The sequence below is a fragment of the Sphingomonas sp. genome, assembly GCF_045810705.1.
In the GTDB taxonomy this organism is placed as follows: Bacteria; Pseudomonadota; Alphaproteobacteria; order Sphingomonadales; family Sphingomonadaceae; genus Sphingomicrobium.
In genome coordinates, this window is sequence record NZ_JBJMVI010000002.1 from 1 (window position 1) to 228,505 (window position 228,505).

At 65.5% G+C, this 228,505-nt stretch carries 207 protein-coding genes, 3 tRNA genes and 2 pseudogenes (1 of these 212 cut by a window edge); 121 read left to right on the plus strand and 91 right to left on the minus strand.

The features are described from left to right. Together ACJ8FR_RS00040 and ACJ8FR_RS00045 are read right to left on the minus strand one after the other, a co-directional pair. Positions 1-796 (minus strand): annotated as a pseudogene (locus ACJ8FR_RS00040) (Fe-S cluster assembly protein SufB); the annotation flags it as partial. After that, entirely contained in the window at positions 793-1,194 is a 402-nt protein-coding gene (locus tag ACJ8FR_RS00045; RefSeq protein WP_407826553.1) for an SUF system Fe-S cluster assembly regulator, read from the minus strand. The pseudogene ACJ8FR_RS00040 and the gene ACJ8FR_RS00045, both read right to left, overlap by 4 nt. A gap of 51 nt (positions 1,195-1,245) precedes the next feature. Between ACJ8FR_RS00045 and ACJ8FR_RS00050 the strand changes: the two genes are divergently transcribed. The 3 genes from ACJ8FR_RS00050 to ACJ8FR_RS00060 are packed head-to-tail and all read left to right on the plus strand — an operon-like array spanning position 1,246 to position 5,793. Then, positions 1,246-2,304, plus strand: a complete 1,059-nt coding sequence (locus ACJ8FR_RS00050; RefSeq protein WP_407826554.1) for a quinone-dependent dihydroorotate dehydrogenase — start codon at positions 1,246-1,248, stop codon at positions 2,302-2,304. A gap of 9 nt (positions 2,305-2,313) precedes the next feature. Next, entirely contained in the window at positions 2,314-4,029 is a 1,716-nt protein-coding gene (gene ggt, locus ACJ8FR_RS00055; protein WP_407826555.1) for a gamma-glutamyltransferase, read from the plus strand. Between the two features lie 18 nt (positions 4,030-4,047). Next, positions 4,048-5,793 carry an AMP-dependent synthetase/ligase gene (locus ACJ8FR_RS00060; protein WP_407826556.1) on the plus strand — a complete coding sequence of 582 codons (1,746 nt, stop codon included), beginning with the start codon at positions 4,048-4,050 and terminating at the stop codon, positions 5,791-5,793. Between the two features lie 5 nt (positions 5,794-5,798). Here the strand turns inward: ACJ8FR_RS00060 and ACJ8FR_RS00065 are convergent, their stop codons facing one another. From ACJ8FR_RS00065 to ACJ8FR_RS00080, 4 genes are read right to left on the minus strand one after another with little or no spacing between them, the layout of a single operon-like run. Beyond that, a complete protein-coding gene (locus ACJ8FR_RS00065; RefSeq protein WP_407826557.1) occupies positions 5,799-6,209 on the minus strand; it encodes a hypothetical protein in 411 nt (136 codons plus the stop codon). 58 nt (positions 6,210-6,267) lie between these two features. Then, the gene (gene gloB, locus ACJ8FR_RS00070) at positions 6,268-6,990 is read right to left on the minus strand and encodes a hydroxyacylglutathione hydrolase (RefSeq protein ID WP_407826558.1); all 723 of its coding nucleotides are present in this window, start codon (positions 6,988-6,990) and stop codon (positions 6,268-6,270) included. A 10-nt stretch (positions 6,991-7,000) separates the two neighbouring features. Beyond that, positions 7,001-8,059 (minus strand): NAD(P)H-dependent flavin oxidoreductase, encoded by a 1,059-nt coding sequence (locus ACJ8FR_RS00075; protein WP_407826559.1) that lies wholly within the window; start codon positions 8,057-8,059, stop codon positions 7,001-7,003. Next, positions 8,053-8,469 (minus strand): VOC family protein, encoded by a 417-nt coding sequence (locus tag ACJ8FR_RS00080; protein ID WP_407826560.1) that lies wholly within the window; start codon positions 8,467-8,469, stop codon positions 8,053-8,055. Before ACJ8FR_RS00080 ends, ACJ8FR_RS00075 begins: the two co-directional genes overlap by 7 nt. A 121-nt stretch (positions 8,470-8,590) precedes the next feature. Here ACJ8FR_RS00080 and ACJ8FR_RS00085 point away from each other — a divergent pair, with 121 nt between their 5' ends. Continuing rightward, on the plus strand, positions 8,591-9,337 hold the full coding sequence (locus ACJ8FR_RS00085) for an SIMPL domain-containing protein (RefSeq protein ID WP_407826561.1): 747 nt from the start codon (positions 8,591-8,593) through the stop codon (positions 9,335-9,337). Here ACJ8FR_RS00085 and ACJ8FR_RS00090 read toward each other — a convergent pair. Both ACJ8FR_RS00090 and ACJ8FR_RS00095 read right to left on the minus strand, forming a co-directional pair. Next, positions 9,322-10,017, minus strand: a complete 696-nt coding sequence (locus ACJ8FR_RS00090) for a tetratricopeptide repeat protein (RefSeq protein WP_407826562.1) — start codon at positions 10,015-10,017, stop codon at positions 9,322-9,324. The two genes, ACJ8FR_RS00085 and ACJ8FR_RS00090, sit on opposite strands and share 16 nt — an antisense overlap. Further along, positions 10,014-10,724 carry an alpha/beta fold hydrolase gene (locus tag ACJ8FR_RS00095; protein WP_407826563.1) on the minus strand — a complete coding sequence of 237 codons (711 nt, stop codon included), beginning with the start codon at positions 10,722-10,724 and terminating at the stop codon, positions 10,014-10,016. The genes ACJ8FR_RS00090 and ACJ8FR_RS00095 overlap by 4 nt, the downstream gene beginning before the upstream one ends. A 33-nt stretch (positions 10,725-10,757) precedes the next feature. Here ACJ8FR_RS00095 and ACJ8FR_RS00100 point away from each other — a divergent pair, with 33 nt between their 5' ends. Then, positions 10,758-11,723 (plus strand): aldo/keto reductase family protein, encoded by a 966-nt coding sequence (locus ACJ8FR_RS00100; protein ID WP_407826564.1) that lies wholly within the window; start codon positions 10,758-10,760, stop codon positions 11,721-11,723. On the opposite strand, the gene ACJ8FR_RS00105 is transcribed toward ACJ8FR_RS00100, so the two are convergent. The 3 genes from ACJ8FR_RS00105 to ACJ8FR_RS00115 all read right to left on the minus strand — a co-directional run bounded on the left by ACJ8FR_RS00105 (position 11,720) and on the right by ACJ8FR_RS00115 (position 13,388). Beyond that, positions 11,720-11,935, minus strand: coding sequence for a helix-turn-helix transcriptional regulator (locus ACJ8FR_RS00105; RefSeq protein WP_407826565.1), 216 nt, complete (start codon positions 11,933-11,935; stop codon positions 11,720-11,722). The two genes, ACJ8FR_RS00100 and ACJ8FR_RS00105, sit on opposite strands and share 4 nt — an antisense overlap. 3 nt (positions 11,936-11,938) lie before the next feature. Next, on the minus strand, positions 11,939-12,364 hold the full coding sequence (locus ACJ8FR_RS00110) for a hypothetical protein (RefSeq protein WP_407826566.1): 426 nt from the start codon (positions 12,362-12,364) through the stop codon (positions 11,939-11,941). A 106-nt stretch (positions 12,365-12,470) separates the two neighbouring features. Beyond that, a complete protein-coding gene (locus ACJ8FR_RS00115) occupies positions 12,471-13,388 on the minus strand; it encodes a M48 family metalloprotease (RefSeq protein ID WP_407826567.1) in 918 nt (305 codons plus the stop codon). Between the two features lie 307 nt (positions 13,389-13,695). On the opposite strand from ACJ8FR_RS00115, the gene thrS reads away from it, so the two are divergent. From thrS to ACJ8FR_RS00130, 3 genes are all read left to right on the plus strand, one after another. Continuing rightward, entirely contained in the window at positions 13,696-15,693 is a 1,998-nt protein-coding gene (gene thrS / locus ACJ8FR_RS00120; protein WP_407826568.1) for a threonine--tRNA ligase, read from the plus strand. Positions 15,694-15,866: 173 nt separating this feature from the next. Next, positions 15,867-16,370, plus strand: coding sequence for a translation initiation factor IF-3 (gene infC / locus ACJ8FR_RS00125; protein WP_407826569.1), 504 nt, complete (start codon positions 15,867-15,869; stop codon positions 16,368-16,370). A 189-nt stretch (positions 16,371-16,559) separates the two neighbouring features. Continuing rightward, the gene (locus tag ACJ8FR_RS00130) at positions 16,560-19,643 is read left to right on the plus strand and encodes a TonB-dependent receptor (RefSeq protein WP_407826570.1); all 3,084 of its coding nucleotides are present in this window, start codon (positions 16,560-16,562) and stop codon (positions 19,641-19,643) included. A 52-nt stretch (positions 19,644-19,695) separates the two neighbouring features. On the opposite strand, the gene ACJ8FR_RS00135 is transcribed toward ACJ8FR_RS00130, so the two are convergent. Further along, positions 19,696-22,422: a [protein-PII] uridylyltransferase gene (locus ACJ8FR_RS00135; RefSeq protein ID WP_407826571.1), complete on the minus strand. Its 2,727-nt coding sequence runs from the start codon at positions 22,420-22,422 to the stop codon at positions 19,696-19,698. After that, positions 22,419-25,019, minus strand: a complete 2,601-nt coding sequence (mutS, locus tag ACJ8FR_RS00140) for a DNA mismatch repair protein MutS (protein ID WP_407826572.1) — start codon at positions 25,017-25,019, stop codon at positions 22,419-22,421. The genes ACJ8FR_RS00135 and mutS overlap by 4 nt, the downstream gene beginning before the upstream one ends. A 90-nt stretch (positions 25,020-25,109) precedes the next feature. On the opposite strand from mutS, the gene ACJ8FR_RS00145 reads away from it, so the two are divergent. Further along, positions 25,110-27,401 carry an NADP-dependent malic enzyme gene (locus tag ACJ8FR_RS00145; RefSeq protein WP_407826573.1) on the plus strand — a complete coding sequence of 764 codons (2,292 nt, stop codon included), beginning with the start codon at positions 25,110-25,112 and terminating at the stop codon, positions 27,399-27,401. On the opposite strand, the gene ACJ8FR_RS00150 is transcribed toward ACJ8FR_RS00145, so the two are convergent. The 3 genes from ACJ8FR_RS00150 to ACJ8FR_RS00160 form a co-directional block, all read right to left on the minus strand. Continuing rightward, entirely contained in the window at positions 27,398-28,801 is a 1,404-nt protein-coding gene (locus ACJ8FR_RS00150) for a hypothetical protein (protein ID WP_407826574.1), read from the minus strand. The genes ACJ8FR_RS00145 and ACJ8FR_RS00150 overlap by 4 nt on opposite strands. After that, positions 28,798-30,888: a RelA/SpoT family protein gene (locus ACJ8FR_RS00155; RefSeq protein ID WP_407826575.1), complete on the minus strand. Its 2,091-nt coding sequence runs from the start codon at positions 30,886-30,888 to the stop codon at positions 28,798-28,800. Before ACJ8FR_RS00155 ends, ACJ8FR_RS00150 begins: the two co-directional genes overlap by 4 nt. An 89-nt stretch (positions 30,889-30,977) precedes the next feature. Beyond that, positions 30,978-31,280, minus strand: coding sequence for a CC_3452 family protein (locus tag ACJ8FR_RS00160; RefSeq protein WP_407826576.1), 303 nt, complete (start codon positions 31,278-31,280; stop codon positions 30,978-30,980). Positions 31,281-31,415: 135 nt separating this feature from the next. Between ACJ8FR_RS00160 and ACJ8FR_RS00165 the strand changes: the two genes are divergently transcribed. Further along, a complete protein-coding gene (locus ACJ8FR_RS00165) occupies positions 31,416-31,910 on the plus strand; it encodes a winged helix-turn-helix transcriptional regulator (RefSeq protein ID WP_407826577.1) in 495 nt (164 codons plus the stop codon). Here ACJ8FR_RS00165 and ACJ8FR_RS00170 read toward each other — a convergent pair whose 3' ends face one another. From ACJ8FR_RS00170 to ACJ8FR_RS00185, 4 genes are read right to left on the minus strand one after another with little or no spacing between them, the layout of a single operon-like run. Continuing rightward, complete coding sequence (locus tag ACJ8FR_RS00170) at positions 31,911-32,414, minus strand: hypothetical protein (RefSeq protein ID WP_407826578.1); 504 nt, start codon at positions 32,412-32,414, stop codon at positions 31,911-31,913. It abuts the gene before it with no gap. Beyond that, entirely contained in the window at positions 32,357-32,638 is a 282-nt protein-coding gene (locus ACJ8FR_RS00175; RefSeq protein WP_407826579.1) for a hypothetical protein, read from the minus strand. The genes ACJ8FR_RS00170 and ACJ8FR_RS00175 overlap by 58 nt, the downstream gene beginning before the upstream one ends. Positions 32,639-32,681: 43 nt before the next feature. Next, positions 32,682-35,096: a ligase-associated DNA damage response DEXH box helicase gene (locus ACJ8FR_RS00180; RefSeq protein ID WP_407826799.1), complete on the minus strand. Its 2,415-nt coding sequence runs from the start codon at positions 35,094-35,096 to the stop codon at positions 32,682-32,684. Further along, complete coding sequence (locus ACJ8FR_RS00185; protein WP_407826580.1) at positions 35,086-35,271, minus strand: hypothetical protein; 186 nt, start codon at positions 35,269-35,271, stop codon at positions 35,086-35,088. Before ACJ8FR_RS00185 ends, ACJ8FR_RS00180 begins: the two co-directional genes overlap by 11 nt. A 49-nt stretch (positions 35,272-35,320) precedes the next feature. Here ACJ8FR_RS00185 and ACJ8FR_RS00190 point away from each other — a divergent pair, with 49 nt between their 5' ends. Beyond that, on the plus strand, positions 35,321-36,319 hold the full coding sequence (locus ACJ8FR_RS00190) for a ligase-associated DNA damage response exonuclease (protein WP_407826581.1): 999 nt from the start codon (positions 35,321-35,323) through the stop codon (positions 36,317-36,319). 30 nt (positions 36,320-36,349) lie between these two features. On the opposite strand, the gene ACJ8FR_RS00195 is transcribed toward ACJ8FR_RS00190, so the two are convergent. The 3 genes from ACJ8FR_RS00195 to ACJ8FR_RS00205 all read right to left on the minus strand — a co-directional run bounded on the left by ACJ8FR_RS00195 (position 36,350) and on the right by ACJ8FR_RS00205 (position 38,952). Continuing rightward, positions 36,350-36,676, minus strand: a complete 327-nt coding sequence (locus tag ACJ8FR_RS00195) for a hypothetical protein (protein WP_407826582.1) — start codon at positions 36,674-36,676, stop codon at positions 36,350-36,352. A 30-nt stretch (positions 36,677-36,706) separates the two neighbouring features. Beyond that, positions 36,707-38,086, minus strand: a complete 1,380-nt coding sequence (gene pgmG / locus ACJ8FR_RS00200) for a phosphoglucomutase/phosphomannomutase PgmG (protein ID WP_407826583.1) — start codon at positions 38,084-38,086, stop codon at positions 36,707-36,709. Between the two features lie 77 nt (positions 38,087-38,163). Next, complete coding sequence (locus tag ACJ8FR_RS00205) at positions 38,164-38,952, minus strand: division plane positioning ATPase MipZ (protein WP_407826584.1); 789 nt, start codon at positions 38,950-38,952, stop codon at positions 38,164-38,166. A gap of 68 nt (positions 38,953-39,020) precedes the next feature. Between ACJ8FR_RS00205 and panC the strand changes: the two genes are divergently transcribed. Further along, complete coding sequence (gene panC, locus ACJ8FR_RS00210) at positions 39,021-39,848, plus strand: pantoate--beta-alanine ligase (RefSeq protein WP_407826585.1); 828 nt, start codon at positions 39,021-39,023, stop codon at positions 39,846-39,848. Between the two features lie 78 nt (positions 39,849-39,926). After that, positions 39,927-40,232, plus strand: a complete 306-nt coding sequence (locus ACJ8FR_RS00215; protein WP_407826586.1) for a hypothetical protein — start codon at positions 39,927-39,929, stop codon at positions 40,230-40,232. Between the two features lies 1 nt (position 40,233). Here the strand turns inward: ACJ8FR_RS00215 and ACJ8FR_RS00220 are convergent, their stop codons facing one another. The 3 genes from ACJ8FR_RS00220 to ACJ8FR_RS00230 are packed head-to-tail and all read right to left on the minus strand — an operon-like array spanning position 40,234 to position 42,418. Further along, a complete protein-coding gene (locus tag ACJ8FR_RS00220; protein WP_407826587.1) occupies positions 40,234-40,680 on the minus strand; it encodes an OmpA family protein in 447 nt (148 codons plus the stop codon). Next, complete coding sequence (gene tolB, locus ACJ8FR_RS00225; protein ID WP_407826588.1) at positions 40,680-41,966, minus strand: Tol-Pal system beta propeller repeat protein TolB; 1,287 nt, start codon at positions 41,964-41,966, stop codon at positions 40,680-40,682. The genes ACJ8FR_RS00220 and tolB overlap by 1 nt, the downstream gene beginning before the upstream one ends. Next, positions 41,963-42,418 carry a YbgC/FadM family acyl-CoA thioesterase gene (locus ACJ8FR_RS00230; protein ID WP_407826589.1) on the minus strand — a complete coding sequence of 152 codons (456 nt, stop codon included), beginning with the start codon at positions 42,416-42,418 and terminating at the stop codon, positions 41,963-41,965. The genes tolB and ACJ8FR_RS00230 overlap by 4 nt, the downstream gene beginning before the upstream one ends. Positions 42,419-42,534: 116 nt before the next feature. Between ACJ8FR_RS00230 and ACJ8FR_RS00235 the strand changes: the two genes are divergently transcribed. Together ACJ8FR_RS00235 and ACJ8FR_RS00240 are read left to right on the plus strand one after the other, a co-directional pair. Further along, positions 42,535-42,978: a hypothetical protein gene (locus ACJ8FR_RS00235; RefSeq protein WP_407826590.1), complete on the plus strand. Its 444-nt coding sequence runs from the start codon at positions 42,535-42,537 to the stop codon at positions 42,976-42,978. Continuing rightward, complete coding sequence (locus tag ACJ8FR_RS00240; RefSeq protein ID WP_407826591.1) at positions 42,971-43,177, plus strand: helix-turn-helix transcriptional regulator; 207 nt, start codon at positions 42,971-42,973, stop codon at positions 43,175-43,177. Before ACJ8FR_RS00235 ends, ACJ8FR_RS00240 begins: the two co-directional genes overlap by 8 nt. Here ACJ8FR_RS00240 and ACJ8FR_RS00245 read toward each other — a convergent pair. The 7 genes from ACJ8FR_RS00245 to ACJ8FR_RS00275 form a co-directional block, all read right to left on the minus strand. Continuing rightward, on the minus strand, positions 43,143-44,306 hold the full coding sequence (locus ACJ8FR_RS00245) for a DUF3089 domain-containing protein (protein WP_407826592.1): 1,164 nt from the start codon (positions 44,304-44,306) through the stop codon (positions 43,143-43,145). The two genes, ACJ8FR_RS00240 and ACJ8FR_RS00245, sit on opposite strands and share 35 nt — an antisense overlap. After that, on the minus strand, positions 44,306-45,349 hold the full coding sequence (gene ruvB, locus ACJ8FR_RS00250) for a Holliday junction branch migration DNA helicase RuvB (RefSeq protein ID WP_407826593.1): 1,044 nt from the start codon (positions 45,347-45,349) through the stop codon (positions 44,306-44,308). Before ruvB ends, ACJ8FR_RS00245 begins: the two co-directional genes overlap by 1 nt. A gap of 150 nt (positions 45,350-45,499) precedes the next feature. Next, complete coding sequence (locus ACJ8FR_RS00255; RefSeq protein WP_407826594.1) at positions 45,500-45,901, minus strand: GFA family protein; 402 nt, start codon at positions 45,899-45,901, stop codon at positions 45,500-45,502. After that, positions 45,898-46,488 (minus strand): Holliday junction branch migration protein RuvA, encoded by a 591-nt coding sequence (gene ruvA / locus ACJ8FR_RS00260; RefSeq protein ID WP_407826595.1) that lies wholly within the window; start codon positions 46,486-46,488, stop codon positions 45,898-45,900. Before ruvA ends, ACJ8FR_RS00255 begins: the two co-directional genes overlap by 4 nt. An 11-nt stretch (positions 46,489-46,499) precedes the next feature. Then, positions 46,500-46,985: a crossover junction endodeoxyribonuclease RuvC gene (gene ruvC, locus ACJ8FR_RS00265; RefSeq protein WP_407826596.1), complete on the minus strand. Its 486-nt coding sequence runs from the start codon at positions 46,983-46,985 to the stop codon at positions 46,500-46,502. Continuing rightward, positions 46,982-47,725, minus strand: coding sequence for a YebC/PmpR family DNA-binding transcriptional regulator (locus ACJ8FR_RS00270; RefSeq protein WP_407826597.1), 744 nt, complete (start codon positions 47,723-47,725; stop codon positions 46,982-46,984). Before ACJ8FR_RS00270 ends, ruvC begins: the two co-directional genes overlap by 4 nt. Before the next feature lie 9 nt (positions 47,726-47,734). Next, on the minus strand, positions 47,735-47,977 hold the full coding sequence (locus ACJ8FR_RS00275) for a DUF2312 domain-containing protein (protein ID WP_407826598.1): 243 nt from the start codon (positions 47,975-47,977) through the stop codon (positions 47,735-47,737). A 97-nt stretch (positions 47,978-48,074) separates the two neighbouring features. Here ACJ8FR_RS00275 and pyk point away from each other — a divergent pair, with 97 nt between their 5' ends. After that, on the plus strand, positions 48,075-49,553 hold the full coding sequence (gene pyk / locus ACJ8FR_RS00280; protein WP_407826599.1) for a pyruvate kinase: 1,479 nt from the start codon (positions 48,075-48,077) through the stop codon (positions 49,551-49,553). Here the strand turns inward: pyk and ACJ8FR_RS00285 are convergent. Beyond that, a complete protein-coding gene (locus ACJ8FR_RS00285) occupies positions 49,539-50,387 on the minus strand; it encodes an NAD(P)H-hydrate dehydratase (RefSeq protein ID WP_407826600.1) in 849 nt (282 codons plus the stop codon). The genes pyk and ACJ8FR_RS00285 overlap by 15 nt on opposite strands. Next, a complete protein-coding gene (locus tag ACJ8FR_RS00290) occupies positions 50,384-51,160 on the minus strand; it encodes a histidine phosphatase family protein (RefSeq protein WP_407826601.1) in 777 nt (258 codons plus the stop codon). Before ACJ8FR_RS00290 ends, ACJ8FR_RS00285 begins: the two co-directional genes overlap by 4 nt. Positions 51,161-51,314: 154 nt before the next feature. Here ACJ8FR_RS00290 and ACJ8FR_RS00295 point away from each other — a divergent pair, with 154 nt between their 5' ends. Further along, on the plus strand, positions 51,315-52,490 hold the full coding sequence (locus ACJ8FR_RS00295; RefSeq protein ID WP_407826602.1) for a hypothetical protein: 1,176 nt from the start codon (positions 51,315-51,317) through the stop codon (positions 52,488-52,490). On the opposite strand, the gene ACJ8FR_RS00300 is transcribed toward ACJ8FR_RS00295, so the two are convergent. The 3 genes from ACJ8FR_RS00300 to ACJ8FR_RS00310 all read right to left on the minus strand — a co-directional run bounded on the left by ACJ8FR_RS00300 (position 52,487) and on the right by ACJ8FR_RS00310 (position 55,884). Beyond that, complete coding sequence (locus ACJ8FR_RS00300; RefSeq protein WP_407826603.1) at positions 52,487-53,491, minus strand: glycoside hydrolase family 43 protein; 1,005 nt, start codon at positions 53,489-53,491, stop codon at positions 52,487-52,489. The genes ACJ8FR_RS00295 and ACJ8FR_RS00300 overlap by 4 nt on opposite strands. Before the next feature lie 69 nt (positions 53,492-53,560). Beyond that, positions 53,561-54,730, minus strand: coding sequence for a UDP-galactopyranose mutase (glf, locus tag ACJ8FR_RS00305; RefSeq protein WP_407826604.1), 1,170 nt, complete (start codon positions 54,728-54,730; stop codon positions 53,561-53,563). Further along, the gene (locus ACJ8FR_RS00310) at positions 54,727-55,884 is read right to left on the minus strand and encodes a glycosyltransferase family 1 protein (RefSeq protein WP_407826605.1); all 1,158 of its coding nucleotides are present in this window, start codon (positions 55,882-55,884) and stop codon (positions 54,727-54,729) included. Before ACJ8FR_RS00310 ends, glf begins: the two co-directional genes overlap by 4 nt. Positions 55,885-56,170: 286 nt before the next feature. On the opposite strand from ACJ8FR_RS00310, the gene ACJ8FR_RS00315 reads away from it, so the two are divergent. The 9 genes from ACJ8FR_RS00315 to ACJ8FR_RS00355 all read left to right on the plus strand — a co-directional run bounded on the left by ACJ8FR_RS00315 (position 56,171) and on the right by ACJ8FR_RS00355 (position 64,656). Next, complete coding sequence (locus ACJ8FR_RS00315) at positions 56,171-57,697, plus strand: acyl-CoA carboxylase subunit beta (RefSeq protein WP_407826606.1); 1,527 nt, start codon at positions 56,171-56,173, stop codon at positions 57,695-57,697. Beyond that, positions 57,678-58,130, plus strand: a complete 453-nt coding sequence (locus ACJ8FR_RS00320) for a lysozyme inhibitor LprI family protein (protein WP_407826607.1) — start codon at positions 57,678-57,680, stop codon at positions 58,128-58,130. The genes ACJ8FR_RS00315 and ACJ8FR_RS00320 overlap by 20 nt, the downstream gene beginning before the upstream one ends. A gap of 5 nt (positions 58,131-58,135) precedes the next feature. Further along, positions 58,136-58,594: an OsmC family protein gene (locus ACJ8FR_RS00325; RefSeq protein ID WP_407826608.1), complete on the plus strand. Its 459-nt coding sequence runs from the start codon at positions 58,136-58,138 to the stop codon at positions 58,592-58,594. Next, the gene (mce, locus tag ACJ8FR_RS00330; protein WP_407826609.1) at positions 58,591-59,007 is read left to right on the plus strand and encodes a methylmalonyl-CoA epimerase; all 417 of its coding nucleotides are present in this window, start codon (positions 58,591-58,593) and stop codon (positions 59,005-59,007) included. The genes ACJ8FR_RS00325 and mce overlap by 4 nt, the downstream gene beginning before the upstream one ends. Position 59,008: 1 nt before the next feature. Then, positions 59,009-59,785, plus strand: a complete 777-nt coding sequence (locus ACJ8FR_RS00335) for an alpha/beta hydrolase (protein ID WP_407826610.1) — start codon at positions 59,009-59,011, stop codon at positions 59,783-59,785. 39 nt (positions 59,786-59,824) lie between these two features. After that, entirely contained in the window at positions 59,825-61,978 is a 2,154-nt protein-coding gene (gene scpA, locus ACJ8FR_RS00340) for a methylmalonyl-CoA mutase (protein ID WP_407826611.1), read from the plus strand. Continuing rightward, a complete protein-coding gene (locus ACJ8FR_RS00345) occupies positions 61,975-62,130 on the plus strand; it encodes a hypothetical protein (RefSeq protein ID WP_407826612.1) in 156 nt (51 codons plus the stop codon). The genes scpA and ACJ8FR_RS00345 overlap by 4 nt, the downstream gene beginning before the upstream one ends. Before the next feature lie 111 nt (positions 62,131-62,241). Continuing rightward, complete coding sequence (locus ACJ8FR_RS00350; RefSeq protein WP_407826613.1) at positions 62,242-64,308, plus strand: biotin carboxylase N-terminal domain-containing protein; 2,067 nt, start codon at positions 62,242-62,244, stop codon at positions 64,306-64,308. 60 nt (positions 64,309-64,368) lie between these two features. Then, positions 64,369-64,656 carry a GIY-YIG nuclease family protein gene (locus ACJ8FR_RS00355; RefSeq protein ID WP_407826614.1) on the plus strand — a complete coding sequence of 96 codons (288 nt, stop codon included), beginning with the start codon at positions 64,369-64,371 and terminating at the stop codon, positions 64,654-64,656. Here ACJ8FR_RS00355 and ACJ8FR_RS00360 read toward each other — a convergent pair. The 5 genes from ACJ8FR_RS00360 to ACJ8FR_RS00380 form a co-directional block, all read right to left on the minus strand. After that, positions 64,653-66,281 (minus strand): AMP-binding protein, encoded by a 1,629-nt coding sequence (locus ACJ8FR_RS00360; RefSeq protein WP_407826615.1) that lies wholly within the window; start codon positions 66,279-66,281, stop codon positions 64,653-64,655. The genes ACJ8FR_RS00355 and ACJ8FR_RS00360 overlap by 4 nt on opposite strands. A 139-nt stretch (positions 66,282-66,420) precedes the next feature. After that, positions 66,421-66,816 carry a RidA family protein gene (locus ACJ8FR_RS00365; RefSeq protein WP_407826616.1) on the minus strand — a complete coding sequence of 132 codons (396 nt, stop codon included), beginning with the start codon at positions 66,814-66,816 and terminating at the stop codon, positions 66,421-66,423. Continuing rightward, on the minus strand, positions 66,813-67,961 hold the full coding sequence (locus tag ACJ8FR_RS00370) for an acyl-CoA dehydrogenase family protein (RefSeq protein WP_407826617.1): 1,149 nt from the start codon (positions 67,959-67,961) through the stop codon (positions 66,813-66,815). Before ACJ8FR_RS00370 ends, ACJ8FR_RS00365 begins: the two co-directional genes overlap by 4 nt. Continuing rightward, positions 67,961-68,770, minus strand: coding sequence for an enoyl-CoA hydratase family protein (locus tag ACJ8FR_RS00375; RefSeq protein ID WP_407826618.1), 810 nt, complete (start codon positions 68,768-68,770; stop codon positions 67,961-67,963). Before ACJ8FR_RS00375 ends, ACJ8FR_RS00370 begins: the two co-directional genes overlap by 1 nt. Next, on the minus strand, positions 68,767-69,534 hold the full coding sequence (locus ACJ8FR_RS00380) for an SDR family NAD(P)-dependent oxidoreductase (protein WP_407826619.1): 768 nt from the start codon (positions 69,532-69,534) through the stop codon (positions 68,767-68,769). The genes ACJ8FR_RS00375 and ACJ8FR_RS00380 overlap by 4 nt, the downstream gene beginning before the upstream one ends. Positions 69,535-69,594: 60 nt before the next feature. On the opposite strand from ACJ8FR_RS00380, the gene ACJ8FR_RS00385 reads away from it, so the two are divergent. The 7 genes from ACJ8FR_RS00385 (at position 69,595) to ACJ8FR_RS00415 (ending at position 76,016) form a co-directional block, all read left to right on the plus strand. Beyond that, positions 69,595-70,272 carry a type 1 glutamine amidotransferase gene (locus ACJ8FR_RS00385; protein ID WP_407826620.1) on the plus strand — a complete coding sequence of 226 codons (678 nt, stop codon included), beginning with the start codon at positions 69,595-69,597 and terminating at the stop codon, positions 70,270-70,272. A 28-nt stretch (positions 70,273-70,300) separates the two neighbouring features. After that, positions 70,301-71,413 (plus strand): S-(hydroxymethyl)glutathione dehydrogenase/class III alcohol dehydrogenase, encoded by a 1,113-nt coding sequence (locus ACJ8FR_RS00390; protein WP_407826621.1) that lies wholly within the window; start codon positions 70,301-70,303, stop codon positions 71,411-71,413. 52 nt (positions 71,414-71,465) lie between these two features. Next, positions 71,466-71,837, plus strand: coding sequence for a cupin domain-containing protein (locus tag ACJ8FR_RS00395; protein WP_407826622.1), 372 nt, complete (start codon positions 71,466-71,468; stop codon positions 71,835-71,837). A 12-nt stretch (positions 71,838-71,849) separates the two neighbouring features. After that, complete coding sequence (locus tag ACJ8FR_RS00400; RefSeq protein ID WP_407826623.1) at positions 71,850-72,221, plus strand: VOC family protein; 372 nt, start codon at positions 71,850-71,852, stop codon at positions 72,219-72,221. Further along, the gene (gene fghA, locus ACJ8FR_RS00405) at positions 72,218-73,057 is read left to right on the plus strand and encodes an S-formylglutathione hydrolase (protein ID WP_407826624.1); all 840 of its coding nucleotides are present in this window, start codon (positions 72,218-72,220) and stop codon (positions 73,055-73,057) included. Before ACJ8FR_RS00400 ends, fghA begins: the two co-directional genes overlap by 4 nt. Positions 73,058-73,080: 23 nt before the next feature. Then, on the plus strand, positions 73,081-74,313 hold the full coding sequence (locus tag ACJ8FR_RS00410) for an MgtC/SapB family protein (protein ID WP_407826800.1): 1,233 nt from the start codon (positions 73,081-73,083) through the stop codon (positions 74,311-74,313). A 116-nt stretch (positions 74,314-74,429) separates the two neighbouring features. Then, positions 74,430-76,016 (plus strand): MFS transporter, encoded by a 1,587-nt coding sequence (locus ACJ8FR_RS00415; RefSeq protein WP_407826625.1) that lies wholly within the window; start codon positions 74,430-74,432, stop codon positions 76,014-76,016. Between the two features lie 14 nt (positions 76,017-76,030). Here the strand turns inward: ACJ8FR_RS00415 and cyoD are convergent, their stop codons facing one another. The 11 genes from cyoD to ACJ8FR_RS00470 all read right to left on the minus strand — a co-directional run bounded on the left by cyoD (position 76,031) and on the right by ACJ8FR_RS00470 (position 88,964). Then, entirely contained in the window at positions 76,031-76,417 is a 387-nt protein-coding gene (gene cyoD, locus ACJ8FR_RS00420) for a cytochrome o ubiquinol oxidase subunit IV (RefSeq protein ID WP_407826626.1), read from the minus strand. Continuing rightward, positions 76,414-77,052: a cytochrome (ubi)quinol oxidase subunit III gene (locus ACJ8FR_RS00425; RefSeq protein WP_407826627.1), complete on the minus strand. Its 639-nt coding sequence runs from the start codon at positions 77,050-77,052 to the stop codon at positions 76,414-76,416. The genes cyoD and ACJ8FR_RS00425 overlap by 4 nt, the downstream gene beginning before the upstream one ends. Further along, the gene (gene cyoB / locus ACJ8FR_RS00430) at positions 77,049-79,061 is read right to left on the minus strand and encodes a cytochrome o ubiquinol oxidase subunit I (RefSeq protein ID WP_407826628.1); all 2,013 of its coding nucleotides are present in this window, start codon (positions 79,059-79,061) and stop codon (positions 77,049-77,051) included. Before cyoB ends, ACJ8FR_RS00425 begins: the two co-directional genes overlap by 4 nt. Next, positions 79,058-79,933 (minus strand): ubiquinol oxidase subunit II, encoded by an 876-nt coding sequence (gene cyoA / locus ACJ8FR_RS00435; protein ID WP_407826629.1) that lies wholly within the window; start codon positions 79,931-79,933, stop codon positions 79,058-79,060. Before cyoA ends, cyoB begins: the two co-directional genes overlap by 4 nt. A 162-nt stretch (positions 79,934-80,095) precedes the next feature. Then, the gene (locus tag ACJ8FR_RS00440; protein WP_407826801.1) at positions 80,096-81,493 is read right to left on the minus strand and encodes an efflux transporter outer membrane subunit; all 1,398 of its coding nucleotides are present in this window, start codon (positions 81,491-81,493) and stop codon (positions 80,096-80,098) included. An 11-nt stretch (positions 81,494-81,504) separates the two neighbouring features. Further along, entirely contained in the window at positions 81,505-84,675 is a 3,171-nt protein-coding gene (locus tag ACJ8FR_RS00445; protein WP_407826630.1) for an efflux RND transporter permease subunit, read from the minus strand. A gap of 48 nt (positions 84,676-84,723) precedes the next feature. Continuing rightward, the gene (locus ACJ8FR_RS00450) at positions 84,724-86,007 is read right to left on the minus strand and encodes an efflux RND transporter periplasmic adaptor subunit (RefSeq protein WP_407826631.1); all 1,284 of its coding nucleotides are present in this window, start codon (positions 86,005-86,007) and stop codon (positions 84,724-84,726) included. Continuing rightward, positions 86,004-86,405, minus strand: a complete 402-nt coding sequence (locus tag ACJ8FR_RS00455) for a hypothetical protein (protein ID WP_407826632.1) — start codon at positions 86,403-86,405, stop codon at positions 86,004-86,006. The genes ACJ8FR_RS00450 and ACJ8FR_RS00455 overlap by 4 nt, the downstream gene beginning before the upstream one ends. 305 nt (positions 86,406-86,710) lie before the next feature. Beyond that, positions 86,711-87,322 carry a TetR/AcrR family transcriptional regulator gene (locus ACJ8FR_RS00460; RefSeq protein ID WP_407826633.1) on the minus strand — a complete coding sequence of 204 codons (612 nt, stop codon included), beginning with the start codon at positions 87,320-87,322 and terminating at the stop codon, positions 86,711-86,713. Between the two features lie 99 nt (positions 87,323-87,421). Beyond that, on the minus strand, positions 87,422-87,931 hold the full coding sequence (locus tag ACJ8FR_RS00465) for a GNAT family N-acetyltransferase (RefSeq protein WP_407826634.1): 510 nt from the start codon (positions 87,929-87,931) through the stop codon (positions 87,422-87,424). Positions 87,932-87,950: 19 nt separating this feature from the next. Continuing rightward, on the minus strand, positions 87,951-88,964 hold the full coding sequence (locus ACJ8FR_RS00470; protein WP_407826635.1) for a LacI family DNA-binding transcriptional regulator: 1,014 nt from the start codon (positions 88,962-88,964) through the stop codon (positions 87,951-87,953). A gap of 139 nt (positions 88,965-89,103) precedes the next feature. Here ACJ8FR_RS00470 and ACJ8FR_RS00475 point away from each other — a divergent pair, with 139 nt between their 5' ends. From ACJ8FR_RS00475 to ACJ8FR_RS00500, 6 genes are all read left to right on the plus strand, one after another. Continuing rightward, positions 89,104-90,537, plus strand: a complete 1,434-nt coding sequence (locus tag ACJ8FR_RS00475; RefSeq protein ID WP_407826802.1) for an MFS transporter — start codon at positions 89,104-89,106, stop codon at positions 90,535-90,537. A 193-nt stretch (positions 90,538-90,730) separates the two neighbouring features. Further along, positions 90,731-94,177: a TonB-dependent receptor gene (locus ACJ8FR_RS00480; protein ID WP_407826636.1), complete on the plus strand. Its 3,447-nt coding sequence runs from the start codon at positions 90,731-90,733 to the stop codon at positions 94,175-94,177. Between the two features lie 69 nt (positions 94,178-94,246). Then, positions 94,247-95,788 (plus strand): tryptophan halogenase family protein, encoded by a 1,542-nt coding sequence (locus ACJ8FR_RS00485; protein ID WP_407826637.1) that lies wholly within the window; start codon positions 94,247-94,249, stop codon positions 95,786-95,788. After that, positions 95,785-97,251 (plus strand): tryptophan 7-halogenase, encoded by a 1,467-nt coding sequence (locus ACJ8FR_RS00490; protein ID WP_407826638.1) that lies wholly within the window; start codon positions 95,785-95,787, stop codon positions 97,249-97,251. The genes ACJ8FR_RS00485 and ACJ8FR_RS00490 overlap by 4 nt, the downstream gene beginning before the upstream one ends. Next, positions 97,248-98,279, plus strand: coding sequence for a cupin-like domain-containing protein (locus tag ACJ8FR_RS00495; RefSeq protein WP_407826639.1), 1,032 nt, complete (start codon positions 97,248-97,250; stop codon positions 98,277-98,279). Before ACJ8FR_RS00490 ends, ACJ8FR_RS00495 begins: the two co-directional genes overlap by 4 nt. Before the next feature lie 61 nt (positions 98,280-98,340). Beyond that, positions 98,341-100,758: a TIM-barrel domain-containing protein gene (locus tag ACJ8FR_RS00500; RefSeq protein ID WP_407826640.1), complete on the plus strand. Its 2,418-nt coding sequence runs from the start codon at positions 98,341-98,343 to the stop codon at positions 100,756-100,758. Here the strand turns inward: ACJ8FR_RS00500 and ACJ8FR_RS00505 are convergent. Then, positions 100,723-101,217 carry a DoxX family protein gene (locus tag ACJ8FR_RS00505; RefSeq protein WP_407826641.1) on the minus strand — a complete coding sequence of 165 codons (495 nt, stop codon included), beginning with the start codon at positions 101,215-101,217 and terminating at the stop codon, positions 100,723-100,725. The two genes, ACJ8FR_RS00500 and ACJ8FR_RS00505, sit on opposite strands and share 36 nt — an antisense overlap. 255 nt (positions 101,218-101,472) lie before the next feature. On the opposite strand from ACJ8FR_RS00505, the gene ACJ8FR_RS00510 reads away from it, so the two are divergent. From ACJ8FR_RS00510 to ACJ8FR_RS00590, 17 genes are all read left to right on the plus strand, one after another. After that, complete coding sequence (locus tag ACJ8FR_RS00510) at positions 101,473-102,018, plus strand: hypothetical protein (RefSeq protein ID WP_407826642.1); 546 nt, start codon at positions 101,473-101,475, stop codon at positions 102,016-102,018. A 65-nt stretch (positions 102,019-102,083) separates the two neighbouring features. Continuing rightward, a complete protein-coding gene (locus ACJ8FR_RS00515) occupies positions 102,084-102,476 on the plus strand; it encodes a hypothetical protein (protein WP_407826643.1) in 393 nt (130 codons plus the stop codon). A gap of 71 nt (positions 102,477-102,547) precedes the next feature. Next, a complete protein-coding gene (locus ACJ8FR_RS00520) occupies positions 102,548-104,200 on the plus strand; it encodes a multicopper oxidase family protein (protein WP_407826644.1) in 1,653 nt (550 codons plus the stop codon). A gap of 87 nt (positions 104,201-104,287) precedes the next feature. Beyond that, positions 104,288-104,764 carry a PDZ domain-containing protein gene (locus ACJ8FR_RS00525; protein WP_407826645.1) on the plus strand — a complete coding sequence of 159 codons (477 nt, stop codon included), beginning with the start codon at positions 104,288-104,290 and terminating at the stop codon, positions 104,762-104,764. Beyond that, positions 104,761-105,450, plus strand: coding sequence for a winged helix-turn-helix domain-containing protein (locus tag ACJ8FR_RS00530; RefSeq protein WP_407826646.1), 690 nt, complete (start codon positions 104,761-104,763; stop codon positions 105,448-105,450). Before ACJ8FR_RS00525 ends, ACJ8FR_RS00530 begins: the two co-directional genes overlap by 4 nt. Continuing rightward, a complete protein-coding gene (locus tag ACJ8FR_RS00535; RefSeq protein WP_407826647.1) occupies positions 105,447-106,835 on the plus strand; it encodes a sensor histidine kinase in 1,389 nt (462 codons plus the stop codon). Before ACJ8FR_RS00530 ends, ACJ8FR_RS00535 begins: the two co-directional genes overlap by 4 nt. Positions 106,836-106,939: 104 nt before the next feature. Continuing rightward, entirely contained in the window at positions 106,940-107,479 is a 540-nt protein-coding gene (locus ACJ8FR_RS00540; RefSeq protein ID WP_407826648.1) for a hypothetical protein, read from the plus strand. Positions 107,480-107,484: 5 nt separating this feature from the next. Continuing rightward, positions 107,485-108,978, plus strand: a complete 1,494-nt coding sequence (locus ACJ8FR_RS00545) for a DHA2 family efflux MFS transporter permease subunit (protein WP_407826649.1) — start codon at positions 107,485-107,487, stop codon at positions 108,976-108,978. 161 nt (positions 108,979-109,139) lie between these two features. Next, entirely contained in the window at positions 109,140-110,333 is a 1,194-nt protein-coding gene (locus ACJ8FR_RS00550) for an efflux RND transporter periplasmic adaptor subunit (protein WP_407826650.1), read from the plus strand. A gap of 6 nt (positions 110,334-110,339) precedes the next feature. After that, positions 110,340-113,513: an efflux RND transporter permease subunit gene (locus ACJ8FR_RS00555; protein ID WP_407826651.1), complete on the plus strand. Its 3,174-nt coding sequence runs from the start codon at positions 110,340-110,342 to the stop codon at positions 113,511-113,513. Then, the gene (locus ACJ8FR_RS00560) at positions 113,510-114,898 is read left to right on the plus strand and encodes an efflux transporter outer membrane subunit (RefSeq protein ID WP_407826652.1); all 1,389 of its coding nucleotides are present in this window, start codon (positions 113,510-113,512) and stop codon (positions 114,896-114,898) included. Before ACJ8FR_RS00555 ends, ACJ8FR_RS00560 begins: the two co-directional genes overlap by 4 nt. A gap of 137 nt (positions 114,899-115,035) precedes the next feature. After that, complete coding sequence (locus tag ACJ8FR_RS00565) at positions 115,036-115,926, plus strand: NAD(P)-dependent oxidoreductase (protein ID WP_407826653.1); 891 nt, start codon at positions 115,036-115,038, stop codon at positions 115,924-115,926. 16 nt (positions 115,927-115,942) lie between these two features. After that, positions 115,943-116,464 carry a Dps family protein gene (locus ACJ8FR_RS00570; RefSeq protein ID WP_407826654.1) on the plus strand — a complete coding sequence of 174 codons (522 nt, stop codon included), beginning with the start codon at positions 115,943-115,945 and terminating at the stop codon, positions 116,462-116,464. Positions 116,465-116,515: 51 nt separating this feature from the next. After that, complete coding sequence (locus tag ACJ8FR_RS00575) at positions 116,516-116,953, plus strand: DUF2231 domain-containing protein (RefSeq protein WP_407826655.1); 438 nt, start codon at positions 116,516-116,518, stop codon at positions 116,951-116,953. Then, a complete protein-coding gene (locus ACJ8FR_RS00580; RefSeq protein WP_407826656.1) occupies positions 116,950-118,254 on the plus strand; it encodes a PQQ-dependent sugar dehydrogenase in 1,305 nt (434 codons plus the stop codon). The genes ACJ8FR_RS00575 and ACJ8FR_RS00580 overlap by 4 nt, the downstream gene beginning before the upstream one ends. Before the next feature lie 29 nt (positions 118,255-118,283). Beyond that, the gene (locus tag ACJ8FR_RS00585) at positions 118,284-119,594 is read left to right on the plus strand and encodes a PQQ-dependent sugar dehydrogenase (RefSeq protein ID WP_407826657.1); all 1,311 of its coding nucleotides are present in this window, start codon (positions 118,284-118,286) and stop codon (positions 119,592-119,594) included. Between the two features lie 19 nt (positions 119,595-119,613). Continuing rightward, positions 119,614-120,636: an aldo/keto reductase gene (locus tag ACJ8FR_RS00590; protein ID WP_407826658.1), complete on the plus strand. Its 1,023-nt coding sequence runs from the start codon at positions 119,614-119,616 to the stop codon at positions 120,634-120,636. Positions 120,637-120,651: 15 nt separating this feature from the next. Here the strand turns inward: ACJ8FR_RS00590 and ACJ8FR_RS00595 are convergent, their stop codons facing one another. The 8 genes from ACJ8FR_RS00595 to ACJ8FR_RS00630 form a co-directional block, all read right to left on the minus strand. Further along, positions 120,652-121,371, minus strand: coding sequence for a VIT1/CCC1 transporter family protein (locus ACJ8FR_RS00595; protein ID WP_407826659.1), 720 nt, complete (start codon positions 121,369-121,371; stop codon positions 120,652-120,654). Between the two features lie 80 nt (positions 121,372-121,451). Then, a tRNA-Glu gene (locus tag ACJ8FR_RS00600) sits at positions 121,452-121,527 on the minus strand. 58 nt (positions 121,528-121,585) lie between these two features. Further along, on the minus strand, positions 121,586-123,337 hold the full coding sequence (gene recJ / locus ACJ8FR_RS00605; RefSeq protein WP_407826660.1) for a single-stranded-DNA-specific exonuclease RecJ: 1,752 nt from the start codon (positions 123,335-123,337) through the stop codon (positions 121,586-121,588). Positions 123,338-123,368: 31 nt separating this feature from the next. Next, a complete protein-coding gene (gene glpX / locus ACJ8FR_RS00610) occupies positions 123,369-124,358 on the minus strand; it encodes a class II fructose-bisphosphatase (RefSeq protein WP_407826661.1) in 990 nt (329 codons plus the stop codon). 46 nt (positions 124,359-124,404) lie between these two features. Continuing rightward, complete coding sequence (locus tag ACJ8FR_RS00615; protein ID WP_407826662.1) at positions 124,405-124,884, minus strand: DUF2721 domain-containing protein; 480 nt, start codon at positions 124,882-124,884, stop codon at positions 124,405-124,407. A gap of 9 nt (positions 124,885-124,893) precedes the next feature. Beyond that, positions 124,894-125,469 (minus strand): hypothetical protein, encoded by a 576-nt coding sequence (locus tag ACJ8FR_RS00620; RefSeq protein WP_407826663.1) that lies wholly within the window; start codon positions 125,467-125,469, stop codon positions 124,894-124,896. Between the two features lie 60 nt (positions 125,470-125,529). Continuing rightward, positions 125,530-126,423, minus strand: a complete 894-nt coding sequence (locus ACJ8FR_RS00625) for a diacylglycerol/lipid kinase family protein (protein ID WP_407826664.1) — start codon at positions 126,421-126,423, stop codon at positions 125,530-125,532. Positions 126,424-126,440: 17 nt separating this feature from the next. Further along, the gene (locus ACJ8FR_RS00630) at positions 126,441-126,992 is read right to left on the minus strand and encodes a DUF3617 domain-containing protein (protein WP_407826665.1); all 552 of its coding nucleotides are present in this window, start codon (positions 126,990-126,992) and stop codon (positions 126,441-126,443) included. 122 nt (positions 126,993-127,114) lie between these two features. Here ACJ8FR_RS00630 and uvrB point away from each other — a divergent pair, with 122 nt between their 5' ends. After that, the gene (uvrB, locus tag ACJ8FR_RS00635) at positions 127,115-129,316 is read left to right on the plus strand and encodes an excinuclease ABC subunit UvrB (RefSeq protein ID WP_407826666.1); all 2,202 of its coding nucleotides are present in this window, start codon (positions 127,115-127,117) and stop codon (positions 129,314-129,316) included. Positions 129,317-129,320: 4 nt separating this feature from the next. Here the strand turns inward: uvrB and ACJ8FR_RS00640 are convergent, their stop codons facing one another. Both ACJ8FR_RS00640 and ACJ8FR_RS00645 read right to left on the minus strand, forming a co-directional pair. Continuing rightward, positions 129,321-129,770: a hypothetical protein gene (locus ACJ8FR_RS00640; RefSeq protein WP_407826667.1), complete on the minus strand. Its 450-nt coding sequence runs from the start codon at positions 129,768-129,770 to the stop codon at positions 129,321-129,323. 94 nt (positions 129,771-129,864) lie between these two features. After that, on the minus strand, positions 129,865-131,772 hold the full coding sequence (locus ACJ8FR_RS00645) for a PAS domain S-box protein (RefSeq protein WP_407826668.1): 1,908 nt from the start codon (positions 131,770-131,772) through the stop codon (positions 129,865-129,867). A gap of 221 nt (positions 131,773-131,993) precedes the next feature. Here ACJ8FR_RS00645 and ACJ8FR_RS00650 point away from each other — a divergent pair, with 221 nt between their 5' ends. The 7 genes from ACJ8FR_RS00650 to hslU all read left to right on the plus strand — a co-directional run bounded on the left by ACJ8FR_RS00650 (position 131,994) and on the right by hslU (position 137,123). Next, complete coding sequence (locus tag ACJ8FR_RS00650) at positions 131,994-132,554, plus strand: glycoside hydrolase family 108 protein (RefSeq protein WP_407826669.1); 561 nt, start codon at positions 131,994-131,996, stop codon at positions 132,552-132,554. Between the two features lie 51 nt (positions 132,555-132,605). Further along, complete coding sequence (locus ACJ8FR_RS00655) at positions 132,606-132,908, plus strand: hypothetical protein (RefSeq protein ID WP_407826670.1); 303 nt, start codon at positions 132,606-132,608, stop codon at positions 132,906-132,908. After that, positions 132,905-133,459, plus strand: a complete 555-nt coding sequence (locus ACJ8FR_RS00660) for a hypothetical protein (protein WP_407826671.1) — start codon at positions 132,905-132,907, stop codon at positions 133,457-133,459. Before ACJ8FR_RS00655 ends, ACJ8FR_RS00660 begins: the two co-directional genes overlap by 4 nt. Positions 133,460-133,474: 15 nt before the next feature. Beyond that, positions 133,475-134,050: a TMEM175 family protein gene (locus tag ACJ8FR_RS00665; protein ID WP_407826672.1), complete on the plus strand. Its 576-nt coding sequence runs from the start codon at positions 133,475-133,477 to the stop codon at positions 134,048-134,050. A 29-nt stretch (positions 134,051-134,079) separates the two neighbouring features. Next, positions 134,080-134,631: an ATP-dependent protease subunit HslV gene (gene hslV / locus ACJ8FR_RS00670; RefSeq protein ID WP_407826673.1), complete on the plus strand. Its 552-nt coding sequence runs from the start codon at positions 134,080-134,082 to the stop codon at positions 134,629-134,631. 25 nt (positions 134,632-134,656) lie between these two features. Further along, the gene (locus ACJ8FR_RS00675) at positions 134,657-135,742 is read left to right on the plus strand and encodes an FAD-dependent oxidoreductase (RefSeq protein ID WP_407826674.1); all 1,086 of its coding nucleotides are present in this window, start codon (positions 134,657-134,659) and stop codon (positions 135,740-135,742) included. Positions 135,743-135,827: 85 nt separating this feature from the next. Continuing rightward, the gene (gene hslU / locus ACJ8FR_RS00680) at positions 135,828-137,123 is read left to right on the plus strand and encodes an ATP-dependent protease ATPase subunit HslU (RefSeq protein ID WP_407826803.1); all 1,296 of its coding nucleotides are present in this window, start codon (positions 135,828-135,830) and stop codon (positions 137,121-137,123) included. On the opposite strand, the gene ACJ8FR_RS00685 is transcribed toward hslU, so the two are convergent. Beyond that, positions 137,111-137,743 carry a TIGR02117 family protein gene (locus tag ACJ8FR_RS00685; RefSeq protein WP_407826804.1) on the minus strand — a complete coding sequence of 211 codons (633 nt, stop codon included), beginning with the start codon at positions 137,741-137,743 and terminating at the stop codon, positions 137,111-137,113. The two genes, hslU and ACJ8FR_RS00685, sit on opposite strands and share 13 nt — an antisense overlap. 129 nt (positions 137,744-137,872) lie before the next feature. On the opposite strand from ACJ8FR_RS00685, the gene ACJ8FR_RS00690 reads away from it, so the two are divergent. The 9 genes from ACJ8FR_RS00690 (at position 137,873) to ligA (ending at position 146,752) form a co-directional block, all read left to right on the plus strand. Then, positions 137,873-137,949 (plus strand) — tRNA-Pro (locus ACJ8FR_RS00690). Between the two features lie 75 nt (positions 137,950-138,024). Then, positions 138,025-138,369, plus strand: coding sequence for a preprotein translocase subunit YajC (gene yajC / locus ACJ8FR_RS00695; RefSeq protein ID WP_407826675.1), 345 nt, complete (start codon positions 138,025-138,027; stop codon positions 138,367-138,369). Further along, complete coding sequence (secD, locus tag ACJ8FR_RS00700) at positions 138,369-139,961, plus strand: protein translocase subunit SecD (protein WP_407826676.1); 1,593 nt, start codon at positions 138,369-138,371, stop codon at positions 139,959-139,961. The genes yajC and secD overlap by 1 nt, the downstream gene beginning before the upstream one ends. Positions 139,962-139,970: 9 nt before the next feature. Continuing rightward, positions 139,971-140,921, plus strand: coding sequence for a protein translocase subunit SecF (gene secF / locus ACJ8FR_RS00705; RefSeq protein WP_407826677.1), 951 nt, complete (start codon positions 139,971-139,973; stop codon positions 140,919-140,921). An 80-nt stretch (positions 140,922-141,001) separates the two neighbouring features. After that, positions 141,002-141,805, plus strand: coding sequence for an outer membrane protein assembly factor BamD (locus tag ACJ8FR_RS00710; protein ID WP_407826678.1), 804 nt, complete (start codon positions 141,002-141,004; stop codon positions 141,803-141,805). 22 nt (positions 141,806-141,827) lie between these two features. Further along, on the plus strand, positions 141,828-143,480 hold the full coding sequence (gene recN / locus ACJ8FR_RS00715) for a DNA repair protein RecN (RefSeq protein ID WP_407826679.1): 1,653 nt from the start codon (positions 141,828-141,830) through the stop codon (positions 143,478-143,480). Continuing rightward, a complete protein-coding gene (locus tag ACJ8FR_RS00720; protein ID WP_407826680.1) occupies positions 143,477-143,998 on the plus strand; it encodes a DUF1697 domain-containing protein in 522 nt (173 codons plus the stop codon). The genes recN and ACJ8FR_RS00720 overlap by 4 nt, the downstream gene beginning before the upstream one ends. Then, a complete protein-coding gene (locus ACJ8FR_RS00725; protein WP_407826681.1) occupies positions 143,995-144,717 on the plus strand; it encodes a dienelactone hydrolase family protein in 723 nt (240 codons plus the stop codon). The genes ACJ8FR_RS00720 and ACJ8FR_RS00725 overlap by 4 nt, the downstream gene beginning before the upstream one ends. Further along, positions 144,710-146,752 carry an NAD-dependent DNA ligase LigA gene (ligA, locus tag ACJ8FR_RS00730; protein WP_407826682.1) on the plus strand — a complete coding sequence of 681 codons (2,043 nt, stop codon included), beginning with the start codon at positions 144,710-144,712 and terminating at the stop codon, positions 146,750-146,752. Before ACJ8FR_RS00725 ends, ligA begins: the two co-directional genes overlap by 8 nt. Positions 146,753-146,781: 29 nt before the next feature. Here ligA and ACJ8FR_RS00735 read toward each other — a convergent pair whose 3' ends face one another. The 6 genes from ACJ8FR_RS00735 to ACJ8FR_RS00760 are packed head-to-tail and all read right to left on the minus strand — an operon-like array spanning position 146,782 to position 152,790. Next, positions 146,782-147,207 carry a hypothetical protein gene (locus tag ACJ8FR_RS00735; protein ID WP_407826683.1) on the minus strand — a complete coding sequence of 142 codons (426 nt, stop codon included), beginning with the start codon at positions 147,205-147,207 and terminating at the stop codon, positions 146,782-146,784. 52 nt (positions 147,208-147,259) lie between these two features. Next, positions 147,260-148,906, minus strand: coding sequence for a S10 family peptidase (locus ACJ8FR_RS00740; protein WP_407826684.1), 1,647 nt, complete (start codon positions 148,904-148,906; stop codon positions 147,260-147,262). A 48-nt stretch (positions 148,907-148,954) separates the two neighbouring features. Then, positions 148,955-149,836: a 50S ribosomal protein L11 methyltransferase gene (locus tag ACJ8FR_RS00745; RefSeq protein WP_407826685.1), complete on the minus strand. Its 882-nt coding sequence runs from the start codon at positions 149,834-149,836 to the stop codon at positions 148,955-148,957. Then, positions 149,833-150,762 (minus strand): subclass B3 metallo-beta-lactamase, encoded by a 930-nt coding sequence (gene bla, locus ACJ8FR_RS00750; RefSeq protein WP_407826686.1) that lies wholly within the window; start codon positions 150,760-150,762, stop codon positions 149,833-149,835. The genes ACJ8FR_RS00745 and bla overlap by 4 nt, the downstream gene beginning before the upstream one ends. Next, positions 150,752-151,459: an SDR family NAD(P)-dependent oxidoreductase gene (locus ACJ8FR_RS00755; protein WP_407826687.1), complete on the minus strand. Its 708-nt coding sequence runs from the start codon at positions 151,457-151,459 to the stop codon at positions 150,752-150,754. Before ACJ8FR_RS00755 ends, bla begins: the two co-directional genes overlap by 11 nt. Positions 151,460-151,500: 41 nt before the next feature. Beyond that, the gene (locus tag ACJ8FR_RS00760; protein WP_407826688.1) at positions 151,501-152,790 is read right to left on the minus strand and encodes a methyl-accepting chemotaxis protein; all 1,290 of its coding nucleotides are present in this window, start codon (positions 152,788-152,790) and stop codon (positions 151,501-151,503) included. Positions 152,791-152,918: 128 nt separating this feature from the next. Here ACJ8FR_RS00760 and sdhC point away from each other — a divergent pair, with 128 nt between their 5' ends. The 4 genes from sdhC to ACJ8FR_RS00780 all read left to right on the plus strand — a co-directional run bounded on the left by sdhC (position 152,919) and on the right by ACJ8FR_RS00780 (position 156,582). Further along, positions 152,919-153,314 carry a succinate dehydrogenase, cytochrome b556 subunit gene (gene sdhC / locus ACJ8FR_RS00765; protein ID WP_407826689.1) on the plus strand — a complete coding sequence of 132 codons (396 nt, stop codon included), beginning with the start codon at positions 152,919-152,921 and terminating at the stop codon, positions 153,312-153,314. Beyond that, positions 153,311-153,706 carry a succinate dehydrogenase, hydrophobic membrane anchor protein gene (gene sdhD / locus ACJ8FR_RS00770; protein ID WP_407826690.1) on the plus strand — a complete coding sequence of 132 codons (396 nt, stop codon included), beginning with the start codon at positions 153,311-153,313 and terminating at the stop codon, positions 153,704-153,706. The genes sdhC and sdhD overlap by 4 nt, the downstream gene beginning before the upstream one ends. After that, positions 153,703-155,517: a succinate dehydrogenase flavoprotein subunit gene (gene sdhA / locus ACJ8FR_RS00775; protein WP_407826691.1), complete on the plus strand. Its 1,815-nt coding sequence runs from the start codon at positions 153,703-153,705 to the stop codon at positions 155,515-155,517. The genes sdhD and sdhA overlap by 4 nt, the downstream gene beginning before the upstream one ends. Positions 155,518-155,604: 87 nt before the next feature. After that, positions 155,605-156,582 carry an MBL fold metallo-hydrolase gene (locus ACJ8FR_RS00780; RefSeq protein WP_407826692.1) on the plus strand — a complete coding sequence of 326 codons (978 nt, stop codon included), beginning with the start codon at positions 155,605-155,607 and terminating at the stop codon, positions 156,580-156,582. A gap of 67 nt (positions 156,583-156,649) precedes the next feature. Here ACJ8FR_RS00780 and ACJ8FR_RS00785 read toward each other — a convergent pair whose 3' ends face one another. Next, entirely contained in the window at positions 156,650-160,009 is a 3,360-nt protein-coding gene (locus ACJ8FR_RS00785; protein WP_407826693.1) for a carboxypeptidase regulatory-like domain-containing protein, read from the minus strand. Between the two features lie 134 nt (positions 160,010-160,143). Beyond that, entirely contained in the window at positions 160,144-160,791 is a 648-nt protein-coding gene (locus ACJ8FR_RS00790; protein WP_407826694.1) for a queuosine precursor transporter, read from the minus strand. 93 nt (positions 160,792-160,884) lie between these two features. Here ACJ8FR_RS00790 and ACJ8FR_RS00795 point away from each other — a divergent pair, with 93 nt between their 5' ends. Genes ACJ8FR_RS00795 through ACJ8FR_RS00810 form a run of 4 tightly spaced genes read left to right on the plus strand, consistent with a single transcriptional unit; the run spans position 160,885 to position 164,673 of the window. Further along, the gene (locus ACJ8FR_RS00795; RefSeq protein WP_407826695.1) at positions 160,885-161,871 is read left to right on the plus strand and encodes an adenosine kinase; all 987 of its coding nucleotides are present in this window, start codon (positions 160,885-160,887) and stop codon (positions 161,869-161,871) included. Next, a complete protein-coding gene (locus tag ACJ8FR_RS00800) occupies positions 161,868-162,446 on the plus strand; it encodes a TIGR00730 family Rossman fold protein (RefSeq protein ID WP_407826696.1) in 579 nt (192 codons plus the stop codon). The genes ACJ8FR_RS00795 and ACJ8FR_RS00800 overlap by 4 nt, the downstream gene beginning before the upstream one ends. Positions 162,447-162,468: 22 nt before the next feature. Beyond that, positions 162,469-163,716, plus strand: coding sequence for a NupC/NupG family nucleoside CNT transporter (locus tag ACJ8FR_RS00805; RefSeq protein ID WP_407826697.1), 1,248 nt, complete (start codon positions 162,469-162,471; stop codon positions 163,714-163,716). A gap of 12 nt (positions 163,717-163,728) precedes the next feature. After that, positions 163,729-164,673 (plus strand): isopenicillin N synthase family dioxygenase, encoded by a 945-nt coding sequence (locus tag ACJ8FR_RS00810; RefSeq protein ID WP_407826698.1) that lies wholly within the window; start codon positions 163,729-163,731, stop codon positions 164,671-164,673. Between the two features lie 804 nt (positions 164,674-165,477). Here ACJ8FR_RS00810 and cdd read toward each other — a convergent pair. Beyond that, positions 165,478-165,900, minus strand: a complete 423-nt coding sequence (gene cdd, locus ACJ8FR_RS00815; RefSeq protein ID WP_407826699.1) for a cytidine deaminase — start codon at positions 165,898-165,900, stop codon at positions 165,478-165,480. A gap of 134 nt (positions 165,901-166,034) precedes the next feature. Here cdd and ACJ8FR_RS00820 point away from each other — a divergent pair, with 134 nt between their 5' ends. Genes ACJ8FR_RS00820 through ACJ8FR_RS00830 form a run of 3 tightly spaced genes read left to right on the plus strand, consistent with a single transcriptional unit; the run spans position 166,035 to position 169,046 of the window. Continuing rightward, entirely contained in the window at positions 166,035-166,883 is an 849-nt protein-coding gene (locus ACJ8FR_RS00820; RefSeq protein WP_407826700.1) for a S1/P1 nuclease, read from the plus strand. After that, positions 166,880-168,583: a bifunctional metallophosphatase/5'-nucleotidase gene (locus ACJ8FR_RS00825; RefSeq protein WP_407826701.1), complete on the plus strand. Its 1,704-nt coding sequence runs from the start codon at positions 166,880-166,882 to the stop codon at positions 168,581-168,583. The genes ACJ8FR_RS00820 and ACJ8FR_RS00825 overlap by 4 nt, the downstream gene beginning before the upstream one ends. Before the next feature lie 46 nt (positions 168,584-168,629). Beyond that, the gene (locus tag ACJ8FR_RS00830; RefSeq protein WP_407826702.1) at positions 168,630-169,046 is read left to right on the plus strand and encodes a hypothetical protein; all 417 of its coding nucleotides are present in this window, start codon (positions 168,630-168,632) and stop codon (positions 169,044-169,046) included. Here the strand turns inward: ACJ8FR_RS00830 and ACJ8FR_RS00835 are convergent. From ACJ8FR_RS00835 to ACJ8FR_RS00845, 3 genes are all read right to left on the minus strand, one after another. After that, positions 169,043-170,494: an AMP nucleosidase gene (locus ACJ8FR_RS00835; RefSeq protein ID WP_407826703.1), complete on the minus strand. Its 1,452-nt coding sequence runs from the start codon at positions 170,492-170,494 to the stop codon at positions 169,043-169,045. The two genes, ACJ8FR_RS00830 and ACJ8FR_RS00835, sit on opposite strands and share 4 nt — an antisense overlap. Before the next feature lie 213 nt (positions 170,495-170,707). After that, the gene (locus tag ACJ8FR_RS00840) at positions 170,708-172,549 is read right to left on the minus strand and encodes a hypothetical protein (protein ID WP_407826704.1); all 1,842 of its coding nucleotides are present in this window, start codon (positions 172,547-172,549) and stop codon (positions 170,708-170,710) included. Then, positions 172,531-172,896 carry a hypothetical protein gene (locus ACJ8FR_RS00845; RefSeq protein WP_407826705.1) on the minus strand — a complete coding sequence of 122 codons (366 nt, stop codon included), beginning with the start codon at positions 172,894-172,896 and terminating at the stop codon, positions 172,531-172,533. Before ACJ8FR_RS00845 ends, ACJ8FR_RS00840 begins: the two co-directional genes overlap by 19 nt. 205 nt (positions 172,897-173,101) lie before the next feature. On the opposite strand from ACJ8FR_RS00845, the gene ACJ8FR_RS00850 reads away from it, so the two are divergent. The 3 genes from ACJ8FR_RS00850 to ACJ8FR_RS00860 all read left to right on the plus strand — a co-directional run bounded on the left by ACJ8FR_RS00850 (position 173,102) and on the right by ACJ8FR_RS00860 (position 182,130). Continuing rightward, positions 173,102-173,662, plus strand: coding sequence for an isochorismatase family protein (locus ACJ8FR_RS00850; protein ID WP_407826706.1), 561 nt, complete (start codon positions 173,102-173,104; stop codon positions 173,660-173,662). Between the two features lie 148 nt (positions 173,663-173,810). Beyond that, positions 173,811-174,929 (plus strand): helix-turn-helix transcriptional regulator, encoded by a 1,119-nt coding sequence (locus ACJ8FR_RS00855; RefSeq protein ID WP_407826707.1) that lies wholly within the window; start codon positions 173,811-173,813, stop codon positions 174,927-174,929. 154 nt (positions 174,930-175,083) lie between these two features. Then, positions 175,084-182,130, plus strand: a complete 7,047-nt coding sequence (locus ACJ8FR_RS00860; RefSeq protein WP_407826708.1) for a hypothetical protein — start codon at positions 175,084-175,086, stop codon at positions 182,128-182,130. Between the two features lie 128 nt (positions 182,131-182,258). Here the strand turns inward: ACJ8FR_RS00860 and ACJ8FR_RS00865 are convergent, their stop codons facing one another. The 4 genes from ACJ8FR_RS00865 to ACJ8FR_RS00880 form a co-directional block, all read right to left on the minus strand. After that, entirely contained in the window at positions 182,259-183,485 is a 1,227-nt protein-coding gene (locus ACJ8FR_RS00865; protein ID WP_407826709.1) for a tyrosine-type recombinase/integrase, read from the minus strand. A 177-nt stretch (positions 183,486-183,662) separates the two neighbouring features. Beyond that, a tRNA-Leu gene (locus tag ACJ8FR_RS00870) sits at positions 183,663-183,749 on the minus strand. A gap of 94 nt (positions 183,750-183,843) precedes the next feature. Then, positions 183,844-184,065 carry a helix-turn-helix domain-containing protein gene (locus ACJ8FR_RS00875; RefSeq protein ID WP_407826710.1) on the minus strand — a complete coding sequence of 74 codons (222 nt, stop codon included), beginning with the start codon at positions 184,063-184,065 and terminating at the stop codon, positions 183,844-183,846. Next, complete coding sequence (locus ACJ8FR_RS00880; RefSeq protein ID WP_407826711.1) at positions 184,065-184,565, minus strand: hypothetical protein; 501 nt, start codon at positions 184,563-184,565, stop codon at positions 184,065-184,067. The genes ACJ8FR_RS00875 and ACJ8FR_RS00880 overlap by 1 nt, the downstream gene beginning before the upstream one ends. Positions 184,566-184,802: 237 nt before the next feature. Here ACJ8FR_RS00880 and ACJ8FR_RS00885 point away from each other — a divergent pair, with 237 nt between their 5' ends. From ACJ8FR_RS00885 to ACJ8FR_RS00910, 6 genes are all read left to right on the plus strand, one after another. Further along, entirely contained in the window at positions 184,803-185,831 is a 1,029-nt protein-coding gene (locus ACJ8FR_RS00885) for an aspartyl protease family protein (protein WP_407826712.1), read from the plus strand. Between the two features lie 58 nt (positions 185,832-185,889). After that, positions 185,890-186,846 (plus strand): complex I NDUFA9 subunit family protein, encoded by a 957-nt coding sequence (locus ACJ8FR_RS00890; protein ID WP_407826713.1) that lies wholly within the window; start codon positions 185,890-185,892, stop codon positions 186,844-186,846. Between the two features lie 19 nt (positions 186,847-186,865). Further along, positions 186,866-187,681, plus strand: a complete 816-nt coding sequence (locus tag ACJ8FR_RS00895) for an undecaprenyl-diphosphate phosphatase (protein WP_407826714.1) — start codon at positions 186,866-186,868, stop codon at positions 187,679-187,681. A 61-nt stretch (positions 187,682-187,742) separates the two neighbouring features. Next, positions 187,743-188,168 carry a hypothetical protein gene (locus ACJ8FR_RS00900; RefSeq protein ID WP_407826715.1) on the plus strand — a complete coding sequence of 142 codons (426 nt, stop codon included), beginning with the start codon at positions 187,743-187,745 and terminating at the stop codon, positions 188,166-188,168. 264 nt (positions 188,169-188,432) lie between these two features. Further along, positions 188,433-188,867 carry a hypothetical protein gene (locus ACJ8FR_RS00905; protein ID WP_407826716.1) on the plus strand — a complete coding sequence of 145 codons (435 nt, stop codon included), beginning with the start codon at positions 188,433-188,435 and terminating at the stop codon, positions 188,865-188,867. Between the two features lie 92 nt (positions 188,868-188,959). Next, entirely contained in the window at positions 188,960-189,631 is a 672-nt protein-coding gene (locus ACJ8FR_RS00910) for a glutathione S-transferase family protein (RefSeq protein WP_407826717.1), read from the plus strand. Here ACJ8FR_RS00910 and ACJ8FR_RS00915 read toward each other — a convergent pair. Together ACJ8FR_RS00915 and ubiG are read right to left on the minus strand one after the other, a co-directional pair. Further along, complete coding sequence (locus tag ACJ8FR_RS00915; RefSeq protein ID WP_407826718.1) at positions 189,628-190,665, minus strand: rod shape-determining protein; 1,038 nt, start codon at positions 190,663-190,665, stop codon at positions 189,628-189,630. The two genes, ACJ8FR_RS00910 and ACJ8FR_RS00915, sit on opposite strands and share 4 nt — an antisense overlap. Before the next feature lie 126 nt (positions 190,666-190,791). After that, positions 190,792-191,520 (minus strand): bifunctional 2-polyprenyl-6-hydroxyphenol methylase/3-demethylubiquinol 3-O-methyltransferase UbiG, encoded by a 729-nt coding sequence (gene ubiG, locus ACJ8FR_RS00920; protein WP_407826719.1) that lies wholly within the window; start codon positions 191,518-191,520, stop codon positions 190,792-190,794. A 46-nt stretch (positions 191,521-191,566) separates the two neighbouring features. On the opposite strand from ubiG, the gene lysA reads away from it, so the two are divergent. From lysA to ACJ8FR_RS01025, 21 genes are all read left to right on the plus strand, one after another. Then, positions 191,567-192,853 carry a diaminopimelate decarboxylase gene (lysA, locus tag ACJ8FR_RS00925; RefSeq protein WP_407826720.1) on the plus strand — a complete coding sequence of 429 codons (1,287 nt, stop codon included), beginning with the start codon at positions 191,567-191,569 and terminating at the stop codon, positions 192,851-192,853. A gap of 11 nt (positions 192,854-192,864) precedes the next feature. Next, a complete protein-coding gene (locus ACJ8FR_RS00930; protein ID WP_407826721.1) occupies positions 192,865-194,115 on the plus strand; it encodes an aspartate kinase in 1,251 nt (416 codons plus the stop codon). Then, positions 194,112-195,170, plus strand: coding sequence for an NAD(P)H-dependent flavin oxidoreductase (locus ACJ8FR_RS00935; protein ID WP_407826722.1), 1,059 nt, complete (start codon positions 194,112-194,114; stop codon positions 195,168-195,170). Before ACJ8FR_RS00930 ends, ACJ8FR_RS00935 begins: the two co-directional genes overlap by 4 nt. 78 nt (positions 195,171-195,248) lie before the next feature. Continuing rightward, complete coding sequence (locus ACJ8FR_RS00940; RefSeq protein WP_407826723.1) at positions 195,249-195,575, plus strand: PilZ domain-containing protein; 327 nt, start codon at positions 195,249-195,251, stop codon at positions 195,573-195,575. Between the two features lie 73 nt (positions 195,576-195,648). Continuing rightward, on the plus strand, positions 195,649-197,919 hold the full coding sequence (gene ptsP / locus ACJ8FR_RS00945) for a phosphoenolpyruvate--protein phosphotransferase (protein WP_407826724.1): 2,271 nt from the start codon (positions 195,649-195,651) through the stop codon (positions 197,917-197,919). A gap of 41 nt (positions 197,920-197,960) precedes the next feature. Next, positions 197,961-198,896, plus strand: a complete 936-nt coding sequence (locus ACJ8FR_RS00950) for a helix-turn-helix domain-containing protein (RefSeq protein WP_407826725.1) — start codon at positions 197,961-197,963, stop codon at positions 198,894-198,896. A 67-nt stretch (positions 198,897-198,963) separates the two neighbouring features. After that, entirely contained in the window at positions 198,964-199,890 is a 927-nt protein-coding gene (locus ACJ8FR_RS00955) for a tetratricopeptide repeat protein (protein ID WP_407826726.1), read from the plus strand. Positions 199,891-199,929: 39 nt separating this feature from the next. Beyond that, positions 199,930-200,892: a tRNA lysidine(34) synthetase TilS gene (gene tilS, locus ACJ8FR_RS00960; RefSeq protein WP_407826727.1), complete on the plus strand. Its 963-nt coding sequence runs from the start codon at positions 199,930-199,932 to the stop codon at positions 200,890-200,892. 47 nt (positions 200,893-200,939) lie between these two features. Continuing rightward, a complete protein-coding gene (locus tag ACJ8FR_RS00965; protein ID WP_407826728.1) occupies positions 200,940-201,101 on the plus strand; it encodes a hypothetical protein in 162 nt (53 codons plus the stop codon). A 140-nt stretch (positions 201,102-201,241) separates the two neighbouring features. After that, complete coding sequence (gene ftsH, locus ACJ8FR_RS00970) at positions 201,242-203,200, plus strand: ATP-dependent zinc metalloprotease FtsH (RefSeq protein ID WP_407826729.1); 1,959 nt, start codon at positions 201,242-201,244, stop codon at positions 203,198-203,200. A gap of 61 nt (positions 203,201-203,261) precedes the next feature. Beyond that, positions 203,262-203,636 carry a hypothetical protein gene (locus ACJ8FR_RS00975; RefSeq protein ID WP_407826730.1) on the plus strand — a complete coding sequence of 125 codons (375 nt, stop codon included), beginning with the start codon at positions 203,262-203,264 and terminating at the stop codon, positions 203,634-203,636. Between the two features lie 122 nt (positions 203,637-203,758). Beyond that, a complete protein-coding gene (locus ACJ8FR_RS00980) occupies positions 203,759-204,412 on the plus strand; it encodes a nicotinate-nucleotide adenylyltransferase (RefSeq protein ID WP_407826731.1) in 654 nt (217 codons plus the stop codon). After that, positions 204,393-204,797 (plus strand): ribosome silencing factor, encoded by a 405-nt coding sequence (gene rsfS / locus ACJ8FR_RS00985; protein WP_407826732.1) that lies wholly within the window; start codon positions 204,393-204,395, stop codon positions 204,795-204,797. The genes ACJ8FR_RS00980 and rsfS overlap by 20 nt, the downstream gene beginning before the upstream one ends. A gap of 5 nt (positions 204,798-204,802) precedes the next feature. Beyond that, complete coding sequence (locus ACJ8FR_RS00990; RefSeq protein ID WP_407826733.1) at positions 204,803-205,645, plus strand: serine hydrolase; 843 nt, start codon at positions 204,803-204,805, stop codon at positions 205,643-205,645. Beyond that, complete coding sequence (locus tag ACJ8FR_RS00995; protein ID WP_407826734.1) at positions 205,646-206,068, plus strand: 23S rRNA (pseudouridine(1915)-N(3))-methyltransferase RlmH; 423 nt, start codon at positions 205,646-205,648, stop codon at positions 206,066-206,068. A gap of 4 nt (positions 206,069-206,072) precedes the next feature. Beyond that, positions 206,073-207,248 carry a murein hydrolase activator EnvC family protein gene (locus ACJ8FR_RS01000; RefSeq protein ID WP_407826735.1) on the plus strand — a complete coding sequence of 392 codons (1,176 nt, stop codon included), beginning with the start codon at positions 206,073-206,075 and terminating at the stop codon, positions 207,246-207,248. Between the two features lie 45 nt (positions 207,249-207,293). Further along, positions 207,294-208,637, plus strand: coding sequence for a S41 family peptidase (locus ACJ8FR_RS01005; protein WP_407826736.1), 1,344 nt, complete (start codon positions 207,294-207,296; stop codon positions 208,635-208,637). A gap of 7 nt (positions 208,638-208,644) precedes the next feature. After that, the gene (locus ACJ8FR_RS01010; protein WP_407826737.1) at positions 208,645-209,172 is read left to right on the plus strand and encodes a disulfide bond formation protein B; all 528 of its coding nucleotides are present in this window, start codon (positions 208,645-208,647) and stop codon (positions 209,170-209,172) included. Then, positions 209,169-209,705, plus strand: a complete 537-nt coding sequence (locus tag ACJ8FR_RS01015) for a demethoxyubiquinone hydroxylase family protein (protein ID WP_407826738.1) — start codon at positions 209,169-209,171, stop codon at positions 209,703-209,705. The genes ACJ8FR_RS01010 and ACJ8FR_RS01015 overlap by 4 nt, the downstream gene beginning before the upstream one ends. A 52-nt stretch (positions 209,706-209,757) precedes the next feature. After that, positions 209,758-210,165 (plus strand): hypothetical protein, encoded by a 408-nt coding sequence (locus ACJ8FR_RS01020; RefSeq protein WP_407826739.1) that lies wholly within the window; start codon positions 209,758-209,760, stop codon positions 210,163-210,165. 63 nt (positions 210,166-210,228) lie between these two features. Further along, complete coding sequence (locus ACJ8FR_RS01025) at positions 210,229-211,773, plus strand: peptide MFS transporter (protein WP_407826740.1); 1,545 nt, start codon at positions 210,229-210,231, stop codon at positions 211,771-211,773. Here ACJ8FR_RS01025 and ACJ8FR_RS01030 read toward each other — a convergent pair. Beyond that, positions 211,766-213,688 (minus strand): CocE/NonD family hydrolase, encoded by a 1,923-nt coding sequence (locus tag ACJ8FR_RS01030; RefSeq protein WP_407826741.1) that lies wholly within the window; start codon positions 213,686-213,688, stop codon positions 211,766-211,768. The two genes, ACJ8FR_RS01025 and ACJ8FR_RS01030, sit on opposite strands and share 8 nt — an antisense overlap. 129 nt (positions 213,689-213,817) lie before the next feature. Here ACJ8FR_RS01030 and ACJ8FR_RS01035 point away from each other — a divergent pair. Both ACJ8FR_RS01035 and ACJ8FR_RS01040 read left to right on the plus strand, forming a co-directional pair. Continuing rightward, positions 213,818-214,429: pseudogene (locus ACJ8FR_RS01035) on the plus strand (UdgX family uracil-DNA binding protein); the annotation flags it as partial. 70 nt (positions 214,430-214,499) lie between these two features. Then, a complete protein-coding gene (locus ACJ8FR_RS01040; RefSeq protein WP_407826742.1) occupies positions 214,500-215,372 on the plus strand; it encodes a DUF6662 family protein in 873 nt (290 codons plus the stop codon). Between the two features lies 1 nt (position 215,373). On the opposite strand, the gene ACJ8FR_RS01045 is transcribed toward ACJ8FR_RS01040, so the two are convergent. Genes ACJ8FR_RS01045 through ACJ8FR_RS01055 form a run of 3 tightly spaced genes read right to left on the minus strand, consistent with a single transcriptional unit; the run spans position 215,374 to position 220,117 of the window. Continuing rightward, on the minus strand, positions 215,374-218,790 hold the full coding sequence (locus tag ACJ8FR_RS01045; RefSeq protein ID WP_407826743.1) for a chromosome segregation SMC family protein: 3,417 nt from the start codon (positions 218,788-218,790) through the stop codon (positions 215,374-215,376). 28 nt (positions 218,791-218,818) lie between these two features. After that, positions 218,819-219,565, minus strand: coding sequence for a thioredoxin domain-containing protein (locus ACJ8FR_RS01050; protein ID WP_407826744.1), 747 nt, complete (start codon positions 219,563-219,565; stop codon positions 218,819-218,821). Beyond that, complete coding sequence (locus ACJ8FR_RS01055) at positions 219,566-220,117, minus strand: DUF721 domain-containing protein (RefSeq protein ID WP_407826745.1); 552 nt, start codon at positions 220,115-220,117, stop codon at positions 219,566-219,568. Between the two features lie 27 nt (positions 220,118-220,144). Here ACJ8FR_RS01055 and ACJ8FR_RS01060 point away from each other — a divergent pair, with 27 nt between their 5' ends. Both ACJ8FR_RS01060 and ACJ8FR_RS01065 read left to right on the plus strand, forming a co-directional pair. After that, positions 220,145-221,137 carry an A/G-specific adenine glycosylase gene (locus ACJ8FR_RS01060; protein WP_407826746.1) on the plus strand — a complete coding sequence of 331 codons (993 nt, stop codon included), beginning with the start codon at positions 220,145-220,147 and terminating at the stop codon, positions 221,135-221,137. A 74-nt stretch (positions 221,138-221,211) separates the two neighbouring features. After that, positions 221,212-221,904: a c-type cytochrome gene (locus ACJ8FR_RS01065; protein ID WP_407826747.1), complete on the plus strand. Its 693-nt coding sequence runs from the start codon at positions 221,212-221,214 to the stop codon at positions 221,902-221,904. 4 nt (positions 221,905-221,908) lie between these two features. Here ACJ8FR_RS01065 and ACJ8FR_RS01070 read toward each other — a convergent pair whose 3' ends face one another. Continuing rightward, positions 221,909-222,808, minus strand: coding sequence for an LOG family protein (locus ACJ8FR_RS01070; RefSeq protein WP_407826748.1), 900 nt, complete (start codon positions 222,806-222,808; stop codon positions 221,909-221,911). Between the two features lie 44 nt (positions 222,809-222,852). After that, positions 222,853-224,247, minus strand: coding sequence for a cell envelope integrity protein CreD (creD, locus tag ACJ8FR_RS01075; protein ID WP_407826749.1), 1,395 nt, complete (start codon positions 224,245-224,247; stop codon positions 222,853-222,855). 191 nt (positions 224,248-224,438) lie between these two features. Here creD and ACJ8FR_RS01080 point away from each other — a divergent pair, with 191 nt between their 5' ends. Continuing rightward, entirely contained in the window at positions 224,439-226,202 is a 1,764-nt protein-coding gene (locus tag ACJ8FR_RS01080; RefSeq protein WP_407826750.1) for a TIR domain-containing protein, read from the plus strand. Here ACJ8FR_RS01080 and ACJ8FR_RS01085 read toward each other — a convergent pair. Further along, positions 226,180-226,710, minus strand: coding sequence for a GAF domain-containing protein (locus tag ACJ8FR_RS01085; protein ID WP_407826751.1), 531 nt, complete (start codon positions 226,708-226,710; stop codon positions 226,180-226,182). The genes ACJ8FR_RS01080 and ACJ8FR_RS01085 overlap by 23 nt on opposite strands. Before the next feature lie 333 nt (positions 226,711-227,043). On the opposite strand from ACJ8FR_RS01085, the gene ACJ8FR_RS01090 reads away from it, so the two are divergent. After that, positions 227,044-227,736, plus strand: a complete 693-nt coding sequence (locus ACJ8FR_RS01090; protein ID WP_407826752.1) for a pirin family protein — start codon at positions 227,044-227,046, stop codon at positions 227,734-227,736. Between the two features lie 142 nt (positions 227,737-227,878). After that, positions 227,879-228,505: the 5' portion of a hypothetical protein gene (locus ACJ8FR_RS01095; protein WP_407826753.1), read on the plus strand. Its footprint extends 558 nt past the window's final position; the window shows 627 of its 1,185 coding nt (coding positions 1-627); it begins with the start codon at positions 227,879-227,881; the stop codon falls past the right edge of the window.

The following is a 228,505-nucleotide window of genomic DNA, read 5'->3' on the forward strand; positions in this document are numbered from 1 at the left end:
CGAAGATCTCGACCACCGCCGCGTGCAGCTGGTTCTCGTCGCGCATCGGCGCGGTGCAGCCTTCGAGGTAGGAGACGTAGCTGCCTTTGTCGGCGACGATCAGGGTGCGCTCGAACTGGCCGGTGTTCTCGGCATTGATGCGGAAATAGGTCGACAGCTCCATCGGGCAGCGGACGCCCTCGGGCACGTAGACGAAGGTGCCGTCGGAGAAGACCGCGCTGTTGAGGCAGGCGAAGTAATTGTCGCGCTGCGGAACGACGCTGCCGAGATATTTGCGGACCAGCTCGGGATGCTCGCGGATCGCCTCGGAGATGGAGAGGAAGATGACTCCGGCCTTCTTCAACTCCTCGCGGAACGTGGTCGCGACGCTGACGCTGTCGAACACCGCGTCGACCGCGACCTTGCGTGCGCCTTCGACGCCGGCGAGCACCTTCTGCTCCTCGATCGGGATGCCGAGCTTTTCGTAAACGCGCAGGATTTCGGGATCGACCTCGTCGAGTGATCCCAGCTTCGGCTTGGCCTTGGGCGCGGCGTAATAATAAGAATTCTGGTAATCGATCGCCGGGATGTCGAGCTTGGCCCAGCCGACCTCCTCCAAGTCGAGCCAGGCGCGGTAGGCCTTGAGCCGCCAGTCGAGCATCCAGGCTGGTTCGCCCTTCTTGGCCGAGATGAAGCGGACCGTGTCTTCGGACAGGCCCTTGGGCGCGAACTCCTGCTCGATATCCGAGCTGAAGCCCCATTCGTAATCCTGGGCGATCTTGTCTCGCAATTCGCTGTTCTTGACGGCTTCGTTCATTGCGCGAGCTCCGTCAGGCTGACCGCGCCGAGGGCTCCGCGCACGGCGTTGCCGACCACGCCCATGTGCGGCTTGACCCGGCAATGGGCGTCGAGAATGCATTCGTGGTTGGCCGAGTCCGAGCACATGGTGAGGGCGATCGGTCCTTCGACCGCTTCGACGATGTCGGCTAGGCTGATGTCCTGCGCCGCGCGGGCCAAGGCGAAGCCGCCGGACGCACCGCGCGCGCTGGACAGGAGGCCGCAGCCGGCGAGCTGGCCCATCAGCTTTTGCGCGGTCGGCAGCGGCACGCCGGTCTCGCCCGACAGCTCGGTCGCGCTGAGGCGCGCGCCCGCGGGCCGGCGGGCGGCGGCGGTCATCAATACGACCGCGTAATCGGCAAGGTGGCTCAGGCGCATGTCAATTCGGAGCTTTCCAGTCCGATTTAGTGCACAGAGCCGGATTTGACAATGAATCCGTTGCACGCCGAAACGGCTGGCGTGCGCCTCTACCCGCTCATTCGTCCGCTGGCGTTCGCGCTCGATGCAGAGACGGCGCACCGCGCAACGGTCGCCGCTCTCCGCCTGATGCCTGTCCGGCGGCCGCCGGATTTCCCGGCAAACCTGAAGACTCGCGTCGCCGGGATCGATTTTGACACGCCGGTTGGCCTTGCCGCGGGATTCGACAAGAATGCCGAGGTGCCTGCGCAGATGTTGTCGCTGGGCTTCGGCTTCGTCGAGGTCGGAACGCTGACTCCACAGCCCCAGTCCGGCAACCCAAGGCCGCGGCTGTTCCGGCTGAAGGAAGACCGCGCTGTCATCAACCGCCTCGGCTTCAACAATGCCGGCCAGCTCGTCGCCTTCGAGCGGCTCACGGAATGCTCTCGGGTGCACCGGGTGATCGGGGTCAATGTCGGGGCCAACAAGGACAGCCGCGACTGGGTTGGAGACTATGTTCGCGGCGTGCAGGCGATGGCGCCCGTCGCCCGCTATCTGACGATCAACATCAGCTCGCCCAACACGCCGGGGCTGCGGGGGCTGCAGGACGCGGGCGCTCTCGAAGAGCTGCTCGCCGCTGTCCAGCAGGCGGGCGTGGGCAAGCCGATCTTTTTGAAGGTGGCGCCCGACCTCGCCGAGCACGACCCCGAGCGGATCGTGCGCGCCGCGATCGACCATGGCGTGGATGCGATCATCGTATCCAACACGACGGTGTCGCGGCCGCCGCTCAAATCGCGCTTCGCAAGCGAGACGGGCGGCCTGTCGGGAGCGCCGCTGAAGCCGCTGGCGCTCGACGCCTTGCGGCGGTTTCGGCGTGCGAGCGGGGGAGAAATCCCGCTGATCGGCGTCGGCGGAATCGCATCGGCCGACGACGCGTGGGAGCGCATCCGCGCCGGGGCAAGCCTCGTCCAGCTTTATTCGGCGATGGTCTATGAAGGGTCTGGAATCGCGCGGCGGATCGCGCTCGGCCTCGCCGACCGGCTGAAGCGCGACGGCTTTGCCAACATTGCCGACGCGGTAGGGAGCGAGTAGCGGAGCGCGATGCGCCGTCCTTCCCTGATCCTCGGCGCCGGATTGCTCGCTGCAGCCGGCCCCGCCGCAATCGCCAAAAGCCCCGCCGCACCTGTCCAAGCGTCCGCTCGCGTGCCGGGCATGGTCAGCGCGGCCGACCCCCGCGCGGCGGATGCCGGCGCCGAAATGCTCCGCAAGGGCGGAAGCGCGCTCGACGCCGCCTTCGCGACCCTGCTGGCGCTCAATGTCGTCGAGCCGGAAAGTCAGGGCATCGGAGGCGGCAGCTATCTGGTCTATTCCGCTCGGGGCGGCACGCCAGTCACGTTCGACGGACGCGAGACGGCGCCGCGCGCAGCGACCGGCACCTGGTTCTACAAGGACGGCCAGCCGATGGCGCACGAGGATGCGGTCCCCGGCGGCAGGAGCGTCGGCATTCCCGGGAACCTGCGGCTGATGGCGCTGGCGCACGGGCGCTACGGCAAGCTGCCCTGGGCTACGCTGTTCCAGCCGGCGATCCGGCTCGCGCGCGAAGGGTTCAAGATCACGCCGCGGCTCTACGGCTCGCTCGGCGGCAGCCGCCGCACCGGCGCCATGTCGGCCGAAGCGCGCGCGATCTTCTATCAGCCCGACGGCAACCCGAAGCCACCCGGGACACTGGTCAAGAACCCGGCCTTCGCGGCTTTCCTCGAAGGGATTGCAAAGCGCGGCGCCGAGAGCTTCTACGCCGCCCCGAACGCGCAGAACATCGTCGCCACGGTCAACCGGTCGCCGGTCAATCCGTCGCGAATGACCCTCGCCGACATCGCGTCGTACAAGGTCGTTCAGCGCGCTCCGGTCTGCGGCACCTATCGTGGCTATCGCATCTGCGGGATGGGTCCGTCGTCGTCGGGCGGCACCACGGTGTTCGAGACCTTGAAGCAGCTGGAGCGGTTCAACCTCTCCAAGCTCGGGCCGAACTCGCCGGTCGCCTGGCACCTGATCGCCGAGTCGATGCGCCTCGCCTACGCCGATCGCGAGCAATATATCGGCGATCCTCGCTACGTGTCGGTGCCGACCGCCGGGCTGATGGATGCCGCCTATCTGGCGAAACGCTCCGCCTTGATCTCGCCGGATCGGACCATGCCAAGCGTCGTCGCCGGCAATCCTGCCGGTGCTCCCAAAGTGACATGCACGGCGGCGCCGGTGCGGGAGCACGGCACGTCGCATTTCGTCGCGGTCGATTCCGCCGGCAATGTGGCCTCCGAGACTTCGACCATCGAGGACATCTTCGGCTCGGGCCTGATGGTCAGCGGCTATTATCTCAACAACGAACTGACCGACTTCAACATCGTGCCCGACAAGAACGGCTGCCCCACCGCCAATCGCGTCGCGGGCGGGAAGCGGCCGCGCAGCTCGATGAGCCCGACGATCGTCTGGAGTCCCAACGGTCATATCCGGCTGGCTGTCGGTGCGGCGGGCGGTCCGACGATCCCGGCGCAGGTCTTGAAGGCGATCATCGGCGTCATCGACTGGCACTTGAGCGCGCAGCAGGCGATCGCGCTTCCGGTGCTCTTCGCGCCCGGCGTCGACACCGTGTACGTCGAGCGCGGGACTTATCTCGAGACGATGATCCCGCAGCTCCAGGCACTTGGCCAGCAGGTCAAGCCGATGCCCGCGGGCTTCAAGGCCAACGCCGTCGAGTGGGTCAACGGCCGCTGGGCCGGCGGCGCCGATCCGCGCAGCGAGGGCGCGGCGGTCTCGCAGTAAAGGCTCGACGGAGAAAACTTGGCGCGGCAACTCGAACGATTCGACAATCTCGTCTCGCTGTTCCTGACGCGGGCGGCGGAGAAGGGCGACAAGCCGTTCCTGTGGGCCAAGCGCGATGGGACATGGCAGGCGATCAGCTGGGCCGAAGCGGCGCGCCAGGTGGCTGCGCTTAGCGCATCACTCAAGCGCATCGGGCTCGAGCCGGGCGACCGCGTGGCGCTGGTCAGCGAGAACCGGCCCGAGTGGCTGATCTCCGATCTGGCGATCATGGCCGCGGGCTGCGTCACGGTCCCGACCTACACGACCAACACCACCCGCGATCATTCGCATGTACTCGGCAATTCGGGCGCGCGGGCGGTGATCGTGTCGAACCAGAAGCTCGCCAAGAATCTGATCCCGGCGGTGATCACCTCGACCGAATGCCACCACGTGATCGGAATGGAGGCGATCCGCGCCGGCCAGGTACCGGACTGGATCAATTGCCACCATTGGGCGAAGCTGGCATCGGGCGATGGCGACGTCGCGGAACTGACGGAAAAGGCGTCGCGGATCGCCCGGGGCGACCTCGCCTGCATCATCTACACCAGCGGCACGGGCGGCGCCCCCCGCGGAGTCCAGCAGCATCACGGCGCGCTGCTTCACAATCTGGAGGGCGCGACCGACATCATCTCGACCGATTTCGGCTGGGACGACGAGGTGTTCCTGTCGTTCCTGCCCGCCAGCCACGCCTATGAGCACATGGGCGGGCAGATGTTCCCCATCGCGCTCGGCGCGCAAATCTACTTTGCCGAGAGCCTCGAGAAGCTGGCCGCCAATATCGAAGAGGTGCAGCCGACGATCATGGTGGTCGTGCCGCGGCTGTTCGAGCTGCTCCGGTCGCGGATCATGAAGTCGGTCGAGGCCCAGGGCGGGCTTTCCAAATATCTCCTGAGCCGAGCGCTCAAGATCGGCAGCGACCGCTCCAACGGCAAGCTGAAGCCATGGGACCTGCCGATGAACGGCCTGTTGTCGCTGACGCTGCGCCGGAAGATCCGCGCACGCTTCGGAGGCCGGCAAAAGGCCTGGGTCTCAGGCGGCGCCCCGCTCAACCCCGAAGTCGGCGTCTTCTTCCAGTCGCTCGGGATCACCTTCCTGCAGGGCTACGGCCAGACCGAGGCCGCCCCGCTGATCAGCTGCAACCGGCCGAGCGTGGGCATCCGGCTCGAGACGGTCGGTCCGCCGGTCAGGAATTGCGAAGTGCGGATCGCCGAGGACGGCGAGATCATGGTCCGCGGCGAGAACGTCATGCGCGGCTATTGGCGCAACCCTGAGGAGACCGCTCGCGTACTGCGCGATGGCTGGCTCGCGACCGGCGACGTCGGCCATTTCGACGACAAGGGGCGGATCGTCATCACCGACCGCAAGAAGGACATCCTGGTCAACGACAAGGGCGACAATGTCTCCCCGCAGCGGATCGAAGGCATGTTGACGCTGCAGAGCGAGATCGCCCAGGCGATGATCTATGGCGACCGGCGCCCCCACCTGGTGGCGCTGCTGGTACCGGATCCAGAGATCGCCGGCGCGTCCGACCTTCACCAGCGGCTGCAAGTCGCCGTCGACCGGGTCAACGCGGACCTTTCGGTGATCGAGAGAATTCGCCGCTTCATCCTCGCCGATGGCCCGTTCACGATCGAGAACGAGCAGTTGACGCCGTCGATGAAGATTCGGCGCCACGTCATAACCGGCGTCTATGCTGCGCGCCTCGACGCGCTCTACAAGCGCTAGGCGCCCTAAGCTCTGGGCCTCGTGTAAGGGGTAAACTCGCCGAACGAGCAACTGCCGACGGTGATGCCGTTGGCCGTATCCACCACGCGGGCGATCTCGCCGCTGCACAGGTCGGACGTCCCGAACTGATGGGTCACCAGCGCGGTGCTGCCGCTACCAAGGTTGCTGCAGCCACCGTTCATGTGGGCAACGAACGTGCGGCGGCTGCCGTCCCTGAACGCGATTGTATCGTCGTCGATGACCCGCATGTCGCTCGCTTGATAGTGCGGAAGGCAGCTGATCGGCCGCTGAGCGACCTTGCCGGCGAGCAATTGCGCGAGCTCGGTCTGCTTGTCCGGAGAACGCATCGTCGGCTGGGGAGCAGTCGTACAAGAGGCGAGCACGCAGCTCACCAAAAGCAATGGCATTACACGCATTTCGACCTCCTCGAGGTTATCTCTCGCGCGCCCACGCCCTCCCGTAGAGCGACTCGGCTCATGAACGGAAGCTGTCTTTGTCACGTCTCAAGCGCGCAAATTCTTCCACGTTCGGGGCACGAACGAATGGATTGGTCGCAAGCTCCTGGGCGACGGTCGTCGGCAGGGTGATCTTGCCTTCGTCGCGCAGCGCACTCACTGCCGCCAACCGATCGGCGGTCGCGTCGTTGTCAGGCTCGGCGTGAGCCGCGAAGCGAGCGTTCGCCAGAGTATATTCGTGACCGCAATAGATGTGCACGTCTTCGGGAAGCGCGGCGATCCGCCGGAGGTTTCGGTACATCTGTTCGGCCGTGCCTTCGAATAACCGGCCGCAGCCCATCGCGAACATCGTGTCGCCGACGAAGATCATGCCCTCACCTTCGAAATAGTAGGCAATGTGCCCGTTTGTGTGGGCGGGAATCTCCCAGACGACCGCTTCGCGCCCCGCGACGGTTACGCGGTCGCCTTCGCGGACGATATGGTCGACTTTGCTGACCCGCTCGGCTTCGGCCGGAGCGATGATGGGAGCGCCGGTCGCCGTCTGAATCCCCTGGTTGCCGCCCGTATGATCGGGATGCCAGTGGGTGTTGAGGATCTGCGTCAGCCGCCATCCTCTTGCCGCTGTTGCCTCGAGCACCGGATCGGCGACGGAAGGGTCTACGACGGCCGTTTCACCGATTTCCGCGTTGTGGATCAGCCAGACGTAGTTGTCGGTCAGGACTGGGACGGCGACGATTTCCATTGGCGCGCCTCTACGCGCCGCGCGAGAGGATCGCCAGCGCATCGGCGGCGAGCCTGCGGGTCAGTTCCGCTGCCCCGAGTCGCTGTCCAAGGGCCGCCGCCTGGCCCGCCCACATCGGTCCGAAGCCGAACTCGCCATGCCTCTCCGCGGCGGCGCGGATGGGTGCGAGCGCCGCGCTGGCGAGCGGATAGGTCGGCGCTTCGGACTTGACCGGGCCGAGCTCGTCGATCAACCGGCCGGGAATCCCGCGCGCGAGCCCGCCGGTCATGAGGTTGGTGAACAGGGTCCGCGCTTCCTTCAGCCGAGCTCGATGCGCATCGCTGATCGGAGTCTCGGGCGCGTGGAGGTAGGCTGTACCGAGCTGGACCGCGCTCGCTCCCAACGTAAACGCGGCGGCGATTGCGCGACCGTCGCCAATTCCGCCCGCCGCGATCACCGGCACTGAGACCGCGTCGGAGATCTGCGGCAGCAGCGCAAACAATCCCATCGCCTCGGCGGGATCGGAGCCGAGGAAATGGCCAGTGTGCCCGCCGGCCTCGAAGCCTTGCGCGACGATCGCGCCGACGCCTCGGCTGTCCAACCAGCGGGCCTCGGCAATCGTGGTCGCATTGCCGATCACAATCGCGCCGGTCCTGGTCACGCGATCGAGCAGGTCGGACGCGGGGAGGCCGAAGTGAAAGCTGACGACTTCGGGACGAACGTCCTCGACTACGGCGCACATCTCGGCATCGAACGGAAGGCGCAGCGTTCCGCCGTTATCCGCCTCGACGCCGAATTCGTCATAATAAGGTTGGAGGAGCGCGCGCCAGGCGGAGTCGTCGGGGTCCGCCGGCATCGTGTGGCAGAAGAAGTTGAGGTTAAGCGGACCGTTCGCGCGCGCTCGCACTTCCGACACTTGCGTGCGCACCTGGTCCGCCGAAAGCATGCCGCACGGCAGCGAGCCGAGGGCGCCACCCGCCATTGCCGCGACGCCCAGGTCGACTCCGCTCGCTCCCGCCATGGGCGCCTGGATGATCGGATACTCGCACCCGACCAGATCGAGAAACCGCTGGTCCGGCCAGTCTACCATTCGCCGGTGTTGGGCATCGACACCCAAGGCTCTGCGGGTGCCAGGGCCGCGCCTTTCTGAAGCAGTTCGATCGAGATGGCGTCGGGCGTGCGGATGAACGCCATGCGGCCGTCGCGCGGGGGCCGGTTGATCGTCACTCCATTGTCCATCAGGCGCCGGCACGTCTCGTAGATATCGTCGACCTGATAGGCGAGATGGCCGAAGTTGCGCCCGCCGCCGTAGCCGCTCTCGTCCCAGTTGTATGTCAGCTCGACTTCCCCGCCCTCGTCGCCGGGAACACCGAGGAAGATCAAAGTGAAACGGCCCGCGTCATTGTCCATCCGCCGCCGCTCCTCGAGCCCGAGCTGTTGAAAGAATGCAACAGTGGCGGCGGGATCGGACACGCGGATCATCGAATGCAGGAATTTCATTTCGAAGCGCTTCCTCTGGGCTCAGTTCATCGCTATAAAGGCACGGTTCGTCGCAGCCCAAGCCGGCGATCGTGACCGGTGGCTGCTCGTATATGCGGACGAACGCACGGGTTTTCATCCCATGATCGAGAAGCTGCAGGGCAGCCGCGCCGCCCTTTTGGGCGCGGTCGCGATTTTTGCGTTTGGGCTCACCACCAGCGGCTATGCGCTCGGCGATGGCCTCAGGCGCTCGAAGATGGCCGAGCACAGGACCGTGACCGTTCGCGGGGTATCGGAGCGCGACGTCACCGCCGACCTTGCGACCTGGACCATCAATTTCTCGCACCAGGGCGGGGATTTCGGATCGGTCCAGCAGTCGGTCGACGAGCAGGCACGCGCCGTGCGCGGGTTTTTCCAGCGCGCCGGATTCAACGCCGACAATGTGACGGATACCGACGTCTCGCTGAGCCGCGAGCAGCCGCGCGACAAGGACGGCACGGCCGTGGGCCCTCAGCGACTGACTGTCACACGCTCGATCCAGTTGCGCACGACCGACGTGATGCGCGCGCGCTCCGCCTATGCCCGCCAGGCCGAGCTCCTGCGCGATGGTGTCGAGCTATCGGGAACAAACGTCAGCTACACGTTCACCGGGCTCAACGCGCTCAAGCCCGCGATGATCGGCGAGGCGAACCGTAACGCGCGCAGCAGCGCCGAGCAGTTCGCGCACGACAGCGGCTCCTCGGTCGGCGGGATCAAGACCGCCAGCCAGGGCTATTTCTCGGTCGGCCCGCGCGACGGCGAGGAATGCGACGACTGCAGCGCTTCGGGTGGAAGCTCGCCGTTCCAAAAGGTCCGCGTCGTGACGACGATCGACTACGACCTCGGCTGAGGCTTCGGCGGCGGCGCCGCGGCTTGCACCGAAGGTGTGACTCCGAGCATCTCGACGGCCTTGGCGGCAGCCTTGCCGACCGGGCCGTGGGGATCGCTTCCCGCGGCACGCATCCAATAGCTTCGAGCCGCATCGTCGTTCCCATTGAAGTCCGCCACATGCCCGGCCTCGAACAGGATGGTCGCATCGGACGGGGCGAGCGTCAGCGCCTTGCCGATCGCGGCCGTGGCGGCTGCGCCATCTCCTTCACGGATCGAAAGGGCAGCCGAAAAATACCAATAGAACGGGTCATCGGAGATCGTCGCGGCGGCCTCGTTGGCCCTGGCCCGCGCGGTCTTGAGGTCGCCTTGGGCCTCGGCAGCCCGGCCACGGTCGAGCAGCGCCTCGCCGCGTTGCTCGGCTTCGAGGCCAGGAAGCGCCAGCGCACGGTCGAGATCGAGGGCCGCTTTGCCCGGCTGGTTGGCGGCGATCCACAGGTTGCCGGCGGCGGCGTACATCCGCGCTGTCTTGGGATCCTTGTCGCTCGACGCTTTGGCGGCCTCCTCGAATGCCTGGGCGGCAGATTGGTTGTCGCCGGCCGTCTGGGCGACGAGCGCGCGGCAGACGAGCGCTTCGGGCGTCACGACATTCGGGCAGGGCGCCGCAGCGGCGGCGACGGCGGCGGCAAGGGCAAGGATCAAGGTGCGGGCTCCAATGGCTGCTCAATCAGGGTGGCGACGGCGTGCAGGATCGCGTCGATCTCGCGCGGCTCCGACAACCGGTGACCGCCGCCCTTGAGGACATTCAGCTGGACATCGGCTGAACGCGGCGCCCGCATGGCTCTGAAGGCAATGTCGAGCGGGACCTCTTCGTCGCGTTCGCCGTGAAGCAGCCGGACGGGGCAATCGATCTCGATCGGCTTGTCGAGGAGGAGAAGCCCCTGGCCCGACTCCCAAAAGCCGCGCGCGAGTCCCTGGCGTTCGGCGGTGTCGGCGTCGGCAAAGCCCCAGTCGGTGAAATCCGGCGCGGCGGCGATTCCGACCAATGCGCGAATGCGCTCAGGCCGCAGCAAAGCGAGGTGCAACGCGATCCATCCGCCCATCGACGAGCCGACAAGAACGAGCGGCCCTTTTGTGAGGCGGTCGACGGCGGCCAGCGCCTCCTCGAGCCACAAGGCGAGCGTCCCGTCCTTGAAGTCACCGTTGCTGGAGCCCGTGCCTGAATAGTCGAGGCGCAGCATCGCCAGGCCGGCGTGCTCAGCGAAGGCGTCGAGCGCAAGCGCCTTCGTGCCCTCCATGTCGGACGCATAGCCGGGGAGGAAAACAAGCGTCGGTTTCTGTCCGGATCGTAACCGATAGGCAATCGAACGCCCCGAGACTTCGATGTATGCGATCGCGCTTTGGCCCATGAGTCGGGCCCTCTAGCCGAGGAGCACACGCGCATGAAATATCGCAAGCTTGGCAGCAGCGACCTCGAAGTCTCCGAAATCTCGCTTGGCTCGTGGCTGACCTATGGCGTCGGCGTCGAGGCGGACAAGGCGCGCGCCTGCCTCGAGGAGGCATTCGCCCAAGGCATCAATTTCATCGATACCGCCAACATCTATGGCCGCGGAGCCGCCGAGACCTTCCTCGGCGACGCGCTTCAGGGCCGCCCACGCGACAACTACGTGCTCGCGACCAAGCTATACTTCCCGATGACCGACACGGATTTCGGGCTGTCGCGGGCGCAGGTGGAAAAGCAGCTCGACGCCTCGCTCAAGCGGTTGCGGACCGATTACGTCGATCTCTACCAGTGCCACCGCTACGATTCGGGCACCCCGCTCGAGGAGACGATGGAAGCGCTGACCCGCGCGGTCGAGAGCGGCAAGGCGCGCTACATCGGCTTTTCCGAATGGCCGGCCGACCGGATCCAGGCTGCGATCGACCTCAGCCGGGAGCGCGGCTTCACGCCATTCGTCTCGAGCCAGCCGCAATATTCGCTGTTGTGGCGCGAACCCGAGGACGAGGTCATCCCGCTCTGCGCCGCGAACGGCATTTCGCAGATCGTCTGGTCGCCGCTCGGCCAGGGGGTGCTCAGCGGCAAATATGATCCCGACCAGCCGCCGCCGAAGGACTCGCGCGCGGCAAGCGCGGAGATGGGCGGGTTCATCGACCGGCTGATCCAGCCGGACGTGCTTCGCGCCGTTCAGCGCCTGAAGCCGATCGCCGAGGAGGCTGGGCTGACGATGCCGCAATTCGCGCTCGCCTGGGTGCTGCGCGAGCCGAACGTCGCCTCGGCCATCATCGGCGCCTCGCGGCCGGAACAAGTGCGCGAGAACGCGGCGGCGTCGGGGGTGATCGTGGACACCCAGCTGTTCCTGCGCGCGGAAGCGATCCTCGACGAAGCACTTGCCGGGGCGCCGGCCTAGATCGCCTTGGAGCTGCGGCTCGAGGGCGAGACGAAAATTTCCTCGATCGGCCGGTCGAACAGCTCGGCGATGCGGAACGCCAGCGGCAGCGACGGGTCGTATTTTCCGGTCTCGATCGCATTGACGCTCTGGCGCGAGACCTCGAGCCGTCCGGCGAGGTCCTGCTGGCTCCAGGCGCGCTCGGCGCGCAGCACGCGCAGGCGATTCTCCATCGTCTAGGAGTCCCGATTCTGGCGAGCAAAGAAGGACACGCAGCCGAACCCTCCCTGCATCACCACCCATAGGAACGGCACCCAATAAGCCTCGACCAGCGGCATCACGCCGAAGGCCTGGAGAAATCCCCAGACGACCGCAGCGCCCATCGTCGCGTTGGTCGCGACCGCGATTCTCCGGAGCGTGAGAGCCTGATGATATTCGTCTCGCTCGTCGGACAAATAACGACCCCAACTGGCGAAAATACCGAGCACCGGAAGCGAGGCGGCGATGGCCATCGCCAGCGACACTGCGTCGCTCACATGCCGATGGGCGCGGAGCCAGACGAGCGGCGGGAGGACGATCGCGTAGGCGAGCAGCAACCACAGGATCCTGCGGATGTGCGCGCGCTGCGCGGGGGTAAGGTCGCTTTGCTTTGCGGCGAACATGCGTCAAGCTCCTTTGTCTGTATGACAAGGGTGCTTTACGAACTCGTGTTCGATATGTCAAGCGAGGTTTACGCGATCAGCATCTTTCGGCAGAGATGGGGTCAGCTTAGTCCCGCCTAGTCATAGGCCGTCCTGCTCCACCAACGCCCAGAGGCGCGGTTTTTTCGGGCGCAGGCCGAGCGCCCCTTGGCAGCGGCGCAATGGGTCCCGTCCAGCAGAAGTTGTACAATGCGTCTTCTTCATTAGGTGTAAGTATTGGACGAGATTCGGTAGGGTCCGATCGTGCGGCCGCGGCCCATCGCTGCGCTCTAGCATCGATTCCAAAGTGGAAATCGCGCTGGTCATAGCCGAAGAATCCACCTTGCTCCTTCGAGATTCGCATTTGCTCGAACATTTCGGATGCGGGCTTGAGCGGCACGCCGGCGTTGCGCATCATTTGCATCGCCTCCAGATCGGCCCGGCGTTCTTCGAGTCCGGAGAACCGCATCTGCAGAGTCGGCCGCTCGTTGCCATCGAGGATCGTCGCCCAAGTTTTCAGGAAGCCGTTTTCGCGGATGATCGCGACTGTCGGGTCCCCGTGTCGAATGTGAGAAAGCTCATGGGCCAGCAACGCCGGCAGGGCGCCAGAGGCGATCTCGCTCATCGCGCCGCGCAACATGAAAATATGCTGGCCGGGAGTTGAAGTCACCGCGAAGCCGCCGTTGCGCAGAGCAACGATGTCGACCTTCTTGCCGAGTTGCGGGTCAAGGCGAAGCAGGAGCGTACGAACGGCCCGTTCGCCGCCCGGATGCGAGCATCGCGCGGGGGCATCCTGCGCGACCACTCCGTCGACGAGCCGCTGCTCTGCCCACGCGGGAACAAGTCCCCCCATCCATTCGGCTGGCATATGCTGGGCGACGGTGACGGATATGACCAGGAGGCCCGCGACTATCTTGAATGCTTCGAGACGACGCAGTGGGTGAAGGATCCGGTAGAGCGGGCGGCGACCGATGTGGGCCAATAGGTCCTGATCCGCGCCGGACATGACTCGCAATTCCCAGTTGCGCCGATCGACCCTGCGGAAGCGGTGCGTCGAGCGATCGTCGCCGATTCGGTACAGCCGCCACCACGGCACGCTCTCGACCCTGCCATTTGCCTCGGCAAGCTCCAGGATCCTCCGATCCGCCTTCAACCGCACGATGCTCGGGCTTTCAGATTCGCCGACAAGGAGGACCGCAAATTCGCTCATGGACCGGACGCGCTCCCCACCTGTGAGGCCGATGCTAACGTTGGATTCGCCTCCGCCGCAACCTGTTGAGAGCATTGCAGCGTCTCGCTACATGGCTCGGCACATGACCAAGATGTTCAAGATCGCGCTTCCCGACGGCTCGGTGAAGGAGATGCCCGAGGGTTCGACGCCGGCCGACGTCGCCGCGGCGATCGGGCCGGGGCTCGCCAAGGCCGCGCTCGCGGCGCGGATCAACGGCGAAGTGCGCGACATCATGCGCCCGTTCGAAGGCGACGCGAGCCTCGCGCTGATCACGTCGCGCGACGAGGCGGACGCGCTCGAGCTGGTGCGGCACGACTATGCGCACATCCTCGCCGAGGCGGTCCAGAACCTCTACCCGGGCACCCAGATCACCTTCGGCCCGGCGACCGACGACGGCTTCTATTATGACTTCGCCCCGACCGCCGAACACGGGCCGTTCACTGAGGAGGAGCTGCCTGCGATCGAAGCCGAGATGCGGCGGATCATCGCCGCCGACGAGCCGCTGATTCGCGAAGTGTGGCAACGCGAAGACGTCCGCGCCTTGTTCGAGAAGCAGGGCGAGCGGTTCAAGGCCGAGTGGGTGATGGAGCTGCCCGAGGGCGAGCCGATCACCATGTATCGCTCCGGCCGGACTAAGGACGCGTGGATCGATCTTTGCCGCGGGCCGCACCTTGCCTCGACCGGAAAGCTCGATCCCAACGCGTTCAAGCTGACCCGCGTGTCGGGCGCTTACTGGCGCGGCGACCCCAAGAACCCGATGTTGAGCCGTATCTACGGCACCGCCTGGCTCAACCGGAAGCAGCTCGACGAATATCTCGTCCGGCTGGAGGAAGCGGCCAAGCGCGACCACCGCAAGATCGGGCAGGAGATGGACCTGTTCCACCTCCAGGCCGAAGCGCACGGAAGCGTCTTCTGGCACCCCAAGGGCTGGACGATCTGGCGCCAGCTCGAGGCATATATGAGCCGCCGGCTCGATGCCGCCGGCTATCAGCAGATCAGGACCCCGCAGCTGATCGATTCCAAGCTGTGGGTCCAATCGGGACACTGGGGCAAGTTTCGCGAGAACATGTTCGTCGTGCCCGACGAGGTGCCGTCGACCGAGGAAGGCAAGCCGGTGATCACCGGCAATGCCGAGCTCCTGGCGTTGAAGCCGATGAATTGCCCGGCGCACATCCAGGTCTTTAAGCAGGGCATCACCAGCTATCGGGAATTGCCGGTCCGCTTTGCCGAATATGGCTGCTGCCACCGCAACGAGCCGCACGGCGCGCTCCACGGGATCATGCGCGTCCGCCAGTTCACGCAGGACGACGGCCACATCTTCTGCACGCGCGACCAGCTGATCGACGAAACGAAGCGCTTCTGCGCGCTCCTCGACCTCGTCTATCGGGACCTTGGCTTTGCCGATTACAAGGTGAAGATGGCGACCCGGCCCGACGAGCGGATCGGCAGCGACGAGGAGTGGGACCGCGCGGAGGCCGACCTCGAGACAGCACTCAAGGAGACTGGGCTCGACTATGAGGTGCTGCCGGGAGAAGGCGCCTTCTACGGGCCCAAGCTCGAATTCCATCTGACCGACGCGATTGGCCGCACCTGGCAGTGCGGCACGCACCAGCTGGACCCGCAGATGCCGCAGCGGCTGGGCGCCTATTACGTCGGCGAGGACGGCGAAAAACACCATCCGCTGATGCTTCACCGCGCGATCCTCGGCACGTTCGAGCGATTTATTGGGATCCTCATCGAGCATTATGCGGGCAAGCTCCCGCTATGGCTGGCGCCGGTCCAGGCAGTGGTCGCGACGATCGTTTCGGACGCCGACGCCTATGCGGAGCAGGTCGCGGCCAAGCTGACGGCGGCCGGGATTCGCGTCGAAACCGATCTCAGGAACGAGAAGATCAACTACAAGGTGCGCGAGCACAGCCTGGCCAAGGTCCCCCTGCTGCTGGTCGTCGGAAAGCGTGAGGCGGAGGAAGGCACGGTCGCGCTGCGCCGCCTGGGCAGCGAGGAGCACCAGAAAATGCTCGGCCTCGACGAAGCGGTGACAATGATCGGTTCCGAGGCTGTCCCGCCTGACTTGCGCTGACGCTGGGTCTGGCGACTCTGAGCCACAGGTCGCGGCAAAAACGACTCACATTTGTTCGCGCGGACTTTCCTTGAGGGCCGCGAGTGCCTAACTCGCTGCTGTCCAACAACGATTATGGAGTCTTCGCTATACCACCGCCCTACCCGCGCCGAGGAATGGCGCCGCCGCAGCCGATGAGCGGCCCCCGCTATAACGAGTTCATCCAGTCCCAGAAGGTCAGGGTGATCGACGAGAACGGCGAAAACCTGGGCGTGATGTTTACGCGCGAAGCCTTCGAGCAGGCGCAGTCCGTCGGGCTCGACCTAGTCGAGATCTCCCCCAACGCTGACCCGCCGGTCGCCAAGTTCCTCGACATCGGCCGCCACAAATATGAGGCGCAGAAGAAGGCCGCGGAACAGCGCAAGAAGCAGAAGACGCAGGAGATCAAAGAGATCAAGATGCGTCCCAACATCGACGACCATGACTATGACACCAAGATGAAGAAGGTGTTCGAGTTCCTCGAGGAAGGCGACAAGGTGAAAGTCACCATGCGCTTCCGCGGCCGCGAGATGGCCCACGGCGAGCTTGGAATGGCGGTGCTTCGCCGGGTCCAGGAGCAGACCGCCGACATGGCCAAGATTGAGGCGCATCCGCGCATGGAAGGCCGCCAGATGCTGATGGTGCTCGCGCCCAAATAGCTGCGGCGGTCCGGCCGGCCCGCTGCGCATGACCCGGCCCTAAATCCGCTACTTACACCCGTGTTGCCAAATTGCTGCAGCCCTGCCGCATTTTGGCGTTACGGCTGTTCGGGCGCTTCCCTTGTGGGCGCGTTCGGGTTTAGCCTCTCCCGCAGCGGGCGCGTCAGTGCCCGAACGGGGAGAGAAAAAATGATCCGCAAGTCAGCTTGGCTGTTGTCGGCAGCGCTTGTCGTAATCCCGAACGCCGCATTCGCGCAGAACAACGACACCGCAGTCCAGCCGACACAGCCGTCGCCGACCGAGCAGGCAGGCGTGACTCCCGCGGCGCAGGTCGCGGCGCAGACTCAGGAAGACCAGATCATCATCACGGCGCAGGGCCGCCGCCAGGTCCTGCAGGACGTTCCGATCGCGGTCACCGCGGTCGGCGGCGAGGAGATGAAGAACTCCGGCGCCACCGACATCCGCCAGCTCAACCAGCTCGCGCCGTCGCTGCTCGTGTCCTCGACCGGCACCGAAGCGAACGGCTCGGCGCGTATCCGCGGCATCGGCACGGTTGGTGACAATCCCGGCCTCGAAAGCTCGGTGGCGGTGTTCATCGACGGGGTCTATCGCTCGCGCTCAGGCATCGGCCTCAACGAGCTCGGCGAGCTCGATCGAGTCGAGGTGCTGCGCGGTCCGCAAGGCACGTTGTTCGGCCGCAACGCGTCGGCGGGCCTTATCAACATCATCTCGAAGAAGCCGCGATTCACCCCCGAGGTTTACGGCGAGGCGACGGTCGGCAATTACAATCTTCGCCGTCTGTCCGGCGGCGTGACGGGGCCGCTAAGCGACACGATCGCGGCGCGGCTCGACGCAGTGTGGGTCAAGCGCGACGGATTCTACAACGACCCGGCGAACCACACGACGGTCAACAACCGCAACCGCTTCTTCACCCGCGGCCAGATCCTGTTCCAGCCCGACGACAAGCTGTCGGTGCGGCTGATCGGCGACTATACGTGGCGCAAGGAGCGCTGCTGCGGCGCCGTCTATGTCGACAACAGCGTCAATTCGAACGTCGGCAACCTCAACGAGATCGCAAATCCGCTCAATCAGCCGGGAGGAGTTCCGGCGCGCACGAACGATGCTGGGAACAACATCGTCAACGTCCTGCGCGACCTCGGCCAGGACCTGACCGCTTTGCATTCAGGCTACAGTCGCACGCTCTCGGTCACTCCAGGCCGCGATTATACCGGCACAACCAAGGACATGGGCGTCTCGGGCGAGGTCAATTATGATCTCGGTGCGGCAACGCTGACGTCAATCACCGCCTATCGGCATTACAACTCGGATCAGAGCGGCGATGTCGACTATAGCACCGTCGACATCCTTTACCGCGCCCCGGGCGGCGCCGGGCGGCGGTTCAACACCTTCACCCAGGAGCTGAGGCTTCAGGGCAACGCCTTCGCCAACCATCTCGATTGGCTGGTCGGCGCCTATTACGCCAACGAGGACCTCAGGGTTACCGACAACCTCAAGTTCGGCAACCAATACGGGCGTTTCGCGAACTGCAGGATCGTTTCGCCGACGAGCCTCGCCGCGCTTTATTCGCCGGGAACGCGCGACTGCATGACGGTCGGCGCCCTGCCGATCACGGCGACGCCGCCCGCGCCCAGTCGACCGGCCCTGTTCGGCCCCTACTCGGTGCCCATTTACATGGCTTTCGATAATCTCGACACGCTCAACGGCCTCGGATCGACGCAGGACGTCTATCACCAGAAGAGCAAGAACTGGGCGCTCTTCACCCACAACATCTTCCATGTGACTCCGCAGATCGATTTGACGGTCGGCGCGCGTTATACGCACGAGAGCAAGGACTTCGACGCCACCTTCGGCAACAACAATACGGTCTGCACCGCCAACCAGGCGCTGCTCCGAAAGTACACCAATCCTAACGATCCAACAAACTTCATCCCCTCCAGTGCCGCCACCAATGGGCTCATCCGAGTTATGTCGGCGATCCTCAACCTGTCGTGCCAGGGCAATTCGACCGCCGAGCTCAACGGCGTGTCGATCCGCGACAGCCGATCGGAGGGCAAGATCACCGGCACCGGCGTGCTGTCGTACAAACCCGCCGAAAACATGCTCCTCTATGCGAGCTACTCGCGCGGCTATAAGGCAGGTGGGTTCAACCTCGACCGCTCGGCGTTGAAGGCGCCGTACCAGACATTCGCGGAACTGGGCGGCGCCCAGGCCCTTGTCCACAACCTTCAGTTCGCGCCGGAGACGGTGAACAATTACGAAATCGGCGGCAAATTCTCGCGCCACGGTTTCCTGTTCAATTTCGCCATCTTCCAGGAGGACTTCAAGAACTTCCAGCTCAACACGTTCGACGGCACGGTGTTTATCGTCCAGAACGTCAACGGTTGCTCGACCAGCCTCAACGGCGCGGACCGCGACCAGAGCTTCTACCCCGGCTCGGCGAACTTCATTCCGCCGGTGATCGCCGCGGGGTCGGCGTTCAATCTCAACCCCGCCGCATCAACGGGCCGCTGTCCGGCAGGCGACGTCGGTTGGGGCGTCCGTTCGCGCGGTATCGAGCTTGAAAGCACGGTCTCCCCGATGGGCGACATGCACATCAACCTCGGACTGACCTATGCCAACACGAAATATCGGGACAATCTGGTCGGCAACGCAAACGGGGATCCGCTCAGCCCGGCGCTGCGGGTGCTGCCCGGCAAGAATATCTCGAACGCGCCGCGGCTCGTCGGGACCGCCTCTTTCGCCTACAATCCGCTCATCGGCACGTCGGGCCTGCGCGGACTGTTCTATGTCGACGGTCGCGTCACGAGCCACTACAACACCGGGTCGGACCTGTTCCCGCAGAAGGACCAGCAATCCTACACGGTCATCAACGGCAGGATCGGGCTTCAGTCAGCCGACAGAAGCATCTCGCTCGAATTCTGGGCGCAGAACCTGTTCAACAAGGATTATGCCCAAGTCGCATTCAACTCGCCGTTCCAGGCGGGCGGCGGAACGACGCCGCCGTACGATCCGGGCTTCACCTTGGCTCCATTCGTTGATCCCCAATACCCGGGCAGCCGCCAGCTCTTCTCGATGTTCCTAGCCGAGCCGCGGACGTTCGGTGTGACGCTGCGAGCGCGGACCGGCTTCGCGCACAAAGCGGCGCCGGCCTATGTCGCGCCACCGCCTCCACCGCCGCCACCGGTGGTCGAGGCACCTCCGCCGCCTCCGCCTCCGCCGCCGCCTCCGCCCGCGGTACCCGAGCGCGGCTGACGGGAAGGATCCAAAGGGGAGGGCCTCACCCGCATGGGTGGGGCCTTTTTCCTTAAGCGGCCCTGGCCTTGGAAGGCTCGCGCGCGGCCTCGATCAACGCCGCGCGTAGCTGTTCGCCTTCCTCGGCGGTGAGCTTCTTGCCATCGGCGCGGGTCAGGTAGAAAACGTCGACCGCGCGTTCGCCGAAGGTCGCAATATGCGCCGAGTGAATGGTGTGCCCGCAGGCGTGAATCGCCGCGGCGAGCCCGGCGAGCAACGCCGGCCGGTCGCGCGCATTGACTTCGACCACCGTCGTCCGGGTCGAGGCTCGGTCGGCAATTGCGACTGACGGCGCGACCTCGAACGCGGCGCTGCGCTGTTGCAGCTCACCGCTCGGCAGCCGCGGCGGTGAAGCGCTGCTCAGCGCGGTTTCGACAGATTTCACCAGGCGTCCGCGCAGACGCCGGTCCGAATAAGGCCGCCCCCGACCATCGAGGACGAGCAGATTGTCGAGCGCCATGCCGTCGCGCGTGGTGTGAATCCGCGCGTCGATGATGTTCGCGCCGGCTGCCGCCAATCCGGCGCAGATGCGGTAGAACAGCGCCTCCCGGTCCGGCGTGAAGACGCTGACCCGAGTCGCGCCGCTTTCAGCGTCGTCCTCGACGACGACGTCGGGCTTCGCGTCGCCGATATGCGCCTCGGCGGTCGCGACTTGACGCGCATTGGCGAGCTGCCATGCGGGCGGTTCGGCGACCCAGTAGCTGTCGGGCAGGCGGCGAGCATGAGCGCGCGCCGCGCTTGCTTTCCAACCGAGCCGGACTGCGAGCTCTTGCTGACGCCTTTCGACAATCCCGGCCCGCCCGTGCTGCTTGTGGCCGAGCCGGAGCTGCTCCTCGGCCGCTTCGAACAATGTGCGAAGCAGCGTGCGCTTCCATTCGCTCCACACCCCCGGGCCAACCGCACGGATGTCGACGACGGTCAGGATCAAGAGAAGCCGAAGACGTTCGGGGCTCTGCACCTGGCGGACGAAATCCTCGATCGTCTTGGGGTCGGCAAGGTCGCGCTTGAACGCGGTCGACGAGAGCAGGAGATGGTAGCGGACGAGCCAGGACACGGTCTCGGTTTCGGCCGGATCGAGACCGAAGCGCGGCCCGAGCGTGAGCGCGATCTCGGCGCCGATCTCGCTGTGGTCACCCCCGCGGCCCTTGGCGATATCGTGCAGTAGGACGGCGACATACAGCACGCGGCGCGACGCGATCTGCTTGATGATTGCGGTGGATAGCGGATGGTCGGCCTTGAGCTCGCCGCGCTCGATCGCCGCGAGCAGGCCGATCGCGCGGATCGAATGCTCGTCGACGGTATAGTGATGGTACATGTCGAACTGCATCTGCGCGACGACGCGGCCGAAGTCCGGTACGAAGCGGCCAAACACGCCGGCTTCGTTCATCCAGCGCAGCACGTTCTCGGGATGGTGGAGCGAGGTCAGCGCCTCCATGAACAGCGCGTTCGCGCCCGCATCGACGCGCACCGCACGGTCGATCAATGCGGCCTCGCGGCTTGCCGCGCGCATTGCCGCCGGGTGGATTTCGAGCTGCTCGCGCGCGGCGAGCGCGAATAGCTCGAGGAGGCGCACCGGATCCTTGCGGAAATAATCGTTGGCGGGAATCGAAATTCGCCCGCGGTCGAGGACGAAGCCGCCAAGCCGTTTTGGCCGGCGGCGGATGGTCGGCAGCGCGAAGCGGAAGCCCTTCTTGCCCAATTGCTCATCGAGCTGGGCGAGGAACACGCCGGTCAGATCGCCGACGATCTTGGCGTTGAGGAAATAGAATTGCATGAAGCGCTCGACGGCCGATTTCCCCGGCCGGTCGGCGTAATGCATGATGCCGGCGATCCTCGGCTGATATTCGAAGCTCAAGCGCTCCTCGGCCCGCCCGGCGAGCAGGTGGAGGTGACAGCGCACCGACCAGAAGAAGCGCTCGGCGCGGTCGAACCGCTTGAACTCGGCAGCGCTCAATAGTCCGGCACGCACGAGGTCCGCGGGCTTGTCGACCCCGTGGACATATTTGCCGATCCAGTAGAGCGTCTGGAGGTCGCGCAGGCCCCCCTTGCCGTCCTTGACGTTGGGTTCGACCACGTAGCGGCTGTCGCCCATTCGCACGTGCCGTTCGTCGCGCTCGGCAAGCTTGGCGGCGACGAACTGCGCCGCCGAGCCGGCGACGACCTCCTTGCGGAAGCGGGCCATTGCGGCGTCGAAGATTTTCTCATCACCCCAGAGCCAGCGCCCCTCGAGGAAGGCGGTGCGGATGGTCATGTCCTTCTTCGCCAGCGCGATCAGCTGGGCAACGGAGCGGACCGAGTGGCCGACCTTGAGCTTCAGATCCCACAGCAGGTGCAGCGTCGCCTCGGCAGCCTGTTCCTGCGTGGCCGTCGGCGCCTTTGCCGTGAGGAACATGAGGTCGAGGTCGCTGAACGGCGCCATTTCGCCGCGTCCGGTGCCGCCGAGACCGACCAGCGCGAGGTCGCTTGGAGTTTGGTCAATCATCCGCGCGCAGACGAAGTCGTAAGCGAGCCGGACGAGCTGATCATGGAGGAAGGCGGTTGCTTGCGCCGCGGCGCGGCCGTTGCCGGGCTCATCGGCCAGCCGCTTCGCGATCTCGGCGCGGCCATTTTCGAGTGCCCCGCGCAGGATCGCTGCGGCCTCGGCGCCAAGCTTCCGTCCGCCACGCAGTCCCGCCAGGCAGTCGGCCACGGCGCGGCGGTCGACGATCGAGCGGCGCTGGTCGACGTCGGCGAGCGTCATGACTCGCGCTCGGTCGCAATCCGCTTGAGGCGATAGAGTTGCTCAAGCGCATCGCGTGGGCTGAGGCCGTCGGGTTCAATCTCGTCGAATGCTGCGGCGAGCGGGTCGGGCGAGCGCTCCGGCTCGGTCGCGGCGGCGAACAGGGGCAAATCGTCGAGCCCGGCGGCGATCCCGCCGGTCGCGTCCCGGCCCGCCTCGAGCTTGGCAAGGACCGACCGCGCGCGGGCGACGACTGTGGCCGGAAGGCCGGCAAGCTTGGCGACCGCAATGCCGTAGCTGCGGTCGGCGGCACCGTCGGCGACTTCGTGCAGCAGAACCAGGTCGCCCTTCCACTCGCGCGCGCGGACATGATGCAGCGACAGCGCGTCGAGCCGTCCGGCGAGGCGCGTGAGCTCATGATAATGGGTCGCGAACAAGGTGCGGCATTTGACCTGATCGTGCATCGCCTCGACCACCGCCCAGGCAATCGCTAGCCCGTCATAAGTCGACGTGCCGCGGCCGATCTCGTCGAGAATGACGAGGCTGTTGGGGCTCGCCTGGGCGAGGATCGCCGCGGTTTCGACCATCTCGACCATGAAGGTCGAGCGGCCCCGCGCCAGATTGTCCGACGCTCCGACGCGGCTGAAGAGACGGTCGACGATGCCGATCTTGGCGCGCGCTGCGGGGACGAAGCTGCCCGCCTGCGCCAGCACGGCGATCAACGCGGCCTGTCTCAGGAAGGTTGACTTGCCGCCCATGTTGGGGCCGGTGATCAGCCACAATCGATCGATCGGGCCGATCGATAGATCATTGGCAATGAAGCGCTCGCCGCCGTCGCGCAGCGCGGCCTCGACGACGGGATGGCGCCCGGCTTCGATCTCAAGGCACGGCTGGTCGGTCAAGCGCGGCAGGCACCATCCGCCCTCGGCGGCGCGGTGGGCGTGGCTCGCGGCGACATCGATCCGGGCGATCGCCTCGGCGGTGGCGGTGATCTGCGCCGATGCGGCGACGGCGAGCGCGGTCAGCTCCTCGGCATGCGCGGCTTCGGCGGCGAGCGCGTGGGCGCCCGCCTCGACGACGCGGCTCGCTTCCTCGTGCAGCTCGGGCGAATTGAAGCGCACGACCCCGGCGAGGGTCTGGCGGTGGGTGAAGCCGCTGTCCGGTGACATCAGCCTGTCCGCGTGCCGCGCCGATACCTCGACATGATAGCCGAGCACCGCGCTGTGGCGGATCTTCAGCGAACCGATCGCGGTGGCGTCGCGGTAGCGCGCTTCGAGCGCGGCGATCGCCTGGCGGCCGTTCGCTGCGGCGTCGTGCAGCGCGTCCAGGTCCGCGTCATAGCCTTCGGCGATGTAGCCGCCCTTGGAAGCATCGAGCGGCGGCGAGGCGACCAGCGCGCGCGCGAGCTGTTCAACCAGCTCGTCATGACCACCGAGGCGCGGCAGCAGCGCGTCGAGCAACGGCGGACGGTCCAGCTCGGCTTCGAGCTCCCGCTTGAGCGCGGCAGCGGCGCCGAGCCCGTCGCGCAGCAGCGCGAGATCGCGCGGGCTTCCGCGGCCCGCCGCCAGTCTTGCCAGCGCGCGGGCGAAGTCGGGCATCGCCTTCAATGCCGAGCGCACCCGCTCGCGCCGGATCGCGTCCTCATGCAGCCATTGGGCAAGCGCAAGGCGTTGCTCGATCGCCCGGATATCGGTCAGCGGCGCAGCCACGTCTTCGCACAGGAGGCGCCGGCCCGCGGCGGTCTGGCAGCGGTCGATCTCGCCCAGCAGGCTTCCGGCGACGGGGCCGCCAACCGAGCGCGTCAGCTCGAGGCTGTCGCGGGTCGCGGCATCGATCGCCATGTGGTCCGAGCGGGCGATCCGGCGCGGCCCGTCGAGCAGGATCCCGGCGCCCTTCTGGGTCGCGTCGAGATAGGCGAGGAGTCCGCCGGCGGCGGCAAGCTCGGCACGCGACGGCGAACCGAGGCCGTCAAGCGTCGCGACTCCGAACCTGGCCTTGAGCGCGCGTTCGCCGGCGATGCTGTCGAACCCGCCCTTGCCGGCGCTTTTACGAATGCCCGGCACCGGTCCGTCTGCAATCGTCTCGGCGGGCGACAGCCGCGCAAGCTCGGCGGCGAGCTCGCCCGTGCCGCAGCTCACCAGCTCGAACCGGCCGGTAGAAATATCCGCGGCGGCGATCGCCCATTCGTCACCCGCGCGGCCGATCGCCGCCAGCCAGTTGGCCGATGCGGATTCGAGCAAAGTGTCTTCGGTCAGCGTGCCGGGGGTGACGAGGCGGATGATCGCACGGTCGACCAGTGCCTTCGCCCCGCGCGCCTTGCGCGCTTCGGCGGGGCTTTCAATCTGCTCGGCGATGGCGACCCGGTGACCGCCCTTGATCAGCCGCGCGAGGTACGATTCGGCGGAATGAACGGGCACGCCGCACATCGGGATCGGTTCGCCGGCATCCGCGCCCCGCTTGGTCAGCGCGATGTCGAGCGTGGCCGACGCGGCCTTCGCATCGTCGAAGAACAGTTCGAAGAAATCGCCCATGCGGTAGAACAGGAGCGCATCGCCGGCCTCCTCCTTGAGGCGCCGGTACTGGGCCATCATCGGGGTCGGAGCGTCGGCGCGGGCCATGGGCGAAGCGTAGCCGCTCACGGCGCCGGGTGCGACCCTGGATTGTCCCCGCGCGTGACACTTCGCGGCCCAATCCGCTAAGGCGCGGCCATGTCGGAAAGCAACGTTAGATATACCGAGCAAGAGGCGCTCGATTTCCACGCGCGCGGGCGGCCGGGAAAGATCGAGATCGTTGCGACCAAGCCGATGGCGACGCAGCGCGACCTGGCGCTGGCCTACTCGCCGGGAGTTGCAGTCCCGGTGCGCGCGATCGCCGACAATCCCGGCTGCGCCTATGATTATACCGCCAAGGGCAATCTCGTCGCGGTCATTTCCAACGGCACCGCGATCCTAGGCCTCGGCAATCTGGGCGCGCTCGCGTCCAAGCCGGTGATGGAAGGCAAGGCGGTGCTGTTCAAGCGCTTCGCCGACGTCGACGCGATCGACATCGAGGTGAAGACCGAGGACGCCCAGCGCTTCATCGACTGCGTCGAGCTGCTCGAGCCGAGCTTCGGCGGCATCAACCTCGAAGACATCGCAGCGCCCGACTGCTTCATCATCGAACAGACGCTGCGCGAGCGGATGAACATCCCGGTGTTTCACGACGACCAGCACGGCACCGCGATCATCACCGCCGCCGGGCTGATCAACGCCTGCTTCCTGACCAAGCGCAAGCTGTCGCAAATCAAGGTGGTGGTGAATGGCGCCGGCGCGGCGGCGATCGCCTGCACCGAACTGGTCAAGGCGATGGGCGTGCGCGGCGACAATGTCATCATGTGCGACCGCAAGGGCGTGATCCACAAGGGTCGCACCGACCTTGATCAGTGGAAGTCGGCGCACGCGGTCGAGACCGACAAGCGCACACTGGCCGAAGCGGTCGAAGGCACTGATGTGTTCCTTGGCCTGTCCGCGGCGAACGTGCTCAGCAACGATATGGTGAAGACCATGGCCAAGGAGCCGATCATCTTCGCCATGGCCAATCCCGACCCGGAGATCTGGCCGCCCGATGCGATGGAGGCGCGGCCCGACGCAATCATCGCCACCGGCCGCTCGGACTTCCCCAATCAGGTCAACAATGTCCTCGGCTTCCCCTTCATCTTCCGCGGCGCGCTCGATGTGCGGGCGACGGCGATCAACGATGCGATGAAGATCGCCGCTGCCGAAGCCCTGGCGGAGCTGGCTCGGGAGCCGGTACCCGAGGAAGTCGCCGCCGCCTACGGCGGGCGCTCGCACAGCTTTGGACGGGATTATATCATTCCGGCGCCGTTTGACCCGCGGCTGATGGAAGTCGTTGCTTCCGCCGTAGCCGAAGCGGCGGTGAAGAGCGGAGTCGCCCAGAAGCCGCTCGCAAACATCGAGGATTATCGCCAGGAGCTGCGCGCGCGCCTCAACCCGACCGTTGCAGTGATGAGCCTCGCCTACGAGAACGCGCGCTCCAATCCGAAGCGGGTGCTGTTCGCCGAGGGCGAGGAGCCCAACGTGTTGCGCGCCGCGATCGCGTTCAAGGAAGCCGGGTACGGGACGCCGGTGTTGGTCGGGCGCGAGGAAGTCTACGACCTGCTCGCCGAGATGGGCGTCGACGATCCCAAGGATTATCAGGTGCTCAACAGCCGCAATTCGCCGCTGGTCGGGCGCGCGGTCGATTACATCTACGCCAAGCGCCAGCGTCAGGGGATGCTGCGCCGCGAGGTCGAGCGGCTGGTCAACCAGGACCGCAACTATTTCGCTGCCGCCATGCTCGCGCTGGGCGAAGCCGACGCGATGATCACCGGGACCACGCGGCCGTTCAGCCAGTCGCTTCGCCAGGTGCGGCTGGTGATCGACGACGAGCCCGAGGCGACGCCGTTCGGCATCAACGTCATCGTCGGCCGGCATCATACGGTGCTGATCGCCGACACCGCCGTGACCGAGCGGCCGACGGCCGAGCAATATGCGGCGATCGCGATGCGCGCCTCGGCGTTCGCACGGCGGATGGGCCTCGAGCCGCGCGTCGCGTTCACCAGCTACACGACGTTCGGCAACCCTCCCGGCATGCACATCGAGGAGCTCCGCGAAGCCGTGCAGATGCTCGGCAGCTTCAAAGCGGACTTCGAGTTCGAAGGCGAAATGGCGCCGGATGTCGCCCTCAATTACGACATGCAGAAGCGCTTCTATCCGTTCACGCGGCTCTCAGGGCCGGCGAACATTCTCGTGATGCCAGGGCTCCAGTCGGCGAGCCTTTCGGCCAAGCTGCTGCGCGAGCTCGGCGGCGAAAGCGTGCTCGGCCCCTATCTGCTCGGCCTCGCCAATCCGGTGCAAATCGCGCCGATGACGGCGAGCGCATCCGACCTGGTGATGCTGGCGGTGCTGGCCGGAGGGGATGCCCATTCGCGCCAGCAGCGTGAGGCCGCGCGAACAGCCTAACGCGAGGCTAGCGGCGGGCAAGCGAGCTGTAGCGGCCTGATGAAACACTTTCGTGACCGGGCGATCGACTCAGCGACCGGCCGCGATTCCGGATAGAAAATCCAAATGACGGCTGAATCGCGTCCGGCCGCGCGGACCAGTTCGCGGCCATCAAGCGTCGGCACCAGCTCCGCCCTCGTCGGCACGCCGGCTCGGCGGAAGAAATATTCGCCGATCTTCCGACGCGTTTCCATCGCGAGCATCTGCTGGCCCTTGTAGCCGAGCGAGAATTTGAGTTGCTGCGGCCGGAGCGGGATTAATTGTTGCGCGGCCCATTCCATGCTCGTTTCCCGTATTTTCAGCGGAGCGGCGATGGCGGCATAGGTGGCGAGCGCGCCCGAGATGCCTACGAGCAGAAGCCGCGCGGCGGCACCCGACGCCACCGTCACAAGCGCGAGCATCAGCGCGGGTGCGCAGGCGGTGAGATAGCGGTCGACGACGAGCGACCGGCCCCAGCCGGCGGCGACTAGCATCACCAGGGCCAGCAAACCCGCGATCGAGGCGAGGGCTGCGGCATGCGGGATCGGCTCCTTCGGGCGCAGGTAGCGCGAGGCCAGGGCCACGATCAGAAGCAACGGCGCGACGGCACCGAAACCGTAGATCATATAGGACGGAAGATTTCCGAGCGAGACTCGGGGAAGCCAGTTCGCATCGCCGGTCGCAACTTCGAACAGGACGCGGAAATGGGTGATCGCTTCAACCAGCGGTACCAGCAGCACGAGGAGCGATGGCCACAGCTTGAGAGCCCGGCCACGCAACACCGCGAGCAGCACCAGCCCCTGTGCCAGTCCCAGCGGTGCGCCCATGTAATGCGTCAACATCGTCAACGACGCGCAGCCCGTCCAAACGAAAGCGCGGCGCAAGCTCGGCTTGTCGATCAGCCGGGCGAAGGCGATCGTCTGCGCGGTGGCGACGAGGAACAGCAAGGCGTAGGGCCGAGCCTGCGTGGCGAAGATCGCGCCCGGCAGCCACAGGAAGAGCAGCGCCGCCCAGGCAATCGCGGCGGCGCGCGACTGGCCCGGAACCCGCCAGGCCAGCGGCAAAGCGGCGGCGGCGAGAATGAACAGCCACGAAGGGAGCCGCAAGGCGAAGTCGCTCCGCGCAACGGGAAGCAGCCACAGGATCGTGTAATAAAGCGGGGCGGCCACGTCGCGCCGCGCCTCGCGCACGAAATCGGCCAGGTGGGACTGGCTGGTGATGACCGCGGTGAAGGTCTCGTCGAGCGTGAGTGGCAGGCCTCGGGCGGCGATCAGCCGAAGGACCAGGACAATAGCCACACTCGCGCCTGCAAGAAGCGCGATCGGCAGGTCCTCACCTAGCGGCCGGCTCGCGGCCCGGCCGGCCGGCGCGGTGGTACTCAAATGCGCTCCACGCTCGAGACCGGCTCGGCGTCGCGGAGCGCGGCGATGATGCCGTGCAAATGGGCGAGGTCGTGGACCTCGATGTCGAGGTGGAAGGTCTGGAAGCTGCCGTCGCGGTGGACGAGCTGAAGATTGACGATGTTGGCGTGCTTCGTCCCGAGAATTCCGGACATGGCGCCGAGTGCGCCGGGGATGTCGCGCAGGATCACCGACAGCCGTGCCGCGCCGCCATCCGAACCTTCGCCCCAGGCGAGGTCGAGCCAGTCGGCATCGATCCCGCTGGCGAGCGTGTCGCAGCCGATCACGTGGACCTCGATCTCCTCGTCCTCTCGGCGCAGGCCGACGATGCGGTCGCCGGGGATCGGGTGGCAGCATTGCGCGAGATGATAGGCGACGCCCGCGGTCAGCCCCTTGATCGAGATCGCCTTGCGCTGGCCGAGCGGGCGCGGCGCGACATCGCCACCCGCGGAGCCCGGCATCAGCGCTTCCATCAGCGATTCATCGCTGACGCGCTTGCGCGCGATGGCGATCATCAGTTCGTCGTCATTCTCGATCTTGAGCTTCTTGAGCGCGCGCTTGAGCGCGTCCTTGTCGAGTTCGGCGGGCAGGCGGGCGACGATCTCGTCATAGATCTTGCGGCCGAGCTGGATGGTCTCGTCGCGCTCCTTGTGACGAACGAAACGGCGGACGCCGGCGCGCGCCTTGCCGGTGGCGACGAAGCGCAGCCAGCTCGGCTGCGGGTGCTGCGCCTCGGACGCGAGGATTTCGACCTGGTCGCCGTTTTCGAGCATCGTGCGCAGCGGGACGACGCGCCCGTTGACCTTGGCGCCGACGGTGCGGTCGCCAAGGTCGGTATGGACCGCGTAGGCGAAGTCGACCGGCGTCGCGCCCTTGGGAAGCTGGATCAGCTCGCCCTTTGGCGTGAAGGCAAAAATCCGGTCCTGGTACATCGCCATCCGGGTATGCTCGAGCAGCTCCTCGGGACTCTCGGCATGCTCGAGGATTTCCATCAGATCATCGACCCACGGAATGGCGACGTCGTTCTTGGGCTTGCCTTCCTTATAAGCCCAGTGCGCCGCGAGGCCGCGCTCGGCCTGCTCATGCATGTCCCGGCTGCGGATCTGGATTTCGATCCGCATCTTGGAATCGTGGATAACCGAGGTGTGCAACGAGCGGTAACCGTTGCGCTTCGGCGTCGAGATGTAATCCTTGAAGCGGCCGGGGACCATCGGCCAGCGGCGATGGATCAGCCCGAGCGCGCGATAGCATTCGGCGACGTCCTCGACGATGATCCGGAAGGCCATCACGTCGGACAATTGCTCGAAGCTGATGTGCCGCTCGGCCATCTTCTTCCAAATGGAATAAGGATGTTTCTGCCGACCCAGGACCTCCGCGACGAGGCCATTGTCGGCGAGGTAGAGCTGGAGGCCGAGGCCGATGCGGTTGACCAGGTCGCCGCCGGATTCGGTGAGCTGGTTCAGGCGGCGCGTAATCGATGCGAACGCGTCCGGCTCGAGCTCGCGGAATGCAAGCGTCTGCATTTCGGTCATCATCTCGTACATGCCGATGCGCTCGGCGAGCGGGGCGTAGATGTCCATCGTCTCGCGCGCGATGCGGTGGCGCTTCTCTTCGGACGGGATGTGATGCAGCGTGCGCATGTTGTGCAGCCGGTCGGCGAGCTTCACCAGCAACACCCGGATGTCGTCGCTCAGCGCCAGCAGGAACTTGCGCAAATTCTCCGCCGCGCGTTCGTTCTCCGACTGCGCCTCGATCTTGCTGAGCTTGGTCACCCCGTCGACCAGGCGGGCGACGTCCTTGCCGAACAGTTTCTCGATTTCCTGCGGCGTCGCGAGCGTATCTTCGATCGTATCGTGGAGGATCGCGGTGACGATCGTCTGGTCGTCGAGCCTCAAGTCGGTGAGGATGCCCGCCACTTCAATCGGATGGCTGAAATAGGGATCGCCCGAGGCACGCATCTGCGAGCCGTGCGCCTTCATCGAGAAAACATAGGCGCGGTTGATCAGCCCCTCATCCGCGTCGGGATCGTAGGAGCGGACTTTTTCGACGAGTTCGTACTGTCGCAGCACGCCCTAAGATGGGGCGATGCGGCTTGATTGTGCAAGCGCGAAAGGTGGGAGCTGCCGCGAGGGAGGGGACGAGACAGCTCCCGGGAAGATTATTGGGCCGCGAGGGCCTTGCCGGCGTCCGACTTCGCCGCGGAATTGCACCTGTCGAGTTCGGCCGGCGCAAAGGCTCGGCCGTCGGCGACAAAGCTGTCGACCTTACCGACGCGCCTGGCGAGCGACTGGCAGAGCACCGCAGGGCGGCTTTCGTCGGTCGCGCCCTGGCAGGCACCGGTGCCGCAGGCCCAGATGATGTCGCGCGCGATGATCCGTTCGGTCGTCGGGACGGCGAGCTTGGCGGAATAAGTTGAAGCGCCCGCGGGGGCGGCGGCGAGAGCGAGGGCGCAGACTGCCAAAACTGGACGATGCATCGCTATTGACCCCTTTGAAAGTTGCAATACGCAACGGAATAGGATAATTCGTTGCACTTGGCAACTGTTTTTTCGCTCGTTTGTGTGCTTTGATGAGATTCTCTGGGGAGAGAAGGGCTTATGGCGACGGATTCGCTGACGGCTCATTTGGATGAGTTCAGGGAAGCGGCGCTGTCGTGCGCGCTGCCCGGGGCGGTCGAGCTGATCGGCGAGAAATGGGCCTTCCTCATCCTTCGCGGAGCGCTCAACGGCCTCCGGCATTTCGAGGAATTCCAAGGCGGCCTGGGCATCGCCCGCAACATCCTGTCGGATCGCCTGTCCAAGCTGGTCGCGGGCGGCATCCTCGAGCGCGCGGCCGACCCGGAGGATGGACGGCGGGTGATCTACTCACTCACACCCAAGGGTGAGGGCCTGCTGCCGGTCGTCCTCGCGCTTCGTCAGTGGGGCGAGCGCTGGGGCTATGGCAAAATGAAGGTGGTCCTCGCCGACCGGCGTGACCGCCGCCCCGTGCGCAAGATCTGCGTCGTCGCGCATGATGGGCGCGAACTCGGGCTCGATGATCTGACCTGGATCAAGTCCGACGAAGCGGCGGGTCTGTTCACCGCCGCCGAATAGTCATTCGAGCGAGAGGATGTGGTCGCGAAGCGCGCGGGCGTCATGGAGCGCGTTATGCGGCACCTTGCTGTTCGCCGCCGTGCTGAAGCCGGGGAGCGCAACGAAGCGGAAACTCATCTCGGGGACCTCGGACATCACGCCGGGCCCGGTCACCAGCAAAGCGTTGAACAGCGCGATATCCTCGGGCCAATCGGCGATAATCAAGGGATCCTGGTCACCGGCGAGATAGTGGGCGACGGTGCGGGCGGCGTCAGCCCGGCTCATCCGCGCCGACACCAGATTCTGCGGCACCGTGTCGAGATAGGGCACGACATTGCGCTCAACCCACTCCTCGAGCGCGCCGTCCCAGTCGAGCGTCAGGTAAAGTTCCTCGCCGTGCTCCGGAACCAATGCGAGGCTGAGCAGCGCTCCGCCCCAGCCATTATATTCCGTGTCGAGGAAGTATCTCAGCGCTGGACCGTTTGGCGGCAGTCGTCGGTCGGCAGCGGCCTGCCCTTCCGGCACCGATCCTCGGCGAGACGAAGTTGCTTGCCGCGCCGCTCCTCTTCCTTCCGGATCTCGCGGCCGCGCTTCTCGTCGGCTTCTTTCTGGCTGGTGGTGACGGCGTCGACGCCGGCGGAAACCGCCTTCACCGGCAAGGTGACGACATCGACCGCGGTCTTGGCGACGGTGCCGACGACGCAGCCGGGAAGGAATAAGGTCAGGGACAGGCTGAGAATGCGCTTCATGACGGCAAGATTCGCAGAAGCGGCGCGAACGGGCAATGAACAATCATAGCTGCATTGCCGCCTCGGCGAGCGATTCGGCCTGCGTCAGCAGCGTCTCGTCGGCTTCCGCGCCCGGGGGCAGCGCCTCGCGCCCGACGATGACCATCAGCGGCACGGCCATCGGGGTGATTCTCCCGGGTTGGACGTGGAGCATGGTCGCCGACGCGCGGTCGACCAGCCGGACAAGCCGCCCGAGCTCGGTCATTCGCCGCCGCGCATCGTCCCACGCCGCGCGCAGCAGCAAATGCTGGGGCTCGTAGCGGCGCAGGACGTCGTAGATGAGGTCGGTCGAGAAGCTGACCTGCCGCCCCGACTTGCGCTTGCCCGGGTGGTGCCGCTCGACCAGCCCGCCGATCACCGCGACCTCGCGGAACGCGGTCTTGAGCAAGTATGAGCTTTCGACCCAGTCGACGAACTCTTGCTCGAGGATATCCGCCGAGAATAGGGCCTTGGGGTCGGTGATCGGCTCGAGACCGTAGCAGGCGAGCGCATAATCGTTGGCGACGAAGCCCATCGGCTTGAGCCCCGCGCTCTCCATCCGCCGGGTGATCAGCATGCCCAGCGACTGGTGCGCGTTCCAGCCTTCGAAGCTGTAGGCGACCATGAAGTGCTGGCCCTCGTGCGGAAAGGTCTCGACCAGCAGCTGGTGCGGCTCGGGGATGACCGAGCGCTCGGACTGCACCTCGAGCCACTCGCTGACATCGTCGGGAAAGCGCGACCAGTCGTTGCGGTCGGCCAGCATGTGGCGGACGCGGTTCGCGAGGTGAGTGGACATCGACATGCGCTGCCCGCCGTAGGTGACGATCCGCGCCCGCTTGGACGAGGCGTGGACGATGATGTCGGTGTCCTTGAACTGCTCGACCTCGAGGCTGAGGCCGGAGAAATAGAAATGGTCGCCGGGGCTGAGCGTCGAGGCATAGCCCTCCTCGATCGTGCCGAGATTGCGGCCATTGCGGAAGCGGACGGTGAGCAAGGGCTGCTCGACGATCACGCCGGCGTTCAGCCGATGCTGCTGGGCGATCGCCGGCCGCGCGATGCGCCACATGCCGCCGGGCTCGGGCACCAGCCGGCGGAAGCGGTCATAGGCCTTGAGCGCGTAGCCCCCCGTGGCGATGAAGCTCAGGACCTCCTCGAACGTCTCCTGCTTGAGGCCGGCATAAGGCGCCGCCGAGCGGACCTCGGCGAGCAGCTCGTCCTGCTGGAACGGCGCGGCGACGGCCATCGCCAGGATATGCTGCGCAAGCACGTCGAGCGCGCCGGGGCGGAACACTTCGGGGTCGAGCTCGCCGTCGTCGATCGCGTCGAGCGCGGCGCGCGATTCGAGATATTCGAAGCGATTGCCGGGGACGATGATCCCCTTGCTCGGCTCGTCGAGCCGGTGGTTGGCGCGGCCGATCCGCTGCAGCAGCCGCGACGAGCCTTTGGGCGCGCCCATCTGGATGACCAGGTCGATGTCGCCCCAGTCGATTCCGAGGTCGAGGCTCGCGGTCGCGACCAGGCCTCGCAGGCGTCCCACGGCCATCGCCGCTTCGACCTTGCGCCGCGCCTCGACCGCGAGGCTGCCGTGGTGGATGCCGATCGGCAGCGCTTGGTCGTTGACCGCCCACAAATCCTGGAAGATCAGCTCGGCGAGGCTGCGCGTGTTGCAGAAAACCAGCGTGGTCTTGTGAGCCTCGATCAGCTCCATCACCTCGCGCACGGCGTGCCGGCCCGAGTGGCCGCCCCACGGGATCTTGTTCTCGGGAATCAGGATCGACAGGTCGGGCTCCGCGCCGGGATCGCCGATGACGACATCGACCAGCTCCATGTCGGCGTCGGGCGCGAGCCACGAGCGGTACGCGTCAGGGTCGCTGATGGTCGCCGAGAGGCCGACGCGCCGGAGGCCGGGCGCGAGCTTCTGCAGCCGGCTCATCGACAGCGACAGCAGGTCGCCGCGCTTCTCCTTAGCGAAGCCGTGGAGCTCGTCGACGACAATCGACCGCAGATTCTCGAACATCAGCGCCGCGTCGGGGTAGCTCAGCAGCAGGCTCAGCGACTCGGGCGTGGTCAGCAGCACTTGCGGCGGCTTGACCCGCTGACGCGCCTTGCGGTCGGAGGGCGTATCGCCGGTGCGCGTCTCGACCCGGATATCGAGCCCCATCTCCTCGATCGGGCCGATGAGGTTGCGCTGGACGTCGACGGCCAGCGCTTTCAGCGGCGAGACATAGAGCGTGTGAAGGCCCTCGGACGGCTGCTCGGCAAGTTCACAAATCGTCGGAAGGAAGCCCGCGAGCGTCTTGCCGGCGCCGGTCGCGGCGACCAGCAATGCGCTCCGCCCAAGCCGCGCGCGCTCGAGCATTTCGAGCTGGTGCCGGCGCGGCCGCCAGCCCTTGGATTCGAACCACTTCTCTACGAGTGGGGGAAGCGCGTCACTTCTCAGCTTTATCGGTCCCCTCGCGCCGGCGCTGCTCCTCCTCGGTGTAGAGATCGTGCGTCGCCTGTTCGGTGCGGCCGTCCTTGCCCGTCGAGCGGCGCCTCATCACCAGCCAGATCAGCACGATCAGCAGGATCGCCGGCCCGATTATGTCGATCACCCACCAATTCGCTCGATCCATGCTCTTCCTCCCGGGGGAACTTTGCGTTGCCTGCCCTATATAGCTCGCGATGGCGCGATTGGGTTCCTGGATTCACTCCCACCCCGAGGGCATCTATGTCGAGCCCGCCGATGCGTGGATCGACCCGTCGGCGCCGAAGGCCCGCGCCTGGGTCACGCACGGCCACGGCGACCATGCCCGGAGCGGGCATTCAGCCGTGCTCGCGACCGCCGAAACCCTGGCGATCATGGAAACGCGTTACGGGCCCCAATCGGGTCAGCCGATCACCTATGACGAGACGATCCGCGTCGGCGAGGTCGACGTGCGCTTCGTCCCCGCCGGCCACGTTCTCGGCTCCGCGCAGATCGTGATGGAGCATCGCGGTGAGCGGATCGTCGTCTCGGGCGATTACAAGCGCCGGCCCGATCCGACCTGCGCCTGCTTCGTGCCGGTGCCGTGCGACGTCTTCATCACCGAGGCGACCTTCGGCCTGCCGGTGTTCCGCCATCCCGACACCGGGAGCGAGATCGACCGGTTGCTCCACCGGCTGCACTCCGACCCGAGCCGCTGCGTGCTGGTCGGCGCCTATGCGCTCGGCAAGGCGCAGCGGATCATCTGTGAGCTGCGGGCGCGCGGACATCACGACCCGATCTATTTCCATGGCGCGATCGAGCGGTTGAACCAGCTCTACGAGAGCTTCGGCGTGGAGCTGGGCGAGCTTCGCTCCGCGACCGGCGCGACGAAGGCGGAAATGGCCGGCCATATCGTGATCGCCCCGCCCGGCGCACTCAACGACCGCTGGTCGCGGCGGCTGCCCGACCCGGTGACCGCGATGGCCTCAGGCTGGATGCGCATCCGCCAGCGCGCCCGCCAGCGCAATGTCGAGCTGCCTTTGATCATCTCCGATCACGCCGACTGGGACGAGCTGACCATGACCATCCGCGAGCTCGAGCCCAGCGAAGTGTGGATCACGCATGGCCGCGAGGAAGCGCTCAAGCATTGGTGCATGACCCACCAGATCAAGGCCTGCGAGCTGAACCTTGTCGGCTATGAGGATGAGGATGATTGAACTGCGGTTCGGTGACCTTGGGATAGACGCTCATTCGACGTCACTGACTTCCTCGACCAACTGCAATGAATTTGCACGATAACAGTAGATGGGTTCTCCGCCGACGCCGCCGAGCTCCATTTTCAGTTGAATGCAATTTCTGTCGGGAAATGACATCACAACCGGGTAGGTCTCTTTCAATTCACGCGCATGGTTCTTCGCAAGCCACCTCTGAATGGCGTCTTTCGTTTGCGCTTCGGATCCATTCCAATTGACCTGAAAACGGTCTTTGTGCCGAGCCTCGGAAAGCCCGGCTCTGTAGCCCTGCTCGTAGAATATCAGAGCGACTAGGGCAGGCACGGCGATCAGAGCGAACACTTGGATAAAGGGACGAACTGGCGGCATGAGTCAGTGCACCGCCTCAATGCGCTCCACGTTTGACTTCGCAAGCTGATCGTCAATCTGCGCGACTAGGCGATCCAGCCCCGGCTGATCCGCCGCCTCTGCCCTCGCCACAAGCACGTCTTGGGTGTTCGAGGCGCGGAGCAGCCACCAACCGTCACTCGTGCTGACCCGGACGCCGTCGGTTGCGTCGACCTTGGCGCCTTCGGCGGTGAGGCGGTCGCGGACCTCCTCGACGGTCGCGAACTTGCGCACTTCGTCGACCTGGAAGCGCAATTCGGGCGTGGCCATGGTTTTGGGCATCGCGTCCATGATCTCGGTCAGGCTCTTGCCGCTGACGCTCACCGCCTCGATCAGCCGCACGGCCGCATAAAGCGCGTCGTCGAAGCCGTACCAGCGGTGCTTGAAGAAGATGTGGCCGCTCATCTCGCCGGCGAGCGGCGCGCCGGTCTCCTTCATCTTCGCCTTGATCAGGCTGTGGCCGGTCTTCCACATCAGCGGCTTGCCGCCCAATTCGGCGACGCGGTCGAACAGGACCTGGCTCGCTTTCACATCGGCGATGATCGTCGCGCCGGGTTCCGCCTCGAGCACCGGCCCGGCAAGGATCGCGAGCAATTGGTCGCCCCAGATCACGCGGCCCTTGGCATCGACCGCGCCGATGCGGTCGCCGTCGCCGTCGAAGGCGATGCCGAAATCGAGCTGCTTGTCGGCGACGAGCTGCTTGAGGTCGGCGAGGTTGGCTTCGACCGTCGGGTCCGGGTGGTGATTGGGGAAACGCCCGTCGACGGTGCTGAAGATTGCGTAATGGTGGCCGGGCAGCCGCTGGATCAGCTCGTCGAGCACCGGTCCGGCCGCGCCGTTGCCGGCGTCCCACCCGATCCGGAACCCTTTGCCGGAGAAGCCCTCGACCAGCCGGTCGACATAGGCCTCGCGGATATGCACTTCCTCCGTGCGGCCGTTGCCCTCGGTCCACTCGCCGGCGGCCGCGCTGCGCCCGAGCGCCTGGATCTCCTGCCCGAACACCGAGCGGCCCTTCAGCAGCAGCTTGAAGCCGTTGTAGTCCGCCGGGTTGTGGCTGCCGGTGACCTGGATGCCGCCGTCGACGTCCAGAACATGGGTGGCGAAATAGAGCATCGGCGAAGGGCCCATGCCGGTCAGCACGGCGTCCACCCCGCCTTCGGTCAGGCCGCGGACCAGCGCCGCTTCGAGCATGCCAGAGTGGGTGCGCCCGTCGCGCCCCACCGCGATCCGCCGCGCGTCCTCGTCGAGCGCCAGCGCCGCAAAGGTGCGGCCGAGCGCATAAGCGTCGGCCTCGGTCAGCGTGTCGCCGACGATCCCGCGAATGTCGTATTCGCGAAGGATGGTGGGGTTGAAGCGGTGAGTCATGGCGCGGCCTTGTACCCCTGCGGAGGCAGGGGTCCAGCCCCACAAAAAGAGTCTGGACTCCTGCCTTCGCAGGAGAACTAGGCGACCTTTTGCTCGACCTCGTCGGCGCCGGGGATGGCGAGGCCGGCGATCATCTCGCGCAGCTCCTGCCGTGCGGTGATGTGTCCGAGCCCGACCTCGCCGAGCTGCTGCAGGTCGAGCAGCGTCAGCCCCTTGGGGAACAGCTCGCGGTAGATCACGCGTTCGCCGAGGCCCGGGATGACCCGGAAGCCGATGCGGCGCGCGAGTTCGTCCATTGCCGCGCCGACGCGCTTCAGATTGTGCGATTCGATGTGCTGGAGGCGGTTCCTGAGGACGACCCAGTCGACGCTCTTGCCCGATTGCTTGGCGCGCTGGGTGCGGCTGTTCCAGATCAGCTCGGCGTAGAAGCTCGGCCGGGTGATCTTGTAATTCTCGGGGTGGACCTGGCCGATCAGGTCGAGGTCGACGAAGCTGTCGTTCATCGGCGTGACCAGCGTGTCCGCCTTGAGGATCGCCGCGCGGGCGACCGGATCGTCGCGGCCCGGCGTGTCGATAACAATGACGTCGGCATGCTCGCCGAGGCGGCCGATCGCCGCGGCCAGGCCTTGTTCGCTTTCATCCTCGAGCACTTCGTAGGCCGCGTGCGGAAGCTCCTTCTCCAGCCGGCGCATGGTCGCGTCGCGGTTCTCGAGATAACGGGTCATCGTCCGCTGGCGCCCGTCGAGGTCGAGTGCTCCGACCCTGTGGCCCGACGCGGCGAGCGCGATCGCCGTGTGCACCGCGGTTGTCGATTTGCCCGTCCCGCCCTTTTCGTTGGCGAAGACGATGAAATGCGGCTGGGTCATGCTTGATCTTTCCCCCGGCGCAAGTGCAAGCGCCGCCCGCTGGAAAGATTAACTTAGGCGGCCCACGCGTGCAAATCGTTCTTAACAGTGAAGAATTGGCACGCGCTCGGGACGGCATGGCCGGGACGCTCGCGCTCGTCCCCACGATGGGGGCGCTTCATGCCGGGCATTTGGCGTTGATCGCCGCGGCCAAGATGCGGGCGGCGACCGTCGCCGCCTCGATCTTCGTCAATCCGACCCAGTTCGGGGAGGGCGAGGATTTCGGCCGCTATCCGCGCCGGCAGGAGCAGGATGTACGAATGCTCGAGGAGGCCGGCTGCGATCTGGTGTGGGCGCCGTCGGTCGAGGACATTTATCCCGCGGGCTTCTCGACCAACATCAGCGTCGCCAGTGTCTCGAAGCGGTGGGAGGGCGAAGCGCGACCCGGCCATTTCGACGGCGTTTCGACAATTGTCGCCAAGCTGCTGCTGTCGGTGGGCCCCGATCTCGCGCTGTTCGGCGAAAAGGATTTCCAGCAGCTGGCGGTGATCCGGCGGATGGTCACCGACCTCAACATTCCGGTCGAGATCGTGGCTGTGCCGACGGTGCGCGAGGCCGACGGTCTCGCTTTGTCATCCCGCAACGCTTATTTGAGCCCGGATGAGCGCAGGCGCGCCGCCGCATTGCCGAATGCGCTTCTGACCATGCGCGACGCGATCCGGGATGGCACCGCCGTCAGCGCCGCTCTCCAGGCGGGCAAACAGGCGCTCGTCGACGCGGGCTTCCTCAAGATCGATTATCTGGCGCTGGTCGATGCCGCGACGCTCGAACCGCTGGATGCCATAGTGGGCGAAATGCGGCTTATCGCCGCCGCCGTAATCGGCACGACGCGTCTGATTGACAACATCGCGGTCTGAACGTGCCTAAACGGCGTTAACCATTTCTTTGCCGTTGGCGGACGAACTTGCCCCCAACAGGGAGTGAGGGGACGCAAAATGGGGGCAATCAGTCAGAAGAGCGCGGAGTTCCTGTTGAGGAGCCGCCTCGCCGACGCCGAAGCCGGCGACGTGGACGCGCTGTTCGAGCTTGGAGTGACATATTCCACGGGTCGCGGCGGGATCGGGGTCGACCTGATTGAGGCGCACAAATGGTTCAACCTCGCAGCGCTGTCGGGCTGCACCCGCGGGCAGGAATGCCGCGCCGAGATTGCGCTCGAAATGACCGGGCGTGAAATCGCCGAGGCCCAGCGCCAGGCGCGCGCCTGGCTGACGACGACCAGCTACCAGCGCCGCGCGGCGTAAATCACCGCACCAAGATCGTGACGGCGCGGCCAAGACCGGGCCGCTCCTTGCCCCAGCTGGTCGTCGAGACCTGCGCAGCGGGCACCCCCAGCAGGACGAGATAGGCGCGCGCTTCCTCGGCGCGCCGGGCGCCGATCGCCAGCGCATGGTCGCGGGTGTCGCCCGCATCGCCATAGCCTTCGATCCGAACGACCATTTCGGGATGGCGCCGGAGCCACGCCGCCTGCAGCGCGAGCGCGGCCTTGGCTGCCGTTCCCAAGGTGACGCCCCCGCTTCCGAAATAGACCATCGTGCCGCCGGCCTGCGCGGCGAAATCGGCGCGGACCGCGTCGATGCCCTGCAGCACTGGCTGCTGCGGCTGCGCATCGCGCTTTTTGAGGAAGGGCAGCTGGGCCTGCGCAACGCCGGCGTCCAGCAGAAGAGCAAGCACGAACAGGATCCTACGCATCAGTCCATCACTCCCGACCAGTCGGGATCGGAGCCGCCCTGCGGGATCGTCACCGTCCGCGGCTCGCCGCCGTCGAGCCCAACCCGGTAGAGCCCGCCGCGGCCGTCGGGTGCGGTGCGCTGGAACAGGATTTCGCGGCTGCTCGCGGCCCAGCTCGGACCTTCGTCGGCCGGGCCGTTGGTGAGCAGCTTCTCGCCTGTCCCGTCAGACTTCATGATTCCGATGCGCCGGCCGTCCTGGCCGCGCCGGGTGAAGGCGATCGACTGGCCGTCCGGACTCCACGCCGGGCTTCCATACCAGCCGCCGCCAAAACTGATGCGGCGCTGGCCCGAGCCGTCGGCGTTCATCACATAGAGCTGCTGGGAGCCGCCGCGGTCACTTTCGAACAGGATTTGGCTGCCGTCGGGAGAAAAGCTCGGGTCGGTGTCCACACCGGGCGCGGTCGTCAGCCGCTGCGGAAGGCCGCCGGCGGCTCCGACGACGTAGATGTCGCTGTTGGCGCCGAGCATCATCGAAAAAGCGATCCGCGTGCCGTCGGGCGAAAAGCGTGGCGCGAAGGTCATGGCATCGGCCGCAATCAGCGGGCGCTCCTGACCGGAGCCGAGATTGACCAGCCGCACGTTCGGCCTGCCGCCGGCGAAGCTGACATAGGCGACCTGCCCGCCTTTGGGCGCCAGCCGCGGCGTCAGGACCATCGCGTCGCCCGGGGTTACAAAGCGCTGGTTGGAGCCATCGCTGTCCATCACCGCGATTCGCCGGGTGCGTGCGTCGCCTACGCCGATTTCGGCGACGTAGGCGATCCGCGTGTCGAACATTCCGGGCGCGCCGGTGACAGCCGTGTAGGCGAGTGAGGAGCATTTGTGCGCCGCCCGGCGCCAGTCGTTCGCACCGATGATGACGCCCTTTCGCGCAAGCTCGCGGCCCTTGTCGACGTCGTAGACGTAGCAGCCGACGGTCAGGCGGCCGTCGGAGCGCGACTGGACGAAACCGGTCACCAGCACCTTGGCGCCGGCCGAGCGCCACTTGGAAAAGGTCGGGGCGGTGACCTCCGGAGCGGAATAATAATCGTCGCGGTTGGGCTTCAGCGGCGTCAGCTCATTGGTCTGGCCGAGGTCCGCCGCGATCAGCTGCGTCACGTTCCAGCCGACGGCCAGCATCTGGTTGCCCTTGTCGCCGCTGTCCGGACTGGTGAGCGGCGGTACGGCGATGATCGTCGCCGCCGGCTGCTGCGCGTGCGCGGCCCCGGCCAATCCAAGCAGCAGGAAGGTCAAGTGCAGCCGCTTCATCGATCCGCCGTGATTGCGTGGAATTTGGCGACCCAGTCGCCGGGCTGCCGCCGCGGCCGGCCGTGACCGTCGAGGAAGGCCGCCGTGACGAGGGCGTCGGTCAACATTTCGGCCCCGCGCATGACTCGCTGATGAATGTCGACCGAGGATGCGCGGACCTGTTCAACGCCGCTGACGACCTGCAAATCGTCGCCGAGACGGGCCGGGCGGCGATATTTGATGTCGACCTCCACCACCGCATAAGCGCTGCCCGATCGGCCGAGCTCGGCGGCCTGGTCGACTCCGACGGCGCGGATCATGTCCGACCGCGCCCGCTCCATGAACTTGAGATAATTGGCATAATAAACAATGCCGTAGGCGTCCGTGTCCTCGAAATAGACCGTGAGCGCGAACCGGTGCTCCGTGCCGATGAAGCCGCCGCGATAGGGCGTGTCGAGCGATTCCCCGGCCATCGGATCGGCTGTAGCGATGGGCGACTCCCGCCGTAAACCCCACTTCGCCGATCCCCTTGACTTCGATGTAACGTGAAGCTCACATGTCACCTACAGGTTACTTCGGGGGAACAGACATGCGTGACTTGCGCGACATTGAAGACGCCGAGCGGATGGGGCGGAAGCGCTCGCAGATCTTTTTCGTGCTGGCGATCGTGTTTTTCGCCGGCCAAAGCCTTTACTTCACGAGCTCGCCGGCAACCCGGGACTCCCATGCCAGAGTTGGCGCGTGGCTGATCCTCGTCATTCTGATCATGATGTTGCTTGCGACCGGCGGTTTCCTGCTCCGCGGCCGCAAGGTTCGCGATCTCCTCAACGACGAGACGTCCCGGCTGAACCGGCTGGCTTCCCAGGCGCTTGGATTTTGGGTGACGATCATCACCTCGCTGGGGCTCTACGTCGAATCGATGTTCGAGCCACTGACTTTCAACGAAGGGGTCCACATTCTCGTCACGCTGGGAGTGGGATCGGCGCTCATCAGCTTTGCCGCGCGCGAACGGAGAGCGCACCGCATTGGCTGAGGCGCTGCTGAACCGGCTGAAGGAAGAACGCGATGCCAAGGGTTGGACGCAGGCGGAGCTCGCTGCGCGCGTCGGGGTGAGCCGGAAAACGATCAACACGGTTGAAAACCGGGTCTTCACGCCGTCGGCAACCTTGGCGATCAAGCTTGCCCAGGCACTGGACCTCAACGTCGAGCAGCTGTTCTGGATCGAGCGCTGATCTCGCCGACCGAGCGGATGAGGTCGCCCTGGGCTTCGTACATGTCGGAAAGATGCATGCCCCAGCCGGGCAGGAACATGCCGAGCACGCCCACTTCGCCGCCGACGCGGTCGGTCCACTTCTCGCCCGGCTTGTGGTTGGTGCGGATCCACAGATAGCCGCGCTGGCCGTCGTTCACACATCTGGCCGAGACCAGGCCGTCGGTGCGAACGAACGGGGTCGGCGGCGGGCCTTCGCTCGACCAGGCGACCGGGCCGCCGGGAACGGGCTGGCTGGAACGCGTGTACCAATAGCTGTCGAGCGGCACCCAGCCGGTGGCCCCCGGGCGCCCGGGGTTGACGCAGCCGACGGTCATCCCGGGCCGATCGGCGACGCCGAAGATCGCGCCCGTCGACGGGACGTTGTTCTCGCGGAAGCTGCTGTAGGCGATCACGCAACCGGTCTCGCCAGGACGGCTGCACAAAGGCGTTTTCTTGAACGTGCCGCCGACCAGCTTGCCCTGAGGCACGAGGACGTTGAAGCCGGGCACGATCGCCAGCTTCATCCGCGCCGCGACCACGGGGTTGGTCTCGATCTCGTGCCCGATCAGCATCTGCAGCATCAGGCTGCCCTGGCTGTGCCCGACGAGGACGAATGGGCGGCCGTTGTTCCTGGTCGCGAGGTAATTCCGCCATGCCTCCGACACGTCCGCATAAGCGAGCTTCGCAGCATCATTGATGTCGGCGCCCGCGGCGTAGGCCGCCACCGCACCGACAGTCATCTGGCGATACACTGGCGCGAAGGTCCGGCACACGCCGGCAAAGCGGGCGAACTGGACCTCGGTCGCGCCGCGTTCCTCCACGGGCTTGAGATCGCTGTTCATCCCCTGGTCGCGCGAGACCGTCGGATAGACGTAGAAGCAGTCGAGCGGCGGGTCTTTCGTGACGGTGCTGAGGCGGGTCGAGCCATAGCCGTTGGGGTTGAGCGCGGTGGTCGCGAGCGGGGTCGAGCAGACATCGGCGCGTCCGGGGAGGCACAGCCACGACGACTCCTTGGCATAGTCCGGCGCGCGGGCGGGCGCCGCAGACTGAGCGGCAAGCGGAGAGGCCGCAACGAGCGCGGTGGCGGCAAGCAACAACGAATTGCGCATTATTTGGACGCGGCTCCCTGGTCGAACAGGCCGGACTGGCCGCCCTGCGGCACCGGCAGCCCGAGATGGGCATAGCCGCGGCCGTTCAAGGCACGCCCCCGTGCCGTGCGGGCGATGAGGCCGAGCTGAATGAGGAACGGTTCGATCACGTCCTCGATCGTGTCGCGCGGTTCCGAAAGGCCGGCGGCGAGCGTCTCCACCCCCACCGGCCCGCCACCGTAAAGGTCGGCGATCATCGTCAGGTAACGCCGGTCCATCGCGTCGAGGCCAAGTGCGTCGATCTCGAGCCGGGACAACGCCCGGTCGGCGACCGGCAGGTCGATCGTGTCCGCGCCCGAGGCATGGGCGAAGTCGCGCACGCGCCGGAGCAATCGCCCCGAAATGCGCGGCGTGCCGCGCGAGCGCCGCGCGATCTCATGCGCGCCATCGTCGGTGAGCGCGACGCCGAGCAGCCGAGCGGCACGGCGAACGACCTGCTCCAACTCCTCGACCGTGTAGAAATTCAGCCGCACCGGAATCCCGAACCGATCTCTTAGCGGCGTTGTCAGCAGCCCTTGCCGCGTGGTCGCGCCGATCAGGGTGAAGCGCGGCAGGTCGATCCTGACCGAGCGCGCCGACGGTCCCTCGCCGATCATCAGGTCGAGCGCCCGGTCCTCCATCGCCGGGTAGAGCACTTCCTCGACCGCCGGAGCGAGGCGGTGGATCTCATCGATGAACAGGACGTCGCCGTCCTCGAGGTTGGTGAGCAGCGCGGCGAGGTCACCGGACTTGGCGATCACCGGCCCCGAAGTGGCGCGAAATCCGACCCCCATCTCCCGGGCGAGGATTCCGGCGAGCGTCGTCTTCCCGAGGCCGGGGGGACCGTGCAGCAGGACATGGTCGAGCGCCTCGCCACGCGCCTTTGCGGCGGTGACGAACACACGCAGGTTCTCGCGCGCGGCCTGCTGGCCGATGAACTCGTCGAGGCTCTTCGGGCGCAGCGCCGCGTCGGCGTCTTCGCTGGTACGCTCCGGCGTCGTGATTCGGGCAGGATCAGTGGCCATATCGTCCCCGAAACGCAGCGAACGCAGCAATCCTACACGTGCGCGCGCCACGTGCGCGCACGTGAGTCCGAGCTCGCTTGCTGGATCTCAATGCGAACAAAACGGCCATGCCGCGATGATGCACATTGCCGGCGCTGTAGGACAGAGATTTCAAGCGGAATGTTCGACGTCTTCGTCGATGATCTCGATCCAGTCGTGCCGCCTCCGCTCCCACACCGAATAATCGGGACTGTCGACGATATAGGGGTCGTCGAGCGCGCCCAGAGGGATGGCGATCACGTCGGGAAAGTTGCCGCCGCTGTAGTGGACGGTCGAGCCGCATTCCGGGCAGAAGCTGTAGGTCGTCGTCTGGCCGCTGTCGGCGGTGCGCGTCCATTCCTTCGACACCCCCTCGATTTCGACGCAGTCGGCGGGCCAGCGGACCTGAGCGGAAAAGGCGCTGCCGGTGCGCTTCTGGCAGGCGAGGCAGTGGCACACCGAGACGCGCACCGGATCCCCGCTGGCGATCGCGCGGAGCTGGCCGCAGCGGCAGGAGGCGTTGTGCTCGGTCATCTTGCCGCTTTCTTGAGCGCGAGGCGGACCAAGGCGTCGAGCGAAGCCTCCGCGCCGAGGTCATCGACCGCCGCGTTGACGGCGACGCTAGCGTCGGCCGGCTTGAAGCCGAGGTTGGCGAGCGCGGAGAGCGCGTCGGCGGCGGCTCCGGCCCGGGGTGCGGGTCCGATGCCGCCGAGACCGACTGCGCCGAGCTTGCCCTGGAGCTCGTTGGCGATGCGCGCGGCGAGCTTGGGTCCGACGCCGTTGGCGCGGCCGATCATCGCCTTGTCGTCCTGCGCGACGGCGCGGGCGAGCTCGTCGGGTGAAAGCGCCGAGAGGATCGCGAGCGCGAGGCGGCCGCCGACGCCCTGGATCGACGTCAAGGCGCGGAACGCGTCGCGCTCGGCGGGCGAGCCGAAGCCGAACAGCGTCCAGGCGTCCTCGCGCACCTGCAGCTCGGTCAGGATCAGCACTTCGCCGCCGATGGCCCCGAGCGCCGCCAGCGTCCGTCCGCTGAGCTGGACCTGGTAGCCGACGCCGCCGACGACGACGACGGCGCTGTCGCCGCCGATTTCAGCGAGGATTCCAGTGAGGCGCGCGATCATCAGACGCAGGCTTAAGCCATGCGGCGGCTGGTCGCCAGATGATGCGCATGCGTGATGGCGACGGCAAGCGCGTCGGCGGCGTCCGGGCCGGCGATCGTCACGCCGGGAAGCAGCCGTGACACCATCGTGTGGACCTGCGCTTTCTCGGCGCCGCCGGTGCCGACCACTGCCTTCTTGACCAGGGTTGGCGCGTATTCGCCGACCTCGATCCCGGCGCGGGCGGCGCACATCAAGGCCACGCCGCGCGCCTGGCCGAGCTTCAGCGTCGATTGCGGGTTCTTGTTGACGAACACCTCCTCGACCGCGGCGGCGGCGGGCGCATGATCGCCGATCAGTGCTTCCAGTTGATCCGCGAGGGCGGCCAGCCGTCGGGCCAGCGGTGCCGAGGTGTCGGTCTTGATCTGCCCGTTGGCGACGTGCGTGAGGCGGTTGCCCTCGGCCTCGATCAGTCCCCAGCCGGTCGTGCCGAGGCCGGGATCAAGACCGAGAATCTTCACGCGAGGTTAGCCAGCTCTTCCTCGGGGACGTCGTAATTGCCCCAGACCGTCTGGATATCGTCATCCTCGTCGAGCGCGTCGATGAGCCTCATCAGCTGCTGCGCATCGTCGCCGCGGACCTCGACCTCGGTCGCGGGCTTCCACGCGAGCTTCGCGCCTTCGCCCTCGCCCAGCATCGGCTCGAGCGCGCGCGCGACTTCGTGCAGGCTGTCGATGGCCGTCCAGATGCGGTGTCCGTCCTCGTCGCTTTCGACGTCCTCGGCGCCGGCCTCGATTGCGGCTTCTAGGATCTTGTCGGCATCGCCGGCGCCGGCCGGATATTCGATCAGGCCGAGCCGCTCGAAACCGTGGCTGACGCTGCCGCTGGCGCCGAGATTGCCGCCGTTCTTGGAGAAGATCGTGCGGACGTTGGTCGCGGTGCGGTTGCGGTTGTCGGTCAGCGCCTCGACGATGATCGCGACTCCGCCGGGGCCGAAGCCCTCGTAGCGGATCTCCTCGTAATTGGCGGCGTCGCCGCCCGCCGCCTTGTCGATCGATCGCTGGATATTGTCCTTGGGCATCGACTGGGCGCGGGCGGCGATCATCGCGGCCCTCAGGCGCGCATTGGCGTCGGGGTCCGGTATGCCCATTTTCGCCGCGACCGTGATCTCGCGGCTCAATTTCGAGAAGAGGGCCGAGCGCTTCTTATCCTGCGCCCCCTTCCGGTACATGATGTTCTTGTATTTGGAATGGCCGGCCATGGCGGTTCCTTACGCCAGGCCGAGCGCCGTGCGATAGGTTTCGAGCAGCGCGTCGGCTTCCTGCCGCGCGTGCGTCTCCATCTTCCTCAGTCTTACGATCGCCCGCATCGTTTTGGTGTCGTAGCCGTTGGCCTTGGCCTCGGCATAGACGTCGCGGACATCGTCGGCGATGCCCTTCTTCTCTTCCTCGAGCCGCTCGATGCGCTCGATAAACAGCCGCAGCTGATCCGCCGCGACGGTGCCTTCCGCCATGTTTGATGAACTCCGATGTCGATGTGCAAGGCCAAGGCTCTAACGGGTTGAACGGTCATATCAAGCGGCTAAGGCGGGCGCCCTAGAAGGAATGACATTGACAGAAACTCTCGCTCCACGTTCGCGCAAGGTGAAGATCCTGGCGACGCTCGGTCCCGCGACCAGCAGTCCGGCGATGATTCGCAAGCTGATGCTCGCGGGCGCCGACGCGTTCCGGATCAACATGAGCCACGGCGACCAGAAGCAGAAGGCCAAGCTGGTCGACCATATTCGAGCCCTGGAAAAGGAGTTCAAGCGGCCGACCACGATCCTGTTCGACCTGCAAGGCCCCAAGCTGCGAGTAGGCCATTTCGAGGGCGGCCGGACAATGCTCGAGAAGGGCGAGCGTTTCATGCTCGATCAGGATGAGGCCTCGGGGTCCTGCGGCCGCGTCCAGCTGCCGCACCCTGAACTGTTCGAGTCGATCCGGCCCGGCACCAACATCCTGATCGATGACGGCAAGGTCCGGTTGAAGGTCGTGGAGGCGGACGCCAGCCGGATCATCACGGAAGTACGGGTCGGCGGCATGGTGTCGGACAATAAGGGGGTCAACGTGCCCGACGTGGTGGTGCCGATCCCGGCGCTCACCGAAAAGGATCGCGATGACCTCCAGTTCGCGCTCGACCAGCGCGCCGACTGGATCGCCTTGTCATTCGTCCAGCGGCCGGAAGACGTGGCCGAGGCGCGCGCGCTGATCGGCGACCGCGCGGCGCTCCTCGCCAAGATCGAAAAGCCGGCGGCGATCGATCGCCTGAACGACATCGTCGCGCTCGCCGACGCGGTGATGGTCGCGCGCGGCGACCTCGGAGTCGAGCTTCCGCCCGAGCAAGTGCCGCCGATGCAGAACCGGATCGTCGCCACCGCGCGCCAATTCGGCAAGCCGGTCGTGGTCGCGACGCAAATGCTCGAATCGATGGTGACCTCGCCGACGCCGACCCGGGCCGAGGTCAGCGACGTCGCGACCGCGATCTACGACGGCGCCGACGCGGTGATGCTGTCGGCCGAAAGCGCGACCGGGCAATACCCTTGCGAAGCCGTGCAGATGATGGACCGCATTGCCACCAGCGTCGAACGCGATCCGTCCTACCAGGCGCGGATCCATTTCACCCAGACCCGGCTCGAAGCGACGACGGCGGATGCGCTCGCGGGCTCGGCTCGGCAAATCGTCACGACCATCTCGGCGACGGCGATGGTCTGCTACACGAGCTCGGGCGCGACGGCCCGCCGCATCGCGCGCGAACGGCCGCCCGTGCCGCTGCTGGCGATGAGTCCGTCGCAAGTCACAGCGCGCCGGATGGGGCTGCTGTGGGGCGTCCACGCTGTCCACTCGCGCGACGTCTCGAGCTTCGAAGAGATGGTCGAGAAGGGCAAGCGGATGGCGCTGCGCCACAATATCGCCAAGGGTGGCGACCGCATCGTGCTGATGGCCGGCGTGCCGTTTGGAACCGCCGGCTCGACCAACGTGCTCCATGTCGTCCGACTTATCGGCGACGAGCTCGAGCGCTACCAGACGGCGCAGGCGTCAGCGCGGAAGTAGGGCGGGAACCTCGTTGGCCATCTCGCGGGCGAGGAAGCCGATCGGCCCAATCCGTTTCCCGAGCGCGGCGCCGGCTTCGCCGTGCAGCCAGACCGCCCACAGCAGCGCGGTGAGCGGCTCCGCGCCGCGGGCGAGCAGGGCGCCCACGATCCCCGCAAGCACGTCGCCGCTGCCCGAAACGCCGACCCCGGGGGCGCCGCCGTCATAGGTCCAGACCGCGCCCTCGGGGGTGACGACATGGCTGGTCACTCCCTTGACCAGCACCACCGACCGGTAGAGCTCGGCCGCCCGGCGGCCGCAGCCGACCGGATCGCGTTCGATCTTCTCCTCATCACAGTCGAGCAGCGCCGCGAGCTCCCCGACGTGCGGGAGGAGCACAGGCGCGGTCGAACGCCCGCCATCGGGCGGCTCGAGCGAATGGAGCAGGGCGGCGTCGAGCGCCAGGCGCGCGTCCGAGGCGAGCAAGGCGTCGGCGATCTTCGCGCAGGCTTCGCCTTTCATCATGCCCGGCCCGGCGACGACGGCATCGACCTTTTCTGCCTGCCCGCCGATGGCCTTGGCCGCGCCGCTTGTGAACCCGCCTTCGTCGTCTTCGGGCAGACCGACGACCATCGCTTCGGGCATCGCGATGCCGAGCTGGACGGTGATGCTCTCGACGGTCGCGATGCGCAGCTTGCCGGCCCCGGCGCGCATTGCGGCGGTGGCTGCGAGCAGCGCCGCGCCGGGCACCTCGCGGCTTCCGGCGACAATCAGCACGCGACCCTTGGTCTCCTTGCCGCCGTCGACGATTGGGGGAAGCGGATGCGCGTCGAGCGCCGCGCGGTCGAGCTTCATCGAGTCCCGGCCATAGCGTCAGGCGCAGACGTTTTCGGCGCCCCTTCGGCTTCGAGCGGCGCGCCGTGATTCCACAGTTCGAGCGCGGGCACGCACAGGCCCTCGGCGTCGGGCTGGAACTCGTAGGCGGCAATGCCGCAGTTGAGCACCTCGGACTGCTTGTCGATCCCGAGGATCGCCTGCTCGTCGAGTTCTTCGAGGATGTAGCGGAAACACAGGACCACGACCTGGTGGCAGACGATCAGCACGCGCCGGTCGCAATAGTGCAGGTTGATCGTGTTGAGCATCGAACGGAGGCGCAGGATAACGTCGGCCCAGCTCTCCCCGCCGGGCGGGCGGTGATAGAATTTGCCGAGGCGCCGCCGGTGCGCGGCCTCCTCGGGGAATTTGTGTCGGATCCCGGCGGTCGTCAGCCGATCGAAGATGCCGAACTCGCGTTCGCGCAGCCGTTCGTCGAGAATGGTCCGCTCGGGTCCGCCAGCCAGCGCGCCTTGCTCGCAGATCAGCGCGGCGGTTTGCTTGGCGCGGACATAAGGCGAGGAGAGGATGATCTCGGGCCGCTCGTTTCGCGGAAGCTCGGCGAACCAGCGGCCGGCGGCCCTGGCCTGGTCCACGCCGAGCGCCGACAGCGGCACATCGACGTCGCGCATGTCGATGTCGATCAGATGCGCGCCCGCCTCGTCGGCGGCGTCGCGCGCGACATTGCCCTGGCTCTGGCCATGCCGGACCAGCCACAGCCGGGCGGGCCAATTCTGGCGTGTCGTGGACGTCATCAAGCGGCAGAAAGCACCAGCGAGGCAATTGTGCCACTGGCGTCGGCCGTCGGCGCCGCGCTACCGTCCAGACCGCGGGCGCAGGCAACGGAAACGGCAGTTGCGCTTTTTGCGTTGATCGGCTCGATTTCGGGGTTCAGGCATTTGGGGATTGATGAAGAGCGAATCCGGGATGAGTTTCGCCAGCTTCTTCCAGGCTGGTTTCGAATGCTCGTCGCATCGGCGGCGGGACGGCGTGCGCCTGGACCTGATCAGGGCCACCGGTCACGGCAAGCATGCGCTCGTCGACTATCGCCTATGCAAGGCCCACGGCTTCGGGACGGTCCGCGACGGCCTTCGCTGGCACCTCATCGAGAAGTCGCCGGGCCAATATGACTGGTCGAGCTGGCTGCCGATGCTCGAGGCTGCCGAGGAGGCGGGATTGCAGGTCATCTGGGACCTGTTTCACTACGGCTGCCCCGACTGCATCGATCCAGGCGCGCCCGACTTCCCCGAGCGCTTCACCGATTTCGCCGTGGCGGCGGTCGAGGTGCAGCAGTCGGTCAGCGACGGGCCGCCGGTCCTGTGCCCGCTGAACGAGATCAATTTCCTCTCCTGGGCGGTCGACGACGGCTATTTCCCACAGGTCGGGCCGAAACAGCGCGGCTGGTTCAAGGAGCAGCTCGTCAGGACCGCAATCAGCACAGCCCGGGCGATCCGGGAGCGCTGGCCCGACGCGACGATCATCTGGGCCGAGCCCTTGATCCACATCGCGCCGCATGACGGACGGCGGCGCACCATCGCCGATGCCGAGCGCAATCGCCAGGGCATGTACGAGGCCTACGACTGGATCATGGGCCTGGCGCGGCCGGAGCTTGGGGGCGACGCGTCATTCGTCGATGTGGTCGGATGGAATTTCTACCCGCACAACCAGTGGTACTTCAAAGGCCCGACCGTCCCGATGGGCCACCACGAATACCGCCCGCTGGCCGACATGCTCGTCGAAATCGCCGAGCGGTACCAAAAGCCGATGTTCCTTTCCGAAACCGGGGCGGAAGGCAGCGGCAAGCCGTCCTGGCTCCATTATGTCTCCAACGAGGTCCGCGAGGCGATGAGCCGCGGAGTCGATGTGCGGGGAATTTGCTGGTACCCGATCACCGCTTATCCCGGCTGGGACAATTCGAGGCATGCCGAGACCGGACTGTTCTCGACGGTGGTCGCCAACGGAAGCCGGCACGTGGACCAACGGCTGCTCGCCGAATTCGAGCGGCAACGCGAGGAATTCGCCCAGATGGAGGAGGAGCGGAAGCGGCGCTCGCGTCCGCGCGCCGTCGGCGGCGCTCGCCCCTAGGTAACGGGCGCGGCCTGCGGTCCGTCGGAGGGAGTGCCGACATAAGGCCAGCCGTCGTTCCACTCGATGCGGTCGATCAGCAGCACGCGCCGGCTGTTGATCTCGTCCTCCTGGCGTTGGCGCGGCCGGTTCACGTCGATTGCGTGATAAATGATCCAGTCCTGTCCAGCCCGGTCGGTCGCAATCGTATTGTGTCCCGGCGCAAGCCAGCGATCGCTCATGTGAAGCATCAGGCTGTGCGGCACGCCCTTGGCCTGCTCGAGCGTCTCGAACGGCCCGATGGCGCTATCAGAGCGGGCGACCATCACGCCATATTCGGCATCGGGTCCGCAGCAATTGTCGCCTGAATAGAAGAGATAATAATGGCCTTCGCGGTGCAGCAGCCACGAGGCTTCGACCAGCCGCGGGAACGCGCCTTCCTTGCCGTTGGGCCAGATGAGGTCGATCGGCTTGCTTCCTTCGGCGAAGGACATGCGGTCGGGGCCAAGCTCCTGCACGCTGATCGGCCGGAAGTCCGATCCCCAGTAGAGCAGGTGCTTTCCGGTCGCGGGATCGTCGAAGGCCATCGGATCGATGAATTCGAAGCCGGTCCCGACCAGCAGCGGCTTCCCCATGTCGACGAACGGACCGTCGGGATAAGGCGAGGTGGCGATGGCCAGGGCATGCCCCCGCTCGTGGCGCTCGCAGACGTCGGGCGTTGCCGAATAATACATGAAGTAGGTCGTGCCGTCCCAGATCACGCTCGGCGCCCAGAAGTCCTGCGTCATGCGCGCCCAGACCGGCTTTTCGGGAAGCGCGTCGCCGCGATGTTCCCAATCGACGAGGTCCTTCGAGCGCGCGACCTGGATGTTGGTCCAGTGGCCGTCGCGCAGCGTCTGCGTTGCATAGGCGTAGTAATAGCCGTCCGGCGCCTGGATCACGGCCGGATCGGGGAAATCCCAATCGAGGATCGGATTGACGTAGGTACCCGCAGCTGGAGCGAGCGCTTCATGAGTGGCCACGAAACCGCTCATATGGCCGGCTCGCCGGAAGCGAAAGCGGGATTGTCCCTGCTCTCGCACGCGTTTTTCCTATTCGGCGGCGACGGCGGCGGGCTCGTGCCGTTCCTTCACCTTCTCGTCTATGCGCCGGAAGGTGGCGAGCGCCTGGCCGACGATCTGGTCCATGTTGTAATAGCGGTAGGTCGCGAGCCGCCCGACGAAGGTGACATCTTCCGTCGCGTCGGCGAGCGCCTCGTACTTCTTGAACAGTTCCTGGTTCTCGGGCCGCGGGATCGGATAATAAGGATCGCCCTCTGCCGACGGATATTCGTAGGTGATGGTCGTCACCGGCGATTCCTGCCCGGTCAGATATTTGTACTCGCTGATGCGGGTGAACGGCACTTCCTCGCACGGATAATTGACCACCGCGACCGGCTGGAACCGCTCCTGCTCGAGCGTCTGGTGATCGAATTTCAGCGACCGGTACGGCAGCTTGCCGAAGCGGAAATCGAAATATTCGTCGATCGGGCCGGTGTAGATGATGTGGTCGGCAAGTTCGTGCGCTGTGTCCTTGAGCTCGGCGAAATCGACGCCGGTGCGCACCTCGATCAGTGGACGATCGAGCATCTTCCCGAACATCGCCGTGTAGCCATTGAGCGGCATCGCCTGGAACGTGTCGCTGAAATAGCGGTCGTCGGTGCTCGTCCGCGTCGGGATCCGGCTCGTCACCTGCTTGTCGAGCTCGCTCGGATCGAGCCCCCATTGCTTGCGCGTGTAGCCGCGGAAGAACAGTTCGTAGAGCTCCTGGCCGACGGCGTTGACGACCACGTCTTCGGACGTGCGGATTTCGTCGACCGGCTCGGCGCGCGACGCGAGGTACTCGGCCGCTTGTTCGTCCGTCTGGAGGTCGAGGTCGAACAGCAGGTTGAGCGTGGTGCGGTTGATCGGAATCGGCACCAGCTGCCCCCGAACGAAGGCGAGCACGCGATGCTCGTACGGCCGCCACTCGGTGAACTGCGACAGATAGTCGACGACCGCATCGCTGTTGGTGTGGAAGATGTGCGGCCCATATTTGTGATACAGAATGCCGGCTTCGTTGGGCTCGTCGTAGGCGTTGCCGCCGATGTGCGGCCGCCGGTCGATCAGCAGCACCCGCGCGCCGTGCTGGCTGGCCAGGCGCTCGGCGAGGATGGAGCCGGCGAACCCGGCTCCGACGATCAGATAATCATAGCGGCGGTCCCCCCGGAATGCCGCGTTCATTCCGCGGCCACAAGCAGCGCCTGCGAGTTGGCGCCAGTGCGCGTGCCGAGCAGCTCGGCGATCAGGCCCGCCATGCGCGCCTGCGTGGTGTCCCAGCTGGCCGCCGACAGGAGGAGGTCGGCCTCGGCCAGCCATCCGCTTTCCGGATGGCGCGACAGCTCGAGCGCGGACTCGCAGGCGGCGACAAATTCCTCCGGCGTGGAGGCGATCTTGACGCCTTCGAGCTGCCCGTAATGCCGCACGACGTCCTTGATCGGAGTCGACACCACCGGCTTGCCACCGGCGAGATATTCGGGCGTCTTGGTGGGGGAGATGAACTGGGTCGACTCGTTCATCGCGAACGGCATCAGCGCCACGTCCCAGCCCGACAAATACGCGGGAAGCTGGCCGTAAGTCTTCGGCCCGAGATAATGGATGTTGTGCCGCCGCGGCAGCTCTTCCTCGGAGATCTTGACGACCGGGCCGACCATCACGAACGACCAGTCGGGGCGCATCGCCGCGACGGCGTCGAGTAGCGCCGTGTCGAACCGTTCGTCGATCACGCCGTAGAAGCCGAGCCTCGGCCGCGGCAGATCCTCCTGGTCGGCGGGCTCGAACTGGCGGACGCGCGCCTTGCAGAAATGGGCGCGGTCGACCGACGAGGGGAAGCAATGGACGCTGTCGTGGCGGTGCTTCTTCGCCTCGTACAGGCTGGAGCCGCCGGTGAAGACCACGTCCGCCCGGTCGATCAATTCCTGCTCGAGCGCGAGCAGATGCGTCGGCGCGAACTTGAACTTCGAAAGCTCGTCCATCGCGTCATAAACGGTGACGTCGGGATCGAGATCGCGCGAGAAGCTCAGCATCATCGGCGTGTAATACCAGGCAACGAGCGGCCCGCGGATGGACGCGACGTGCGCGTCGAGCAGCCGCTTGAGCGCCGCATCGCGCGCGTCGTCCGGCATGCCCTGAGGCAGGTGGGGGACGACGACGCGGACCTTGACCGCATCGGGCGCCTCGCGCACCTGAAGAAAAGCGGTTTCCCTGGGTCCGATCTCGATCGGCTCTTCCCAGAAGATGACGTTCATCTCGCGCGCGAACCGGCACATCAGGTGCTGCGGCCGCTGGAACACGAAGTTCCACCGCAAGTGCGAGAAGCAGATCAAAGTTGTGGGCACGGGATCAGGCGCCGAGTGCTCGGCTTCCAACTCCACAGGCACCCCGACGCGAGTCAGCATTTTCCGTTTATCCTCCGTGTCATGTTTCCCCACGAAAGAACGGGGAGCACCGGTTACGGTTCCGCAACACTGATCAATGTTAATCCGAAATTCATGCATGTTGCACTGCAACATCGTCGAACCGGTGCGGGTCCGCGCCAAGCGGTGCTCGCTGGCTCGCATTGACCGGGCGAAGTACGCGTGGAAGGAGCTTCGGCCAGCTTCTTAGATGGGGACGCGCGGCGAGATGGCAACCACGATCGAAGAGCTCGAGAAACGCCGCGAGCTGGCGCGGCTCGGCGGGGGCGAGAAGCGCATCGCGGCGCAGCACGCCAAGGGCCGCCTGACCGCGCGCGAGCGCCTGTCCGTGCTGCTCGATCCCGGCAGCTTCGAAGAATATGACATGTTCGTCGAGCATAATTGCGCCGACTTCGGGATGGCAGAGCAGAAAATCCCCGGCGACGGCGTCGTCACCGGCTCGGGCACGATCAACGGCCGGCTGGTTTACGTCTTCGCCCAGGACTTCACCGTATTTGGCGGCTCCTTGTCGGAACGCCATGCCGAGAAGATCTGCAAGGTCATGGACATGGCGATGAAGGTCGGCGCGCCGGTGATCGGGCTCAATGACTCAGGCGGCGCCCGCATCCAGGAAGGCGTCGCGAGCCTCGCCGGCTATGCCAATGTGTTCCAGCGCAACGTGCTCGCGAGCGGTGTCATCCCGCAGATCAGCCTGATCATGGGCCCGTGCGCCGGCGGCGCGGTCTATTCGCCGGCGATGACCGACTTCATCTTCATGGTGAAGGACTCAAGCTACATGTTCGTCACCGGCCCGGAGGTGGTGAAGACCGTCACCAACGAGGTGGTGACCCAGGAGGAGCTGGGCGGCGCGGTCACCCACACGACCAAGTCGGGCGTCGCCGACGTCGCGTTCGAGAACGACATCGACGCGCTGCTCGCGACGCGCGAGTTCGTCGACTTCCTGCCCTTGTCGAATCGCCACGATTTGCCCGAGCGTCCGTGCGAGGACCCGGTTGACCGCATCGAGGACAGTCTCGACACGCTCGTCCCGCCGAGCGCGGCGACGCCCTATGACATGCACGAGCTCATTCGGAAGGTGGCCGACGAGGGCGACTTCTTCGAGCTGATGCCGGCGCACGCGGCGAACATCATCGTCGGCTTCTGCCGCATCGAGGGGCGTACCGTCGGAGTCGTCGCCAACCAGCCGATGGTGCTCGCCGGCGTGCTCGACATCAATTCGGCCAAGAAGGCGGCGCGCTTCGTCCGCTTCTGCGACGCGTTCGATATCCCCATCCTGACCTTCGTCGACGTGCCCGGCTTCTTGCCCGGCGTCGGGCAGGAGCATCACGGGATCATCAAGCATGGCGCGAAATTGCTGTTCGCTTATGCTGAAGCGACGGTGCCCAAGATCACGGTGATCACGCGCAAGGCCTATGGCGGCGCTTACGACGTGATGGCCTCCAAGCACCTGCGCGGCGACTTGAACTACGCCTGGCCGACCGCCGAGATCGCGGTGATGGGGGCCAAGGGCGCGGTCGAGATCATTTTCCGCGGCAAGACCAAGGCGGAGATCGCCGAGCACACGCAGGAATATGAAGAGCGCTTCGCCAACCCGTTCGTGGCGGCGAGCATGGGCTTCATCGACGAGGTGATCATGCCCCACTCGACCCGCCGGCGCGTCGCGATGGGGCTAAGGAAGCTGCGCAACAAGCAACTCGAGAACCCGTGGAAGAAGCATGACAATATTCCGCTTTAGCCTACTGCTCTTGTGTCTGTTTCTGCCCGCCTCGGTTTTGCCTGCGGTTAAGGCCGCGCCGAACATCGACCGGATAGGCGAATGCGGGAACATCGACCCTTTTACGGTGCGCAAATGCGTGGGAGCTCGCATCGATCGCAAGGAGCTGCTGATGACCCAACAGTTCATCAAGGCTCGCAAAGCTGTCGCTCGGGGCTTTGCTCGCTACGGCGACAACGATAATCGGACGGACCCCAAATACCTCGATGCTTCCCAGGCTGCCTGGAAGCGGTACGTCGAGAATAGCTGCACCGTCATTGCGGCATATCCCGGGGGCTCGAATTCAGCGATCTCCGATCGGAAAATGTACTGCTATGAGGAGGAACTTGATCGCCGCATTCGGTTCCTCCGCGACGTGGCCGACGGAACTGGTGTGGTGGACCTGGTAGGTTAGAAGTCATGAGCACCTACACCGCCACGATCCGCTGGAGCCGCACAGGTGACGGCGACTTCGCCAAGGGCCAGTACAGCCGCGCGCATGAGTGGGCGTTCGACGGCGGCGCATTGGTCCCAGCAAGCGCGAGCCCGCACGTCGTCCCCGCGCCCTGGTCCGACTCGGGCGGCGTCGATCCGGAGGAGGCGTTCGTCGCCAGCCTCGCGAGCTGTCACATGCTGTTCTTCGTCGACTTCGCGCGGCGCTCGGGGCTGGTCGTCGATTCCTATGTCGACGAGGCCGAAGGCGTGTTGGAGAAGCGCGCCGACGGCAAGATGGCGATGACTAGCGTCACGCTCCACCCGCGCGTGACGTGGAGTGGTAACCCGCCCGACCAAGCCGCGATCGCCGACCTCCACCACCGCGCCCACGACGCCTGCTTCATCGCCAATTCCGTGACGACGGAAGTGAAGGTCGACCAATGAAGCTCGGCCGCCTCAACCACGTCGGCGTGGCGACGCCGTCGATCGAGAACAGCCTCGCGCTCTATCGCAATATGTTCGGCGCGGAGCCGCATGGGCCGGCCTTCGACCTCCCCGCGCAGGGCGTCCGCGTGTGCTTCGTCGACACGCCCAACAGCCAGATCGAGCTGATCGAGCCGCTGGGCGCGGACTCTCCGATCGCGAGGTTCCTCGAGAAGAACCCGCTCGGCGGTCAGCATCACGTGTGCTTCGAAGTGCCCGACATCCACGCCGCCAAGGCCGAGTTCGAGGCCAAAGGCGCGCGCGTGCTCGGCGAGCCGCGCATCGGCGCGCACGGGACGCTGGTGTTCTTCGTCCACCCCAAGGACATGGGCGGCGTGCTGACGGAGATCATGGAAACGCCGCCAGCTCGCTGAGATGGGCATCGCGCGGGCATTCCTGCTGGTGCTTTCCGCGATGTCCGTTGCTTCGTCCGCCGGCGCCAAATCGAGCGATCATGGGGGAGCGCTGAGCGCGCGGCCGGGAGCACCGCCACTCACGCTCGCGGCCGGCGAGACGAGGCTGCCCGACGGCTCGCTCGTCTACCGCCCGGCAACCCTTCCGGCTGGTGCGCGCCCGCTGCTGGTGATCCTTCACGGATTCGGCCAGGACCCAACGAATTTCGTGCGCAGCTTCACCCATTGGGCCGACCGCTGCGGCGCGATATTGATCGGGCCGGTCGCCCAGCACGTCACCTGGGACATCATCGCGAGGTCGCGTGATCTCGACACCAGGCTCACGAGGCCGAGCCGGCCGCCGATGAGGTTCGGCCAGGATGCTCGCCGAATCGACGCAGACCTCGCCGCATTGTTCGCGATGGCTCCGGTCGATCCCCGGCATGTCGCATTGCTCGGATTCTCCGACGGCGCGAGCTATTCGCTGTCGCTGGGCCTCGCCAATCCGCAGCTCTTCCCATGGATCATGTCCTTCTCACCCGGCTTCGCGCTGTGGCCAAGCGAGGTCGCGCTCGGCCAAAAGCTGTTCATCGCGCACGGCACCAAGGACAGCCGGCTCGCTTTCGTCAATACGCGCGACGGCATCGTCAAACCGCTGCGGGACGCGGGCGTCGACGTGCAGTTCCGCCAGTTCGACGGCGATCATGTGCTCGTCCGGCCGATCGTCCAGGAATCGCTGACGCTCGCGTTCGGGTGTTGAGGGTGGAGGTTCTCGGGCCGGCGCGCTAGGTCACCGGGCGTGACCGACAGGCCGTCAAAATCCGATCGCAATCGCGAAGATTGGGGGAAGCTCGCCGCGAAGGAAGCGCGCGGCAGGGATTTGTCGCGCGAGACGGTCGAAGGCATCCGGCTCGACACGGTTTACGGCCCGGACGCCGCCGCCGGGATCGACAGCGGCTATCCCGGCATCGCGCCCTTCACCCGCGGCCCCTACGCGACGATGTACGCCGGCCGGCCGTGGACCATCCGCCAGTACGCCGGCTTCTCGACCGCCGAGGAATCCAACGCCTTCTACCGCCGCAACCTCGCCGCGGGCCAAAAGGGCCTGAGCGTCGCGTTCGATCTCGCCACCCACCGCGGCTACGACAGCGACAATCCGCGCGTCGCCGGCGACGTCGGCATGGCCGGTGTGGCGATCGACAGCGTCGAGGACATGAAATTGCTCTTCGACGGCATCCCGCTCGACCAGATGTCGGTCAGCATGACCATGAACGGCGCCGTGCTTCCGGTGATGGCCTTCTTCATCGTCGCCGGCGAGGAGCAGGGCGTGCCGCCCGCCAAGCTCACCGGCACGATCCAGAACGACATCCTCAAAGAGTTCGCGGTCCGCAATACCTACATCTACCCGCCCGAGCCGAGCATGCGGATCGTCAGCGACATCATCGCATATTGCGCGACGGAGATGCCCAAGTTCAACTCGATCTCGATCAGCGGCTATCACATGCACGAGGCCGGGGCGACGGCGGTGCAGGAGCTTGCGTACACGCTCGCCGACGGCATGGAATATGTCCGCTGTGCGAAGGCCGACGGGCTCGACATCGACGAGTTCGCCGGACAGCTGAGCTTCTTCTGGGGCATCGGCATGAACCTGTTCATGGAAGTCGCCAAGCTCCGCGCCGCGCGCACTTTGTGGCACCGGATCATGACCGACCTCGGTGCCAAGAAGGACGAGTCCAAGCGGCTCAGGACCCATTGCCAGACGAGCGGCGTCAGCCTGACCGAGCAGGACGCCTACAACAACATCGTCCGCACCACGATCGAGGCGCTGGCGGCGGTGCTCGGCGGGACTCAATCGCTGCACACCAACAGCTTCGACGAGGCGATCGCGCTGCCGACCGATTTTTCCGCGCGCATCGCCCGCAACACGCAGCTGATCCTTGCCGAGGAAAGCGGGGTGACCGCGGTCGCCGACCCGCTCGGCGGGAGCTGGTACGTCGAGAGACTGACGCGCGAATTGGAAGAGAAAGCCTGGGCGCTGATCGAGGAAGTCGAGACGCACGGCGGGATGACCAAGGCGGTCGCCGAAGGGCTGCCCAAGCACCGGATCGAGGAAGCCGCCGCGGCACGCGCGGCCAAGGTCGATGTGGGCGAGACGGTGATCGTCGGTGTCAACCGCTACCGGCTCGTGGAAGAGGAAGAGCACGACATCCTCGAAGTCGACAATGCACGGGTGCGGACAGGCCAAATTGCGCGGATCGAGAAGGTGCGGGAGGGGCGTGATGAGGCGAAAGCGCGTGCGGCGCTCGATGCGCTGGAACAGGGCGCGCGGAGCGACGCGAACCTGCTGGCGCTGAGCGTCGAAGCGGCGCGGGTTCGCTGCACGCTCGGCGAAATCTCCGACGCGTTAGAGCGCGCGTTCGGGCGCTACGGCACCGTGCCGGAGCCGGTGCGCGGCATCTACGGCAAGGCACGGCGCGATGGGCGGTGGAGAGCCGCCGAAGAAGCGACGCAATCCGTCGCCGACCGCCTCGGCCGCAAGCCGCGGATCATGGTCGCCAAGATGGGCCAGGACGGCCACGACCGCGGCGCGAACCTGGTCTCCTCGGCCTTCACCGACTTGGGCTTCGAAGTGATCCCCGGGCCTTTGTTCCAGACCCCGCGCGAGACCGCGCAAATGGCGGTCGAGGCCGACGTCGACGTGGTCGGCGCCTCCTCGCTCGCCGCCGGCCACCGCACCCTCATCCCCGAGATGATCGAGGCGCTCAAGGACATGGGCCGCGCCGACATCAAGGTCGTCGCCGGCGGGGTCATCCCGCCGCAGGATTATGCCGCGCTCCGCGCCGCGGGGGTGCAGGCGATCTTCGGCCCCGGCACCAACCTCGCCGACGCCGCCGACGAAGTTCTGCGCCTGCTCGGGCATAATAGACCGCCACTGGATGAGGCTGCGGAGTGACGGACGAGCCGGGCTACACGCCGGAGGAATTAGAACGCGGCGAGGATCAGGCTTGGCACATTCCAATTTGGGGTTGCCTTTTGGTCATTGGCATTTTGGCGCTAATCTTCTGGCTGATGTTCAGCCACGGCTTCTTCATGCATGGCGATTGATGGCTATCCCGTCATGCTGAACTTGTTTCAGCATCCATTTTCGGGAAGGTCTGTGCGGGTGGCGGAATGGACCCTGAAACGAGTTCAGGGTGACGGTTTGGGGCGTCCCTGATGTTCAAAAAGATTCTCATTGCGAACAGGGGCGAGATTGCGTGCCGGGTGATCCGCACCGCGCGGCGGATGGGGATCAAGACGGTCGCGGTCTATTCCGACGCTGACGCGCGCGCGCCGCATGTGAAGATGGCCGACGAGTGCGTCCGGCTCGGACCTGCGCCGGCGTCCGAATCCTACCTCAAGGCCGAGCTGATCATCGACGCGTGCAAGGCGACGGGCGCCGAGGCGGTGCATCCGGGCTACGGCTTCCTCTCGGAACGCGAGAGTTTTGCGAAAGCGCTGGCCAAGGCCGGCATCACGTTCATCGGCCCGCCGCCCAAAGCCATCGCCGCGATGGGCGACAAGATCGAATCCAAGAAGCTGGCGCAGAAAGCCGGGGTGAACATCGTCCCGGGCTACCTGGACGACATCGCGACGACCGCCGACGCGGTGAAGATCGCCAAGGGCATCGGCTATCCGGTGATGATGAAAGCGTCGGCCGGGGGCGGCGGCAAGGGCATGCGCCTCGCGTACGATGAGAAGGACGTGCGCGAGGGGTTCGAGAGCGTCAAGCGCGAGGGCCTCGCTAGCTTCGGCGACGACCGCGTGTTCATCGAGAAGTTCATCGAGCAGCCGCGCCACATCGAGATTCAGCTGCTCGGCGACCAGCACGGCAATATCGTCTATCTCAACGAGCGCGAATGCTCGATCCAGCGCCGCCACCAGAAGGTGGTCGAGGAAGCGCCGTCGCCTTTCGTCTCGCCGGAGATGCGCAAAGCGATGGGCGAGCAGGCGGTCGCGCTGGCGCGGGCGGTCGGATATTATTCCGCTGGGACGGTCGAGCTGATCGTCAACGGCGCCGATCCGACGGGAAGAAGCTTCTACTTCCTCGAGATGAACACGCGGCTGCAGGTCGAGCATCCGGTGACCGAGGAGATCACCGGCCTCGACCTCGTCGAGCAGATGATCCGCGTCGCGGCGGGGGAGAAGCTCGCCTTCACGCAGGACGATGTGAAGCTCGACGGCTGGGCGGTCGAGACGCGGGTCTATGCCGAGGATCCCTATCGCGGGTTTTTGCCCAGCACGGGTAGGTTGGTGCGGTACCAGCCCCCCGTTCGTCATCCCCGCGAAAGCGGGGACCCCGCTTCCTCAAAGAAACAGTGGGATTCCCGCGTGCGCGGGAATGACGAAGTAAGGGTGAGGATCGACGACGGCGTCGCCGACGGCGGCGAGGTCAGCATATTCTACGATCCGATGATCGCCAAGCTGATCACCTGGGCGCCGACGCGGCTCGAAGCGATCGACGCGCAAATCGCCGCGCTCGACCAGTTCGTGATCGACGGCATCAGTGACAATGTCGATTTCCTCTCCGCGCTGATGCAGCACCCGCGCTTCCGCAGCGGCGACATCACCACCGGCTTCATCGCCGAAGAATATCCGGACGGGTTCGGCGGCGCGCCTGCCGACGCGCAGCTGACCAGCGACCTCGCCGTGATCGCGGGCATGGTCGCGGTGATCACCGACGAGCGCGCGGCCGAGATCAGCGACCAGCTCGGTCCGCGAACGCATCTGTCGTGCGACCGCGTGGTGCGCATGGCGGGCGCGGAGCACCGCGTACGCATCAAGCCATACACGGGCGGGACTTTGGCCGTTCTGGATGGCGGCGAGCTGATCGACATCGTCGGACGCTGGGTGCCGGGGCAGCGGCTGCTGCGCGTCGACGTCGACGGCCGCCGGCGCATCGTCCAGGTGCGCCGCGCCGGCCGCGGATGGGAGCTGCAGACGCGAGGCGCCAGCCACAAGGTGCAGGTCCTGCCGCCGCATGTCGCCGAGCTGTCGAAGCACATGATCGAGAAGGTGCCGCCGGACCTGTCGCGGCTGCTGCTGGCGCCGATGCCGGGGCTGCTGACGCGGCTCGACGTTAAGATCGGCGACAAGGTCGAGGCGGGCCAGCCCGTCGCGGTGATGGAAGCGATGAAGATGGAGAATATCCTCCGCGCCGGCCGCGCCGCGACGGTCAAGGCCACACCCGCCAAGCCCGGCGACAGCCTCGCGGTCGATCAGGTCATCGTGGAGTTTGAGTGACTTGTTCCCCGGCGAAGGCCGGGGTCCAGGGGCCGGAGGCCTCGTGTGCACGGAGGATAAATGAAAGCCGGTTACGTCTACATCATGGCGAGCCGGAACAACGGGACGATCTACATCGGCGTGACCAGCGATCTGATGAAGCGGGTTTGGGAGCACCGCGAAGGCGTGGTCGCCGGCTTCACCAAGAGGTACGGCTGTAAGTTATTGGTGTGGTACGAAGTATTCGATGACATTCAGCAGGCGCGGGTGCGCGAATTGCAGATGAAAGAGTGGAATCGAAAGTGGAAGATCAAATTGATCGAGGAAACCAACCTTGACTGGAACGACCTCTATCCGGCGCTGTTCTAAGCGGGCTTAGGCCCGCCCTGGACCCCGGCCTCCGCCGGGGAACAAGTCCTCAACTCACTCCGCCTGAGCTTGCCCGTCGCGGTCTTCGGCAGCGCGTCCACGAACGCGATCTCGCGCGGATATTTGTAGGGGGCGATTTGGGCCTTGGCATGGGCTTGGAGCTCGGCGACCAGGGCGTCCGAACTTTCCGCGTCCACGGCCAACACCACGAACGCCTTCACCTTTTGCCCGCGCTCGGGGCAGGGCACGCCGATCACCGCGCATTCGGCGACCGCGGGGTGCGACAGCAGCGCATTCTCCACTTCGGGCGCGCCGATATTGTAGCCCGAGCTGACGATCATGTCGTCGTTGCGGGCGAGGTACCAATAGTATCCATCGGCGTCGCGGCGGTAGGTGTCGCCGGTGACGTTCCAGCCGTCGGCCACGTAATCGGCCTGGCGCGGGTCGTCGAGGTAGCGGCAGCCGGTCGGGCCCTTGACGGCTAGGCGGCCGATGCCCTCGTCCATCGGATTGCCGTCCGCATCGAGGATGGTCGCAATATACGCCGGCACCGCCTTGCCGGTCGCGCCGGGGCGGATGTCCTCGCCCGTGGCGGAGACGAAGATGTGCATCATCTCGGTCGAGCCGATGCCGTCGGTGATCGCGATCCCGGTGCGCTCCTTCCACGCGCGCCAAATCGCCTCGCGCAGATGCTCGCCCGCCGAGATGCAGGTGCGGAGGGTCTTCAACGCTTCGTCCAAGTTGGGTTGCGACAGCATCGCCTTGTACGCCGTCGGCGCAGTTCCGAGGTGCGTGACTCCATGCTTTGCAATGGCCTCCAGCAACTTCTCCGGTCCGCCCTGCTCGATGGTGGCGCTCGCCGCGCCGAAGCGCAGCGGGAACATCGGCGTGATACCGAGCCCGAAAGTGAACGCCATCGGTGCACTGGTCAGGAAGACGTCGCCGGGCTTGGGGCCGATCAGATGCCTCGCGAAAGTATCGCACGGCGCGAGGACGTCACGGTGAAACTGGACGCAGCCCTTGGGCACGCCGGTGGTGCCGCTGGTGAACGCGATCAGCGCCGGATCGTCGCGGCCGGTGTCGGAGGGCGGCAACGGCTGCAGCGAAGCGGTGCGCGTCTCGAGCTCGCCCTTTCCGTAATCGCCGTCATACTTGATGACGTGGTTGATCGAATGCGTCTGCTCGACCGCCTGACGAAAGTCGCCGATGAACCGGCTGTCGACAATCGCATGGCTGATTTGCGCGCGCTCGATCACGGTAGCGATCTCGCCCGGCCGCAGCAAAGGCATGGTCGCGACCACCACGCCGCCCGCCTTGAGCACGCCGAGCCATGCGGCGAACATCGTATAGCCGTTCGGCCCGCGCAGCAGCACGCGGTTGCCGGGGATCAGGCCATGCTCCTCGACCAGCAGCCGGGCGATGCGGCCGCTGAAATTGTCGAGCTCGGCATAGATCCAGCGGCCGTGGTCGTTGACGACCGCCAGCGCTTGCCGATCGCCGCCTTTCAGCAGCTCAGCCGCCGCATTCAGTCGCTCGGGATAGTGCAGCTCGGCAAGGTCGAAGCGGAATTCCGGAAGCAGCCGTGCCGGCGGCAGGCGGTCACGCACGAACGAGTCGTACGTCACAAAATCCTCCCCGGAACGGGGAGGTGGCAGACCGCAGGTCTGACGGAGGGGGCCCGCGTCTCCGCCGGGTCAGCGGTGGGGCCCCTCCACCAGCTACGCTGGTCCCCCTCCCCGTTCCGGGGAGGATTTGAGAGGGGCATCACTCGTCCTCGACCACCGCCGTCGTCTCGATCTCGACCTTGGCGGCGCTTTCGACCAGGCCTTTCACCTCGACCAGCGCCATCGCCGGATAGTTGGGCCCCATGATCTCGCGCCAGGCGGCGCCGATCTCGTCGCGCGAGTTCACATATTCGTGGCGGTCGATGACGTAGCAGGTCATGCGCACGATATGCTGCGGGCCCGCGCCATCCTGCGCGAGAATTTCCAGCGTGTTGTTGAGCGCCCGCGCGAACTGGCCGTGGAGGGTGTAATCGGGGAAGCTCTCATGCTCGTCCCAGCCGACGACGCCAGCGGTGAAGATCATCCGCCCGCGCGCCGAGACACCGTTGGAATAGCCCTTGGGCCGCGGCCAGTTGGGTGGCTGCAGGATTTTCATAACGCCTCCCCTTTAAGCAGGTCACGGGCGATGATCTGGCGCTGCACCTCGCTCGCGCCTTCGTAGATGCGCAGTGCGCGGATGTCGCGGTACAGCTCTTCGACCTTGACGCCCTTGGTCACGCCCGCGCCGCCGTGCAGCTGCACCGCCGCATCGATCACCGCTTGAGCGCTTTCGGTTGCGTGGAGCTTGGCCATGGCGGCGGCGCGTCGGTTGTCGATTCCACCCTCATCCTGCTGCCAGGCGGCGCGATAGATGAGCAACGCCGAGGCATCGACGGCCAACGCCATGTCCGCGAGCTTGGCCTGCGTCACCGCATTGTCGGCAAGCGTTGCGCTGCCGAGCCGGCGTTTGGATGCGAATGCCAGCGCTTCGTCGAGCGCGCGCCGCGCAAGGCCGAGCGCTGCCGCGCCGACCGTCACCCGGAACAGGTTCAGCGTCTCCATGCCGATGCGGAAGCCCTCGCCGGGCTCACCGACGATCGCGTCGGCCGGAATGCGGACCTTGTCGTAAGTGAGCCGGGCGAGCGGGTGCGGCGCGATGACCTCGATCCGCTCGGCGACCGCGACCGCCTCGGCCGGGACGATGAACGCCGACAGTCCGCGAGCGCCCTCGCCCTCGCCGGTGCGGGCGAAGGTCACGTAGAAATCCGCGATCCCGCCGTTGGAGATGTAAGTCTTCTCGCCGACCAGCACCCATTCGTTGCCGTCGAGCATTGCCGACGTCTGCATGTTCGCGGCGTCCGATCCGCACTGCGGCTCGGTCATGGCGAAAGCGGCAATGGCTTGGCCGGACGCGACCTTCGGCAGCCACTCGCGCTTCTGCTCGATTGTCCCGAACAGCGAGATCGCGCCCGAGCCCAGGCCCTGCATGGCGAAGGCGAAATCGGCGAGACCCGAATGGTAGGCGAGAGTCTCGCGCGCGATCGCGAGGCTGCGCACGTCGGGTCGATGCTTGCCGTCGGCGACGCATAATTTGAGGAATCCCGCGGCGCCGAGCTCGCGCACCAGCGCCCTGCATTCGCTGTCGAGGTCCTCGGCGTAGCGGCCGGTCAGATTGTCGGCGCACCAATCGCGGAGGTCATCCGCCAACTCCCGGTGCCGGGCCTCGAAGAACGGCCAGGAGAGGAAGGATCTGTCGCTCATCAGTCGCCCTGGAACTCCGGCGTCCGTTTGTTCGCGAACGCCTCAAACGCGCGCTTGAAATCCCTGGTTTCCATGCAATGCGCCTGGGCTCGCGCTTCGAGTTCCAGCGCTTGGTCGATGGTCACGTTCCACTCGGCGTCGAGCTGGCGCTTGGTCACCGCATGGGCGATCGACGGGCCCGCGGCGAGCTGCCGGGCGAGCGCCAGCGCCTCCCCCTGCACATCGTCGACGAGGCGGCTGAAGAAGCCCCAGGCGACGCCTTCGTCGCTCGTCATGTCACGGCCGGTGAACAGCAGCTCGGCGGCGCGGCCGTGACCGATGATCCGCGGCAGGATCGCGCACGCGCCCATGTCCGCGCCGCTCAAGCCGACGCGGCTGAACAGGAAGGCGGTGCGCGCGTCCGGCTTCGCCAGCCGGATGTCGCTCGCCATTGCCAGGATCGCGCCGGCGCCCGCGCACACGCCCTCGACCGCGGCGATGATCGGCTGCGGGCAGGCGCGCATCGCGCGCACCAGGTCGCCGGTCATGCGGGTGAATCGGAGCAGCCCGTCGCAGTCCATTTTGGTCAGCGGTCCGATGATCTCGTGGACGTCGCCGCCCGAGCAGAAATTGCCGCCGGCGCCCTGGATCACGACAGCCTTCACGTGACGATCATGGTCGAGCCGATGGAAGGTCGCGCGCAGTTCCTCGTAGGATTCGAAGGTCAGCGGGTTCTTTCGCTCGGGCCGGTCGAGCGTGATCGTGGCGACGCCATCGGCAAAGTCCCAGCGAAAATGCTCCGGCTGGAAGGTCGCGGCGTCGAAGCTCATGCGGCCGTGCCGCCGTCGATCGTCACCGCCGCGCCGTTGATGTCGCGGCTCAATGGAAGGCACAGCATCGCGATGACGTTGCCGATCGCCTCCGGATCGACCAGCCGCCCGCTCGCGTTCATGTTGGTGATGGCGGAGCGCGCATCGCCTTCGCTGCGGCCGGTGATCTGCGACACCCGGGCGACCGACTGGTCGGTCATCGGCGTGTCGACATAGCCGGGGCAAACCGCGTTCACGGTGAGGCTGGTCTTGGCATATTCGCCGGCGAGGCTGCGCATCAGGCCGAGCAGCCCGTGCTTCGACGCGGCGTAATGCGCCGCGTAGGGCACGCCGCGCAGGCTTGCGACCGAGGCGACCAACACCAGCCGGCCGTTGTCACTCTTCAACAGGTCGCCGATGGCGGCGCGCGTACAGTCGAACGCGGCGGTGAGGTTGGTGGCGATGATCCGGTCCCAGCTCTCGCGGGTCATCTTGTGGAACGGGGCGCTCTCGGCGATCCCGGCGTTGACGACCAGCAGGTCGATGGGGCCGTTCGCGGCGCGGGCTTCGTCGAACGCCGCGGCGACGCGCGACGGATCGGTGACGTCGCACTGGATGACGGCCCCGCCGTGAAGCTCTGAAACGGCCTGGAGCGGCTCGATCCGCCGCCCCAGCAGCGACAGCTTCGCGCCGGCGGCGCTCAGATGTCCGGCGGCGGCGGCGCCGATCCCGGTGCCCCCACCGGTGATCAGCGCGTGGCGCCCGGCAAGTGGAGTTTCGGCCATCGTCTCCCCTCTTTCAGTTGACGCATTGGCCGAACGCATTTGTGGTGGCAAGGCGGGGCGATGAAGGTCGCGATCCTTGAAACGGGCAAGCCACCGGGTACGCTTGCCGAGCAGTTCGGCGATTATCCGGCGATGTTCGCCCGGCTGCTTGGACCGGGGTTCGAGACCGAAAGCTTCGATGTGGAAGCGGGCGAGTTGCCGGATCCGGCGGCGCATGAAGCTTGTCTCATCACCGGCTCGCCGGCGGGCGTGTACGAGCCACTGCCGTGGATCGCGCCGCTGCAGGAGTTCATCCGCTCGGCGCGGGGCTCGAAGATGGTCGGCATCTGCTTCGGCCACCAGGTGATGGCCGGGGCGCTCGGCGGCCATGTCGAGAAGTCGGCCAAGGGCTGGGGTGCGGGGCTTCACCGGTATGTGGTGGTCCGATCCGAGCCGTGGATCGACAGCGCTGGGACGATCGCCGTGCCCGCGTCGCATCAGGACCAGGTCGTGATCCAACCGCCGAACACGGAGGTCGTCGCCACCTCCGACTTCACCCCTTTCGCCGGGCTTGCGTGGACCGACCGCCCGGCCATCTCCTTCCAGTTCCACCCGGAATTCTCGCCCGCCTTCGCCAAGGCGCTGATCGAGAAGCGCTACGACATCGTGCCCGATCCCGACGCGGCGATCGCCTCGCTCGACGCGCCGAACGACAATGCGCGGGTTGCGGCTTGGATACGCCGCTTCCTGGAGGCATAGGCGCCCTGACAGCAGTGGAGACGAGAGAATGAAGACCCGCGCCGCCGTCGCCTTCGCGCCCAAGCAGCCGCTGGAGGTGGTGGAAGTGGACCTGGAGGGGCCCAAGGCGGGCGAAGTGCTGGTCGAGATCATGGCGACCGGCATCTGCCACACCGACGCTTACACGCTCGACGGGCTCGACAGCGAAGGGCTGTTCCCCTCGATCCTCGGCCATGAAGGCGCGGGCGTGGTGCGCGAGGTCGGGCCCGGCGTCACCAGCGTCGTCGTCGGCGACCACATCATCCCGCTCTACACGCCCGAATGCCGCCAGTGTAAGTCGTGCCTCAGCGGCAAGACCAACCTGTGCACCGCGATCCGCGCGACGCAGGGCAAGGGCGTCATGCCCGACGGCACCAGCCGCTTCAGCTACAAAGGCGAGGCGATCCATCATTACATGGGCTGCTCGACCTTCTCGAACTTCACCGTGCTGCCCGAGATCGCGGTGGCGAAAATCCGCGAGGACGCGCCGTTCAAGACGGCCTGCTACATCGGCTGCGGAGTCACCACCGGAGTAGGCGCGGTGGTCAACACCGCCAAGGTCGAGCCCGGCGCCAGCGTCGTCGTGTTCGGCCTCGGCGGCATCGGGCTCAACGTCATCCAGGGCGCGCGGCTGGTCGGCGCGAGCAAGATTGTTGGGGTGGATATCAATCCGGCGCGGGAAGAATGGGGCCGCAAGTTCGGGATGACCGTTTTCATCGACGGGCGCGGCAAGGACCGGCAGGCGATCATCGACGAGGTGATCGCCATTACCGACGGCGGCGCCGATTACACCTTCGACGCGACCGGCAACACCGAGGTGATGCGCACCGCGTTGGAATGCTGCCATCGCGGCTGGGGCACGAGCGTCGTCATCGGCGTCGCCGAGTCCGGCAAGGAAATTGCGACACGGCCGTTCCAGCTGATCACCGGGCGCAACTGGCGCGGCACCGCGTTCGGCGGCGCCAGGGGCCGCACCGACGTGCCCAAGATCGTCGACTGGTACATGGATGGCAAGATCGCGATCGACCCGATGATCACCCACGTGCTGGAGCTCGCCGACATCAACCAGGGCTTCGAACTGATGCACGCCGGGACAAGCATCCGGTCTGTTGTGGTCTATTGATGTTCGGCTATTAATGACGCGGGCTGCTGAGGGGAGCGACAGGAGACCTCGCATGTCCGACACGCGCGCCCCGACCCACGTCAACCTCGCCGATAAGCTCGATAGTTTCTCGGAGCATTGGTCGCCGAAGATCGTCGCCCGCTACAACGACAATGAAGTGCGGCTGGTAAAGACCAGCGGCGAATGGGTGTGGCATAAGCACGACGAGACCGACGAGCTGTTCCTGATCCTCGACGGCGAGTTCGACATGGATTTCCGCGACCGCACAGTAACGGTGAAGGCTGGCGAGCTGTTGATTGTGCCACGCGGCACCGAGCACCGACCGGCGGCAAGGCGCGGCGAAGTGAAGCTCCTGCTGATCGATCCGAACGACACGCCGAACACCGGCAACAAGGAAACCGCGACGCAGGCGGTAGAGCTCTGAGGGGAGAAAGCGATGTTCAGTCATATCATGGTCGGTTCCAACGATGTCGATCAGTCCAAGCGGTTTTACGACGCGCTGTTTGAAAAGGACGGCATGGTCGATCCCAAGGGCCGGCTAGCCTACCGCCGGAGCGGATCGGTGTTCATGGTCGGCAAGCCGATCGACGGGCATTCCGCGAGCCACGGCAACGGGGCGACCATCGGGTTCAACTTCGACAGCCCCGACGAAGTCAATGGGTGGCAGCAGCGCGGGATCGCCGCGGGCGGCACGGCAATCGAGGACCCGCCCGGCATCCGCGAGAATGCGTTCGGAAAACTCTATTTGGCTTATTTGCGCGATCCTGACGGCAACAAGCTCTGCGCCCTGCATCGCCCGGAGCAGTGAAGCTGGAGATCGTTTCGGAGAACAAGTCCCATGGCGGCCGGCAGCTGGTCGTAAAGCATGCGTCGGCGTCGACCGGCACGGGCATGACCTTCTCGATCTTCCTCCCGCCGCAGGCCGAGCGCGGCGGGACATTGCCGGTCGTCTGGTATCTGTCCGGTCTTACCTGCACCCACGCCAACGTCACCGAGAAGGACGAATATCGCGCCGCCTGCGCCGAGCATGGCCTGGTCTTCGTCGCGCCGGACACCAGCCCGCGCGGCGACGACGTTCCGGACGGTGAAGGCTATGATTTCGGCAAAGGCGCCGGATTTTACGTCGACGCGGCGCAAGAACCGTGGGCGAAGCACTACCGCATGTGGAGCTACGTCACCGACGAGCTTCCTTGGCTCATCGCGATAGACTTCCCGGTCGACCTGGGGCGCCAGTCCATCACCGGCCATTCGATGGGCGGGCACGGCGCGCTCACCGTCGGCCTGACGTTTCCTGATCGCTTCCGCGGCGTGTCGGCGTTCGCGCCGATCGCCGCACCGTCGCAGGTTCCGTGGGGGCAGAAAGCGCTCACCGGCTACCTTGGCGCCGACGCCGCGGCGTGGCGCAAACACGATTCGGTAGCGCTGATCGAGGATGGCGCGCGGGTCGACGAACTCCTGGTCGACGTCGGGACGGCCGATCAATTCCTCGAAACGGAGTTGCGGCCCGAGCTGCTCGAGTGGGCCTGCGCGGATGCGGGAATCGCCCTGACGCTTCGCCGCCAGCCCGGCTACGACCACAGCTATTATTTCATCTCGACCTTCATGGCCGATCATCTCCGCTGGCACGCGGAGCGGCTGCGCTGAACGCCGGCTGGTATTGGCAGGCGCTGTGCGTCGCGACGGCGCTCGCGTGCGGACTGTTGATCGGGATCGAGCGCGGCTTTGACTTGCGCGGGCTGCGCGCAGGCACGCGCGTTGCCGGGGTCCGCACCTTCACCTTGCTCGGCCTCGTTTCGGGAGTCGCCGGACTGGCGGGACGATTCGGCCAGCCGTTCGCGGCCGGGGCGCTGGTCAGCGGCGCCGTCGCCGTACTCGCGATCGGCTATGCCCACAGGCCCGGCCTTGCCGACAAGCCCGACGCGACCACGCCGATCGCCGCATTGGCAACGGTCGGTCTGGGCTTCGTCGCGGGCTTCGGCGAGCCCGGATTCGCCATCGCCGGAGCGACGATCGTCACGCTCCTCCTCGCGCTGAAGGCCGAGCTGCACGGCTTGCTCGACAAGCTCGATGAAGCCGATGTGAAGGCACTTGCCCGATATGCGGTGATCGCCGGCGCGGTGCTGCCCTTCCTGCCCAGCGGCCATTACGGTCCATTGGGCGCGTGGAACCCGCAGCGCCTATGGCTGGTGGTGGTCCTCGTAACCGGCTTTTCGTTTCTCGGTTATGTGGCCAACCGCATATTCGGCGAGCGCCACGGCACGATCGCCACCGCGCTGATCGGCGGAGCGTACAGCTCGACCACGGTCACCCAAGCGCTCGCACAGCGGCTCGGCAGCGAATCGCGGCCCGGTGCGGAGAATGCCGGGATCGCGCTGGCGACGGCGGTCATGTACCTGCGCGTGCCGGCGCTGATCGCGGTTTTCGCGACGCGGGTCCTGCCTCCCATCGGCCTGTTATTGCTGCCCGCGGTGGCCGTCGCCTGGGGCGCTGGATACTGGCTCTACCGCAAAGCGCCGAAGCACCAGGGCCCCGCGCCGCCCGGCAACCCGATCGCACTCCTTCCGGCCCTGGGCTTCGTGGCATTTGTCGCGGTTGCCGCCGTCGCGGCGAAGTGGGCCCAAGGCAGCTTCGGCCAGAGCGGCATCGCGGTGCTTCTGCTGATCGTTGGCAGCATGGACGTCGACGTCGCGATCGTCACCTTGGGCGGCCTTCCCGCAGGGGCGATCTCGCCGCTCGTCGCGGCGATGGCGATTGCCGGCACGATCATCGCCAACATGGGAGTGAAAATCGGGATCACGCTCGTTTATGCGCGCCGCCGTGGCCTTCCAGCTGCAGCGGCGATGGCCAGCAGCTTGGCCGCGCTGGCGGTCATGATCGCCTTCGCCTGGACGCGGCTCTAACTGCGGCACGGCACGCGCGCCGCCGGCATGCGCACCTTCGCCTTCCCGGCCTCCTATCGGCGGTTGATCGGGGCGCTTGCCAAGCTGCGCGTCACACCCGATGAACGCGGCCGACCATGACCACAAGCAGCACCCTTTCCGACCGGCGCGGCCTGTGGGCCTTCATCCTCGGCGTGCTCCTCGTCACGGCCGGAGTATTGCTCCACCTGCCGATGTTCCTGATGGGCCGGATGACCCACTACCACCTCTACGGCATGCCGATCGGCAACGACATGATCGCCGGCATGGCCGCGATCATCCTCGGCATCGCCGTCGCGGCCTATGGCCTTCTGCCGAAGAACATCTCGCGCCAGCTCGCCGCGAGCCACGAGATCGTCGTCACTCCGCCGGAGGACGCGCCGCTGTCGCGGGCGCATTGGGCGCTGATGAGCGTGCTCGTCATCGCCCTCATCATCGACATCATGAAGCCGGCGAGCCTCGGATTCACGATTCCTGGCATGGTCGGTGAATATGGCGTGCCCAAGGCCAAAGCCTCGCTTGTGCCATTCTTCGCTCTCAGCGGGACGGTCATCGGCTCGGTGATCTGGGGCATTATCGCCGACGTCTATGGCCGCAAGGCCTCGATCCTGCTGTCCGCCGTCATGTTCGTCGGAACCTCCATCTGCGGCGCCATGCCCTCGCTCGCCTGGAACGTCGGCATGTGTTTCATGATGGGCGCGGCGGCGGGCGGGATGCTGCCGGTGACTTATGCACTGCTGGCCGAGATGATGCCGAGCAAGCACCGCGGCTGGGCACTGGTGCTGGTCGGCGGCCTTGGCGCGGTCGGCGGTTATTTTGCGGCGAGCGGCTTGTCCGCGCTGCTTCAGCCGACCTTTGGCTGGCGGATCATGTGGCTCCTCAATTTGCCGACCGGGCTGTCGCTGGTCCTGCTCGGCGCCTTCATCCCGGAATCGGCGAAGTTCCTGCTGGCCCGCGGACGGCGCGAGGAAGCCCGCGCGGTGATGGAACGCTTCGGCTCGAAGGCCCGCAGCACCAGCCGTGCCGAAGAGGTGGCGCTGGCCAAGGGACCGTCGGTAGCGCTGACCGGCCGCGCCTTCTTCGGAAAGCTCGTCGCGCTCAGCCTTGCCGCGATCTGCTACGGCCTGATCAATTTTGGGCTGTTGCTGTGGCTGCCGACCGACCTGGTGGCGAAGGGCTACAGCATGGCGGTGTCGAGCAAGCTGCTCGCGGAGTCCGCGCTGATCGCCTTCCCGACGGTGTTCATCGTCGCCTATCTGTACAGCAGCTGGAGCGCCAAATGGTCGGTGGTCGGGTCGATCGCCGTGGCCGTGGCGGGCCTGGCCGGGGTGCTGTGGCTGGAGTTGACCGGCTCGGGAAGCCCGGTGCTGCCGGTCGCGCTGCTGATCGTCGGCAGCAACGCCCTGATCGCGATGTTGCTGCCTTATGCGGCCGAGAGCTTCCCGCTGCGCATCCGCGGCCGCACCACCGGGACTGTCGCGGCCTGCACCAAGGCCGGCGGAATGCTTGCTCAGCTGCTCGCGATCTTCGCGCTCGTGCCGCCGCTCGACGCCGTGTCGCTGATCATCATCGTGCCCACCGTCGCGGCGATGATCCTCGTCGTCTTGTTCGGCAAGGAGACGCGGGGCCGAGATCTGCGCGACCTCGATCCCGACGGGCGCACCTTCGCCGCGACCGGAATCTAGGCGCGGCGCAGCGCCTAATGCTGCATTTGCAGGTTCATCATCTGCGCGGTCGGGCCCATGTTCGCGGCGAGATGCGCCATGATCCAGATGGTCCCGATCATCACCAGGAACACGATCAGCACGCCGAAGGCGAGCGCGAGCACGTTGTTGGTATTGTCCGGCCCGCTGGTGATGTGGAGGAAGAAGACCAGGTGAACGCCCATCTGCGCAATCGCCAGCACGACTAGACCGACGGCCACGCCGGGACCCCACAGAATCGAAGTCGACGCAACCCAGAAGGAGATGCCGGTCAGCACCAGAGCGAGCGCGAGGCCAATGACGTAGCTGAGCGTCTCGCTCATCAGGCTGTCGTGCGGCGCGCCCGGCGCGACGTTCAGCAGGTTCTGGCCGTCTTCGGTCATGGCAATGTTCCGATCAGATAGACGATGGTGAAAATGGCCACCCAGATGATGTCGAGCGCGTGCCAGAAGATGCTGAGGCACAGCAGCCGCCGCATGATGTGCGGCTGGTAACCCTTGGTCCAGATCTGGGCCATCATGGTGCCGATCCACATCAATCCGGCGGTGACGTGCGCGCCATGCGTCCCGACCAGGGTGAAGAAGGAGGATAGGAACGCACTGCGCTGCGGCCCCGCACCGATCGCGATCATCCCGGCGAACTCGCGCAGCTCGAGAAAGAGGAACACGAGGCCCAGCGCGGCCGTGACTGCCAGCCAGATTTCAGTCCAAAACAGATTCGCACGCTTGGCGGCGATGATCGCGAGGCCGCACACAAAGCTCGACAGCAGCAAGGCGGCGGTCTCGATCGCGACGTTGGTACGGTCGAACAGCTGGTTGGTGACCGGTCCGCCGTCGGTCGCGTGGATCAGCGAGGCATAGGTCGCGAACAGCGCCGAGAACAACACCATGTCCGACAGCACGAACAGCCAGAAGCCGTAAGGGACGACGATGCTCTTCGACTGCGGGCCGCGATTGCCGAGGCCGGTATCCTCCGACCCGTGATGGGTGAGTCCGATGGCGGCCGCTTCGTTGGTCATACGGACTGGCTCAGATTGTGAAGGTGCTCCATGCGAATGCGGCGGCGCTCGCGGGCGTTTGCACGGACCTCCTCGACGGGGATGATGTGCTCATGTTCGTCACGCCAGGCGTACCACACGAAGACCGCGAATGCGCCGATCAGGCCGACGATCGCGAGCCACCAGATGTACCAGATGATCGCGAACCCGCAGATCGACGCGAAGAAGGCGCAGATCACGCCGACGGGGGTGTTCAGGGGCATTTCGATCGGTTGGTAATCGGGTTCGTCGATAAGTTGGTCGCGCTCGATCGCTTCCTGCTTGCGGTGCCAATAGGCTTCCTCGCCGTGGACGTCGGGAAGCACCGCGAAATTGTAGTGCGGCGGCGGCGACAGGGTGAGCCACTCGAGCGTGCGGCCGTCCCACGGGTCGCCCGTGATGTCGAGCCGCTGGTCCCGCGTCCTGATCGAGTAGACGAGCTGGACGACCGTCAGCACGATCGCGAGCAGGATGACGATGGCGCCGATCAGCGCGACGATCATGTAGGGCCGCCAGCTGAGGTCGTCGTAGTGCTGCATGCGCCGGGTCGCGCCCATGAGCCCCAGCACATAGAGGGGCATGAAGGCGAGGTAGAAGCCGACGAACCAGCACCAGAAGACGGCCTTGCCGATGCGCTCGTCGAGCGTGAACCCGAACGCCTTGGGAAACCAGTAGGTGTAACCCGCCATGGCTCCGAAGACGACGGCGCCGATGATCACATTGTGGAAGTGGGCAACGAGGAACAGGCTGTTGTGGACCAGGAAGTCGACCGGCGGAATCGCCATCAGGACGCCGGTCATGCCGCCGATCGTGAAGGTGATCATGAAGCCGATCGCATAATGCATCGGGACGGTGAAGCGGACCCGGCCGCCGTACATCGTGAACAGCCAGTTGAAGATCTTCACGCCGGTCGGGATCGCGATGAGCATGCTCGCAATCCCGAAGATCGCATTCACGTCGGCGCCGGCGCCCATGGTGAAAAAGTGATGCAGCCAGACGGTGAAGGACAGGATGCAGATCGCGAGTGTCGCGAAGACCATCGACCGGTAGCCGAATAGCGGCTTGCCCGAGAAGGTCGATACCACTTCCGAGTAGATCCCGAACGCGGGCAGGACGAGGATGTAGACCTCCGGATGGCCCCACATCCAGATGAGGTTCATGTAGAGCATCGAGTTTCCGCCACCGTCGTTGGTGAAGAAGTGGAACCCGAGGTAGCGGTCGAGCATCAGCAGCGCCAAGGTCGCGGTGAGCACCGGAAAGGCGGCGATGATGAGCAGGTTGGTTGCGAGCGAAGTCCAGCAGAATACCGGCATGCGCATATAGCTCATTCCCGGTGCGCGGATCTTGAGGATGGTGGTGACGAAGTTCACGCCGGTCAGCAGCGTTCCGACGCCGGAGATCTGCAACGCGACGAGATAATAATCGACGCCGACGTCCGGCGAGAACGCCTTCTCGCTGAGCGGCGGAAAGGCAAGCCAGCCGGCCCGTGAAAAGACGCCGACGAACAGGCTGACGTTGACCAGCAGCACTCCCGAAGCGGTCAGCCAGAAGCTGACGTTGTTCATGGTCGGAAAGGCGACGTCGCGCACCCCGAGCTGGAGCGGAACGACGAAATTCATCAATCCGATCATGAACGCCATCGCCATGAAGAAGATCATGATCGTGCCGTGGGCCGAGAAGATCTGGTCGTAATGCTCGGGCGGGAGATAGCCCTGGGACTGGCCCACCGCGACGGCCTGTTGAGCGCGCATCATAATCGCATCGGAAAACCCGCGGACCAGCATCACCAGCGCGAGCACGATGTACATGACGCCAATGCGCTTGTGGTCCGTGGACGTGATGTATTCGTTCCACAGGTACGGCCACCAGCCCTTGATGGTCACCCAGGCGGCGACGGCGGCGAGCGCCAGTAGCACGACGATCGAGGTGATCAGCGGAATCGGCTGGTTGAACGGAATCGCGTCCCAGCTGAGCTTGCCGAAGAGACTCATGCGCCGGCTCCCGGCGGCGGCCGGTTGTGCGGCAGCTTCTGCGGCGGGGGGGCGTGTCCGGTTGCGATGGCTTCGAACAGGCCGGGCGCAACATTGCTGAAGGTCATCGGCTTCACGTAGCTCGTCGGCTCGGAGAGCACCGCGTAGGCGCGGCCGTCGAGCACCTGCCCAGAGCTCCGCGCAGATTGCGCCCAGGCGCTGAACTGCTGCGGCGGGACGGCATGGACCTTGAACTGCATGCCGGGAAACCCGTCGCCGCTGAAATGCGCCGAGCGGCCCTGATATACGCCCTGCCGGTTCGCCTGGAGGTTGAGGCGGGTCGTCATTCCCGGCATCGTGTAAATCATCGTCCCCATCTGCGGGACGAAGAAGACGTTCCACACCGTTGCCGAGGTCAGGCGGAAGCTCACTGGCGTGCCTGCCGGGACCACCAGCTGGTTGACCGTCGCGAGATGCTGGTCGGGGTAGATGAACAGCCACTTCCAGTCGAGCGAGACGACGTCGACCCTGAGCGGCGGCTTGGGCGAGGCGAGCGCCTTGCGTGGGTCGAGGTCGTGGCTGCCGATCCAGACGATCCCGCCGAGCAGCATGATGGTGAGCGCGGGAATCGCCCACACGACCATCTCGATCGCGCCGGAATATTCCCAATCGGGCAGGTAGGTCGCCTTGCTGTTGCCGCGCCGGAACCACCAGGCGAAACCGATCGTCGCGATTATCACCGGGACGATGATCGCCAGCATGATTGCCGTCGAATTGATCAGGATCTGCTTCTCGGCCGCGCCGACCGGACCGACCGGATCGAGGATGCCGCGGCTGCATCCGGCGGTCAGCGAAGCGACGATGGCGAGCGCGCACAGCCCCAGTCCGCGCACCGGTGCTCGCCCATTCGCCAGTGGACCCATGAGCTTCTTCCCACCGATTCGAGGGTGAGGGACGCAACAACCGTGGCGCTGCTACGCCTTCGGCAAGCATGCAGCAATCCTGTCCTGAGCCGGTGCGATCTTAGGCGCGCATCGCGTCGATCGATGCCGGGCCTAGCTCTCCCAGCCGCCGCCGAGCGCGCGGAAGAGATCGACCTGCGAATTGGCGATCGAAGCGTCCGCCTCCGCGAGCGCGGCTTCCGCTTCGGCGGCCGTGCGTTCGGCGTCGAGTAGCTCGAGCGAGCTGATGTCGCCCTCGCGCTGGCGAGCACGGGTGATCCGCGCCGCCGTTTCCGCCTCGTCGCGCGCTCCGCGCAGCGCCTCGCGGCGGCTGAGCGCCTGCTGGTAGGCGGACAGCGCGGTTTCGGTCTCTTCCAGTGCTTGCAAGACGGTCCCGTCAAAGGTCGCGAGCGCCGCCTGCGTATCCGCGCGCGCCTCGACGACCCGTGCCCGGGCAGCACTGCGGTTCACCGTCCAATTGATCAGCGGGCCGATCAGCCAGGTCAGCGGATTGGCGCCGAACACGTTCCCGAGCCCTGCACCACTTGAGCCGACCGAGCCGCCCAGCGTGATTCGAGGATAGAGGTCCGCGGTCGCCACGCCGATCCGCGCGGTCGCCGCCGCGAGCCGCCGTTCGGCCGCGCGGACATCGGGCCGGCGGGCAAGCAAAGCGGCGCCGTCGCCCACCGGGATCGGCCGTTCGAGCCGCAATGTGCTGGTGCGCTGAGCGGCTTGCGGCGGAAGCTCGCGCGGCGTTCGCCCGGTCAGGGTCGCGAGGCGGAACAGCGCGCCCTGACGCTCCGCCTCCAGCAGGGGAATCTCCGCACGGCGCTGATCCCGCAATGTAGCGATGCGTGCCGTGTCGAGGCCGTTGGCGAGGCCGATCTGGTGGCGCTTCTCGGTGAGTGCGAGCGAACGGTCGAGCAATGCCACGATCGTCTCCGCGACCGCGATCCGCTCGGCCGACGACACCGCGTCGGCATAGGCGCGGACCGTATCCGAGACGATCGCCACCCGCACGGCGTCGGCGTCTGCGTCAGCAGCGCCAACCTCACCCCTTGCCGCCTCGATCCGCCGGCTGATGCGGCCGAAGAGGTCGACTTCATAGGCGACGTTGAGGCCGACATCGACCTGGACATCGGTGCGCTTCTCCCCGGGCAGCGGGGGACCGGGCAAGCGTCCATATTGCGCGCTTCCACCAACGCCGACCTGCGGCTCCCGAGCGCTGCGTTCTTCGCGCAGGCTGGCCCTGGCCCTGGCGAGCCGGGCAACGGCGACGCGGATGTCGGTGTTCGCCGCAAGCGCATCCTTGACCAGGCCGTCGAGGACGGGATCGTCGTACAGCCGCCACCAGTTTCCGGACGGCTGCGAATCGGAGACGATAGTCGATCCTTGCGCCATGACGAACGGCGCGGCGGCGGACGCGGACACAGGTTTTGGCACATAGTTCGGCCCGCTTGCACATGCCGCCAGGACCAATGCCGAAGCCGAGATTGAGAACTTACGAAGCATCATGACTTTCCTCACTCAGCCGGGACGAGCGCCGGCTCATGGCGCGACCGGCGCCTGGCGATGCGGTCGCCGATGCCGCGGCAAACGACATAGAAAGTCGGCGTGAAGAGCAGGCCGAAGCCGGTCACGCCGACCATCCCGAAGAACACCGCGGTGCCAAGCGCCTGGCGCAACTCGGCGCCGGCGCCGGTCGCGAGCAGCAGCGGAACGCTGCCGAGGATGAAGGCGAAGCTGGTCATCAGGATCGGCCGGAGCCGGTCGTGCGCGGCGCGCACCGCGGCTTCGACCGTCGACATCCCCTTTGCTTCATCCTGCCGAGCGAACTCGACGATCAGGATCGCATTCTTGGCGGCGAGCGCAATCAGCACGACCAGCCCGACCTGCGTCAGCACATTGTTGTCCATCCCGCGCAGGTGGACGCCGGCCATCGCCGCAAGCAGGCACATCGGCACGATCAGGATGATCGACAGCGGCAGGATCAGGCTTTCGAACTGCGCCGCCAGCACCAGGAAAACGAACAGCACCGCCATGCCAAAGACCAGGCCCGACGTGCTTCCGGCCGCCTTCTGCTGGTATGCGATGCCCGTCCATTCGGTCGCGAAACCCGGCGGCAGAGTCTCGGCCGCAAGCTTTTCCATGCTCTTGAGCGACTGGCCTGACGAATAGCCCGGTGCCGTGTCGCCATCGATCTCGACCGCCGGGAAGCCATTGTAGCGCGACACGCGGTAAGGCCCGGTGCGGTCCTGGAAGGTCGTCACCGATCCCACCGGCACCATCGCGCCGGAATTGGAGCGCGTGCGCAAATTGGCGATGTCGGCTTCGCTGGCGCGGTACGGCGCGTCGGCCTGCGCCGTCACGCGATAGGTGCGCCCGAGCAGGTTGAAGTCGTTGATGAAGGCCGAGCCGAGATAGACCTGCAGCGCTTCGAAGATACGCTCCGGCGGAACGCCGAGCATGTCGGCCTTGCGCCGGTCGACGTCGGCGAACACCCGCGGCGTCGAGATGTCGAACAAGGTGTAGACCTGCTTCAGCCCCGGCGTCTGATTGGCCTTGCCGATCAGGCCCCACGACAGGCCGGACAGCTGCTGGAAGCCGTGGCCTTCGCGATCCTCGACGATCATCCGGTAGCCGCCGGCCGAGCCGATGCCTTGGATGAGCGGCGGCGGGACGATGATCAGCCGCGCTTCGTTGATGTCGGCGGTGCGCTTCTGCGCCTCGGCCATGATGCTGGCGAGCGTCACGCCGAGCTTCTTGCGCTCCGCGAACGACTGCAAGGGCACGTAAGCTGCAGCCGCGTTCGGCGCCAAGGTCTGCGACGCGCCGTCAAAACCGGCGAGCATGACCGAACCCTTGACCCCGGGGATCGGCAGGATGCGCGCCGCGACCTTGCGCATCACCGCGTCGGTGCGGTCGAGCGATGACCCCGGCGGCAGCTGGATGACCGTCAGGAAATAGCCCTGATCCTGGGCCGGGATGAAGCCGGTCGGGGTGATCTCGAACAGGCCGACGGTCGCCGCAATTAGCACGGCGTAGGCCACCATCATCCGCCTGGGCATCAGGACCAGCCGATGCGTCAACCGCGAATAAGCCTGGCTGAAGCGGTCGAACGCCTGATTGAAACGGGCACCGCCCGCGCGGAGCAATTCGACGATCCAGCCACCCGGCTTGTCCTCGCCATGGGGCTTCAACAGGATCGCCGCTAGCGCCGGCGAGAGGGTGAGCGACACGAGGAGCGAGATCAATGTCGCAGCAGAGATCGTCACCGCGAACTGGTGGTAGAAGGCGCCGGCCAGCCCGTTGAGGAACAGGGTCGGCAGGAACACGGCGCATAGCACGAGGACGATGGCGATGAGGGCCGCGCCGACTTCATCCATCGATGTCCGCGCCGCCTCGAGTCCCGAAAGGCCGCGCGCCAGGTTGCGCTCGACATTCTCGACGACGACGATGGCGTCGTCGACGACGATGCCGATCGCGAGCACCAGACCGAACAGGGAAAGGTTGTTGAGCGAGTATCCCACGCCCAGCAGAATCGAGAATGTCCCGATCAGCGATACCGGGATCGCGACGACCGGAATAACCGCCGCGCGCCAACGTTGCAGGAAGACGATCACGACCAACACCACTAGTGCTATCGCCTCGAGCAGAGTGTCGCGAACCGCGTCGATCGACTGCGAGATGAATTCGGTCGGGTTGTAGATGATCCGATATTCGAGCCCGGGCGGGAAGCTCTTCGACATGGTTTGCATCTCGGCCTTGACCGCCGCTGCTGCGGCCAAAGCGTTCGAGCCTGGACGCTGGAACACGGCGAGGATGACCGTCGGATCGCCCGACAGGTATGTGTTCGACGCATAATCGGACGCACCCAGCTCGACCCGCGCGACGTCCGACACGCGCACCTGGCGGCCGTCGGGATCGGTGCGGATAATCACGTTTGCGAACTGCTGCGGATCGGACAGCCGCCCTTGCGTTTCGACATTGAGCTGGAAGGCGCTTCCGGTCGCATAAGGAGGCTGGCCCAGCGTTCCAGCGGCGACCTGGACGTTCTGCGCGCGAAGCGCATTGACGATCTCGCCGGCGGTCAGATCGAGCGCGGCCGCCTTGCTGGGGTCGATCCAGATCCGCATCGCATAATCGCGCGCGCCGAACAGGCGGGCGTCGCCAACACCGTCGAGCCGGGCGATCCGGTCCCTGACCTGTGTCAGCGCGTAGTTGGAGATGTAACCGCGATCGAGCGAGTGGTTGGGCGAGATCAGATTCACGACCATCAGGAAGTCGGGCGAGGTCTTGCGCGTCACGATGCCGAGCCGTTGGACTTCCTGCGGCAGGCGCGGCGCCGCGATGGCGACGCGATTCTGCACCAGCACCTGTGCGGCGTTGAGGTCGGTGCCCTGCTTGAAGGTCACGGTGATGGTGAGGTTACCGTCACCGGTCGACTGCGACGACATGTAGATCATGTTGTCGACACCGTTGATTTCCTGCTCGATCGGCGCGGCGACGGTCGAGGCGACGGTCTCCGCATCCGCGCCCGGATAGGTCGCGCTCACCGTCACCGTCGGCGGGACGATGTCGGGATATTGCGACACCGGCAGGCCGAAATAGGCGATCGCGCCCATCACCGTAATGAGGATGGCGATGACGGCCGCGAAGATCGGCCGGGTGATGAAGAAGCGGGACAGACGCATGAATTTTCTCCCCGCTCGAAGGCGGCCGTTTCAAATGAAGTTCAGGCCTCAGCGGCTGGCGAACGTCGCTTCGCCGCTGAGCGGTACGGGCACGCTGTCCGGCGCCGCGGCGATTGCCTGCGGAGCGATCTTGCCCGCGCGGACCTGCACCTTGGTCCCCGGCATCGCCATCTGCGTGCCGCTGATGATGACTCGGTCCGCTGTGGTCAGCCCGGACCGCACGACGCGCAGGCCGTCGATCAGCGGACCGAGCGTGACGGGCTTCGGCGCGACGCTGCCGTCACTGGCGACAACGAGCACGATCTTGCGCGCCTGGTCGGTCTGGACGGCGGCATCGGGCACGAGCAACGCGGAGGCCGCCTGGCCGGTCGATAGCCGCATATTCCCAAACATGCCCGGTGTCAGGAACTGGGTCGGGTTCGCGACCACGGCGCGGAGCCGGATCGTCCCGGACCGCGTGTCGAGGCCGTTGTCGGCAAAATCGAGCCGTCCGTGCCAGCGATAGTCGGTCTCGTCCTGGAGCCGGATTTCGACGTCCGACGGCGCGGCGCCGCTTTCGCGCGCGCGCCGCGCCTTGAGGAACAGCGCTTCCGAGGCGTCGAAGTTGAAGTAGATCGGATCCAAGGCATTGATCGTCGTCAGCAGCGTGCCTTCCGCACCGCTGCCGCCGCCCTGAACAAGATTGCCTGGATCGATCCGGCGATCCGAAATGCGGCCGGTGATCGGCGCGCGGACCTGCGTGAAGCCGACGTCGAGGGCGCGCGATTGGACCCGGGCGCTGGCCGCCGCAAGCGCGGCCGCGGCTGCCTGAACCCGCGCATGCAGCCGGTCGACGTCGCTGCGTGAGACGGCATCGACGGCGAGGAGCCGCGTCGCGCGGCCATAGTCGGTTTGGGCGAGCGCGAGATCGCTGCGCGCGCTTGCGACGGCGGCCTGCGCTTCGGCTAGTGCCGCCGAGAACGGCCTGGGATCGATCGTGAAGAGCAGCTGGCCCTGGCGGACAACGGCGCCGTCGGTGAAATGCACACCGACGATGGCGCCCGACACGCGCGGCCGGATCTCGACGCTCTTGCTCGCGTCGAAGCGCCCTGAATAATCGTCCCACTCCGCGATCTGGCGGACCAGCGGGGTTGCAACCGTCACGACGGGCGGCGGCGGCGCTGCCGCCACCGGTGCACCACGCGTTTCCCACATGGCAACTCCGGCAGCGAGCGCGAGCGGAAGCGCAATCAGCGACAACTTCTGCGGCCGCGACAGCTGTGCGAACGCAGATTTGATCGACCGCGATTGTTCGACGCCGCCGTCGGATTGAAACTTGGCGATCATATTCACCGGACGGTCCTCCGCCGACGGGCCAAGCGGGCCTGGCCGATGCTGTTTTGGAGGAGCTCGTACTGGTCGGCGCTGAATCCCGCCTCGAAGAACGAAGCAAGCTCCGACTTGGGGACGTTCCAGCGATGGTGCCAGGCGAGAATGGCGATCCGCCGAAGCACTTCCAGCCGCTCATTGGCCAGCCGGTTGGTGCGCCTTAATCCGAAAAGACTCCCGAGCGCCGTGATGAAGCGGCCCGGCTCGCGAATGCTCGAAATCCCGTCGCGTTCGGCCATCGCGACCACCGACCATTCAAGCGCGGACAATCGCGCCGGAGCGGACGCGGTCCCGACAATCACGGGCGTGGGCTGAAACGCGTTGAACTGCGGCTGCGGCACTGAGAGGGGTAGGCTGGCCATGGTCATTCTCCTGTTTGGCGAGCGCAGCCCGCCTATCCGCGCAAAGCGAGTGCGCAGAGGTCGATCTTGTTGTTTGGATGTGACGATCCGCACGCTGCGACGGCCACGCCGCGCGTTGAATGCCACCCCAAACTCTGCTTACGGGGGCCCGCGCCTTACGGTGCGGATGGATGCCCGGAGGTGCGACAGTTACGCATCGCGCTTTCCTCGACGGCTTGATGCCGCTCTTCTATACTGGTCGGTATATAAAGCGATTCGCGATGGGTCAAGAGTTCTTTACCGCACGGTACGAAATATTTTTTCGGCTACTTCCCGGGCCAGACCGCAAGGCTGGTTTCGACCAGCGCCTCGAGTTGCGCCTTGGTCGCGCCGCTCCCAGCCTGAATCGACATGCCTTGCAGGATCGCGCCGAGATAGGCGCACAGGCCCTCAACGTCGGTGCCGTCGGGAAGGTCGCCCTCGTCCTTGGCTTGCTCCATCCGGTCGCACAGCGCGCGCTGGGAGGACTGACGCCGCGCCATCAGATCGGCCCGGATCGATTCGGCTTCCGGCCCGCAGCTGACGGAGCCGATGACGCGCATGCAGCCCCTCGGCTCGTGATCGCTGGTCTGCATTTCGAGCGCGCCACGCAACAGCCGCTCAGCGACTCCGCGGGACGTGGGCGCCTTCAGCGCCTCTCCCACGTAGGCGAGCTTTTCGCGCTCGTATAAATCGAGCGCCTTCCGGAACAGCGCTTCCTTGTTGCCGAACGCCGCGTAGAGGCTTGGCCGCGTCACTCCCATGGCTTCGGTAAGGTCGGTCAGCGACGCGCCTTCATAGCCCTTGCTCCAGAACACGCGCAGCGCCGCGGCCAGGGCTTCGTCGACGTCGAATTCCCTTGGCCGGCCCTTGCACGCGCGCTGAACGACACATTCCATAACGATCGGTACATAAGTGCGTCCGGTTCAACTGTCCAGCCTGACGGCGTTTCCGCGACAATTGCACGTCAACGCCTGCTTTCGCCCCAAAGCAGCCAATCACTCAGTCAGATCGAGCTCCATGAACACGAGCCAGTTCCGGAGCTCAACAGAGAGTTCGTAATAAGGCTCGATGTCCTTGAATCCGAGCTTGCGGTAGAGTGCCTGCGCTTCGCGCTGCGCGGGCCCGGTGTCGAGCAGCATCTTGCGGTAGCCGATGGCCTTGGCCTCGCCGACGATCGCGCGGCCGAGAAGCTGGCCTATGCCCCGCCCGTGAAACTCGCGGTAGACGAACATCCGCTTCATCTCGCATGCGTCGCCGCCCAGATCGCGAAGCGCAACGCACCCGGCAATTCGGCCGTGCTCTTCTGCAACGAGTAACCTGCCGCGCGGCTCGGCAAACTCGCCCGGGAGATTGTCGAGCTCCTCCGCAAAGGCCTGGGGGTCGAAGTAACTGTCGACGATGTGCCGATCGGCGGCGTGCCGCTCGCCATGCCAGTCGAGAAATGCCCGCATGAGCGCGGCGACCTGTTGATAATCGCCTTTCGACGCCGCGGTGCGAATGATCATGGGCCGCTGCCGGCGTCGCTCAGGCGCCACAAGATTCGCGCACGATGAGCTCGGTCGGAAGGCGATCGAAAGCCGCGTGTGAATGCGGATCGAGGATGCTGCCAACGAGGAGCCGGCCGGCTTCCCGCGTGTCCTGCCGGATCGTGGTCAGCGCTGGAGTGCTGAGCCGGCTCAGGAGCATATCGTCATAACCGACCACAGACACGTCGCGAGGCACGGTTCGGCCAAATCGGCCCAGCGTCCTGATTGCGCCCAAGGCGATCAGGTCACTGGTCCCGATAATACCGTCGAAATCGATCCCACGTTTGAGCAGGCCGCTGACCGCCGCCTCGGCAGATTCGAGCTCGAACTCAACGTCGCAAACCAGCGCCGGGTCGAATGCAAGTCCCGCCTGCTTCAATGCCGTCTGATATCCGCGCCGCCGTTGCATCGCCTCGGGATCGGTCCCGCCGATGAAGGCGATGCGGCGGCGGCCAAGCCGCGCGAGATGCGCGGTCGCCCGCGTTCCGCCGGCCAGATTGTCGGATCCAATCGAACGGTAGAGCTGTCCTGGCAGCTTTGCTCCCCAGACCACGAACCGGGCGTTCGTCTCCGAGAGCCGGTTGAGCTCCTTGTGCATCGCGCTCTGGCCGAGAAAGATGACGCCGCTGGCTCTGCTCGTCGTCGTGGCGAGGACGAGATCCTCGTACGTCGCCGGCGCCACGTGACTGACGGTGAAGTCGCAATCGCGCACTCTCGCCGCCTCGCCGATGTTGGCCAACAACTCGAGAAAGAACGGGTGCGAAAGCGGTAGCGGCCGGCCGTGGAAATAGGGAGTGACGACCACGATCGAACCTTCCGCTCCGATCGGCGCGGTCGGCATGGATTGCCGAAATGCATAATCATGGTCGCGCGCCAGCGTCCAAATTTGCTGCTTGGTCCGGGTGCTGATCAGCGGGTGGTCGTTAAGCGCGCGCGAGACCGTTGAAATGGACACGCCCGCGAGCTTCGCGAGGTCCTCGAGAGTGGTCTTCGCGGATTTCACGTCAGCCATTGCGCTCGTGCTCAATTGGGATTTGTATGCCGGCACATAGCGCTCCGGGGACCGATTGTTGGAAAAAGTCGCTCAGCCATTTGCTCGCCTGAGCGACCGGAACGAACGGCGTTCGTTTTCCAAGCGACAAATCCTGAATCTGTGTTGCGGCCTGTTCGGGGTGCAGATCGTCTGGGGCCTTCAGAACGCGAACACCAGCCGAATATTCCAGACGCTGGGCGCTCGGATCGACGACCTTCCGATTTTGTGGATCGCCGGGCCGATCGCCGGGCTCCTTGTCCAGCCGATTATCGGGGAGTGGAGTGACCGGACGACCGGCCGCTGGGGCCGCCGCCGTCCGTTCATGACGGTCGGAGCGCTGCTGACCGCTCTCGCGCTGATGGTGATGGCCAATGCGGGCACGGTTTTCGCCGCTGCCCTGGCGCTGTGGCTTCTGACCTTTTCGATCAACATCGTCATGGAGCCGTTCCGCGCGTTGATGGGCGATCTGGCACCCGCCGACTCGCGCGACCGGGGCTTCGCGACGCAGGTGCTGTTCATCGGCGCCGGCGCAGTCTTCGCGTCGATCCTGCCGTGGATATTCGTCCACTGGCTGGCAATCGCTCCGGCAGGCGCGCCGGGACAAATGGCGCCGGCGGTCCGCGCAAGCTTCCTGACCGGTGCCGCGGGCCTGCTTCTGACCGTGATGTGGACAGTCACGACGACGCGCGAACGTCCGCTCCCAGTGAACGGCGGCCGATCGCGTGCCGAAGCGACGACGGCGATCGATCGAGGCGCAGCATCGAAGGTCCTCAAGCGAGGCGCGGCCTGGACCTTGCTCGGGATCGCGATCGCCGTCGCCAACGGCGTTTGGACACAACGGCGCGAAGGCTATCTTTTGGCCGCGGTCATCGCGCTGTTCGGAGGCCTTCACTGGCTCGCCGGCCGGTCGTTCGCCAACGCCCGCAACCCGCTCGTTGCAATCGCGACGGAAGTGATCGGAATGCCGCGGGCGATGCGGCGCCTCGCGCTCGTGCAATTCTTCACCTGGTTCGCGCTGTTCGCATTGTGGGTCTACGCCGTGCCGGCCGTTGCGCAGCGCTATTACGGCGACCCGGCGCCCGGCACCCTCGCCTATGAGAGCGCGGCCAATTTGGTCGGGGTCCTGTTTGCCGTGTACAACGGGGTCGCGGCGTTCGCGGCGCTCGCGCTTCCCCGGATCGCAGCGCAGTTGGGGCGGGGAAAGGCGCACGCCCTGTTTCTGGCGGTCGCGGCCATCGGCCTGACCGGACTGGTCGCCGCCCCAACCACCGGCTGGCTGTGGCTCGCGGTGGTCGCGATCGGGTTCGGCTGGGCGTCGATCCTGGCGATCCCCTACGCGATTGTCGCCGCCGCCGTGCCGCCCGATCGCATGGGCGTCTACATGGGCATTCATAATGTCTTCCTCGTGCTTCCCCAGCTCGCCGCGGCGGCCATTCTTGGACCGCTCGTGCGCGTCGCGTTGCATGGCAACGTGGCCGGCGCGATGATTGTCGCGGGCGGCGCCATGCTCGCCGGATCGGCGGCCGCACTGACCATTCCCGCGATCGACTGAAGTCACCCTAATCCCCCGTCCCCGAGACCAGTTCGCCGCCGCCGCTATGGCATGCAATGCAAGTTTTGCATAGCTTGCATAGAGGGTGACAAGGCGGAAACGAAGAGGGGGGCTTGCAAAATTGCACAAATTTGCGCAAAACCGAGTCGCCGGCTCCACTTGCGACGCCGGCGGACTAGGGGGAGAGAGTCTAATGAGTGGCAGGCGATCGCACGCCGAAAGCTGCGCGTTTTTTCGTGCAGGGGTTTCGGTCATCGCATTGTGTGGAGCGAGCGCCGCGATAGCTGCTCCCGAGGTCGCTACCGCCGGCGCGGCCACGGCTAATCAGCCGTCCCAGGCGCAACAATCCTCGACCCAAAGCTCGGACCCCGCCGATACTTCGTCGGGCAAGAAGGATGAGATCGTCATCGTCGGAGTGCGGCGAGCGCTCGCGACATCGCAGGCGCTCAAGAAGAATGCGCCGACCGTGGTCGACTCAATCACGGCGACCGACATCGGCGCATTTCCCGACCACAGTGCCGCCAGCGCGATCCAGCGCATTCCCGGCGTCTCGGTCAATCGCCTGCAGTCGGCAGACGACAGCACCCACCCGTCGGGCGAGCCGACGCAGGTCCTCATCCGCGGGCTTCCATTGGTCCGGACCGAGTTCAACGGCCGCGACAGCTTCTCCGCCGATTCCGCGCGCGGGCTTCAATTCAATGACGTCTCGCCCGAGCTTCTCGCCGGCGTTGACGCCTACAAGAACCAAACCGCCGATTTGATCGAAGGCGGGATCGCTGGCACCGTCAATCTCCGGACGCGGCTGCCGTTCGACCAGAAGGGTCTGGTCATCGCCGGCAATGCGAAGATCAATTACGGAAGCCGCTCGAAGAAGTGGACGCCCGAATTCTCCGCCTTGATCAGCGACACTTGGGACACCGAGGCCGGGCGCTTCGGACTGCTCGCCGACTTCGCCTGGAGTCATGTGATTACGCGCACCGAGAGCGTGATCATGGACAAGATCGATACATATTGCTCGGCTGGCGCGGACAGCGGCGTCGCGTTCATTTCCAACGGCATCAGCTTCAAAACGGCGGTCGTTGGCGCCGATGGCTCTATCCCCTGCACGTCGAACATATTCGGCGGCAGCGGCTGGGCATTCGCACCCGACGGGATTCGCTACTCGCAAGTCGATTACGATCGCCATCGCCGCGGCCTGGCATTGGCCGGGCAATATGAAAACCAGAGCGGCACCGTGCGCGCGAACGTCCAGTATCTTGATTCCGAATATCACAATTCATGGATCGAGTACGCCAGCCACGCGATCCTCGATGGCAGTTACTTTGGAACCGGCGCATTCAATCCGCGCACGGACTCCATCCTCGCGGGGTCGAGCGGGCTGACCTTCGGCTCGAACGGCATGCTGACCGGCGGCACGCTGACGCAGCGCCATGGGAGCTTTAACGGCGCAGGCGGCACCTTGCAGGACTCGATCAACGCCGGGTCGGCGGTTCCGGGTGTGCCGTTCGTCAACAATTGCAACTTGCCGCAGGTTTGCACGACCGCGCGCGACGGACTCTACTTCCAGAACGAATCGCGCGACTTCGACCATCGTGAGGGGACCAAGGATCTTTCGGCGAACATCCAGTGGGATGTCACGCCGCGAGTCCATCTCAACCTCGACGCACAGCACATCACGGCGTCGGCGTTCAACAACGACATCCTGGTCGCGACCGGGTCGATGGCGAACTACCAATATTCGCTGAATTCCGACGGGACGCCGCAGGTCGTGCTGCTGCCCGGATCCAACGTCAATTACGCCAGCGGCGGCCTCGCCAATCCGCACAATTACTGGATTCCGTTCATCCAGGGGCACGTCGAGGACAATGACGCACACGAGAACGCCCTTCGTGCCGACCTCAAATATGATTTCGCGCACGACAGCTGGCTCGACTCGCTGAAAGTCGGCGTACGCTGGGCCGACCGCCACCAGACGGTGCGTTATTCGACCTTCAACTGGACGCCGATCGCCGCCAGCTGGAATTGCAACGGCGCCGGCTTCAACGCCGATAATACCCAGCCCAACCCGGCGGCGGCCTGCGACTCCAATTTCAAAGGCTACGGCGCCGGTATCTTCGGCCCGCTCGATATCGGCGGCCTGTACGACGGCAAAGTCTATCCCAACGGCGCGTTGGCGTTCGTCAATCAGTCGGTACTGACCGACTATAGCAAATTGATGGCAGGCCTGTCGGGCGCGGCGACCAATCCGCCGCTCTCGGGCGGCTACACACCGATCTGCGATCGGGCCGGGACGATCGGCTGTTTCCTTCCCTCCGAGATCATGAAGCTGCGCGAACGCACCGAATCGGCCTACGCAATGCTCAATTTCGGCGGCGACGACAAAACGATCTTCAACGGAGTGACGGTCGTCGGCAATGTCGGAGTGCGCGCAGTGCGCACGACCGAATTCGGCAACGGAAGCGTCGGCTTCCCGAGCGCGACAACGTTCAATGGGCTGCCCGCGTGCGCCCCTCCGGTCGCACCCGCAGTCGTCAGCCCAAGCTGCTACCTGACACCGGCGATCCGCGCCTTTGCGAGCGGCGGCGGCATCCCCAATACCTATGAGAAGTCGACCACCCAATGGCTGCCGAGCTTCAACGTCCGGTTCGGCCTGGACGAGAAGGACTTCCTGCGTTTCGCCTATTCGCGAGCCATCTCGCGGCCCGACATCGGGCTGTTGCGCAACTTCGTCCAGATCAACGCGCCGATTATCAACACTGGGCCTGACTCACCCTACGTGGTCTACAATTCGCCGACTGCGGCGCATGTTGCGGCCAATGTCGTCGGCTACAATTTCGTGTTCCAGGCCAATGCCGGCAACGCGGGGCTGAGACCGGTCAAGGCCGACCAGTTCGACGTCTCGTTCGAACGGTACATGGGCCGCACCTCGTCGTTCACGGTGGACGCGTTCTACAAGCGCCTAACCGACCTTATCGCTTACGGTCAGTCTTCGCGAAGCTTCACCAATAACGGGTCGACCCAAGCCGTGCAGGTGAACGGTCCGATCAACGCGACCGGTACCGGCAAGCTCTATGGCTTCGAAGCCAACTACCAGACCTTCTTCACCTTCCTTCCGGGCGCGCTCAGCGGCCTCGGCATGCAGCTCAACTACACCTATGTGCACCAGTCGGGGATCAACAATTCGAACCTGATCACTGCGACAGACGGCGGCGGTGTCGGAGCGCAAGGTATCGGCAATCCCGCGTTGGGCGGTGCCGGCCCTGTCATCGATTCTCACATGCTCGCCGGAATCTCGAAGCATACGGTCAATGCGGTCGGCCTCTACGAAAAGGGACCGCTCGCCATACGTCTCGCCTACAACTGGCGCTCGCGCTACCTGACGCAGAATCTCGATTGCTGTATCGGCTTGCCGGTGTTCCAGAAGGCCGCGGGCTTCCTCGACGGGTCGATCCGCTATTCGATCACCCGCAACATCGAGCTTTCGCTCGAGGGCATCAACCTGCTCGGCACGACGACCGTTTACCAGCAGCAGATCTTTGGGGATTCGCCGCAGTCGCCAGGCGCAAAGCCCGTCTTCATGAATTCGGCATGGAGCAGGGTCGACCGCAGCTTCCAAGCGGGCGCCCGCTTCAAATTCTGATGATATGCTTCCCCTCGCTGCGCCGCCATGCTCACGGCGGCGCAGCATTTTTTGGGAGCTGACCGGCCAATGGCGGAGGCAGACAACAAGTTCCGCATTGTGATCCTCGGTGGCGGCACGGCCGGCTGGATGACCGCGGCAGCCATCGTGCGCCGCTTGCCGCGTGAGTCATACAGCGTCGTCCTGATTGAATCGGATGAGATCGGAATTGTCGGCGTCGGCGAAGCGACGCTGCCGCACATCAAGCAGTTCAACGACATGCTCGGCCTCGACGAGGCGGAGTTCATGCGCGCCACCCGGGCGACGTTCAAGCTGGGTATCGAATTCCGCGACTGGGATCGCCCCGGCGACCGCTACATCCATCCGTTCGGCGCGTTCGGCGAGCCGTGGGGCGGAGTCCAGTTCCAGCACCACTGGCTGCGCCTTCGCGAGAACGGCCGCGATGTTGCGCCGTTTCAATCCTACTCCATGGCGATCGCCGCCGCGCGCGCGAACGCGTTCGCGCTGCCCGACGAGGATCCAGGCTCGGTCCGTTCGACCTATTCCTATGCCTATCACTTCGATTCCGGCCTCTATGCGCCCTACCTCCGCGACTGGGCGATGGCGCGCGGCGTCGCGCGCATGGAAGGGCGGATCGCGGCGGTCGAGCGCGGCTCCCAATCCGACGCGATCCTTGCCTTGTCGATGCAGTCGGGCACCCGGATCGCCGGCGACTTCTTCATCGATTGCTCCGGGTTTCGCTCGCTCCTGCTGGGTGGAGAGCTCGGCGTCGGGTGGGAAGACTGGCATCACTGGCTGCCGTGCGACCGCGCCCTGGCGGTCCCGTGCGATCACGGCGGCGACGGCCTGACGCCCTACACACGATCGACCGCTCAAACGGCGGGCTGGCAGTGGCGCATCCCGCTCCAGCACCGCATCGGCAACGGCTATATTTTCTCGAGCGACTTCATCTCGCAGGACGAGGCGCAGGAGACCCTGCTCGCAAATCTCGACGGCGCCCCGCAGAGCGAGCCGCGGCTGCTCCGCTTCAGTCCCGGCAGGCGAACTTCCGCGTGGGTCGGCAATTGCGTCGCGGTCGGCCTTGCCAGCGGCTTCCTCGAGCCGCTCGAATCGACCAGCATCTTCCTCATCCAGGCCGCGATCATCGACCTCATCGACCTGATGCCCTCGCCTGCCGCCGATCGCGCTATCGATCCGCGGCTCGCCGCCGAGTTCAACCGGCTGACGACGATGCAATATGAGCGGATCCGGGATTTCCTGATCCTCCATTATGTCGCCAACCGACGCGTGGGCGAGCCGCTGTGGGACTATCTGCGCTCCATGCCGTTGCCGGATAGCCTCGGGCACAAAATGGCGCTTTTCCGGGCGCGCGCCACAGCGCCTGAATATCAGTTCGGCCTGTTCTCCCGCGACAGCTGGCTCTCGGTCCTGTTCGGTCAGGGCCTTGACCCGCAAGGCCACGATCCACTTGCCGACACGTTCGATCTCGACTTGGTCGATTCGCAATGCGCTGACTTCAAGAGCCGGATTGAAGCGGCCGTCGCAGCGATGCCGTCGCAACGCGAATTCATCGCCAGCTATTGCGCTGCGACCGAGAGCGTTGCGGCATGACCGCGCCGTTGCGCCAGGTCGTCATCGTCGGGCGCGATGCTGCTCTGTGGCTAACGGCGGCCGCGCTTCGCAAAGCGTTGGGGCCGGCCGGCGCGCGAGTGACGGCAGTCGAACTTCCAAGCCGGCTTGGTCCCGCGTCTGTTTACGCGACGCTGCCGCCAATCGAGTCGCTTCACGCGAGGCTTGGGCTGGACGAAGCTGAGTTGCTGCGCAGCACGCGGGGCAGCTTCTCGCTCGGCTACAATATCGTTCCGCCCAGCGGCGCGCCGTTCTTCCTCGCGCATGGCGCGTACGGAGCGCCGATCGACGGCAGCGACTTTTTCCCTTTCTGGCTCAAGGCGCACCGCTTCGGCCTGACGGCCAAGCTTGAGGATTTCTCGCCGACGGCCATGGCCGCGCGGCACGGGCGGATCATGCTTCCGGACGATGACACCGAACAGTTCGGCCGGACCGATTATGCCTATCATCTCCCCGCGATCGCCTATGCCGCGCTGCTCAAAAGCCACGCGCTTCGGCTTGGGGTTGCTATCCATCAAGCCGTCGAGGTCCGCGTCGAGCAGGAGGAAGGCGGCCGCATCATCCGATCGGTCAGCCCCGATGGCGGACCGGCCATCGGCGGCGACCTGTTCATCGACACGAGCGGGCCGGAAGCGATCCTGCTCGGCGGCGCTCTTGGCGTCGGAAGCGAGGACTGGCGCGCATTCTTCCCCTTTGACCGGCGCGTGACCGGGAAGCGCAAACCCCTTCCATCAGTGCCAAGCTACGCCGAGCTGCGCCTGTCGCCGACGAGCTGCACGGCGCTCTACTCCACCCAGGCGGCGAGCTATGTGACCCACGCCTATCGCGCGAACGAGGAAGGCGACGACGGGGCGACCGCCACTGCCGCCAAGGCTTCGGGTTCGGCGCTGACCGACGTCGCGATCACATCGCTGGCGCCGGCTATTCGCGCCGAAGCCTGGTCGGGCAATTGCGTCGCCATCGGCGCATCGGCGTGCGCACTTGACCCGCTACTGGATCTCGACCTCCACACCGTCCAGCTCGGAATCGTCCACTTGCTGTCGCTATTCCCGACGACCGCCGGAGCGGAATCGGAGCGCGCGGAATACAACCGCGTCACGCGCTCTCATTTCGAGCGGCTCCGCGATTTCCAGGCCGCGCCCTACTTTCTCACCGGGGCATCGCCAGCAGCGCCCGATAGCCTTCTCCACAAGATCGAGACGTTCCGCGCTCGCGGCGCCGTCGCGCCAATGGAAGACGAGACGTTCAGCCCCGACCAGTGGCGCGCACTGTTCGTTGGCCTCGGGCTAATGCCGGAGACTTGGCCGCCGGCGATCGAAACGGTGCCGCCCGAGCGCATGAAAGAAGATTTCAGGCGGATCCTCGGCTTTGTCCGAACCAAGGTGCTCGAGCAGCCAACGCACGGCAATTATCTCGCCGAGACGGGCGCCGGCGGTACGTCATGACCGCGGCGGCTTCCATCTCGGCGGTCGATCCGCTCGATGTGCTTCCGTCGGTCGCGACGGAGCAGTCGAACGACGTACGGAATATCGACCACTTGCTCGAGCGCGCCGAACCCGTCCTCCTGAAGGGAGCGATCGATCATTGGCCGGCTCTCGCCGCGGCGGCACGATCGCCGGCGACACTCGACACCTATCTGCTGGAGCGGGATGGCGGCGCGCCCGTGCCGGTGATGGAGGCGCCGCCGTCGAGCCGCGGTCGATTCGGCTATGCCGCCGACCCGCGCGAATTCAGCTTCACCAAGCGCACGCGTCCGTTAGGCGAGACACTCGCGCGAATTGCCCGGGCACGCACCGGCCCGGCCGCCGCTTACCTCGCGATTCAGATGCTGCCGCTCGACTCGCAAATGCCGGCGTTCGTGCGCGACAACCCGATGCCGCTGCTTCCGATCGGTGCTCGCCCGAAGCTCTGGCTCGGCGGCCCGGTCAAGACGCAAATCCACAACGACCGCGATCATAATCTCGCCTGCGTCGTCGCCGGCCACCGGCGCTTCGTCCTGTTCCCTCCCGACCAGGTCGCCAACCTCTACATCGGTCCGCTCGACAATCCGCCGCCGTTGTCGCTTGTCGACCCCGAAGCGCCCGATCTCGATGCTTTTCCGCGCTTCCGCGACGCGCTCGAGGCGGCGCGAGTCGCTCACCTCGGGCCCGGCGATGCGCTGCTAATGCCGCGATACTGGTGGCATCACGTGACCTCGCGCGATCCTTACAATGCGATGGTCAATTATTGGTGGGGGAGTGTTCCCGCTGGCCTCGGCGACCCTTACGACGCGTTTCTGACCGCATTGCTCGCGTTGAAGGAACTCGCTCCGCAGGAGCGCGCCTATTGGCGAGCGATGATCGACGCCCACGTCTTCGGCGACGACGGCGCGGCGCACATTCCGCCGACCGCCCGGGGAATCCTCGGCGCTATGACCCCGCATCAGCGGATGACGCTGAAACAGCGGCTGAGAGCAGCAGTTCTGAAATCATGATCCAGGCGGGGCGGGGACAACCGAAATGAGAATGGGAGTTTGCGCGGTTCTCGCGGCCTTGTTGGCGGTTCCAACAGGTTCGGAGGCTGCCGACCGGGCGGCGACCGCCACTTCGAATGCGGCCGTGGCGCGGGCAGACGGGCTTGAGGTGCATCGCGGCCGCGTGCTGATGCGCGTGACTGCGGTGACTGACCAAATCATCCGCGTTCGAATCGCGCGTGATGGAATATTGCCCGAAGACGCCAGCTGGGCAGTCCTTCCGGCGATGCGCGCCCATCATGCCGCAGTGACACCGCTGGACGACGGCTTCGCGACAAACGCGATCCGCGTCACGGTCGATCCGTCCAGCCTCGCGCTGACGGTAGCCGACCTGTCGGGCAAAGTTATCAGCGCCGATAGGGGCTCACCGATGTCCCTCGACGGCCGCGCATTCACGCTGCGCAAGGCGCTGCCGTTAGGCGAGCATATCTACGGCTTGGGCGATAAGACCGGCGGCACGCTCGACCGCCGCGGCAAGAGCTACGTCGACTGGAACACCGATGCCTACGGCTTCGACAGCTCGACCGACCCGATCTACAAATCGATCCCGTTCTTCATCTCGCTCGGCGGGACGGGCGGAAGCTACGGCATCCTGCTGGACAATAGCTGGCGGACCTTCTTCGATTTCGGCCACGCCGCCCGGGATACGCTGGCCATGGGCGGTCCGGACGGCCCGATCGATTATTACATCATCGCCGGTCCGGCCATCCGCGACGTCGTGCGCCGCTATTCCGACCTGACCGGCAAGGCGCCCCTCCCGCCGCAATGGGGGCTCGGCTATCAGCAGTCGCGCTACAGCTACATGTCGGCTGACGAAGTGCGCGAGATCGCCCGAACCCTGCGCCAGGACCGGATTCCGACAGACATCATCTGGCTCGACATCGATTTTCAGGATCGCAACCGGCCCTTCACCGTAAATACGAAAGCATTTCCGGACCTCAAGAGCCTGACCGGAGAGCTCGGAGCCGACGGCATCAAGCTCGTGACGATCACCGACCTCCACGTCGCCGCGGCGCCCAATCAAAGCTACGCGCCGTACGACACGGGCATCGTTGGAAACCATTTCGTCCATAATCCGGATGGATCGCCTTATGTCGGCAAGGTCTGGCCTGGGCCGTCCGTCTTCCCCGACTTCACCGACGCCAAAGCGCGCGCCTGGTGGGGCACGAACTTCAAACAGCTGGTCGACGCCGGAGTCGCGGGATTTTGGAACGACATGAACGAGCCGTCGGTGTTCAATGACACCGGCACCATGCCGCTGGACGCCGTGCATCGCGTCGACAGCGACGACTTTTCGCCGCGCAATGCCGCTCATGCCGAGATTCACAACGTCTATGGAATGGAGAATACGCGGGCGACATATGAGGGCGTGAAGGCGCTGCGCCCGAACGAACGCCCATTCGTGATGACCCGCGCGAGCTATGCCGGCGGCCAGCGTTACTCGGTGACCTGGACTGGCGACAATTCGTCGACCTGGGATCACCTGAGGCTGATGGTCCACCAATTGGTCAACCTGGGCCTTTCCGGCTTCTCTTACGCCGGCGCCGATATCGGCGGCTTCACCGGCGGACCGAGCCCCGATCTCATGACTCGCTGGTTTGAAATTGGGGCGTTTACGCCGATCTTCCGCGACCATTCGGAGAAGGACAAGCCTCGCGCGGAGCCGTGGGTCGATGGCCCCGCGCAACTCGCGATCCGCCGCCGCTTCGTCGAGGAGCGGTATCGCCTTCTGCCCTATCTCTACGCGCTCGCCGACCTCAACGCGCGCACCGGGGACCCGCTGATGCGGCCGGTGTTCTACGATTATCCCGATGCCGCGCAGGCGCTATGCGACCAGTCGATGACGTTCACGCTGGGCGCGGCGCTGCTGATCGCGCCTCCACCCAAGATGGAGTCGCCACAGGCCTATGACGTCTGCCTGCCCAAGGGCGGCTGGTACGATTACTGGACGGGCAAGCCGGTTCTCGGGTCGTCCACCATCACTGAAACGCCAAGCCTTGAAAGTCTCCCCGTGTTCGTCCGCGCGGGGACGATCCTGCCGCGCCAACCGCTCGTTCAGAGCACATCCCAAACGCCCAAGGGTCCGCTCTACCTCGAAGTCTATCCCGGCGCCGACTGCGCCGGCACGATCTATCTCGATGACGGGCATTCCATGGCTTTCGCGAAGGGCCACTACCTGCGCCAGACGGTGCGATGCGCGGTCGACGGCAGCAATCTCGTTATCGATTTCGGACCGCGCGAAGGCGACTATGCTCCATGGTGGCGCCAGATCCACTTCATCGTGCACGGCCGATCGACGGGGGATCGAATCAGTAGCTCGACATTGCCGATCCAGGCGGCGCCGAATTCCGCCGCGGGCACGATCGAATTCAACATCCCCGACGTTCCCAGGGGCGGCCGCATCTCAATTGGCAGGGTGATCGAAACCCACGGGTCGTGATAGTGCCCGAGGCCGCCGGCGATTCTCCAGGTGCGCGAGGATCGAAGCGAGGATCAGGCCACCGATCACCGTCAAATGCTCCTCGCTTTCGAGGCGGTTTTCGACCGCCGCCGTCCCGGTCATCGTCCAAAAATGGTGAATGGTTGGGATCGTCGAGAGAGTGAATACACCCAGCATTCCTGCGCCGAGCCAGACCAGCCGGCCGTCAATCACGAGTGCCGAACCGACGAGCAGCACGAACACCATCAGGGCGGCGATCAATGTCGCCGGCTCCAGGCCATAGCCGCGCATCATTTCGGTGGCCGCCGGGAAGTTGAGCAAGAATCCGACGCCTGCAAACCAAAACATAAAGGTGATCGCCACCCGCCCCCCGACCAGGAGCCAGTGCCGATCCAGGATGTTGTCGATGTCCAGTTCGATACCGGCCGCAATCGCTTGCGGTTTACGGACGATTTCCATGAAATGACCTCTCACATTGCTCGACTGACGGTTGCATCAAGGGGCCTCCTGTGCAGGCCGGAACGACCCTGGACCTGCCGCTTGGCCGATAGAGACATGGCCCAGGCGAACTGGAGCCGGGCTGACCAGCAGATGAGGAATTCGTAATTCCGCGACCTGGTCGAACGGAATGACGAATCCGTAAGTCGTTCGCCAGCGAGCCTTTGGGTTGGTTGCGCGATGATGCGCGCTCCGATCCACAGAAAGGCTTTTGACATGCGCACCAAAATTGCACTTCTACTCGCCGCCGGCGGACTCTCGCTGGCCGCCTGCTCCGAGGGTGTCGCCGTTGGCGCCGCCACTCCGGCATTTGCCGACAGCTATTACGCTGGGGCGCCTTACAACGATCTGTGCTGGACCAATGGATGGGCTGGTACTTTCAATTATCCATATTGCGGCTGGTATAACGGCTTCTTCTATCCGGGGAGCGGTGCGTACATGTACGACCGCAATCGCCAGCCGCACGCCTTGACCCCGGCCGAGCAGAATCACTGGGCTGGCCAAAGTCCTGCGCTGAGCAACGGGATGCACAGCCCGGGCCCCGTTCGAACTCAGAGTGCCCTTGGCGGCAACGGCTTTGGCGCTGGCCGCGGCGGCGCTGGCCGCGGCGGCGCTGGAATTGGCGGCGGTCGCGGTTTCGGCGGCGGGCGCGGCGCTGGATTTGGTGGCGGTCACGGCTTCGGCGGCGGGCGCGGCGCTGGATTTGGCGGCGGTCACGGCTTCGGCGGCGGTCACTCCGGCGGTCGCTCCGGCAGGGGCTGAACCAGGCCTCGTGCGACGGGGTCCCGCCGCGGCTGGACCCCAACGCGCGCCAAAGGAGACATCCGATGAGATGGCTTTCAACACTTGCGGTCGCGCTGCTCCCGGCGCTCGTAGCAGCCGCTAACGCTCAAGCACCGGGAACGGTCACGGGCCCGGACTGGCGCCGGCAGATGATCGCGCGCGGCACCGGCACGCTTTTGGTCGACCAGCCCCTCGCCAATCTGACCAGGAACCTGGACCTCACGCCGGATCAGGTCGCGAAGATCAGGCCGATTCTCCTGGCGCACCACGATCGCATCCTCGCCATCCTTGAATCGGCCCCTGCGTCGCTGACCCACGACGAGTTCATGGCGCAGGTGCACGCAATCAGCGCCGAGACTCATGGCCAGATCAATGCGCTTCTCACGCCCAGGCAGCTCGAGCTGGTAAAGGCCCTGGGGACCCCCGCGCGCATCTAGGCCCATCCGCCGGTGGCCCCCGCCGCCGGAGAATGATAGCCTTGGCCGATCACGCGGTCAGGGGCTGCGGCATGGGCAAAATCGTGAGCTGGGGCATTTTGATGGCGGTGTTTTGCACCGCCGGCTCTTCCTCTGCGGACCCCGGGGAGCTGCCGGCCGTGGCACCGGTCGCGAACACCTGTCCGCGGCCAGCTGCAGGCGGCCCGATTGCCGACCCGCCGCGACTCCACAGTGCCAACGGCACGCTCGCCGTGTCGCTTTCCTTCCAGACCCGCGTCGACGAGCACGGGCGCCGTATCTTCTGTTTCATGACGCCTGACGGGCTGCAGAACCCAATGCTGCACGTCGTGCCTGGCGACACGCTGGCGATCACGGTCACCAACAATACGCCGCGCGGAATCGGCCAAATGGGAATCGACCCGCCGCATTGCGGCTCGCCGACGATGTCCAGCTCCGCGGTGAATATCCACTATCACGGCACCAACGTCCCTCCGACCTGCGGCGCCGACGATGTGCTCAAGACCCTCATCAACAGCGGCGACACGTTCCAATACCGATTCACCATTCCGATCGACGAGCCGCCCGGCCTCTACTGGTATCATCCGCACGTCCACGGCACCGCCGATCTGTTGGCAATGGGCGGCGCGACCGGTGCGCTGATCGTCGGCGGAATCGAGAAGCTGCAGCCGGCGGTCGCCGGCATGCCGTCGCGCATCTTCCTGGTGCGGGACCAGCGCCCGCTTGCCGGCGATGACGATGATTGCGCCGTCGCAAATCCGGCTGGAGAAGTCCCCAACCGCGACGTCAGCGTCAATTTCGTGCCGAACGACTCTTCGCGGGTCGGCGGGAATGTCGTCTACGCCAAAGGAAGGATCGCCGTGCCCGCCGGGAAGCGGGAGTTCTGGCGCGTCGGGAATCTCTCCGCCGACACCATCCTCGACCTTCAACTCCTCTACGACGGAGTGCCGCAGCCGCTCGAAATCGTCGCGATCGACGGGGTGCCGGTGAACTCGCAGGACGCGACCGAACCAGGTCGGCCGCTGAGCGTCACAAGATTCCGTCTTCCTACGGCCTCTCGCGTCGAGTTCGTCGTGACGACGCCAACAACCCGTGTTGCATCGGCCGAGCTGATCACCAACGCCGTCGACACCGGCCCGGACGGTGATTGCCATCCGCGCCGCGCGCTGTTCACCATTGCGCCGTCCGCGCGCACCGCGGCGGCTCCCTATCGCGAGGCACGCCTCGTCCGGGGCAGCGGCCGCCGGTTCGCCGGGCTTGCGACAGCACCGGTCACCGCACGCCGCGCGATTTTCTTCGCCGAGGGCGAGCATACCTTCTTCATGACGGTCGAAGGGCAGCCGAACCACGCGTTCGAACCCGGGATGCCGCCGGCGATCGTCACGCACGTCGGGGCGGTCGAGGAATGGGTCGTGCAGAATCGGACCCACGAAAGTCATGAATTCCATATCCACCAGATCCACTTCCTGGTGGAGAGCCAGGACAATTTCGGGAAGTTCGCGCCGGCACCCGGCATTGACGGCCAATTTCTCGATACGGTCGACCTGCCGGCGTGGGATGGCAAAAGCGCCTATCCAAGCGTCAAGCTTCGGATGGATTTCCGCGGCGACATCGCCGGCCGTTTCGTGTTCCACTGCCACATCCTCAGCCACGAGGATAAGGGGATGATGAACGTCATCCAGGTGGACCCGGCCGTAACCCATTGACGGGCGAATTGATGCCCGAAGCCGACCTTACAAAACGTTCATCAAACGCACGCGGTCGCGAAAGCCGTCGCACCGCACTTTCCAGCCGTGGAAAAGCGCTCGAACCTTATCGCGTTGAGACCTCTGACGGCTGTTCTGGCCGTCCTGTTGATCTGTGGCTTTGCAGCGGCCGCGCTGTGGCCGAGGCATTCACCGCTCGCGTCGGTGTTTGCGCCCCGAGGAGCAGCGCTGGTCGGCCAGCTCGACGAGGCGATCGGTGCAACTGTCGAACCTCTGGATTCGGCGACGGCCCGCAGCCTCGGGCTGACGGGCGGAACGCACGGCGTGGTCGTCACCAGCGTCGCGAGCGGAGGCGCCGCGGCCCATGCCGGGGTCCGGACCGGCGATGTCATCGTTGCGATCGACCGGCCGGTGAGTTCAATGAACGATCTCGCGGCGGGGCTCAGGAAAGAGAACCAGGTCCTGACCGTCCGGCTGAACCGGCACGGCCAATCTGTTATAGTGCCGTTGACGGTGCACTCGCAGGCCGGAGAGCCGTCTCCCTTCGAGGAGGAATTGCGATGACCAAGAAAATACTGGTCGTCGAGGACGACGAGACGACCAGCGACTATATCGCGAAGGGGCTCGATGAAAACGGCTATCTGGTCGACCGCGCAAGCAACGGCCGCGACGGACTGTTCCATGCCACGGACGGCGAATATGCGGCGGTCGTTCTCGATCGCATGCTGCCCGGAATGGACGGTCTCTCGGTCCTCGCGGCGATGCGCGCTGCCGGAGTCGAAACGCCCGTCATTATCCTGTCTGCGCTGGGTTCCACCGACGATCGGGTGAAGGGGCTGAAGGCCGGCTCCGACGATTATCTCATCAAGCCGTTCGCATTTTCCGAGCTCCTCGCGCGGCTCGATGCATTGCAGAGGCGCGGAGCCTCTGCTCGCGAGCCGGTCGTTACTGCACTGACCTGTAGCGATCTCACGATGGACCTTCTGACCCACAGGGCCGAACGGGCGGGACGCCGCATCGAACTCCAGCCGCGCGAATTCCGTCTGCTCGAATGCCTGCTTCGGCATCGGGATAATGTGGTTACGCGGACGATGATGCTCGAGGAAGTCTGGGATTATCATTTCGATCCGGGCACCAATGTGATCGACGTTCACATCAGCCGGCTTCGCAAGAAGATCGACGAGGGTGCCGAAACACCCTTGCTTCACACCGTGCGCGGCGTCGGATACATGCTGAGCGAGGCTGCGTGAGCCGTTTCGGCGGCACGTGGCTCAAGCAATCGACGACAGCGCGTTTCCTGTTGCTCTACCTGGCGCTCAGCCTGGTCGGCACGATCCCGATGTTGTTCTTCATATACCGTCAGACCGAGCGGATCGTGATCAGGGAGCATCTGTCGACGATCGAGGATCGCACGGCCATTTTGATGGGCGAATACCGAACCGGCGGCGTTGCCGAGCTCGCGCGGCAGGTGAAGCAACGGACGGAGGGCCCGCTCGCGCATGGCATATTGCTGCTGACCGCTCCGGACGGGCGCAAGATCGCGGGAAATATCGGGGCGTGGCCGCCATCGCTCGATGAACGCACCAAATGGAGGGAAATGCTGCTCTACCGTGACGGGCACGTCGTGCCCGAGCGATTCGGGCTGTCGACGATGCAGCTTCCCTCTCGCGACCGGCTGCTTGTCGGCGTGACCGTCGACGATCGAACACCGATGCGCGCAGCGCTGTTCATTTCGATGTTGGGATCGCTCATTCTCGCGATTCCCATCGGCTTGCTGGGCGGTCTTGTGCTGGTCCGGTTCATGAACTCTCGAGTCAACCGGGTCGCCGAGGTCGCGGATCGAATTGCGGCGGGGGAGCTCGATCAGCGGATCGAGACGAAAGCGACCAACGAGCCGTTTGATCGGCTCGGCACGTCGCTGAACGCCATGCTTGGCAGGATCGAGCATCTGGTGGACCAGCTCCGGTTCGTGACCGACGCTTTGGCCCACGATCTGCGATCGCCCCTGATGCGCATCCAGGCCGGCCTCGAAAAGGCCGCCGGCGAATGCGAGGACGACGCGGCACGCGACGCTTTTTCTTCCATCTCGAGGGAAATCGCCGGAATGATGCGCTTGATCTCGGCGACGCTCGAGATCAGCCGCACCGAGGCCGGGATCGGACGCGAAAACTTCAGCCATTTCCATCTCGGCGACCTCATCAGGGATCTGTGCGAGATGTACCAGCCGCTGGTCGAGGAGCGCGGCTTCGAGATCGACGCCAAACGAAACGGGGATCTGCCGTATTACGGCAACCGCGAGCTGATCGGCCAGGCGGTCTCCAATCTGATCGACAACGCGCTGAAGTACGGCGGCTGTTGCCAGATCGAGCTCGGCGCCGATGCAACCGATTCCGAATTCCGCTTGTGGGTTGCAGACAATGGCCCCGGCATTCCGGAAGATTCGCGCGAAGACGCGATGAAGAAGTACGGCCGGCTCGAGCAGGCCCGTACGCTCGAGGGTAGCGGACTCGGGCTTGCGCTGGTCCGCGCAGTGGCGCGCCTGCACGGCGGCGATCTGTCGCTCGAGGACAATCGTCCCGGCCTTCGCGCGGTCATGCGGTTGCCGAAATCCGCCGACGCGCTCGATCCGCCTTAAGAATCCGTCATTTGGTGACCAGCCTCCGGAGAGCCCGTGAGGTCCAAAGAGGACCGGTACGGTAGGCAAGGACTTGCCGGAACCGTCCAGGGACGGAGGCGATCATGTTGGTGCAGATCAAGCTTGGCGCAGGCGAAATGATGTTCGCCGAGATGCAGGAATTCGGAAGCTTCGGGATCGAGGCTCAGCGCTATATCTGCCGTTCGCTCGACGTTGCTTTTTCGCATGACATTTCGCCGGCCCCCTGGGCACGGAACGAGCGCGAGGCGCACGACATATCCGCTCAGAAGCACGCTTATCGGCTTCTGAGGGGAATCCGCGCGGCGCTGCCTGCAAGCGACGGCTTCATGGACGCAGAGGCGTTCCTGTTCCCGTTGATCGCGGTCAGTACGTTCGACGTCACCTGCGGACCGATCGTCAGTTTTGCGGAGTACCGGTTCCTTTACGAACGGCTCCTCGGCGCCGCAGCTCGGCCGTGGCTCGCGAGCGCGTTCCTCGCCGCGGCTTCCGCGCCGCATTTTCCAGCCGAAATCCGTCAGGCCCTGGTCAGAACCGTGAACTCGGGCCTGACCGAGCGCTGGTCGACGGCGGAGCCTGCGTTTCAGCCTGAGTGGCTCGGCGACGACCAACAACTCGCGGCATAAGCGCAATGACCAAGCAGCTGGAGGGCATGTCTCCAGTCCGCCATGCCATGGTCACCCTCGGCGTGATCCTCGGCATGCTCATGCAGTTGCTGGACATGACCATCGCCAATGTCGCCCTGCCGCATATGCAGGTCAGCCTCGGCGCGACCCAGGACGAGATCGATTGGGTCCTGACCTCGTATATTGTGGCGGCGGCGATCGCGACGCCGATCACCGGTTGGCTGGCCGACCGTTCCGGTCGAAAGCCGCTGTTCATTGCATCAATCATCGCGTTCGTCGCTGCGTCGGCATTGTGCGCGGTTGGGCAGACGATCGGCCAGATGGTGCTGTTCCGCACAGTCCAGGGCGTAGCCGGTGCCTTTCTGGTCCCGCTCGCTCAGTCCACCCTGCTCGATATCAACCCGCCCGCCAGGCGAGGACGCGCGATGGCGCTGTTCGGAGCCGGCGTCATGGTCGGTCCGATCCTCGGTCCGATGCTCGGTGGTTGGCTGACGCAGCAATATGACTGGCGGTGGGTGTTCCTGATCAACGTGCCGGTGGGTGCGATCGCTGCGCTGCTGACCTGGTATTCGATGCCGGATACTCCGCGCTTGAAGCGACGTTTCGACGTGTCGGGATTTGCGCTGCTGGCAATCGGCCTCGCCAGCCTCCAACTGGTGCTCGATCGCGGATCGCAGCTGCATTGGCTCGCGAGCTGGCAAATCGGCGTCGGAATAGCCGCCGCCGCTGGCGGGCTGGCGATGTTCATTGTGCACATCCTGAAGGCGCGCAGACCGCTGTTCGATCCGCGCATGTTCAGCGACCGGAACTTCACCGGAGGCCTCATATTCATGGGCGTCTCGGGAATGATGCTCTTTGCCGGTCTGTCGCTCCTCCCGCCGCTGCTGCAGGACCTGCTCGGCTATTCGACTTTCGACACGGGCCTGTTGATGGCGCCGCGGGGCGCGGGCACGCTGGTGACGATGCTGGTCGCGGGGCGCCTTGTCGGGCGAGTCGACACGCGCATTCTTGCCGGAATTGGCCTCGGCCTCCTCGCCTGCGCCTCTTATCAGATGTCGCTGTTCACCTTGAGCATGGGCCAAGCCCCAGTGATCGTCAGCGGCGTGGTGCAGGGGATCGGGCTCGGACTCATCTTCGTTCCGCTGAACACGGTCGCATTCGCCACTTTGGACGCGCGCCAGCGAACGGCGGGTACGAGCCTGTTCAATCTCGCGCGGAACATCGGCGGGTCGACCGGCATCTCGATCATGGCAACGCTTCTGACCCGCAACATCCGGGTCGGCGACGCCGGTCTCGCGACATCGCCAGCCCGTCATGCGACGCTGCTGATGCACCGTCAGGCCGCCATGGCTGCCTACGTCGACGATTTCCGACTGATGACGGTGCTGACGTTGTGCACACTGCCTCTGCTGCTCCTCTTACAGCCGCTCGTGCGGCGCGAGTCGGGCGGCCGAATGATAAATTACCGAACCGTCATGCGGTGCACGGAGGGCCGTTAGGCTCGCACCCGTAAAAGGCCATTTGTCGGGTCGCGCAGTCCCCCGGGATTCCCCCCGCTCCCCGCCCAACCGGGCGACCGCGCACCCGACAACCGGCGAGACCATCACATTCCGTTCACTCGCTAGCCGAGGTCTCGCCGCATTTCAGGGAGGCGACGACGATGCCGACACGAATGACGATCCAAATCCTTGCGACCGCCGGCATGCTTGCGCTTGCCGCGTGCACCAAGAGCGAAGCGCAGACTGCTCGATCCGGCATGGCCGGCGGGCCGGTGGCGGTCGGCTACGTGGTCGCGCAGGCAAGCAGCGTCCCGATTGTACAGGATCTCCCGGGACGGGTGGCCGCGTTCCAGATCTCCGAAGTCCGCCCGCAGGTTTCCGGCGTGATCCTTCGCCGACTGTTCCAGGAAGGCGCGATCGTTCGCCAGGGGCAGACGCTCTATCAGATCGACCCGAGCCTCTATCATGCCGCGGCGGCCCAGGCGTCGGCCAACCTCCAGAGCGCGCGAGCCAATGCGGAAGCGGCGAACGCGCTTGCCACGCGCTACAAGCCGCTGGCCCAAATGCAGGCCGTCGCCCAGCAGGATTATACGACCGCGGTTTCCCAGGCGCGCATGGCCAACGCAGCCATCGCCCAAAACGCCGCGGCGCTTCGAACAGCGCAGATCAACGTCCGCTTCACGCGGGTCCCGGCCCCGATCAGCGGCCGCGTCGGGCTTTCGGCCTTCACCGAAGGCGCGCTCGTCACATCCGGCCAGACCGATTCATTGACCACGATTACGCGTCTCGACCCGGTCTATGTGGATATACAGCAGTCGGCCGCGGACCTGCTCTCGCTTCGGCGGTCGCTCGCGCAGGGCGGCGTGCAGCCGACGACGGCGCAGGTTCGGCTGCTCCTGCCCGACGGCACCGATTATGGCGTCACCGGCACGGTCGAATTCAGCCAGGTGATCGTCGATCTGAACACGGGGACCGTAACTCTTCGCGCGAGCTTTCCCAATCCGGACAACATCCTGCTGCCGGGCATGTTCGTCAAAGCCCGCTTTGCGCAGGCCATCGACACTCAGGCGATCCTGGTACCTCAGCCGGCGCTTTCGCGCGACCCGCAGGGCAATGCGACCGTTTGGATTGTCGGCCCGGGCAACAAGGCCGAGCAGAAGATGGTCGTCGCCGACCGGACCGAGGGCGCAAACTGGGTCGTCACCGGCGGACTTCAGCCGGGCGACAAGATCATTACGCAGGGCACGGCCAACCTCCGGCCCAACGAACCCGTCCGGCCAGTGTCCGCCAATGCGCCGCAGCGCATCCAGGCGCCGCCGGCTAAGACTCTCCAATCCAATCCCAGCCGATCGTGACGGCGGATGTCACGGATATTCATCGACCGGCCCATCTTCGCCTGGGTCATCGCCATCCTCATCATGCTGCTTGGCGCAGGCGCCATCACGCAGCTCCCGATCGCCCAATATCCGGACATCGCGCCGCCGCAGGTGAGCATCAACGCCACCTATCCCGGTGCGTCTGCCGACATACTCCAGAACAGCGTCACGCAGATTCTCGAACAGCAGCTGACCGGCATCGACGGCCTGCTCTATTTCAACTCTTCGTCCAACTCGAACGGCCAAGTTTCGATCACCGCGACCTTTGCCAAAGGCACCAATCCCGACGTCGCGCAGATGCAGGTGCAAAACAGCATCCAGGCCTCGATTTCGCGCCTGCCGCAGCAGGTGCAGCAGCAGGGCGTCCGAGTCACCAAATCGAATCCTGACATCCTCCTGATCGTCGGCGTTTACGACGAGACCAACCGAGCCACGAACGTCGATATCGGCGACTGGCTGGTCAACAATATGCAGTATCAGGTCGGGCGCCTCGCCGGCGTCGGCAACATCAGCATGTTCGGCTCGCAATATGCGATGCGCGTGTGGCTCGACCCGGGCCGCCTGCAGACCTACAGCCTGATGCCGAGCGACGTGATCAGCGCGATCAACGCGCAGAACGTCCAGGTTGCGGCCGGAGAGGTCGGCGGTCAGCCGCAGCCCACCACCCAGATGCTCGACGCCACGGTCACGGCGCAGTCCAAACTGCAGACGCCGGAGCAGTTCCGCAACATCATCGTCAAGTCCGATCCTACCGGCGCGCGCGTGCTGCTGTCCGACGTCGCGCGTGTCGAGCTCGGCGCCGACAATTACAACATCTTCAGCCGGGTGGATGGGCATCCGGGGGCGGGGATGGCGATCTTCACCGCCCCGGGTGCCGACGCGCTCAAGACGGCCGCGCTGGTCAAGCAGACGGTGCAGCAGATCGCGAAAAGCTTCCCGCCCGGCTACAAATTCTCCTACGCCTACGACACCACCAGCTTCATCAAGCTTTCGGTCATCGAAGTCGTCAAGACGCTGATCGAGGCCATGGCCCTCGTGATCCTCGTGATGTTCGTGTTTCTACAAAGCTGGCGCACGACGATCATCCCCGCGGTCGCCATTCCGGTCGTGCTGCTCGGCACGTTCGGCGTGCTCGACCTGATCGGTTTTTCGATCAACACGATGACGCTTTTCGGCCTGGTGCTCGCGATCGGCCTGCTGGTCGACGATGCGATCGTCGTCGTTGAGAACGTGGAGCGCCTGCTCGAGGAAAATCCCGGCATGAGCCCGCGCGAGGCGACGATCCAGTCGATGGACCAGATCCAGATCGCGCTGGTCGCCATCGCGCTGGTGCTATCGGCGGTGTTCCTTCCGATGATCTTTTTTGGCGGATCGACAGGCGTCATCTACCGCCAGTTCTCCGCGACGATCGTCTCGGCAATGGCGCTGTCCGTATTCGTCGCGCTGACGCTGAGCCCGGCTCTTGCCGCCACATTGCTCCGGGCGCGGACGGCCGACCCGCCGCAGCAATCCAAAGCCGAATTGCTGATGGAGCATGCCCGCAACCGCTTCAATAATGCATTCGACGCGGGCCGCGACTGGTATGTCGCAAAGGTCGGCACCGCCGTCAATCGCAAGTGGCTCTTCCTCGCCATCTATGGCCTCATCGGCGCCGCCCTGGTCGCCATGTTTGTCCGGCTCCCGACCGGCTTCATTCCCGGCGAGGACCAAGGCGTCGTCACGGTCCAGTTCCGATTGCCCGCGGGCGCGACCCTCGGCCGCACCCGCGAGGTGCAGAGGGCGGTCGAGAACTATTTCCTCAAGGGCCCCGAGAGCAAGAACGTCTCCGCCTATTTCACGCTTGCCGGTGGCGGCCAGGGCTTGAGCGGCCAGAATGCCGGGCAAGCATTCATCAATCTCGCCGACTACAGCGTGCGCAAGGGCTCGCAGAATAGTGCCGACGCAATCGTGAAGCGCGCGAGCGCGGCGTTCCGCGGCTTTCGCGATGCGCAGGTTTTCGCCCTCGTTCCTCCTCCGATCCGCGGTTTGGGCCAGTCCTCGGGGTTCACCATGGAGCTGGAGAATGCCGCCGGCATGAGCCAGACTCAGTTCAACGCTGTCCGCGACCAGTTGCTTGCCTCGGCGACGAGCGATCCCTTGCTGTCCTCGGTCCGGCTTTCCCAATTACCGGATACGCCGACGCTCAACGTCAACGTGAATGAGGAAGCGCTCAACACCTACGGCGTGCAGAGCAACGACGTGAACACCACGCTGACGGCAGCGTGGGGCGGCAATTACGTCAACGACTTCATCGACCGTGGCCGAGTGAAGCGCGTCTATGTCCAGGGCGACGCCCAGTATCGCGCCGCTCCATCCGACATCGACCAATGGTCGGTCCGCAACAATCTTGGCGAAATGGTTTCGTTCGCGACCTTCGCCCAGACCGGTTGGGGTGTCGCGTCGGTCAACCTGTGGCGCTTCAACGGGAATCCCGCGTTTGAATTCCAGGGCAATGCTGCGCCGGGCCAGAGCTCGGGCCAGGCGATGACCGAAATTTCGCGGCTTGCCTCGCAATTTCCCGGCGTCAGCGTTGCGTGGTCGGGCGCATCGTTCCAGCAACTGCTCTCGTCCGGACAAGCGCCGCTGCTTTACGCAATCTCGCTAATCGTCGTGTTCCTGTGCCTCGCCGCGCTCTACGAAAGCTGGTCGATCCCGCTTGCCGTCCTGCTCGTCATTCCACTCGGACTGGTTGGCGCCGTCTTCGCGGTTACGCTGCGTGGGTTGGAGAATGACGTCTATCTCCAGATCGGCCTGCTCACGACCATGGGCCTCGCGGCAAAGAACGCGATCCTGATGATCGAATTCGCCGAACGGGCCGAAAAGGAGGAAGGCAAGGGCGTGCTCGATTCGGCGCTCGAAGCGGCCCGCCTCCGCCTTCGCCCGATCGTCATGACCAGCTTCGCCTTCATCTTCGGCGTGCTCCCGCTCGCCATCTCGACCGGCGCTGGTGCGAACAGCCGGATCGCCATCGGCACGTCCGTCGTCGGCGGCATGGTGACCGCGACCATCCTCGCGATCTTCTACATTCCACTCTTCTTCGTTCTGGTGCGCACCGGCATCCATGGCGCGTTCGCAGCCATTCGCGCGCACTTCCGCGGCCGGCAGGAGGCAAGGACATGAAACGCTCGATTAGGGTGGTCGCGATGCTGCTTGCCGGCTGCACCACGATGGAACCCAAATATGCCCGGCCGGAAGCGGCGATTCCGGCGTCCTGGCCGGTGGGTGACGCCTATCTCAAGCAGAGCGAGGCTGCGCTTCCTACAGTCACCTACGCGCAGATCTTCCGCGACCCTCGGCTGCAGGCGTTGATCGGGCAAGCGCTGGCCAACAATCAGGACCTCAAGCTCGCCGCGGCCAATATCGCGGCAGCGCGCGCCCAATACCGGATCCAGCGGGCTGCGCTCCTGCCGCAAATCAATGCGAGTGCCGGCGCAACAGCGAGCAACGTCACGAGTGCCCGGGAAGTTTCGGTGAACGTAGGAGTGCCGAGTTTCGAGCTCGACCTGTTCGGCCGCATTCGCTCGCTTACGCACGCCCAGCTCGATCGCTACTTTGCGACCGAATCCGCGGCGCGCGCCACCCGGCTCGCGCTCGTCGGCGATATCGCCATCGGGTGGCTCACTTATGCCGCGGATGCGAGCCTGCTCCAGATCGCGCAAAACACGGTTTCGAGCGGCGAAAAGACGGTACAGCTGACCCAGTTGCGGCTCGACGGGGGCATCGCTCCGAAGACCGACTTGCTCCAGGCGCAACAGATCCTCGAGACCGCCCAAGCCGACGAAGCGCAGGAGCGAACCGCTGTTGCGCAGGATGTCAACGCGCTGAGACTGCTGGTCGGCGCGGAGATTTCGCCGAGCCTCCTTCCTGCGAACATCGACGAAGCAGCGAGCAACATCGCCGAACTCCCCGCGGGCGTGAGCTCCGAAGTCCTGCTCCGCCGGCCCGATGTGGTCGAAGCTGAATATCAATTGCGGGCCTCGAACGCGGATATCGGAGCGGCGCGGGCGGCCCTCTTCCCGCGAATCTCGCTGACCGGATTGCTCGGCTTTGCAGCCAACGCGCTCGCGAACCTGTTCACCGGCGGCGCATTCGCGTGGAGCGGCGGGCTCGGCGCCAGCTATTCGATATTTCAGGGCGGAGCCGGACACGCGAACGTCCGCCTGAGCGAAGCCCAGCGCGACGCGGCGCTCGCAACTTACCAGAAGTCGATTCAAACCGCCTTCCGCGAAGTCGCCGATGCGCTGGCGCGGCGCGGCACGATTGACGACCAGCTTGGCGCAATCACGCGCGACGAGCAGTCAGCCGCCGAGACCTACCGGCTCGAGCAAGCGCGTTACCGCGAGGGGATTGATCCTTTCCTCAGCACGCTCGTCTCACAGCGCTCATATTATGCGGCTCAGCAGCTGGTCGTCGCGATCAGGTTCACCGCCGCGGCCAACCTCGCCACGCTGTACACGACGCTCGGCGGAGATTCGCTGGAGCCTTCCACGCTCGCACAACGTTAAGCTTACCGAATCGTCATCTCTTGCACGCCGGAAGGACAGGCGCGGCGACGTAAGTATGGCGGGTCGGTTGCCCGGATCGGTTCTGTCGCCCCCGCTCACCGCTTCGCGCAACCGACAACCCAGATTTGGAGCCACGCATGCGCATCGGATTCATTGGCCTCGGACATATGGGCCGCGGAATGGCCGGAAGCCTGATCAAGTCCGGCCATGAGGTGACCGTGTTCAACCGCACGCCCGGGAAATCGGCCGACCTCGAAGCCGCGGGTGCAAAGGTCGCGGCCGACGTCGGCGAGGCTTGCGATGGCGACGCCGTCGTCACGATGCTGTCGAACGACGAGGCGGTCGAAAGCGTCGTCTTTGGTAGGCTTGGGATCATCGACAGCTTGCGAAAGGGCGCCGTTCACGTCTCCTCCAGTACGATCAGTATCGACCTGTCGGATCGCCTGGCCGCCGCGCATGCCGATGCCGGCCAGGGCTATGTCGCCGCGACCGTCCTCGGACGGCCGAACCTCGCTGCCGAAGGACAGCTATTCGTGATCGCCGCCGGTGCAGACGAAGCGGTCAATGCGGTCGCACCCTTGCTCAGTGCCGTGGGGCGCCAGACCACCCGTTTCGGCGTCAAGCCAAGCAACGCCAATATGGTGAAGCTCAGCGTCAACTTCCTTTTCGCCTCGGTCATGGAATCGCTCGGCGAAGCGGTGGCGCTGGTCGCCAAGGGCGGCATCGACAAAGCGGACTATGTCGAGTTCCTGACGACGACGATGTTCAATGCGCCTGCCTACAAGACGTACGGCGAACTGGCGGTTTCGGAGCAGCCGGCGCCGGTCGGCTTCGCGGCGCCGCTGGGGTTCAAGGATATCCGCCTGGCGATCGCGGCGAGCGAGAAGCTCGGCGTTCCCATGCCCCTGCTCAGCCTTCTCCACGATCGCTTCGTGGAGCTGATGGCCAGCGGCGGCGAGCACATGGATTGGTCCGCCATCGGCAAGCTCGCGCAGCGTGATGCGGGCATGCTCGACCTCGCAGCCTGACGGAAGGAAATTTCCGATGCACCTGGAAGAACTGCTGATCCTGCGCAATGAAGAGCTGGGGACTCCGACCGACCTTCCGGCCGACGCGGTCCGCGACATTTCGGGCGCGCTCAATGCGCTCCTCGCCGACATGTTCGCGCTCTATGTGAAGACGAAGAACTTTCACTGGCACGTGTCGGGCCCGCACTTTCGCGACTATCACCTGCTGCTCGACGAGCAGGCTGACCAGATCTTCGCGACCACGGACCCGATCGCCGAGCGCGTGCGCAAGATCGGCGCAACCACCCTCCGGTCGGTCGGCCAGATCGCGGCCCGCAAGCGGTTGCTCGACAACGACTCGGAGTTCGTCACGCCGCGCGACATGCTTGCGGAGCTGCGCGAGGACAACAAGCAGCTCGCCGGTGAAATGCGGCGCACGCACGCGCTGTGCGACGAGCATGACGACGTCGCGACCGCCAGCCTGCTCGAAGTGTGGATCGACGAAGCCGAGCGCCGGACCTGGTTCCTGTTCGAGGCGACCCGCACGACGCAGGGTTGAAGCACCGCGCGCCGCCCAGTTCGTTCGCCATCGACAAGGAAGGAATGAGTGATGGAGACTTCCGCCCACCAGACCCGCGAGCCGCGGCTATGGCACCCGCACCTGATCGCGGGCGGTGCGACGCTTCTGATCGGCGCCCTCGTGACCGACATCTTCTATTCGCAGACCGCCAACATGCAGTGGGCCAATTTCTCGGTCTGGCTAATCACCGCCGGGTTGCTTCTGGCGCTGTTGGCCGGGATCGCGCTTTTGCTCGACATCGCCCTCGGCCGAGCGGGGAGGGTGAGTTGGGTTCATTTGGGCGCGTTGGCGGGGGCGGCGCTGTTGTCGCTGCTTAACGTGTTCATCCACAGCCGCGACGCGTGGACGTCGGTCGTTCCGCAGGGGCTGATCCTTTCCGTCGTCGTCGCCGTGTGCCTCACGATCATCGGCTGGCGCGGTTGGAGCGTCACCGCGATCCGTATTCCTGCCAGGGCGGATCGGTCATGAACCGCGCATCCTTGATGAGCCTGTGCTCGTTTGCGGCGCTGTCGGCCTGCGCGCCGCAGGGCGGCGACCCGAGCAAGCAATACGGCTCAAACCCCGAGCTTCCCGCGCCGCGACAATTCGTGGTGCCGCCGATGAGAGTACCGCTCTACGTCGGCTGGAAGGCGGGGGAGACGCCGACGGTCCCTCACGGACTGGCGATCCAAGCGGTCGCGACCGGCTTCATGCATCCCCGCATCGTCTATCCGCTGCCCAACGGCGACATCCTGGTCGTCGAAGCCAATGCGCCGCCAACCGTAAATTTCCGGCCCAAGGACTATGTCACTGGACCGGTCGTCAATCGCGCCGGCGCCGGCGCCCCCGGCGGCAATCGCATCACCTTGCTGCGCGACGCCAACGGCGACGGCAAGCCGGAGCTGCGCACCATCTTCCTCGACCATTTGAACTCGCCGTTCGGAATCGCGCTGGTCGGGAACACGCTTTACGTCGCCGATACCGACGGCATCCTGCAATTTCCCTACACGCCGGGCGAAACCCGCATCACGCAGCCCGGAGTTCAGTTGACCGACCTGCCCGCGGGCCCGATCGACCACCACTGGACCAAGTCGCTTGTCGCCGGCCCCGACGGATCGAAGCTCTATGTCGGCGTCGGCTCCAACAGCAATATCACCGAGAACGGGATCGACGTCGAATATGGCCGCGCCGCCGTTTACGAGGTCGACCGGCTGACCGGCGCCAAGCGCATCTATGCGTCGGGCATCCGCAATCCGACCGGCGTCGCCTTCGAGCCGCAAACGAAGACGCTGTGGGCAATCGCCAACGAGCGCGATGAGATCGGGCCCGACCTCGTGCCCGATTATCTGACGTCGGTGAGGGACGGCGCCTTTTACGGCTGGCCCTACAGCTATTATGGCCAGCATGTGGACATTCGCGTCCATCCGCAGCGCCCCGACATGGTCGCAAAGGCGATACCGCCCGATTATGCGCTGAGCTCGCACGTCGCTCCGCTTGGCCTCACCTTCAGCACCGGCCAGCGTCTCGCCCCGGCAATGGCCAACGGCGCGTTCATCGGCGAGCACGGCAGCTGGGACCGAAGCCCGCTCAATGGCTACAAGGTCGTATTCGTCCCGTTCGTCAACGGCCGGCCAAGCGGGCCGCCGAGGACGCTCGTCAGCGGCTTCGTCGCAGCCGACGGCAAGACCATTCGCGGGCGGCCCGTGGGTGTCGCGATCGACCGAACCGGTGCGCTGCTCATCGCCGACGATGCCGGCAACACCGTGTGGCGCGTGAGCCGGCCCGGCTGACAGTCCGCGCGACCAGAGGGAGATCGGCCATGACCGGCTTTTCGCTTCGGACAACCTCGGCGCTGCTTGCCCTTTGCGTCCTTGCCGCGTGCGATCAAAAGGGCGGCGATCCGATGCGGCAATATGGGCCCAACCCGTATTTGCCCAAGCCGCACCAATATCTGCTTCCGCCGATGAGCGTTCCGCAAGCAATTGGCTGGAAACCGGGCGAAGCTCCGACCGTTCCCGCCGGCCTTCGCATCCAGGCCATGGCCACCGGGCTTTTGCATCCGCGCATCGTCTATAGTTTGCCCAACGGCGACATTCTGGTGGTCGAGACCAATGGCCCCGGCACCCTGCCGTTCCGTCCCAAGGATTATATCACCGGACGGGTCAAGGGCCGGGCGGGCGCCGGCGGCAAGGGCGGAAATCGGATCACTCTGCTGCGCGATATCAATGGCGACGGCGTGCCCGAACTGAAGACGATTCTGGTCGACCATCTCCACTCGCCTTACGGGGTCGCTTACGTCGACGGCACGCTCTACGTCGCTGACACCGACGCGATCCTCGCCTTCCCGTTCACGCCCGGGCAGACGAAGATCACCGCGCCCGGAGTCAAGCTGACGGACCTTCCGGCGGGCGAGATCGATCACCACTGGACCAAGTCGCTGGTCGCCAGCCCAGACGGATCGAAGCTCTATGTCGGCGTCGGCTCCAACAGCAACATCACCGAGAACGGGATCGACGTCGAGGCGGGACGGGCCGCGATTTACGAGGTCGACCGGCTGACCGGGGCCAAGCGCATCTATGCGTCGGGGACGCGCAATCCGACCAACCTCGCGATTCAGCCGGGCACGGGCCGGCTGTTCGCGGTGGTCAACGAGCGCGACGAGATCGGACCCGACCTCGTTCCCGACTATCTGACCTCGATCAAACAAGGCGGCTTTTACGGCTGGCCCTACAGTTATTGGGGACAGCATGTGGATGTGCGGGTTCATCCCCAAAACCCGGATATGGTGGCGAAGGCAATCAAGCCCGATTACGGGCTCAGCTCGCACGTCGCGGCGCTTGGGCTGACATTCAGCCAGGGCCAGACGCTCGCGCCGGCCTTCGCCAACGGCGCCTTTGTCGGCGAGCATGGCAGCTGGGACCGCACTCCGTTGAACGGCTATCAGGTGATCTTCGTGCCGTTTGTCGGCGGCCGTCCCGGCGGCAAGCCGATCAGCGTCGTCACCGGCTTCCTCGCCTCCGATCACAAGACGGTTCACGGCCGACCGGTCGGCGTCACCCTCGACCGGACCGGCGCGCTGCTCATCGCCGACGATGTCGGCAATGTCGTGTGGCGCGTCTCCGCCGCGTGAGAAGAAAGGACGTGTCCGGATGGAGCTTCACAAATATCGCCCTCCCGTCAGCTTTGGCCTCGGCGGGGTCGCGCTCGGCAACGAATTCGAGTTCGTCACCGACGCGCAAGCCGAAGAGACCCTCGAAGCAGCCTGGGAAGCAGGCGTGCGCTACTTCGACACATCACCTTGGTATGGCCTTGGTCTTTGCGAGCGCCGCTTCGGCCGCTTCCTTCACCAAAAGCCTCGCGATGAATATATATTGTCGACCAAGGTCGGGAAGCTCCTGAAGGCGTCGCCCGGCAATCAGGCGAAGAAGTATTTCCCGTTCACGGCGTCACCCAACGATCCGCTGTTCGACTATACCGCCGACGGCGTTCGCCGGTCGCTGGAAGACAGTCTGCAACGGTTGGGCATCGACCGCGTCGACATGCTCTTTGTGCACGACCTGTCGCCCGACAATATGTGGCTGCCGGAAAGTTGGGAAACGCTTTTCGGGGTCGCCGAAAAAGGCGCGTTTCGAGCGCTTTCCGCGATGCGCGATGAGGGCATGATCAAAGGATGGGGAATGGGCGTCAATTGTCCCGAGCCGATCCTCAGATGTCTGGAAGTTGCCGATCCCGACATCTGCCTTCTGGCCCGCCAATATTCGCTTGCCGATCACAAGCATGCGCTCGAGGAGGTCTTTCCCAGGGCCCGTAAGGCAGGGGTCAGCTTCGTCATCGGCTCGTCGCTCAACGCCGGCTTTCTCGCCGGCAAACCGCGTTACAATTACGGCGCCGAGAATTATCGAATCCCCGAAGACCAGCTCAAGAAGCGTGCGGCGCTGCAGCGGGTCGCCGATAGCCACGGCGTCGACCTTCGTACTGCCGCGCTGCAGTTCAGCGCTGCGCCGGATGTGGCGGCGGCCCTGGTCGTCGGCGCTGCCAGCTCTACGCAGGTGCTTGCCAATGCCACCGCAATGAAGACCAAAATAACGCCGGATTTCTGGCAGGAACTCAAATCGACCGGGCTGATCGACGAAGCCGCGCCCGTTCCGCAGACGGAATTCGAACCAGCCTGATCGGCCGAGCGGCGCCTAGAGCTGCGTTCCGGCAATCATGCCCACACCATAGGTAATTCCAATCGCGATTATTCCGCCGAGTACGTTGCGGGCGATCGACGGGCCAGCCGCCATGCGGCCAAGCCTGGCCGCGATCCCGCCGGTCAGTCCGAGCGCAATCATGACCGCAATTCCCGAGATCCAGATTGCGAGGTCCGGACGCGCAATGACGACCGGGACGAGCGGAACCAGGCCGCCGAGCGTGAAGGCGAGCAGTGACGCAACCGCGGCCGCCCACGGATTGGTCACCGCTTCGGGGTCGATCCCGAGCTCGGCGCGAGCGTGGACGGACAGCGCGTCTTTGGCGCTCATCTGCCGCGACACCTCCATCGCGACATCCGGCGTTACTCCGCGTTGTTCGAACAGGCGGGCGAGAACGCGCAGCTCGCGCTCCGGATTGCTTGCGAGATCGAACTTCTGGCGCTCGAGCTCTGCGCGCTCGAGGTCGCGCTGGGTTGAGACCGACACGTACTCCCCAGCGGCCATTGACAGAGCTCCGGCTGCGATCGCCGCAACGCCGGTTAGGATCAGTGTCGAATGTTGAGCCGAGGCGCCCGCCACGCCGAAGATGATGGCCGCCGTCGAGATGATTCCGTCATTGGATCCGAGGACTCCGGCGCGAAGCCAGTTGAGGGTGCTCAGGATCCGCCCGCTCGGCGTTTCGATTACATCGGGAATGTCGCCAATGTCAGGCATGGGTTGGCCCCCGGCTCGATACAGGCTTGCACGCAAACATGAGCCCAACGGACTCTGCAAGTTGCGCTAAAGTGCGTCGCTGGTGACCCCAACGGGAATCGAACCCGTGTTTTCGCCGTGAAAGGGCGACGTCCTAGACCGCTAGACGATGGGGCCGCACGAAAGCGGCTCGCCGGTTAGGCGAGCGGCCGATGGGGGTCAAGCAGGGCCGGGGTCAAGCAAGCGCGGCGTCCTCGAGGTGCATCTCGGCCGCGTTGCCGCCGTTCCATTCGTCGCGCTTGATCGTGCCGGCCAGCCACCAACGCCGGTCGGCGGGCGATGACAGCAGCGCCTGCCCAAGCGCGCTCGCGGCGCTGCGGAAGGCGATCCACTTGAAGCTCTTGCCGTCGTCGCCGCAGCCGAGCCCTCGCACATGGCCGTCGCCGACGATGCCGGTCTTGATCAGCCTCACCGGTCCCGCCGCGACCCGGGGGTTCGGCCAGCCGGCGCCGTACGGGCCAGCGGCATCGAGCGCGTCGCACAAAGCGCCCGCTACGCCGCCGGGCGCAAGAAGCGCGTCGAGCAGCAGCGCCCGGTCCCCGCGCGCCTTTTCCACGTCGGCGGCCAGGCGCTCGGCGATGAAGGCGCGGAATGGCTCGAGCCCGCCGGGCGGGAGTGTCAGCCCGGCGGCCATCGCATGTCCGCCGCCCGCGGTCAGGAGACCGCTGTCCTTCGCGGCAAGCACCGCGGCGCCGAGGTCGACGCCCGAGATCGAGCGCCCCGATCCCTTGCCGCTGCCGTCTTCGCATTCGGCGATCACGATCGCCGGGCGCCCGAACCGTTCCTTCAAGCGCCCGGCGACGATCCCGATCACGCCCTGGTGCCAGCCGCCGCTCATCACCGTGATCACGGGCGCGTCGCTCTGCTCGGCCGCCAAAGCTTCGGCCTGCTCACACACCAGCATCTCGATCGCGCGCCGCTCCTCGTTGAGGCGGTCGAGCTCGGCAGCAATGGTGCGCGCTTCTTCGGGGTCGGTGCAGGTCAATAGCCGGACACCAAGGTCCGACTTGCCGACGCGCCCGCCGGCGTTGATCCTGGGCCCGAGCGCGAAGCCCAGGTCGCGGCACGATGGCGGCTTCACCAGCCGCGCGGCCTCGGCGAGCGCCGCGAGCCCGATATTCTGTCGCGCTGCCATGACCCTTAGGCCCTGTGTGACGAATGCGCGGTTGAGGCTCTTCAGGCGCGCGACGTCGGCGACCGTGCCGAGTGCTACCAGATCGAGCAGGTCGATGATCTTCGGCTCGGCCAGCGCTTCGAAGAAGCCGCGGGTCCTGAGCTCGCGCAGCACCGCGACGCCAAGCAGGAAGGCCATGCCCACGGCCGCGAGATGGCCATGCGCCGCGCCGTCCTCGCTCTCGTCGAGCCGGTTGGGATTGATCATCGCCAACGCCACCGGGAGCAGGCTCGCGCATTGGTGGTGGTCGACGACGATGACGTCGAGGCCGGCTGCCCGCGCCTCCTCCAGCGCCTCGAAGGCCTGCGCACCGCAGTCGACGCAGACGGCGACGCTCGCGCCGCGCTCCTTCAGTTCGACCAGCGCCTTGCCCGACGGGCCATAACCCTCCATCAGCCGGTCGGGGATGTAGATCATCGGATCGGCGCCGAGACGGCGCAGCAGCAGCACCAGCAATGCCGCGCTGGTCGCGCCGTCGACATCATAATCGCCAAAGATCGCGATCCTCTCGCCTTGCTGCACGGCGTCGGCGAGGCGCTTTGCGCCTTTGTCCATGTCGGCAAAGCAGCTCGGATCGGGAAGGAAGTCGCGGATCCGCGGGTCGCGGTGCCGGCCCAGATCCTCGCGCGGCACTCCGCGGGCAAGCAGCAGCTCGTCGACCAAGGCGTCCATCGGAAGCGCCGGATCTGGCTCGCGCCGCCACCGCCATGGCTGACCGGTCACGGACCTGTCGATGTTGAGCGGTGCCCCCATGGGCCGAGTGTAGTGCCGGGGACTCGCCGGTCTAGAGTCCGCGGTGCTTGAGGTCGTGATATTCTGTGGACACTCGGCGGATCGTGCCGGTGCTCGCGCGCATCACGATGCTCTCCGTCGTGACGCAACCCTTCCTGCGGTGAACCCCCTTCAGCAGCGAGCCGTCGGTCACCCCCGTCGCGGCGAAGATGCAGTCGCCCTTGGCCATGTCTTGAAGCGTGTAGACCCGCTCGAGGTCGTCGATGCCCCAACGGCGCGCCCGCGCGACCTCGTCGTCGTTGCGGAATACCAGCCGGCCCTGGAGCTGGCCGCCGACGCAGCGCAGCGCCGCCGCCGCAAGCACGCCCTCGGGCGCTCCGCCGCTCCCCACATAGACATCGATCCCGGTGTCCGGGTCGGCCACCGCGATCACTCCGGCGACGTCGCCGTCCGATATCAGCCGGACGCCGCAGCCGAGCGCGCGCAACTCGGCGATGATCCCCGTGTGGCGCTCGCGGTCGAGCACGCAGGCGGTGATCTCACTCGGTTCGACGCCTTTCGCCTTGGCGATCGAACGGACGTTGTCGCTGACCGGGCGGGTGAGGTCGATCGTGCCCTCGGGGTAGCCTGGTCCGACCGCCAGCTTTTCCATGTAGGTGTCCGGCGCGTTCAACAGGCAGCCATTTTCGGCGATCGCCAGCACCGCCAGCGCGTTCGGCCCCGCCTTGGCGGTGATCGTGGTGCCTTCGAGCGGGTCGAGCGCGATGTCGATCCTGGGGCCGCTGCCCTGTGCCGATCCGACCCGCTCACCGATGTAGAGCATCGGCGCTTCGTCGCGTTCGCCCTCGCCGATCACCACCGTGCCGTCGAGTGGCAGCTCATTGAGCGCACCGCGCATCGCTTCCACCGCCGCGGCATCGGCCGCCTTCTCGTCGCCCCGCCCGATCAGCCTCGACGCCGCGATTGCCGCGGCTTCGGTGACGCGAACCATCTCGAGGACGAGGACCCGGTCGAGGACATTGCTCGCGGCGGTGCGGGTCATAGGTCGGAAGGCTCCGTTGAACTGGTCGGCGCAGCGGATAAGCGGGCTAACCGGCCTCGTCCACCGTATGTTGCAAAAGCTCCGAGCGCACCCGCACCGCGCGCGCGGCGACGGTCGTTTCAATCAGGAACGTCGCGAAACCGGCGCCGATCGCCAGCATCGAGGCGATGAACAGCCAGGCGATCTCCGTGCCCAGCCGGGTGCGGACCAGGTTGGCGGCGAACAGCAGGACGACGACCAGGCAGGTCAGGATCGCCGAGGTGACGGAAAGGCCCGTCGCCCAGTTGATCAGCGACATTCGGCGATCGAGGATCTTGAGCTCGGAGATCCAGCGGTCGTGCTCCACGCCGCGGCTGGCGAGCAGCAGCGGTTCGATATCCCGCGACCGGTCCACGATCCGCGACAGGCGCGATGCGAGGACATTGAGGAAGGCGCCGATGCCGCTCAGCAGGAACACCGGGGCGAGCGCCAGCCGGACGATCTCCGCCACCGTGCTGACCGACAGGTCCGGCGAGCTTTCGAACATGCGACGCTTCTAGGCGGCTGCCTCGCGTTCGCAACTGGCGACTTCGAGCAGCATCAGGCCATTCACGACAAAGCTCGCGGCAAGGATCCAGGCAAAGGTCGCGACCAGCTCACGCGTCGGCCCGAACACGCTGACGACGATGGTCGAGATCGACAGGCCGGTGATCAGCAGCACGGCGAGCAGGAAGTCCATGCCGGCGGACAGCCCGGTCCAGGTCCGGACCGAGCCCCGCGTCTCTATCGCCGACGCGGCGAGGATCACGCTTCGCACCAGCAGCCAGCCGACGATCGGCCATACCGTCGGGAAGAAATGCGTTTCCGGATTGAGGATGAACAGCAGTCCGGCAAGCGCGGTGACCACGCCCGCGGCCATCGCAAAGGCGCGGACTTGCTGCCGAAGCGAGCCCGCGACGGTCTCGATCAGTCCCGCGGCGATGAGCAGCCCGCCGATCATGTCCGACGACAGGGTCTTGCCCGCCGGAAGCAGCGCAGCCCCCGCGCTCAGCAGCATGATCGCGATGCCGGCGACGCGCAGCGCTCCCGCGCGCATCCGCTCCGATAGTCCGCGATGAGCCTGTGTCGCCACGTTCGAGCCCCAATCTGTCATGCCGCGAACACTGCGAACCGCCCCGCGGTTCCACATCGGTCAGCGCCGCGGCGCGATCACCCGCAGCGCCTTGGGGCGGATCCGATAGTCGAGCGGGAGCGCCGCGCGAACGACTTCGCCGTCCAGCGACACCGACAATTCGCGTTTCCGGCTCGACACGCGCAGCCGCTCGACGCCGTCGAGCCGCACCATGTCGTCGTCGCGGCTCCGGTTGAGCAGCGCGCGCGCGCTCGCAGCGATAAAACCGCGGCGGGTTTTCTTGCGCATCACCAGCACGCCAAGCCGACCGCCCTCCAGGCTCTCGCGCTGGCCAGGCGCCGGCAAGCCGACCCGATAATCGTTGTTGCCAACGAACAGCAGAGGCGTGTCGACCTGGCCCTCGCGCTCGTTGACGGTCAGGGTCAGCCGCTGGTGGCCGAAGCGCACCAGGGTTCGGATCGAGGCGATCACCATCGCCACCGCCTTGGGCCGGCCGAGCCGCTTACGTTGCGAATCGCGGTCGACGACCAGCAGCGGGTAGAGCCCGATTGCGCTGTTGTTGATGAAGATCCGCTCATTCATCTCGGCCACGTCGACCTGCCGTTCGGACCGCTGCGCGATCAGCGCGGCCGCGTCGTCGAGCTTGGTCGGGATGCCGAGGTCGCGTGCGAAATGGTTGAGGGTGCCGAGTGGCAGAATCCCGAGCAAAGTCTCGGTTCCAATCAGCCCCGAGGCCGCCGCGCTGATCGTCCCGTCGCCGCCGCCGACGACCAGCAGCTCATCGCCGCGCTCGGCGATTGCCCGGCAGCGCATCGCGCAGTCGCCGCCGCCGATTAGCTCGACTTCGGCCTCTACTCCCGCCCGCTTGAGTGCCTTCGCGACCTTGTCGCCGATCTTCGGGTCGGCCGAGGCGGCGCCGCCACCGCGGTTGAGCAAAACGGTGACGCGTGCCATTGACCAGCCCTAACGCGTCAGTCGTCCTTTCCGGTGCACTCGCCCACGCGCTGCGCGTCGATGTGCATCTTCATCGTCATGCCGTTCTGAGGTCCGCTGCCATTGCTCGACATGTCCATCGAGTAGCTGGTCGGCGTGTAGGTCCCGGCCATGTTCGTGGTCTGGGTCATATTCTCTTCCCTGCAGACCATCTGGATGTCGATCTTGCCGCCGCCCATCGTGAAATGTCCGTAGCGGCACGACTTGTCGGCGCCGAAGAAATCCTCCTTCGGTTTCTTCACATCGGCTTCGGTCACGCAATGCTTGCGCCCCTCGTTGCGATGCTCGGCCATGCTCTGCTTCATTTTCTCGGCATATTGCGGCGGCATGCCGGGGACGTTCATTTCGAGCACCGTCACCTTGGACTGCCATAGCCCGGGCTCGATCATCGAACCGCTGGTCATCACCCCGGACCGGGTCACGGCGTTCGAGACCTGATTGCCGCTGGCATTCTTGAGCTCGACCGTCGGCCCCTTGTTGCAGCCGGCGAGGCAAAGAACGGATACGGCGACGCACAATCCATATTTCATCACGAGCCCCCTCCTAAAGAGGGGCGCACCATAAAACCGCTGTTAACCGAGCGCCAGCGCCCCCGTTGTCGAGCCCCGATGTTCGGTTGTTCCGCCCCGTCATCCTGACCATATAGGCCGCGATGGCGATTCAAATCCGCACTTCGCTGGCCGAACCCGAGACCGCGGAAACTTTCGTGCCGCACAAGCCCGCGCGCCCCGACAAGGCCGAAGGCGGCAAGCCGTTCAAGCTGGTCGCGGAATATGAGCCGGCCGGCGACCAGCCGACGGCAATCCGCGAACTCGTGGAAGGGATCGGCGAGAACGGCGAGGCGAGCCAGGTTCTCCTCGGGGTGACCGGCTCGGGCAAGACCTTCACTATGGCCAAGGTCATCGAGACGCTGCAGCGGCCGGCGCTGGTGATTGCGCCCAACAAGATCCTCGCGGCCCAGCTCTATGGCGAGTTCAAGAGCTTCTTTCCCGACAACGCGGTCGAATATTTCGTCAGCTACTACGATTATTACCAGCCCGAGGCCTACGTCCCGCGGACCGATACCTACATCGAGAAAGAGAGCTCGGTGAACGAGGCGATCGACCGCATGCGCCATTCGGCGACGCGGTCGCTTCTCGAACGCGACGACGTGATCATCGTCGCCTCGGTCTCGTGCCTCTACGGCATTGGCTCGGTCGAGACCTATTCGGCGATGACCTTCAGCCTCAAGAAAGGGCAGGTCGACGACCAGCGCGAGGTCATCCGCAAGCTCGTCGCGCTGCACTATCGGCGCAACGATCAGGCGTTCGCGCGCGGCAACTTCCGGGTGCGCGGCGACAATCTCGAGATCTTCCCGTCGCACTATGAGGACATGGCGTGGCGCGTGAGTTTCTTCGGCGACGAAATCGAGAGCATCACCGAATTTGACCCGCTCACCGGCAAGACGATCGCGGCCCTCGACAGCATCAAGGTCTATGCGAACTCGCACTATGTGACGCCCGGCCCGACGCTCAAGCAGGCGATGGAGGCGATCAAGCACGAGCTCGCCGAGCGGCTCAAGGAGCTGACGGCCGAGGGACGCTTGCTCGAGGCGCAGCGGCTCGAGCAGCGGACCAATTTCGACCTCGAGATGATCGCCGCGACCGGATCGTGCGCCGGCATCGAGAATTACTCGCGCTTCCTCACCGGCCGCCTCCCCGGCGAGCCGCCGCCGACCCTGTTCGAGTATCTCCCCGACAACGCCTTGCTGTTCGTCGACGAATCGCACCAGACGGTGCCGCAGATCGGCGCGATGGCGCGCGGCGACCATCGCCGGAAGATCACGCTCGCCGAATTCGGGTTCCGCTTGCCAAGCTGTATCGACAACCGCCCATTGAGGTTCAACGAATGGGACGCGATGCGTCCGCAGACGACGTTCGTTTCGGCGACGCCCGGGCCATGGGAAATGAACGAAACCGGCGGCGTGTTCAGCGAGCAGGTGATCCGCCCGACCGGCCTCATCGACCCGCCGGTCGAGATCAAGCCGGTCGAGGACCAGGTCGACGACCTCGTCCACGAGGCAAAGCTGACGGCGAAGAAGGGTTACCGGACGCTGGTCACCACGCTGACCAAGCGCATGGCGGAAGACCTCACCGAATATCTTCACGAGGCGGGCCTCAGGGTCCGCTACATGCACTCGGACGTCGAAACGCTGGAGCGCATCGAGCTGATCCGCGAGCTCCGCCTCGGCGTCTATGACGTGCTGGTCGGGATCAACCTGCTGCGCGAGGGCCTCGACATCCCCGAATGCGGGCTGGTCGCGATCCTCGATGCCGACAAGGAAGGCTTCCTGCGCTCGGAGACGTCGTTGATCCAGACCATCGGCCGCGCCGCGCGCAACGTCGAAGGCCGGGTCATCCTCTACGCCGACAGGGTCACCGGTTCGATGGAGCGCGCGCTCGCCGAAACCGACCGCCGGCGCGAGAAGCAGCTTGAGTATAATGCGGCGCACGGCATCACGCCCGAGAGCATCAAGCGCAACATCCACGACATCATGTCGCACCTCGCGACCCGCGACGGTGTGGTCGTCGACACCGGCGACGACGAGCGGCCGCACCTCGTCGGCCACAACCTCAAGGCCTATCTCGGCGACCTCGAGCAGCGCATGCGCAAGGCCGCCGCCGACCTCGAGTTCGAGGAAGCCGCGCGACTGCGCGACGAGATCCGCCGCCTGGAGGAGGATGATCTCGGCATCCCCCACGACCAGCGCGCCGCCCCGCGCCCGCCGGGCAACTCAAGCGAAGGCAAGCCCGGCACCCGCAAGGGCCGCTTCGGCAAGCAGCAGCGGACGCGGTTCGGCGGGCGGCGCGGTTGACCGCCTAGGCGAGCAGCCCCTTCTTCGCCATTGCCCGGGCATAGAGGAATAGGCCCAGCGCGATGAGGATGATGATGATCGGCATGCCGGTGGCCATGAAGCCCGTCATGCCCGGCATCGGGTTCATCAACTGGTAGCCAAGGCCGAGCACGGCGCCGATCAGCGAAACGCCGAACGCGAGGACCGCGTGGCGGCTGCGCATCAGCAGCAGGATCGATCCGGCAAGACCGAGCCACACGCCAAGGCCCCAGCCGATCGACGCCCAGATCGGCAATCCATCGACGTAGGCAAGCGCCGCGGCCGGATCGACGTCGGGCATCATCGACTTGAGATAGCCGGTGTCCCGCATGCGGGTCATGACATAGTCGTAGCAGCCGAAGCCGTTCCACAGCAGGGACAGGATCCCCACCGCCCACAGGTGAACGGGCGTCCGGTCTTGCGCACTGCTTGCCATTGGAATTCCCCCTCCGTTGCAACGCCGCGTCGCGCGGCGCAGCGGATGAGGCTCTCAAACTCGCCCTCGTGTCAATTGCGCGCCAGCAAGCCGTTCAGTTCGCGCTGATTTCCAGCTTCAGAAGGTTGCTCAACGCGTTTGCCAGCGCGTCCATCTCGTAAGGTTTCTGCAGCACCGGGAAGCCGTGGGGTTTGCCAACCTCCTCGCTGTAACCGGTGGTGAGCAGGATCGGCAGCTCGGGAAAGCGGTTACGCACCTTCCGCGCCAGTTCGATGCCGCTGATGCCGCCAGGCATCACCACGTCCGAGAAAATCAGCCTGGGCCGCTCGCCTCCGGCGAGCTGCTCGAGCGCTTGCTTCGCGCTGTGCACCACCGTGCCTTCGAACCCGAGCTCGGCGAGCATTCCCGCGGCGAGCTCGGCCAGCAAGGCATCGTCCTCGACGATCAGCACGCGGCCGAGCGCATGTTTGCCGTTCACCGGCGTTTCGCTCGCCCGCGCGGTGCGGGTCGCCGGCAAATAGAGGCAGAAGCTGGCGCCCTTGCCAGCTCGCGATTCGACCGTGATCGCGCCGCCGATCTGCTTGGCGAACCCGAACACCTGGCTGAGCCCAAGGCCGGTGCCCTCGCCGTAGCCTTTGGTGGTGAAAAACGGCTCGAACACGCGCTCCATCACTTCGGGCGTCATGCCCGTGCCGGTGTCGCTCACCTTCAGCACGACATGCTCGCCCTTGAGGTCTTCGGGATCGCCGTTGAGCACCACATTGTGTGCACTGATCTTGAGCTGGCCGCCGTCCTTCATCGCGTCGCGCGCATTGAACGCGAGGTTGAGGATCGCGAGCTCGAGCGCGCCGGCGTCGGCGTCCACCGGCCACAGCTGGTCGGACGTCTCGGTCACGAGCTCGATATTGCTGCGCAGCGACGGCCGCACCAAGGTCGTCATCTCGGCAAGGAACGGCTTGAGGTCGATCGGCTTGATCTCGAGCTGCTGGGCGCGGGCGAAGGCGAGCAGCTGCTTGGTCAGGCCGGCGCCGCGCTGCGCCGAGCCGCGCACCCCATCCAGCATGCGCTTGAGCTTTTCGGGATCGTCGAGGTTGCGCAGCGCCAGCTCGCACGCGCCGAGGATGGCGGTCAGCAGATTGTTGAAGTCGTGCGCCAGTCCGCCGGTCAGCTGGCCAAGCGCCTCCATCTTCTGCGACCGGAACAGCTGTTCGCGCGATTCCTCGAGCCGCAGCTGGGTCTCGCGCTTCTCGGTCATGTCGCGGGTGATCTTGGCAAAGCCGATCAGCTCGCCGTCCTCGTCCTTGATCGCGTCGATCACCACGCTCGCCCAGAAGCGGGTGCCGTCCTTGCGCATCCGCCAGCCCTCGGCCTCATAGCGCCCGGCCGAGCGCGCGGTCTCGAGCGCGCGCTTGGGCACGCCGATGTCGAGGTCTTCGGGCGTGTAGAACCGGCTGAAATGCTCGCCGATGATCTCGCTTGGCGCATAGCCCTTGATCCGCTCGGCGCCGGCGTTCCAACTGGTCACCCGGCCGGCCGGATCGAGCATGTAGATCGCATAATCGGTGACGCCCTGGACGAGGATCCGGAAGCCGCGCTCGGCCTCGAGCAGCGCCTGCTGCGCCTCGCGCTTCTCGGTCATGTCGCGGGTGATCTTGGCAAAGCCGATGACCTCGCCATGCTCGTTCTTGATCGCGTCGACGACGACGCTCGCCCAGAAGCGCGAGCCATCCTTGCGCACCCGCCAGCCTTCGCCTTCGAACTTGCCTTCGCCGCGCGCGGTCTCGAGGACGCGGTTCGGAACGCCGGCCGCGCGGTCTTCGGGCGTATAAAAGGTAGAAATGTGCTGGCCGAGGATCTCTTCGGTCCGGAAGCCCTTGATCCGCTCGGCGCCCGCGTTCCAGCTGGTCACGAAGCCGTTCGGATCCAGCATGTAGATGGCGTAATCGAGGATTGACTGGACGAGGAGCCGGAACGGGTCGTCGGAAATCGCTTCGTTCGCCAACTTGAGATTCCCGGCCAAAACCCCGCAGCTCCTGCTCGGCGCTTGAGGATGGATTGGCGCCCGCATGCACAACCCGTGATTGGCCATCTGGTTGCACTGGCTAGTGTTGTTGGCAGGCCGCACGGTCGCGGACCTCGAATATTACTGCCCTGTCCGGCACGCGAGACTTTCCTACACATCACCTATTTGGTTACATACCGCGACTCGCAAGGAGGGACGGCATGGACGAAGTTGTGGATGTGGACGGCCTGCTCGACGCGCTCATCGAGCGCGAAGGCGGCTACGTGGACAATCCGGCCGACAAGGGCGGGCCGACCTGCTTCGGGATCACCCAGGCGGTGGCGCGCGCCCAGGGCTATGCCGGCCCGATGCGCCAGCTGCCGCGCAGCGAGGCCGAAGGCATCTATCGGCGCCTTTACTGGCTGCGCCCCGGCCTCGACCAAGTCGCCAGCCGCAGCGGCCGCCTCGCCGCGGAGCTATTCGACACCGGCGTCAACATGGGCCCGGCCGTCGCCGTCACCTTCCTCCAGCGCGCGCTCACCGCGCTCAATCGCAACGGCAGCGACTATCCCGACCTGACCCCCGACGGACGCGTAGGCCGGGCGACGCTGACCGCGCTTGACACGTTCCTCAAGATACGCGGCGCGAGCAGCGGCGAGACCGTGCTGCTCCGCGCGCTGGAGGCGCTTCAGGGCGAGCGCTATCTCCGCCTCGCTGAGCGCCGGCCAGCCAACGAGGCATTCCTGTATGGGTGGTTGGCGAACCGAATTGGTGAGCGCTGATTCCGCGCCACGACCGTGAACATTGTGAACATTCGGAAGGGAGACAATGTGATGAGACCATTTCCGCCACCTCTGACCTTCGCCGAAGGCCAGCGCTACATCTACGGCCTGCTCGCCTCGGCCGCGGGCATGTTCTGCGGCGCCGCCGCCGGTTTTATGATCGCGCTGCTGATGTGGGGCGGCTGGAGCCCGGCCGAGGAACATACGATCGTCACCATCTTCGGCTGGTCGCTCGGGGGGTTCATCGTCACAATGATCGCGGTGATCATCGGCCTCCTCGCCGGCGGGCCGGTCGGCCGGTTCAAGCTCACCGCGAGCCGCGACGGCGCGTCGGTCGAGGCGGACAGCCAATGATCCTCAGGCTCCTCAACTGGCAGGGCATTGCCGGCATCGCGGCCAGCGTCGCGCTCGCAATCCTGCTTCTCGTCCAGAAGGCGGAGACCCGCCACTGGAGGAAGCAGAGCGCCAGCTTCGATCAGCTCTACCGCCAGGAACAGTCCGCCTTCGCGACGACTGTCGCCAACGCTCGCGCCGCTGCCGACCAGGCGCGCGCCGCGGATCAGGCCAATAACCGGCGCGTCGCCGCCGACCAGCGCACCATCAACGAAAGGACGGAGAATGACCTTGAAGCCCGTCTGGCTGCCGTTCGCACTCGCGCTGAGCGCTTGCGCGTCCAGCCCGAAGCCGCAACCAATCCCCGCAATGGCCGAAACGCATCAATGCCCGCCCTTTCCGCGGCCGCCGGCGGCGCTGCTGAGGCCGCCGATCAAGGCCGACTTTCTGCCGGCGACGCGTTGACCGCGACCGAGCAGGCGATCCAGCTCGACGAGCTGATCAAGTGGGTTCAGGCGCAGGCGGCAGTTGACAACAACCCCGCGGCTGTAGCGAGTCCGACCCGCGACTAAGCCCCCGGGGGACGAATGACTCCAACCCGTCTCAATGCGCTCACCGACGGCGTGGTCGCCATCGTCCTCACCATCATGGTGCTCGAGCTCAAGATCCCCGCCGAGCCGACGATCCACGCGGTGCTTGCAGTCCTGCCGCTGCTGGCCGCTTACCTTCTCGCCTTCGTCAATGTCGCGATCTACTGGAACAATCACCACCACATGGTGCAGTCCGCGCGCCGGGTCACCGGCGGCGTCCTGTGGGCGAACCACGCTTTGCTGTTCTGGCTCACCCTGTTCCCGCTGATGATCCGGTGGATCGACGACGCCGGGATTACGCCTTTGCCGGTCGCATCGTTCGGCCTGGTGCTGATCGGCGCCTCGGTCTCTTACCTCATTCTGGAGCGCACCTTGATCCGCGCCGAGGGCGAGGAATCGCGGGTCAAGTCCGCCGTCGGCGGCGGCTCCAAGGAATGGATCAGCTTTGCGCTCTATGTCGTGGCGGTTCCGGCGGCGTTCGTGTCGCCGTTCATCTCCATCGCCATCTATGTCGGCGTATCGGTCGTCTGGCTCGTCCCCGACCGACGCTTCGAGCGGCGCTTGCACGATTAGCTGGCGCATCCCACTTCGTCTGAAAGAGATTGGAGACGAATTTGGACAGCTGGCACGGAACCACGATTCTTGGCGTCAAGAAGGGCGGTACGACGGTCATCGCCGGCGACGGCCAGGTGTCGATGGGCAATACGGTGATGAAGCCCAACGCCAAGAAGGTCCGCCGGATTGGCGACAAAGGCGAGGTGATCGGCGGCTTCGCCGGTGCCACCGCCGACGCCTTCACTCTGTTCGAGCGGCTGGAGAAGAAGCTCGAGCAATATAACGGGCAGCTGATGCGCGCTGCGGTCGAGCTCGCCAAAGACTGGCGCACCGACAAATATCTCCGCAATTTGGAAGCGCTGATGATCGTCGCCGACAAGGACATCATGCTGATCCTGACCGGCAACGGCGACGTGCTCGAGCCCGAAGGCGGGATCGCGGCGATCGGCTCGGGCGGCAATTACGCTTTGTCGGCGGCCAAGGCGCTCGCCGATTACGAGCAGGACCCGGAGGTGCTGGCGCGGCGTGCAATGCAAATCGCGTCGGAAGTGTGCGTGTTCACCAACGACCGCCTGACGATCGAGACGATTGAAGGCTGACGCCGACCGCGGCTAGGCTGGCGGCGTGCTGTTCGACCGCCGAACCTTTGCCGCCGGATCCGCTGCGCTGCTGTCCGGCTGCGCGACGGTCGGCACTCGGCGCGATTCGGGCTGCACCCCGCTTGCGCCGGTGATCGCCGACCAGAGCCGCGTGATCCGGACGATGGCCGGCCTCAGGCCCTACCGCCGCTCGGGCTTCGTGGTGCGTGCGGATCAGCTGGGCGAGAAGCGCCTGGTCCACAATTACGGCCACGGCGGCGCCGGGATCACCTTGAGCTGGGGCACGGCGAAGCTCGCGGCCGAGCTCGGCTTGCCGGGCCACGGCGGCGCGGTTGCGGTGCTCGGCTGCGGTGTCGTCGGCCTGTCGACCGCGCGGCTGGTGCAGGAGGCGGGCTTTCCCGTCACCATCTACGCCGCCGCGCTGCCACCCGACACTACGTCGAACATCGCCGGCGGCCAGTTCCACCCTTTCGCCGCTTATCATCCCGGCGAAGTGACGCCCGCGTTCATGGTCCAGTTCGCGCGTGCGCTCGACTACAGCTGGCGCCGCTACCAGATCATGGTCGGCGATGATTACGGCGTCCGCTGGCTCCCGACCTATGTCGAGACCGACAGCCCCGAGGCGAAGACGATCGCCACCTTCCCGCCGATCAACCGCATGCTGACCGCCGCCGAGCACCCGTTCCCGTGGGCCAGCACGCTGCGCTACGACACGATGTACGTCGAAACCGGGCGCTATCTCCGTCAGATGATCCGCGACGTGCAGATCGCCGGCGGGAAGATCGAGGTCCGCAAGTTCGCCACGCCGGCGGACATCGCCGCGCTGCCAGAAGCCCTGGTCTTCAACTGCACCGGCCTCGGCAGCCGCGACCTGTTCGGCGATACCGACCTCCACCCGGCGCGCGGCCAGCTCGCCATCCTCGAGCCGCAGCCCGAGGTGCAATATGCGTTCACCGGCGGTCCCGGCTACATGTTCCCGCGGCCCGACGGGATCATCCTCGGCGGGACCTTCGAAGTCGACCAGTGGGACACGACGCCGGACCCGGCGACCATCGCCCGCATCGTCGCCAGCCATCAGCGGTTCTTCGCCAGCCTGCGCTGCACCGCTTGAAGTGCCGCGAGGCGGTGCCGACATAGTTCGCGAAATGAATTATCACGCATCCATCTCCCACAGCGGCGGGGAGCAAGCCGAAGTGCTGAAAGACAAGCTGACGCCCAAGGCGATCGTCGCCGCGCTGAATGAGCATATCGTCGGGCAGGACGACGCCAAGAAGGCGGTCGCGGTCGCGCTGCGCAACCGCTGGCGCCGGCAGCAGCTCGGTCCCGAGCTGCGCGACGAGGTCACGCCCAAGAACATATTGATGATCGGCCCCACGGGCTGCGGCAAGACCGAGATCAGCCGGCGGCTGGCGAGGCTTGCCGACGCGCCGTTCGTCAAGGTCGAGGCGACCAAGTTCACCGAGGTCGGCTATGTCGGGCGCGACGTCGAGCAGATCGCCCGCGACCTGGTCGAGGAAGCCGTTCGGCTCGAGCGCGAGCGGCGCCGCAACAAGGTCCGCGCCGCAGCCGAGGAAGCGGCGATGGACAAATTGCTCGACGCGCTCACCGGAAAGAGTTCGAGCGAGGCGACCCGCCAGAGCTTCCGTCAGCGTTTTTCCGACGGGAGCCTCGACCAAGCCGAGGTCGAGATCGAGGTCGACGAGGCTTCGTCAATGCCGTTCGAGATTCCTGGCATGGGCGCGCAGGTGTTCGATTTGAAGTCGATCATGGGCAAGGCGATGGGCCAGGGCCCGCGCAAGCGCCGCAAGCTCAAGGTGCCCGAGGCCTTCGCCCGGCTGACCGATGAGGAAGCCGACAAGCGGCTCGACCCGGACGATGTCAATCGCTCGGCGCTCGCCGACGCCGAGGCCAACGGCATCGTGTTCCTCGATGAGATCGACAAGATCGCGGTCAGCGACGTCCGCGGCGGATCGGTCAGCCGCGAGGGCGTCCAGCGCGACCTACTGCCGCTGATCGAAGGGACGACAGTCGCGACCAAGTACGGGCCGCTCAAAACCGACCATATCCTGTTCATCGCGTCGGGCGCGTTCCACATGGCCAAGCCCGCCGATTTGCTGCCCGAGCTTCAGGGCCGGCTGCCGATCCGGGTCGAGCTGAAGGCGCTGACCCAGCAGGATTTCGTGCGGATCCTGTCGGCGACGCGCGCCAGCCTGACCGAGCAATATCAAGCCCTGCTCGGCACCGAGGGCGTGACGATCACGTTTGCCGACGATGGGATCGAGGCGGTCGCGCGCATCGCGGCCGAGGTCAACGAAGCGGTCGAGAATATCGGCGCGCGGCGGCTGCAGACGGTGATGGAGAAACTGCTCGAGGACGTCAGCTTCGAGGCCGAGGACCGGCGCGGCGAGACGCTCGTGGTCGACGCCGCCTTCGTCGAGCAACAGCTCAGCAGCATCGCGAAGAACGCCGACCTCAGCCGCTACGTGCTCTGACCCGTTCGCCGGTAGCGCCACGCGAGGCCTTGGGCGAACGGCGGCCACAGGCTGGTTCTCACCCCGGCGAGCCGCAGGCGGCCGGCCGCCCAGCTGTTGCACGTTCGGAACATGCTCGCCTTTCCGGTAGCTTCATAGAAAGTGTCCGACCGGCCGTAGCCCCGGTGGCTGATGTGTCGGGGCCGTCCATCCGCGCCAAGCGCGAGGTCGGCGCGGATCGCGGCCCACAGCCGGCGGTATTCCTCGGGCCTCAGCCGGATTTGACGGACGGCGTAATAGGGACTGGGCACATATTCGACGTGCATGACCCGCTTTCCGCCGGCGAGCGCCGACCAGATCGTGCGCGGCGTCAGGTCCCACCAGGTCGGCGTATTCAGGTAGACGCGCCGCTCCCCGGCCCCAAACGCGATCCAGCCGGCGTTCGGATCGACCGCTTCGAAGTCGCGAGGCGGGATGATCCGCGCCCAGTCGAGGCCTTGGGCATCCAGCGGCATGATGATGTCGACGTGAACCCCGTTATCGGCGAGGTAGACGGTCGTGCCATCGGCCGGCTCGCGCCAGTTGCGGTTGACCGCGACCAGCGAGCCGATCAGCGCCGCCAGGAGGTACAGCGCCGGCACTGCGAGCAACAGGCCCAGCGCGCGGCCAACCCACTTGCCTGGCTTATATTTTCGCCGCCGCCGAGCCACCTTGCCTGCCCCTCGGCGCTTGCCTTGATGGGTAGCCCTGCCTAGATGCGCCGGCCAGGTCGGGGCGTAGCGCAGCCTGGTAGCGCATCACACTGGGGGTGTGGAGGTCGCTGGTTCGAATCCAGTCGCCCCGACCAGCCATTCCATAGCTGTCCAGCGGACGGTCGTTCATGGCATGGCGCAGATCCTCGTATGAAAGTCAGCAAGCCCATATGTCGAGCCAACCGATGTTGATGATGATGCAGGCGGCGCCCGCCGGACCCTCGAGCGGCACCATGGGCGCGCTTCTCACCTTCCTGCCGTGGGTGGCGATCTTCGGTATTTTCTACGTGCTGATGATCCGACCGCAGCAGCAGCGGGTAAAGCAGCACCAGGCCGCGATCGCCGCGGTCAAGAAGGGCGATGAAGTGGTCACCGGCGGCGGCATCCGCGGCCGCGTCACCAAGGTCAGCGACGACGAGGCGGAGGTCGAGATCGCACAGGGCGTCAAGATCCGCGTCGTCAAGTCGACGATCAGCCAGGTGCTGAGCCCGAAGACGAAACCGGCAAACGACTGATGCTCGAGTTTCCGAAGTGGAAGATCTGGCTGGTCTCGATTGTCGTCGCGGCGGGCGTGCTGCTGTCGATCCCGAGCCTGATCGGCGGAACCCCGGCCGCGGCGAGCTGGCCGAAATGGCTCCCGCAGTACAAGATCAACCTCGGCCTCGATCTCGCCGGCGGCAGCCACTTGCTGCTCGAAGCCGACGCGCAGGACGCGCTCAAGACGCGCCTCCAAGCCAAGGAGGACGAAGTCGCGACCGAGCTTCGCCGCGACCCGAAGATCGATATTGGCGATATTTCGACTGCCGGCGGTCGACTGTCCTTTCTCGTCCGCGACCCGACGCAGGTCGATGCCGCGGTCGAGCGCATGCGCCGCTTGAGCCAGCCGATCGCGCTCACCGGCAACCGCGACTGGGACGTGCAGGTCGTCGATTCGACGCGCATCGTCCTGACGCCGACCGCGAGCGGGACCGCCCAGGCGCTGAAGGACGCGATGGGAGTCGCGCGCGACGTGGTCCGCCGCCGCATCGACCCGGGCGGCACCAAGGAAATCACCGTCGTCACCGAGGGCGGCAGCCGGATCCTGGTCGAGGTGCCCGGCGTCGAGGATCCGGAGGCGCTGAAGAAGCTCATCGGCCAGACCGCGCGGCTCGAATTCAAGCTCGTCGACCTCTCCGCCAATCCGCAAGACGTCCAGCAGGGCCGCGCGCCGCCCGGCAGCCAGGTGCTGCCGATGCTGGAAGGGGGCGGGTACATCGCGGTCAAGCGCCGGGTGATGGTCTCGGGCGATCAGCTGACCAGCGCGTCGCAGTCGTTCGACCAGGACGGACGGCCGGACATCAACATCAAGTTCAACACGGCCGGCGCGCGCCGGTTCGGCCGCGCGACGCAGGAAAATGTCGGCAAGCCGTTCGCGATCGTCCTCGACGACAAGGTCCTGTCGGCGCCCAACATCAACGAGCCGATTCTTGGCGGCAACGCGCAAATCTCCGGCAGCTTCACCGTGCAGAGCGCGCACGACCTCGCCGTCAGCCTGGCCTCAGGCAAGCTGCCGGTGAAGCTCAACGTCATCGAGGAGCGCACCGTCAGCGCCGAGCTCGGGCAGGATTCGATCCACAAAGGGGTGATCGCCAGCCTCGTGGCGACGGTCGGCGTGATGCTGTTCATGCTCATCACCTACGGCCGCTTCGGCGTCTATGCGAATATCGCGCTGGTCGTGAACGCCTTCCTGATCCTCGCCGTCATGGCGATGTTCAATGCGACGCTGACGCTTCCGGGCATCGCCGGCTTCATCCTGACGATCGGCGCCGCGGTCGATGCCAACGTGTTGATCAACGAGCGCATCCGGGAAGAGATACGCCGCGGACGGCGGCTGATCGACGCGGTCGAGACCGGTTATCGCGAAGCCATGCGCGCGATCTACGACGCCAATGTCACCCACGTCATCTCGGCCGCGATCATGGCCTATTTCGGCTCCGGCCCGGTGCGCGGATTCGCGGTCGTGCTGATGATCGGCGTCGTCAGCTCGGTGTTCACCGCCGTTTACTTCACCCGCATGTTGGTCGCGCTGTGGATCCGCCGCACCCGTCCCCGCGCGCTCCACATCTAGGGCCGGTTCATGAAGCTCCTCAAGCTCGTTCCCGATCACACCAACATCGACTTCATGCGCTGGCGCAATCTCGCGCTGGTCCTGTCGCTGATCGCTACCGTCGCCTCGATCGCCTTCACCGCATATCGCGGCCTCAACCTGGGGATCGATTTCATCGGCGGCCAGCTGGTTCGCGTCGAGTTCCAGCAGCCGGTTCGGATCGATGACCTCAGAACCCGGGTGGCGCAGCTCGGGGTCGGCGAGGCGAGCATCCAGGCGCTCGGTAACGACCGCACCTACCAGGTGCGGCTGCCCAAGCCGCCTGGGCCCGAGTCGGCCTCCAACCAGGTCGTGTCGAAGCTGCGCGCCGCGCTGCCCAAGGACTATCCGGGGGCGCGGGTCGACGCCGGCGAATCGGTGTCGGGCAAGGTCAGCGAGGAGCTCGCGCAGGACAGCGCGATGGCGATCGGGCTCGCGATGCTCGGCATCGCCGTCTACATCTGGTTCCGCTTCGAATGGCAGTTCGGGGTCGGGGCGCTGCTGACGCTCGCCCACGACGTGGCGATGACGCTCGGCTTCTTCGCCTTCACCCGGCTGCAGGTCGATTTGAACGTCGTCGCCGCGTTCCTCACGATCGTCGGCTATTCGCTCAACGACACGGTCGTCATCTACGACCGGATCCGCGAGAATCTGCGCAAATACCGGAAGATGGCGATCATCCCGCTGCTCAACCTGTCGCTCAACGAGACGCTGGCGCGGACCGTGGTCACCTCTTTCACCGTGCTCATTGCGCTCGGCGTGCTGATGCTGATTGGCCCGGAAGTGATCTTCGGGCTCGCGATCGCGATCTTCCTCGGCGTGGTCATCGGGACCTATTCGTCGATCTACATCTCGTCGCCGGTGCTGGTGTGGCTCGGGGTCGAGCCCGACAGCTTCCTCAAGACCGACGACAAGGACGAGGCCCAGGCGCAGACGGCCTGAGCTGCCGTTCAGCCAACGCCAAGCTTTCCCGGGCCAAGCCGTGCTTGGCCTCCCCCGGAGCCCACGCTAATGAGGTACCCATGCTGAAGCTTCATCGTTCTGCCCCACTGCTGCTTGCCGCCGCAGCCATCCTCCCGCTGGTCGGCTGCGCGCACGGCAAAAACAAGGCCGACACCGCCTATGTCGCGCGCGACGTGAGCTCGCTCTACAGCGCCGCGAAGCACTCGATGGACCAGGGCGACTACGAGCAGGCCGCCAAGCTGTTCGACGAGGTCGAGCGCCAGCACCCTTATTCGGTCTGGGCCCGGCGCGCGCAGTTGATGAGCGCGTTCAATTATTACCTCGCGCGCAAATATACCGACGCCGTCAGTTCGGCGCAGCGGTTCGTGACGATCCACCCGGGCAACGCCGAGGCGCCGTACGCCCAATATCTGATCGCCATGAGCTATTATCAGCAGATCGACGACGTCAATCGCGACCAGACGACGACGCAGCAGGCGTCGGACGCGTTCGGCGACCTCATCCGCCGCTACCCCGACACCCGCTACGCCTCCGACGCGCGGGTCAAGCTCGACCTGATCAAGGATCATCTCGCCGGCAAAGAGATGGAGGTCGGACGCTTCTACCAGCGATCCGGGCAGTGGCTCGCGGCGACCTACCGCTTCCGCGCCGTGATCGATCAATATCAGTCCACGACCGGCACGCCCGAGGCGCTCGAGCGGCTGGTCGAATGCTATCTTGCGCTCGGCCTGCCCCAGGAGGCGCAGAAGTCGGCGGCGGTGCTCGGGCGCAATTACCCCGAATCTGATTGGTACAGGCAATCGCTGCGGCTGCTTGGGCGCGAAAACAAGCAGACCCAGCGCCGGACCGCCTCGCGCAAGTGAGACCTGGGGAGCTGCTCCTCACATGCTGAGGCAGCTCGCGATCCACAACATCGTGCTCGTCGATCGGCTCGACCTCGAGTTCGAGCCGGGGCTGGGCGTGCTGACCGGCGAGACCGGCGCCGGCAAATCGATCCTGCTCGATGCGCTGGGGCTTGCTCTGGGTGCGCGCGCCGAGACTGGCCTGGTGCGCGTCGGGCAAGAGAGTGCGTCGGTCTCGGCCGAGATCGAGCTTCCGCCCGATCACCCCGCGCTGTCGCTATTGAGCGAGCAAACGGTCGAGCCTGACCCCGGCGAAGCGCTGATCATCCGCCGCACGCTGCGCAGCGACGGCGGCAGCCGCGCCTTCGTCGGTGGAGCGAGCGTTCCCGCGGGATTGCTCCGCGAGATCGGCGCGCTCGCGGTCGAGATCCACGGCCAGCATGACGACCGCGGACTGCTCAACCCCAGAGGCCACCGCGCCTTGCTCGACGCCTTTGGGAAGCTGGACCTTGGGCCGGTCGAGCGGGCCTGGGCCGAGGTGATGCGGGTCGAGGCCGAGCTGCTGGACGCGCGAACCGTTGCCGCAGCCGCCGAACGGGACCGGGAATGGCTTGAACACGCCTCGGCGGAAATCGAGGCGCTGAGCCCGGAGGAGGGCGAGGAGACCCGGCTCGCCGAGGGGCGGGCGGTGATGCAGGCGGGCGTCAAGGCCGGTGAATCACTGACCGGGCTCGATGAACTGCTCGGCGGCTCGGACGGCGCACTGGCGCAGCTCCGTCAGGCGGCGCGGAGGATCGAGCGCGGTGCGGCCGATCATCCCTTGCTCGCCGAAGCGCTGGCCGCGCTCGACCGCGCGGTGATCGAGGTGAGCGAGGCCGAAGACCGGATTGCGCGCGCCGCCGAAGCCACCGCGTTCGACCCTGCGCGGCTCGAGCAGGTTGAAACGCGGCTGTTCGACATCCGCGGCCTGGCCCGCAAGCATCGGGTCGAGGCGGATGCGCTGGCCGCGCTTTGCGTGGAGATGCGGCAACAGCTCGCGGCGATCCAGGCGGGAGGCGAGCGCATCGCCGAGCTCGACGGACAGCTCGTGGCGGCTCGCGAAACCTATGCGGCCGCGGCGGACGTACTCAGCAGGCAGCGGCACCAGGCCGCGGCGCGCCTCGACGCCGCCGTCGCGGCCGAGCTGGCGCCGCTGAAGCTCGACGCGGCACGCTTCCGCACCGCGATCTCGGCGGCCGAACCCGGACCCACTGGTACCGAGCGGGTCGAATTCGAGGTGTCGACCAATCCGGGAGCGCCGTTCGGGCCGCTCACGAGGATCGCCTCGGGCGGGGAGCTGTCGCGCTTCATTCTGGCGTTGAAGGTTGCTCTCGCCGAAGCCGGCAGCGCGGCGACGATGATCTTCGATGAGGTCGACCGCGGCGTCGGCGGCGCCGTCGCGAGCGCGATCGGCGAGCGGCTCGCGCGCCTCGCCGAGCAGAGCCAGGTGCTGGTCGTCACGCATTCGCCGCAAGTCGCCGCGCGCGCGTCGCACCACTACCGGATCGAAAAGCTCCACGGCGACAGCGGCACCCGGACCACCGTCCGCAAGCTCAGCGCCGACGAGCGCCGCGAGGAGATCGCGCGGATGCTGTCCGGCGCCTCGATCACCGAGGAAGCGAGGGCTCAAGCTTCGCGCCTGCTCGACGCGGCATGACCGCGTACGTTGCCCTGCTCCGCGGCGTGAACCTGCTCGGCGGGAGCACGCTCAAGATGACCGACCTCAAGGCGATCGCCGGAGAGCTCGGCCTACGATCCGTACAAACCTACATCGCCAGCGGCAATTTGCTCTTCACCAGCGGCAAGCCCGAGGAGCCGCTGCGGGCCATGCTCGAAGCGCAGCTCAAGGCGCACATGGGCCGCGACGTGTGCGTGATGCTGAGGACCGCCGACGAGATGGACGCGGCCGTCCGCAGCAACCCGTTCCCGGAACGGCGCGGCAACAACGTCCAGGCCTTCTTCCTGAATCAGCCGCCGCCAGCGGACCTGCTCGAGACGGCGCGCAATCAGGCTGACGACGAGCAGGTCGCTCCGGGCGTCCGCGAGGTCTATGTCGCCTATGGCGAAAAGGGTATCGGGCGCTCGCGCCTCCGGATTCCCACCGCCGAAGCGGGGACCGCGCGCAACATGAATACGGTGGCCAAGCTGGCCGCACTGGCAAGGGAACTCAAATGAGCAAGGACCGCGCAATCCCGCACAATTTCGAGGGTGAGAGCCTCGAGAGCGTGTTCGTCGGCCGCCGCGACGGCCAGGCGCGGCCGACGGTCATCCTGATCCCGACGGTGATGGGCGTGTCCGACCTCGAGATCGGGTTCGGCCGCCAGCTGGTCGAGCTTGGGTACAATTCGCTCGTCGCCGACCTGTTCGGCAAGGAGTTCCGCGGCGCATCGCGCGATGTCTGTTTCGGCGAAATGACGCGCCTGCGCAGCGACCGCGGTGCGCTCCGCCGCCGGCTGCTCCACGTGCTCGAGCTCGTGCGCGGGCTCGATGAAGTGTCGGGCGGCCAGATCGTCGCCGCCGGCTATTGTTTTGGCGGTCAGTGCGCGCTCGACCTCGCCCGCACCGGCGAGGAGTTCGCCGCGGCCGTGGCGTTCCACGGCCTGTTCGACCCTCCCGGCCTGCCGCCGCAGAAGATCAAGGCCAAGGTCGTCGCCTTCCACGGCTGGGACGATCCGATGGTTCCCCCGGACAAGGTCGTGGCGCTCGGCCAGGAGCTGACCGAGGCCGGCTGCGACTGGCAGATCCACGCTTACGGCCATGTCGCCCACGGCTTCACCAATCCGCATGCGAGCGATCTCCAGATCGACGGCGTCCGTTACAATGCGCTCGCCGCTGAGCGTTCGTGGACCAGCTTCATCAACCTGCTCGAGGAATTGTTCGCCGGGCATGGCTGAGACCGATGACCCGGGCGACGCCGAGGCCGCCAACCGCCTGATGCGGCTTGCGCGCGAAATCGCGCGCCACGACAAGCTCTACCATGACGACGACGCCCCGGAGATTTCCGACGCCGATTATGACGCGCTGGTGCGCGAGAATCGCGAGCTCGAAGCGCGGTTTCCCCAGCTGGTGCGATCCGACTCTCCTTCGAAACGGCTCGGCGCGGCGCCGACCGGCGCGCTCGCGAAGGTCGCGCATGCGCGGCCGATGCTCAGCCTGGACAACGCCTTCTCCGGCGAGGAAGTGTGCGAGTTCATCGCGCGCGTCCGCCGCTTTCTGAACCTGCCTCCGGATGAGCCGATCGCAACGACGGCGGAGCCCAAGATTGACGGCCTCAGCTGTTCGCTGCGCTATGAGCGGGGCGAGCTGGTGCTCGCGGCGACGCGTGGCGACGGTAGCGTCGGCGAGGACGTCACCGCCAATGTGCGCACGATCGCCGACATCCCGCAGCACATCGGCGGCGCGCCCGACGTCCTCGAAGTGCGCGGGGAAGTGCATATGTCGAAGGCCGACTTCGAGGCGCTGAACACACGCCAGCAGGCGGCCGGCGGCAAGATCTTCGCCAACCCGCGCAATGCCGCCGCCGGCTCGCTCCGCCAGAAGGACCCCACCGTCACCGCCGCGCGTCCGCTGCGTTTTCTCGCCCACGGCTGGGGCGAGCTCAGCGAGCCGCTGGCGGAAACGCAGTTCGCCGCGATGGCGCGCATCGCCTCGTTGGGAATTCCGGTCGCAAACCTGCTCGTCCGCTGCAATTCGGTCGAGGAGATGCTCGCCCATTATCGCGCGATCGAGACAGCGCGCGCCGATTTGCCGTTCGACATCGACGGCGTGGTCTACAAGGTCGATCGGCTCGACTGGCAGGAGCGGCTCGGCCAGGTCGGCCGTGCGCCGCGCTGGGGCCTCGCGCACAAATTCCCGGCCGAGCAGGCCGAGACCACGCTCGAGGCGATCGACATCCAGGTCGGCCGGACCGGCAAGCTGACGCCGGTCGGGCGTCTCAAACCCGTCGGCGTAGGCGGGGTGATCGTCGCCAATGTCACGCTTCACAACCGCGACGAGATCGCTCGGCTCGGCCTACGCATCGGCGACCGGGTGCGCATCCAGCGCGCCGGCGACGTCATCCCGCAGGTGGTCGAGAATTTGACGCGCGACGAGCCGCGCGAGCCGTATGTCTTTCCCGACCATTGCCCCGAATGCGGCAGCGAGGCAGTCGCCGAGGAAGGCGAGGTCGACGTCCGCTGCACCGGCGGGTTGATCTGCCCGGCGCAGCGCTTCGAGCGGCTGCGGCATTTCGTGTCACGCGGCGCGCTCGACATTGAAGGCCTCGGGGAGAAGAGCATCGCCGAGTTCATCGAGCTTGGCTGGCTTCACTCGCCCGCCGACATCTTCCGCCTGCACAACCACCGCGAGGAATTGCTCGGGCGCGAGGGTTGGAAGGAGAGGTCCGTCGACAATCTGTTCGCCGCGATCGAGGCCAAGCGGCAGCCCGATGGGCCGCGTTTCCTGTTCGGCCTCGGCATCCGCCACGTCGGCATTGTCACCGCGCGCGACCTGCTTAAGTGCTTCGGGACGATCGAGGAGCTGCGGCGCGCCGCGCTTTCAGAAGGTGGGGAGGCGGAGCTGTCATCGGTGCAGGGCGTGGGCCCGGTGGTCGCGGAGGTGTTGGTCGATTTCTTCCACGAGCCGCACAACCAGCAGGCGCTCGACGACCTGCTGTCGGAAGTCTCGCCTTTGCCGTTCGTCAGCGACGCGAAGCAAACCGAGTGGACCGGCAAGACGATCGTGTTCACCGGCAGCCTGGAAACCATGAGCCGCGACGAAGCCAAGGCCCAGGCCGAGCGGCTGGGTGCGCGCGCGGCGGGCTCGGTCAGCGCGAAGACCGATCTGGTGGTCGCCGGCCCCGGCGCCGGTTCCAAGCTCAAGAAGGCCGAAGAGTTAGGTGTTCGCGTCGTCAGCGAAGAGGAATGGGCGAAGATCGTCGCGGAGGCTTAGGCAGCTCCTACTTCCGATCCCTATGCGCGCTACATGCGATAAAGCGCGTACCAAACGACAGGCAGCGACACCCAAGAGAGGACAGTGCTTAGAATATAGAACCTGGGCCGACGCATGTCGATCAGTCGCAATTTACTTCCGTGCTTTATTTCCCAAATCAGATCGGGAACGCGTGCCGCCATAATAATCACCGCTGCGATGACAAGCCCGATGTTCCAGAAATGATAAAGCGCGAAAAGAAAGGCTGTAATTAAAGCGGCAGCGACGAAATTCATCCTCCGCTCCGACCGTTGATGATCCTGAGCGAGTGCATTGATGAAGTCATCGCTATCGACGGCGAGCTTTTGCATCGCCGGATTCGGAAAGAAGCCCCGCACAAGAAAGCCGACCAAATTTGAGCTCACGACCAGCAGAACGAGCCAAGCTCCCAAAGCAATGACAAAGTGTATAAGCATGGCCGGAATTTATCGGATATCTCAGTGCCAATGACAACCGGTCTATCTGTAACTAACGTCCCGCACTCGTCCGCCGGATGAAGTCCGCGACATTGTCGTGGAGCGCCTTGAGCATGTCGGGCCGGACGTAAACCATGTGGCCGCTCTCATAATAATGATATTCGATGTTGGCGCGCAGGTTCGGAGGGACCGGCAGATGCCGCAGCTCCATCACGCCTTCGAAGTAAGGCGTCGACACGTCGAAATAGCCGCCGTTGACCATCACCTTCATGTCCGGGTTCTCCTTCATCGCGGTGGCGAGGTCGGGCAGCACATTGGGCAGAGCGATCAGCGGCTTGTCCACGCCCGGCGGCGCGTGCTTGTAATCCCATTTCGAATAGATCGGGATGCCCGCCTTGAACGCGAAGTCCGGCTTGTAGCCGAGGCGGTCGCGGACATAGGCGTTCCACGCCGCAACATAAGCGGCGCTGATCGCGTCGCTCTGCGGGTCTCCGCTCGCGACCTTGGCGAGAGGGTCGAGCGTCGCGCCGAGGAAGCGCGTGTCGAGCGTCCCGGTGGTCAGCTCCCGGTCGCCGAGCAGCTCCTTCTGGAAGGCGCCATATTCGATCCGGAGGTTGGACTTCAGCAAATACGGCACCGACAGACCGGTGAAGGCTGAAAGTTGGGCCGCGATCCGTTGCCGCTCTGGCTCCGGCAGGTCCCCGCCCTTGAGCAGCGCGGCGGCATAATCGCCGGTCGCGAACGCCTCCACCTGGCGAAGGAATGACTGAAGATCGGCCGGCCGATTGGGCACCTTGGTGAAGTGCCACGCCGTTGCCGCATAGGTGGGCAGCGCGACAATGTACGGCATGTCGATGCCGGGGTTCACCTGCGGGTCGTCGGGCATGAAGTCCCAGTTGAGGATATCCGACAGCAGCATCACGCCATTGAGGTCGACGTCCTTCTTCTGGAGAGCGAGCGCCAGCCCGGCGCCGCGCATCGTCCCATAGCTTTCGCCGAACACATATTTGGGCGAGCTCCAGCGGCCGTATTTGGTGAGGAACTGGGTGATGAACTGGGCGAAGGCGTCGATGTCCTGGTCGACGCCGTAGAAGGCCTTCTCCTTGTCCTTGCCGGCGATCCGGCTGAAGCCGGTGCCCGGCGCGTCGATGAACACGAGGTCGCATGCATCGAGCAGGCTCTGGTCGTTGTCGACCACGGCATAGGGCGCGGGCGTGTGCCGGGCATCGGCGGTGACGACGCGCACCGGGCCGAACGCCCCCATGCGCAGCCATACGGTCGAGGAGCCGGGCCCGCCATTGAACAGGAAGGTGATCGGCCGGCTTGCCGCCGGCGCGCCTTGCTTGAAATAGGCGGTGTAGAACATCGACGCTTCGGGCTTGGGGCCGGTCTTGGCCTTATCGTCCTTGCTGGTTGCGTCGGCGTCGAGCGCGTCGGTGTCCTCCCAGTCCTTGGCGTGGACGACGAGCGTGCCCGCGACCGCGTCATAGGCAATCGGTTGTCCGCTGACGGTCACGGTGCCGGTGGAGCGGGTTTCGCTTGGGTGGAAATATTCCTTGGCGCGCTGATCGCTATCGTTCTTGTTCGCCGCCTCGGCCTTTGCCGGATGAGCGGCCTTGCGGATCGGGTGGCGCTCGGCGGCGAGGCCGGGCGCCGATGCGACAACGGCGGCGATAAGCAAAAAGATCGAAAATTTCATGGCGGCGATGTTGCAGCGGCGGATTAGCGCGGCAAGCGAAATTGCCGGTCAGCCCGACCGTTCGCAGACCACCACCGGCCATTCGCCGAAGCCGAGGTCGGTGACCGCAAACCCTTGCGCCTTAAACGCGGCGATCACCGGTTTTGCCTGCGTGTCGAGGAGGCCCGCGAGGACGATTGTCCCACCGGGCACGATCGCGTCGGCGAAGCTTGGCGCCAGTTCGATCAGCGGTCCGGCGAGGATATTGGCGATGACCAGGTCGAACGGCCCTCGCGCCGCCAACAAGGGCGAATCCATGCCGTCCGCGCAAGCGAGCAGAAGCTCGCCAACACCGTGCCCGAGCCTGACGCCGTTGATCGCCGCATTGTCGCGCGCGACGTCGATCGCGATCGGATCGACGTCGGTGGCGATCCAACGCGCCTGCGGCCACAGCGCGAGGGCAGCGAAGGCAAGCAGTCCCGAGCCGGTGCCGATGTCGGCAATATTGGTGAACCGCGCTCCTTCGTGCTGCAGCCGATCGAGCGCTTCGAGGCACCCGCTGGTGGTCGCATGCTGGCCGGTGCCGAATGCCAGACCCGCGTCGATCTCGAAATTGACGCGTTCGGGATCGGGCGGATGGGTCGGCGTGTGGACGGTGAAGCGGCCGGCGCGGATCGGCTGAAGCCCGGCCTGGCTCATGCTTACCCAGTCCTGCTCGCCGAGCTGCTCGATCTCGGAAGGGCCCGAACCGAGGCGGGCCAGCAGGGCGATCTCGTCGCTGGTCGGATGACGATCGAAATAGGCGTGGATCAGCCAATCGTCGGGCTTCGCCGGATCCGGCTCATCGGCGACCAGCACCGGCGGGACATGGGTGTCCTGGAAAATCTCTTCGGCGTCCGGGATGGCTTCCGCCTGCGCGCGCGTGCACGGAATCGTGACGCGAAAGCTCACGGCTTTGGCGGGGGCGCGGGCCCGGCCGTTTCCTTGGCCAGTCGTTCGTCGAGATCCTTGGTGCGCGCTGCCGCATAATTCTCGCAGGCGCCTGGGTCGAGCAACGCTTTCCCGAGGGCGAGCCGCTCCGGCAACTGACTAGCGGACGGGGTAGGCGTCAACAGGATTTCGCAAGGGCTGGCGGCGATCTTCGCGATCGATGAGCGCAACGCTGCGACTACGGCCGGATGATCGCTGAAGCGGTAGGTGTTGTTGCTGACCGGCGCCAGGATGTCGGCATAGACGATTGTCCGGCATACACCGCCATCGCAGCTCACCCACCGCCAGCTGAGCGATCCCGCCGCATGGCCCGGCGTCGTTACGGCGGTCACCATCAGATTGCCGAGTCGGACTTCGCCACCGTCGCCGACGGTGCGTCCGACCTCAGCCGGTGGGAACGGCTTCACTATTCCGAACTGCGGGTCATCGGTTGCCGGCACCCCGGAAGAGAGGACCTTGGCCGCCGGCGCGGAGGTCACCACTTGGGCGCCGCTCATCTGCTGCAGCTTGGCGACCCCGCCGACGTGATCGTAATGCTCGTGGCTGGCCAGGATGTAGCGGACGTCCTGAATGCGATAGCCCAGCGCGCGGATATTGTCGGCGATAAGTTGGGCGTCCTGCTCGGCCGCGCCGTCGATCAATATGTCGCCCTGGTCGCCGACGATCAGGATCGACGAGATGCCGCAGGTTCCGACGAGATAGCTGTTGGCATGGATGCGCACCGGCGGCGCGGGCTTATTCGGGTCCGTCGAGCCGTCGCAGGCGACGGCCCAGCGCGGCCCGGCGCTGTCGATCGGCGCGCGCGGTTGCTCGATCAGGCGCGGCTTGCCCAATGGGATCGCCAATTGCGCGGCGGCGAGCAGGGTCAGGGCGGACTTAGCGAACATAGCTGGCGCCATTGACGTCGATCACGCTGCCGGTGGCCGAGGCCGGTGCGTCGGTCGCGAGCCAGCGGATCGTCTCGGCGACCTCGTCGGTCGACGCGACGCGGCCGAGCGGGATGTCGGCGATGATCTGCGCGCCGCCGCGCCCTTGCAGATATTCGGCGGTCATCTCGGACACGGTGAAGCCCGGCGCAACGCCGAAGCATAAGACGCCCTCGCTCGCATAACCGCGCGCGATCGACTTGGTCATGCCGACCATCCCCGCCTTGGACGCGGCATAGTGCCAGTGCTGCGGCGAGTCCCCGCGATAGGCGGCGCGGCTGGCGATATTGATGATGCGGCCGCCGACGACGCCAGCGTCGAGGAAATGCGAGACGGCGAGCCGGCACAGGTCCGCGGCCGCCTGCAGGTTGATAGTCAGCGTGCGATGCCAGGCGGCGTGCCATTCCTCGTCGGGGGCATTGTCGGCGACGCCCTCGTAAATACCGGCATTATTGACCAGCACGTTGATCTCGCCGCCGAGCTCGTCGAGCGCCGTGTCCCAGATGTCGCGCGGTGCGCTCGGCTGCGCGAGGTCGCCGGCGATGAGGATGTCGCTGCCCTTGGTCGAATGGCCGACGACATTGTGGCCGGTGCTTTTGAGGAGCGTGTATGCGGCCGCGCCAATGCCGCGGCTGGCGCCGGTGATCAGGATGTTCATGCGGCCCGCTTAGCTGATCCTCTCCCGACGGGGGAGGGTGCTTAAGCGGCCATGCCGCTGACGAACGCCTTGGTGGTGGTTTTGAAGTTGCTGATCTGCTCGGAGAAGCGGCCGAAGCCCTGCTCGACCTCGTCGATGTCCTTGGCGACATTTTCGGTGTCGCTGCGGATGGCGGCGATGGTCGAGCTCATCGAGTCGGCGGCAAGCGCCGTCTCGTCGACGGCGGCGGTGATCATCGTGACCGTCTGCGCCTGGAGCTCCATCGCCTCGCGGATTCGGTCGGCCGAGGTCTGGACCTCTTCGACCGTGCCCTGGATCGAGCCGTTGGCTTCGACCGTCTGGCGGGTCGCCTGCTGGATCGCCGTGATCTTGGCGGTGATGTCGTCGGTCGCACGGGCGGTCTGGGAGGCGAGGCTCTTCACTTCCTGCGCGACGACCGCGAAGCCGCGGCCGGCATCGCCCGCGCGCGCCGCTTCGATGGTCGCATTGAGCGCAAGCAAATTGGTCTGTCCGGCGATGTCGCGGATCAGGCTGAGGATCGATTCGATCGCCTCGACATGGGCGCTCAGGGCCTGGCTGACCTTGACAGCCTGGCTCGCCTGGTCGCCGGCGCGGGTCGCGACGTCCGCGGCGACCTCAACTTCGGTACGGGCGTCCTCGATCGCGCGGATCAGGCCGGCCGCGGTTTGGGCAGCTTCGCGCATCGCGACCGCGGACTGCTCCGCAGCGGCGGCGACTTCGCTGGTTTTGCCGAGCATCCCACGCGCCGATGCAGCGGTCGAGCGCGTGCGATCGGTCAGCGCCTTCGACTGCTCGGTGCTGGCGCGAACCAGCTCGGCGACGCGGCGCTCGAAATCGCTGCTCTCGCGGCCGCGCTGCTCGGCGGCGTCGATCGTCTCGAGCAGGGCGACCTGCGCAAGGGTGATGTCGGTTTCGAACGTGTTCATCCGGAAGAACGCGGCGATGCACATTTCGAGCTTGTCCGGCTCGCCGGCAAATTGCTCGATGATCTTGGCGGCAATTCGGGTCGCGGTCTGGGTCCGCGCCGCGATGTAGACCGGAACCGAAGTCTTCTCGTGATAGATCTCGCGACCGTAACCGGCGACGCCCTGGACCCAGGCGGCATCGACCTTGCCCGAATGGATTTCGGCGTACCGCGCGGCGCGCTCGGGGCCGAATTGCGCAATCACCTCGCCGGCGATGATCTCGAGGCAATTGTCGCGAAGCAACCGGACATCGCGATCGAGCGAACCGTCGCCGTTGTAGGCTGCAAGCCGGGCGCTCACCTGTTCGTCCGTCAGCCGCTGCAGCTGTCCAGTGTCGCCACTCATCCGCTTGTTCTCCGTCGCCAAACCCAAGGCCTGTTGGCGCCGGTCTTGCCTCGGGAATGGTTAAGACCGGGTTAGGCGTGCCGGCGAAACTTGCCTCACCAAGGACCGCGCCTTAAGCGGTCGGCATCATGGCAAATGCTCAATCTCGCCCGCTTTCTCCCCATCTTTCGATCTGGCGATGGGGCCCGCACATGGCCGTTTCGATCCTTCACCGCGCGACCGGAGTCGCCTTGTCGTTCGCCGGGCTTGGCATCCTCACCTGGTGGCTGTTCGCGCTGTCGAGCGGACCGGATGCTTATGCGACCTTCACCAAGGTAGCGACGCACCCGGTCGGCCTGGTTGTCTTGATCGGGCTGACGTGGAGCTTCTTCCAACACCTCTTGTCCGGCATCCGCCACCTCACGATGGACAGCGGGGCGGCGTTCGAACTCGGCGTCAACAAGACCTTCGCGATCCTGACGATCGTCGGCTCGGTGCTGCTGACGGCGCTCGTCTGGTTCTATCTCCTCGGAGTAGCGAAATGAGCCAAAGCGACAGCGCCACCCCGCTTGGGCGGGTCCGCGGCCTCGGCTCGGCACAGCATGGCGGCGAGCATTGGCTGAGCGAGCGCGTGACAAGCATCGCGCTTCTGCTGCTCGGAACCTGGCTAATCGCCTCGCTGCTCATGCTTCCCAAGCTGGACCAGCGCACAACCATCGAATGGCTGCATGCGCCGAGCGGCGCGATCCCGATGGCGCTGCTGATCGTCGTCGGCTTCAGGCATGCGCTCGACGGCGTCAAAGTCGTGATCGACGATTATGTCCATGAGGAAGGCAGCCGCTTCTTCTGGAACACCTTGATGCTGTTCCTGGCGGTCGCCGGTGCGGCGCTGGCGCTGTTCGCGCTCGCCCGCATCGCCTTCGGAGTTGCCGCGTGAGTGCCTACCAGATCGTCGACCATGATTATGACGTGGTGGTTGTCGGTGCTGGAGGAGCCGGACTTCGCGCCACGATGGGCGCCGCCGGAGCGGGGCTGAAGACCGCCTGCGTCACGAAGGTATTCCCGACCCGCAGCCACACCGTCGCCGCGCAGGGCGGGATCGCCGCCAGCCTCGGCAACATGGGACCGGACCATTGGCAGTGGCATATGTACGACACCGTCAAGGGCTCCGACTGGCTCGGCGACCAGGATGCGATCGAATATCTGTGCCGTGAAGCGCCGGCCGCGGTCATCGAGCTCGAGCATGCCGGCCTGCCGTTCAGCCGCACCGCCGAGGGCAAGATCTACCAGCGCGCGTTCGGCGGCATGACCCAGAACATGGGCGAGGGGCCACCCGCGCAGCGCACTTGCGCCGCCGCCGACCGCACCGGCCACGCGATGCTGCACACGCTTTACCAGCAGAGCCTCAAGTACGACGCCGATTTCTTCATCGAATATTTCGCGATCGACCTGATCATGGAGAATGGCGCCTGCCGCGGCGTCGTCGCGCTGTGCCTCGACGACGGGTCGATCCACCGCTTCCGCGCGCAGGCGGTGGTGCTCGCCACTGGCGGCTACGGGCGGATCTATTTCTCGTGCACCGGCGCCCATACCTGCACCGGCGACGGCAATGCGATGGTGCTTCGCGCCGGCTTGCCGCTCCAGGATATGGAGTTCGTCCAGTTCCACCCGACCGGCGTCTATGGCGTCGGCGTGCTGATCACCGAGGGCGCCCGCGGCGAGGGCGGCTATCTCACCAACGCCAATGGCGAGCGCTTCATGGAGCGCTACGCGCCTAGTGCGAAGGACCTCGCCAGCCGTGACGTCGTCTCACGCTCGATGGCGATGGAGATCCGCGAGGGCCGCGGGGTCGGCGAGCACAAGGACCATATCTTCCTTCACCTCGACCATCTCGATCCCAAGATCCTGCATGAGCGGTTGCCCGGGATCACCGAGACCGCGAAGACCTTCGCCGGCGTCGACCTGACGCGCCAGCCGATCCCGGTCATCCCCACCGTCCATTACAATATGGGCGGGATCCCGACCAATTATCGCGGCGAGGTCGTCACGTTAAAGGACGGCGATCCCGACGCGGTCGTGCCCGGGCTCTTCGCGGTCGGGGAAGCGGCCTGCGTTTCGGTCCACGGCGCCAATCGGCTCGGCTCGAACAGCCTGATCGATCTCGTCGTGTTTGGCCGCGCCGCGGGCTTGAGACTCGCCGAAGTGGTCAAGCCCGGCGCAATCCAGGACGAGCTGCCCAAGGACGCGGCGGATCTCGCGCTCGCGCGGCTCGACAAGTTCCGCCACGCCGACGGCAAAAGCCCGACGGCCGAAATCCGGCTCGAGATGCAGCGCGCCATGCAGGCCGATTGTGGTGTCTTCCGCACCGACCGGACGCTCGCCGACGGCGTCGCCAAGATCGACAAGATCTATAACCTCATGGCTGACGTCGGCGTCACCGACCGCAGCCTGATCTGGAACAGCGATCTCGTCGAGACACTGGAGCTCGACAACCTCCTCGCCCAGGCGGTCGTGACGATGGGCTGCGCCGCGAACCGCAAGGAAAGCCGCGGCGCGCATATGCAGGAGGATTATCCCAAGCGCGACGACAAGAACTGGATGAAGCACACGGTCGCCTGGTTCGACGGCTGGGGCGGCGCTCCTGGCAAGATTGCGGGCGGCGGAGTGAAGATCGACTACCGCCCGGTGCATGAGTTCACGCTCACCGACGACATTGACTACATCAAGCCCAAGGCGCGGGTTTACTAGCAGCGGCCTTGCGCCGTTTTGTAGAAACGCGCTTCGCGATCCCATTTGCCGCACTAGCGTTTGCCGCGAGCAAAGCGGAGGCGGGTGATGCGGGCTGTTGTTCTTGGAGTGGCGGCATTTGTCGCGAGCGTGGCGGCGAACGCCGCCGAACCTTACCACCTGATCCCCGGCGCGGTGCCGCTCGACAGCGGGCCCGACGGCAACACCATCGTCTTTGACGCGCCCAGGGGCCTGATCGTGTTCGATACCGGGCGCCACCCCGAGCATTCGCAGGCGATCCTCGATTATGCCAAGGCGCGGCATCGGCCGATCGCGGCGATCGTCAACAGCCACTGGCACCTCGACCATACGACCGGCAATTGGGATATCCGCCAGGCCTATCCGCACGTCGCCGTGTACGCGAGCAATGCGCTGCACGGCGCGCTCGAGACCTTCCTCAAGGACAGCCGCGCGCAAACCGACCGGATGCTTGCCGATCCGAAGACTCCGGCGGCTACGCGCGACCAGCTGCTCCGCGGCAAATCGATGATCGATCATCCCGAGCGGATCGCGCCCGATCACATCGTCGCCAAGTCGGGCCGGATGAGCATCGCCGGGCGACTGATCGACGTGCATCTCGCGAAGTTCGCCGCCACCGAAGGCGATGTCTGGCTATACGATGCGAAGAGCCGGACGGTGATCGCCGGCGACCTGGTGGTCGGGCTGGTGCCGTTCATGGATACGGCCTGCGCCGAGGGCTGGAGCCATGCGCTTGACGACATCGCCAGGCTGCCCTTCACGACGCTGATCCCGGGCCATGGCGACCCGATGACGCGCGCCGACTTTCTCCAGTGGCGCACGGCGTACAACAATTTCGTCGACTGCGGCCATTCGGCGAAACCTGGCAAGGAGTGCGTGGCGGGCTGGAGCCGCGACGCCGCCAAGTTCATCGACGCCGCGCACGAGGATTATGCCGCCGGCGCCGCGGGATATTATTTGCAGACTCGCCTCCGCTCGTCGGCCGAGGAGCAGCAGCGTTATTGCAAGCCGCTCAGTGCGGCGACGTGGCGCAAGCCCGCAGCGTAGGCCGCAAAAGAAAAGGCCGGGCGGAATATCTCCCACCCGGCCTTCCCAAAGGTCATTGCGACTTCAACTAGAAGGTCAGGCGCGCACCGAAACGGATCGTGTAGAGCGACGCGCCGAGGTTGGAGTTGGCCGCCGTTGAGGCGAGGTTCGCTGGCGTCGCCGCCGCCGAGTACACGTAGTGGTCGCAGGTGTTGGCGCCGACGGTGGCACAGGTCACGTTCACGACCGACTTATTGCCCGGGAAGGTGGTGCGCAGCGTCTCGCCCCAACTGTGGTTGAGCAGGTTGAGCACGTTTTCGATATCCCCGTAGACGCTGATGCGCGCCTGTCTGACGAACGTGGGGATTTGCTGCTCCAGGTGCAGATCGATCTTGGTGAACCACGGATCGTTGAAGGCATTCCTCGGCGCGATCATGCCGCGATACTTCGAAAGGCCTGACGAGCTGATCAGCGCTTCAACAATCGCCTGATTTTGTGCGGCACTTTGAAAGGTCGTCCCCGATCCCGAAGCGATATAGGTGACCTTCGGGTCGCTCGGGCCGGTCGGGACATAGAAAAGATAGTGGCTCGCCGTGCCGGTCGTGCCGAAGACCGAGCCTGCCCCTGGTGTGATCGCGCCGCGAGCGGCGCCTTGTGGGTCGAAGAAGGTGTAGCTGAACGGATAGCCGCTGCGCGTCTGGCCGAACATGTCGATCCGGGTCTTGTAGTCCCCGAAGAAGGCATGCTCGAACGACAGGTTGTACTTCACCGAATAGCGAACTTCGTCGTTGCTGTGACCATAAGCGCCGCCGTTCGGATCAAGATAGGCGCCGTTATTATAGTTCGAGCCGGCGATCGACGAAGTCAGCGCCTGCTGGTCCTTGATGTTCTGATAGGTGAAGCTGACGCCTGCGTTGAGACCAAAGTCCCACTGCTTATTGGCGTGCACGACGCCCACGAAACCGCGGCCCTTTTTGGTGTTGGTCAGGACATAATCGCCCGGATCGTTGAAGCACTGGGTCGTGTTCACTACGCAGTTCGCGGTTGGCGAAATCGTCGACACGACGTCGTAATAGCGCTGGCGGCCATCGGGGGTCAGGGCGCTCGCGCCGGTGATCGGCCGATCGCGGAAATCCTGGACCAGGATCGCGTTGCGGACCCGGTTGAACAGCACGTCGCCGCCGACCGACCAATTGTCCCCGAGGGGCCCGAGATTCGCCCTGTAATTCCCCGACAGGGTCGCACGCCATTGCGACGGGATCTTGAAGTTCGGGTGGAGCGCCGAGACCGTACCATTGGCCGACAGCAGGGCATTTCCAACGGCAGTCTGCGCCGCTGCGGGGACGGTCGTCAGGCTGACATTGTTCAGCGCCGACGGCACTTGGCTATCGCTCACCGACGCCGGTTGCACACCGGTGGCCGAGAAGGAGTTCGCGACGTACACGTCGGGCGTTCCGCCGCCGAAGATACCGACGCCGCCGTGGAACGACAGTCGTGGCGTCGGCAGGTAATCGAAGCCGACGCGCGGCTGCAAAAGACTCTTGCCGTCGATGAAAGAGTTGTTGGCAAAGCCCTCGCGCCTGACGAAATTGGCATTGAAGATCGGCAGGTCGCCGCTGCCGTACCTGTCATAACGCAGGCCGGCAGTGACATGGAGCTGGCTGTTGACGCGCCAGTCATCCTGAATGCCAAACGTACCCGTCTTGTAGGTGAACGCAGCTGCCGCGTCGTTCTGGACGCCAGTGGTGGAGTTCGTATAGCCGAACGCCTGCGCCGTACGATTCTGGAACGCGAAGATCGTGTCGAAATAATAAGCGCCGTAGGGTCCTGGGGAGACCGTGGGCCCGCCGCTTCCCGCCAGGAACAGGTCGTAATTATCGCTATTCTCATATTCGCTGAGCAGCCGCACGGTATGATCGCCGAAGTTGAAGCGCGTCAGCAACGAGGCGCCAAAGGTCTTGACCCGCAGCTTGTTCGCCGCCGCCGAGCCCGGCGGTCCGACGAAGACAGTCCCGGCGTTGTTGGGGCACGATGTCGCCGTTGATGCGCCGGCCACGGGGGCGGAAAACAGGGCTTGGGTGGGGTCTGTGCAAACGACCGCCAGCGCGGTTGCAGGCGTGAACGGGTCCTGGCCGCTCTTATAATCCTTGTAACGGAGGCGCGCCTCGGTCGACACGACCGACGACCAGTCGGAGTTGAGCTGTGCAACGCCGCCAAAAACCCGATTCGGCTTCACATAATCGTCCGACATCGTCGAGACCGAGTTGTTGAAATTCCGGTTGATCGCGATGATCGAGTCCTTGGTGTAGATGCCGGTCAGAGATAGCCGCTGACTATCGCTGATATTGGCGTCGATCTTGCCGACCACCCGGTCGTCGCTGTCGCTGTTGATCTGGATCGGCGAACCCGCGGTCACACTGTAAACGCTCTGCGCGATCGAAATGACCTGGTTTAGCGCCGCTTCGGGAATCGTGGCAGTATAGGTGTACGTAATCGGCAGCGTGGCGCGAACGCGCTCGCCCGCGATCATGAAGAACACGCGGTCCTTGATGATCGGGCCGGCGATCTCGGCGCCGTAGTCCTGGCTCTTGGTCTTGAGGTTCGGGACAGTGAGGAGGAATTGCCCGGTGTTCTCATGCCCGTTCAGCGTGTTGTCGTTGTAGGTGTAGAAGGCGGAGCCGTGGAACTGGTTGGTACCCGACTTCAGGACCGCGTTGATGACGCCGCCTTCGAAGAAGCCCTCGCGGATGTCGTAGGGAGCCACCTTGGTCTCGAACTGCCCGATCGCGTCGAGCGGCACCGGGCCGCGGCGCGACGGCAAGGCGTCGGGATTGAGGCCGAAGCTGTCGGTGATCGGGACGCCGTCGACGGTGAAGCGGTTGAACCGCGGGTTGGTGCCGGCGAAGGTCACCTGGCGGCCGGTCGACTGCGAGGCGTCGAGTGACGCGAATGGATCGCGCTGCATCAAGTCGCGGATGTCGCGGTTGACCGACGCGATCTTGCTGATGTCGTTTGCGGTCAGGATCGTAGCGGGACCGGAAGAGATGCTGCGGGCGCCGCGCACGCGGGAGGCGGTGACAACAATTTCCCTGCCGGCGGCCTCAAGCGTCAGCGGCAGTTCGAAGGTCTGGCCGAGCGTCGTGTAGACATCGGTGACTTGCGCATTGGCAAAGCCGCGCGCCGAAGCTGTGACGGTGTAGGGGCCGCCGTTGCGAACGCCCGCTGCGGTATAAGCCCCCGCCGCATTGGTTCTTGCAACCGTCCTGGTGCCGCTCGGAACGTGGATGATCGTGACCGTCGCGTTCGGAACCGGCACACCCGCTGCCGTGACCGTCCCGCTGATGGAGGACGTAGTTTCCTGGGCGATCGCCGGAGTTGCAACGAAAGTGACGGCGGCAAACGGCACAAAAAGGGCTGCGCATGAGCGCAGCAAAACGGCTTTTTTCACGGAAAAACTCCCCCGCAGGCAGTGACGAATCTAGATGAGACCCCAGGCCGGCTATTAGCCGATTAAGGCACTGATGTTACACCGTTCGGCCCCGCACCAATCTTTCCCGACAACCGTTGCAGATTTGCCACGCCCTAATTTGTGTTAACGCCGTCGAGGCGGCGGCCGATCCCGACAAAGGCATAGACCAAAGGCGGCACGAGCACGGCCGAAAGCACCACTTTCGCGAGCATCTGGCCGAGCAGCAGCTCGCCGATCGGGAACACGCCGTAGAAGGCGACGGTGATGAAAATGAGGGTGTCGACGACTTGGCTGAGCACGCTCGCGATTCCCGCGCGAAGCCAAAGCAGCCCCGCGCCCTCGCGCGCCTTCAGGCGGCTGAAGATGGTGACGTTGAGGAAGGTCGAGATGCCGTAAGCGAGGATTCCGCCGAGCCAGATTCGCCAGGTGCCGCCAAGCACCGTCTGGATCGCGCTCAACCGCGCGGGGTCCATCTCGGGCGATGCCGGCAGCTCGTGGACGGCGAGGCTGAGCACGAGCGAGGTCAGCAGGGGAACGAACCCGATCAGGACCAGCCGATTCGCGGTCTTGCGGCCATGGATCTCGGCCACCGAGCTCGAGGTCACCACCAGCAGCAGGAAGGCGAAAATGCCCGCTTCGACGGCCAAAGGCCCCAGCGCGACCTGCTTGTTGCCGAGCACGCCGGCGATGCACACCATGCCGCCATAGAAGATCGAGAGCGCGAAGAGCGAAAGCGGGATAGCGCGCGGCTGGTCGGTCATGCTGGCGATGGGTAACGGCTTTGCCGCCAAGAGCAAATGGCCTTGCAAACCGCCGTTGACCGCGGCTCGCCCGCGCGGCTAGCGACGCCTTCCGTGACTTCCACCAGCCTGGACATCGTGGCGATCGGCGATGCGATCGTCGACGTCTTCGCAACCTGCGACGACGCGTTCCTCGAGGAGCGCGGCTTCGCCAAGGGGTCGATGCGCCTGCTTACGACTGACGAGGCACGCGATCTCTACGCCGCGATGGGTCCGGGGCGGGAGGTCAGCGGCGGATCGGCCGCGAACAGCATGGCCGGCGCGGCAGCGCTCGGGCTCAGCGCCGCCTTCGTCGGCCAGGTCGCCGACGATCAGCTCGGCGCAATCTTCGCGCACGACATGCGTTCGCTCGGCGTCAAGTTCGCAACGCCTCTTATTGCGGACCCCCCGCCGACTGGCCGTTGCCTGATCCTCGTCACGCCGGACGCGCAGCGGACGATGAGCACCTTTCCCGGCGCGAGCCACGAGCTGACGCCGGCGGCGCTCGATCCCGAGCTCATCCGCTCCGCGAGCGTCACGTTCCTCGAAGGCTATCTCTGGGGTCCCGAACGCCCGCGCGCGGCTATGCTCGAGGCGGCGCGGATCGCCCACGCTGCCGGGCGCACCGTTGCCTTCACTCTGTCCGAGAGCCTGTGCCTCGGCGACCGCCGCCATGGCGTCCTCGGGATGATCGAGGCGGGCACGGTCGACCTGCTGTTCGGCAATGAGGAGGAAGTCCGCCACCTGACCGGCTGCGGCGACTTCGCCGAGTGTGTCGAGTCGCTGTCGAAGCATGTCGCCACGCTGGTGATCACGCGCGGCGCGCGCGGCGCGGTTGCGGTCGAGAGCGACTATCTGGTCGAGATCCCGGCAGCGCCCGTCGAGCGGATCGTCGACACGACGGGCGCCGGGGATTTGTTTGCCGCCGGGTTTCTCGCCGCGCGGTGCCGCGGCCGGCCGCTCAGGGCCTGCCTCGAAACCGGTTCGATCGCCGCCGCCGAAATCATCTCGCATTTCGGCGCGCGGCCCGAAGCCGACCTGAAGGAACTGGCCGGCCTGTGAACCATGTCAAGCGCCTCGCGGTCTATTGCGGCTCGGCCGCCGGGTCGCAGCCGATGTTTTCGGAGGCGACGCGAGCGACCGCCGCGGCGATGGTCGCGCGCGGTGTCGACCTGGTCTACGGCGGCGGCCGGCTTGGCCTCATGGGCCTGATCGCCGACAGCGTGCTTGCCGATGGCGGCCGCGTCTACGGAGTCATCCCGCAGGCGCTGGTCGACATCGAAGTCGCGCACCTTGGCTTGACCGAGCTCTACACGGTCGAGACGATGCATGAGCGCAAGGCGAAGATGACCGATCTCGCCGACGCATTCCTCGCGCTTCCGGGCGGTGTCGGCACGCTCGACGAACTGTTCGAGGCGTGGAGCTGGAACGCGCTCGGTTATCACGCCAAGCCCTTCTGCCTGCTCAACGTCGACGGCTTTTGGGACGGGATGATCGAGTTCATCGACCATGCGACGCAAAGCGGTTTCCTGTCCGCGCAACGGCGCTCGCAGCTGCTCGTGGCGGAAACGCCTGAGCGGGCGCTGGAATATCTGGACGAAGCCGCCGCAGCCGCTACGCAGGGAATGGTCTGGTAGTAAGCCCGGGGGAGGGGCTTTCATGAATCAAACGCTGCTCGGCGTCGCCGGCATTCTGGTCATTCTCGGGATCGCCTTCGCGCTGTCGACCAACCGCAAGGCAATCCGCCTGCGCGTCGTCGGGGCGGCCTTCGCGCTGCAGGCGTTCGTTGCCTGGCTGGTCCTGTGGACGAGCTGGGGCCGCGCCGGGATCCTGTCGCTATCGGCCGGCGTCGCGGATCTGCTCGGCTATGCCACCAAGGGCACCGAATTCCTGTTCGGGCCGAGCGAAACCAACCCGCTCGCGCACACCTTCGCCATCGCGGCGCTGCCGGTGATCATCTTCTTCGCGAGCCTCGTCGCAATCCTTTACTATCTCGGGATCATGCAGCGCATCGTGCGCTGGGTCGGCGGGGCGATCGGCTGGGTCACCGGCATCAGCCGGGTCGAATCGCTGTCGGCCGCGGCCAACATCTTCGTCGGCCAATCCGAATCGCCGTTGGTCGTCCGCCCCTACCTTGCGGCGCTTCCGCCCTCACGCCTGTTCACGGTGATGACGGTCGGCATGGCCGGAGTCGCCGGGACCATCCTCGCGGCCTACGCGAGCCTGCTTGGCGCCAGCTACCTCCCGTACCTCCTCGCCGCCGCATTCATGTCGGCGCCGGGCGGAATCCTGATGGCCAAGATGATCATGCCCGACGATCCGGCGGATTCGGACAAGGCCGAAGACACGAAGGTCGACGTCGCCGAAACCTTCGAGGAAGGGGTCAAGCCGGCCAACATCATCATGGCCGCCGCCCAGGGCGCGCAGACCGGCGTCAAGCTCGCGGTCGCGGTCGGCGCGATGGTGTTGGCCTTCGTCGCGCTGGTCGCGCTCGCCAACGGTCTGCTCGGCGGCATCGGTCACTGGTTCGGAATCCAGGACCTCAGCTTCCAGCGGATCATCGGCTATGTGTTCCAGCCGGTAATGTTCCTCATTGGCGTGCCGTGGCGCGAGGCCGGCACCGCCGGCGGCCTGTTCGGCACCAAGCTCGTCCTCAACGAGTTCGTTGCCTTCATCGACCTCGGCAAGATGGACGCGGCGACGCTGAGCCAGCGCAGCCGCGAGATCGTCACTTTCGCCTTGTGCGGTTTCGCCAACTTCAGCTCGATCGCGATCCAGATGGCGGTGACCGGCGGCCTCGCGCCCAACCAGCGCCCGGTGATCGCCAGGCTTGGCTTGCGCGCGCTGCTCGCCGGCAGCCTCGCCAATTTGATGTCGGCGGCGCTGGCGTCGCTGATGCTTCCCTAATAAAGTCGGTCCATGGCAACGATCACCGACGACATTGCGTCCGTTTCCTTGAAGGACGCAGACCGCGATCCAGAGGGCTTCGCGCAGAAGCTTGGCCGCAGCTTCGAGGAATATGGATTCGCGATCGTCGCCGACCACGGCATTCCCGACGCTCTGATCGCCCAAGCCGAGGAGAAGGCGAAGGCCTTTTTCGCGTTGCCCGAGGAGGTGAAACGCAAATATCTGATCCCCGGCGGCGGCGGCGCGCGCGGCTACACGCCGTTCGGGATCGAGACCGCCAAGGGCGGCAAAGCGCACGACCTCAAGGAATTCTGGCACGTCGGCCGCGATCTGCCGCCCGGCCACCGGTTCCGCGACCATATGCCCGACAATCTGTGGCCGACCGAAGTGCCCGGCTTTAAGGATACCTTCCTTAAGCTGTTCGCGACCTTCGATCGCTCAGGGCTGAAGGTCCTGAGGGCCATCGCCCGCTATCTGAAGATCGACGAGGACTATTTCGAGGACGCCGTGCGCGACGGCAATTCGGTGCTGCGCGCGCTTCACTACCCGCCGCAGCCCGAGCCGACCGGCGAGCATATCCGCGCCGGCGCGCATGAGGACATCAACGCGATCACTTTGCTCCTCGGCGCCGAGGAAGCCGGCCTTGAGCTCCAGACCAGGGACAGCCGCTGGATCCCGGTCTCGCCGAGGCCCGGCGAGCTGGTGATCAACATCGGCGACATGCTGCAGCGGCTGACCAACGGCAAGCTCCGCTCGACTACTCACCGCGTGGTCAACCCGGCGCCCGATCGAGCGAGCAAGGCGCGCTATTCGATGCCCTTCTTCCTCCACTTCCGTTCGGACTTCATGATCGACGCGCTGCCCGAAACCGTGCCCGCGGGGGAGCAGGCGAAGTGGCCGCCGATCACCGCCAACGACTACCTCCAGGAGCGCCTGCGCGAGATCAAGCTGGTTTGAGCCGCAATGTCCGCTTTCGACCCATTCCTGCCGTTACGGGCGGGCGAGCGCGGCACTCACGCACCCGTTGCCTCAGGGTCACCCTTGGCTGCTTCACCAGCGTACTCACGCGCCAATCGAAAGTTCAAAAGTACGCCGCGAAAAATCTCCCGAGGTCCAAACCTCCCGAGGAGCATCCACTGCGAGAGTTTGCGCCTTGCTCCGGGATGTCCCGCCCTCGCGGCGTATTCCAACAGAGGTCTGATTTCTCTGCACGCCTCGCGAGTCCCGGATCGATTGTAGCGAAGCCGTGCGAGCCAAAAATAGGCCGGCACGAACCCGACGGCGACACCGTCCTCCAAGACCTGGTCGCAAGTCTCATGGTGACCAAGTTCATCAAGCAGCCTCGCGTATTGGATTGTCGCCGTCCATGACCCTCCCTGAATCGCTCGACGATAATAGTCTTGGGCCTTGGCAAGATCGGGGGCGGTGCCTGTTCCCGTCCAGTATTGCCATCCGACTCTTCCCATAGCGATCACCGATCCTGCCTCCGCTGCATCGAGATAGAGCTTCAAAGTGGCGGGGTCCGTCTCACTCATGGCGGCTGCTGCGTTGAGTGTTTCTCGGGCTTCGTCCGACTCTTTCGACCAAATTTCCCGATCATTCGAGTGCGTCCTCTCCCACGCATCCGAATGCCGCCAGAACCTTTGCCAGAAACGTTCGCAGAACTTGCACATCGAGACGCTGCCTCTCTTGCGACGCGGCCACCACGATTGCGAGTCTAGGGTGCGAATGTCCGTTTTCCACCCAAAGCAGACATTAGAATCAATCGATTGCTTTCAAATTCGCGGGCCCGAAGCCGAACGGGATCAGCTCGCCGATGGTGTGGCGCTCGATCGCCGAGCCGTCGCCGCTCCCGCACAAGATCTCGACGTCGCGGCCGCTGAGCTGGGCGGCTTCGAGGATCGCCTGGCGGCAGCCGCCGCATGGCGTACAGACCACGTCTCCGCCACCGCCAACCACGGCGATCCGGGCGACCTTGTCGAGGCCGAACCTGTGCTGCGCGGCAGTCAGCGCGCTCTGCTCCGCGCAGACGCCGAGCCGGTAGCAGGCGTTCTCCATGTTGGCGCCGGTGACCACTTCGCCGTCGACCGATTCCACCGCGCAGCCGACGTGGAATTTCGAGTAAGGTGCATAGGCCTTGGCCGCCGCCGCGCGGGCAAGTGCGATAAGCGCTTCATCTGTCATCAATTCGACCTTAGGCAGGGCTAGCCGGAACTGTCACCCTGAACTTGTTTTCAGGGTCCATCCTCGAGAAGCGCTGTGCGGGTGACAAAATGGATGCTGAAACTAGTTCAGCATGACGGAAGGGTGAGTCGCGAATGAATGCTCGGTATCTGCTAGTCGTCGCCGCTGCCGCGGCGCTCATCCCCACGCCCGTTCTCGCCTGGGGCAAGACCGGCCACCGCGTGATCGCCGCGATCGCCGACACGCAGCTGAGCGGCCTCGCCCGCGCACAGATCGAACAGATCCTCGGCCCGGGGGAGAGCCTCGACGAAGCCGCCAACTGGCCCGACGAGATGCGCTCGGCGCCGGGCGACTTCTGGCAGAAGACCTCGGTGCCGTGGCACTACATGGACTTCAACGGCATAATCTATGACCACGCGCCGCCCGAAGGCGATGCCCTGCAGGCGATCGAGCGTTTCGCGGCAGTGCTCAAGGATCCGAAAGCGAGCCTTGGCGACAAGCAGATGGCCCTGCGGTTCGTTGTCCATCTCGTCGGCGATCTTCATCAGCCCCTCCATGTCGGCCGGCCGGGCGACGAGGGTGGCGGCAAGATCAATGTCACCTTCTTCGGAAAGCCGACCAACCTGCATGTGGTGTGGGATTCGGGGATGCCGGACAACGAGCAGCTGTCGTTCACCGAATTTGCCGCAAAGCTCGAGCGGCACACGTCAAATCAGCAATTGATCGACTGGTGGGACATCAACCCCCGGGATTGGGTGAGCGAAAGCGCGCAGGTCCGCGAGCAAATCTATGCCGATCTCCCGCAGCCGAAAAAGCCGGCGGGCAAGATCAGGAAAGGGGAGAAGCCGCTTCCGGACGTCGGCTATTCCTACGTGTACAAGTTTCAGCCGGTGATGGAGCGGCAGCTGCAGAAGGCCGGAGTGCGGCTCGCGGCCTATCTCAACGCTCTCTTCGCCGAGCCGCAGCCGCTGCCCGCTAGATGATCCGCCGCCTTGCCGCCGCGCTTGCGGCACTCGCTCTTTCTGCGTGCACCGCGCAGCTCGCGCCGCCCGCACCCACGGTCGCGGCAGCGCCGGTCGAGGTGCAGATCCTCGCCTTCAACGACTTCCACGGCAATTTGCAGGTCCCCGATCCCATCGAGGTGACGGAGGCTGACGGTACCAAGCGCAAAATCGCGACCGGGGGCGCCGCGCATCTCGCCGCCGCGCTGGCCGGGCTTCGCGCCGGCCGTGCGAACACGATCACCGTCTCGGCGGGCGACACGATCGGCGCGTCGCCGCTGATATCGGCCAATTACCTCGACGAGCCGGCGATCGACGCGATGAACCTGCTGCATCTCGAGATCAATTCGATCGGAAATCACGAGTTCGACCGCGGCGCGGACGAACTGAAGCGCATGCAGGCGGGCGGCTGCGCCAGGTTCACGCGGCGCATTCCCTGCGCGGTCGAGCCGTTCGGCGGCGCCCATTTCCGCTACCTCGCCGCCAATGTCGTCGGCGCCGACGGCCAGACGATCTTCCCCCCGACCGCGATCAAGACCTTCCAGACGTCGGCCGGGCCGATCACCGTCGGCTTCATCGGCGAAACGCTGAAGGGCACGGCCAATATCGTGACTCCCGCGGGCGTCAGGGGGCTGACCTTCAAGGATGAAGCCGAGACCGCCAATGCGCTCGTCCCGAAGCTCAAGGCGCAAGGCGTGGACGCGATCGTGCTGCTGATTCACCAGGGCGGCAAGACGAAGCAATTCACGGTCGGCAACGGCTGCGACGGTTTCACCGGCGACATCCAGCCGATCCTCAAGAACCTCGATCCGGCGATCGCTATCGTGATCTCCGGCCACACGCATTGGGCCTATGTCTGTCGTGGAACCCCCGGCGTAGCCGACGGCCGGCTCCTGACCAGCGCGGGCAAATATGGCTATTTCGTCACCGATCTCAGGCTAGAGTTCGATCCCGCGACGCACCGGCTGGTCGGCCAGGACGCGCACAACGTCATCGTCGGCAATGGCGAGCGGGGTGAGGATGCCGCGGAGAAAGTGCTGGTCGCCCGCTATGCGGCCGCGGTCGAGCCGATCGCCAGCCGGATCGTCGGCCATCTCACCGCGCCGGCGACCCGCAGCACCGATGATGGCGAAAGCGCAGCGGCCGACCTCATCGCCGATTCGATGCTGGCCGCGACCCGCGCACCGGACCAGGGGGGCGCGCAGCTCGCGCTGGTCAACGGCACCGGCGTGCGCGTCGATCTTCCCGGCGGCGATATTCGTTACGACGCGGCGTTCGCGATGATGCCGTTCGGGAATAATCTCGTGGTGATGACCCTGACCGGCGCCCAGCTCAAAGCCGCGATCGAGCAGCAATACGCCATCCCTGTCCGCAGCGGCTTCACCAACCCCGCCGCGCTCGCGCCGTCAGCCGGGTTCACCTACACGGTCGACATGACCAGGCCGGCGTCTGGCCGCGTGGTCGACATGCGGCTGGACGGCAAGCCCGTCGGCCTCGCCGACCCATATCGCGTCGCGCTCAACAATTATCTCGCCTCCGGAGGCGACAGCCTTAGCGAATTCACCGCGGGGACTGACGTCGCTGACCACAACATCATCGACCTCGACGCCCTCGTCGCCTGGATTGCTCCGGGACGGACCCCGCCGACGCCGAACCGGGTGCACTTGATCGGCGCCCGTTGAGCCGCCATGCTTGCGGCGCTCGGGTAACGATCGATGGAGCTTGCCCGTGCGCCTCACCATATTGCTCGCCTGCCTTGTCCTCGCTGCGCCCGCTGGCGCGGTCCGCCAGGACCTGCCGACGCTGACGCCCGCCGAGGCGATCAGTCGCGCCGCTGCCGCTTCGTCCAAGCCCGTTCGCGCGCTCTTCCAGTTCAAGGTGCAGAGCGCCGCCAAGACGCGCGGCGGCTATTATCTCGACAGCGAGAAGGACTTTCATTCGGCCGCGAACCTTGGCGTGTCGATCCGTCCCTCGGCGATGCCCGGGCTCACCAAGAAATATGGCGATGACCTGAAGGCCGCGTTCCTGGGCAAGACGATCAAGCTGATCGGCCAGGTCCGGCGCGTCGCGGTCGGCAAGGTCGGCAGTGCAACCGCGACCCAGGTCGAGGTCACGCACGCGGGGCAGATCCTGTCGGTCGGCTAGCGCAGCGGCGGTTCGTCGAAGCTGCGGAGCTTGCGGCTGTGCAGGCCTTCACCTTCGCGCTGCAGCAGGTTCAACGCCTCGATCCCGATCCTGAGGTGCTGGCTGATCGCGCGTTCGTAGAAGGCGTTGGCCTGGCCGGGCAGCTTGAGCTCGCCATGCAGCGGCTTGTCCGACACGCATAGCAGCGTCCCGTAGGGCACGCGGAAGCGATAGCCCTGTGCCGCCACCGTCGCCGATTCCATATCGATCGCGACCGCCCGGCTCTGGTTGAAGCGCAGCGCCGACGCCGCGTAGCGCAGCTCCCAATTACGGTCGTCAGTCGTCACGACCGTGCCCGTGCGGAGGCGGCGCTTGACGCTGTCCTCATCCTCGCCGGTGATCGTGGTGGTCGCGTTGAACAAAGCGTTCTGCACCTCGGCGATCGCCGGGAGGGGGATCTCGGACGGGAGCACGTCGTCGAGCAGATGGTCGTCGCGCAGATAAGCATGGGCGAGGACATAATCGCCGATCTTCTGGCTGGGCCTTAAGCCACCGCAATGGCCGATCATCAGCCACACTTCGGGCCGGAGCACGGCGACATGATCGCACACCGTCTTCGCGTTCGACGGGCCGACGCCGATGTTGACGAGCGTAATCCCGCTGCGGTCCTCGGCCATCAAATGATAGGCCGGCATCTGGTGCCGCCGCCACTGGCCGGCGGCGATCTGGGCTTCGGCGTCGGTGAGCTCGCCCGGCTCATAGACGGCGCCCGGCACCGACAGCGCGGTGAAGCGCGAATCCTTGCGCCGCAGCGTGTCGATCGCCACGCCGACGAACTCGTCGACATAGCGGACATAGTTGGTGAACAGGACGAACTGCTGGAAATGCTCGGGCGGGGTTCCGGTGTAGTGCCGGAGGCGCGCCAGGCTGAAGTCGGTCCGGGGCCCGTCGAACAGCGCCAGCGGCCGCGGCTGGTCGGGTCCGCTGACCCACACGCCGTCGGCAATCTCGTCGCCGAGGTGCACCAGCTCGTTCGAGGGAAAGAATCGCGACAGCTCGCCGGTGCCGATGTCGCCGACCTGGATCCCGCTATTCTCGATCACATAGGCGTAGGGGATCTCGCTCGCCGACCGGCCGACCGAGACCTTGGCGTCATAGTCCCTGGCGAGATGGTCGAGCTGGTCGACGAGATAGTCGCGGAACAGTTCGGGCCGGGCGATGCTGGTCGCGTAGGTCCCCGGCTGGTTCAGCCGCGCGAATGCGCGCGTCGGCGCAGACGCCGGAATCTTGCCGCCATAGTCGATCCTGAGCTCGGGGTAGGCGAAGGCGCCCTTTTTCCGCAGCCTCGGATCGGGCGTGGTGCGGTTCTCGACGTAGCGCGCAAGCGCCTCGCGGAGGTTGGCGACGGATTCATCGTAGATGGCCGCGAGCTGGTCGACGACGGCGTGGGCATTGAACGCAGGTTTCATGGCCTCCGGTAAGGGAGAGCGGGTCACTTGCGCAAGAGCAGAGCGTCTCGCTTCGCTTGGATCGCCGTGCTCGCGCTGTCCTCGGACAGGTTGCGCGCGGCGATGGTGCCAGGAGAGGACTCGAAAGTCTAGGCTAAGCAATTGATAAATAGTTGTGTTTTTCGATAGCTTTTGAAAAAGGCCCCCAAAAAGGCCCCCGGCACGCGAACATGCCTAGTTTCTTTTTGCGCCAAATGCGGTTTCCGCTTCGTCGAGCGTGCGCACGGGATTCAGCAGCGAACACCACGCTTCCTGTCGAAAGAACAAGGGCCGGTAGCGGTTTGGCGCATCCTGGGCCGACGCATCTTCGCACCAAAGCTTCAATCGCTGCCACTTGCGCGGGTCCTCCAAATCTTCCCGGCCCTTGGTTTCGATGATCCACACGACGCCGTTGCCGTCGCGCGCCACGAAGTCAGGCCGGTAGTCACGGATGATGCCGCCGCCGGCCGCTTGGTATTCAAGTGTGAAGTTCGTGGCTTCGCTGTTTTTGTAAAATGCCTGCACGTCGGGCGCGGCGTCGAGAAACTCCGCAAATTCCTGCTCAAATGCGTTGTCGCCGGCGACGACATTAAGGAGCGACTTGTTGGACCGGAAGGCGGGCCGCCGGCGAGTGACCTGGGGCCGCGTTTCAGACAACTTGACCCGCTCAACGATTCGAGCGTCCCCGCTGTCATGCACGGTCAGCTTGTTGATCGCTGCTTTCATGGCCCGGCTTAGCGCCTGCGAGACGACAACTTCGGACAGGTTTCGAAGCACATTTGGGTCGTCCAAGTCGACCCGGCGGTCGAACAATCCGTCCTCGACGAACGCCGTCACCTTGCCGAACAGCACGTCGAAGCCGCCGACCAGGCGCAGATCGTCCTTGATCGACTTGGCAAACCAACCCACCGCGTTGCGCCAATCGGCGATCCCGCCGGCATCAAGTTGAGTGCGGTGGCTTTCTTCCCCTGTATTGATGTTGCGAAACACGATTTCTCGCTGCTGGTCGGGCGTGAAGATCTTTAGCGGCAGGCGCGGCGCTTCGATCGTCGCCGCGTCGAGTTCCTCCAGGCGCAACATGTTGCGCTCAATCCGTGCCTTCAGCTTCGGTAGTTCGATATCGAGCCGCTCGACCTTTTCTGGGTCGTTTTTGTCAGGCTCGATCACCATCGGTCCGCTGCCCGGAGAGGCCGGGCCCATCGGTCGGGTCTCAAGCTCGACGCCTTCATTCCGGATCGTCTCGACAAAATCGAGGAAGGCAGGCGTGCCGAGGACGCTGACCTTCTCGCCGCGCCCGGTGCCGAAAAACATTTTACGCAAACCGCGCCCCAACGTCTGCTCGGGCAAGATGTTCGACTGCGCTACATAGGCGCGCAAGCCCACAATCGTGGTCACGTTACGCACATCCCACCCTTCGCGCAGCATCATCACCGAAACGACAGCGCGATACTTGCTGTCCCAGCTATCGATCTCGCGGCTTTCGCGCCGCAGCTCGTTGAGTTCCTTCAAAGCCTTCCCGCTGGCCGATTCGCTGATCTCGCCGCTTTTGTTGGTGTGGATGACCAAGACTCGCCCGCGCAGGTCGGGATTGTGCTGCTCAAGCCATTCCGCGACCCGGTCGCAATTCTCAGTGACGTCGGTCATCACGAACAGCACCGATTTCTTGCCGGCCTTTTCCAGTTCCTCGTAGCTTTTGCGCCATTCGATCACGCCAAGTTCGAGGTGATCGCGGAATTGCTCAGTGTAATCGTCGCTTGGTCGCGTGGTCAGGCGCGCCCGGCTCGCGGCGTCGGGAAGGACGGGCGTCTTGACCACTTCCTGCGCGATTGCTTCGACCAGTGGATAGTCGGAGATCGTTTGCGGAAAGATGCCGCCGCGATTGCCGCGTGGGGTGGCGGTCAGGTCAAGCTGCAGCGCGAGGCCCTTTCCCTCGCTCTTGCGCTTCAAGCCGGCGTCGAGGTCCGCGATCTGGGCCCACCAGTCGGTCTCCCGCCGGACGTGATGCGCCTCGTCGTTGATCACCAGCAGGTCGGGCACCTGGCGTACGAATCATCAGTCACATGACGACCGGACGCCATGTTGATGGTCGATGCCAGTTCAGACGCTAACAGGTTCCAAAAATCCTCGAAACCAGCCTGGAGACTCGCGAACGCTTCCACATCTTGTGCAACGGCGCTGACTTGCTCAATGCTTTCCGTGAGGAATGCCGCTCCAATCTCTTCCATGATCCGAATGACGGCGCGGATCGTCCCACCTGATTGCAAGCACCCTTTTGCCGAGTGGTCGGCGTAGGTGGCCGCGCGGCGTTCCTCGAACTCCCGCTTCGCAGTGGCCGACCGGTACTCAAGATTCCTGCGAACTTGCGTTCGCTGCTCGGCATTCATCCGGCAATGATTGTCGCCTCTCTCTATCGAGTCGAGCGAATTTTCGCCGGCAGACGTTCAGATCGCTAATGTCTGCGTTGGGTGGAAAGCTGACACTAGGTCCTCGCGCTTTGTCGATGCCCTTTGATCACAGGGCGGACCGAAATTTCGACTTGTGATGTCGTTGCCAAGATGGTTTCGTCCACATGGGAAGGGTCGTCACCTCGTGCACGCGGACCAAGACATTACACGATCTGATCAGCAGACCGCGCTGGTTGTGATTGACCTGCAGCAGGCTCTTTGCGATGCGGCGCCGCGGGCGGCGATGGGGTTGGTATCGACGCGGATCACCGAATTGTTGGATTGGGCCGAGGCCCATTCCTGGCCAACCGTCTTCGTCCAACACTGGACCGAACCCGGCACAATACTCGATCGAGAAAGCGCGGGCTGGCGACTGGCAGAGCCCCTGCGCGGCCGTCGTGCGGCCTTCTACCTAGAGAAGAACGTGCTCAATTCCTTTGAGGACGGGCAACTCCACGCTTGGCTCCAGGCCCAGCACATAAGGCAGTTGTGCATCACAGGTATGCAGACGGAATATTGCATCAGCGCCGCATGCGAGGGGGCAGCCGCACTTGGCTACGACGTTATGCTGCCAACGGACGCCCACATGACGATCGACGGTCCAGAAAGGTCCGCTGCCCAAATCGTGGCAGAAGCAAACGACAGATTGTCGTTGGTCGCAGATTGCCGGCCCACCGCGAATCTAATGTCGTCGACAGTAAACTGACGCTCGCAGCCTGCCCCGGTCGTGCCTCTCTTCCAGAGGACTCGATTTCTTCTGCGTTATCTGTCAGGTTGTTAACGACAGTTTTCTTAATTCCTTTGGGGGCAGGGGATGTTGGGTATTATCGAGCCACGCACGAGGCGTTGCTGAATTGGCTGAAGACGCTTTCGCACTGATTGGGTCGATCTACGATGCCGTCGGCGAGGACGACGCCGTTCCCCACGTCATGGGCAACCTATCGGCCCGCCTCGGTGCAACCCTCGCCTTCTGGTACGTCGTTCGCAGAGGAGCGTCGGGAGACGCGGTGCGCACCCCATTCCTGTTCGAGGGCGGCTTCGGAGTCCGTGAAGATACGCTGCGTGAGTTTCGAGAAGAGATGTGGCGCCACGACTATGCTCTGCGGGCGGCATCGGTCACGGACAGAACGACAGAGACGCATGAACTCATATCGACCGCTGAGCTCGCCAAGAATGACTACGCACATTGGATAAGGAGTTCCGCGGGTGTTGACCGTCGCATCGGTCGGTCGACTGATCTTGGTGGGGGTGTGGTTGCGGGGTGGGCGTTTCATATGCCGTCGGGCCTCAAACGCCGGCCACGCGAGCGCGCCCAATTCGATATTCTGGCGCCGCACGTCCGCAACCTCTTTCGGCTGACGTCTCAATTCGGAGAGATTCGAGCCCAGCGCGAGGGGCTGGAACATGTGGTCAATGAGCAGCAACACGCCGTGTTGCTGCTCGCCGCCGACGGCAGCATCTGCTGGGCCAGTGATGCGGCGCACCGCCTCTGCTCACGCAACGACGGCATTGCGTGGGCGAGCGGCAAAATGACATTCGCCCGCTCCGCAGAAAAGCAGGGGTTCGACTCACTGCTGCAGCGTGTCCTCAAGCCCGATCCCTCGAGCGGGAACGGCGCTTCCAAAATGGCCGTAAGTCGGCCGTCTGGCGGGTTCCCTTACGTTATCGAGGTTTCTCGGACGCCGGCCTCCTTCCGGCGGGGCGTGCATGGCGGCGCCACATTCATTGCGACACTGCATGATTCGGACAGATCGACCGATGGGTGTCCGGAAATTTGGCGCGAGATGTTCGGTCTCACGCCCATGGAAACCCGCGTTGCCATGCTGACGATGAGAGGGCTTTCGGATCAGACGATCGCCGCGCAACTCGCAATCGGCGTCGGCACGGTACGCTCACATCAGAAGCAGCTGCTGGCAAAGACGCAGACCCGAAGCAAAGCCGAAGCAGCGCACTTGCTGACCCGGATCAACTGAACTCGTCCATCATCCTGATGTAGATTACTCCTCCCCCATATTGGAGAGGACAGGGCCCCGGCACTCGCGGGAAAATGCGCGAAAGCGCGAGTCGCGATTGCTGCCATCGGCTAGCGCGCAGTTGACGCTCGTGCAGGAAAGCAAGGGGGCAAGAATGCAAGCGAGGGCATCCACGGCAAGGCTGCTGGCCGCAACGGCAATGTGCGGCATTTTCACCACCCCGGCTTTCTCGCAGACCTACGGGCTGCAGAGCACCGATTCGACGCCGGTTTCTAACCCTTCCGGCAGCACGCTCTACGGCACGCTGACGGGTGTCTATTCCACTGGCTCGTCGTTGGATCTGGACAATGCCGGGACTATCCGCGGCGACGGTCCCAACCTCACCGTCAACGATTCCAATGGCGGTGTCATCATCAGCGGCGGGCCTGCCCAAATAACCAACAGCGGCGATATTTCCGGGGCTCGGGCCGGCATCGCGACGATGTATTTCAACAACAACGGCGTGTTTGAAGGCCGCGCGATCGGATCGACGGTCACCAACAGCGGCTCCATCATCGGCGACTTTGGCCCGGGCGTCCGGCTGATTGGCGGCGGCAGCGTCACCAACAGCGGCTACATTGCCGGCCGCGTGGGCCCCGGCGCCGACGGCATCGCGATCTTTGCCTACAATGGTCAAGACACGACGGGAATGACCGGGATCGGCTCGGTCACCAACCTCGCAGGCGGGCTGATCGAAGGCAATCGCACGGGCGTTTTCATCATCGGCGGGGGAACGATCGGCAATGCGGGATCGATCGACCACGGGGCCAGGATCATTGGCACGGGACCAGGCCAGACCGGCGCGATCACGAACAGCGGGACCATTTTCAACGGCGGGATCGAAATGAGCTCGCTGGCTTGGGCGGACGTCGCCAATAGCGGTCATACCGTCGTCATTGGGCTTGCCGGTGTCGGCACCGCGAATGTGACGAACAGCGGCACCGTCGACTATTTCACGTCCTTCAACACGGTCGGCACCGCCAACGTGAACAACAGCGGATCGATCGGCGACGGGCTGATTTTCAACAAGACGACCACCGCCAACGTCACCAACAGCGGCTCGATCGTCGCCACCAACACCCCCGACGTCGTCGGCACCACGCAAGATGCGGTGTTCAGCGATGCCGCGCTGACGCTGACCAACACGGCAACCGGATCGATCGATGGTTTCGTGAGCGGGATTCGCTCGAATGGGGCGTCGCTGACGCTCGACAATGCGGGGACCATCCGGGGCAACGGCGACCAGGCCTTCCGCGCCAACTCCGCCGGCGGTGTCGTGCTCCAGGGCGGGCCTGGCTTTATCACCAACAGCGGCTTGATCTCGGGCCAACAGTTCGGGATCACCACAATCTACGTCACGACCGATCCCCTCCTCGGCCTGGCGATCGGCTCAACCGTCGACAACAGCGGCTCGATCATCGGTGACAATAACGATGGCATTCGCCTCATCGGCGGCGGCAGCGTCATCAACAGCGGCTATATCGCGGGTCGGGTCGACGCCGGGGCTGACGGCATCTCGATGTTTTCGTTCGACGGCCAGGACCTCGCCAGCTTCGACGTCATCGGTAACGTCACCAACCTCACCGGCGGTGTGATCGAGGGCAACCGCTTCGGCGTGATCATGAGCAACGGCGGCATGGTCGACAACGCCGGGACGATCAGCGGCAATAGCGGCAGTATCCTCCTTCAGGCGCAGTCGGTTGGTTCCGAGCTGCCCCGGAATGGCACCGTCACCAACAGTGGCACTCTCAACGGCACCGTCCAGTTCAACAACCTCGCGAGCGCCAGCGTCATCAATAGTGGCACCGTCGCGTCGCTGACCGGCAACGGCATTTTCACCACCGCGCCGGGCGGCTCGCTTTCGGTTGACAATCAGGCAGGTGGTTCGATCACCGGTGCGATCAATGGAATCCGGAGCGACGGATCGAGCATGTCGCTCAACAACGCCGGCATTATTTTCGGGCTTGGCACGGCGGACGACATAGAAATTGATGCCAATGGCGGCGTGATCTTGAGCGGGGGCCCCGCATCGATCACCAACAGCGGCAGTATTTTCGGCGCAAAGTTCGGCATCGCCACCGTTTATTTCACGAACCCCGATAACTCGATCACCGGGCTCACGACTGACACGACGGTCACTAACAGCGGGTCGATCGTCGGCGAAGGCAACGACGGCATTCGCCTGCACGGCGGCGGTACCGTCACCAACAGCGGCTACATCGCCGGCAGGGTGCGCGTTGGCGCCGACGGCGTTTCGATTCTCGCCTTCGACGGCCAGGACCTCAGCGGACTGGGCAGCGCCGGCATCGGCACGGTCAACAACCTCCTTGGCGGAGTCATCGAGGGCCACCGCGAGGGGATCATCATCAGCGACGGCGGCACGGTCAACAACGCCGGCACGATCAATGGCGGCTACCGGGGAGCGATCGTCCTCGAGGCTCGGGACGCCGGAAGGTTCGGGACCCTCACCAACAGCGGCACCATTAATGGTGTCGTCGACTTCATCCAGCTCGCCAGCGCCAGCCTCGCCAATAGCGGCGCTATCGTGGCCCCTGCCGGCGCCGCCATCCACGGATGGGCTTTTGACGGCTATATGGGTCCGCTCGCCGTCACCAACGACGCAACCGGGACGATCATCGGCCGAACCAGCGGCATCTTCAGCGAAGGTGCCTCGCTGTCGCTCACCAATGCCGGGACAATTCGCGGCAACGGAATGTCCATTTCTGCGCTGGTGGCAGATGCCGGAATCCTGGTCACCGGCGGACCGGCGAGCATTACCAACAGCGGCAACATTTCTGGCGCGGGCTTCGGCATCACGACGGGCGTCTATTCGGATTTCTTCACAAACGCGGCGAGCAACCGCGCGATCGGCTCGACAGTCATCAACAGCGGCTCGATCATCGGCGACAACAATGATGGGATCAAACTAATCGGCGGCGGCACGGTGACCAACAGCGGCTACATCGCTGGTAACACGCGCTTCAGCGCCGACGGCGTGTCGATACTCGCCTTCGATGGTCAGGATCTCAGCGGACTGCCAAGTGCCGGTATCGGCACCGTCAACAACCTCGCCGGCGGAGTGATCGAAGGCCACCGCGAGGGAATCATCATCAGCGATGGCGGCACCGTTAATAACGCCGGCACAATCAATGGCGGCTACAGGGGAGCAATCGTCCTCGAGGCTCGGGATGCCGGCAGGATCGGCACCCTCACCAACAGCGGCACGATCAATGGGACGGTCGACTTTATCCAGCTCGCCAGCGCCAGCCTCGCCAATAGCGGCGCCATCCTGGCCCCTGCCGGCCCCGCCGTCCACGGATGGGCTTTTGACGGTTACATGGGTCCGCTCGCCGTCACCAACGTCGCAACAGGGACGATCATCGGCGGAACCAGCGGCATCTTCAGCGAGGGCGCCTCGCTGTCGCTCACCAATGCCGGTACGATTCGCGGCAACGGAGCGTCAGGCACTCTTCGGGTGGCAGATGCCGGAATCTTGATCACCGGCGGACCAGCGATGATCACCAACAGCGGCAACATTTCAGGCGCGGGCTTCGGCATCACGACGGGCATCTATTCGGATTTCTTCACCAACGCGGCGAGCAACCGCGCGATCGGCTCGACGGTCACCAATAGTGGCTCGATCATTGGCGACAGCAACGACGGCGTCCGGCTGATCGGCGGCGGCACGGTGACCAACAGCGGCCTGATCTCGGGCCGCGTCGGCGCCGTCGCCGATGGTGTTTCGGCGTTCGCGTTCGACGGGCAAGACATTACCGGTTCGACCATTATCGGCAGCGTCACCAACCTTCTCGGCGGCACCATCGACGGCAACCGGTTCGGGGTCGTTCTCAGCGGCGGCGGCGCGATTTCCAACGCCGGCACGATCAGCGGAGGCAGCGGTGCGATCCTTATCCAGACCGGCACGGGTGAGGCAGGCCGGACCGGTACCGTCAACAATAGCGGGACGATCAACGGGTCGACCACCTTGTCCGAGCTCGCCAACGCCAGCGTCGTGAATAGCGGCACGATGGCGAGCAGCAGCACGGCCGGGATTAGGTCGAGCCTCACCAACGGCCCGATGTCGATCAACAACGGCGCGACGGGCTCGATCACCGGCGCGACCAGCGGCATCCTTAGCGCAGGCTCGAGTCTTTCGCTGACCAATGCCGGCACGATCCGCGGCAACGGCAGCTACGATGGATTCGCGGCGTCGCCCGACGGCGGCATCGACGTCGCGGGCGGCTCGGCGACGATCGTCAACAGCGGCACGATCTCCGGCCAGCGCTTCGGAATCACCACGTCCTACGTCCTCAACCCCAGCACCAACCTGCTCGAGGGCCGCGCAGTCGGCTCGACGGTCACCAACTCCGGGACCATCATCGGGGACACGGATATCGGCGTTCGCCTGATCGGCGGCGGGACCGTGACCAACAGCGGCTACATCGCGGGCCGCGTCGGCGCCACTGCCGACGGCGTGTGGATGATGGCCTTCAACGACCAGCCGCTGAACAGCTTCGCCACCATCGGCAGCGTCACCAACCTTGCGGGCGGCGTCATCGAAGGCAACCGGCGCGGCATCACGCTCGCCAACGGCGGATCGGTCAACAACGCCGGAACGATCAGCGGCAACGCGGCCGCTGTGCGCATCGTCGCGCTGGCCGGTGATACGGGGCGGACCGGGTCCGTGACCAACAGCGGGACCCTCAACGGCGCTGTAGAGTTCCTCGGCCTGGCGAACGGCAGTCTGACCAACAGCGGCTCAATTAACGGTGCAGCGTCGAGCACCGGCGCAGTTTACACCGACAGCCCCCTCGCCGTTACGAATGCGTTTACCGGGTCAATCACCGGTTCCTCGTACGGCATTAAAGCCCAAAGCTCGCTAACGCTCAACAATGCGGGCACCATAATTGCTCTCGCGGCGCCCGGCACTTCCGACGGTTTCGGTGTGTTTGGAATTGGCGTTTCAACGATCGCCAACAGTGGCCACGTCACCTCGTCCGTGAACGGAATCACGGCGCTTGGTCTCGGATCGACCGTTAACAACACAGGCACGGTCGCAACGACGGCAGGCTCCGGAGTTGCGGTTGCGGGGTCTCTGACTAACAGCGGTGCCATCTCGAGCGGAGTGTGGGGCATCGAGGTGCAAGGGGGAGGCTCCGTCACCAATACAGCGAGCGGTTCGATCAGCGGTGGGACGATAGGGGCTTATTTCACCAACAACGGCAGCTTGAACAATGCGGGCACGATCAGCGTGACCAACGCTAGCGCTGCCGTCATCATGGGCGCATTCGGGACGGGCCCCGCGATGGTAACCAACAGCGGCGCGATCAATGGCTCGGTTCAATTCAACGGCAGCCTCATCGCAACGCTGAACAATAGCGGTTCGATCACTGCGCGCGGTTCAGCAGTCGCAGTCAGCAGCGACTCTCCCACCAACTTGGTCAATTCCGGGTCGATTTCGACCACGGGAGCTACAGCAGTTTCGTTGCTTGGGACGAATACCGCGGACACAGTGACGCTCCAGACCGGCTCTTCGATCAGCGGCGCAATCGATGGCGGTACTGGAAACGACACCCTTCGCGTGTCAGGCACCGTCGCCACGCCGACAGCGGTCCAGACCGTCGGCCACTTCGACCGTTTCGAGACGTTCAACGTCCTCGGCGGCTATTGGACTGCGCCCGGCAACACCGGCAGTTTCAATTCGACCACGATCAACGGCGGGGCGCTCGCCGTCAACGGCACGCTCAGCTCGCCGATAACCGTCAACGCCGGCGCGATGCTCGCCGGTATCGGCACCATCACCGGCGCCGTGACCATGAACAGCGGCGGCCTCCTGTCGCCGGGCGGGAGCAGCATCGGCACGCTCAACATCAGTGGCAATGTCGCGTTCAACGCTGGGTCGACGCTCAGCGTCCAGACCAATCCGAATGGGACTTCCGACAAGCTCGCCGTGAGCGGCGGCGTCACGATCTCGAAGGGATCTAGCCTTCAGGTCCTGGCCGGGATTTTCCCCAATTATCCGGCGACGAGCACCTATCTCGTACTGACCGCGACGGGCGGCATAAGCGGCAAGTTCGACTCCGTAATTACCGATTATGCGTACTTCAAAGCGACCGTGAACACTCAGCAGAAGGGAACGATCACCGTTCAGATCGCACCGAACGGCAAGCCGTTGCCTTCGGCAGCTACGGCCTCGACCTTTAGCACGGCGACGGCAGTGGAATCGCTCGGCGGGAGCAGCGCGCTTTACCAGTCGGTGATCTATCAGTCGCTGACCGGCGCTCGTCAGGCGTTCAACGCGCTCTCGGGCTCGGCTTACGCGCGGCTCGATGCGATGATGGACCGCGACGTCGGCAACGTGCGGCTCGGCTTCGATGGCGCGGATCCCGATGCCCCTGCCTTGTCATGGGCCGGTGTCAATTCGCTCGCCGCCCGCGGCATGCACTCGGGCCTGCAGCGCCGCCATGGCGCGCTCTCCCTGTTCATGGTTGGCGGGCGCTATACGACGAGCCTGTCCGATGCCAGCATCAGCGGCGATATCGACAGCCGCTTCCTGGCAGGCGCCGCTGCTTATAAGTCCGGCCGTTTCCGCGCGCTGGCGGCGGTGACCAGTGCCTGGCATGACGTTTCGGTCACCCGGACGATTGTCTTCCCGGGCTTCGCCGAGCGCAGCGAGGCGAGGTATCGCGCCACCACTCACCGGCTCGAGCTCGAGGGCGCCTATGATCTGTCGCGTGAGGCCATCAACATCGCCCCTTATGCGGGTTACGCGCACCTCATGATCTCCTCACCGGCCTTTGGTGAGACAGGGGGCCTGTCGGCACTGACCTTCGGCCGCGAGAATCGCGCCATGGATCAGCTCCGGCTTGGCGTTCGCGCTGCGACCAAGTTCCACCTCGGGGGCGTCCTGTTCGCGCCACATGTCGATGCCGATGTTGAGCGCGTGTGGGGCGCCGGCGATCCAGCACGGACCGCGCGCTTCGCAGGCGCCAACGGCTCATTCGATAATGGTTCGCTCGGCTTCAACCGTCGAGCGAGCTCGATCGATGCCCGCCTCGACCTCGCTGTCGGCCAGGCGATCCTCTCCGCCGACTATCGCGCCCACTTCGGCGACCAATGGAGGGAGCGGAGTGCAAGCCTGACCGCTGCTGTTCACTTTTAAACGGCTCACGGTGTGAGCCTAAGGCGGCCGGCGAACGCGAGCGCCCCAGTGCTGCCTCATTGCTTTCTCACACGCGCTTATGGCAGCAATGGGTCGAAAGCAGACACTAGCGGTCAGTGTCGTTAACTCTATCCGTTGCCTCGTTTCGCGGAGAAAGGCAGCACCTCTGCTCCCTCACGGAGGGTATCAAGATGATCGCTCCACCATTGCGCCATTTCGACGCGCTCAGACCAGTGTGCGCCGCGATGATACACCGCCCGGATTTGATTGCCGTCCGCGTGCGACAAGGCCCGCTCAATCGCGTCAGCGCTCCATCTGCCGCTTTCGTTCAACAGCGACGATGCAGTTGAGCGAAAGCCATGTGCAGTCATCTCGTCCGGTCCATGTCCCATACGCCGCAAAGCGCCGTTGATAGCGTTCTCGCACATTGGCTTCAGCGGCGATCCCAACTTCGGGAATATGTAGCGCCCGCCTCCAGTCAATTCCGCTGCTTCCCGCAAGATCATTATCGCCTGTCGCGACAGGGGCACCCGGTGCGGCTGGCGTTGCTTCATCCGTTCGGCCCGCATCGTCCAGAGCGCCTTGTCGAAATCAATCTCGCTCCACTCGGCCTTTCGCACTTCGCCTGGCCGCTGATAAACATGCGAGGTAAAGCGCAGCGCTAGCTTCGTGACTGGCTGGCCAGGATAGGTCTCAATCGACCGCAACAGCTTCCCGAATGCGATGGGATCGGTGATTGCCGCATGATGCTTCGCGACAGGCGAAACCAGTGCGCCCTGCAACGGCTGCGCCGGATCGGTCGACGTCCGCGCCGTCGCAACGGCATAACGGAAGACGCGGCTGGAGAAGGATCGCAAGCGTCGCGCCGTCTCACGCTGCCCCGCCTGCTCGACCTTCTTCAGCACAGCCAGCAGTTCATGAGGGCTTATTTCGGCTATGGGACGCGCGCCCAATGCTGGTGATAGTTTGCTCAGAAGCCAGCGCGTTTTCTCGATGGTGACAACTGACCTGCCTTCCGCTTCCAACTTCGCGATATACTCGTCCGCGATCCCAGCGAAGGTAGTGGCGGCGACAATCCGATTCGCAATCCGGGCTTCGCGCTTGGTGACGGACGGATCGTTCCCGGCCTGTGCGGACTGGCGCGCCGCGTCGCGCCGTGCGCGGGCCTCCTTCAAGCCGACTTCGGGATAGCTGCCCAAAGCCAGCTTCTTCTCCTTGCCGTCGATCCGATACTTTAGCCGCCACAGCTTCGACTCAGTTGCCGTAACCAGCAAATAGAGACCCTTGCTGTCTGTGAGTTTTCGATCGCTCGTTTCGGCCTTTGCCAGCCGGATCGCGGTATCGGTCAATGCCATGATGTTCGCCCTCCCTCGACACAGAAATCGACCAATTCGAAAAGGCCCCCAAAAAGGCCCCCAAATTTTTGCGATTGTCAGCGAACGCCAGCAACCAAGAGCGATCAATTCAGACTAGAAAGTAGCTGATTTCTGCGGATTCTTCAACCCATGCGCGAACGCTGGCGAATTGGGAAATGGTGCCCAGGAGAGGACTCGAACCTCCACGCCCTTGCGAGCGCCAGCACCTGAAGCTGGTGCGTCTACCAATTCCGCCACCTGGGCACGGGAACGAAGATCTAGTGGTAGGGCGGCGCGCTTAAAGGGGCGCCGGCCGGCCTTGTCAACGGGCCAGTCGCGAGCGGCGGTGCGATCCCGGCTAATGCCCGGATTGCTCCGCCGGCTGATATTCCAGCAAGTCGCCCGGCTCGCACCGCAACCGCTCGCATATCGCCTCGAGAGTCGCGAAGCGAATGCCCTTCACCTTGCCCGATTTCAGCAGCGACAAATTGGCTTCGGTGATTCCGATATCGGCCGCGAGGTCCTTGGATTTGACCTTGCGCATGGCCAGCATGACGTCGAGCCGGACGATGATCGGCATCAGACGATCTCGCTCATTTCATCCTGGATCGCCCGCGCCCGCTCGAACATGCGGGCGATCAGCAGCAACAGGAGCGTCAGGCCGACCAGCAGGAGTTCGCGAAGATCGATAAGGACCATGATGCGGTGGCGACCCCCATGCATCGGAGCCGCGGTGGCCAGGATCATCGGCGCAACGGCGGTGAAAAGCGCCATGACCAGCATCCACACGGCGAATTGGCGGAAGCTGCGGACGACCGCGCGCGAGAAGAGGTCGCCGCCCGCAATCGCCCGAAGCGCCGCGCTCAACCAGTAGATCGCGATCGCGAGCAGAACGAGAACGCCGTCGCCGACGGTCGGAATTCCTTCAACACCCGCGCTGCGGGGTTGGAGGATCACCGGCGCACCGGCGATGCGGATTCCAAATTGTCCGCAGATCACCAGCGCCAGAACCGCTCCGAAAACAATGAGGACGCCAAGCCTCAAGCGGCGGGCATAGCGTTTGATGATTTCGTCATCCATTTCTTTTTCTCTTTACATTATTATCGTTATACAATAATATATTCTTGCTCTATGATGACATAAAGGATCCGCAAGGTGAATAGATCCGCGAAGATTTGGTCCGGGGCCGCCGCTTTGGCCCTGTTCGGCGGCCTGTGCGCCGCCCACCCCGGACATCCGCCCCTTCCGAAGCCCGTGATCTCCGTCGCCCCGAGCGAGCGTCCAGTTTCATTCGAGCTGTTCCGGGGAAACCGGATTGTGATTCCCATCCGGCTCAACGGCCATGAGACGCAGGCTATGCTCGATACGGGCGCCAGCCTGACGACGATCGATCGGGCCTATGCGAGGTCGATCGGCCTTCCCGAGGGATTCAAGATTCAGGCCAAGGGCGCGGGCGGCGACGTCGACGCGGAGCTCGTATCCGGCTTGACCCTGGATATCGGCGCTCTTCGGATCGACAAAGCGAGCGTTGGAGTGATGGACCTGGCGACCGTCGCGCGAGGGATCGGGCGACCGATCAATGTCGTTCTTGGCCGCGACTTCTTCAATTCGGCGGTCATCTCGATCGACTGGGCCAGGAAGCAGCTTGTGGTGCGGCCGCACGAATCGTTCCAGCCGGATGCCGCAGCCACGGCAATGCAGCTGACCAAGCGCGGGCCATTCAACACAATTTCGGTTTCGATCGCCGGCGCACCACCGGTCGAAGCCTTGTTCGATCTCGGTAACGGCAGCCCGCTGGTTATGCCGATAACCTATTGGGGCCATCGGCCCGAGGTTGCGAACCTCAAATATGCCGGTGCGATGAGTGGCGGAGTAGGGGGCGTCCATCCGGCTCGCGCGGTCATCGTCCCGTCGGTCACGCTGGCTGGAAAGACATTCACCTTGGTTCCGGCGATTCTGTCGGAATCAGGTAATGACGACGATCCGACGCAAATGACGAATGTCGGAATCGGACTGATGAAACAGTTCAAGGTCGATCTCGATCTCGGTCGCGACCGCATTTACCTGACGCCGCGGACCGACGCCCCCCTGTTCGAGCGAGATCGCGCCGGTGTCCGATTCGACCTGTTGGACGACCGTCTCAAAGTCACCTTCGTTTCCCCGCAAGGACCCGCGGCCGCGGCCGGCCTGAAGGTTGGCGACGAGATTGTTGCCGTCGACGAACGGCAGGTCACGCATGACTATTACAGCGGACCGGATTGGGTGAGGGGCCCGGTCGGTAAATCCATCTCTCTCACCCGCGCCGACGGTAGCAAGGCCAAGGTCACGCTGTCCGACTATTTTTGAACGCGATGAAGCGGCGCGCCGCTTGTCAGCCGCAAGCGGGTAGCGCTAGTGCGATCGCATGCTCGAACGCGCGGAAGAGTTGGTCACCGTCTTCGGCGGCGGGGGATTCATCGGCCGTTACGTCTGCGAATTCTTGCTGAAGAGCGGCGTCAGGGTGCGGATCGCGCAACGCAATCCGCGCCAGGCCTATATCATCCAGCCACTCGGGCAGGTCGGGCAATTCGGCTTCGTCGCCGCGGACGTCACCAACGCCGACAGCGTCCGCCGGGCGCTCCATGGCGCGACGGCCGTCGTCAATCTCTGCGGCGTGTTTGGCGCGGAGATGCGCGCCGTGCATGTCGACGGTGCGCGCAACGTCGCCGAGGCGGCGCGCGATGGCGGCCTCGATGCTGTGGTCCAGGTTTCGGCGATCGGCGCGAGCTTAAAATCGGAATCGACTTACGGCCGGACGAAGGCCGAAGGCGAGGAGGCGGCACGCGCAGCCTTTCCGAGCGCGACGATCGTCCGCCCGTCGCTGGTCTTCGGACCCGAGGACGAGCTGACCAACCGTTTCGCCGGCTTGGCGCGGCTGCCGTTTCTGCCGGTGATCGCCGCGGCCCGGAAGTTTCAGCCGGTCTATGTCCGCGACCTCGGCAAGGCGATCGCCATGGCTGCGCTCGATCCCCGGCGCTTTGGCGGCAAGACCTATGAGATCGGCGGGCCGCAGGTGATGAGTATGATCGAGCTTCACCGCGCGATCCTCGAGATCACCGGCCAGAAGCCGGAGATCGTGCCGCTGCCCGACCTGTTCGCCGGCCTGCTGTCGAAGCTTGGCTGGCTGCCCGGCGCGCCGCTGACGCGCGACCAGTGGCTGATGCTCCAGCGCGACAATGTGCCCTCGGGCGAGCTGCCCGGCCTCGAGGCATTCGGCATCCGGCCGGCGCCGCTCGTAGCGGTTGCCTACGAATGGCTCGGCCGCTTCCACAAGGGCGGGAAGTTTGCCGGCCGGCGAATTCATTTGACCGCGACGAACTGACCACGGATCGCGTGAACCGATGCCCGTCCTGCTGATCGCCATCATCCTCGGCATCGTCGAGGGCGTCACGGAGTTCCTGCCGGTATCCTCGACCGGCCATCTGATCCTGGCCACCAAGCTGCTCGGCTTCGATGCCGAAAAATGGGCGGCGTTCAACGTCATCATCCAACTGGGCGCGATCCTCGCGATCGTGGTTCTTTATTGGCGCACCTTCTGGGCGGTGATCGAGGGGCTGATCAGGGGCAATGCGATGTCGTGGCGCTTCGTCCGCAACGTCCTGATCGCCTTTCTCCCGTCGGCAATCCTGGGCTTCATCCTGATCAAGAATATCGAGGCGTTGCTGGGGAATGCCTACGTCGTCGCCGTCGCCTTCGTCGTCGGCGGCATCGCGATCCTGGTGATCGAGAAGCTGGCCAAACGGTCGGACGTCGTCGGTATCGCCGAGCTGCCGGTCAGCACCGCGGTCGGGATCGGGATCGCCCAATGCCTGGCGATGATCCCGGGTGTCAGCCGCTCGGGCGCGACGATCATGGGCGCGCTTTCGCTCGGCGTCGAGCGGCGCACCGCCGCGGAATTCAGCTTCTTCCTCGCGATCCCGACCATGGCAGGAGCGACCACGCTCGAGTTCGTAAAGCACCGGCACGAGTTGCTGGCGGGGGCGAGCGGGGTGGGCCTGGGGGCGGTCGCGGTCGGTTTCGTCGTCAGCTTCGTCGTCGCGCTCGTCGTGGTGCGCGCTTTCGTGCACTACATTTCGCGGCACGGCTTTGCGCCTTTCGCCTGGTACCGGATCGCCGCCGGTCTCGTCGCGCTGGCATGGCTGGTCATGCGGCATTGAATTTTAACTTGCGCCGTCAATGAGCCGGGCCGATAATTCAGTGACTTAGACGGTGAGTGCAATGTCCAAGAACCTTTTCATCCTTCCGCTGCTGCTGTGCGCCAGCCCCGCTGTCGCGCAGCCGTTGCCGCAACTTCCGCCCGAGCTGACCGACCCGAGAACGGCGGACAAGCTCGCCAATGCCATGCAAGGCCTGTCGCAGGCGCTGCTGGATATGAGGGTGGGCGAGGTGCGCGCGGCGCTCGAAGGACGCCAGGCTGGCCCCGCGGAGAAGCGGATGACCGTGCGCGACATGGCCCGACAGGACGACCCGGATTTCGACCGCCACGTTCAGCAAAACATCGCCAATGTCCGCCCAATGGTGCGGCAGAGCATGAATGCGGTGAACCAGGCGCTGCCGGCGATGATGCAGGGCCTCGCCCAGGCCCAGCAGGCGCTCGAGCGCGCGGTCGCGAACATGCCCGATCCAACCTATCCCAGGCGCTAATCTTAAGCGCGTTAACCGGGCGTCAGGAACAGGTCGCGATGCTCGCTCGCTGATTCTGTCGAGAGGGCAAACGTGAAATTCTTTCGAACTTGCTGGGCCGTGTCGGCCTTGATGCTGCCGGCCGTCGCTCAGGGCCAAGGCAGGCCAATCAATTCATCGAAAAGTCCGCCGGCTCAGGTTCAGCCCAGTCCGGCTGCCCTTGAGCTGGCGAGAGCGCTCGCCGCTCCACGGCTTCTGTGGTTTGCACGAACAACCGCCGGCGAGGTGAAGCAGCGCGTAAAGTCGGAGCTCCTTTCGGTCCATCTCTCCACCCGAGGAATGGGCTGCGATCCCAAGAATCCTGAATGCCAGGCCGCCGCCGACGCCATCGCAAGCAAGCATGCAGAGGAATATGCGCGGGTGGTCAACGAGGCGATCGATGGCGGCTGGGCACAGATTTTCGAAGCGAAGATGTCTCCAGCGCAAATTCGCGCGACGCTGAGCTTCGCAAAAACCGAAGCCGGCCAGGCATTCGCCGCGGCATTTCAGGTCGATCCGGCGAAAGATCGAACGCTCCTGACGCGCATCCTGGCCACGACGAAGCTGCCCCAAAGTCCATTCGATGAGTTCTACGAGGCGACGAAGCAGCTCCCGCGCGCACCTTTGCCCTTTGCTCCGCCGGTGCCGGCACCCCCGCCGCCAGCTCGGCGGGATCATTGATGCCTGGCGACAGGTCAGCATTGCTGAGGCTCTTGAAATAGGCTGCCAATGACGGTGGACTAGCCATGCGGCCCCGCTAAAGCTGCCCTTCGATGTGGCAGCTCTTCCAGTTCCCTCTCTGCCCCTTTTCCCGCAAGGTCCGGCTGGTGCTCGCCGAGAAGGGCGTCGGCCATGAGCTGGTGCGCGAGAACCCGTGGGAACGCCGCGACGAATTCATGGACCTGAACCCCGCCGGCGAGACGCCGGTGATGGTCGAGCCGGACCAGGCGGTGACGCTGATCGGCTCGCAGCCGATCGTCGAATATTTTGACGAGACTGTGGACCGAATGCCGATGATCCACGGCAATGCCGCGCTGCGCGCCGAAATCCGCCGGATGACCGAGTGGTTCGACATCAAGCTCTACCGCGAGGCGGTCGAGCCGATGATGAACGAGCGGATGCGCAAGCGGCTGGTCAACCGCGAGAGCCCGGACACGAGGGTGCTGCGCGAGGCGATGCGGACCGCGTCCGAGCATCTCGACTATCTCGACTATCTGCTCGACCATCGGAGATGGCTCGCCGGGCCGGGCCTGAGCCTCGCCGACTTCACCGCGGCGGCGCATCTTAGCGTGATCGATTATCTCGGCGCGCTCGACTGGCGCGGGCATAAGCAGACCAAGGACTGGTACGCGGTGATGAAGTCGCGGCCCTGCTTCCGGCCGTTACTCGGCGAGCGGATGGAAGTGATCGTTCCGCCCGGGCACTATGACAAGGTGGACTTTTAGGCCGCGATCAGCGCCCCGCGATAGACCTGGTCTTCGAGCGTCCGGCCGGCACCCAGCGCGACGCAGCTCATTGGATCGTCGGCGACATGCACCGGCAATCCGGTCGCGTCCTGCAGCACGATGCTGATCTCGCGCAGCAGCGACCCGCCGCCGGTCATCGTGATGCCCTGGTCGATCACGTCCGCGGCGATTTCCGGCTGCGTATGCTCGAGCGCCGTGCGGACGACCTCGATGATCTGGTTCACCGGCTCGGCGAGCGCATCGGCAACCTGCGACTGGTTGAGCTCGATCTCGGCCGGCATGCCGCGGCCGACATCGCGGCCGCGAACCAGCGCCGTCACCCCCTTGCCGTCGGCGGGACGCACCGCGGCGCCGATCTCGAGCTTCACGCGCTCGGCCGTGCCTTCGCCGATCAACAGATTGTAGTTGCGCCGCACGTAGGAGGCGATCGCCTCGTCCATCTTGTCGCCGCCGACCCGCGCCGAACGACACAGCGCCAGGCCCTGGAGCGAGATGACGCCGACCTCGGTCGTGCCGCCGCCGATGTCCACCACCATCGACCCGATCGGATCGGCGACCGGAAGCCCGGCGCCGATCGCCGCGGCCATCGGCTCCTCGATCAGCGAGACCTTGTCGGCGCCGGCGTTGGTCACCGCGTCGCGGATGGCACGCCGTTCGACGTTGGTCGCGCCGGACGGAATGCAGATCACGACTTCGGGCCCGCGCGAGAAGCGGCTTGGGCCGCCGTGCGCCTTGCGGATGAAATGCTTGATCATCTCCTCCGCGACCTCGATGTCGGCGATGACGCCCGCGCGGAGCGGCCTGATCGTCCGGATGTTGTCGGGCGTCTTGCCCATCATCAGCTTGGCGTCGTTTCCGACGGCGCGGACCTTTCGGACCCCGTTCTCGATTTCCATCGCGACGACGGAGGGCTCGCTCGTGATGATGCCCTGGCCGCGAACGTAGACCACCGTATTGGCGGTTCCGAGGTCGATAGCGACGTCACGCGAAGAAAAGTTGAACAGTGAACGCATGGGTTGGCCCCCCGGCCAAAAAAACGAATCTGATTCCAAAGGCTTAGGGGAGACTGGCCCGGCGACCAGATGGTTAATGGCGGTTAAGCGCGGAGCGTTCCTCAACCGGGTTGAGCTGAGAATCGCTCAGGCGCGAATTGCCGACACCAGGTAGTTGAGCCGAACATCATCGCTGAGGTGCAGCCCGCGTGTGGGACTCCAGGCGATTCCTTCAACATCGACACATTTCAGCCCGGCATTGCCGAGTAGCAGCTTCATCCGCTCCGGCGCGATGAACTTCGCGAAATCGTGAGTGCCCTTCGGGATTCGGCCAAGCCCTTCGCCGACGGTGATCATCAGCAGCTTCGACCAGCCGGTCGCATTGGGCGTCGACATGACCAGCAGCCCGTCGGGCGCGAGCCGCCGCGCGAGTGCCGCCACGAACGCCGCGGGCTCCGCGACATGCTCGATCACCTCCATGCAGGTGATCAGGTCGAATTGGCCTTCGAGCTCCTGCAGCTCGCCCGAGCGATAGTCGATGGTCAGGCCCATCGCCGCCGCATGGCCGCGGGCGGCGGCAATCAGCTCCTGCGAAGCATCGAGGCCGGTGACCTTTGCGCCCAGCCGCGCCAGCGGCTCCGCGAGCAGCCCCGCGCCGCAGCCGACGTCGAGCGCGCTCTTTCCGTTCAGGGGGGTGTGCGAACATTCGTCGCACTGCCAATGGTGGTCGATCTGGTCGCGTATGTATTTGAGGCGCACCGGATTGAGCTTGTGCAGCATCGCTTCGGGCCCGGCCGGATCCCACCAGCTGCCCGCGTGGCTCGCGAATTGCTTCACTTCGTCGGCGATGATGCTGCTCACGCCGCCCCCATGCATCCCAGACTTGCAAAGGGAAAGGGAGCTGTGCGTTGGGGCTCGTGCGATGGATCATTTCCAGCTCAAGGACGGAGAGCTTGCCTGCGAGGAGGTGGGGCTCGCCGAGATTGCGGCGAGCGTCGGCACGCCGGTTTATGTCTATTCGACGGCGACCATGTGCCGCCATGTCGCGGCGCTGTGTGAGGCGCTGGAGCCGCTTCCCGACCCGCTGATCGCTTATGCGGTCAAGGCCAATCCCAACGGGGCCGTGATCTCGACTCTGGCCAAAGCGGGGCTCGGCGCCGACGTGGTCTCGGGCGGTGAATACCGCCGCGCGCGAGCGGCGGGCGTGCCGGCGGACAAGATCGTCTTCTCGGGCGTCGGCAAGACCGAGGAGGAAATGCGCCTCGCGCTCGAAGGCGGTCTCTATCAGTTCAATCTCGAGTCGCTCGACGAAGCCGAGATGCTGTCCGCTGTCGCCAAGGCGATGGGCCGCACGGCCCCGGTCGGCTTCCGCGTCAATCCGGACGTCGCCGCGGGAGGTCATTCCAAGATCACCACCGGCGCGGCCGAGAACAAGTTCGGGATTGCGATTGGCGATGCGCCGGGCGCCTACGCCCGCATCGCGACGCTGCCCGGCTTGATGGTCCAGGGCGTCGCCGTCCATATCGGCAGCCAGCTGACCAGCCTCGACCCGCTCGACCGCGCCTTCACCCGCCTCGGCGAGCTGATCGCCGAGTTGCGAGCCGCGGGCCACACGATCGGCGTCGCGGACCTCGGTGGCGGGCTCGGAGTTCCCCACGATCCCGACCATCCGGCGCCGCCAAGCCCGGCCGACTATGGGGCCATGGTCCGGCGCATCGCCGGCGGATGGAACGCGCGCCTGGTGTTCGAGCCGGGCCGGCTGATCGTCGGCAATGCCGGCGTCCTGCTTTCGCGTGTGATCCGGGTGAAGCCGGGCGCGACCGACCCGTTCGTCATCGTCGACGCGGCCATGAACGACCTCATGCGGCCAGCGCTCTACGACGCATGGCACCGGATCGAGGCCGTCAGGCCCAGCGGCAATCGGCGCACCGCCAATGTCGTCGGCCCGGTGTGCGAGACCGGGGATACCTTCGCGACGGCGCGGCCGATGGACGAGGTCGAAGCCGGCGACCTCGTCGTGTTCCGCACCGCCGGCGCCTACGCGGCAGCCATGTCGAGCACCTACAATTCGCGCCCGCTGACGCCTGAAGTGCTGGTTGACGGCAAGCGGTGGGCCATCGTCCGCCCGCGCGTCGATGTCGATGCGCTGATCGCCGCCGACCGAATTCCCGACTGGCTTGGCGGTTGCGCCGACTCGCCCAGCAGCTAAGACCCGCCGCAATGCCGCCGCCGAAGACCCGCATCGTGATGAAGTTCGGCGGCACGTCGATGGCGGGCATCGAGCGTATCCGGCACGTCGCCGGCCTGGTGAAGCGCGAGGCTGACCGCGGCAATGAGGTCGCCGTCGTGGTCTCCGCCATGGCGGGCGAGACCGACCGCCTCGTCCAGATGTGCAGGGAAGCCGCGCCGCTCTATGACCCGCGCGAGTATGACGTGGTCGTCGCGTCCGGCGAGCAGGTGACCTCGGGCCTTCTCGCGATCACCCTTTCTGGCATGGGGCTGAACGCGCGTTCCTACATGGGCTGGCAGCTGCCGATCCGCGCGTCGGGCCATTCGTCGGCGCTGATCGACCATATCGAGGCGGACATCCTGGAGGATGTTTTCGTCAAGGGCGGAATCGCCGTCATCCCGGGCTTCCAGGGTATCACCGCCGAAGGCGATCTCGCGACGCTGGGCCGTGGAGGGTCGGATACCTCGGCCGTTGCGCTTGCCGTCGCCGTCAACGCCGACCGCTGTGATATCTACACCGACGTCCAGGGCGTCTTCACCACCGACCCGCGGATCGTCCCGCGGGCGAGAAAGCTCACAGCCATCACCTATGAGGAGATGCTGGAGCTCGCGTCGGTCGGAGCCAAGGTCCTTCAGACCCGCTCCGTCGGGCTTGCCATGCGCTACAACATGGCGCTGCAGGTACTATCATCGTTCGAGGACAGGCCCGGGACGCTCATCGTCTCCGACGAAAGTATCGAGGAGCTCAACATGGAACGGCAGCTCGTCACGGGCATCGCCCATGATAAGAACGAGGCGCGGATCACGCTGACCGGATTGCCGGACAAGGCCGGCACGGTGGCGGCGATCTTCGCGCCGCTCGCGAAAGCCGGCATCAATGTCGACATGATCGTCCAGAGCGGCGCCGGGACTGGCGCCCCCAGCGATCTCACATTCACGGTTCCCACTGCGTCGCTGACGCATGCGGTCGCCGAGCTCGAGAAAGCGAAGGAGGCGATCGGCTTCGACCAGATCATCACCGACACCGATGTCGTGAAGGTGAGCGCGGTCGGAATCGGCATGCGCTCCAACGCCGGGATCGCCGCGACGATGTTCGAAACGCTGGCCGAGCGCGGGATCAACATCCTCGCCATCTCGACCTCCGAGATCAAAGTCTCGGTGCTTCTCCCCGAGGAATATACCGAGCTTGCGGTCCGCGTCCTGCATACTGCCTTCGGCCTCGATACGGAGGAGGCGGCATGAGCGGCGAGGGGCTCATTGCGGAGCCGCGCGCGGTCCATGCCAGCGTCGGCCACGCACGGCTCAAGGAGCTGATGCATCGCGGGACCGAGTTCCTCGGCTGCACCCACGCCATCATGGGGGGCGCGATGAGCTGGGTCTCCGAACGCCACCTCGTCTCCGCCATTTCCAACGCCGGCGGATTCGGCGTCATCGCCTGCGGGGCGATGAGCCCGGAGCTGCTCGACACCGAGATCGCCGAGACCAAACAGCGCACCGGCCGCCCGTTCGGCGTCAATCTCATCACCATGCACCCGCAGATCTCCGAGCTGATCGACGTCTGCGCGAAGCATCAGGTCAGCCACGTCGTGCTCGCCGGCGGTCTGCCGCCCGGCGGAGCAATAGAGCGAATCAAGGCCAATGGGGCAAAACTGATTGCGTTCACGCCTGCGCTCTCGCTCGCGAAGAAGCTGATACGGTCAGGCGCCGACGCCTTGGTCATCGAAGGCATGGAGGCCGGCGGTCATATCGGGCCGGTTTCGACTTCGGTGTTGGCTCAGGAGATCTTGCCGAACGTCAGCAAGGACATTCCCGTGTTCGTCGCCGGCGGGATCGGCCGCGGCGAGGCGATCGCCGCCTATCTCGAAATGGGCGCGGTCGGAGTCCAGCTCGGCACCCGCTTCGTCTGCGCGAATGAGAGCATCGCGCACCCCAACTTCAAGAAGGCGTTCATCCGCGCCTCGGCGCGCGATGCGATTCCATCGGTGCAGATCGACCCGCGCCTGCCCGTCATCCCGGTTCGAGCGCTCAAGAACCGCGAGATGGAGAATTTCGCCGCGAAGCAGCGCGAAGTGGCCCAAAAGCTCGACGAAGGCGCGATCGAAATGGCCGAGGCGCAGCTCCAGATTGAGCATTATTGGGCTGGCGCGCTGCGCCGAGCGGTGATCGACGGCGACGTCGAATCAGGGTCGGTCATGGCCGGCCAGTCCGTCGGCATGGTCAATCGCGAGGAGCCAGTGGCCGCGATCATCCAGGAGCTGGTCGACGAAGCCGCTGCCGCGCTCGAAAGCCGCGGCTAGGCCCGACGGACCGTCTCGCGACGGTACAGCGGCAGATGAGCGCTTCATGCTTGGGTCGCCGCGTGAGACGACAGAGGAATGGGCGACTCCACATCTCAGACCTGCCGCCGCCGCTGTGAGCGCGAGCCGGTCGTCCTTGCCGGCTCGGCGTTCGGACTTGGACGCTCGCGCTCGATCATCGTCTCGGACCTCTCGTCCGGAGGTGCACGGCTCGACGCCCGCGACATGCCGGCGCCGGGCGACGACGTGCTTGTCGTGGTCGGGCCATTCGATGGCCTCGCGACGGTCGTCTGGCGGTCGGACGACAAGTGCGGCATCCAGTTTGACGACGTGGTGGCCGATGAAACGCTCGGCCGAATGAAGAGCGAAGCCAAATGGATGTCGGTCGCGGGCTGGTACCGCTGAATTCCCAAGCCAGGCATATTTGATTTGATCGCGCGCGTGACAGGCTCGCGCTCCATCTGATAGCCGGGCGGCGATGCCCTTGAGCGCCGCCACTTCCGCCCGCGAGATCCTGACCGGTCTGCACGCGATCATGGCGAGCCGCGGCTCCGCGCAGTCCAAGCTCGACAAGGTCGTCGACCTGATCGCCGAGAAAATGGCGAGCGAAGTGTGCTCGATCTACTTGTTGCGCGACAACAATCTCGAGCTTTTCGCCACGCACGGCCTACGCAAGGAAGCGGTGCACGTCACCCGCCTGCGGATGGGCGAGGGGCTGGTCGGAACCATCGCCGCCGAAGGCCGGGTTCTGAACCTTGCCGAGGCCGCCGAGCACCCGGCGTTCCTGTACAAGCCCGAGACCGGCGAGGAGCGCTATCACAGCTTCGCCGGCGTCCCGATCGTCCGGCTCGAAAGCCCGATCGGTGTCCTCGCCGTCCAGCACGCCGATCCGCGCCGCTACGCGGACGTCGAGATCGAGGCGCTACAGACCGTCGCCATGGTGCTGTCGGAGATGATCGCGGCGGCGCGCCTGGTCGATGGGTCGCGGCGCGGTAGGCTGCGCAGCGCCGGCCCATTGCGCCTGCCCGGCCTCAGGCTGGTCGCCGGCATGGCCAAGGGCGAAGCGGTGTTCCACGAGCCGCGCGTGATCGTCGAGCATACGGTCGCCGACGACATCGAGGCTGAGCGCGAGCGGGTTTATTCCGCCTTCCGCAAGATGCGCGAGCAGATCGACAATATGGCGCGCGAGGCGGAGTTCGGGACCACCGGCGAGCATCAGGAGATCCTCGAGACCTACCGGATGTTCGCCTATGACGAGGGCTGGTCGCGACGGATCAACGCGGCGATCGACAGCGGCCTGACCGCCGAAGCCGCGATCGAGCGCGTCCAGCAGCGCACGCGCGCCCGGATGCGCGAGATCGACGATCCGCTCCTCCAGGAGCGGATGCACGACCTCGAGGACCTATCCAACCGGCTGCTGAGGATCGTCTCGGGCCGCATGGGGACGGCGGCACAGACCGGTCTGACGCATGACGCCGTGCTGATCGCCCGCAACCTCGGACCCGCCGAGCTGCTCGAATATGACCGCCGGCACCTGAAGGCCGTGCTGCTCGAGGAAGGCTCGCTGACCTCGCACATGACGATCGTCGCCCGGGCGATCGGAGTCCCGGTGATCGGTCGCCTCCACGACATCCGCCACAGCGTCCAGGAAGGCGAGACGATCCTCGTCGATGGCGACAACGGCAGCGTGATCATCCGCCCGAACCGGCAGCTGCTCGCCGGATTCGAACACCGGATGACGCTCAGCCAGAAGCGCCGGGCCGAATTCGCCGCCGTCAGAAACCTGCCGGCCAAATCCCTCGACGGAGTGCAGCTGAGCGTCATGGTCAATGCCGGGCTTGCCGAGGACGCGGTGGCTCTGCCGATGACCGGCGCCTACGGCATCGGCCTGTTCCGCACCGAGTTTCAGTTCCTCGTCTCGGCGACGCTGCCGGGCCGTGACCGCCAGCTCAGGCTCTACACCAAGGTGCTCGAAGCCGCTGCCGGCCGGCCGGTCGTCTTCCGTACGGTCGATATCGGCGGGGACAAGGCCTTGCCCTACCTTACGGATGACGCCGAGGAGCAAGCCGAGAATCCGGCGATGGGCTGGCGCGCGCTGCGTCTTTCGCTCGACCGCTCGACCTTGATGAAGGCCCAGGCGCGAGCGTTGATCGAGGCGTCGGCGGGGAAGGTCCTGCGGGTCATGTTCCCGATGATCTCCGAACCGTGGGAATATGAGGAAGCACGGGCGCTTTTCGAGGAGCAGGTCCAGTGGGCCCGCGATGCGCACCGCAAGCTTCCCTCGCAGATCCTGTTCGGCGCGATGCTCGAGGTACCGAGCCTCGCCGAGATGCTCGACCAGCTGCTCCCGCGCGTCGATTTCATCTCTGTCGGGACCAATGACCTCACCCAGTTCCTGTTCGCCGCCGACCGCTCGGACCCGCGGCTCGCGCAGCGCTACGATTGGGTGAGCCCGGCGATCCTGCGCTTCCTGAAGCGGGTGCTGGACCAGGCGCGCGATGCGGGCGTTCCGGTCCGAGTCTGCGGTGAAATGGCGGGGCGTCCGCTCGAGGCGATGGCGCTCATCGGGCTCGGTACGGAAAATTTCTCCATCACTCCGGCTGCGGTCGGTCCGCTCAAGGCGATGGTCCGCTCGCTCGACGCCGGTGCGATCCGTGCCCGGATGGGTCAGCTGCTCGCCCGCCCGCCGAAGGACATGCGCAAGGCGCTTGGCGACTGGGCGCGGCGACATAGTGTGGTGGTGGGATAGGTTGCGGTTGACACCCGGTCCCCAGGCCTCAAACAAGGCACATGGCCAAGCGCGACCCTGACATTGAGGCGGTGGAAGCCGAGCCCGTGCCGGAGACCCTGCCGACGGCGGGCGAGCGCCTCCGCGCGGCCCGTGAACAGCACAAGCTCAGCCTCGAGGACATCGCCGCCCAGACGCGCATCCCGCAACGACACCTCGCGAGTATCGAAACGGGCGAATGGGACAACCTTCCGGCTCCGACCTACACGATCGGGTTCGCTAAGAACTATGCCGCGATCGTCGGTCTCGACCGCGCTGAAATCGGTGACCAGCTGCGCGAGGAGATGGGCGGCCAGCGCTTTGCGGCCACGTCGGCCGATGTGTTCGAGCCCGCCGATCCCCGCCGGACCATGCCCAAGTCATTGGTCATCGGCGCGGTGGTTGCCGCGGTGCTGCTAATCGCGGTGATGAGTGTCCTCAACCGTCGTTCGCTCGACGGGCCGGACCAGGCGGCGACCAACGCGCCGGTAGCGGCGGCGCCATCGACAACGACACCGGCCGGGCCGCCCGCCGTCAATCGGGCTGGCCAGGTGCCGGTGGTGCTGACCGCCGTCGCGCCGGTCTGGCTTCAGGTGAGCGAGAAGGGTGGAGCGACTTTGTTCTCGGGCATGCTGCAACCGGGTGAGGCTTATCCGGTGCCCGCCACGGCGACGGCTCCGCTGCTCAAGACCGGCAAGCCGGAGGCGCTCAAGATCACCGTCGGCAACAGCGTCGCCGCGTCGGTGGGACCGCCGGCGACGACGGTCACGGACGTCAGCCTGCTGCCGGCCGATTTGCTCAAGGCGCGTCCCGCTGTCCCGGCGGCGGCGGCCGCGCCGGCAAGCGCACCGCCGCCACCGCCCGCGCCGCGGATTCGTCGTCCTCGCTCCAGCTTCTCGCGGTCAGCTGCGCCGCCGCCCGAGGCCGAAACTCCGCCGACTACCAACACCGGCCAGTAGATTCATCGCCGCGCAAGCCGCGAGCGCTCACAGATACGTCCGCAACAAAAAGCGTGGGGAAGACCAAGTGAAGCCTCGTTTGACCATCGCCCTTGCGGCGTGCGCGGCGCTGGTGCCGTCGCATGCCGACGCCCAACGGCAGGCGCCGCCGACGCCTGAGCAACGGATCGACCGGCTGGAGAAGCAGGTGCAGCAGGTGCAGCGGCAAATATTCCCGAAGGGGCGCCCAGCCGACACCGCGGCCTTCGCCGACGATCCCGCCGCGACCCAGTCATCGGTGGTCAGCCTCGACCAGCGTCTCGATGCGATCGAGCGGCAGGTCGCCGATCTCGTCCGGCAATCGGAGGAGAACGGGAACCGGCTGCGCAACCTGGAGACGGGGATTGGCCAGCTCAAGACCGACCAGGACCAGCGCATCGGGGCGCTTGAACAACGGATGAGCGAAGCCGCGGCGACGCCGGCTGTTCCGTCTCCCGCGGTGACGACAGCGCCGGCTGCAACCCCGCCGAAGGCCAAGCCGCCGGCGGCCAAATCGTCAACGCCGAAAAAGACCGCTGCTGCGTCCGAGCCGCCGGTAACAACCGCTACCGCTGCCACGGTTAGCGATGCGGGCGAGGAAGCCTATACGGCGGGCTTCCGCCTGTGGGAGGGCGGCCAGTACGATCAGGCGATCGAATCGCTGAAAGCCTTCACCGCCGCTTATCCGGGGCACCGCCGGGTCAGCTATGCCAAAAATCTGGTCGGACGCGCCTTGCTCGACAAAGGCGATGCGCGCGGGGCGGCAACCGCCCTGCTTGCCAATTACCGCAGCAACCCGGGTGGTGAGCGCGCCCAGGACAGCCTCTTTTATCTCGGGCAGGCGCTGGCGAAGCTCGGCCAGCCGGCACAGGCGTGCAAGGCTTATGCCGAGCTCGACGCAGTGTACGGCGCGAAGGTCCGGCCCGAGCTCAAGAAACTGGAGGCCGACGCCAAGGCGCAGGCGCAATGCGGCTGATGTGCTAGAGCCGGCGGGATGGTTCCCGACCCCGCCGCAGTGGAGCGATTTGGCGCCGACCTTGATGCGCTGATTGCCGCGGACGCCCGGGTCGGCGTCGCAGTGTCCGGCGGTCCCGATAGCCTGGGCTTGCTGCTGCTCGCCGCGGCCGCGAGGCCCGGCCAGGTCGAGGCGGCGACCATCGATCATGGCCTTAGGCCCGAGGCACGCGAGGAAGCCTCGATGGTGGAACGCCTCTGCGGCCGGCTTGGGGTTCCGCACGCGACCCTCACCGCGCGCTGGGCGGAAGTGCCTGAAACCGCAATCCAGGAGCGCGCGCGGCACCAGCGCTACAGGCTCCTCGGTTATTGGGTGGAGGAGCGCGGGCTCGACGCGCTCGCCACCGCCCACCATGCCGAAGACCAGGCCGAGACCCTGCTCATGCGTCTCGCGCGGGGCGCGGGGGTCAGGGGACTTGCCGGAATGCGGCCGCGCTCGGTCTCTCCGGGTGCGCACGTGCGCCTCGTGCGCCCCTTGCTCGGATGGCGGCGCGCCGAGCTGGAGCAGGTCTGCAGCGCCGCGGGTGTGACGCCGGTCGCCGACCCCAGCAACGAGGACGAACGGTTCGAACGGGTTCGAGTCCGCCGCGCGCTCGCCGGCCTCGACTGGCTTGATTCCGGGGCGGTCGCGCAGTCCGCAGCGATCCTAGCCGACGCCGACGCCGCGCTGGACTGGGCCATGAACGCGGAATGGGCCCGGTCAGTGCATGAAAAGCGGGGCAGCATCATTTACCGGCCGTCGGATTTGCCCGCGGAGATCGTACGCCGGATCGTGGCGAAGGCTATTCGCAGGCTCGCGACCGAAGGCGACCGCGACCCGCGTGGGCCCGAGCTCACCCGGCTCATTTCGGCCCTTTCGGACGGCGGGACGGCGACGCTTCGCGGCGTGCTCTGCCGCGGCGGAGCGGAGTGGCATTTCGTTCCGTCGCCGAACCGGACTCGACCTGTGGATAACTTAGAGTAAATTCCTGTCGACGACTCGGGGAAAATTACGAGTGCGTGGAGGGGCCAGTGGATTCGGATGAGCGATTTTTTCGCCGCAGGGCGAACGAGGAGCTGGCGGCCGCACGCCGCGCCGTGACCGATGCCGCCCGCGACCGGCGCCTGCTGCTCGCGGACAGGTTCATGGAGCGCCTGAAGGCCGTCGAAACGGGTTGCGTCACGGCTGACTGACGCCTTTGCGGCGCCCGAGGCGCCGCTCGCCGCCGTCGTCCCGAGGCGGCACAACGTTCACCTCATCCTAAGGCCGCATTGTTATTGGGCCGGATACGCCTATTTTATCGGGCGGGCGCGCATGCCCGGAAAGACGAGCGATGAACGACAAAGACAAGAAGCCAGGCAATCCCTGGACTAAGAGCCTGCTCATCTGGGGCGGCGTGCTCTTCGCGCTCGTCCTGTTCGTCCAGATGCTCGACGGCGGCTCGCGCGCCGCGACGGGCCAGGCGATCCCTTATTCGGAGTTCGTCCGCCAGGTTGATGAGGGCAATGTCCGCACCGTCGTCATCGCCGCCGGTGGGACAAGCAACAACTCAACTATCGCTGGCAAACTCGCGAGCGGCGAGGATTTCCACACGATCGCCCCCGCTGGCTCCAACGTCGCCGACCGGATGGTCCAGAAGGGCGTCGCGGTGCAGGTCAAGGCCGAGGAGCAGTCGAGCATCTGGCTCTACATGCTCTATAACTCGCTGCCGTTCCTGCTCATCCTGGGAATCAGCTTCTTCGTCATGCGCCAGATGCAGAAGAACGCCGGCTCGGGCGCGATGGGCTTCGGCAAGAGCCGCGCCCGGATGCTGACCGAAAAGCAGGGCCGCGTGACCTTCCAGGACGTGGCCGGCATCGACGAGGCCCGCGAGGAGCTGCAGGAAATCGTCGAGTACCTCAAGGATCCCGGCAGGTTCGCGCGGCTCGGCGGCAAGATCCCCAAGGGCGCGCTGCTGGTTGGCCCTCCGGGCACCGGCAAGACGCTTCTCGCCCGCGCCATCGCGGGTGAGGCGGGCGTTCCTTTCTTCACCATTTCCGGCTCTGACTTCGTCGAGATGTTTGTCGGCGTCGGCGCCAGCCGCGTTCGCGACATGTTCGACCAGGCCAAGAAATCGGCGCCGTGCATCGTCTTCATCGACGAGATCGACGCCGTCGGCCGCCACCGCGGCGCCGGGCTCGGCAACGGCAATGACGAGCGCGAGCAGACCTTGAACCAGCTGCTGGTCGAAATGGACGGCTTCGAGGCCAACGAAGGCATCATCATCATCGCCGCGACCAACCGGCCCGACGTGCTCGATCCGGCGCTGCTCAGGCCCGGCCGCTTCGACCGCCAGGTCGTCGTGCCGCGCCCCGACATCGACGGCCGCGAGCAGATCCTCGGCGTCCACATGAAGAAAGTGCCGCTGGCACCTGATGTCGACCCTCGCGTGATCGCGCGCGGCACGCCCGGCTTCTCCGGCGCCGACCTCGCCAACCTCGTCAACGAGGCCGCGCTCCTCGCCGCTCGCCGCGGCAAGCGCCTGGTCGCGATGCAGGAGTTCGAGGACGCCAAGGACAAGGTGCTGATGGGGACCGAGCGCAAGTCGATGGTCATGACCGAGGACGAGAAGCGCATGACCGCCTATCACGAGGCCGGCCACGCCATCGTCGCGCTCAACGAGTCCGCGTCCGACCCGATCCACAAGGCGACGATCATCCCGCGCGGCCGGGCCCTTGGCCTGGTCATGCGTCTTCCCGAACGGGACAGCTATTCCTATCACCGCGACAAGATGTACGCGAACCTCGCCGTGGCGATGGGCGGCCGCGTCGCCGAGGAAATGATCTTCGGCTATGACAAGGTCTCATCCGGTGCCTCTTCCGATATCCAGTATGCGACGCAGCTGGCGCGCGACATGGTGACCCGCTGGGGCATGTCGGACGCGCTCGGGCCGCTGCAATATGCAGACCCGGACGAGGAGGTGTTCCTCGGCTATTCGGTCAACCGCCAGCGGCAGATGTCGAACGAGACCGCGCAGGCGATCGACAAGGAAATCCGCAAGGTCGTCGAAGACGGCTACGAGCGGGCCAAGTTCCTCCTGACCGAGAACAAGGCGGACCTCGAGGCTCTCGCGCAGGCGCTGCTCGAATATGAGACCTTGTCGGGCGACGAGATCAAGAGGGTGCTTGCCGGCGAGGCGATCGACCGCGGCGGAAGCAAGGGTCCGGTGATCCCCGCGGCGGGCTCGTCGATCCCGAAGGCCAAGCGGCCCAAGCCCGGCGCCGTCGGCGGCCCGGCTGCCGCCGGCGCCTGAGGTTCGTTCGTTAAACGGCTGTTCAGTCCTGTTGCCTTCAGTGCGCAACAGGGAGGGGATCATGATGACCTTGAGGCTGTTCAGCGCACTTGTCGCGCTCTCGTTGGCCGGTGCCGCTAATGCGATGCCGGTCCAGACATTCCTCGAAAAGATGGATGCATTGCAGTCGAAAGGCGCGTTCGCAATGTTTTCCGGAGATCTCAAAGTGCTCATCGCACAGATCAAAGTGGATTTTGCGCAGCTCCGCGCAGACCGTCTGGCCGCCCAGGCTGCGCATCAGCAGCCGGCATTTTGTCCGACCGCGGGCGGCATCAAGATGACGAATCAGGACATTCGAAGGGCGATGGAGGCCGTTCCCCAAGTCGACCGGGCCGCAACCGACACCAGGGAAGCCCTCAAAACCTATCTGTCTCGTCGCTTTCCCTGTCGCGGCTAGTCGACCCGCCGAGGGCGACGAGCAGGCTGGAAATAGGCCGATCGCGATGAACGCGAAGATGGTGGGGAGCGCCGTCCGCGCTCACATTATGCTGGCTTCGCGGCGCATGCTAGCGGGAGAGCATGGCGCGCATCGGACTTCTTGGCGGCTCCTTCAACCCGGCACACGAGGGCCACCGACGCATTAGCCTGACGGCGATGCACGCGCTGGGGCTCGACGAGGTGTGGTGGCTGGTTTCCCCCGGCAATCCGCTCAAGGCCGAAGCGCGCGACATGGCGCCCTATGCGGCGCGCCTCGCGGCCGCCAAGCGGATGGCGAGGCGGGCGCGCATCCATGCCAGCGATTTCGAGGAACGCGCCGGCACGCGCTTTTCCATCGACACGGTGCGCCGGTTGAAGCGCTGCTATCCGCGACATCGCTTCTTATGGTTGCTCGGAAGCGACAATCTGCCAAATTTTCACTCGTGGCGCGATTGGAGGGGCTTGGCCCGCGAACTGCCGATTGCGGTGATTCGCCGGCCCGGTTATGATTCAGCTGCCCGCGCGGCTCGCGCGATGGGCTGGCTTGGGCGGTTCGTCCATCCTTCAAGCCAGGCAAAGCAGTGGACGGAGTGGAGTGCACCGGCGATCATTTTTCTTCGCCTGCCGCCCGATCCGACCTCCGCGACCGCCATTCGCGCGCAAGACCCCCATTGGTACCGCCGATCGCCCGCGCAAGCTACGCGACGCGGCCTGCCAGCGTTCGCCAGGAGAGCACTTGACCGAACAGCCAGTTGACGCCGCCGCCGAGGCCGGCCGAGTTCCCGTCGAGGTTGACGATCTTCACAAGCTCGTTCTCCAGTCGCTCGACGACGACCAGGCGCAGGAGGTGGTATCGATCCCTCTCGCCGGTAAATCGAACATCGCAGATCACATGGTCATCGCGTCGGGCCGTTCGACGCGGCAGGTGGCGTCCATGGCTGTTAAGCTTGCGGACAAGATCAAGGAGCGATTTAAGCGCAACGTCCGGATCGAAGGGCTCCCGGCTGCGGACTGGGTGCTGATCGACGCGGACGACGTGATCGTCCACATATTCCGTCCCGAAGTGAGAAATTTTTACAATTTGGAACGAATGTGGGCGTTTGGCGATGATTCGAGCGTGAGCGCGGCAGCGCGCGGGTGAGGGCAATGCGGTTCAAAGTTTTCGTCTTGTCGCTTCTCGCGTTGGTCGCGCAGCCCGCGATCGCGGCCTCTTCGCCCAGCCTGACGACGCTCGAGCAGCAGCTGAACTCGATGGTGGCCGGCAAGTCGGCCGACATCGGCATTGCCGCGCTCGACCTCAATTCCGGCGAAACCGTCAGCATCAAGGGCAACACGCCGTTCCCGATGGCAAGCACGGTCAAGGTCGCCGTCGCCGCCCTCTATCTCGCGCAGGTCGACAATGGCCGCCGCTCGCTCGACGACGTGATCAACGGCCAGTCGGCGCGAAGCCTAATGAAGCGCATGCTGGTCCACAGCGATAACCAGGCGACCGACATCCTCCTGGCGGACCTCGGCGGCCCGACCGCCGTCCACGACTGGTTGCGCGACAACGGCGTGACCGGCCTTCGCATGGACCGCACCATCTCCGAGTTGCTGCACAGCAAGCGCGACCTGTGGGACCGGCGGGATTCGACGACGCCGATGGCCATGGTCGACCTCCTCAGGCGCATCTACAAAGCCGAGCTGATCAAGCCCGAAAGCCGCAACTATCTTCTCGACCTGATGGCCCAGTGTGAAACGGGCAAGAACCGGATGAAGGCCTTGCTGCCCTCGGGTACGCCGGTCGAGCACAAAACGGGGACGCTCGACGGGCTCGCCGATGACGTCGGGTTCATCACCATGCCGGACGGGCACCGCGTCGCGGTCGCGATCTTCACCCGCGGCGGCACCGACCGCCCGCGAACGATCGCCGAGACCGCCCGAGTGATCTACGACGGCTTCAAGTCGATCTTTACCTGGCCTTTCGGCGCGCCTGCGCTCCAGCGCTAGGTGCTGCTCCACATCGTCGCGCGGGGGAAGATCGGGCGCTCGCCCGAGGCCGAGCTCGTCGACCGCTATCTCAAGCGCATCCAGTGGCCGACAAGGCTAACCGAACTGCCCGACCGCGGCGGCAAGCCGACCGATCTCCCGTCCAACAGCATCCGCGTCATTCTCGATGAACGGGGCGAGGCGCTGACCTCGACCGAGCTGGCGAAGAAGCTGGAGTTGTGGCGCGACGGGGGCAAGCGCGAGGCGCGGTTCGTGATCGGGGCCGCCGATGGGCATGACGCCGGGCAACGCGAGCAGGCCGACCTGCTGCTGTCCTTCGGTCCGGCCACTTGGCCGCATCTGCTGGTCCGGGCGATGCTCGCGGAGCAATTGTTCCGCGCCACCTCGATCCTTGCCAACCATCCCTATCACCGCGAAGGATAAGGCAATGCGCCGTCTTGTCATCGCGCTGATGCTCTGCCCGCTTCTCGGCGCAAGTGCGGCCGCGCAGAGCGGTAGCGAGCCGCTCGACGCCGCGCTCAAGCAGGCCCAGGCCGAGCAAGCGTCGGCAGAGGCGGAGACGGCGAAGCTCGAGCGCGCGGCGGCGAGTGCCCAGACCGAAGCGGGGCGCCTCCATGCGCAGCAGGCTGCGGCGGCGCAGGCGATCGATGCCGCCGAGGCGCGGATCAGCGCCGCCAGTGCGCGGCTGCAATTGGCATCGGCTTATGTCGCCGCCCACCGCCGCCAGCTGGCGACCGAGCAGCTGCCGGTCTCATCGCTCCTCGCGGGATTGGCGACCATGGCGCGCCGCCCGCCGTTGCTCGTGCTCGCCGACCAGGGCGGGACCGACGAGCTCGTCAAGGTGCGCCTGCTGCTCGATTTGACCGTGCCGGTGATCCGCAGCCGCACCAGCCGCCTATCGGCCGAGCTGGTCCAGGGACAGCGGCTCGAGGCGCTGGCGTTCGCGGCGCGTACGGAGCTCGCACGGAGCCGCGACAACCTCACTGTGCGTCGCCAGAATTATGCGGCCCTCGAGCAAAAGGCGGTGCAGGAGGCGCTGGCGTCTGAGGGACAGGCGCTCACCACCGGCGACATCGCCTTGGCCGCCGGTGAAAACCTCGAACGGCTGCGCGGTGAACAATCGAACGGCCAGTCGATCCGCGGCGTCGCCGTCCAGCTTGCTGGTGAGGAGCCGCCGCCTAGCCCATTTGGGGCCGAGGGCCAGCCCTTGCGCCCGCCCTTCGCCTACCAACTGCCAGCTGCCGCGCCGGTCACGGAGGGACTTGCGTCGGTGAACGCCAGCGGCGTGCGCTCTCGCGGGCTCACGCTGTCGACACCGCGCGGCATGGCCGTCACCTCGCCGGCCGACGGGGTGGTCAGGTTCGCGGGCCCATTTCGCGACTATGACGGCGTGCTGATCATCGACCACGGCGGCGGCTGGCTAAGCCTGATCGTCAACACCGCAAGCGAGCTCCGCGCGGGGGACCGTGTGCGCCTCGGTGATCCGGTTGGCCGCGCGCTCGGGCCGCTGCAGGTCGAATTGTCCCGGAATGGGCGTCGAATCTCGCCTGCCATCATCGCAGGTTCATCTCAATCCCTGTCAAAGGCCTCCAAAGGCGGCTAAACGCCAGGCTATGATCCAGCCCGATTGACCGACCAGGATTCGACCATGAAACTCAATATGAAGCTGCTTCCGCCCCTCGCGCTCGTTGGCGCCCTTGCATTGGTTCCCGTGACCGCCAGCTCCTTCGCGGCGGCGGACACGACCAATTACCAGGAGCTCGAGAAGTTCATGAGCGTCTACGAGCGCGTCAAGGCGAACTACGTCGAGCCGGTCGACGATCATACCCTGATCAAGGGCGCCATCGACGGGATGCTATCCGCGCTCGATCCGCACTCGTCCTACGCGGAAGCCTCCGATTTCGATCAGCTCAAGGCGACCACCGACGGCAATTACGGTGGCCTCGGGCTCAGCGTTTCGATCGAGGACGGCGCGGTCAAGGTCATCACGCCGACCGAGGACACGCCCGCGTGGCGCGCCGGGATCAAGGCCGGCGACTACATCACTCACATCAACGGCGAGCTCGTTTACGGGCTCAACCTCGATGAAGCCGTCAGCAAGATGCGCGGCGAGCCAGGAACATCGATCAAGCTGACCATCGTTCGTCCCGGCCGCGACAAGCCGTTCGACGTCTCCATGAACCGCGAGCGGATCGAGCTCCGGCCGGTCAAGTGGGAGATCAAGGACCGCGTCGGCTACATCAACATCAACACGTTCACCGGTAATGTCGCCGATCAGACCAAGGCGGCGCTCATCGGCATCGACAAGGCGACCGGAGGGCACCCGATTGGCTATGTCGTCGACCTGCGCTCCAATCCGGGCGGGCTGCTCGACCAGGCGGTCGACGTCGCCGACGATTTCCTCGACAGCGGGGAGATCGTTTCCCAGCGCGGCCGCACCAAGGACGATATCGAGCGTTATTACGCGCGTCCGGGCGACATGGCGCACGGACTTCCGGTGATCGTGCTGACCGATGCCGGCACCGCCTCCGCGTCTGAGATCGTTGCCGGCGCGCTCCAGGATCATCGCCGGGCGCTCATCATGGGCGAGACGAGCTTCGGCAAAGGGTCGGTGCAGACGGTCGTTCAGACCGGGCCGCAGGCAGCGCTGCGCTTGACCACGGCGCGCTATTACACGCCGTCGGGGCGGTCGGTTCAGGCTGGCGGCATCGACCCTGATGTAGTGGTGCCGCAGGTCAGCGACCCGGATTACAAGGATCGCAGGATCGTCCGCGAGGCTGACCTCCGCCGGCACCTGCTCGCGCAGGCGAAGGTTGAGGACAAGCTGCTCGAGGCCGATGACGGTCCCGATCCGCGCTTCACCGCGAAGCCCGAGGAGCTCGAGAAGAAGGGCATCAAGGACTTCCAGCTCTATTATGCTCTGAACACTATCAAGCGGCTCGCGGCACCCGTCTCGATCGCTTCGGCCACGCCCGCAAAGAAGTCGCGCTAGGAACCGCATGAACGACGCGGCGGCGATGGGCGTACGTCCCGGCAGCGGGTTCGACTCCGCCGCTGCGGCGCGGCTGATTGCTCTGTTTCTGCCGCTGGCACTGCTCGGCGGCGCGCTCGGGTCGCAATATCTCGGCGGACTGCACCCGTGCGAGATGTGTTACTGGCAGCGCTGGCCGCATGGCGTCGCGATCGTGCTCGCAGCGCTCGCTTTCACCGCGCCATCGCGGTCTGCCCGCTCTCGAACGCTGACGCTGCTCGCCACGCTGGCGATTGCCGTGTCCGGGGCGATCGGCGTCTATCACGCCGGCGTCGAGGCCAAGATCTTCGAAGGTTTCACCCAGTGCACCGCGCTGGCGAAAAGCGCCAATGCCGCGGATATGTTGAGGCAGATCACGCACGCGCCCGTGGTCCGCTGCGATGACGTCCAATTCCGCTTCCTCGGAATCTCGATGGCGGGCTGGAACGCGGTCCTGTCGCTGGGCGGCGCGGCCGCGATCGTGCTGCTACTGACCGTCGGGGCTAAGCGCAGATGAGCGGCTGGCGACCCGGCGACCGGCGCCCCGACAGCGCATCGATGCTGCGGGTCGACCAGGCCGGCGAATATGGCGCGACGAGGATCTACGCCGGCCAGCTTGCGGTGCTTCGGCGGAACTGCCCGGAAGCCAGGCTGATCGCGCGCATGGCGGCCCAGGAGGAGCGCCACCTCAAGCGCTTCAATGTGCTGATGGCCGAGCGGCGCGGGCGACCGACGGCACTCCAGCCCTTGTGGAACGTCGCCGGCTTCGCGCTCGGCGCGGCAACGGCATTGATGTCCGAAAAGGCGGCGCTCGCCTGTACCGACGCGATCGAGACCGAGATCGACCGCCATTATGCAGGCCAGCTTGCCGCGCTCGGCGAGGACGATCCCGAGCTCGCCGCCGACATCGCCGACTTCCAGGCCGATGAGCTCGAGCACCGCAACACCGCTCGCGAGGCTGGGGCCGCTCAGGCCGTTGGCTATCCCTTGTTGACTGCGGTGATCCGAGCCGGCTGTAGGATGGCGATTGGGCTGTCGAAGCGCATTTGAGGAACGATATGCGGCGACAGCCGCTGAAACGATGGTTGAAAGGATGCACCCGATGACAAGGCTGATGATCACTCTTGCGGCGGGGGCGGCAATCGCTAGCGGACTGGCGGCAATCCCTGCTCCGGCCAAGGCCCAAGCCGGCAATTCTGTCGCGGAAATCATCGTGTACGGCACCGATCCCTGTCCGCGCTCGACCGACGACCAGGTGGTCGTCTGTGCGCGCCGGCCCGAAGCGGAGCGCTATCGGCTTCCGCCAGCGCTGCGCCCAAGCGGAACGCGCCAGCAGACCGAGGCCTGGGCGAACAAGGCGCGGGTGCTCGAAACCGTCGGCAACACAGGCACCAACAGCTGCTCGCCGGTGGGCCCGGGCGGCTTCACGGGTTGCCTGACGCAGGTCATCAAGGAAGCTCGCTCGGAGCAGCGCGAGCAGGCCGAGCAGAATCGGCCCCCTGAACAATAAGGTCGGTTGACCGGCGAGCGGCTCAGCCCGTTCAATGGAGGTCGCGACGGGGAGAGAGCAGCCATGACCATTGCCGACGCGACCCCCGACCTCGAGCAGGTCGATCGCCACGACCGCGCCTTCCTCGGTCATCCCAAGGGCCTCGGCTATCTTGGCTTCACGGAGGCGTGCGAGCGCTTCTCTTATTACTCCATGCAGACGCTGCTCACGCTCTACATGGTCAATTACCTGCTGCTGCCGGGGCATATCGGGAAGGTCACCGGCCTCGCCTGGCTGAGGGGCTGGCATTATCCCGGCCTCGAAGGGCAGCCGCTGTCCTCGGGCATTTTCGGCGATTACACCTCGCTGGTCTATCTCATGCCGATCCTCGGCGGGATCATCGCCGACAAGCTGACGGGCCGCCGGGTCGCGCTGATAGCCGGTGCCCTGGTGATGGCGCTGGGGCATTTCCTAATGGCAATCGAAGGCGCGTTCCTGTTCGCGCTGCTGGCGCTGATCGTCGGTGTCGGCCTGTTCAAGGGGAATATCGCGACGCAGGTCGGAGAGCTCTACACCGAGCGCGATCTGCGGCGGGCGATGGCGTTCCAGATTTTCTACATCTTCATCAACGTCAGCGTGATTGCCGCCCCTCTGATCTCGGGAACCCTCGGCCAGAAGGTCGGCTGGCACTACGGCTTTGGTTGCGCCGGCGTGGTGATGGTGCTGGGCCTCTTCATCTATTTGTCGGGGCGGAAGTGGCTGCCGGCCGACCTGGCGGTCGCTGAGCGCAGCCCCAACCAGCTGATCGGCCGGATCGTTGCCGGAGCGATCGGCATCGCCGCGCTGGTCGTCATCTGGCTGCTCATCTCGGGGGTATTGTTCTCATCGTGGCTCGTCGGAACGATTTCCGCGCTTGTGATGGTTGGCGCGCTTTATTGGTTCCTGACGCGAAATCTCAGTCGCGGGGACCGGTTCTGCGTCCTCACGCTCTGCATCCTCATCCCGGTGATGGCGATCTCGCTGCTGACCAACCAGGAGATCTTCAACGCTTATCTCGTCTGGGGCGACAAGCAGTTCAACCTGACCTTCATGGGCACGACGCTGCCCAGCAGCTGGCTGATCACGCTCGATGCGATCCTCAGCTTCTCGATGCTGGTTGCCGTTGCCGCGTTTTGGAAATGGTGGAGCTTGAAGCGGCGCGAGCCCGACGAGATCAGCAAGATGATCATCGGCAGCTTTTTCACCATCGCCGGCGGCGCCTGCCTGTTCATCGCTGCGGCAACGCAGCCGGCGGGCGGCAAGATCGGCATCTTCTGGCCGTTCATGTTCCACCTCTTGAACAGCATCGGCTTCGCGCACATCCTGCCGATCAGCCTGGCTTTGTTCACAAAGATCGCGCCCAAGCAGATCACCGCAACCGTCATCGGGCTCTATTACTTGGCCTTCTTCGCCGCGAACAAAATGGTCGGCTATGTCGGCGGTCTATATTCCAGCCTGCCGACGACCACCTTCTGGCTGATCCACGTTGCCAGCGCCGCCTTCGGCCTGGTCGCCTTCGCGGTCTTCAAGCTCGTCATCGGCAAGCGGATGATGGGCAGCCCGCAGGATCAAGCTGCCGCGCTCAGTTAGGAACGACGGGCAGCAGAACCGCGCTGGCGGTCGGGCCGCCGCGGTACACGCTCTGCCTGGCCGGCCGGTAATCGCCTGCCTTCGCGTAGAAGATGTTCGGCACGAATGTCTGCGGATTTCGGTCGTAGAGCGGGAACAGGCTCGACTGCACCTGGATCATGATCCGGTGCCCCGGTAGGAAGACGTGGTCGACGTTCGGCAGGCCGAAGCGATATTCCTCGACCTTGCCCGGCTGTAGCGCCGCAGGATGCGCGAGGTCGTGGACGTAGCGCCCGCGGAAGATGTCGATGCCGATCGGCAGCTCATAACCGGCCATGCTCGGCTTGGCCCCTTGTGACCGGCCCTCGGGGATGTCGTTCGGATAGACGTCGATCAGCTTCACGACCCAGTCGCTGTCGCTGCCGCTGGTGGCGGCGAACAGGTCGACCTCAGGCGGGCCCATGATGTGGACCGGCGCGGTCAGGGGGCCACTCGTGTAGCTTATCACGTCGGGCCGCCCGTCGACGAAGCGCTGGTCGCGCACGAGCCAGCTGTGCCATTGCTCGTCATCCGCCATATTGATCGGCCGCGGCAGGAACGGCACCGGGTTTGCCGGGTCGGACAGAAAATCGTCGCTACCGGAAGCCGCGGGCCGCTCGAACCCGGCACTATGGTCGGCGCCGAGGTAAAAGGGCGTCGGCGTTCCCACCGGCCACTTCGAACTCTCGTCCCAACGATTCACACCGGTCGCATAGGTCATGACTGTCGGGGTGTGCGGGTCGGGCGTCCCTTTCAGATAATGGTCGAGGAACGGCTTCATGTAGCGCGTCCGCCACTCGGCGGCGGTGTCGCCGGCGAAGGTCAGATCGCCAAGCTCGTAGCCGTAATGGTTGGCGCCCGAATGCCGCCACGGCCCGATCGCCAGGTGCAACAGGCCGGTGCCCTCATATTTGTCCTTGAGGGCGCGGTAGACCGCCGGGGCGCCATAGCTGTCCTCCTGGTCCCACTGGCCGACCTCGAGCATCGTCGGCACCGTGAGCCCGCGAGCGGCGAACCATCTGTCGACGGCCTGCAATTGCCAGAAGTCTGTGTAGGCCGGATTGTCCATTACCTTGCGCACGAACGGCACCTGGTCAACGCGCCACCGCCGCGCGAAGTCGCCGGCCGAGCCCGCCTCCAGGTAGGCGGTGTAATCGTCGCCCTGGCCGCGGGCGATTGCCGCACTGGCGTCGCCCTTGCCCGTGCTCATGCTCAGGAAATAGTCGAACGAGGGAATTCGGAAGGCGCCGTTGTGAAAATCGTCGTCACCCTTCCACGTGTCAACCATCGGGCTTTCCGGGACCGCCGCCTTTAGCGCGGGATGCGGATTGATTTCGGTCATCAGGGTGGTGAAGCCGAGATAGGACGAGCCGATCGTGCCGACGCGGCCGTTGGACTCGGGCACGTGCTTCACCAGCCAGTCGATCGTGTCGTAGGCGTCGGTGCTCTCGTCGATGCCGGTCTTGTTCAGCGGCCCGGCGATCGGGCGCGTCAGCACCCAGGTTCCCTGCGACCGGTGCATCCCGCGGATGTCCTGATAGACGCGGATATAGCCGTCGGTGACGAAATCGGCGTCGACCGCCGGCAGGATGTCGATGGCGCGCTGGCTGTCGTTGCGGTGGGTGGATTCATGCGCGTCATAAGGGGTGCGCGAAAGCAGGATCGGGGCGTTTGCCGCACCCTTCTTGAACACGATGACGGTGTAGAGCTTGGTCCCGTCGCGCATCGGCACCATGACCTCGCGGCGCACGAAGTCGGCCCAGGGCATGACCTTGTCGTAACTGGCGACGACGTCGGGCGTCATCGGCGTCACCGGTCCAACCGCAGGCGGCGACGCGGCGGCGAGAGCGAGGAGAGGGAGGAGCGAGGCGGCAAGGCGGGGCGTAAGCTTGGTCATGGTCGCCTGCGTTAAGGCGGCGCCGGGCCCTGCGCAACGTCGCCGCGCGTTGCACGTTGCAGCGTCATGGGAGACATCGCGACCGAGGGCTTGAAGCATGCGCTCGAGGCCGAGCGCGCAATCGAGCCCGGCGGCAATTTGCGCGCGTCGTGGGAAGCGCTGCTCGCTGATGCGCGCAAGTGCAGGCGCTGTGATCTCTACAAATTCGGCACGCAGACCGTGTTCGGCGAAGGGCCGCTCGACGCGTCGATCATGTTCGTCGGCGAACAGCCGGGCGACCAGGAGGATCTTGCCGGGCGTCCGTTCGTGGGCCCCGCCGGCGCCTTGTTCGACGCGGCGCTGGAGAAAGCGGGGATCGACCGCTCGACGGTCTACGTCACCAACGCGGTCAAGCATTTCAAGTTCGTGCAGCGCGGCAAGCGGCGGATTCACAACAAGCCCGACGCCAGCGAGATCACCGCCTGCCGCTGGTGGATCGAGCACGAACGCGAGCTCATTCGTCCGCCCGTCACGGTCGCGCTCGGGGCGACGGCGGCGCGCTCGCTGATCGGCAAGACCGTAACCATCAGCCGCGTCCGCGAAGCCCCGATCTTACTCGATGACGGCGGCGAATGCTGGGTGACCGTCCACCCGAGCTTCCTGCTGCGGATCCCGGACGCGGAGCGCAAGCTCGAGGAGAAGAAGCTGTTCCTGCGCGATCTCAAGCGGATCAAGGCCCGCGCCGCTCAGTCGGCCCCCTAAGTCAGCGCCTTATTGCAATTGAGAACAACTCGCATTAGCGATTGTTCAACAGCAATAGGGAACATCCTCCATGTCTCGCATCATGGCTGCGGTCGTCGCGGCTGGCCTCGGCGTCGCCTGTGGCGCCCCGGCCATAGCCGCGCCGGATTTCGGCTACGTCTACACGGCTGCTACCGAAGAGGCGGGTGAGACCGAGCTTTCGCTTTGGGCGACCGACCGCCGCGGCAAGGGCGAAGGCCACTATGACGCGCAGGATTACAAGCTGGAGGTCGAACGCGGGATCACCGACCGCTTCGGCGTCTCGGTCTATGCGAAATTCGCCAGCCATCACATCCGCAGGCCAGGTGACGAGTTCGATCGGATGGACCGTAATTTCGCCTTCCAGGGCCTTTCCGCCGAGTTCAAGTACCAGCTTCGAGCGCCGAAACATGGCCGCCTCGGCGTCACCCTTTACGCCGAACCCGGCTGGTCGCGGATCAGCAAGGTCACCGGCAAAAAGGCCCGCGAATTCGAGCTCGAGTTCAAGGCCATCGTGCAAAAGAATTTCGCCGACGACCGGCTCGTCTGGGCAGCCAATCTGACGGTCGAACCCGAATGGGAACGCGAGCATGAGGAGATCGCGCCGGGCGTGGTCGGCAGCGTGACCGAGAAAGAGCTCGCGATCGAACTTGCCACCGGCCTGTCGTATCGGGTCACGCCCAAATTATGGCTCGGCGTCGAGAGCCGCTACCACAGCGTCTATCCCGATTGGACGCATGGCCTTCATCGCGAGAATTACGCGGTCTATGCCGGACCGTCGGTCCATTATGAGGCCGGTGAATGGTCGCTCACGGCGACCTGGCTGCCGCAGCTTTTTGGCTCGCCCAATGGGCCTGGCTCATCGCTCGAATTTGAAGACCATGAGAAGAACGAGCTGCGCTTGAAAGTCAGCCGCGAATTTTGAGCTACTCCGCGGCGAGCAGCGTTTCCGCGCCTCCGAGGTCGACCGAAACCAGCCGGCTGACACCCTTCTCGATCATCGTCACGCCGTAGAGCCGGTCCATCCTGCTCATCGTCACCGCGTTATGAGTGACGATCAGGTATCGCGTGTCGGTTTCCTGCGTCATCTGGCGGAGCAGCTCGCAGAAGCGCTCGACGTTTGCGTCGTCGAGCGGCGCGTCGACCTCGTCGAGCACGCAGATCGGCGCCGGGTTGGTGAGGAAGATCGCGAAGATCAGCGCGATCGCGGTCAGCGCCTGCTCGCCGCCCGACAGCAGGGTCAGGGTCGACAGGCGCTTGCCCGGCGGTTGGGCCATGATCTCAAGGCCCGCTTCGAGCGGGTCGTCGCTCTCGACCAGCTCGAGGTGCGCCTGGCCGCCTTCGAACAGGGTCGTGAACAAACGCCGGAAATGGGCGTCGACCTGCTCATACGCCTCGAGCAGCCGCACCCGGCCCTCGCGGTTGAGATTGCCGATCGATCCGCGCAGGCGATGGATCGCCTGGGTCAGCTCCTCCGCTTCCTCGGCGCCCTTGGTGCGGGCGGCGTCGAGCTCGGCCAGTTCCTGCTCGGCCACCAGGTTGACCGGGCCGATGCGCTCGCGCTCGCCGGTCAGGCGTTCGAGCATCGCCGCTTCCTCATCGCCATTGCGCGGCTCGTCGGCGTCGAAGCCGAGCTTCTCGGGTAGCCGCTGCGGCATGCATTCGAACTTGTCGACCGCAGCCCTCGCATACTCCGCGCTGCGCGCCTGCTGCGCCTCGGCACGCGCCGCAGCAGCCGCGCGACGCTCGCGCGTGTCCGCCGAGCTTTCGTTTGCTGCCGAGACTTGCTGGGCCGCAACCGCGACCGCCTCCTCGGCGTCACGCTCGGCCACGGCGGCTTCACCGACATGCGCCTGGCTATTCTCGTTGGCGTGCTCGAGCTCGGCGATCTTCGCGTCGAGCTCGGCCGGCGCCCGTTGCAGTTCGTCGCGCTCGGCGGCCTGCTGCTTCTGGCGCTCGATCGCCGCGGCAAGCCGTTGCTCGGCGTCGGCCTGGCGGTTGCGCCACTCCGCCTGCTCGCGGCCCGCGGCGCTCGACCGTTCGCGATCGGCGGCGGTTTCGCGCGCCTTGGTCGCGGATTCGGCGCGCTTGTCGGCGACCGCGGACGCTGCCGCCGCCGCGGTTGCGCGGGCTGCTTCAACTTGATGCTCGACCTCAGCCGAGTCAGCGAGAGCCCCCAGCGTCCGTTCCGCGACGGCGACGGCGTCGCGCGCTGCCTCGAGGACCGGATCGAGATCCATCTGGCGCTGCGCAAAGTTTGCCTGCTGCGCTTCCATCCGCTCGAGCGCCGCGGCGGCAACGTCGATGGCGCGCGTCGCTTCCCGCAGATCGCGCTCCGCCGCCAGGGCGGCCGTCCGCGCCCCCTCCGCCGCCGTGCGGCATCGCTCCATCTCGGAAAGCACGCGGTCGCGTTCGGCTGACGCAACTGTGACCGCAGCTTCAAACGCCGGCAGCTCATTGGCGAGCTGCGCAAGGCGGTTGGCCCGGATCAGCCGCTCGGCGGCCGCCGCGCCGGCGCCGATAGCGACGAACCCGTCCCACCGCCTGAGGTGGCCCTCGCGCGTCACCAGCCGCTGTCCCAGCGCGAGCGGCTGGCCGTGATCGTCTTCCGCCACCGCAACCTGCTTCAACCGTCGCAGCAACTCGCGCGGCGCGCTCGCGTGGTCCGCGAGGCACTCGGTCCCAGCTGACAGCGGCGGATCGCCCGGAAGAACGTCGCTGCCCAGCCAGCGCCTCGGGCCTTCTCCGCCGATCGCGGCATCGGCATCTTCGCCCAGCGCCGCGGCCAGCGCGCGCTCATAGCCGGGCTCGGCCTTGAGGCTGGCAATCGCCGCGCCGCCGCTTTGCTCCAGCGCGCGTGCAAGCGCCTCATGCTCCGACTTGGCGGCGGAAAATGCCGCCCGCGCGGAAGCCAGCTGGCTTTCTGCTGAATCGCGCGCTTCCGCAGCCGAAGCACGACCTTGCTCCGCTTCCACGCGCCGCGCTTCCGCCTGGCTGAGCGCCTCGCTCGCCGCCTGGGCCTTCGCTTCCGCCTCCGCCTTGGCGCGCACTTGTTCGTTGCCGTCGCCGAGCGCCTGCAATTGGTCGGCGAGCTTGTGGCTCTCCTGCTCCGTACGGCCGAGCTGGGCCTTTGCCGCCTCCATCGCCGCCTCAGCCACCCGGCGTTCGGCGCGCATAGCGGCGTCGCGCGCGAGCAGGTCGGCAAGCGCCGCTTCGGCCTCGCGTGAGGTCGATTCGGTTGCGCTGAGCTCCAGCGCGATCCGCGCCGAATGGTTCTCGGAATCTTCGAGCCGGCGGCCGATTGCCGCGCGTTCAGCGTCGAGGGTCGCGATTGCGCGCGCGGCGTCGGCCTTCAGCGCTTCCTCGCGCTGAACGTCACCAGCCAGCGACGAATCGAGCCGGTCGAGCTCGGCGAGGCGGCGCACGACTGTGTCGCGCCGCGCGCGTGCCGTCGCGAGCTGATGCGCGAGTTCGTGACCCTGCTCGCGAAGCTCGGCGAGGCCGTTGCGCCTGGCGGTTAGTTCTCCGCTCGCGCGGTCGTGCGTGGCCTGGGCTTCGACGATCGCCTGATGGATCCGCTCGACCTCCTCAGCGGCAGCCTCTGCCTCGGTGGTTGCAGCCTCGGACGCGCGCTCCGCCTCGAGCCAGCGCGCGTGGAGCAGCCGCGCCTCGACCCCTCGGATCTGCTCGGTCAGCTTGCGGTATCGTTCGGCGGCTCGGGCCTGTCGCCTGAGTTGCGCGACGCGCTGCTCCTGGTCGCCGAGGATCTCCGCCAGCCGGGCGAGATTGGCCTCGGTTGCGCGCAGCTTCTGCTCGGCGTCCTTGCGCCGCGCGTGAAGCCCCGAAATGCCGGCCGCCTCCTCGAGCAACAGGCGGCGCTCGACGGGTTTCGCTGCAATGACCGCGCCGATCTTGCCCTGGCTGACGAGGGCCGGGGAGTGCGCCCCCGTAGCGGCGTCGGCGAACAGCAGCGACACGTCCTTGGCGCGCACGTCGCGGCCGTCGATGCGATAGGCTGAGCCAGCGCCGCGTTCGATCCGCCGAGTGACCTCGCTCTCACCGGCGCCGGCCTGGTTGGCTCTGTCGCGCTCGAGGAGGATCGAGACTTCCGCGAAGTCGCGCGGCGGCCTGGTCGCGGTGCCGGCGAAGATGACGTCGTCCATGCCCCCGCCGCGCAGCGACTTGGGGCTCGATTCGCCCATCGCCCAGCGGATCGCCTCGAGCAGGTTCGACTTGCCGCAACCGTTGGGGCCGACGACGCCGGTCAGCCCGGGCTCAATCCTGAGCTCGGCCGGCTCGACGAAGCTCTTGAAGCCGCTGAGCTTGAGCCGACGAATCCGCAACCTGGTCTGCCCTCCCCCCGAGACCCGGCTAGCCGCCCAGCGCGGCCTTGAGCTGCGGCTCCAGCCGATCCCAGGTCGCGGTGTCCTTGGCCATCGTCCCGTTGATCACGAAGGTCGGCGTGCCCTGAAACGCAGGGTATTGGTCGGTCGCATCGCTGGTCATTTGGACGAGCTGATTGACGCTGCCCTGATTGGTCAGGCACTGGTTGCTCTTCGCCTGCGGCACCCCGCGCGCGGCCGCCCAATCCTGCAGCCCGGCAAGCTTGGCCATGGCGACGAACTGCTGCTGCGGCGGCAGGTTCTGGAGCTGCTCTAGCTGGGCTTGCGGCGTTGCAACCACCTTGCCGAACCACACCGGCTGATCCTTGTAGATCGCGCGCATCAGCGGGAAAAAGCTCTTGGTCCCGTTGCACCGGGCGATCAACGACGCGGTGAGGTCGAACGCGTCGCGAACGTAGTTGCGGAACTCCCAGCTGACCCGGCCCGACTTCACATATTTGCTGACCAGCGTGGGCACGCCTTCGTCATCGAACGCACGGCAGTGCGGGCAGGTCAGCGACCCGAACTCGACCAGCTTCACCTTGGCGTTGGGATTGCCCATCATGAAGCCGCCGGCTGGCGTGGGGTTCACCACCATGGTCCAGTCGCCACCCTTGGGCGGGCGGACCTGCTGATATTTGACCGGCGCGCTGGTCTTGGCGTCGCCCGGCTTGGAGTTGCAGCCGGCGATCGCGGCCACCGCAATCGCGCCGACAAGGAAAAGGGAAGGCTTCATTCAATGGCTCCGGTTGATCGGTCGTATCGGATCGTCGCCGTCCGACGGCAGCGACGGAGGGCCGCTGCTAGCGGCAATTTGCGCGGCAAGCGACTCAAGGCATGCACGAAGCTCGGGATCGGCGATCTCGCGCAGGCCTTCGCCGAGCGCCTTCGGCACGGGCCCAGGTCGCGGGCGCTCGGGGCGCGTCGCCGGTGCCGGCGACCGGCCCTGGCGGAAGACGATGCGGTTGATCGCGGCATAGCCGAAGAAGCGGTTGACGCGCTCGACGATCATCGGCGTCAAATGCTGGATCAGGGGCGCGTGTGCGCCCTCGACGAACAGGGTCAGGACTCCGCCCGCTTTCTTGCCCGCGGGGAATTTGATCGATTCCGGGCTCGACACTTTGGAGTAGCGTTGCCCGACGATGTCGCCCCACCGGCTGACGATCGAGCTCTGGACGAAGCCGAAGCGTTTGAACGATTGACCGCCGATGTCGCCGACGAGATCTCCGGCTGCGCGTGGACGGCAGCTGCGCGGCGCATCGTCTTTTCCCGGGTTCCTCTTCGCCATGGGGCTCGACCATGCCATAGGCAAAAGGTGACCGCCAACACCGCAGCGCGCCTCCTCCAACATTATGTGGATAACTTCCGGCGCCTGCCATGGCGCTCGCCGCCGGGCGCGCCGCCGCTAGATCCCTACGCCGTGTGGCTGAGCGAAGTGATGCTCCAGCAGACGACGGTCGCGACAGTCCAGCCGCGGTTCGAGCGCTTCATCGCGCGCTGGCCGACGGTCGAAGCGCTGGCGGCAGAGAAGCCGGAAGAGATACTCTCCGAATGGGCCGGGCTCGGCTATTACGCCCGCGCCCGAAACCTGATCGCTTGCGCTCGCGCGGTGGCGGGCCGCGGCGGCTTCCCAACGAACGCGGCCGAGCTTGGCAAGCTGCCCGGCATCGGCCCTTACACCGCAGCGGCGATCGCCGCGATCGCCTTCGGTCAGCGGGCGCCCGCCGTCGACACCAATGTCCAGCGCGTCATTGCCCGGCTGAACGCGATCCGAGAGCCCTCGCGCGCCGAGATCGAACGGCTCTTCGTGGAGATGATGCCGACGAACCGTCCGGGCGATTTCGTCCAGGCGATGATGGACCTCGGCGCGACGATCTGCCGTCCGAAGACCCCGCGGTGCGTCGATTGTCCGCTGCGGCAGGACTGCGCCGGCTTGGCCAGCGGCGATCCGGAAAGCCTCCCCGCCCGCAAGGTGCGCCGCGCGCGGCCCCACAAGCACGGCATCGCGCATTGGATCGAGCGCGGCGGTTCGGTCTGGCTCGTCCGCCGCCCCGCCAAGGGATTGCTCGGCGGAATGGCGGCCCTTCCCGGGCCCGAGTGGACCGACGCCGCGCCGCCGGGGCTGGATGCGATCGGCACCGTCCGGCACGTGTTCACGCATTTCTCGCTCGACCTTCATCTTGCGCCCCGCGCCGAGCCGGAGGGCGAGGGCTGGTGGCAGCCTCTGGGCAGCCTTGCCGAGGCCGGGCTTCCGACGCTCTATCGCCGTGCCGCGGAACTCGCGCTGGCCGCGCGGCAGGCCGCTTGAGTTAGCCCACGCTCGACCCTAAGAGGCGGCGCAAATCCATCCATCTGCGCGTTATCGCGAACACAGGGAAATCCATGGACGACCGCTTCAACACCATCGCCGGCTGGGTGCTGTTCGCAGGAATCGTAGCGCTGGGATCGTCGATCGTCGCGGGCGAGATGTTCCATTCCGAGCGGCCCGAAAAGATGGGCTATCCGATCGCCGGCGTGGAGCAGGAAGGCGAGGGCGCGGCGGCCGCCGAGCAGCCGATCGAAGTCTATCTCGCCAAGGCCGATCCGGCCAAGGGACAGCAGATCTTCAACAAATGCGCCGCTTGCCACAATGCGGACAAGGGCGGCGCGAACCAACTTGGCCCCAACCTGTGGGACGTGCTCGGCGAGCCGATCGGCCAGGGCAAGGGCTTCGCTTTCTCCGATGCGCTCTCGAAGAAGGGCGGCACGTGGGACTGGGACAAGCTCAGCCAGTGGCTGTCGAGCCCGAAGGCCTTTGCGCCAGGCACCAAGATGACCTTTGCCGGCCTCAGCAACCCCGAAGATCGCGCCAACGTGATCGCCTTTTTGAACGCGCATAGCGATGCGCCCAAGCCGCTTCCCGCGGCACCTGCGGCAGTGGCCGATGCGTCGAGTGCCAAGCCTGGGACCGGCCCCGGTAACGGGCCTCAAAAGGCGGAGAAGGAGCCGGTGCCGCCGGCGTCCTTGGCTGGCAAGACGCCCCAGACCAGCGGTGGCGACGCTTCGGCCCAGCCGTCGAAGACGACTAAGCCTTAGCAGCTCACTCCGGCGGTCCGCTCTGAACCGGCGCCGGATGCGGGTTCTCTTCGTAATAGCCGGTGACGAAATCCCACGCCTCGACGGCATCCTCGGTCCAGTGGAGGAGGTCGAGATCGTGCGGCGCGATGACGCCTTCTTCGACCATGCCCTGGAAATCGACCACGCGGTTCCAATAGTCGCGGCCGAACAGCAGGATCGGCAGCGGCCGGACCTTGCCGGTCTGGATCAGGGTGAGAAGCTCGAACATCTCATCGAAGGTCCCAAATCCGCCGGGAAACACCGCGACTGCCCGCGCCCGCAGCAGGAAGTGCATCTTGCGCAGCGCGAAATAGTGGAATTGGAAGCTGAGGTCGGGCGTCACATAGCGGTTGGGCATCTGCTCATGCGGAAGCACGATGTTGAGCCCGATCGATTCCTCGCCGACCTCGGCCGCTCCGCGGTTGGCCGCCTCCATGATCGACGGCCCGCCGCCCGAGCAGACGACGAAGTGGCGCTTGCCCTCCTCGTCGCAGCCGCACTGGCTTGCCAGCCGCGCGAGCTCGCGCGCGATCTCATAATAATGGGATTTGGCCTTCAGGCGCTCGGCGATCCTTTGCTGCTCGTCGTTGGTCGCGGCCGCGACCAGCGCGTCGGCCATGTCGGGCGAGGGGATCCGCGCCGACCCGTAAAAGACGAAGGTCGATCCGATATTGGCTTCGTTGAGTAGCAGCTCGGGCTTGAGCAGCTCGAGCTGGAATCGGACAGGGCGCAAATCCTCCCGCAGCAGGAACTCGGTGTCCTGGAAGGCAAGCTTGTACGCGACACTCTCGGTCTGCGGCACCGAGGGGACGTGCTCGGCGGATCGGGCGTCGACCTTGGAGGTCGGGAAGATGCGCTTTGGCGGTAGTGCTTGGGACGTCATGCGGCCCGACTAGCGCCAAAGATTCGCCCCGTCACGCCGTCACATCATGCCGCCGGCGCGGCTTCTCTCCTACCGCCCCAGTCGATCCGCCGCGTCGCGTACATCACCCCGGCCAATGCGGCGAAGAGCAGCAGCGCGCCGATCAGCAGCGAGTAGGCCTCGAGGCTGAGCAGGATGTAGAGCACGGCATAGAGGCCGACGAGCAGGCCGCCGATGAACCCGGCCCGTCGCCAGCTTCCGAGCACCGCCGCCGAATAGGCCGTGTTGAGCCCCGCGATCGCGGCTGAAGCCAGGATGTAGGCGGGGGTGAAGCCGATGACCTCGGCTAAGGCGAGCAGCAGCACGAAGAACAGGATCAGCGCCGCGCCCATCAGCAGATATTCGACCGCCGACACGCGAACGCCGCCGATGACGTCGAACATCAGCAGCGCGAGGAAGGTGAAGCCGATGAACAGGAAGCCGTATTTCACCGCGCGATTGACCTGCGAATAGAGGTCGACCGGCTGGATCAGGTCGATCTGCGCGGTCTGCGCCGAGTCCGTGCCGCTGGCGTCGGTCGGGCCGTACCGCTGCCGGCTCGGCTGGGGTGCCGCCGGTGCCGTCCCTGCGTCGGCCGTGCTGACCAGCGAGCGGCCGAGCGCAAGATTGCCGATCCGGTAGGTGGCGTCGAAGCCCTTCGCGGTCACGGGCGGGTGGTCGGGCAGGAAATCGCCGGTGAAGCTCGGGCTCGGCCACGAGGAATGGACCGCCCAGCGCGTGTCCGCGGCCTGAGGAGTGAGCGCGATTGTCTGGTTGCCCCGCAGGTCGAACGCGAAGTCGACGGCGATGGGGCTGTTCACCAGGCTGCCGGCGTCGATCCAGGCAAAAAATCCGCGGCCGCCATTGCTTCCGCCGCCCGGCTGGAGGCGAAGCGGATGGCCGTCCGCGCTCACCTGCGGGTTGGCGCCGAGGCCGCGCGGGTCGCTCAGCCCGAAGCGAAGCTCGGCCCGGCTCATGTCCATTTGCGACGGCTCGACGCCCGTGCGCGCGAGGTCCGGCGGAAAGGCGAAGCGGGCTTTCCCATGGAAATGAGCGTCGTAGACGACCGCTTGATAGATCGACCGCCTTCGGACCTTCGGATCGATCACTGTCGAAACGTCGGTGATTTCCGGCGCCAGCGTGAGCTCGCGCATGACTTGGTTGGTGCGTGTGACACTCTGTCCGTTCTGCACGACGGTTTCAGTGGCGGTGGCGCGATACGGAATGACCAGCACCGGTCCGCTGATCGCCTGGCGCGCGCCCCACCCCGCGGTGATCGACGTCGCCGCCTCGCGAGACTGCGATTCGCGGTCGAACGACAGGAGGTAGACCGAGAACAAAGGGATGGTGAGGAGGAGGGCGACGCCGATCGCGAGGACCAGCTTGAACCCCGGGGTACGCTCGCCGCGAAAACCGTCCATGCCAAACCTCCGATGAGCCGCTGAAACTCGGTTCATCTACAGAAATGCACGGTTCGTCGTCAAGTTTCCTAGAAAACGGGGGTTTCGAGGTGGATGGGAAGGTGCGCTTTCGAACCATTGCGGACGTCCGCCGCCGAATTCGGATAGCAATGACTCTGCCGCGAAGTCCTGATAGCTCCCACCAAGGGCTCATGTCCGACGTATTCGTCTCTTATGCCCGGCCGGATGAGCCGCAAGCGCAACGTGTGGCCCAGATGCTGCGGTCGGTAGGATACGGGGTGTGGCGCGACGACGAGCTTCCAGCGCATCGAGCCTATTCGGACGTGATCGAGGAGCGACTGAAGTCTGCAGGGGCCGTACTCGTTCTTTGGACCGCCGAATCCGTGAAATCGGAATGGGTAAGGGCCGAAGCCGACGCAGCGCGCTCCGCGCGCATTTTGGTGCAAGCCACATTGGACGGAGTACTTCCACCAATGCCATTCAATCAGGTTCAATGCGCGAGCTTGCGAGATTGGGACGGAACCGCGCAGGCGCCCGGGTGGTGCAAGGTGATCGCAAGCGTAGCCGCACTCGCTGGGCCGCCCAAACGCTCTGCCGATAGAAAGTTTCACCTCCGCGAACGCTCGGTTTGCGTGCTGCCGTTCGCAAACATGAGCGGGGATGCCGAGCAGGAATACTTCAGCGATGGCATAACTGAAGACATCACCACCGATCTGTCAAAGGTGTCCGCGCTTGCTGTGACTGCAAGGAACACGGCCTTTACATTGAAGGGGCAGGCTGTGGACGTGTGTAAGGTTGCTCGCGATCTCGGTGTGAGCCATGTCCTTGAAGGAAGCGTGCGGAAGGCCGGAGGTCGGCTCAGAATCACTGCGCAGCTAATTGACGGCAAAACCGGCGACCATGTCTGGGCGGAACGTTTCGACCGCGACCTCACGGATATTTTTGCGATTCAGGACGAGATCAGCGAAGCGATCGTGGCTGCGCTCAAGATCAAGCTGTTGCCGGAAGAAAAGAACGCAATCGAGCGCCGCGGCACGGCCAGCGTCGAAGCCTACAATCTTTATCTAATGGCCCGGCAATATTGGATTCTAGGAGATTTCGGGGACGTACGGCGCGAGCAGAAGGTTATTCGCATCTGCGACCGGGCCACGAAGGTTGATCCGGAGTATGCCCAGGCGTGGGGATTGATGGCACTCGCGCAGGCGAATCTGCGCTACGGATTTTCCGGAAACGAAGACTTGGAAGATGGTTCGGTAGCCGCTGACCGGGCGCTGAGTTTGAATCCGACGATCGCAGAAGCTCATCTTCCAAAAGCCTGGCACCTGGCGGAGCACGGTCTGCAAGAAGAAGCGAACGCGGAAATTGCAACGGCTCTTCATTTAGGTCCGGACTCATGGGAGGTGAACAAGGAAGCTGCGCGGCTCTTCTATCGACAGAGGCGGTTGGAGGATGCAGCCCTGCACTTGGAAAAAGCTATCGAACTGATGGAAACCGACTTTCATGGGCTTGGGATGCTGTTTGCTTATTACAATGCGCAGGACGATGCCGACGGCGCCGAGCGAACTGCGGGAAGGATCATCGAGCAGGTTGAAAACGTCATCCTCCAAGATCCGGATAACGGCGCGGCGCTCGCATTTGGTGCGATAAGCTTGGCCACATTGGGGCAAATGGATCGTGCCAAGGAATGGATCGAGCGCGGGCTGCTCGTTGATCCGGACAATTTGATGATGCGCTACAACTTCGCTTGGGGCCTGAATAAGGTATTCAATGACAAAGAAGCTGCGATCGAAATGTTGCATCCGGTCATGGCGAATGCCGGACCAAACATCATTCGGTTAGCCGCCAACGATCCGAATCTCGATAACCTTCGCGACGATCCACGGTTCAAGCAAATGCTCGCCGCCGCCAACAAGCGAACCGCGGGTACTGGCGTCAGGTCTTCCGGGCATACGTAATCGCCTCAGCAACATTGTCGGTGATGATCTCGATCGAGTTGAGTTCATCTCGGGTCGGGCCGGTCCGGTTGCGGTGATAGATTGCGAAGGTGCCCATCACCCCTCCCTCATTACGCCGGATCGGAGTCGACCAGCACGCCCGAAGCCCATGCGGCAGAGCAAGATCGCGGTACGCTGCCCACAGAGGGTCGGTGGCGATGTCAGTGACATACACCGGACGCCCCAGGTACGCCGCTGTGCCGCATGAGCCAGTCGCTGGCCCGATCTCGGATCCATCGATCGCTTCGCGGTAGGATTTTGGGAGGCTCGGAGCCGCTCCGTGGGTGAGACGCTTTCCGTCCGGGCTGAGGATCAGGACGGACGTGAGGATTTCGCTGTCGGACATCTCTTCAACCGTGAGCAAGTGGCGGTTGAGAATGTCCTCGAGGCTGTCGCCGCGTCGTAGCTCGGCAACCACATCGGCTCGGCGAAGGTCGAGCGCTTTCCGCAGTCCGGTTGCAAAAGACATTCACGGCTCCAGCGTCTTGGCGCGGCCATAGCACAGAAGCCCGGTTCCGTTTGCAGTTGTGTCAGAAACATCTGTCCTAGAGCAGGGGCTTTGAGGTAGCTGGTCCGTCCTCGAGAGGACGATCTCGATGCACGCGCAAATCCTACCAAGCCGACAAAGCCGACACCCGGGGGGGTCGCGCGCGCCTACGAGCGCTGCAATCGGTGCGTTTCGCTCATTTGCTGGCGTGAACGCGTGGCACTGCCAACTTGGACAACTTCGGGCATCGCGATCCCGCCTGCCGGTTACACGCCTGACACTTGATGCCCATGCGGAAGGACCCAAATCACAGCCATGATCGACATCCGCCCCTTCAACAGCCTCGGCCACGCCGACCACGGCTGGCTCAACGCCCGCCATCATTTCTCCTTCGCCAATTATCACGACCCGTCGCGCATGGGGTGGGGGCGGATCCGTGTTTGGAACGACGACCAGATCGGGGCCAAGAGCGGCTTCCCGCCGCACCCCCACCGCGACATGGAGATCGTGACCTACGTCCGCACCGGCGCGATCACCCACCAGGATTCGATGGGCAACAAGGGCCGCACCGGCGCCGGCGACGTCCAGGTGATGAGCGCCGGGACGGGCGTCACGCACGCCGAATATAATCTCGAGGACGAGCAGACGACCTTGTTCCAGATCTGGATTGAGACCGACAAGCCCTCGGCGAGCCCGAGCTGGGGCGCGATGCCGTTCCCGAAGGAGTCGCGCAACGGCGCGTTTCAGCTGCTCGCCAGCGGCGACCAGGAGGACGGAGTGCTGACCATCAACGCCGACGCTCGGATCCTCGGCGCGACCGTGAAAGCCGGCGAATCGATTGCGATCGATGCGCAGCCCGACCGCCACCTGTATCTCGTCCCCAGCGGCCGCGTGACCGTGAACGGCGTCGCGGCTGACCCGCGCGACGGGGTCGCGATCACCGGCGAGAGCAAGGTCGAGATCAAGGCCGAGGACGACAGCGAGCTGGTTCTCGTCGACGCGCGCTAGGTTTGTCGGTCGGGGTTCCGCCGAGGTTCATCCGCCTTATGCTTGATCGGGCCGGGCTTGGCAGGCATGAGCGCGTCGCGCGCCGCGGAGAGTGGCCGCGTCTCAAGCGCAGAGCGGGAGCAGGATGAAGGCGAGTTTGCGCGTGATCACACTGTTGGCGGCGGCCTTCGTTGGCATCGCGCCGGCGGCGGCGCTCGCCCAGGCCGCGCCCGAACTGCCGGCGACCAATACGCCGCCCCGCGACACGATCGGACCGACCGAGCTTCAGAACTTCAACCTCAACGGCAGGGTCACGCGCCCGGCGGAGCAGCCGGCCGCGCCAGCTTCGACCCCGCCGGCACAAACGACCGTGCGGCCGGCGTCGACGGCACCGCGCCGGGTGGCGCAGAACAGTCCCGCACAGCAAGCCGTTCCGGCGGCGACGTTGCCGGCGCCCGCGCCCTCCGCTCCCCCGCGGGTCACACCGCGCGAAACACCGGCGACGTCAGCGACGGTCGCCTTGCCGCCGCTCCAGGGCGCCGCCCCACCGATCCCGGCGGCGAATGCGCCAATCAGGAGTGATTCTGCGCCGGTCGTGGACGAGCCGCTCGTTCCGTGGCGCAACCTTCCCCTCTGGCCGTGGCTGGCAGCCGCGCTTGCGCTTGCCGGAGGCGCGGCTTTCCTGCTGTGGCACCGCCGCCCGCGCCAGGCGCTTGCCGGGGGGCCGCTATTCGACCTTCTGGTGCCGCCCGCACCGGAGCCTGAAGCTCAGCGGGCACCGCCGCAACCG

Coding starts and splice junctions, on each gene's coding strand:
- ACJ8FR_RS00045 (WP_407826553.1), bottom strand. CDS start 1,194: ATGCGCCTGAGCCACCTTGCCGATTACGCGGTCGTATTGATGACCGCC.
- ACJ8FR_RS00050 (WP_407826554.1), top strand. CDS start 1,246: ATGAATCCGTTGCACGCCGAAACGGCTGGCGTGCGCCTCTACCCGCTC.
- ggt (WP_407826555.1), top strand. CDS start 2,314: ATGCGCCGTCCTTCCCTGATCCTCGGCGCCGGATTGCTCGCTGCAGCC.
- ACJ8FR_RS00065 (WP_407826557.1), bottom strand. CDS start 6,209: ATGCGTGTAATGCCATTGCTTTTGGTGAGCTGCGTGCTCGCCTCTTGT.
- gloB (WP_407826558.1), bottom strand. CDS start 6,990: ATGGAAATCGTCGCCGTCCCAGTCCTGACCGACAACTACGTCTGGCTG.
- ACJ8FR_RS00075 (WP_407826559.1), bottom strand. CDS start 8,059: ATGGTAGACTGGCCGGACCAGCGGTTTCTCGATCTGGTCGGGTGCGAG.
- ACJ8FR_RS00080 (WP_407826560.1), bottom strand. CDS start 8,469: ATGAAATTCCTGCATTCGATGATCCGCGTGTCCGATCCCGCCGCCACT.
- ACJ8FR_RS00085 (WP_407826561.1), top strand. CDS start 8,591: ATGATCGAGAAGCTGCAGGGCAGCCGCGCCGCCCTTTTGGGCGCGGTC.
- ACJ8FR_RS00095 (WP_407826563.1), bottom strand. CDS start 10,724: ATGGGCCAAAGCGCGATCGCATACATCGAAGTCTCGGGGCGTTCGATT.
- ACJ8FR_RS00100 (WP_407826564.1), top strand. CDS start 10,758: ATGAAATATCGCAAGCTTGGCAGCAGCGACCTCGAAGTCTCCGAAATC.
- ACJ8FR_RS00105 (WP_407826565.1), bottom strand. CDS start 11,935: ATGGAGAATCGCCTGCGCGTGCTGCGCGCCGAGCGCGCCTGGAGCCAG.
- ACJ8FR_RS00110 (WP_407826566.1), bottom strand. CDS start 12,364: ATGTTCGCCGCAAAGCAAAGCGACCTTACCCCCGCGCAGCGCGCGCAC.
- ACJ8FR_RS00115 (WP_407826567.1), bottom strand. CDS start 13,388: ATGTCCGGCGCGGATCAGGACCTATTGGCCCACATCGGTCGCCGCCCG.
- thrS (WP_407826568.1), top strand. CDS start 13,696: ATGACCAAGATGTTCAAGATCGCGCTTCCCGACGGCTCGGTGAAGGAG.
- infC (WP_407826569.1), top strand. CDS start 15,867: ATGAGCGGCCCCCGCTATAACGAGTTCATCCAGTCCCAGAAGGTCAGG.
- ACJ8FR_RS00130 (WP_407826570.1), top strand. CDS start 16,560: ATGATCCGCAAGTCAGCTTGGCTGTTGTCGGCAGCGCTTGTCGTAATC.
- ACJ8FR_RS00135 (WP_407826571.1), bottom strand. CDS start 22,422: ATGACGCTCGCCGACGTCGACCAGCGCCGCTCGATCGTCGACCGCCGC.
- mutS (WP_407826572.1), bottom strand. CDS start 25,019: ATGGCCCGCGCCGACGCTCCGACCCCGATGATGGCCCAGTACCGGCGC.
- ACJ8FR_RS00145 (WP_407826573.1), top strand. CDS start 25,110: ATGTCGGAAAGCAACGTTAGATATACCGAGCAAGAGGCGCTCGATTTC.
- ACJ8FR_RS00165 (WP_407826577.1), top strand. CDS start 31,416: ATGGCGACGGATTCGCTGACGGCTCATTTGGATGAGTTCAGGGAAGCG.
- ACJ8FR_RS00175 (WP_407826579.1), bottom strand. CDS start 32,638: ATGAAGCGCATTCTCAGCCTGTCCCTGACCTTATTCCTTCCCGGCTGC.
- ACJ8FR_RS00185 (WP_407826580.1), bottom strand. CDS start 35,271: ATGGATCGAGCGAATTGGTGGGTGATCGACATAATCGGGCCGGCGATC.
- ACJ8FR_RS00190 (WP_407826581.1), top strand. CDS start 35,321: ATGGCGCGATTGGGTTCCTGGATTCACTCCCACCCCGAGGGCATCTAT.
- pgmG (WP_407826583.1), bottom strand. CDS start 38,086: ATGACTCACCGCTTCAACCCCACCATCCTTCGCGAATACGACATTCGC.
- ACJ8FR_RS00205 (WP_407826584.1), bottom strand. CDS start 38,952: ATGACCCAGCCGCATTTCATCGTCTTCGCCAACGAAAAGGGCGGGACG.
- ACJ8FR_RS00215 (WP_407826586.1), top strand. CDS start 39,927: ATGGGGGCAATCAGTCAGAAGAGCGCGGAGTTCCTGTTGAGGAGCCGC.
- ACJ8FR_RS00220 (WP_407826587.1), bottom strand. CDS start 40,680: ATGCGTAGGATCCTGTTCGTGCTTGCTCTTCTGCTGGACGCCGGCGTT.
- tolB (WP_407826588.1), bottom strand. CDS start 41,966: ATGAAGCGGCTGCACTTGACCTTCCTGCTGCTTGGATTGGCCGGGGCC.
- ACJ8FR_RS00230 (WP_407826589.1), bottom strand. CDS start 42,418: ATGGCCGGGGAATCGCTCGACACGCCCTATCGCGGCGGCTTCATCGGC.
- ACJ8FR_RS00235 (WP_407826590.1), top strand. CDS start 42,535: ATGCGTGACTTGCGCGACATTGAAGACGCCGAGCGGATGGGGCGGAAG.
- ACJ8FR_RS00245 (WP_407826592.1), bottom strand. CDS start 44,306: ATGCGCAATTCGTTGTTGCTTGCCGCCACCGCGCTCGTTGCGGCCTCT.
- ruvB (WP_407826593.1), bottom strand. CDS start 45,349: ATGGCCACTGATCCTGCCCGAATCACGACGCCGGAGCGTACCAGCGAA.
- ACJ8FR_RS00255 (WP_407826594.1), bottom strand. CDS start 45,901: ATGACCGAGCACAACGCCTCCTGCCGCTGCGGCCAGCTCCGCGCGATC.
- ruvA (WP_407826595.1), bottom strand. CDS start 46,488: ATGATCGCGCGCCTCACTGGAATCCTCGCTGAAATCGGCGGCGACAGC.
- ACJ8FR_RS00270 (WP_407826597.1), bottom strand. CDS start 47,725: ATGGCCGGCCATTCCAAATACAAGAACATCATGTACCGGAAGGGGGCG.
- ACJ8FR_RS00275 (WP_407826598.1), bottom strand. CDS start 47,977: ATGGCGGAAGGCACCGTCGCGGCGGATCAGCTGCGGCTGTTTATCGAG.
- ACJ8FR_RS00285 (WP_407826600.1), bottom strand. CDS start 50,387: ATGAAGCTCGACCGCGCGGCGCTCGACGCGCATCCGCTTCCCCCAATC.
- ACJ8FR_RS00290 (WP_407826601.1), bottom strand. CDS start 51,160: ATGACGTCCACGACACGCCAGAATTGGCCCGCCCGGCTGTGGCTGGTC.
- ACJ8FR_RS00295 (WP_407826602.1), top strand. CDS start 51,315: ATGAAGAGCGAATCCGGGATGAGTTTCGCCAGCTTCTTCCAGGCTGGT.
- glf (WP_407826604.1), bottom strand. CDS start 54,730: ATGAACGCGGCATTCCGGGGGGACCGCCGCTATGATTATCTGATCGTC.
- ACJ8FR_RS00315 (WP_407826606.1), top strand. CDS start 56,171: ATGGCAACCACGATCGAAGAGCTCGAGAAACGCCGCGAGCTGGCGCGG.
- ACJ8FR_RS00320 (WP_407826607.1), top strand. CDS start 57,678: ATGACAATATTCCGCTTTAGCCTACTGCTCTTGTGTCTGTTTCTGCCC.
- ACJ8FR_RS00325 (WP_407826608.1), top strand. CDS start 58,136: ATGAGCACCTACACCGCCACGATCCGCTGGAGCCGCACAGGTGACGGC.
- mce (WP_407826609.1), top strand. CDS start 58,591: ATGAAGCTCGGCCGCCTCAACCACGTCGGCGTGGCGACGCCGTCGATC.
- ACJ8FR_RS00335 (WP_407826610.1), top strand. CDS start 59,009: ATGGGCATCGCGCGGGCATTCCTGCTGGTGCTTTCCGCGATGTCCGTT.
- ACJ8FR_RS00350 (WP_407826613.1), top strand. CDS start 62,242: ATGTTCAAAAAGATTCTCATTGCGAACAGGGGCGAGATTGCGTGCCGG.
- ACJ8FR_RS00355 (WP_407826614.1), top strand. CDS start 64,369: ATGAAAGCCGGTTACGTCTACATCATGGCGAGCCGGAACAACGGGACG.
- ACJ8FR_RS00365 (WP_407826616.1), bottom strand. CDS start 66,816: ATGAAAATCCTGCAGCCACCCAACTGGCCGCGGCCCAAGGGCTATTCC.
- ACJ8FR_RS00370 (WP_407826617.1), bottom strand. CDS start 67,961: ATGAGCGACAGATCCTTCCTCTCCTGGCCGTTCTTCGAGGCCCGGCAC.
- ACJ8FR_RS00375 (WP_407826618.1), bottom strand. CDS start 68,770: ATGAGCTTCGACGCCGCGACCTTCCAGCCGGAGCATTTTCGCTGGGAC.
- ACJ8FR_RS00380 (WP_407826619.1), bottom strand. CDS start 69,534: ATGGCCGAAACTCCACTTGCCGGGCGCCACGCGCTGATCACCGGTGGG.
- ACJ8FR_RS00385 (WP_407826620.1), top strand. CDS start 69,595: ATGAAGGTCGCGATCCTTGAAACGGGCAAGCCACCGGGTACGCTTGCC.
- ACJ8FR_RS00390 (WP_407826621.1), top strand. CDS start 70,301: ATGAAGACCCGCGCCGCCGTCGCCTTCGCGCCCAAGCAGCCGCTGGAG.
- ACJ8FR_RS00395 (WP_407826622.1), top strand. CDS start 71,466: ATGTCCGACACGCGCGCCCCGACCCACGTCAACCTCGCCGATAAGCTC.
- ACJ8FR_RS00400 (WP_407826623.1), top strand. CDS start 71,850: ATGTTCAGTCATATCATGGTCGGTTCCAACGATGTCGATCAGTCCAAG.
- ACJ8FR_RS00415 (WP_407826625.1), top strand. CDS start 74,430: ATGACCACAAGCAGCACCCTTTCCGACCGGCGCGGCCTGTGGGCCTTC.
- cyoD (WP_407826626.1), bottom strand. CDS start 76,417: ATGACCGAAGACGGCCAGAACCTGCTGAACGTCGCGCCGGGCGCGCCG.
- ACJ8FR_RS00425 (WP_407826627.1), bottom strand. CDS start 77,052: ATGACCAACGAAGCGGCCGCCATCGGACTCACCCATCACGGGTCGGAG.
- cyoB (WP_407826628.1), bottom strand. CDS start 79,061: ATGAGTCTCTTCGGCAAGCTCAGCTGGGACGCGATTCCGTTCAACCAG.
- ACJ8FR_RS00440 (WP_407826801.1), bottom strand. CDS start 81,493: ATGCTTCGTAAGTTCTCAATCTCGGCTTCGGCATTGGTCCTGGCGGCA.
- ACJ8FR_RS00445 (WP_407826630.1), bottom strand. CDS start 84,675: ATGCGTCTGTCCCGCTTCTTCATCACCCGGCCGATCTTCGCGGCCGTC.
- ACJ8FR_RS00455 (WP_407826632.1), bottom strand. CDS start 86,405: ATGGCCAGCCTACCCCTCTCAGTGCCGCAGCCGCAGTTCAACGCGTTT.
- ACJ8FR_RS00460 (WP_407826633.1), bottom strand. CDS start 87,322: ATGGAATGTGTCGTTCAGCGCGCGTGCAAGGGCCGGCCAAGGGAATTC.
- ACJ8FR_RS00465 (WP_407826634.1), bottom strand. CDS start 87,931: ATGATCATTCGCACCGCGGCGTCGAAAGGCGATTATCAACAGGTCGCC.
- ACJ8FR_RS00470 (WP_407826635.1), bottom strand. CDS start 88,964: ATGGCTGACGTGAAATCCGCGAAGACCACTCTCGAGGACCTCGCGAAG.
- ACJ8FR_RS00480 (WP_407826636.1), top strand. CDS start 90,731: ATGAGTGGCAGGCGATCGCACGCCGAAAGCTGCGCGTTTTTTCGTGCA.
- ACJ8FR_RS00485 (WP_407826637.1), top strand. CDS start 94,247: ATGGCGGAGGCAGACAACAAGTTCCGCATTGTGATCCTCGGTGGCGGC.
- ACJ8FR_RS00490 (WP_407826638.1), top strand. CDS start 95,785: ATGACCGCGCCGTTGCGCCAGGTCGTCATCGTCGGGCGCGATGCTGCT.
- ACJ8FR_RS00495 (WP_407826639.1), top strand. CDS start 97,248: ATGACCGCGGCGGCTTCCATCTCGGCGGTCGATCCGCTCGATGTGCTT.
- ACJ8FR_RS00505 (WP_407826641.1), bottom strand. CDS start 101,217: ATGGAAATCGTCCGTAAACCGCAAGCGATTGCGGCCGGTATCGAACTG.
- ACJ8FR_RS00510 (WP_407826642.1), top strand. CDS start 101,473: ATGCGCACCAAAATTGCACTTCTACTCGCCGCCGGCGGACTCTCGCTG.
- ACJ8FR_RS00515 (WP_407826643.1), top strand. CDS start 102,084: ATGAGATGGCTTTCAACACTTGCGGTCGCGCTGCTCCCGGCGCTCGTA.
- ACJ8FR_RS00520 (WP_407826644.1), top strand. CDS start 102,548: ATGGGCAAAATCGTGAGCTGGGGCATTTTGATGGCGGTGTTTTGCACC.
- ACJ8FR_RS00530 (WP_407826646.1), top strand. CDS start 104,761: ATGACCAAGAAAATACTGGTCGTCGAGGACGACGAGACGACCAGCGAC.
- ACJ8FR_RS00540 (WP_407826648.1), top strand. CDS start 106,940: ATGTTGGTGCAGATCAAGCTTGGCGCAGGCGAAATGATGTTCGCCGAG.
- ACJ8FR_RS00545 (WP_407826649.1), top strand. CDS start 107,485: ATGACCAAGCAGCTGGAGGGCATGTCTCCAGTCCGCCATGCCATGGTC.
- ACJ8FR_RS00550 (WP_407826650.1), top strand. CDS start 109,140: ATGCCGACACGAATGACGATCCAAATCCTTGCGACCGCCGGCATGCTT.
- ACJ8FR_RS00555 (WP_407826651.1), top strand. CDS start 110,340: ATGTCACGGATATTCATCGACCGGCCCATCTTCGCCTGGGTCATCGCC.
- ACJ8FR_RS00560 (WP_407826652.1), top strand. CDS start 113,510: ATGAAACGCTCGATTAGGGTGGTCGCGATGCTGCTTGCCGGCTGCACC.
- ACJ8FR_RS00565 (WP_407826653.1), top strand. CDS start 115,036: ATGCGCATCGGATTCATTGGCCTCGGACATATGGGCCGCGGAATGGCC.
- ACJ8FR_RS00570 (WP_407826654.1), top strand. CDS start 115,943: ATGCACCTGGAAGAACTGCTGATCCTGCGCAATGAAGAGCTGGGGACT.
- ACJ8FR_RS00575 (WP_407826655.1), top strand. CDS start 116,516: ATGGAGACTTCCGCCCACCAGACCCGCGAGCCGCGGCTATGGCACCCG.
- ACJ8FR_RS00580 (WP_407826656.1), top strand. CDS start 116,950: ATGAACCGCGCATCCTTGATGAGCCTGTGCTCGTTTGCGGCGCTGTCG.
- ACJ8FR_RS00585 (WP_407826657.1), top strand. CDS start 118,284: ATGACCGGCTTTTCGCTTCGGACAACCTCGGCGCTGCTTGCCCTTTGC.
- ACJ8FR_RS00590 (WP_407826658.1), top strand. CDS start 119,614: ATGGAGCTTCACAAATATCGCCCTCCCGTCAGCTTTGGCCTCGGCGGG.
- ACJ8FR_RS00595 (WP_407826659.1), bottom strand. CDS start 121,371: ATGCCTGACATTGGCGACATTCCCGATGTAATCGAAACGCCGAGCGGG.
- recJ (WP_407826660.1), bottom strand. CDS start 123,337: ATGGGGGCACCGCTCAACATCGACAGGTCCGTGACCGGTCAGCCATGG.
- glpX (WP_407826661.1), bottom strand. CDS start 124,358: ATGACCCGCACCGCCGCGAGCAATGTCCTCGACCGGGTCCTCGTCCTC.
- ACJ8FR_RS00615 (WP_407826662.1), bottom strand. CDS start 124,884: ATGTTCGAAAGCTCGCCGGACCTGTCGGTCAGCACGGTGGCGGAGATC.
- ACJ8FR_RS00625 (WP_407826664.1), bottom strand. CDS start 126,423: ATGGCACGCGTCACCGTTTTGCTCAACCGCGGTGGCGGCGCCGCCTCG.
- ACJ8FR_RS00630 (WP_407826665.1), bottom strand. CDS start 126,992: ATGAAATATGGATTGTGCGTCGCCGTATCCGTTCTTTGCCTCGCCGGC.
- uvrB (WP_407826666.1), top strand. CDS start 127,115: ATGGCGATTCAAATCCGCACTTCGCTGGCCGAACCCGAGACCGCGGAA.
- ACJ8FR_RS00640 (WP_407826667.1), bottom strand. CDS start 129,770: ATGGCAAGCAGTGCGCAAGACCGGACGCCCGTTCACCTGTGGGCGGTG.
- ACJ8FR_RS00650 (WP_407826669.1), top strand. CDS start 131,994: ATGGACGAAGTTGTGGATGTGGACGGCCTGCTCGACGCGCTCATCGAG.
- ACJ8FR_RS00655 (WP_407826670.1), top strand. CDS start 132,606: ATGAGACCATTTCCGCCACCTCTGACCTTCGCCGAAGGCCAGCGCTAC.
- ACJ8FR_RS00660 (WP_407826671.1), top strand. CDS start 132,905: ATGATCCTCAGGCTCCTCAACTGGCAGGGCATTGCCGGCATCGCGGCC.
- ACJ8FR_RS00665 (WP_407826672.1), top strand. CDS start 133,475: ATGACTCCAACCCGTCTCAATGCGCTCACCGACGGCGTGGTCGCCATC.
- yajC (WP_407826675.1), top strand. CDS start 138,025: ATGTCGAGCCAACCGATGTTGATGATGATGCAGGCGGCGCCCGCCGGA.
- secD (WP_407826676.1), top strand. CDS start 138,369: ATGCTCGAGTTTCCGAAGTGGAAGATCTGGCTGGTCTCGATTGTCGTC.
- secF (WP_407826677.1), top strand. CDS start 139,971: ATGAAGCTCCTCAAGCTCGTTCCCGATCACACCAACATCGACTTCATG.
- ACJ8FR_RS00710 (WP_407826678.1), top strand. CDS start 141,002: ATGCTGAAGCTTCATCGTTCTGCCCCACTGCTGCTTGCCGCCGCAGCC.
- recN (WP_407826679.1), top strand. CDS start 141,828: ATGCTGAGGCAGCTCGCGATCCACAACATCGTGCTCGTCGATCGGCTC.
- ACJ8FR_RS00720 (WP_407826680.1), top strand. CDS start 143,477: ATGACCGCGTACGTTGCCCTGCTCCGCGGCGTGAACCTGCTCGGCGGG.
- ACJ8FR_RS00725 (WP_407826681.1), top strand. CDS start 143,995: ATGAGCAAGGACCGCGCAATCCCGCACAATTTCGAGGGTGAGAGCCTC.
- ligA (WP_407826682.1), top strand. CDS start 144,710: ATGGCTGAGACCGATGACCCGGGCGACGCCGAGGCCGCCAACCGCCTG.
- ACJ8FR_RS00735 (WP_407826683.1), bottom strand. CDS start 147,207: ATGCTTATACACTTTGTCATTGCTTTGGGAGCTTGGCTCGTTCTGCTG.
- ACJ8FR_RS00740 (WP_407826684.1), bottom strand. CDS start 148,906: ATGAAATTTTCGATCTTTTTGCTTATCGCCGCCGTTGTCGCATCGGCG.
- bla (WP_407826686.1), bottom strand. CDS start 150,762: ATGTTCGCTAAGTCCGCCCTGACCCTGCTCGCCGCCGCGCAATTGGCG.
- ACJ8FR_RS00755 (WP_407826687.1), bottom strand. CDS start 151,459: ATGAACATCCTGATCACCGGCGCCAGCCGCGGCATTGGCGCGGCCGCA.
- ACJ8FR_RS00760 (WP_407826688.1), bottom strand. CDS start 152,790: ATGAGTGGCGACACTGGACAGCTGCAGCGGCTGACGGACGAACAGGTG.
- sdhC (WP_407826689.1), top strand. CDS start 152,919: ATGGCAAATGCTCAATCTCGCCCGCTTTCTCCCCATCTTTCGATCTGG.
- sdhD (WP_407826690.1), top strand. CDS start 153,311: ATGAGCCAAAGCGACAGCGCCACCCCGCTTGGGCGGGTCCGCGGCCTC.
- ACJ8FR_RS00780 (WP_407826692.1), top strand. CDS start 155,605: ATGCGGGCTGTTGTTCTTGGAGTGGCGGCATTTGTCGCGAGCGTGGCG.
- ACJ8FR_RS00790 (WP_407826694.1), bottom strand. CDS start 160,791: ATGACCGACCAGCCGCGCGCTATCCCGCTTTCGCTCTTCGCGCTCTCG.
- ACJ8FR_RS00805 (WP_407826697.1), top strand. CDS start 162,469: ATGAATCAAACGCTGCTCGGCGTCGCCGGCATTCTGGTCATTCTCGGG.
- ACJ8FR_RS00810 (WP_407826698.1), top strand. CDS start 163,729: ATGGCAACGATCACCGACGACATTGCGTCCGTTTCCTTGAAGGACGCA.
- cdd (WP_407826699.1), bottom strand. CDS start 165,900: ATGACAGATGAAGCGCTTATCGCACTTGCCCGCGCGGCGGCGGCCAAG.
- ACJ8FR_RS00820 (WP_407826700.1), top strand. CDS start 166,035: ATGAATGCTCGGTATCTGCTAGTCGTCGCCGCTGCCGCGGCGCTCATC.
- ACJ8FR_RS00825 (WP_407826701.1), top strand. CDS start 166,880: ATGATCCGCCGCCTTGCCGCCGCGCTTGCGGCACTCGCTCTTTCTGCG.
- ACJ8FR_RS00835 (WP_407826703.1), bottom strand. CDS start 170,494: ATGAAACCTGCGTTCAATGCCCACGCCGTCGTCGACCAGCTCGCGGCC.
- ACJ8FR_RS00845 (WP_407826705.1), bottom strand. CDS start 172,896: ATGAATGCCGAGCAGCGAACGCAAGTTCGCAGGAATCTTGAGTACCGG.
- ACJ8FR_RS00860 (WP_407826708.1), top strand. CDS start 175,084: ATGCAAGCGAGGGCATCCACGGCAAGGCTGCTGGCCGCAACGGCAATG.
- ACJ8FR_RS00865 (WP_407826709.1), bottom strand. CDS start 183,485: ATGGCATTGACCGATACCGCGATCCGGCTGGCAAAGGCCGAAACGAGC.
- ACJ8FR_RS00875 (WP_407826710.1), bottom strand. CDS start 184,065: ATGCCGATCATCGTCCGGCTCGACGTCATGCTGGCCATGCGCAAGGTC.
- ACJ8FR_RS00880 (WP_407826711.1), bottom strand. CDS start 184,565: ATGGATGACGAAATCATCAAACGCTATGCCCGCCGCTTGAGGCTTGGC.
- ACJ8FR_RS00890 (WP_407826713.1), top strand. CDS start 185,890: ATGCTCGAACGCGCGGAAGAGTTGGTCACCGTCTTCGGCGGCGGGGGA.
- ACJ8FR_RS00895 (WP_407826714.1), top strand. CDS start 186,866: ATGCCCGTCCTGCTGATCGCCATCATCCTCGGCATCGTCGAGGGCGTC.
- ACJ8FR_RS00900 (WP_407826715.1), top strand. CDS start 187,743: ATGTCCAAGAACCTTTTCATCCTTCCGCTGCTGCTGTGCGCCAGCCCC.
- ACJ8FR_RS00910 (WP_407826717.1), top strand. CDS start 188,960: ATGTGGCAGCTCTTCCAGTTCCCTCTCTGCCCCTTTTCCCGCAAGGTC.
- ACJ8FR_RS00915 (WP_407826718.1), bottom strand. CDS start 190,665: ATGCGTTCACTGTTCAACTTTTCTTCGCGTGACGTCGCTATCGACCTC.
- ubiG (WP_407826719.1), bottom strand. CDS start 191,520: ATGCATGGGGGCGGCGTGAGCAGCATCATCGCCGACGAAGTGAAGCAA.
- lysA (WP_407826720.1), top strand. CDS start 191,567: ATGGATCATTTCCAGCTCAAGGACGGAGAGCTTGCCTGCGAGGAGGTG.
- ACJ8FR_RS00930 (WP_407826721.1), top strand. CDS start 192,865: ATGCCGCCGCCGAAGACCCGCATCGTGATGAAGTTCGGCGGCACGTCG.
- ACJ8FR_RS00935 (WP_407826722.1), top strand. CDS start 194,112: ATGAGCGGCGAGGGGCTCATTGCGGAGCCGCGCGCGGTCCATGCCAGC.
- ACJ8FR_RS00940 (WP_407826723.1), top strand. CDS start 195,249: ATGGGCGACTCCACATCTCAGACCTGCCGCCGCCGCTGTGAGCGCGAG.
- ptsP (WP_407826724.1), top strand. CDS start 195,649: ATGCCCTTGAGCGCCGCCACTTCCGCCCGCGAGATCCTGACCGGTCTG.
- ACJ8FR_RS00950 (WP_407826725.1), top strand. CDS start 197,961: ATGGCCAAGCGCGACCCTGACATTGAGGCGGTGGAAGCCGAGCCCGTG.
- ftsH (WP_407826729.1), top strand. CDS start 201,242: ATGAACGACAAAGACAAGAAGCCAGGCAATCCCTGGACTAAGAGCCTG.
- ACJ8FR_RS00975 (WP_407826730.1), top strand. CDS start 203,262: ATGATGACCTTGAGGCTGTTCAGCGCACTTGTCGCGCTCTCGTTGGCC.
- ACJ8FR_RS00980 (WP_407826731.1), top strand. CDS start 203,759: ATGGCGCGCATCGGACTTCTTGGCGGCTCCTTCAACCCGGCACACGAG.
- ACJ8FR_RS00990 (WP_407826733.1), top strand. CDS start 204,803: ATGCGGTTCAAAGTTTTCGTCTTGTCGCTTCTCGCGTTGGTCGCGCAG.
- ACJ8FR_RS01000 (WP_407826735.1), top strand. CDS start 206,073: ATGCGCCGTCTTGTCATCGCGCTGATGCTCTGCCCGCTTCTCGGCGCA.
- ACJ8FR_RS01005 (WP_407826736.1), top strand. CDS start 207,294: ATGAAACTCAATATGAAGCTGCTTCCGCCCCTCGCGCTCGTTGGCGCC.
- ACJ8FR_RS01010 (WP_407826737.1), top strand. CDS start 208,645: ATGAACGACGCGGCGGCGATGGGCGTACGTCCCGGCAGCGGGTTCGAC.
- ACJ8FR_RS01015 (WP_407826738.1), top strand. CDS start 209,169: ATGAGCGGCTGGCGACCCGGCGACCGGCGCCCCGACAGCGCATCGATG.
- ACJ8FR_RS01020 (WP_407826739.1), top strand. CDS start 209,758: ATGACAAGGCTGATGATCACTCTTGCGGCGGGGGCGGCAATCGCTAGC.
- ACJ8FR_RS01025 (WP_407826740.1), top strand. CDS start 210,229: ATGACCATTGCCGACGCGACCCCCGACCTCGAGCAGGTCGATCGCCAC.
- ACJ8FR_RS01030 (WP_407826741.1), bottom strand. CDS start 213,688: ATGACCAAGCTTACGCCCCGCCTTGCCGCCTCGCTCCTCCCTCTCCTC.
- ACJ8FR_RS01040 (WP_407826742.1), top strand. CDS start 214,500: ATGTCTCGCATCATGGCTGCGGTCGTCGCGGCTGGCCTCGGCGTCGCC.
- ACJ8FR_RS01050 (WP_407826744.1), bottom strand. CDS start 219,565: ATGAAGCCTTCCCTTTTCCTTGTCGGCGCGATTGCGGTGGCCGCGATC.
- ACJ8FR_RS01055 (WP_407826745.1), bottom strand. CDS start 220,117: ATGGCGAAGAGGAACCCGGGAAAAGACGATGCGCCGCGCAGCTGCCGT.
- ACJ8FR_RS01065 (WP_407826747.1), top strand. CDS start 221,212: ATGGACGACCGCTTCAACACCATCGCCGGCTGGGTGCTGTTCGCAGGA.
- ACJ8FR_RS01070 (WP_407826748.1), bottom strand. CDS start 222,808: ATGACGTCCCAAGCACTACCGCCAAAGCGCATCTTCCCGACCTCCAAG.
- creD (WP_407826749.1), bottom strand. CDS start 224,247: ATGGACGGTTTTCGCGGCGAGCGTACCCCGGGGTTCAAGCTGGTCCTC.
- ACJ8FR_RS01080 (WP_407826750.1), top strand. CDS start 224,439: ATGTCCGACGTATTCGTCTCTTATGCCCGGCCGGATGAGCCGCAAGCG.
- ACJ8FR_RS01085 (WP_407826751.1), bottom strand. CDS start 226,710: ATGTCTTTTGCAACCGGACTGCGGAAAGCGCTCGACCTTCGCCGAGCC.
- ACJ8FR_RS01090 (WP_407826752.1), top strand. CDS start 227,044: ATGATCGACATCCGCCCCTTCAACAGCCTCGGCCACGCCGACCACGGC.